The following is a 230686-nucleotide window of genomic DNA, read 5'->3' as shown; positions in this document are numbered from 1 at the left end:
CGTAGAGAAGCAGCAACTCCGCCTCGCTGGCGAAGGTCGCAAAATCGTGAGTCGCGGCCTGCATCACGCATTCTGCCGCGAACGGATACTCGGCAGCACCTTTCGCCAAACTTGCCGCTCTCTCATATATTTACATCCGGAACCGAAGCCATTGCCCCTCGTTCTCTCCACTAACCCGCTGCTGGGTTAAAGGAGGTAATTATGGTCCGTAAAGTTGTTATCGCCGTAGGAGTTGCATCGCTCGCGCTTACTGCGGCCGCATGCAACACCGTCAGAGGTGCCGGAGAAGATCTTCAGTCGGCAGCGAACGAGGTAGATGAGGAGATATAAGCATAATGGTAAAACGAATTTTGATTGCAGCTAGCGTAGCATCGCTCGGATTATCCGCAGCGGCCTGCAATACGGTCGACGGTGTAGGCGAGGATGTGGAATCAGTAGCTGAAGAGGTCGACGAAGAACTTTGATCGACCTGGAAATGTCGAAATGTAAGACGCTCGCCGAATGGCGGGCGTTTTTCATTCGGGATTAACCGGTTTCGCGTTTAACGTGGTGATGCATGTAATCGAACGGATTGGATCGGAATGTCTCGAAAAATACTTCTATCGGTCAGCGTCGCCGCTCTTGCTCTCGGCCTGTCTGCCTGTAACACCGTCCGCGGCCTTGGTGAGGATTTGACTTCTGTTGCCGACGCCGTTGACGAAGAAACGTAAGGTCGACTTCGGTCACTCGCCGATGGTCTTGCGGTAAACCAGGATCAGATTGTTGGCCGGCATCTCATATCGCTTGGCACGATAAAATCCCCTCCGCCCTGCAACCTTGTCAATATCACCGACATGGCGTAGCCCCCATCGCTCATCCCGTTCCTTCAAACTTCGGTCGAACGCTTCGTTCGAAGCGGCGGTCGGAATATCCGCCTCGCGGAAAGGACCGTAGAGGATAAGTGGCGCGTTCCCTGCTGACAAAACCTTACGGGCTCCTGCGAAGAGCCCTTCGGTAGCGGTCCAAGGGCTTATGTGAACCATGTTCACACACAAAACCGCATCCGCTTGATCGATTGGCCATGAAGCACTCGTGCAGTCAATCGTGACGGGGGGCCGTATATTCGTCAGCCCGGCCTCGTCTCGCCAAGCCTTTATGGATAGCAAAGCCTCGGGATCAGCGTCGCTCGGTTGCCAGTCGAGCGAAGGAAAACGGTTTGCAAGATAAACGGCGTGCTCGCCGGTCCCGCTCGCAATTTCGAGCACGGTTCCGATAAACGGCAATTCTTTCTCGAGCACATTGGCGATCGGTCGATTGTTCCTCGCCGTAGCAGGGGCGTGTTTCTTCATCTAAGGCTCCTCGCCTTGCGACCGAAAGTGCGGCGCAGCAATAACCAGGCGAGCAACCCCATCGGACCTGCCATGAAGGTGAGCAAGAGAAAGGGCGCCTGTATCAGGCGCGAAACCCTATGCCGGTCAGCGTCGCGGGCCAGCCATATGCCGACGAACAGATCGAAGGCCAGATAGTGGACCCAGCCTATGACGATCGCGCCCTCGGACCGGAAAAGGTTCTTGAGCCCGTCGACCGAGTAATCCGACAGATCAACCGCCGCCGAACCTACGTCGCGAACCGGATCGAAAGCTCCGGAAAAGAGTCCGATCGCCAAGGTAGTATAGGCAAGGCTCAGCAGTCCGACCCCGCCAGCAAAGATAGCCTTTAAGACGAATGGTCGCCGGGGAAGAGCGACGAGCGCGATCCAGCAGGCAAGCGCCAGAAGATTGCAAAATGAAAAGACGCCTTCCCAACTCACAGGTGCATTCCCCTGACCGGATCAGGAAGCGAGTTGGCCAAGCGCATTAGCGAATCGTATTCGTGCAGATATCGCCCTCGCGTCTGCTTCAGCGACAATGTCAAAGCAGCCCGAGCCACGTCATTTGCTTTGACGGCTCGATACTTTCGATAATGCCCGTGAAGAAAGCTGTTCACGAACGGCGCAGCGGCAATACCGATAGTCTCAAGAGGACGGCGATCCTCTTCTCGTTTTCCGCGCAGAAGCGATGGACGCAGGATATCGAGGCGATGAAACCCGAGTTTCGCGAGGTTGCGCTCCGTCTCACCCTTGACGCGCAGATAATCGCTACGCGAGCCGATCGCCGCACCCACCGAGCTTGTCACGATCATTCGCTCGACGCCGAACCGCCGCGCCGATTGCGCCGCATCGAGTACGAGACAGTGGTCAACCTCGCGAAACTTTTCGATACTTCCGCCGGCTTTCTTGCGTGTGGTTCCCAGCGCGCTCACAAGGACGTCCGGCCGCATGGCCTCGAAAATCTCGCCCCACTTTGATGGATCTGCTACGAACATCTCCATCCGAGCATCGGGCGGCAGCGGTATCTCGCGGCGGGCGATCGCTGATAATCTCACATCTTCGCGTCCGACGACCAGTTCGATTAGCGACCGTCCGACCAAGCCAGTCGCGCCGATCAGGGCAATGCGGACCGGATTTCTGAGGAACTTATCAGACATTGCTCAGTCCGTCCGGCCGTCGCCCGGTAATCTCTTGGTACCGATCGATCGCGAAGCGGTCGGTCATGCCCGCGATGAAGTCAGCGATGTGCCGATCCCTGCCCACCCGGTCCGACGGCAGTGCGGCATGCCAGGAGGGCGGTAAGAGGCTCTCATCATCCGCATAAGCTTCGAATAGTCGCCGGATGACCTTGCTGGCCCGGTCAGCCGTCGCGACCTGCTCGGGATGGTAATAGAGCTTGTCGTACATGAAGGATTTCAGCCGTCTTTCGTCTCGCGCCATTTCGTCGGAAAACGTGATAAGCGTTCGACCGGCCGCCCGAACTTCTGCGACGCTCCCCACATCAACGACGTTTGCGCGCGCCGTTTCCAGCACGTCCAGAACCATGCGCCCGATTTGAGTCCGGATCAGCTCTCTCAGTTGGGTCGCCCGATCGGCATTCGGGAAGCGGCGCTCGATTTCCCGGAATGGCTGCGCCATGAACTCCAGCGAGAGAACATCGTCGATGTTCAGAAAGCCAGCGCGTAGGCCATCGTCGATATCGTGATTGTCGTATGCGATATCGTCGGCAATCGCTGCCACTTGCGCTTCGAGCGATGCGTGGTAATCTAGGGCCAGCGGAAAATCGTCGTCGAGCTGACGAAGCGCCCAGTTCGGCTCGGCAATCGGTCCGTTATGCTTGGCCAGCCCTTCCAGCATGTCCCAGGTGAGATTGAGGCCGGGATGATCGCAATAGGGGCTTTCGAGTCTCATCAAGGTTCGCAAGGTATGCGCATTGTGATCGAAGCCGCCGCTGTCGCTCATCATGTTCGACAAAGCGTTCTCGCCCGCATGTCCGAACGGTGGATGGCCGATGTCATGGGCAAGACAAAGCGCTTCCGTCAGATCCTCGTCCAGGCCCAGTTCGCGGGCAATGACCCGTCCGATCTGGGCAACTTCGAGGCTATGTGTCAGTCGGGTCCGGTAGTGGTCGCCGTCAGGTGCTACGAATACCTGTGTCTTACTGCGCAAGCGGCGGAAGGCAATTGAATGAATGGTGCGGTCGCGATCTCGCTGAAATTCGCTGCGAGGTCCGCGAGAACCCTGCCGGTTCTCGGCAAATTCGCGACCGGGAGAGCGGTCCGGATCGGCTGCATATGGTGCAAGTGGCATGGACTGCTCGTTTACCTTGGACCGCCGCGCATCATAGGCCGAGCCCCTAACCGCAATGCAGGAAGCGGGCAACTCGAAGCGAAAGGGCGGCGGAACGGAAAAGGGCTGCCGGTCGGTTCCGGCAGCCCTCTCTTTCGACTGAGGTTATGCGATTATCAGCGAGTGCCGATCGTATCCGCTTGGCCGTCAGGATCGCCGATAACGGTTCCGTCGGTCTTTGCCGCTCCCCACAGCAGGATGCCGGCAAGGTGCGGAGCGGCCATCGACGTGCCGCTCAGCGTGGCATAGCCGCCATCCTTGTAGGTCGATCCGATCGCTACACCCGGTTCCGCAAAGTCGATCGGCGGATTGGCAAAGTTCGAGAAGCTTGCCCATCGATCGCCCTGCGAGAATGCGGACACAGTATAAATCCTGTTGCCGTTCACGCGAGCGGGCGAAACGTTATTCGCGTTTTGCGACTCGTTTCCGGCTGCAAGAGTGAAGCTGGCCCCGGACAACTGCGCTGCTGCCAGGATAGCGTTGTCCAAAGCACTCGAGGCGCCGCCGCCCAAAGACATGTTCGCGACATCGCCTGGCTTGGCGTTGGCCCCGACGTAATCGACCCCGGCGATGACACCGCTATTCGAACCCGAACCGCGCCGTCCAAGGACCTTTACGCCGACAACTTCGGCTCCGGCGGCTACGCCAACGACGCCGATGTCGTTATTGATCGCGGCAATCGTTCCGGCAACGTGAGTGCCATGGCCGTTCCCATCATCCGCGTCGCGCTCGCTGGTGAAGTTCGTCGACAGTGGCACATTGACGTTGAGATCGGCATGATCGAGGTCGACACCGCTATCGATGATCCATGCTCTGCCCGCCCCGGTATAGTCCTGACCGCCTTTGACGCGGGTGATACCCCACGGTACGACCTGCGCCGGAGCGGTCGTTCCGCCCCCGCCCTTGTCCGGCTTGCCGCGCTGTACGATCTGCATGACCTGATCCTGCTCGCAATAGGCGATGTTCGGGTTCTTTTCCTGCATCCGGGCCAAGCCCTGAGGCGAGATGTTCGCGGCAAATCCGCGGATCGTATTCTTGTAGACGAACTTTACGGAACCGCCGTTCGCGCGAACCGCCTTGTTGGCGAAATCACGCGTTTGCCCCTTGGCGACCTTGTCCGACTTGAATACGCAGATGTAGGAATTCTCGATCTTCTGAGCGGATGCCGGAGCGGCCGCCAATGCGACACCAAGTACTGCGACGCTCGCACCGGCGGTGCGGCGAATCATTTTCATCGTCATTTGATTGTCAGTCCCTATCCCGTTGAGGAAAGGGGAGGATGCCTCACGCCCGGTGAAGCACAATCCAACTTCTCACCGCCATTCGCTCACCCGTGCAATTTCGGAGACAGGGCGAACAACATGTAAAAAGTTTCGGCTAAGTCGTCGATTCCTCACCGAGAATCCACGCCGCCGCAGCCTGGCAATGAATGTCGGTCGAGTCGAAAATCGGCAAGACGTTCGCGTCCGTATCGACAATCATTTCAAGTTCCGTGCAGGCCAGGATGATCGATTTCGCCCCTTGCTGCGCTTTCTCCGTAATAATCGTCTTCATGGCTCGCTCGGCCTGCCGCGTCGACTTCCCGACCATCAGTTCCTGATAGATGATCCGGTCGATCGTCTCGACGTTCTTCAGGTCGGGGGGCAGCAGTTCGATGCCATGCGCGAGCAGCCGCTGCCGATAGAAATCTTCTGTCATCACGTTTCGCGTTCCGATCAGAGCCGCCAGCTTCACGCCGGCGTCTGCCATCTTCCGTCCGACGCACTCGGCGATATGGATGATGGGAATATCGACCGCTTCAGCGACGTCGTCATAGACCTTGTGCATAGAGTTCGCCCCAATCACGAGCGCCTGTGCCCCTGCATCTTCCAGTCTCTTTGCCGACAGGATGAGAACGTCGGCAGCTCTCTTCCAGTCGTTCGCTTCCCGCAAGCCGTGCAACTGCAGGAAATCGAGGCTCTCGATCATCATCGGAGCGCTCGCCATGGGTTCGGCATGCTTCTGAACGAACTGGTTTATGCGCGTGTAATAGGCCCCGGTCGAAACCCAGCTCATTCCGCCGATCAATCCAAGCTTGCGCACGTCCTGTTCCCGTAAGTCTTCGAATTTGAAGGTCCGGTGCGCGCTGTAATTGCGACGCTCGCTAGCGTCCAGCCTCCAGAGAATTGAATTTTCAGTCGAGCGCCTTGACGATCTCCTCGACCATCTTTTTCGCGTCGGACAGCAGCATCATGGTCTGGTCCATATAAAACACATCGTTGTCGACGCCGGCATAGCCGACGCCGCCCATGCTGCGCTTGATGAAGAAGACCTGCTTTGCCTTGTCCACATCGAACACGGGCATACCGTAGATGGGCGATGATTTATCGGTCTTGGCCGCCGGGTTCACCACGTCGTTCGCGCCGATGATGAAGGCGACATCGGCCTGCGCAAATTCGCTGTTGATGTCCTCGAGCTCGAAAACGTTTTCGTACGGCACTTGCGCTTCAGCGAGCAGCACGTTCATGTGCCCCGGCATGCGCCCGGCGACGGGGTGGATGGCATATTTCACATCCACGCCCTTTTCCTCGAGGATGTCGGCCATCTCGCGGAGCGCGTGCTGCGCCTGCGCCACGGCCATGCCGTAGCCCGGGATGATGATGACCTTTTCCGCCTGTTCGAGCATAAAAGCGGCGTCTGCGGCGCTGCCCTGCTTGTAGGGTCGCTGCTCCTTCGCCTCGCCGCCGCCCGCCCCGCTATCGTCAGCGCCGAAGCCGCCCGCGATCACGGAGATGAAACTGCGGTTCATCGCGCGGCACATGATGTAGCTGAGGATCGCGCCTGAAGAGCCGACCAGCGCGCCGGTGATGATCATCGCGGTGTTGCCGAGCGTGAAGCCCATCGCCGCCGCGGCCCAGCCCGAATAGGAGTTCAGCATCGACACCACGACCGGCATGTCCGCCCCGCCGATGGGGATGATCAGCAGGAAGCCGATGACGAAGGCCAGCACTGTCAGCGCGATGATCAGCGGCATGGTTTCGGCGGGTGCTGCCATGGCGAACAGGGCAGTCAGAACGATGATGGCAACCAGGGTGCCGAGATTGATGACATGGCGCGCGGGGAGAAGGATAGGCGAACCGCTCATCCGGCCCGACAGTTTCAGGAAGGCGATGACCGAACCGGAGAAGGTGATCGCACCGATGGCGATGCCGAGGCCCATCTCGACCTTGGAAACTGCGCCGATCTGCATGGGCAGGCTGTAGTCGGTGCCGATCGTATCCATCGGCACCAGCAACCCGAATGCGCCCGGATTGAGATAGGCCGCCCAGCCCACCAGCACTGCGGCCAGGCCGACAAGGCTGTGGAAGGCCGCGACCAGCTCGGGCATTGCGGTCATGGCGATGCGCCGCGCGATGGTGATGCCGATGATTGCGCCGATAAGAATGGCGAGAGCAATTTCTCCAAAGGAAGCCCAATCAGGTGCCAAGTTGCCATCGCACAGCATCATGAATTCGCTGTTGCCGGATCGAGTGATCACCGGCTCCTCAGGGCATCCGTTATTTTTGATGCTCGGGAAATGGGTCACCAGCGTCGTCACCACCGCGATCAGCATGCCCACCATGCCGAAGCGGTTGCCCGTTCGGCTCGTCGCTGGAGAGGACAGGCCGCGCAGCGCGAGGATGAAGAACACGCCCGACACGAGATAGGCGAGCGCCACCCACGGGTTTACCGGCTCGCCGGTGGCAGCATGGGCGGGCACGGCTAAAACCGCAAACGGCGCGGCGAGAAGGAGGCGAAGCATCACTTCTTCTCCTTCTTCTTGTACATCGCCAGCATTCGTGCCGTTACCGCGAAGCCGCCAAAGATGTTCACGCTGGCGAGAACGATACCGAGCAGTCCCAGCCACTTCGCCCCCGGCACGTCCGCCGCCGCCGCCGCGATCAGCGCGCCGACGATGATCACGCTGGAAATCGCATTGGTAACCGCCATCAGCGGCGTGTGCAGCGCGGGCGTGACCGACCAGACCACGTAATAGCCGACGAAACACGCCAGCACGAAGATCGACAGGATCGAAATGAAGTCCATCTTACTCTCCCGAAATCGATCTTGTTGCGGTCCAGGGCAGCACGAAATTGCGGCCCTCGCTCCAGCTCTGGCCGACGATCGTATCCCCCTCGAGACAGCCGGAATGCTGATAGGCTCCGCTATTGTCGGATGTCCGCCACGCTGCGCACAGCCGCCCCTGCCCCGTCCCTGCCCGGCCAGCCAGTATCGGACTGCCGTAGAACGTGCCCGACAGTTCCCCCGTACGTTCGACCCTCAAGTCCATCGGTTGATCGTATGGAGCGTCTGTCAGCGAGGGACGCAAGTCCACGTTCCAGGTACCCGAAAGGGCCTGCACTGGAGACGCTTCGTCAGTCCCGAGGGTCGCACACGCGGTCAAGGCGAACGACGTCGACAATGCGAGAACCAGCGACGACGACTTCACCCCGCCAGCCTCTCGTTCACGACCTTTCCGCCTTGCGTCAGCCTGACAGCATTGCCGATCTCTTCGTCGAACACAGGCTTCCCTGCGTCCTTGTCCCAAAAGGCGGAAAGGAAATTATAGAGGTTGCGCGAATAAAGCGCACTGGCATCGGCCGCGAGGTGGGTCGCGGTGTTCGCATAACCTACCAATTTGACGCCGTGCTTCGTCACCGTCTGATCGGGGACGGAGCCTTCGACATTGCCGCCCTGTACGACCGCGAGGTCGAAAATGACGCTGCCCGGCTTCATCGTGGCGATCTGCGCGTCGGAGATCAGCCGCGGCGCTGGTTTGCCCGGTATAAGCGCCGTAGTGATTACGATATCCTGCTTCGCGATGTGCGAGCTCACCAGTTCGGCTTGGGCCTTGCGGTATTCCTCGCTCATCTCGGTGGCATAACCGCCCGAGCCCTCGCCCTCGATGCCGGCTACGTTCTCGACGAAGATCGGCTTCGCTCCGAGCGACTGGATCTGTTCCCTCGTTGCGCTGCGCACATCGGTCGCGGAAACCTGCGCGCCCAGCCGCTTGGCCGTGGCGATCGCTTGAAGCCCGGCGACCCCGACGCCCATCACGAAGACCTTTGCCGCCTGAACCGTGCCGGCAGCAGTCATCATCATTGGGAACGCCCGCCCATATTCGTTCGCGGCGCTCAGCACTGCCTTGTAACCGGCGAGGTTCGACTGGCTCGACAGGACGTCCATGCTTTGCGCGCGCGTGATGCGCGGCATGAATTCCATTGCCATCGCCTCGAAGCCTCGCGCTGCGAACTGCTCGACGCGATCCCGGCGGGAGAAGGGATCGAAAATCGCGAGGACCAGCGCGCCCTGCCGTGCCCCTTCTAGCAAGTCCGCCTCGGGTGCCTGGACACCCATGACGATGTCGGCATTCTTCACGACCTCAGTGGCGCTCGCTATCTCGGCTCCAGCCTCGCGGTAGGCCTCGTCAGCGTAGGATGCTGCCCGACCCGCCTCCGTTTCGATGGCGACCGTCGCACCGAGCGCAAGAAATTTCCTGGCCGTTTCCGGTGTCAGCGCGACGCGCGTTTCCCCATCGGCGCGTTCCTTCAGTACGGCGATCCGCACTGCGATGCTCAGCCCGAAATGATGATGACGACGATGAGCGCTATCAGAGCAATGAGCGGGACGGCCCATTTGAGGCTGGCAATGAACCCTGAATAGGTCTTGCTCGCAGCCTTCATGTCGTTGGCGGGTTCCATGGGTTTTTCCTTATACGGTGTGACTTTCCTGCACGTCTTAACCCGGCAATCAAGGATGCTCAAGCTGCGCGGAGCGACCATCGACAGGGGGAGCTTGCGAATGGCGGACGAACGGGGCTGATCCTCCTTAATCGGACTTTTACTCATTCACACTAGTGCAAGCGCTTGTATCAATACGAGACAGATGAAGATCATGGCAGACAACGATTCGCAAATATTGATGCTGATCGACGACGAGCCGGCGCAGAGCCGGCTGATCAGCGCACTTGCGGCACGCGAGGGCTGGCGCACGATCATCGTCGGCGATGCCGATACGGCACTTGCGACACTGAATTCGCGGGAAGGCGTCAATATCGCCGCCATTCTCGTCGATCAGTGGGTGCCCGGTGAAGACAGCTCCGATCTTATCGGCGTCTTGAAGCAAATGCGCCCCGATCTGCCCATCCTCATGCTGACCGCAAGCGCTTCTCCGCTCATCGCGGTGCAGGCCATGCGTGCAGGCGCGACCGACTATCTCATCAAGCCGATTGCGCCCGACCGTTTCCTTCAGGCCCTGCGCAGCGCGACGACGCGCGAGGCTCCACGCAACGAATTGCAGCCACTTAGCGAGAAGATGTCCGCAACCCTCGACTTCGAGGACATGATCGGCACCGCGCCCGCCTTCCGCAGCGCTTTGGCGCAAGCCGCAAAAGCGGCGAGGGGTCAGGGGCATGCGCTCGTCGAAGGCGAGAGCGGAACGGGCAAAGAAACCATTCTGCGCGCGATGCACTCGGCTTCCCCGCGAGCGAAGAACGCACTCAAGGTCATCAATGTCGGCGGCGTGCCGATCAATTCGATCGAATCCTTGCTGTTCGGTCACGAACAGAACGCCTTTCCCGGCGCGTTCGAACGTCAGATCGGCGCTCTGCAACAATGCGACGGAGGCACGATCATTCTCGACGAGATCGATCGCCTTGCCCTGCCCGTTCAGGACCGGCTCGCCGATACGCTGGCGACAGGCATCGTCCGGCCCACTGGGGCGAAGCATGGCTTCCGCGTTGAGGTCCGAATGCTTTGCGCCAGTAACTTCCGCCTCTCCGAAATTGCGCAGGGCGGCCAGTTCTCGAGTGCGCTGCTGTCGCAGATCGGCAATACCCGCATCCATCTTCCGCCCTTGCGCGAACGGACGAGCGACATTCCCGCGCTCACCCGGCATTTCCTTGCGCGGATCGGAGAGCAGCCCGGCCTGAACCACCACTCGATCACCGATAGCGCACTCAACCTGCTCGCCAGCTACGACTGGCCGGGCAATGTCCGCCAGCTTCAGGCGGCCTTGTTCCGCGCGGCAGTTTTCTGCGACGACGAGGCGCTGACTGCGAACAGCTTCCCGCAACTCTCCGAAATTCTCGGAGAATGCGAGGATCAGTCCGACCGGCGCCAGGATGGTGCAGGCATCCTGCTCTACACGGCCGATGGCAACCTGCGTCCGCTAGAGGACATCGAGGCCGATGTGATCCGGCTCGCCATCGGGCACTATTCGGGTCGCATGACCGAAGTCGCCCGCCGGCTCGGGATCGGTCGCTCGACCCTTTATCGCAAACTCAGCAATCTCGGTATCGACAGCGCCGCCTGACGCAGCGATCGGGCGACTTCAGTCGGTCCATTCGAACGAACGCGCCGCGCGAAGCTCGCCCTCGTTACCGAGCAGCGAAAGGGTGAGTGCCTTGTTCGCCCAGTCGATGTCGATCAGCCCGAAATTCTCCTCTGAGATGAAATCGGTCACGCGGCGATCGTCCGGCTCCCGCGCAGTATTTTCCGCCGTGGTACTGAATGCAAGGTTGAGCGAACTGGAAGTGATCTCCCAGAATTGCTCGCCCGCGGCAGCGGGCGGCGCATAGGTATAGAGCCCGCCCGCGTGCCGATCCCCCGACAGGAGGACGAGCCCGCTATCCTCGCGCGTAGAAAGCATCTCGTACAGCCGACGCCGTTCGGCGGGCAGTGCCGCCCACGCCTCGTAATCATGCGCGTCCGTCAGCACCTGGACGCTGCTTACGATCATGCGAAGGTCGGCGGGTTTCTGCAGTTCTTGCGCGAGCCAGTTCCATTGGTCGCCGCCCAGCATCGTCGCATCTGCGCGTTCGGTCGGCAGATAAGGTCCGAGCGGCGGGCGATCTTCGCTGTAAGGCAGACGGTCGAGATCCGAGCGGAAGAAGCGCGTGTCGAGCATGATGATCTGCACGACCCGCCCGTCGCTACCGAAGGTCCGGCTTTCGTAAACGCCGGGCCGCGAGCGAACCTCTTCGCTCGACCCCCAATAGGTCTCGTAGATCTCCTCCGACCAATTGCGCAGCGCGAAAGATGCCCCGGCGTCGTTGAAGCCGTAATCGTGATCGTCCCAGGTCGTCAGCATGGGAACCTGCCGCCGGAAATCCACGAATTCGGAATGGCTGGACTGGAGTGCGTACGCATCGCGCAGCGTCTCGAGACCCGCATCGCCGCGCCAGCCGGTATCGCCATAGACATTGTCGCCGATCAGCATGAACAATTGCGGATCGGTCGCTTCGATGCGGTCCCACATGTGCTGGGAGCGCGACTGGTGGTTGCAGCTTCCGAAGGCGATCCGGGTCAGGACTGTATTGGGATCGAGTGAAGCGCCAGCGGGTGCACGGGGCAGCGTGATCTCTTCGCGAAGGACATCGTAATAGCGGGCAAGCGCCTCCTCCGGGGTCGTGATCCGGCTCGCCGATACGGCAGCGCGCTGCATCCCTTCGGAACTGCCAGTCGTGGCGCATGCGGAAAGAGCGAGGGCGATCGCCGTGGCTAGGGGAAGGCGAAATTTCATGAGTCCGACCGTTTCTCTGATTGCGACATTCGAAGCGAAGCACTGGCCCTAGCCATCGGACGTGTCAATCGCGCGACAAAGTTGGCTTCCCCTGCTCGCGGGTATCGACAGAATCGCTTGCGGGTCATAGCACTCGCCGGATGGCCTACACATTCGACTTCTCCGGACGCAGCGCCCTCATTACCGGCGCTGCCAGCGGCATCGGCGCGGCAAGCGCTCGCTGGCTCGACGATAACGGCATCGAGAAGCTTTGGCTGATCGATCGGAACGGCGAAGGCCTCGACGCGCTCGATCTGTCCTGCGCAGTCGAGAAACGCTGCGGCGACGTGGCGGACGAGACCTTCTGGTCCGGCCTCGAGGAAGAGATCGATGCGCTCGATCACGCGGTCGTCAATGCCGGAATTGCAACCGGCGGAGAGATCGCGACGCTCGCCTTCGACGACTGGCGCAAGGTGATGGACGTCAATCTCGACGGCGCCTTCCTCACCCTTCGAACGGCATTGCGCAAGATGCTGCCGGCGGCACGCGGAAGCATCGTCGTGACCGCATCGGTCACCGGCCTCAAACCGGTTCCGGGCATCGGCGGATACGGAACGAGCAAGGCGGCTGTCGCCCATCTCGCGCGCATCGCCGCGGCGGAGAACGCGCGGCACGGTATCCGCATCAACGCCATCGCACCCGGCGGTGTCGATACGGCAATCTGGGACAGCGGCGAGGACTTCCGCGCCGCGACCCGAAAATACGGACGCGAGGCGGCGATCGGAGCGATGGGCAAGGATACCCCGCGTGGACGTTTCGCGACGCCTGAGGAACTGGCCGGCGATATCGGCTTCCTCCTGTCCGACATGGCTGCGAACGTCACCGGCACCGTCCTGACCAGCGACGGCGGCTACACGCTTTAGCATCTATTCGGGCAGGTCCGCGAAGTCGGTGAGGGCAGCATCGCGCAGCCCTCGCCAGACGTTGCGAGCCTGCACCGTCTCCGCGACGTCGTGAACGCGCAACAGTTGTACGCCCGCATTCATTCCGGCGATCGCCAACGCGATGGACCCGCCCAGCCGGTCCTCCACCGCCGCCTCTTTCGACAATGCCCCGATCATGCGCTTGCGGCTGGCGCCGAGCAGCAATGGCTGACCCAGCGCATGGAACATCGGCAGGGCATTGATGAGCGAGAGGTTGTCGCGAACACTCTTGCCGAAACCGATGCCGGGATCGAGGATGATGCGGCTGCGCTCGATGCCTGCGGCGATTGCCGCATCCCGGCGTTCCTTCAATGCGTCGAACACGTCGAAGATAACGTTGCCGTAGGCTCCGTCGGCGTGGAGATCCTCGCCCTTGCCCGGCGCATGCATGATGACCACCGGGCAGCCGCGATCCGCCACGAGTTCGATGCTGCGCGGGTCGAAGCGCAGGCCGGAAACGTCGTTGACCAGCGCCGCCCCGGCGTCGAGCGCCGCCTCCATAACGCCCGCGCGGCGCGTGTCGATGCTGATTGCTGCACCCATCGAAGAGCAATAGGCGATCGCCGGAAGAACGCGCTCGTTCTCCTCGCCTTCCCAGGTCGCCTTCGCGCCAGGACGTGTGCTTTCCCCGCCGATATCGATGATCGCCGCGCCCGCTTCCAGCATCGCCGCGGCATGGGCCCGGCCCGCTTCGGGATCATCGAGGAACGCTCCGCCGTCGGAGAAGCTGTCGGGCGTTACGTTCAGGATGCCCATGATCTGCGGCTGATCGAGTTGGATCGTCCGCGCCCCGAGCGATAGCGCGGGATGCGCCATGCGCAGGTTCGACCATTGCGCTTCGGCTTCCGCCCCGACCTCTTCCGGAAGTTTGGCGAAAACATCGTCGATCGTGCCGGGCGAAGCGAGCCAGCGTTCGACGATCTGCCCGCCGCGCCGCAGGATCACGGCGAACCGGCTGGCGTAGACCATTCCGCCGGCAAGGCGCACGGCATTGCCATGCTCGCTCTGCGGTCCGGGCGCGATACCGATGGGGCGAAGATAGACCGAGTCGCTCACTTGTTCATCTCCAAGCTGTCGAAACTGAACCGATGGAACACATGGAACACGGTCCTGTCATTCAAAAACGCTCCGATGCGAAGACCATTAGGGCGGATCGATACAGGTAGGATGGCAAACTGCTGCATGCGGTGAAACTAGCGCAACGCTCGGCGGTAGGACAGACGCCGGATCAGTCTTCGTTCGCCAGCAGATATTCCTGCCGCAAGCTATCGATTGCGACCGTCTTCCCATCGCGTTCCATGTGCCAGAACACCCACCCATTGCAGCTCGGCGCGCCTTGCAGGACTTTGCCGAGAGCATGGATCGAGCCGCTTTGCCGCTCGTGGACGAGCGAGCCATCCGCCCGCACGGTCGCGTGCCAGCGCCGTTTCTTGTCGAACAGCTGCGTGCCGGGCGGTACCGTGCCGTTTTCGACCAGCGTTCCGAAGGCGACGCGCGGCGCGGCCTTTCTGGATTGCATCGTGGCGAGTGCGCTCTCGTCGAGCGGCAGTTCCTTGGCGATCCGTTCTGCGGCGATGCCGCGATAGAAATCTTCCCGTTCGCAGCCGATCCATTCGCGGCCGAGCCGCTTGGCGACCGCGCCGGTCGTTCCCGTTCCGAAAAACGGGTCGAGCACGACATCGCCCTTTTCGGTCGTCGCCAGCAGGAGCCGGTAGATCAGCGCTTCGGGCTTCTGCGTCGGATGTGCCTTGTGACCGTCATGCTTCAAGCGTTCCTGCCCGCCGCAGATCGGGATGAGCCAGTCGCTGCGCATCTGTAGCTCGTCGTTCAGCGTCTTCATCGCGGTGTAATTGAACTGGTAGCGCGCCTTTTCCCCCTGGCTCGCCCAGATCAGCGTTTCGTGTGCGTTGGTGAAGCGCGTTCCCTTGAAATTGGGCATCGGATTGGACTTGCGCCAGACGACGTCGTTGAGGATCCAGAAGCCCAGATCCTGAAGGATTGCGCCGACGCGAAAGATGTTGTGGTAGCTGCCGATGACCCACAATCCGCCATCCGGCTTCAGCACGCGCCGCGCTTCGGTCAGCCAGTCGCGTGTGAAATCGTCATAGATCGCGAAACTGTCGAACTTGTCCCAGTGATCGTTCACCGCGTCGACGCCGCTGCCATCGGGGCGATTGAGATCGCCGCCAAGCTGCAAATTATAGGGTGGATCGGCGAAGACCAGATCGACGCTGTCGTCAGGCAAGGTCCGCATCGCCTCGATGCAGTCCCCGGCGAGGATCTGGCCGAGCGGCAAGTCCTCAGGCGCGACCGCCTGCTTTCGCGCGCGCGCTTTCGCAACGCGCCGCTCGCGCATCTTTACCGGTTCGACGACACCCACCTGAGACCCCTTCCCTTTCGACTTATCCACAGGGTGAATCCTCAGGGAGTCCCCGTCAAGCGGAGAATTCTGATCAGTATCGGATCAAGTGGTTGCGGTTCCGCTCAGAAAGCGCGCTGGCACAATATCTTGAGTTTGGAGAAGGCCCGCGCCTCGACATGCTGCGGTGTGGCGCGAAAGACTCGCCGCGCGCGCCCTCGCTTGTTTTAGCCGGTGACCGGCAGCCGCAGTTCGGCCTGTGCGACGGGCGCGAAGCTGCGCCGATGGAGTGGACAAGGTCCGTGATGCCGCAGGGCGACGAGATGTTCGCGCGTCCCGTAACCCTTGTTCCTGTCCCAGCCATAGGCGGGAAATTCAATGGCGGCCTCGCGCATCAGGCGGTCGCGACATTCCTTGGCGAGGATCGACGCTGCGGAGATTTCGGAATGGCTCGCATCCCCGCCAATGACGGCGCGCGCCGCCCAACGCCATTCCTTCACCCGCCCCGCGGGCGTCAGATTGCCGTCGATCACCGCAGAGACCGGATTGCCGTGGCCGCGCTCCGCCAAGAGGAGTTCGAGGCGGTCCATCGCCTGCGTCATTGCGAGCATGGTCGCGCCGAGGATGTTCACGCGATCGATCAGCGCAACGTCGACGATGCCGATCGCCCAGGCGCAGCGTTCCTTGATTTCGCGTTCCAGTTCGGCGCGGCGTGCGGGAGAGAGCTTTTTGGAATCGTCGAGACCCTCCACCGCCCCCTTGCAGAGCACGACGGCAGCCGCCACAACAGGACCGGCCAGCGGACCGCGACCCGCCTCGTCGATCCCCGCGATGCGGGTATGCGGTTCGAAAAGATCAGGAGTACCGCTCAGCATGTCCCGTTTCGTCCATCTCGCCCTTACCGTTGCCGCCTCTTCCATTGCCTTGGCAAGCTGCAACGCGGAACCACCCGTGGATAGCGCGTCGATGACGGACGAGACAACCGGAGAATTCTCCGGCTTCGCGATCGAGGAATTCGGCGCCTTCAACGAACCTTGGGCCAGCGCTTTCATCCCTGGCACACAAATGCTCTTCGTGACGGAGAAGCCGGGAACCGCCGCGATCGTCGATACGCAGAGCAAGACGCGCATTGCCGTCAGCGGATTGCCGCAAGTCGATTACGGCGGTCAGGGCGGCCTCGGCGATGTCGCTTTCCTGCCGAGCGAAGCCTCGGGTGAAGTCGATGGTCGGACCATCTATCTCAGCTGGGCCGAAGCGGGCAGCGGCGATACCCGCGGCGCGGTCGTGGGTCGCGGCCAGTTGACTTGCGAGGGAATGCAGAGCTGCCGCATCGAAGGGCTAGACGTGATCTGGCGGCAGGCGCCCAAGGTAACGGGCCGCGGCCATTATTCGCACCGGATCGTCTTCTCGCCCGACGAGCAGTACATGTTCGTCGCATCGGGAGAGCGTCAGAAGAAGGAACCGGCGCAGGATACCTCCAACAATCTCGGCAGCATCGTGCGCCTCAATCTCGACGGCACGCCCGCCGCAGGCAATCCGATGGCGGATGCGGGCGGCGTGACGAGCGAGCTGTGGTCATGGGGCCATCGCAATATCCTCGGCATGGATTTCGACGAGGAAGGTCGCCTTTGGGAACTGGAGCACGGGCCGCAGGGCGGCGACGAACTGAACCTCGTTCGAAAGGGCGAGAATTACGGCTGGCCGGTTCGCTCGAACGGCGTCAATTACGACGGGTCCAACATTCCCGATCACAGCGCGGACGACGGCTTCGCCAAACCCGCGATCAGCTGGACCCCGGTGATCGCGCCCGGCAACTTCGTATTTCTCGAAGGCCAGATGTTCGAGGCATGGGAAGGCGATGCGATCATATCGGGGCTGAAACCGCAGAACCTCATCCGCGTGGACATGGACGGCGACACGCCGCGCGAGGCAGCGCGCTATGACATGGGCGCTCGCATCCGGTCGGTGATCGAAGGGCCAGATGGCGCACTATGGGCGCTGGAGGATGAGGAGGGCGGTCGTCTGCTGCGCCTCACGCCCGAGCGCAACTAGGCAAGCAAAGATAGGCGCGGGCGAAGTTCAATTCGGGTGACATTGCCCATCGCCGCCCCTATCGGCGGCGCCTCATGGCTGCCCTAATCCCCCTTTCCTCTATCGATGCCGAACTTGTCGAGGCCTTGCTCGACCGGGTTTTCGGGCCGGATCGCCATGCGCGCACCGCCTATCGCATCCGAACGGGAATGCAGCCGCTCGACGCGTTGTGCTTCGCGGCGCTCGACGAGGACGACTATCTTGTCGCGACGATCCAGGCATGGCCGGTTGCGTTGGGCGACCGGCAGGGCAAGCCGCATCCGCTCATCATGATCGGCCCCGTCGCCGTCCTGCCCGAGCGACAGGGCGAAGGTTTCGGTCAGGCATTGATGGCGGCCTGCCTTGCCGGGATCGGCGCGAACGGGATGCCGCGTCTGCCGCAAGTCCTGATCGGCGATGCCGACTACTACGGGCGCTGGGACTTTACCGCAGGGCCGGCGCGTGGCTGGCATTGTCCCGGCCCCTACGAGCAGGAGCGCCTGCTAGTGCGCTGCGACAATCCGGCAATCCTGCCCGAAGAGGGGATGCTCGGTCCCTGGACCGGTCGCGCCGGTCACTGACGCCATCTTCGCGTGCAAGCGTTTCCGAACGCTTGTCTGGCGCGGTCGGTTCTGGCAACGCTCTGTCCTCGACAGCCATGCCCTACACCCCGCCCCCCGAACTGGCCGAAATGTCGCTCGCCGAGATTGCCGAGCAGGTCCGGCTGCGCAAGCTTCCGCCGGTCGAGCAATGGTCGCCCGACGAGACCGGCGACAGCCACATGCGGATCGCGGCGGACGGAAGCTGGTATCACGAGGGGAGCAAGGTAACGCGGCCCGCCATGGTGCGCGCCTTCGCCTCGCTTCTGATGCGGGATAAGGACGGCGCGCACTGGCTCGTCATGCCGTATCAAAAGCTTTCGATCGAGGTGGAGGACGCGCCGCTCATTGCCGTCGATGCACAACGCCGGGAGGACGGCATTGCGGTCCGCCTCAATACCGACGAGGTGCTGGTCGTGGGCGCCGATCATCCGCTGATTGCCAAGGGTTCGCGCGAACGGCCCGACCTCTACGTCCATGCGCGGCGGGGCCTCCTCGCTCGGCTCAACCGCAGCACTTACGCGCAGCTTGCCGAACTCGCTTTGGCAGAAGGCGAGGAGTGGCGGATGACGAGCGGAGGGGAAACCTTTTCGCTGCTTCCGCCCGCCGCCTGATGAGCGAGTTGTTCGGCCGGCTGAAGCAGCTCTTCGACGAGGGCCATCGACGCGGCACCCCCGACCTGCTCAGCGATGCGCGCTTCGCCACGGCCGGACGGCAGGCAGATGCCGCCGTGCTCATCGCGGTGACCGAGCGCGAACGACCGGGCGTCATCCTCACCCGGCGACCGACGACCATGCGCGATCATCCCGGCCAGGTCGCCTTTCCCGGCGGCAAGCTGGAAACGGGAGAGGACGCCATCGCCGCCGCCTTGCGCGAAGCACAGGAGGAACTCGCCATCACCGCCGATGCGGCACGGGTCATCGGCGCAACCGACCGCTATCAGACCGGGACCGGCTTCGACATCACTCCCGTTCTCGCCACCGTGCCGCCGGACATCGCCATCCGCCCCGACCCGCGGGAAGTGGACAGCTGGTTCGAGGCGCCGCTCGATCTGTTGATGAAACCCGAAAACTGGTCCGCGAACGAAGTGTATTGGCGGGGAGCGACACGCCGCTATCTCGAAATGAATTACGAGGGCTTTCGCATCTGGGGGGTGACGGCGGCCATCATCGTTAATCTGTCGCGCAGGCTCGCTTGGGTCGAGGCACAGGATGGCTGAGACGTTCCCTACCGTCCTTCCAGCCGCAGACTGGACGCGAAACGAATACCTGCTTTCGCTGGCCGAGACGCTTGGCCCGGACAATATCCGCTGGGTCGGCGGCGCGGTGCGCGACACGCTCAGCGGGATCGTTGTGAAGGACGTGGATGCCGCGACCCCGTTGCTGCCCGACACGGTAATCGGGAAATGCAGGGAAGCGGGCATCCGGACCGTTCCGACCGGGATCGAGCACGGCACGGTAACGGCAATCTTTCCGGGTCTTCCCGTCGAAATCACCACCCTCCGCCGGGATGTCGCCACTGACGGTCGGCGCGCAACCGTCGCCTTTGCGAGCGACTGGCGCGAAGATGCCGCGCGCCGCGATTTCACGATCAATGCCCTTTACGCGCATCCGCATACCCTCGCGATTTCCGACTATTTCGGTGGATTGGAAGACCTCGCCGCCGAACGAGTGCGCTTTATCGGCGACGCCCGCCAGCGCATTGCCGAGGATCATCTGCGTATCCTGCGCTATTTCCGTTTTCGCGCGCGCTATGGCGGATGGGAGACCGCGGACGAGGAAACCGAAGCCGCCATCGCCGAGATGGCGCCGACCCTGAAAGGCTTGTCGCGCGAGCGCATCGCGATGGAACTCCTCGCGATCCTCGCCCTGCCGGATCCGTTTGCGACAGTCTGCAAAATGCGTGAACTCGGTGTCCTTTCCATCATCCTGCCCGAAGCAGGGAAGCGCGAATTCGGCGTGCTCGAGCGGCTCGTCAAGACAGAGCGCGCGAACGATGTCGCCCCTTCCGATATCCGCCGCCTCGCCGCGCTGCTGCCGCCGATCCCTTCCGTGGCAGAAAGTGTCGCGGCTCGCCTGCGCCTTTCGAAGGCCCAGCGCGCCCGCCTTTCCACAGCGGCTGCTCGCCGACCCGATGATGCCGCCCGTGCGCGTGGACTGGCTTTCGAGGAAGGCGTCGAGGAAGCCACGGATCGTTTGCTGCTGGAAGGAGCCTCTCTGGCTCCGCTTGTCGATTGGGACGTGCCGCTCTTTCCGCTCAAAGGTGGCGAGATCATCGCCCGCGGGGTTGCGCCCGGTCCCGGGGTCGCGCGCCTGATGCAGACGCTGAAGGAAGAATGGATCGCCGCGGGCTTCCCCGAGAAGGGGGACGTCATCGCCATGCTCGACCGGCATCTGGCAAAAGACGACTGACGAAGCGGCACACAGCCCTTCAGCCGCGCTTAATCAACGATTCGATAGAACAAGCATGGTTGCCAAGAACGGCAATCTTTGAAAAAACGTCATTGTTTCCGGCTCTTCGAGGTCGGGGGCGCGCCACGAGACGCCCTTCGCATTATGCGGAAAGCAGTGGCGGACATCTTTATCCGGCTCGGCAGTCCAACGCGATTTCCCCGATCGCTGCGGGCCGTTCTATGCCTGTCTGACACGAATTTTTTGGAGAATTACATGAATTTCGCGAAACTGGCTGTCGCAGCTATCGCACTTACGGCAACCCCCGCACTGGCCCAAGAAGCGGACGCATCCCCGGTCGTCGTCGGCGCCGTCGTCAATGGCCCGCAAGGCAATCCTGTCGGCACGATCGAGCAGGTCGCCAACGGTCAGGTCATTCTCGACACCGGCAAGCACAAGGTTCCGCTGGCTGTCAGCCAGATCGGCGAAGACGCAAACGGCCCGGCCATCGGCGTGACGCGCGAACAGCTCAATACGATGATCGACCAGCAGATTGCCGGCATGATCGAAGCGCGCGATGCTGCGCTCGTTCCCGGTGCGATGGTGATGACCGCCGACAACCAGCACCTCGGCACGATCGACACGGTCGAAGGCGACCAGATCGTCGTCCTGCGCGACGAAGCGAGCGACGACAAGGTCACGCTGCTGCGCGAATATTTCGACGCTGCCGATACCGGCGTTACGGCGCGCCTGACGATGGGACAGATCGAAGAGGCGCTGGCTGCAACGAACGGCGCGACCGCGGGTGCTACTGCGGAAATGACGTCGGCCGAATAACCCGACGAGAAATGACCGGCTTCAATGCCGGACGGGACAGGGCCGGAAGCGTCGATGCGCTTTCCGGCCCTTTTTCGTGCAATAACTGGCTTCGAAGCCGGCGGTTCAGTCGAACTTGTTGTCGCGCGGGAAACCCTGCGGGGGCAGGCGACCCGCGCCGCCTCTCGCGACCTTCCATTGCCACATTTCACCCTCCGTCCGCGTACGGTCACCCTTGCCGCCCATCTGCCAGCTGAGACCTTCCTCGAGTCTGAAGGTCGTCGCATCGGACAGCCCCCCGTCGCGATAGCTTTGCAGCTTCACCCCCTGCCCGCGCGCCAGTTCGGGAAGTTCGTCGAGATTGAACACCACGAGCTTGCGATTGTCGCCGACGATGGCGGCGTGGTCATGCGCCGGATCGATGAGGCGCGCGACGACGAGCTTCGCGCTGCCCTTCAGATTGACAACCTGCCGCCCCTTGCGTGTCTCTGCCAGCAGATCGTCGGCGATGGCGGCAAAACCTTTCCCGGTATCCGCGGCCAGCAAAAGGCGCGATTTCGGGCGATAGATGAGTGCGGCGATGATGGTCGCGGCCGCGTCCATATCCAGCATCGTGCGGATCGGCTCGCCAAACCCGCGAGCGCCCGGCAACTTGTCGCAACCCAAGGTGAAGAACCGCCCGTTGTCCAGCGCCAGCAGCAGCTTGTCGGTAGTTTGCGCGTGCAGCGCGAAGGCCGGACCGTCGCCTTCCTTGTATTTGAAGTCAATTGCCAGATCGACGTGCCCCTTCGCCGCCTTGATCCATCCCTTCTGCGAGATGATGACCGTCACCGGCTCCTTCTCGATCATGGCATCCATGGAGAATTCGACCGCCGGTGCGGCTTCCTCGATCGTGGTGCGGCGCTTGCCGAGCGGCGTATCCTCCGCATAGTCCTTGCGCAGCGCAGTCAGGTCGCGTTTCAGCTTGGTCCGCTGGCGCGCAGGCGAGGCGAGTAGTTTCTCAAGCCCTTCCTGCTCTTTCAGCAGATCGTCCTTTTCCTGGCGCAGTTGCATCTCCTCCAGCTTGCGCAGGGAACGCAGCCGCATATTGAGGATGGCTTCTGCCTGCCGGTCGGTGAGCGAGAACTCCTTCATCATCACCGGCTTGGGTTCGTCCTCGGTCCGGATGATCTCGATTACGCGGTCGAGATTGAGGAAGGCGATGATATAGCCTTCGACCAGTTCGAGGCGGGCGGCAATCTTGTCGAGGCGGTGGCGGGCGCGTCGCTGAAGGATGTCGATCTGGCTCGCCGTCCAGTTCTCCAGCAGTTCTTTGAGGCCCATGACCATCGGCGTGCGCGTGGCGTCGAGCACGTTGAGATTGAGGCCGAAGCGCGTTTCTAGGTCGGTCAGCTTGTAGAGCGATTCCTTCAGCAGGTCGGGATCGACATTGCGGCTGCGCGGGACAAGGACGATGCGGATCTGTTCGTCGCTCTCGTCCCGGACGTCGTCGAGGATCGGCAGCTTCTTGTCGGAAATGGCCTGCGCGATCTGCTCGATCAGCTTGCCCTTGGTGACCTGATAAGGAATTTCAGAGATGACCAGTTGCCACTGGCCGCCGCCGAGGCGCTCAATCCCGGCTTCGCGATCGGCTTCCTTCTCCGCCTCGGCAGCATGGAACCGGCCTCGGACGCGGAATGCCCCCCTGCCCGTCTCGTATGCCTTCGCAATGCTCTGCGGACTGTCCACGATGAGCCCGCCCGTCGGCAGGTCCGGCCCCTTGAAGATTTCCATCAGCCGAGCGTGTTCGACATGGGGGTAGTCGATCAGTTCCAGCGTGGCGTCGATGATCTCGTGGACGTTATGGCTGGGAATGCTCGTCGCCATGCCGACCGCAATGCCGCTCGCCCCGTTGGCGAGCAGGTTGGGAAAGAGGCCGGGCATGAGCTCGGGCTCCTGCTCTTCCCCGTTATAGGTCGGGATGAAATCGACCGACCCTTCGTCCAGCCCCTCCATCAACTGCATAGCGGTTTTGGTCAGGCGCGCCTCGGTATAGCGGTAAGCCGCCGCGTTATCGCCATCGATGTTGCCGAAATTGCCCTGCCCCTCGACCAGCGGATAACGCAGGGCGAAATCCTGCGCGAGCCGCACCATCGCATCATAGGCGGCGGTGTCGCCATGCGGGTGGTACTTCCCGATGACTTCGCCGACGACGCGAGCCGATTTTTTGAACGTGCTCGCCGGATCGAGGCGCAATTGCCGCATCGTCCAGAGCAACCGCCGGTGGACCGGTTTCAGTCCGTCCCGCAGGTCGGGGAGCGAACGCGCGGTAATCGTACTCAGCGCATAGACGAGATAGCGTTCGGAAAGGGCGGAATCGAACGGGGCATCGACGATCGCGTCGAAGGGATCGGGTTCCAGGGTGTCGTTGTCCTTATCGCTCATGCGCCTCGCCCTAACATCGCCACGCCCCGCCGGAAAGCGCGGAACGATGCGGTTTCCACGCCCGTTGAGAGGTCAGACACGCAATCGAAAGGAATAACGCATGACAAAGAAGGTGATGATCCTCGCCACCAACGGTTTCGAACAATCCGAACTGATGAAGCCCAAGGCCAATCTCGAAGATGCCGGCATCGAAACGACCGTCGTCAGCCTCGAAAAGGGTTCGATCAAGGGTTGGGACAAGGACGACTGGGGCGAAAGCGTTTCGGTCGACAAGACCGTCGACGAAATCGAGAATTGCGAAGGCTACGACGCACTGCTTCTTCCGGGAGGCCAGATCAATCCGGACCTGCTGAGGGTGAACGAGCGCGCCGTGGCCATCGTCAAGGAATTCAACATGGCCGGTAAGCCCATCGCGGCCATCTGCCATGCGCCGTGGTTGCTCATCGAAGCAGGCATCGTCGAAGGCAAGACCGCGACCTCGTACCACTCGATCAGGACCGATTTGAAGAACGCAGGCGCGAACGTAGTGGATCAGGAAGTAGCGACTGATGGCAACATCATTACCAGCCGTAACCCGGACGACATTCCCGCATTCTCTAAGGAACTGATCAGCCGGTTGCAGGAAGAAAAGGTCGGAGAACCCGCCTGATATACGTCTGACACATAGTTGATTTCGAACGGGCCTCGCCAATTATGGCGGGGCCTTTTCTTATGATCTTCGGACCTTTTTGACCGGGCGGAACATTGGGATCATCAAAGGGGAACCATGAAGACGATCGTCCAGCTTTTCGCCGCAATCCTTTTCGCCATGTTCGCCGCCGGGGCCCAGGCGCAATCCGAACGGCAGGTCGCACAGGGTTCCGAGCCTTACGTCTTCCAAGTCGACACGCTGCAAAACGGCGGCTCTGCGGGCGAGACGCTACTCGATCTCGACACCCCTCTCGGCCTTATGGAAACCTTCATGGATGCGGGCTAGCGCGGTGACTGGGAAGCAGCCTCCGCCGGGCTCGACTTCGCCAATCTCGAGGACCGCGAGAACGTATCCCGGCGCGTCGTTGCCGCGAAGCTCTACGATTTGCTCTATCGTTCCCTCGCGATCGATTGGCAAAGCCTGCCCGACAGACCCGATGCGGTCGATACGGAAACCAGCAGCAAGGATCCGATGGCCGGCGTCGCGCGGCGAACGATCACATTGGGGCGCTTGGAGCGCAACGATCGCTCCGTTCCCGTTCAGTTGCGGCGCGTCCAGGCCCCGGATGGCGAGCCGGTCTGGGTCTTCAGTCGGCAGACCGTCGCCAACGTCCCCGCGCTGTACGAGGAATACGGTCCGACCTCGTTCGAGAAGTCGCTGCCGCCCTGGCTTCGCGCGCAGGCGTTCTGGACGATGGCGTGGTGGGAAGTCCTCGCCCTGCCCCTCATCCTGCTGGTCGCCGCACTCGCCGCCGCCCTGACATATTTCGGCATTCAACGATGGCGCGATCGGATGGGCGGCAACGAGAAGATCTACGGCGTATTGGAGGCCATTCACCTGCCTGCGGCACTGCTCGCCTTCGCAGGGACGTTCGCGCTCGTGCGGGAAAGTTTCTTCCGCCTCTCGGGTCCGGTCCGCGACCTCCTCGACCCGCTGCAACTCTTCCTCTTCATCGCGGCGGTCATCGGCATCGCCCTGTCGGTCATCGATTCGCTGTTCGACTTCGCGACGACCCGCCGGACCAGCAAACTCGAAGCGCCAGAAAATGCCGCCGATCGCAATTTCTACACCAAGCTAAGCGCGATCCGCCGCATCGTCATCGCGCTCATCCTGCTCGCCGGGATCGGCTTCCTGCTCATCGCCAGCAATCTCTCGAGCACGCTCGGCTTGTCCATCGTCGCTTCCGCGGGCGTCATCGGTCTCGTACTCGTCTTCGCGGCGCGCAAGGCGCTGGGCGACATCATGGCCAGCGTCCAGATCGCCTTTGCTCAGACCGCGCGGATCGGCGATGCCGTGTTCTACGAAGGCCGCTGGGCCTATGTCGAGAAGATCGGCTTCACCCATTTGCGGCTGCGCACATGGGACGAGCGGCGCATCATCGCGCCTGTCAGCTCGTTTACCAGCGAGAGTTTCGAGAACTGGACGAAGCAGGACCCGAGCCTGATGATGCATGTCGAACTCGAACTCGACAATCGGGCCGATGTCGACGCGCTGCGCAAGCCGTTCCGCGAGTTCATCGAGAACGACGAGGACGTGATCGACCCGGACGATGCAACGTGCCAGGTCGTCGGACAAAGCGCGAAAGCGATGATCGTGCGCTTCATGGCGCGCGGTCCCGATCCAAGAAGCGGGTGGAAGATGCATTGCCGGCTGCGCGAGCACATGCTGGCGGCGGCCTCCCGCCTCGATGCGGCATCGGGCAACGAACCCGCACCCGCATTTATCCCGCGCGAGCGCGAGGTCAGGATGGACACGGACGCCGATTGATCGAACCGAAGTTTCGCGTCGTATCTCGGAAATGTAAAGTTTTAGGCCGAACTTCGTTGAAGGTCAGGTGCGGCTCATATCGTGGGCTTCGGGGGGTATCGCGACCTCGATGCCATCGAGCCGTTCCGACAGGACGATCTGGCACGACAGCCGGCTCGTCCGGCAGGCGCCCGCGGCGAGATCGAGCATGTCCTCCTCTTCTTCGCTGGGGCCGGAAAGTTTTCCGAACCAGTCCTTCGCGACGATGACGTGGCAGGTGGAACAGGCCATCTGCCCTTCGCAGGTTCCTTCGAGGGGCATTCCCGCCGCCTGTCCGGCAGACAGGAGCGTATCGCCCGGACTGGCCGGAGCCTCGATGATATCACCCTTCGTCGTTTCGAAGCGGACCGTCAGCTTCATCGCTCCAGCACCCCTTGCGCCTGTGCGGCGGCGTTGATCTGCTCGGCGGCCTTCTCGAGCTCTTCCATGGTGGTGTAGCGACCCCAGCCCAAACGGATCGAGCTTTTCGCCTGCTTCTTCGACAGGCCGATCGCATCGAGCACATGGCTCGTGCGCCCAGAGCCGCTTGCGCAGGCCGAACCGGCGGAGAACATCACGTCGCGGCATTCGCTCATCAACCGGTTCACATCGAGCCCCTTGCGGCGAATGTTGAGATTGCCGTGATAGCGTGCGTCCGCGCTGCCGTTCAATTGCCAGCCGTCGAACAGCTGGATGGCCCGGTTCCACAGCTTGTCGACATGCTCCGCGTCGCGCTCCATCCGCTCCTTCGCTTCCTGTGCCGCCGCGCCGAAACCTGCGCACAGAGCAGGGCTCAAAGTGCCGGAGCGAAGGCCGTTCTCCTGCCCGCCGCCGGTCTGAACTTCGTCGATGTCGAGCCCGCTGCGCACCCACAGCGCGCCGATCCCCTTCGGGCCGTGCAGTTTGTGCGCGCTGACCGCGATCATGTCCGCGCCGGTCACTTCCATCTTTCCGTAGGCCTGAACCGCGTCGCATAGGTAGAGCGCGTTGCTCTCTTTCGCCTTGCGATGCCATTCGACCGTCGGCTGGATCGTGCCAATCTCGTTATTGACCTGCATCAGGCAGACGAGCCGCGTATCGGCTGGCAAGTCCTGCTTGGTATTGCATTGACCGTTCTTCGCGACGTTGAGGACGTGCGCTTTTCCGGCATCTTCCGCCGTGTCGATCACCGCCGCGTGTTCGATCGCGGAATAGGAGACGCTGCCGCCCGAACCGCTTCCGCGGATGGCGAGATTGATCGCTTCGGTCGCCCCGCTGGTAAAGATGACCTTGCCACCGGCAGGGAAGAGCGCCGCGACCCGGTCGCGCGCGAGTTCGACCGCGGCGGCCGCCTGCCGGCCCATGCGATGTGGCGAGTGCGGATTGCCGAACCCGCTGCCGCCCGGCCCGTCGAGCCATTGCAGCATTGCGTCGCGCGCTTCGGGCGCGAGCGGGGTAGTCGCCTGGTAATCGAGATAGATCATGTCCGGGCCAGGTCTAACCACACTTCCGCGAAACGTTCCACCTCGGCCTTCGTCGTGTTCCAGCCGAACGACACGCGGATCGTGTTGGCAGCGACCTCAGGCTCGACCTGCATCGCTTCGAGAACGCGGCTGGTTTTCATCGTGCCAGAAGAACAGGCGCTGCCCTGCGAGACCGACATGCCCGCCATGTCGAAGCGCATGACCTGCGCGGTGGCGCTCATGTTCGGCATGGCGATGGCGCGTATGTAGGGCGTCGGATCGGACAAGCTGTCGGATAGCCAGGTTCCGCCGAGGGCGCGGCATTCCCGCGCGAGTTGGTCGAGCGGTTCGAGGATGTCGCTCGCGACATAAGGATCGCTGGACGCTTCGAGCGCCTCTGCCATGCCGAGCACGCCGGGCAGGTTCTCCGTCCCGCGCCGGTAACCCCGCTCCTGCCCGCCCGACGGTTTCAGCATCGCGTAGTCTTCCACCAGCAGCGCGCCGATGCCGATCGGGCCACCGAACTTGTGCGCCGAGACGATCGCCATGTCGCACGGAAGGATCGTTACCTTGCCAGCGGCTTGCGCGCAGTCCGAAAGGAGAAGCCCGCCAGCCCCCGAAACGATTTCGTAAAGTTGCTCTATCGCCTGTGCATTGCCGGTTTCGGAGTTGATCTGTTGCACGGCGACGAGAGGACGCTCGCGTTCGACGGCTTCCTGAAGGACCGCAAGATCGACAGCACCGTCACCCCCGACCGGCAGCCGTTCGGCTTCCGGTGCAGCTTGTAATATGCAGTCGTGCTCGACCGCGCTTACCAGTCTCGCGCGGGCGTCGGCCCGTTCGAGCGCCAGCGCCGCAGCTTCGCTCGCGCCGCTAGTGAAAATAACCTCCCCCTGCCACCCGAGCGCCGTCTTGATCCGCTCGCGTGCATCTTCCAGCGCGGCCCGTGCCTTACGGCCTTCGGCGTGCGGACTGGACGGATTGGCCCATAGCGCGAACCCTTGTTCCATCGCAGCTTTCGCCTCCGGGCGCAGGGGGCTCGTGGCGGCGTGATCGAGGTAGATTCGTTCGGGAATGGTACGGGCTCGAAATGATTGCGATTTTGCGTCGGAACCCTATATAGCCCGCGACCTCGCATGCGCCACCCGCGCGAGGCGCAACAATTTTCAAGCAGGTTCCCGTCCATGCCATCAGTCATTTTTCCCGGCCCGGAAGGCCGCCTCGAAGGTCGTTTCAGCGGCGCACCGCGCGATCGCGCACCGGTCGCGATGATCCTTCACCCGCACCCCCAAGGCGGCGGAACGATGAACGATCGCATCACGCAGAAGCTCTATCAGACCTTCGTCGACCGCGGTTTCGCGACACTCCGCTTCAACTTTCGCGGAGTAGGCCGCAGCCAGGGCAGCTTCGACAACGGCATCGGCGAGTTGTCGGATGCGGCATCCGCGCTCGACTGGGTGCAATCGATCCATCCCGAAGCGCAGACGACCTGGGTCGCCGGGGTCAGTTTCGGCGCATTGATCGGCATGCAGCTCTTGATGCGTCGTCCGGAAGTGCGCGGTTTCATCTCGATCGCGCCGCCTGCGAACATGTACGATTTCAGCTTCCTAGCACCCTGCCCGGCAAGCGGCATCTTCATCCAGGGCGCGGCGGACACGGTGGTCCAGCCACCCGCGGTGCAGAAGCTGGTCGACAAGCTGCGCACTCAGAAGCACATCACGATCCACCACGAGGAAATTCCCCGGGCGAACCATTTCTTCGAGAACGAGATGGACGATCTGATGGCGTCGGTGAACAACTATCTCGACTTCCGCCTGCACCCGGACTGCCCGATAAAATAGGCGCGATTTCAGCGCCTTACGGGTCGCCAGAGCAGCTATTTCGCCCTCGGTACACAATGGCACCGAGATCGGGTTCATTGATGTCGAGCCCCTAGTTAAGGGCATCGAGCCGCGGTCTAACTTCACCGAACCGGACGTCATGCAAGCCCATAGGTTGCAACACGCCACGCGATCGTGCTTGCCCAGATTATGTAATGATGTAACATACTCTATTGCAGCGGAAACGAACCGCGCGAAGACAAGAGAGGATTGCATCATGGCCTATGTTGATCGGGCTGCCGCCACACGCCGCCCCGGAACCATCGTCACCGTTGCCGCCATCCACGTCGTCATCGGCTACGGCCTCGTGGTCGGCCTGGCGGGCGGCGCGTTCGAAGAAATCAAAGACGACCCATTCATCGGCATCTTCACACCGAAGGAGATCCCGCCACCCCCGCCGCCCAAACCCGAACCGCAGCCGCAACCTGACAATGCCGCGCCGCAAACCGCGCCCGATCCCTACATCCCGCCGAGGCCCGACACGATCACGCGCGACGACGCCCCGCTCATTACCGCGACCGACGTCCTGCCGCCCCGGACCGACACCGTCCTCATCGATCTGCCCAAGGGTCCGGTTGTCCAGCCAAAGCCAGAACCCAAGCCGGAGCCGCGCTTCAGCCCGGTTGCCGCCGCGCCGCGAAACGATCCGGGTCGCTGGGTCACCACCGATGACTACCGTTCGGTCTGGATCAATCGCGGGCTCGTGGGAACGGCGCGTTTCCGCCTCGACATCGCAGCCAGCGGCGCTGTTACCGGTTGCACGATCACCGGCTCGACCGGCCATCCACAACTCGACGAAGCGACCTGCGACCTCGTCTCGAAGCGTGCCCGTTTCAAGCCGTCCAAGGGAAGCGACGGGCAGGCCATCGCCGGGACCTACGCCAGCGCGGTTCGCTGGGAACTGCCCGACTGATCAGTCGAGGCCTTCGCCCCCTTCGATCCGTTCGAGGGGGGCATCGCCGCTATCGTCGGGGACCGTCCAGATCGCCACATTGAGCGCAGCGACCCCGGCCAGCACGACCATCAGCACCGCCTGTTTCCTGACGCCGCGACGCCATAGCGCCACCGCTCCGCCGATCAGCAGGCCGCAGGCGAGGACCATCACCGCCAAAATCGCTTCGAGCATCGTGTTGTATCCTCCGAATGCATTTACCGGGCCGCGCAGCACCCTCCGACCGCCAGATAACGCAATCCACCGCTTCGCGCCAATCCGCCCCACACTCGCCACCCCTCGAGAACATCGGAGCGCCGTGAGCAGCGAAGCGCAACATCGTTTGACAGGTCTCGCATGCTGCTGTCAGACATCGCACCCATGAAGAACCCGAACGATTTCAGCTTCACCCGCCGCCAGGCCATTGCCGGCCTGTCCGCCACCACGTCGCTCGCCGCCCTCGGCGGTTGCGTCGCCACTCCCCGGCCCGAGGGGATCGCACAGGCGCAGGCCATCGGCGCGGAACGTCTGCTGGAAGGGGTTGCCTATTCCCTTTTGCGGCACGAGCCGGAGCGCGCGACCTCGCTCGGCGTCGATACCGGCCGCCATGCCGCGCTTCGCAGCCGCCTCGAAGATCAGAGCCAGGCGGGGCAGGATGCCTATGCCGCGCAATTGCGCGACGATCTTGCGCTGGTGCGCCGTTATCCCATGGACGGGCTGGACGCCGACACGGTGACCAATCTCGAAGTGGTCGAAAGCGCCTATGCGACCGCGCTCGACGGGTTCGCCCTGCCCTATGGCGATGTCGCCGTGGGAAGCTGGCGCAACGCGCCCTATGTCGTCATTCAGAACGTCGGCACCTATCTCGACATGCCGCGCTTCATGGACAGCGTCCATCCGCTGAAGGATGGCGACGACGTCGATGCTTACATGGCGCGGCTCGAACAATTGCCCGCGGTCCTCGACGGGGAACTTGGCCGGATGAAAGCGGCGCGCGCGATGGGCGTCGTGCCGCCCGACTTCCTCATCGACAAGGCGTTGGGCCAGATGGAAAGCACGCTGGGCGATGCAATGGGCGGTACGCTGTTCGTTGCCCAGTTGCGCCAGAACCTTGCCGCCTCCGGAATGCCCGAGCAATTCGCGGCGCGCGCCGAGGGCCTTGTCACCGGTCCGATCGCCACTGCGCTCGAAAAGCAATTCGCCGAATTGAGGACGCAGCGCGGTCTCGCCGATTCCAACCCCGGCATGTGGTCGCAGCCGCGCGGCGAGGAATGGTACGACTGGGCCTTGCGCGCCAGCACGACGACGCCGCTGTCGCCCGACGAGGTGCATGAACAGGGGCTCGAAGAACTCGAAAACCTCCATGCGCGGATGGACCCGATCCTGCGCCGCATCGGCTATACGAGCGGAACGGTGGGCGAACGGATGCAGGCTTTGTCGCAGGATGAGCGCTACAAGTTTGCAGAAGGCGATCCCGGACGCGCAGAGATCATGGCCTTCATCCAGGACCGCATCGCCTGGATCAAGGGCGAGATGCCGCGGGCGTTCAATACGCTCGTCGATCCCAATCTGGAAGTGCGCCGTCTGCCTTTGGCCGAGGAGCCGGGCGCACCGGGAGCCTATGGCGGGGCGGGCAGCAAGGATGGCAGCATACCGGGGCGGATGTGGATCAATCTGCGCACGACCGATCTGCATCGCAAATACGACCTTGCCGACCTCACCTATCACGAGACGATTCCGGGCCATGTCTGGGAAGGCGAATATTCGAACCGCCTGCCGCTCATCCGTTCGATCCTCGCCTTCAACGCCTTTTCCGAAGGCTGGGCGCTGTATGGCGAGCAACTGGCGGACGAATTGGGCGCGTATGAGGATTTCGAGGTCGGGGAACTGGGTTATCTGCAAAGCCTCGCTTTCCGCGCCTGCCGCATGGTCGTCGACACGGGCCTACATTCCAAGCGCTGGAGCCGCGCACAGGCGGTCGATTTCTTCGTCACTCGCAACGGTTCGAAGCGCGAGGAAGTCGAGAGCGAAGTCGATCGCTATTGCTCGTGGCCGGGACAAGCCTGCGGCTACAAGGTCGGCCATAGCGAGATCGTGCGGCAACGCGGGCGCGCCGAGGCGGCGCTCGGCAGCAATTACGACTTCAAGGCATTCAACGACGCCGTCATTCTCGGCGGCAATGCGCCGCTCGACGTGATGGCGAAGAACGTGGATCGCTACATCGAGCGAGCGCGAGCCTGATGCCCGAACCCGTTCTGTAAGCGCGGATCAGGCCGTGCGGTTCGGGCGTCCCCTTAGGCGGCGCGCGAACCCTGCGCCTGGAAATCGTCGGCCAGCCGGTCGAAGGACTGGCGATAGCTGCGCGTGTCGTTTTCAAGCTGGCCGAGCAGCTGGTCGACGAGCGAGAATTTCTCGTCCACGTCGCCCAGCAGTTTCGCGACGTCGTTCGCTTCGTTGCCGATCGCCGCGACTTCCTTCGAAACGTGTTCCGCGCTCATGAAGGTTTCCGAGACCGCGTCGGTAATGGCCTGCACCAGCTCGATCTGATCGGCGACCTGCGTTTCGACGCCGCTCGCGCTGTCCTTGATCTCCGAGATGGACTCGCTGATCTTTTCCGCCAGTTCGGCGCTGCTCTTCGTCGCGGCGATCATCTCGAGCACCTGGGTCGAGATTTCCTGTGTCGCGTCGCGCGTCTCGTTGGCGAGATGCTTGACCTCGCCCGCGACCACCGCAAAGCCCGCGCCGCTTTCGCCGGCGCGAGAGGCTTCGATACTGGCGTTCAATGCGAGCAGCTGCGTCTGGTCCGCGATCTTCTGGATCATCTTGACGATGGCCTTCACCTTCGCGCTGCTATCGGCGAGCTGCTTGGCGCTGACCGCCGAAGCGACCGCCTTCTCCGCCGTATCGCTCGACACGAGTTCCGTGTGGCGCGCGCTCTTGCCGACCTTCTCAATCGTGCCGCCAAGAAATCCGACGGAGCGTTCGGCCTCGCCCATCGCGCTCGCGCTCTGCTGCGCGGAAGCGGCGACGGCGCTGCTCGCATCGAGCAGCTTGCGGCTTGAAACGCCAGCCTTCTGGGTAGAGGCACGGAACAGTTCGGTCTGCTCACCGAGGATCTTGACCGTGCCGAGCACCCTGTCCTCGAAGGTTTTCGCCTGCGATTGCAACGACGCGCGATAATTCTCGCGGTGGACGTCGTTCATCGCCGTGCTGATAATGTCCGATTCGATCGCGGTCAGGGTCTGGAGCGCCTGCATGACTTCGATGAGGCGCTCGCCTTCCAGCTTGTCGGCGGCAATCCGCATGGCTTCGGCAAAGGTGACGGAGACGATGGCGAGGCCGGTCGTCATGCGCGCGCCGACGGCGGCGAGCATCTTTCCGAAATTATAGAGGTAGGGAATGCCTTCCTCGATATTGGTATGGGTGAATCGGGCGTTGAAGAAATAGGCAGCCTGCTTGCGCTGCATTTCCAGCGCTTCGGCGTTCATCGTGCCGGCAAGGCGAGGGTCACGGCGGCAGACTTCGCATTGGAGGTCGAAGATCCGGTCGCTGTGACCGCGCATGATTTCGTCCATGCCGCGAAGCGCGTCCGTCAGGCGGTGATCCGGATCGAACAGGCGCAGCCGTTCCTGCCAGGCGTCGAGATCGAACACGCGCTTCTGGAATTGCTGCTTCGCGACCGGCTGGTCCATCTGTCTCACGCTCCCTCTTTATCGAAGCGGCGATAAGTCACCTTCGCAAAGATATGGTTAATATCGCCTCGATGGGGGGCAAACGGCTTCGCAGGACCTTACGAGACGCTGCCGACAAGATAGCTTCGGCGCGCGAGGCACCTTTTCGCAGCGTGGCGCGTTCTTGCTTCATGTTCGGGTTCGATACGTATCATTTCATGTTCGCAGGGGCGGGAGCGGTCATCATCGCCGCCTACTGGCTGCCGCGCTTCCTGTCGGGACGCGAACCGGCGGCGAGCGCCCTCCTCGTCCTGATCGGCTTTATCACCTTCACCTTCTTTCCCGGAATGCCCGAAGCGCTCGACCCGATCGCGCAGCCGCGCATCTGGGAGGTCTTTGCGGAAATCTGCGTGATCATGGGGCTGTTCGGCACCGGCCTCAGGATCGACCGGGTGCGCGACCGAGAGCAATGGTGGCCGACGCTCAAGCTGTTGCTCATCGCAATGCCTTTGACCATCGTCGCCCTCGCGCTGTTCGGCTGGTTCGCCGCCGGGATGACGCTGGCCGGAGGGTTGCTGCTCGGCGCGATCCTCTCGCCTACGGACCCGGTGCTGGCGGGCGACGTGCAGGTGGGCCCACCGCTCGAAGGAGGCGAGCACCCGGTCCGCTATGCGCTGACGACGGAAGCGGGCCTCAATGACGGGCTCGCCTTTCCTTTCGTCCATCTCGGCATCCTCGTTGCCGTGGCGGGCGGGTTCTCTACAGGGCTGATGACCGAGTGGATCCTGCGCGACGTCATTTACAAGATCGTCATGGGCGCGGCGATGGGCGGCGCGGTCGGCTGGCTCGCGGGCAAGCTGCTGTTCGACTGGCCGCACGACAATCCCCTGTCGAAGACTCGTTCGGGCGTGATTGCCTTCGCCGGCGTCCTGCTGACCTACGGCATTACCGAACTGGCCGAGGGCTACGGCTTCATCGCCGCTTTCGTCGCGGGCGTGGTCCTGCGCCGCGAAGAGAGCGACAGCCGCTTCCACAAGCGGCTCCACGACTTCTCGGAATCGCTGGAGCACACGCTGACCGCAATCCTGCTGGTGGCGCTGGGCGCGGCCCTGCCGACGCTCATGCCCTATCTCGACTGGAGCCATGCCTTCATCGGGCTGGCGCTCATCTTCCTCATTCGCCCGCTTACCGCTTCATTCGCCCTTGCCGGCACGCCGCTGACCCGGCGGCAGAAGCTCGTCACGGCATTCTATGGCGTGCGCGGGATCGGCTCCATCTACTACCTCGCCTATGCGGGCAATCACGTCGATCTATTCAACGAGCCGGGATTGTGGGCGACCGTCGCCTTCACCATCGTCGTATCGACCATCGTGCATGGCCTGACCGCCGGTATCGCGGTGGAACGCGCGACCGCCGAGGACGAGATCAGCGCCAAGGCGCAACCGGCGGAATAGGAGCTGCCCTCGACAGCGGCTCAGGCACCCGGTCGAGTTTCAGCGCCGTCTCGTTGCCCGTCGATGGCAAAACCCCCTCCGCAGCGGTCATGCCGCCACGAAGGGGGTTTTCCTCTCCAACCGGTATGAAGCGGTAAGGATCAGGCCGCGGTCGGGGCCGCTTCCCTCACGCCAGAATCGACATGCGCCTCGAACTCCGCGAAATTGTCGACGAAGAGCTGCACCAGCTTCTTCGCCGTGCGGTCATATTCGTCCTTGTCGTCCCAGGTCGTGCGCGGATCGAGAATGTCCTGGTCGATGCCCTGTTCTTCGAGCGAGGGAACCGAGACCGGCACGTCGAAGCCGAAATTCGGATCCTTGCGGAACTCGACATCGTTGAGCGAACCGTCCAGCGCCGCATTGAGCAGGGCGCGGGTCGCCTTGATCGGCATCCGCTTGCCCGTGCCGTATTTGCCGCCGGTCCAGCCCGTATTGACGAGCCAGCACTGCGCGCCGCCTTCCGCGATGCGCTTCTTCAGAAGATTGCCGTAAACGCTCGGATGGCGCGGCATGAACGGCGCGCCGAAACAGGTCGAGAACGTCGCTTCGGGTTCGGTCACGCCGATTTCCGTTCCGGCGACCTTCGCCGTATAGCCCGAGAGAAAGTGATACATCGCCTGGTCGGGGGTGAGGCGCGCGATCGGAGGCAGCACGCCGAAGGCATCGGCGGTCAGCATGATGACGTTGCTGGGCGGCGGGCCCATGTTCTCGTCGGAAGTGTTCGGGATCGAGGACAGCGGATAGGCGCCGCGCGTATTCTCTGCGAGCGAGTTGTCGTCGAGATCGATCTTGCCGTTCTCGTCCATCACGACGTTTTCGAGCAGCGTGCCCTTCATCTTCGTCGTGGCGTAGATTTCCGGCTCCGCTTCGGGATCGAGGCGGATCATCTTGGCATAGCAGCCGCCTTCGAAATTGAAGACCGCCGTGTCCGACCAGCCATGTTCGTCGTCACCGATCAGGGTGCGGCTCGCATCGGCGGACAGTGTCGTCTTGCCCGTGCCGGACAGGCCGAAGAACACCGCCGACTTGCCGTCCGGACCAATATTCGCCGAGCAGTGCATCGGCATCACGCCCTTAACCGGCAGGAGGTAGTTCAGAACGCCGAACACGCTCTTCTTCATTTCGCCGCCATACTCGGTGCCGCCGATCAAAATCAGCTTCTCTTCGAGATTGACCGCGATGACCGTTTCGCTGCGTGTACCGTGGCGTTCGGGATCGGCGTTGAAGCTCGGCAGGTCGATGATGACGTATTCCGCCTCGAACCCTTCGAGTTCGTCCTTCGTCGGGCGAACGAGCATGGTGCGGATGAACTGGTTGTGCCAGGCATATTCGTTGACGACGCGCACCCGGACGCGGTGTTCAGGCTGCGATCCGCCGAACAGGTCGGCGACGTAGAGCTTGTCCTTGTCCTTCAGCGCGGCGAGGAAGTCTTCCTTCAGATTGGCAAAATGCTCCGGCGTCATGGAGGCGTTGTTGTCCCACCAGACGGTGTCTTCTGTCTCGGCGTTGCGGACGATGAACTTGTCCTTCGCGCTGCGTCCCGTGTGCTTGCCCGTCGTGACCACCAGCGGACCACCCTCGGCGAGCTTGCCTTCGCCATTGTCGAGCGCGGCCTGCGTCAACTCGTCGGAGGACAGGTTGGCGTGGATGGTTGCGTTGGTAACTATACCGTTATCGGCGAGCGAAATGGATGACACGGGACGGGACTCCTGAAACTTGATGCTACAGCGGCAATGCCGGTCGAAGACCTTGCCGGCCGACTGCAACGATAGCACGAGCCTGGGGCGCCGTGCATACGAATGCGCTCTCGGTTGTCTTTCCCGTTAATAGCGCACAACAGTCGCGTCAAATGCCGTTAACCGCGTATTGTCGCGCCGATCCAACGACTGTCGCGATTTGCGACATCCCGAATTATCAAAGTTTATATTTCGGAGTCACGGATGCTGCAAATGCGAAGGTTTCATGCTGCGTAGCGGCATATTGATGCCGCGTTGTATCGGGCGTGCGAAAGGGCTAGGTTTCGAGGCGATATGGAACATAGCGAAGACATGAGCGACCTTTCCGCAAACGCGCCCGACCCGAACGACGACAAGGCAGTCGATGCGGTGCATGACGGTGGCGAGGATACGGGCAAAGAGGATCAGACCGTCATCGCGCTGGTGGATGACGACCGCAATATCCTGACGACGGTCTCGATCGCCTTGCAGGCCGAAGGCTACATGACCCGCGTCTATTCCGATGGCGAGACCGCGCTGAAGGCTCTTCTCGAGAACCCTCCCGATCTCGCCGTGTTCGACATCAAGATGCCGCGCATGGACGGCCTCGAACTGCTGCGCGCGCTGCGGGCGCAATCGGCCCTTCCCGTCATCTTCCTGACCAGCAAGGATGACGAGCAGGACGAGGAACAGGGCCTTGAAATGGGCGCGGACGACTATATCGCCAAGCCCTTCAGCCTGCGCCTGCTACTGGCCCGTATCCGCGCTATCCTGCGCCGGCGCGATGCTCGCCTGCCGCAAGGCTCCAGCACCAAGAGCAGCGGAGAAGCGGCGGGCAATCTGACCCGCGGGCGCCTGTTCATGGATGCAGAGCGCCATTACGTGACCTGGGACGGCAAGCCCGTCTCGCTTACCGTGACCGAGTTCCTGTTGCTGGAAGCGCTGGCGACCCGGCCCGGCGTCATCAAGTCGCGCAACCAACTGATGGATTCCGCCTATCCCGACGACATGTTCGTCGACGACCGGACGGTGGACAGCCACATCAAGCGGATGCGGCGCAAGTTTCGCAGCATCGACGACAATTTCTCCGCCATCGAGACGCTTTACGGGGCAGGCTACAGCTTCTCCGATGGCTGAAGGTATACGGGGGATCGCGCGAATTCGCGCGTGGACGGCGAATGTTTGAGGAAACGCGCAGCGTCCTGCGAAGCGATCCGCGCCTGTCCAAGCTGCGCTGGTCGTTGCGCCTCTCGCTTTACTGGCGCATCCTGTTCGTCAACATCCTGCCGCTGATCCTGCTGGGCGGCGGGCTGATCTACATCGACAGCTATCGCAAGCAATTGCTGGACGAGCGGTTCAAGCTTGCCCTGATCGAAGCGCAGATCACGGCCGAGGCGCTGGCCGGGGCGACGCCCGAACGGCAGGCGGCGCTGCTCATCCAGATCGGTCGCGAACAGCGCCTACGCCTGCGGGTGTACGACGCGGCGGGCAATCTCAAGACCGACAGCTTCTCGCTCGCCCCGCCCTCCTTCACGCTGAACGACCCGCGCGACGACCTCGATGCGAGCGGCCTTTCGCGCAATCTCGATCGCGCGTTCGACTGGATCGTCGGAGCCCCGCCCTTGCCCGATTATGTCGAGCCCGCGGCCGACGATGCGGAGGACTGGCCGGAACTGCAGCGGGCGCGGGAGGAGAACCTGACGCAGATCGTATTGCGCGACGCGCCCGACGGAACGCACGTCATCACCGCCGCCGCGCCGGTCGGCCTCGACGGTGAGACACTCCTCACGACCCGCAATCCTGTCGACATCACCCGCGCCGTGCGGGAGGCGCGCAGCACCGTCGCGATCGTCGTTCTGGTCGCGCTCGCTTCGTCCACGCTGCTCTCGCTGTTTCTCGCCCGCACCATCGTCCAGCCGCTGCGCGAACTCGTGCGTGCCGCAATCCGGGTGCGGCAGGGCCGGGAACGGCTGGTCGAAGTGCCGCGCCTGCCCGAAAGAAGCGACGAGATCGGCCTGCTCGCCCGCGCCATCTCGGATATGTCGAGCGCCCTGCGCACCCGCATCGACGCGGTCGAGAGTTTCGCCGCCGACGTCGCGCACGAGATCAAGAACCCGCTCGCCTCCTTGCGCAGCGCGGTCGAATCGCTCGGCAAGGTCGAGGACCCGGACTTGCGCAAACAGTTGAGCGAGATAGCCGAGCACGACGTCCGCCGCATCAGCCGCCTCGTCACGGAAATCTCAGATGCCAGCCGGATCGATGCAGAGATCTCGCGCGCCGTTTTCGAGCCTGTCGACCTTGCGGAACTGGCCGAGAACATCATCGCGTCGCGCGATGCTCGCGGGGAGAACGGCAGCGCCCATGTCGAACTGTCGACGGGCCGGGACTATTATTTCGTCAACGGCGTTCCGGCGCGGCTCGAACGGGTGATCGAGAACCTGATCGACAATGCCGTGTCCTTCTCGCCCGAAAGCGGAACGATCGCGGTCACCCTGTCCGCGCCCGGACAGACCATCGTGATGGACATTTGCGACGAGGGTCCGGGCATCCCGGAAAGCGCGCGGGAAAAAATCTTCACGCGGTTTCATTCGGATCGGCCGGAAGAAGAAGATTTCGGCAATCATTCGGGCCTTGGCCTCGCGATAGCACGAACCATCTGCGAAGCGCATGAAGGCACGCTGACCGCTCATGCCCGCAGCGATGGGGCAAGCGGGGCGTGCCTGCGGATGGTCCTGCCGGCGCTCCCCGAGCCCGAATGAGCGGAACGTCGGTCCTCAACATGACGGCGGTGGCGGTCGGTGGTCGTGCGCTGCTCCTCGCCGGGCCGCCCGGTAGCGGCAAGTCGACGCTGGCGCTCGCGCTGATCGATCGCGGGGCGCAGTTGATCGGCGACGATGGTGTGCTGCTCGAAGGCAATGGGGACCACCTTATCGCGCAGCCGCCCGAGGGGCAGACGCGCGGGCTTCTCGAAGTGCATGGGGTAGGCCTCGTCTCCTTCGCGGTGACTGCGGCTCCGGTGGCGCTGATCCTCGAATCTCACGATGCGCCTCCTCGTCTGCCCGAGACGGTCGAGCGTCGCACACTGCTCGACATTGCCATTCCCGTGGTGCCTTTCGACTATCGCGCGCCCTCTGCCGTTCTGCGCGCCGAACTCGCCCTGAGACATCACGGCCTGCCCCTTTCGCCATGATGCGTTGCGTCCCCGGCGGCATTGCGTCATTGAGCCGTTTGCGATGAGAGAACCCGATACCGCCTCGCTGTCGAACGACGATGCAGCCCAGCGCATCCTGCTCGTCACCGGCCTGTCGGGAGCGGGCAAGTCCACCGCACTGCACGAACTCGAAGACATGGGCTGGGAGATCATCGACAATTTCCCCATTCGCCTGCTGCCCGGAATGATCGCGACCGAAGGCGAACCGCACGCCCCCCTCGCCATCGGGTTCGATTCGCGCACGCGCGGCTTCGTGCCTCACGAGATTACCGAGATGGTGAAGGAGTATTCGCGCGCGGACGGGATCTCGATCACCACCCTGTTCATCGATTGCGGCAGCGCCGAACTCGAGCGCCGTTACAACGAGACGCGGCGGCGCCACCCGATGGCCGCCGAACGCCCGGTTCGCGAAGGCATCCTGGCGGAACGCGAACTGCTCGAACCGCTGCGCCGCTGGGCCGATCTCGTCATCGACACGACCGACCTGTCGAGCAACCTCCTGCAACAGGTCGTGCGCGACAAGTTCTCCGACGCCTATCGCCAGCCGATGACCGTCACCATTTCCAGCTTCGGCTTCGCCCGAGGGATGCCGCCGCTGGCCGATCTCGTCTTCGATATGCGCTTTCTCGACAATCCGCACTGGATCGCCGGCTTGCGGGAACAGACGGGGCTCGACGGACCCGTCGGCGATCATATCCTGAGCGACGAGGCGTTCGAACCGGCCTTCGCCAAGATGAAGGACCTCGTCCTTGAACTGCTGCCGCGCTATGCCGCGCAGGGCCGCAGCTATCTCAACATTGCCTTCGGGTGTACCGGCGGGAGACACCGCAGCGTTTTTACCGCGGAAACCATGGCCGACACCTTGCGCGAGCAGGGCTTTTCGCCCACGGTCATCCATCGCAATCTCAAGGCGCGGCAAACCGACGAGCTTGAGGGGCGATAAGTAAGGGTTAATGCCGCAACGCGGATAATTTCGCGACGAACAGGCAAGGCGAAGATACTCGATTCGAACCATCGCATGGACACTTCATTGACAACTCCGCAGCTTCTGACCGCCGGGGCAATCCGGACCGCTCGATGATCGGCATCGTCCTCGTCACCCATGGCAGCCTCGCCGAGACCTTCATCGATGCGATGGAGCATGTCGTCGGCAAGCAGGAAAACGTCGCGCCGATCTGCATCGGGCCGAATGACGACATGGAACAGCGGCGCGAGGAAATTGCCGCCGCCATCGCCGCCGTCGACGAGGGGAGCGGGACGATCCTGCTGACCGACCTGTTCGGCGGCACGCCTTCGAACCTCGCCATCTCGCTGATGGAGGCAGGCCGCATCGAGGTCATCGCGGGCATCAACCTGCCCATGCTGATCCGGCTGTCGAGCTGTCGCAACACGATGAACGTGACCGACGCCGTGCGGGCCGCGCGCGATGCCGGGCGCAACTACATCACGGTCGCCTCCGAATTTCTCGGCCATGCGGGCGAAGCGAGGGAAGCGAAAGTCGCCGGTTCATGAGCCGCGCCGCGCGCGAAGTCGTGATCGTCAATCAGCGCGGGCTTCATGCGCGCGCGAGTGCGAAATTCGTCGGTGCGGTCGCCGCGCTGCCAGACGACTGCAAGGTGACCGTCGCGAAGGACGGCAACGCAGCCGCAGGCGGCTCGATCCTCGGTCTGATGATGCTGGGCGCGGCGAAGGGCGACACGGTGACCGTCGCGGTCGAGGGCGATGACGCCGATGCGGTCTGCGACGAACTGACCGCGATGATTTCCGACGGCTTCGGCGAGGAATAGTGACCGGTTCGCCTGAAGGACATTCCCCGGACGACGGCGCCCGGCGGCGCACCATATCCGGCTTCTCCAACCCGACCGTCAAATATCTGCGCTCCCTGCGCGACAAGAAGCATCGCCGCCGCGAGCGCAAGTTCCTCGTCGAGGGTCTGCGCCTGCTTACCGATGCGCGCGAGACCGGCCACGTTCCCGAGCTGCTCGTCATGGCCGCGGGCCGCGATCCCCACCCGCTCGTCGCGGCGCTCGAGAAGGCAGTCGCGGCAGAAGGCGGCGACATCGTGGAGACGACGCCCGACATCCTGTCCAAGATCACCGGTAAGGACAATGCGCAGAGCCTCGTCGGTGTCTTCCCGGAATTCGACACCGCGCTCGACCGGATCGAGCGCGATGCGGCGGACATCTGGCTGGTCGCACAGGCGCTGCGCGATCCCGGCAATCTCGGCACGATGCTGCGGACAGGCGATGCGATCGGCGCGGGTGGCCTCATCCTGATCGACGATTGCGCCGACCCTTTCGGTGTGGAAGCCGTGCGCGCCAGCATGGGCGCGATCTTCACGCAGCGCGTGGCGCGCGCGTCTTGGGCGGAATTCGAGACATGGCTGCGCGGCGGTGCGGGGCAGCTTGTCGCCGCCAGTCTGCGCGAGGCGGTGCCCTATCGCGAGGCGGCCTATGCCGCGCCCTGCTTCGTCATGGTCGGCAACGAATCGCGCGGCTTGCCTGCCGAATACGAGACGGCCTGCGACCTGCGCGTGACGATGCCGATGCTCGGGCGCGCGGACAGCCTCAACGCCGCCGTCGCCGCTGCCGTGCTGGGTTACGAGGTGCGCGCGCGGCTCGGCTGACTGCCGAGAGATAGTTTAATCGCGGAAGCGCGTGTCGGGAAAGGAACGCGGTGCGCGGCCCCTCATTGTGCCGTCATGACCACTACGACCCTTATTGCCGGCGTGCTGCTGGCACAGGCAGCCCCTGCCCCGGCCTCGACCACTTTCGAAACGGGCACCGGCGAGGAAGCGACAATGGAAATCGACCGCAAGGAAGCCCGCGAACCGGTCGAGGGGCCGGAAGAATACTTCACCGGCACCGCCCACATTTCCGGCCAGTTCGATCGCGCCGGTCCCTCGCGCGTGACCGGGGCCATCGTCTCCTTCGAACCGGGCGCGCGGACCGCCTGGCACAGCCACCCGCTCGGCCAGACGCTCTACGTCACGCAAGGGATCGGCTGGACGCAGTTGCGCAATGGCGAGAAATACGAGTTCTACGAGGGCGACATCCTGTGGTGCCCGCCGGACAAGGACCACTGGCACGGCGCGACCCCGGACAGCAGCATGACGCATTACGTCGTGCAGGAAGCGCTGGATGGCGAGAACGTCGTGTGGAAGGAAAAGGTCACGGACGAGGAATACATGTCGCCGCTCGCCAAGGGCGGCGGGAACTGAAGCCGGATTTTCGGAGCGACGCCTATTCCGCCGCGTCGCGCTCCTCTTCCTCGATCGAAGCGGCGCTGTCGGCTTCTTCCGAGAAATTCGCCAGCCGGCGCGGCTGATGCCCGATCGGCAGCGCCTCCGCCAGATCCTTCGCGCTGGTATCGATGCTCAGTTCCTCGAACCGCTCGCCGGTGCGGCGCAGATTGGTATCGAAGCTGCCGACCAGCTTGTCGAAATGCGTATTGGTGGATGCAAGGCTCTTGCGGAGCGCCCCCAGATGACCGGCGACGACGCCCAAGCGGTCGTAGAGTTCCTTGCCGAGCGCGGCGATTTCCTGCGCGTCGGCCTGCACGCCCGCCTGCCGCCAGACCGTGCTGACCGTCAGCGCGATCGACATGAAGTTCAATGGCGATGACAGGACAATCTGCTTCTTCAGCGCGTAATCCAGAAGGCCGCTATCCTGCGTCAGCGCGGCGTAAAGAACATGCTCGCCGGGCACGAACATGACGACGAAATCGGCCGATCCCTCGACGAAATCCTGATACCTCTTGGCCGATAGCTCGTCGATATGTGTGCGCAATTCGCGCGCATGGGTCCGCAACAATTCCTGCCGCTCTTCCTCGTTATCGGCCTCGTTCGCCCGCGCATAGGTGTTGAAGACGTTCTTCACGTCGACGACCAGCCGCCTGCTGCCGGGGATGTTGATGACGGCATCGGGGCGCAGGATGTTGCTGTCGTCCCCGCGCACGCTGACCTGGAAGTCGAAATCCGCCTTGTCATAGAGGCCGCAGCTTTCCAGGAGGTTTGCCAGCTGCAATTCGCCCCAGTCGCCCCGCGCCTTGGTCGCGCCGCGCAGCGTGGTCGTGATGCGGTTGGCGCCTTCCATCACCCGCTCCTGGCCCTCACGGACCTGTCCGATGACGCCCTGCAACCGTTCGAAATCGCTGACCCTGTTCTTCTCGAGTTCCTCGACCCGCTTGCGATAGCGTTCCAGCGTCTCGCCGACCGGCCCGACCTTTTTCTCCAGTTCGGCGAGGCTTTCCTTGTTCAGCGATGCGAGATGCGACTGCGCGCCTTCGAGGAACTTCGAGCGTGCTCCTTCCAGCATCTTTTCGCCGATCTCGTTGAACTTAGCCTGCAGCTTTTCTTCGGCATCGACGAGGCGCTTCAACTCGCGCTCGAAATGGCGTTCGCGCTCGGCATAGCGTTCTTCCAACGCCCGTTCTCGCGCCTCTGCACCGCTTTCCAGCGAGGCGAGCCGTCCGGCGAGACTTTCGCGGTCGGACCGCACCTGCTCGAGCTTGTCCGCCAGAGTATCCGCGGCTTGTGCGCGAACGGTCGCGTTCTCCAGATCCACGATCGCCCGGCGAAACTTCTCGTCCACCTCGCGCGCCTCCGCATCGCGCTCCGCATGGCGCGCCTTCCAGTCGGCGACGGGGCGTGACCCCATGAACCAGCCGGCCGCCCCGCCGATCAGCAGGGCCACGATGATGAGAATAAGTGCGATCGTATCCATGACGCGGGAACATAGACGGAACGCCGGGCGCCTGCCAAGTCGAACTGCATCCGAAATGGTGCAAAAGGACGGAACCAGACGCCGCGCTTGTTCGCTCCTGTTTCGAAAGGAGAATTCTTCCCATGTCCATCAAGGAAATGATTTCCGAACACCCGCAGGTCGGGGCCGACTATAATGAGCAACTGGCCGAGGCGGTGAAGCACGCGATGTATTGCGCGGCGATCTGCAATTCCTGCGCCGATGCCTGCCTCGCCGAAGAGGGCGACATGCGCGATTGCATCCGCGACTGCCTCGATTGCTCCGACGTGTGCACCGCGACCTATCGCATCGCGACGCGCCGCACCTCCGGCAATGTGGGCCTCATCGAGCAGATGCTGCGGACCTGCATCATGGCCTGCGAAATCTGCGAAGACGAATGCAAGAAGCACGATAACGACCACTGCCGCCGCTGCGCGCAGATGTGCCGCGAATGTGCCGACGATTGCCTGAAGGCACTCAACGGGATGCAGCAACAGCAGCACGCCTGAGGCGACGCAGCCGTATCACGAACGAAAAAGCCCCGCTTCACGGCGGGGCTTTTTGCTATCTCGTCTGGACGATATCAGGCCGCGCGGCGAAGCTTGTCCAGCTTCTTCAGCGCCATCTGGCGCTTGAGGCGGCTCAAATGGTCGATGAAGAGAATACCTTCGAGGTGATCCATCTCGTGCTGGATGCAGGTCGCCATCATGCCCGTCAGGTCTTCCTCATGGTGGTTGCCGTCAAGGTCCTGATAGCGGACGCGGCAGGCCGACGGGCGGTCGACATCGGCATAGATGTCGGGGACCGACAGGCAGCCTTCCTGATAGGTCGCGAGTTCCTGCGACGGGTCGAGGATCTCGGGATTGACGAAGATACGCGGTTCCTTCTTCGTCGCCGGATGCGTGTGACTATGCCCGTCATGGTCGCATTCGACCGGCGGCGCGTCCGGGTCCTCGGGTTGCAGGTCGATGACGAGGATGCGCTTGGGCACGCCGATCTGGATCGCCGCGAGACCGATGCCGTTGGCGGCATACATCGTCTCGAACATGTCGTCGGTCAGGGTCTTCAAGTCCGCATCGAACTCGGTCACCGGCTCGGAAACGGTCTTCAGCCGCGGATCGGGCGCTTCGATAATCGTGTGAATGGTCATGGCACGAAGATAGTCGCTGCCCCGCCCTCCTGCAAGCGCGCAGCACCCACCCCGGTCCTTCCAAAAGGGAGCGAAGCATGAAAGGTCAAGCATGAGACCCGGCTCGTCGAAGCGACGAACCGCAAGCGCGACCGCGCGTCGGCGCTTATGCGCCGCCCCCTCGGAGGCATTCGCGCAGCGAATTGCCGCGAGAGAAGTAAACTACCCCAGCGGCCGCCGCGCCCTCAGCGCCTGCGCCAGCGTTCCCTCGTCGAGATAGTCGAGCTCGCCCCCGACCGGCAGGCCATGCGCCAACTGCGTGACGCGCACCGGCAAGTCCTCCAGCCGTTCCGCGATGTAATGCGCGGTCGTCTGCCCCTCCAGCGTCGCGTTCATCGCGAGCACGATCTCGTCCACGCCGCCACCGCCGACCCGTTCGAGCAATTCGGCAATGCTGAGGTCTTCGGGCCGCACGCCGTCGAGCGCCGACAGCTTGCCGCCCAGCACGTGATAGGTTCCGGTGAACAGCCTCGCCCGGTCCAGGGCCCATAGATCGGCGACATCCTCCACGACGCAAATGCTGCGCGCATCGCGGCGCGGATCGCTGCATACGCCGCACGGGTTACGCGTATCGACATTGCCGCAGATGTCGCACTCGACCAACGTATCGCGCACCCCCTCCAGCGCCTCCAGCAGGGCGGGCAGCGCATTCTCGCGGCGCTTGACGAGATACAGCACCGCCCGGCGCGCGCTGCGCGGGCCGAGCCCGGGCAGGCGGGCAAGCGCAGCCGCGAGCGTCTCGATCTCCTGCGATGCCATCTGTGCCGAATGCCTTCCTCGTGCGGCTCCGCTTGTCGAAGCGTCAAGCCTTGCCTATCGCTGGCCGCGCCGACGGTCCGCAATGCGCGCTTCCCAAAAGGAACGAGCGACTGCCGGGATCGAAGCGGTGAGGAGCTATGTAATGCGTATTGTTTTCATGGGAACACCCGAATTCGCAGTGCCGACGCTGCGCGCGCTCGACCATGCCGGCCATACGCTGCTCGCTGCCTATACCCAGCCGCCCAGAAAGGCGGGACGCGGCAAAAAATTACAGTCCTCGCCCGTCCAGAAGGAAGCCGAAACGCTGGGTATCGAGGTGCGCTCGCCCGTTTCGCTTAAAAGCGAGGAGGAACGCGACCGCTTCGCCGCGCTGGAGCCGGACATCGCGGTCGTCGCCGCCTATGGCCTCATATTGCCGCAAGCGATCCTCGACATTCCCGAGCATGGCTGCCTCAATGTCCATGCGAGCCTCCTGCCCGCGTGGCGCGGCGCCGCGCCGATCCAGCGCAGCATCCTCGCCGGCGACAGCGTCACGGGCATCACCATCATGCAGATGGAGAAAGGTCTCGACACCGGGCCGATGCTGGCGACGGTTCGGACCCCCATCGACGACAAGACGGCAGGCGAACTCGAAGCCGAACTGGCCGAGAAAGGCGCGCAGCTGATGGTCGGCACGCTGCGCGATCTCGCCATCCATCGCCCCATTGCGCAGGACGACGCGGAAGCGACTCACGCGCCCAAGATCGACAAAGCGGAAAGCCGGATCGACTGGACCCGCGATGCGGAGTTCATCGAGCGACAGATCCGCGCATTCGCTCCCCGGCCGGGGGCGTTCTGCGAACTGGAAGGCGAGCGCCTCCGCATACTCTCGGCGCAGGTGATCGGGCGCCAGGGTGAACCGGCGACGGTGCTGGACGAGGAGTTCACCATCGCCTGCGGCCATGCGGCGATCCGCCCGACCCGCATCCAGCGCGCCGGAAAGCCCGCCATGGACACGAAGGACTTCCTTCGCGGGAAGCGGATCGAGCCGGGAACGCGCCTCTCCTGATGCGGCTTGCGCTGACGATCGAATTCGACGGCACGCCGTTCCAGGGGCTGCAGCGGCAGGCGCATGGGCCGAGCGTGCAGCAGGCGGTGGAGGACGCCGCTTTCGCCGTGACGGGGGAGCGCGTCATCCTGCACAGCGCGGGCCGGACCGACAGCGGCGTTCACGCGCTTGCCATGCGCAGCCATCTCGACATCGCAAAGGACATGACCCCCTTCCGCTTCATGGAGGCGCTGAACGCGCATCTGCGCCCGGCCCCGGTCGCCATTCTCGCCTGCGAGGAAGTCGACGAGGACTGGCACGCGCGCTTTTCCTGCATCGGACGGCGATACCAATATCGGATCGCCAATCGCCGTGCGCCGCTGACGCTGGAAAAGAACCGTGCCTGGCTCGTCCGGCAGGAACTCGACGCAGATGCGATGAACGACGCCGCGCAGGCGTTGGTCGGGCAGCACGACTTCACGACCTTCCGCTCGGTCCATTGCCAGGCGGCGAGCCCCGTCAAATCGCTCGACCGGCTCGAGGTGGAGCGCACCGACGACCGGATCACCATCTATGCGGAGGCGCGCAGCTTCCTTCACCATCAGGTGCGCTCGATGGTCGGATGCCTCGCGCTCGTCGGCATGGGCCGCTGGCCCGTCGCACGGGTCGCCGAGGCGCTGGCCGCACGCGATCGCAATGCGCTGGGTCTCAACGCCCCGCCGCACGGCCTCTATTTCGTCGAAGCGGTTTATCCCGATTGACGCAGGCCCGCGCGATTGCAAGGAACCGCGCCAATGAAGCGACGCGGCCTCGTCTGCCAAAGCGTCGCAGTTAAACGAAAATAGGAGAGCGAACATGACGACCACCGGAAAACAGATTTTCACGACGCTGGACAAGGGTGGCGCGCTGACCGTCGAAGTGGCCGAGACCGAATTCCCCGATCCGACCGGCAATCAGGTGCTCGTGAAGATGGAAGCCGCGCCGATCAATCCGAGCGATCTCGCGCTCCTGTTCGGCCCGGCGGATCTCGACAATGCCGAATATTCGGACGGCAAGATCGTCGCGCAGATGGCCGAACCGTTCCTCTCGGGCGCAAAAGGCCGCCACGGACAGCGCCTGCCCGTCGGCAACGAGGGCGCGGGCACGGTCGTCGCAGCTGGCGACGGCGAAGCGGCTCAGGCGCTGATGGGGCAGCGGGTCGCCTGCGTGCCGGGCCATGCCTTCTCCCAATACGCGATTGCCGAGGCGGCGATGTGCCTGCCGCTGGGCGATCATTCGGCGGAGGACGGGGCGAGCGCCTTCGTCAACCCGATGACCGCGCTGGGCTTCGTCGAGAATGCTAAGATGGAAGGGCAGAAGGCAATAGTTCACGCCGCCGCCGCCTCCAATCTCGGCCAGATGCTCAACCGCATCTGTCAGGAGGACGACATCGCGCTCGTCAACATCGTCCGCAAGCAGGAGCAGGTCGATCTGCTGAAGAACCTCGGCGCGAAGCACGTCGTCAATTCCTCCGACGACAATTTCATGGACCAGCTGCGCGGCGCGATCGATGCGACCGATGCCTATTACGGCTTCGATCCGATCGGCGGCGGCAAGACGATCGACACAATCTTCAAGGCGATGGAACAGGTCGCGGTCGGCAAGATGAGCGAATATTCGCGCTATGGCTCCAACCAGCAGAAGAAGATGTACATCTATGGCCGCCTCGATCTGGGCCCGACGATCCTGACGCCGTCCTACGGCTTCGGCTGGACGCTGTCGGGCTGGCTGCTGACCCCGTTCCTCCAGCAGGCCGGACAGGAAACGGCAGGCCGGATGCGGAAGCGCGTGCTCGACAACCTCACGACGACCTTCGCCAGCCATTACAAGAAGCGCGTCAATCTCGAGGAAATGCTGACGAAGGACGCGGCGACGAATTACCGCGCGATGAAGACCGGCGAGAAATACCTCGTCACGCCCTGGGGGTGAGTCTGGATTGATGATCGGCGGGGCCTCGGAAAAGACCGGGGCTCCGTCGCGGTTCGGATAAAGACCGCTTTTATTGGTCGACTAATAGTGGCTAAACGACTGGGATTGGGGTGGAAAGGGGACACTGCCGCGCAGCCGCTGCTAGACTAAACTTCGTCTCCACATTCAGGGCAGTGGTTGACGATGTGAGGCCACCACATGTGCCGACCACCTTCCGTTATTCTTCCGTGGCCGCATGACCGCCGCCGAAAGTAGACAATGTAAAACGCCAACATCCCCGCGAGCCCGAGAAACACCGCTGCGACTTGTGAGAGGTCAGGGAAATACCCAAGCAGCAAGCGCCAGATGGCGACATTGCTGACGACAAGACCGGCCAACAGGAGCAAGTTCAGCGCAAGCGGTTTCAGGCGAGGTATGGTTCATCAATGCATCAGCGGCCTAATGTCCGCAATGGGGTCGTTACCCGTAGGTCCGATCTTGGCGGAGCGGGCGGGGAAGCAGCCCCCCCCCCCCCCCGCCCTCACCGCCGGTCGAAAGCCGCCTGCGCTTCTTGCGGATCGGTCACCCCGTTCGCGAGCAGCAGTTGCAGCAGCACCCTCGCCTTGGCCGGGCCGAGCGCGCGTGCGGCGATGAAGCCGAGCCGCGCATCGTCCGGTTCGCGGTCCACCAGCCCTTCGTCCACCCGGCTCGCACGCACGACCAGCACGCCGCTTTCAGCCGCGGCAGCCAGCCGATCGCGCACCGGTCCGGGCATGTTGCCCTCTCCGAAGCCTGCGAACACCAGCCCCTGCGCCCCGTCGCCAAGCGCCCGGTCGACGTCGATCGTCGGCATCCCGGCATAGGCATGAAGGATCGGCACCCGCGGACTGTCCGTGAACAATTCGTACCGCGCCCCTTCCGGGTGGCCGTTCTCGTCGAGCCGCCATGCCGGGCCGAACCAGTCGAGCGATGTCGGCGTGACATGGCCGATCGGTCCACGCGGAAAGCCGCGAAAGGCATCGACTCCGCTCGTCAGCGCCTTGCGCGCATCGCGCGCCGCGAACACCCGGTCGCTCATCACCAGCACGACGCCGCGCCCGGCGGCTGCCTCGTCGCCCGCGACGCGCACGCCGTTGGCGAAATTCCTGAGGCCGTCGCTGCCGACCGCATCGGCTGGCCGCATTGCGCCCACCAGCACAACGGGCTTGTGGCACGGCAAGGTCTGGTCGAGGAGGAAGGCGGTTTCCTCCGCCGTGTCGGTGCCGTGCGTGACGATGATCCCGCCGCACGCCGGGTCGGCCAGCGCCTCGCTCGCTGCTTCGTGCAGCTTTCGCCAGAGGTCCGGTCCCATGTCCTCGCTGCCGATATTGGCGATCTGCCGCCCTTCGAGTTTTGCGGGCAAGTCCAGCGTGGCGATTTCGGCGAGAAACTCCGCGATGCCGATCTGGCCGGGGCGATAGTCGCGCCGCGTCGCGGAGCCGGCAGTGCCCGCGATCGTGCCGCCCGTGGCGAGGACGAGGATGTGCTGGTCGCTCATTCCCGCCGCCTTAGAGAGGGCGCGGCAATTCGCAATGATTTTGGATTGATTTCGTCGGCGATGGTTGTAGAAGCGCCACTTCCGGTCGGGATTCGAGGCATTGCCGCACGAAACCGACGCTGGAATACCGGGTGATTAGCTCAGTTGGTAGAGCATCTCGTTTACACCGAGAGGGTCGGCAGTTCGAGCCTGTCATCACCCACCATCATTTCAATGACTTACGCCGTCAGACGCTGGATTTCTTATATCCTAGCAATCACATAGTAAGCCGCGCAAAATCGAAATTTTGCATCCGGGTGTGCCTGGGTAAGGTACTCTCAGATTTCTGCCCCCCTGCCTCCGATAACCTGGATGGAACCATTCAGGTTTTGGCGCGACTTCTCTGCACCACGTGCCTACCCAGGGGTACCCGTAAGGCGCAACATCCTATACGCCCCGAGAATCGCTTTTGAGTCGTTCTAGACCGTCATCGGTGGAGGGGTAGCCGGGGAAGTAAATTTCGCCTTCAGAAGCCTCTCAGGGTCGTCTGGCGGCATCAGAGAATCGCTACTCTATCCCCTTCCACCAACTCTCGATATTCAGCCTCGATAACCTCGGTGTCTTCCTCGGACAGATCAATCGACGCGAAGAAGTCGGACCTATGCGTATGCTCGACTTCCTTTCGTTCAACGAACAGTCGGAGCGTCTTGCCAAGCAGCTCTATCGCCCTGATCCTCTCGCCACCGCTGTTATCCGGGTCTTCCGCTTCGTGCTTCAGCCGCTCAATGACCCAATCCGCGTCGATCCTGTTCCTATCGGCGGTGTCTTGGCGTTCCTTGTCGATGACTTCCGCTATCTTAGGCAGTTGGAGCAGATCGTAGGCTGTCTTGGCTGCGTGTTTGCCGGAATAGCCAGCAGCTATCGCCGCATCCTTCCCTGCGCCTCTCTCGCCACCCCGCTTGATATACTCCATGACGAAACGATGCTGTTTCGGTGTTAGCGTGTCAGACATTAGTTTCTCTCTTATCTTCCCTCTTATTTCTCTCTTATATGGACTAGACATATTTGTCGTAATAACTCGACGTATTTGTCGAGATAGCTAGACGTATTTGTCGAGATAGCTAGACGTATTTGTCGAGATAACTCGACGGATTTGTCTATTTAACTCGACACATTTGTCGCAATACCTCGACGTATTTGTTGAGATGAAACACCTATTCGCCTTCAGTTCGCGGGGCGGATAAATCACCCCGTTTCACATGATCGGCGGGCGGAAGGGCATGAACCGGCGCTGCATCCATGCTGAAGAAGGCAGAGGCTTCAAGCTGGCTGAACATGAAGCCGACGATGGCAGCAGCCACGATCCAGACGAGCTTGCCAGCAGAGGCAAGGTTTGCGCCAATGGCTGCTCAAACCCGATTTTCAGCACCTCTGTGCTTAAGTAGGAGCATAGAAATGCGACTTAGACGCCCGTCACTCGCGCCTATTGTCGATAAGCCTAATGATAAATTTCAACTGATCCTGCCCATACCCAGCCAAAGCCCCGATCTTGGGTAATCGGGTCAACGTACGCTATATGAAGCCATCGGCCGTCTTTATCTACCACCGCCAAAGGCGATTCAGGTGAAAGACGAATGATGATATCGGCAGAGCCACTGGCACTCTTCCGAATGTTGCCAGCCCGTCGCATCTCGCCTCGTGGGACAGACTTCAAGTTTCTTTTCTCTGCTTGATCGGCCAAAAGCGCTTTTACTGCAGCCGCCTCGGCTTGCTCCAAGCGTCGAAGTATTTCGTTATTAGTCTCAACTTCATTCTTGACTGAATTTAGGTTAGCCCGATCCGTTTCAGTAAAAGATGGAAACAAAATGGCCCAAACCGCGAAAGCAAAACTGAGTACCCCCAATACTTCCGACCTAGACGGAACCGGATTTGCTAATACCTCATCGAACCACGAAATTATTAACTCGATCCAACGGTCGCCTACTTTCTGATCATTGCGGTCTGCAGCTTGCACTAAATGAGAAAGTCCTTCATCTAGAAACGTGCTTGCAATTGTATCGGCTCTGATTCCGGCGAAAGCAGTACGGATAGCGGAATCATTTCGTCGAAATAGCTCGGCAACCCCCATGACAGCTTCGCTTAAGTCGCGAAAAGCGGCGTTCGAGAAGCCTACGCTTGCAAACACGTCCTTTTGACCCAACGTCAGCTCGTCTACGCCTTTGAGTGCTGATGGAACTTCCGGTGAAAATGCGCGCAAAGACGTTAGTTCGAGCGAATTCCCAAGCGCGTCTGACAGATCAGAAAAAGCCCTGTTTGATACTGGCATCAAGGCCGATCCGATTGAATTACTGATGGCTAAAGATACCTCCGAAACAGCCTCTGTCGAAGCACGTATAGAAGCTAGCGCAGCGGACGTTACAATCGGCGATGCTATTTCATTCGTAGTAACTTTTGTCGAAGCGCCAATACCTGCAAATGATTTGGACAAGGCTCGCGTCGTTTCACGAATAGAATCTAAGCTTCCGAACGTGCCGATACCTGCTGAAAGGGTGGACAAGGCTCGCGTCGTTTCACGAATAGAATCTAAGCTTCCGAACGTGCCGATACCTGCTGAAAGTTCGGACAATGCTCGCGTCGTTTCGCGAAGGGTCTGCAAGGCGTCGGATGAACTTAAAATCGAGGATATTTCGGGTGTGACCGAAATCTTCGATAAGTCATTATCGGCTAAAGTTTTGGCCAATGAATCCATTAGATTACCATATCCTGCTCGCGTAGACATTAGCTAGGTTGATAGGTACCGATATACGCTGGCACGGCCAATATTTAGCGTTCGAGCGATATCAGTCGGCCTCATTCCCTCTCGAGAAAGTCTTCGCACTTCACTGCCATCGATTGATGGTCGTCGTCCTTGGTAAACTCCAGCAGCCTTCGCTTTGGCGATGCCTTCCATCTGCCGTTCCTTGCGAATATCGGCTTCGAATGCCGCGACCGCACCGAGAATGGCCATCATCAACCGTCCAGTGGAACTGTCAGTATCGACACCACTTTGTTGAAGGCATCGAAACGCCACGCCTTTTGTCTGAAGACGCTCGATAATTACGAACAGGTCGCTAACCGATCGCGCCAACCTATCTAACCTGGTTACGATGAATATGTCGCCTTCTCGCACATAGTCTAGTGCATCTTCGAGTTGCTCACGCCCTTTCGCAGACAGGCCAGATCGCTTCTCAGCAAAGATCTTGTCACAGCCAGCCTCGGTCAAGGCTGTTTGTTGAATTTCGAGGCTCTGCCCAATTGAACTAACTCGTGCGTAACCAACCAACGCCATTGTACTCTCCGTCTCATAAGGGTCTAGACCCTGGCGGGTTGCCTCAAATTTCTATTATGGTCAACTTAATTGAGACACTTTTCGCGTCTCATGACCACGTATCATTTGGGTTTACCCGAAAGAAACGCCCTGAGTGATGCTAGCTTTAAGCAATTTGCTTGATCCATGCACTTCACATTCCGCCGCAAGTTGACGAGCAGAGGCTCTGCTTATGCTTGCTTACCGTTCTTTGAGCGATGCGCTTCAAAGCTATTGCTGTTGATCAGCTAAGGAAAGACGTGCCTCCCCTCTGATCTAATTCGACAGCGTCAGTGCTTCTCTTGCTAGATTGCGTTTCAGTCCTGGTTTGCCTTCACCACGGATGTAGGCGCCAAAGTGGCCATTGCCTGGGGAGGGATGCGCAAGGTGGACGAACCACACGTCAGCTGATTTGTAGGCCATTGGATTAATCCATACGACTTCGCCTCTTTGACGCGACATAGCAGCCGCAACAGCTTTTACGTAACTGTCGGTATTACCTAGTAAAAGGACGCGGGATGTTCGGCTTGGAAGTCGTACAAGATGCTGTTCTACGCAAGCTTGCACAAAGCGATGCCCTACTACTGACGGCTTAAAGGCTGGAAGCACGTTTGGGCTATCCGCAGTATGCTTCCCCTTCTTTCGGTCGAAGCCAGTTAGCGAGCATCGAACCATACTGGCGAAAGCGAAATCTTTTTCACTAGCCACAAAACGACGTTCAAATCTCTCTAATGTTTCGTTGGCTAGCAGACCTACGGACTGAAAACATTGCAGTATGCGATGACGCATACCTTTGAATGCAACGCGGTCAAAGCATTCGGTTCGATAAGCCGATGACTGTGTGTTTCCCTTGCTCATTCCCAAAACTAAAGTTTCGGGATTAGAAGCTCCCCAGTGGCCCGGGTCGCGTACCAGTCGGAAAGAGCCTTCTTCCTGAACAGTAGCGGTCGAACTATCCCAACATCGCGAGCATTCGACAGAACCATGGCGAAACATCAATAACCTCCCCTGAAAAGCAAAAGCCAGGGCAACAACCCTGGCTTTTGCCCCCACCGACGAAATGCTTGTAGATAACAAGGAGGAGAAAGGTCACCCCCCCGGCTAACGTCATTCCCGGCAGTTCGGTTCGTTCAACCTATATCTCTGTCCGGATTGGTCAATAGCATTCCCCAAAATGCGGAACTTTGAGCTTTTCGATGTTTGATCCGCTTCCTAAGTCGTTTTGCCGCTTTCGCGCTGATACAGTTCGCGTTGAAATTCCACGAAGTTTCGTCGGATGTCCTTCATGCTGCCTAACGTCACAGCCGCGTCGTGGGTGCTGCCGTATTTCAGCGTTAATAGCCCCTTGAGGTTGTCGGTGTCGAGCTGGTCAACGCCTTCCTCGACGTAATGGGAAAGTACGAAATCAAGAAATTCCTGCGTCCTCTCGTCGTATCGCGAGAGGATACCAGCACGGCGTTTCTCGACCCGCTCGGCCCTGGGCGTAGGCGTCTTGGCGTAGGCGATGAACGCCAGCACATCGAACAAGTCGCTGTCTTCACCCTTTGTTAGTTTGCGGATTTCATCGAGCTGTTCGCCAGTGAAGCCTCGGTCAGCCAAGCCGGACAACAGTGCCTTCCTAGTTTCTGGATCGCTCCAAATTTCCCGCAACTCGACTTCGTCACGAAACAGCGAGGGCAGTTGTCCGAAGAGGGATTCAATGAACTGCGCCGCTGAGAGGGGCTTGCCATCCGGCCCCATGAATATCGTCGCTTCGATATGCTGAAAGGTTCGCTCCTTGCCATCAGCAAGCTTGATCTTGACCTTCTTCGGTGTCGGACGCCGTTCCTCGTCTTCCGCACTTTCTGAGCCATCTGCCGGCCCTTCCTCGCTATCCGGCTTCGATATCCTCGGTTTGCTAGGCTCTGGATCGATCGGTTCGCCATCCCATTCCGGGTCTTGGAAATGCTGATGCGCTTTCACGAAGTCGAGGATCGTAAAATAGTCCTTGCCTTCATACAATCGCGTGCCTCGCCCGATGATCTGTTTGAATTCGATCATCGAATTGATGGGCCGCAGCAGAACGATGTTACGGACGTTTCGCGCGTCCACTCCAGTTGAAAGCTTCTGCGAAGTCGTCAGGACGGTAGGGATGGTCTTCTCGTTATCCTGAAACTGGCGCAGGAACTGGTCGCCAATCGCGCCATCGTTCGCCGTCACACGAACGCAATAATTCGGGTCGCTGTTTTGCTTGTTCTGATTGATGATGTCGCGGATCAAGGCCGCATGATCCTGCGTCGCGCAGAACACCAATGTCTTTTCCTTCGGTCCGATCTTCGACATGAAGGTACGAACGCGATATTCCTCCCGCTCGCGTATCTCGATGTTCCGGTTAAAGTCGCTTTCCGTGTAGCGTTTGCCGTCGATAATCTCACCTTCCAGAACGTCGTCGTCTTCGGTGTAAAAATATTCGTCGATGGTCGTCGCTAGCTGCACGACCTTGAACGGCGTCAGATAGCCGTCACTGATGCCCTCTTTTAGCGAATAGACGTAGCGCGGCTCGCCGAAATAAGCGTAGGTATCGACGTTGTTGTCGCGCTTAGGTGTCGCGGTGAGGCCGATCTGAACCGCCGGACAGAAATGGTTCAGTATCTCCCGCCATGTGCTTTCATCATTCGCGCCGCCTCGATGGCATTCGTCAACGATGATGCAGTCGAAGAAGTCGCAAGGGTAATCGCCGAAGTAAGGCTGCGGTCCGCCTGCTTCGTCCGTACCGGACATGAAGGTCTGGAAGATCGTAAAAAAGATGCTGGCATTCTTCGGCACCTTGCCCTTCTTGCGAATGTCGGCTGGCTCTACACGCGCCAGGGCGTCTTCAGGGAAGGCCGAGAAACTATTATATGCTTGGTTGGCGAGGATGTTGCGGTCGGCCAGGAAAAGCACCCTTGGGCGGCGCGTAGGCTTTTCTGAGGCCTTCCAATCACGCAGGTTCCAGCGGGCTTGAAACAGCTTCCAGGCGATCTGGAAGGCGATGGCAGTTTTCCCGGTGCCGGTCGCCAATGTCAGCAGGATGCGGCTGTCGCCCTTCGCGATGGCGTCCAGCGCCGCCTCGATGGCGTTGTCCTGATAGTAGCGCGGCTCGTATGTGCCGCCTCGCGTCTCATAAGGAATAGCGGCGAAGCGGTCGCGCCAGGCGTTTTCTTCCGCGAATACCGCGTTCCAAAGCTCTTCAGGTGTCGGGTATCGTTCGACATAGCCTTCGTCGCCGGTGGCCATGTCGATCCGGTAAATGCCCTTGCCGTTTGTCGAGTAGGCAAATCGGGTCTGTAGCTTTTCGGCGTATAGCTTCGCCTGACCGACGCCTTCGGTATCAATGGCGTCGCGCTTCTTCGCCTCCATGACGGCGAGGTTCTGATTGCGGTATGACAGCAGATAATCCGCAATTTGCGCTTTCGCTCGCTTGTTGTTTCCGATCTTACGACCTGGCGCGATAAGCCATTCGCGCCGCACCCGGCTTTCCGCAACCTCGCCCCATCCCGCCAGCCGCAGGGCCGGATCGATCAACTCGGCGCGGGTTTCGGCCTCGTTCATGCAGCTGCGGCTTGCGGTTGGCCGGTTAGTTCGCCGGAAAATGCTCGGGCTAGCAAAGTCTGTTTTAAAACAGTCAATTCGGCCAGCAAGGCTTCGTACTTCTCTTCGAGCCGGGTACTAGCCGCCTTCAATACATTGGTCCTGTCAACGATGCTTCGCTGCTCCTCTAAGGACGGAACGCAAACTGAAAAGGCTTTCGCCTCAGGATAGTATATCGTCTGGTGGACTGAACCACTCGAGAAACGTAATATATCCTCACCCTGAGCCAAGAATAGGAATTTTAAAAATTCCGGCGAAATTTCCTCCATGCATACCCAATTTAGGAAATCCTGACTGGTCGCCATTTCCTCCCCCATGACGACTACATATCCGACAGAAGCAGTTCTTGAAAGACAGACCGTATGCTTCGGGAGGATACGTGCTGAGGAATTTTCAATACCTGCGTTCGTTACTCTTTCTTTCGTCGTATTGATCGTTGCGCCGTGATGCAATTTGGCGTCCCGAATGCCGATCCAAGGAATTTCGCCACCCCAATAATGCGGTTTGCTTCTGCTGGGTGTATGACCTGATTCAAGTCTCGCGATTGAAGTTAGCCTTCTCCATTCCCAGCCGCGTGGAGGCAACGACCTTTGTGGCCCGACGCCTAGCGCACGCCTTCCTTGGATTGGACGGGAAGTTGCTTCTCGACCGCCCGTAGAAGTCTGTTCATGGCTTCGCCGAGGCGACACCCGCTTCTTCGCTGGCTCCGGTTCGACAGCTGCTTCGTCATACTTTGAATTTGGCGTATCTGTGCAAAACGTCGTCGCGAGGTAAGATGAAAACAATTCCCGCGCGTTCGCAAAGTTTCTCTCGGCGTTCGTTGTGGCGGTCGCGATGCTAGCAAAAGCCTCATCTAAAATTGCGACGATCCGCCGCTGCTCTGCGAGGGGAGGAAGAGGTAGCGCTATCGCCTTGATTTTCTTAGACGAGAGATGCTTGACTGTCGTGAAGGTAGTGTGGTCTTCAATCTCCTTCAAATGTTTGTTGATACCATAAAATAGAAATCGCGGGTCCAGCCGGGACGAAAAGTTCGTAAGCTTACAGACTCGCTGATTGAGTAATCCGGGCGGTCCGTGCCACTGATAACAGGCGAATTCGCCGTCCATTCCGATCAAGTAATCACCTGAAGTAACGACGAAGCGGTTATCATACTCGCCGTCGAACCTGAGTGTCGTAGCATGGCCATCCTTTAGGTCGCGAATACGGATGAGCGGCATTCCACTGGATACGTCGAAACGTTTCGAGTCGAAAGCATAACCATTCTGAATATCGACCAGCTCATCGAGCGAAACTTCCGGCCAACCAACCATCAGAGCATTGTCTCGATCTGAGCGATGATCTTCGCGCTTTCTTCGTCCAGCTTCTTCATCTCTGCGATGATTTCATCGGGCGAGCGGAGTGGCGCTTCTTCCGGCGCATTCGGATTGCGAACTGACAGATCGAAGCTGCTCTTGTCGATATCCTCGATTGCCACCGTCCAGCTCTTGTCGCTATCGGCGCGGTCCGACTGGAGCTTCACAAACTCCGCTAGGTCGTCGTCGTTAAGCGGATTGGTCTTGCCCATGTTCCTGCCCGGATCGAGCTTGTAATGCCAAACGCGCTTGGTCGGCTCGCCCTTCTCGAAAAACAGCACCACCGTCTTCACGCCCGCCCCCAGGAAGGTGCCACCTGGCATGTCGAGGATGGTGTGAAGGTTGCAGCTTTCGAGAAGCTCCTTGCGTAGCGCCACGCTGGCATTGTCGGTGTTGGAGAGGAAGGTGTTCTTGATGACGATGGCAGCGCGACCGCCCGCCTTCAGCGAACGAATGAAATGCTGAAGGAAGAGGAAGGCCGTCTCGCTCGTCTTGATCGGGAAGTTCTGCTGGACCTCTTTCCGCTCCTTGCCGCCGAAAGGGGGGTTGGCCAGCACGATATCGAACTTGTCCTTTTCCTGAAGGTCCATGACATTTTCGGTCAGCGTGTTGGTATGGATCAGGTTTGGTGCCTCGATACCATGCAGAATCATGTTCATCGTCGCGATGACGTAGGCGAGGCTTTTCTTCTCCTTCCCAATGAAAGTCCGCTCTTGCAGTGTTCGAAGATCAGCGGTGCCAAGGTTCGGTTTGGCGCGAAGGTACTCGTAGGTTTCGCACAGGAAGCCACCAGAACCGCAAGCGCCATCATAGATGGTTTCGCCGACCTGCGGATCGACCACCTCTATCATGGCCCGGATGAGCGGCCTAGGCGTGTAATACTCGCCGCCGTTGCGGCCCGCATTGCCCATGTTCTTAATCTTGGCTTCGTAGAGGTGCGAAAGCTCGTGCTTTTGATCCTGCGAGCGGAACGACAGCCTGTCGATCAATTCCAAGGCATCTCGCAGCGAATAGCCGCTCGTAAACTTGTTTTTGATTTCGCCGAATATCTCTCCGATTTTGTATTCGATCGTATCGGGACTGTCAGCTCGCGCTTTGAATCCTTGCAGGTAAGGGAAAAGATCGGCGTTGACGAAATCGATTAGATCGTCCCCGACCAAGGCGCGGTCATGGTCGAACTTACCGTCGGCATCTTTTGGCGCGGCCCAGCTCGACCAGCGGTGCTGCTTATCGAAGATCGGGGAGTAGGACTTGCTGTCCAGTTCGGCTTCCAGTTCGCGCGAAGCTTCCAGATCGTCGAGATACCTGAGGAACAGCATCCACGATGTTTGTTCGGTGTAGTCCAGCTCCGTTGTGCAACCGGCTTCCTTCCACAGTACGTCATCAATGTTTTTGAACGTCTGCTCGAACATGTGCAGCGATTCCTCCCTCGTTCCTCAAGCTGTCCGCTCTAACCGCAACGGGTAAAAATCTGAATAGGGAAGGTGACCCCTATCATTTCCCTATCAGGTGGCCGCAATTGGCCTACAGAGCCGAACGGCTCGTTGCGAATGCTAGGGGGTTGTGGGGTGAGAAAAGCGGCGTTTTCAAACTTGGTAGCGTTATGAGCTTTGAGAAAGCCTTTCTCGTCTGACTTTGTAGAACGTCGCAAGAGGAAGGCGGTATCAAGCCAAAAAGACCGCTATCTCGTCCAGCAAATGTTTGCCCATCTCGACACCGCTTTGTCAGATACGAAGCACGGGGCCGCTTTGATGCGACCCCGCTTCATTTAACAGTTCTAAGCCGCGTCTCTAAGCTGGTCGTCGCCGGAGTTATCACCCTCTGCTGGTATATTATATGTGGAGCATATTTCGCCCACGTTCGCATCTGAGAATTCATCGTGACGGGGCTGATTTCTGCCTACGTCGAGAAACCCATTGGGTAGATTATTCAACCCAGTTGGTCGCTTTTCTAACCACGGCAGGCGCATATTTTGCATACGCCGTTTTTCCTTATCTGTCGGACGATAACGCATGAAATCTTTGGTTGCATGCCTTTCGCCCACATCTTTCATGGTAAGTTCGTAGACCGACGCCAATGGCTGCTTGTTGTCGAAACTCCCCTTCACAATTGTTCGCACGAAACCCTTCTCTTCCAATTCCTGAATATATTTTCCGGCGGTTCGATGCATCTTGACGTTAAGCAGGTCGGCAGCCTGCCTCTGTGACATGTAAATCTCCCTGTTGTTGACGCCGTTATAAAGATGGAGAAATTCGACCAACAAGGCGCGAGCTTGCGGAGATAGAAGTCGATATGCGGCCGACTTAAGCAGGAACGATTCCAGCATGACGAACTTTTCGTGCTTATTGCGACCGGTCTTATCGACAGCGCGTTTTCGGTTTTTCGTTTTTGCCACTTTTCGTTCCAAATCATGCCGCCAATTGTCGATCGCTTGTGCTGGTCAGTTCGCTTTCAAGTAGCCAAGCATCCAGGGCATGCCTTCGGTAAACGACACTTCGGCCAATTTTTGCATAGGGCGGACCACCGCCAACTACGCGCAGTTTCTCCAGCAAGCTTTCCGAAATATCGAGGTATAGAGCGGCCTGCCGCGTTCGCATGTTTGGTGGGAAATCTTCCAAAACCATTTCTCATCTCCAGGTTCGTTTGACGTAAGCGTATCCAGTTGGATCGCGCTGCCCATCGTTGGATGAGCCAGAGAAAAATGCGCGACTGCAAGAGGATTGGAAGAGGGTAATGCGCGCAATTTCCGCGCGGAATACGCGCGAAATACGCGCGGAATACGCGCGGAATAAATTTAGCAACGGTTTCAACGAAATGAAGCTCAGTCATTCAGCGTGCTGAACGAGAAACCAGGCGCGAAAATCATCGCTAAATGGCCTTACGAGAGGGCGTGAGAGGATCGTTCTGTTAGGAAGACGACTCTTCAGCACACTGTTCGGCTGTTATTTGTGCGAGATACGCGTCCCATTTTGCCATGGCAGTTTGCTTCTCCGGCAGATAGTCATAGCGTTGATACCGCTGCCCTGCTCCGAGCTTCAGCGTCCGGCCTTGAATGACTTCGATCATATCTGGCGAAACGCCCAACCTTTGAAGTGCCGTTGCCACAGTTCGTCTAAGGTCGTGAAGCGTCCAATGTTCAATCGGCAACGTGCCTTCTTCCCGCGTCAGTTCATCGATCTTCGCATCTAGCCGTCTTTTTAGCCGTGCCAAGTTTCCCAACCGATTGGAGCCGGAAACGCTGAATACAATAGGACCGATGTTCTGCGTTTTTTGCAACAGAGCTTTCATTTGCGACGTAAGCGGAACCACGTTTCCCCGGCCCGATTTCGTGCGGCTTTTCGGGACTTCCCAAATGCTTTGGTCGAAATTCAACTCATCCCATCGCATTCCGCTTACTTCGCCTAAGCGCTGTCCTGAAAGGGCAAGCAACTGCACCATCGATCCGTATGGATGGTCAAGACTTTCTGCCGCCCGCCATACTAAGCGCAGCTCATGTTCATCGAGGAACCGTTCACGACCGGGATTTGGTTTGGGCCTTGGTGTTCGATCGAGCGGGCTTCGTTCTAAGTCACCGCGGTCCTCCGCCCACCGAAACATTTTGCCAACAACTTCAGCAGCTTTTCTTGCCGTAGCATTCCTGTCCTTCAGCCCGTCCAACCATTCAGCAACATCCCGCTTCGTTATCTTTGTAATTGGTTTCTTTCCGAAATGGGGAATTGCATGACACCGCAACACTGATGACGCTCGATCAAATGAGCCTGGCCAGTTTGCTCGAAGGTACTCGTTCGTGAAAAATTCGGCATAGGTATCGAACGCTAAATCGACGCTTTCGATGCGACGCCGCTTTTTCTCCGCATTATGGTCAATTCCTTGGCTAGCAGCGAACAGTATCTGCTCGGCTTCTTTCCGCGCCTGCTGCAATGTCCACGGCGCGCCATGTGGCCCAATCGTTGCACGTTTTTGTTGGCGGCTACCTTCGACCCGATAATTCAAGACATAGACCTTCTTGCCGCGGGGTGTGACCTTCAACCCGAAACCGTTCAGAAGCGCATCCCAGATGAAATGGTCCACATCTCCTGGCTTGGCAGCATCGACGACAGACTTGGTGATTTTGATCGCATTCACTTCGCTTTTCCCGGCGTTCTAGTAAGCATATAGTAAGCCAACGATATGCAACCTGATCTAACCGAGGAAGGTACGGCCCAGTGAAAAGTGTTGAAAAACTACGATATTTCGAACCTTCGTAGAAGGCCGTACAACTCCATAAGCAATAGAGCATCTCGTTTACACCGAGAGGGTCGGCAGTTCGAGCCTGTCATCACCCACCATTCCCTCTTTTATCACACCTTTTGACGTGCCCTTCATTCGGCGGCGAGGGCCGCGTCGATGCGCTGCCGTGCCTCCGCGCTCGTCCAGTCATACGCGCCCAGCACGCGCCAGACTTCGCGCCCTTGCGCATCGTAAAGCACCGTCAGCGGCAAGCCCGCAGCCCCGTCCGACAGCGCCGCGCCGAGTTTCGCTTCGGGATCGAGCCATTGAGGCAAGTTCGCCAGTTCGCGCTCGCTGAAGAACGGTTCGACCACTTCCGCCCCGCGAAGGTCCTGGCTCACCGTGACGACGCGCAGCCGGCCTTCGTAATCTGCGGCGATCGTGTCGAGCATCGGCATCTCCACGACGCATGGCCCGCACCAGGTCGCCCACAGATTGATGAGCACGGGCTGTCCCTGAAGCGCCCCGGTGTTCAGTTCGCCTCCTTCCGGGTTCGTCAGCAGGACCGCCGGCATCAGGCTGCCCGCCTCGCCCGTATCGATTTCGCCGCTCAAGGCAGGCTTCGCCGCGGGCAACGCGCCTTGCGGTTGCGCGGCCTCTTCCCCGCCATTATCGCAGGCGCCCAGTAACAGGACGGACAGCAGCGTGAGCGACGAGCGGAACGAGGACGATAGCGAAAAGGCCATGAAGCAAGACGGCTCCAACAAGATGTGGGGCGGACGCTTCGCCGCCGGGCCAAGCGCGATCATGCGCGAGATAAACGCCTCCATCCCCTTCGACAAGGCGCTGTGGCGGCAGGACATTCAGGCGTCCAAAGCGCATGCGCGGATGCTCGGCAAGGCAGGCATCGTCAGCGAAGCGGATAGCCAAACCATCCTGAACGGTCTCGACCGGATTGCCGCCGAATATGAGAGCGATGGCGTGCCGGAGGACTGGGACCTCGAAGATATTCACATGACGGTCGAGGCGCGGCTGACCGAAATGATCGGCCCGGTCGCCGGAAGGTTGCATACCGCCCGCAGCCGCAACGACCAGGTGGCGACCGACTTCAAGCTATGGGTGCGCGACGCGCTCGACCGTGCTTCGGCTGGCCTCCTCGCATTGCAAAGGGCGCTCGTCACGCGGGCCGATGAACACGCCGCCGCCATCATGCCGGGCTTTACGCACCTCCAGACGGCCCAACCGGTGACGCTGGGCCATCATCTCATGGCCTATTACGAGATGGCACGGCGGGACGTCGCGCGGTTTTCCGCGGCGCGCGAGCGGCTGGACGAATGTCCGCTGGGCAGTGCGGCGCTCGCCGGAACGGGCTTTGCGATCGACCGCGATGCGACGGCCGGGGAACTGGGCTTCGCCGCGCCGACGCGCAACTCGCTCGACGCGGTATCGGATCGCGACTTCGCAATGGACTACCTGATGGCGGCGAGCCAATGCGCGATCCACCTCTCTCGCCTTGCAGAAGAAATGATCATCTGGGCAAGCCAGCCCTACGGCTTCGTCCGGATGCCGGACACGCTGTCCACCGGCAGCTCTATCATGCCGCAGAAGAAGAACCCGGACGCCGCCGAACTGGTGCGCGGGCATACGGGGCGGATCATCGGTTGCACGACGGCGCTGATGGTGACGATGAAGGGGCTGCCGCTCGCCTATTCCAAGGACATGCAGGACGACAAGCCGCCGGCCTTCGAAGCGGCTGGCCTGCTGGAGCTCTGCCTTGCTGCCATGACCGGCATGATCGAAGGCTGCACCTTCAATACCGAGCGGATGCGGGCGGCGGCGGAACTGGGCTACGCGACCGCGACCGACCTCGCCGACTGGCTGGTGCGCGAGGCGGACATTCCGTTCCGCGAGGCGCATCACATCACGGGCGCAGCGGTGAAGATGGCCGAAGCGAAAGGCGTCGCGCTCGACGCCTTGTCGCTCGACGACCTGCGCGGGATTGACGAACGGATCGACGAGCGCATCTTCGCGGCGCTGTCGGTCGATGCCTCTGCCGCCTCGCGCAACTCCTATGGCGGGACCGCGCCCGATCAGGTAAGAGCGCGCGTCGCGGAAGCCGCATCGCAACTGGGTATCGCCTTATGAAACGCACATGGATAGTTGCCGGGGTCGTCGCCGCCCTCGCCCTTTCGGGATGCGCCCGCAAGACCGCCCTCGAACCCGCGCCCGGTCAGGACCTGCCGCCGGTCCCCTACGGAGCGAGCGAGCCGCCGAGTTCGACCGAGCTTCTCGAACTCGATCCGCAGGCCGCACCGCAACGCAGCACCGAATTGCGCCGCCGTTCGGAAGAGCGCGAGGACGACCCGTTCGACATCCCGCCGGAGTGACGGACCAACGACCGTAGAGCCGGGCTCGACATCATTGAGGGCTGTTTAGGTGCCATTGTGGATCATCGCGGAAATGCCCTCTGTTGAGGCGTAAAAAGCGTTTTAGAGTAGCGAAATTCAGGACAGAGATGGATCATTTCCAGTTAAAAGACGGGCACTTGCACTGCGAAGATGTACCGATGTCTCGTATCGCCGACGAGGTCGGGACGCCGGTCTATGTCTATTCGAAGGCGACGCTGGAGCGTCATGCCGCGGTCTTCCGCGACGCTCTGGCCGGGGTGGGACGTGGCGAGCCTCTGCTGGCTTTCGCGGTCAAGGCCAACCCCAACCTTGCGGTCCTGAAAGTCCTGGCAAATCAGGGATATGGCGCCGATGTCGTATCTGTTGGCGAGCTTCGCCGGGCGCTGGCCGCCGGGATGGAACCGGCCAAGATCGTGTTCTCCGGGGTGGGCAAGACGGCTGCGGAATTGCGCGCCGCGCTCGAAGCCGGGATCGGCCAATTCAATCTCGAAAGCGAGGAAGAGGGCGAGGAACTCTCTGAAATTGCTTCCGAAATGGGGATGCGGGCACGCTGTGCCCTGCGCATCAATCCCGATGTCGATGCAGGAACGCACGACAAGATCTCGACCGGCAAGGCGGATAACAAGTTCGGCACGCCTATCGGCGATGCCGCAAGCCTCTATGCGCGGCTGGCAACGGTCCCCGGCCTCGAGATGCGGGGTCTCGCTATGCATATCGGCAGCCAGCTATCCGATCTCGCCCCGTTAGAAGCGGCCTTCGAAAAGCTGGGCAAGCTTCTGAAAACGCTGCGAGAATCTGGTCAATCTGTCCGTCAGGTCGACCTCGGAGGTGGCTTGGGCGTCCCCTACAAAAGCGGCGAGATACTTCCGAGTCCCGGCGAATATGGCGCGATGGTCCGGCGAGTGACGCAGGATTGGGACGTTTCACTGGCTTTCGAGCCTGGCCGCGTAATCGCCGGAAATGCCGGGGTTTTGTTGACCCGCGTAGTGCGGGTGAAGCGCGGCGTCGTGCATCCTTTCGTCGTGGTGGACGCAGCGATGAACGACCTTGCCCGCCCAGCGATGTACGGCGCATGGCATGATTTCGTGGCGGTCGAGCCGGACGGCGAAGAAATGACGGCGAACATAGTCGGACCGATCTGCGAGACGGGCGATACCTTCGCCACCGGACGCCAATGCGACCGGCTCGAACGTGGCGATCTCGCCATTTTTCGCACCGCCGGGGCCTATGGCGCGACGATGGCCTCGAGCTACAACAGCCGGGGTTTCGTCGCCGAAGTGCTGGTCGACGGGGATCGTTTCGCGGTCGTCGCCGACCGCATAGCCGCCGACAGCATCATGAACGCAGAGCGGGTACCCGACTGGCTGTGACGATCCGGTCCCTCCCCCTTTTCCACCGCATAGAGGGTCGGAAGGTCGTCCTCGTCGGCGAAGGCGCCATGGCGGAAGCCAAGCGTCGCCTGATCGAGCGTGCCGGGGGAATTCCGGTCAGCGAAGCCGAGGCGCACCACGCACATCTCGCATTCGTCGCCATCGAGGGCGAAGCCCGCGCGACACGCATCGCGACGGGATTGAAGCGGGCAGGCCTCCTCGTCAATGTCGCGGATATGCCGAACCTCTGCGACTTCACGACTCCGAGCATCTGCGATCGCGACCCGGTTCTCATCGCGATCGGAACAGGCGGAGCCTCCGCCGGTCTCGCGAAGCACCTGCGCTTGCGGCTCGAGCTCCTCTTGCCGAGGCAACTAGGACGGCTCGCGAGCGGGCTGTCGGATGCGCGCGATGCCTTGCGCCGGCGCTTTCCGGACGGAGATGCACGCCGTCAGGCGCTCGATGCGGCATTGGGCGAAGGCGGAACACTCGACCCGTTCGATGACGGGGCAATCGACAAGCTCCCGGCCTTCCTAGAAGGTGCAGGGTCCGAGAATCGCCCGGAGACTTTCGAAATACGCCTTTCGAGCCACGACCCGGAGGAACTGACCTTGCGGCAGGCACGCCTGCTGGGGCGAGCCGACACGATTTTTCACGACGACGACGTGCCTGCGGAAATTCTCGCCCGAGCGCGTGCCGACGCCGTCCGTCGTCCTTCAGGTCATCGACCGACCGATCCAGACGATGAGCCGGACGGCCTGACGCTTATCCTTCGTTCGCCGAAATCATAGAGCCGGAGCAGGCTCGACGTTCCTGAAATAGCGCGCGATCGCGGCAATGCTACGGTCCGTCAGCCGGACGAAGGCGCGGCGACGGTCGATCGCGTCCTGGACCTTTTCCACCAGACCCTTCGCCGTCAGCTGCGCAATCCAGCGCAAGGCGGTCGTCGTCGGAACACCAGAAGCGATGCACAGCGACGTGACCGATACCCGCTGCCCTTCCGCATGGGCCGCCGCCAGATCCAGCAGCATGTCCCACGCAGGGTCCGCAAACAGATCCGCCTCGAACAGGGCGGAACGTTCCTGCCTCTGCCTGATCACGCGCCGAATAAGGCCGGGAGACGGCAGCTTCGACAGTTCCGCCGGCGCGGTATGCAAGGTCGCGATATCAGGCATCGGTCGTTTCCCCATTGAATGCCCGCGAACGGATTTGTCCGAGAAGAATAAGACGTTGCCACCTGCTCGGGATCGGATGAACCTGCGGCCGGCGGCGTGAGAAGGAGCGCAATACTTCCGGCGTGTGGCGCGGATGGGTGGCAACGAATACGCACTCGTCCCTCAGTCCCGGTGCGCTGTCGATGATCTCGATTGCCCGATAGGCGCAATCGTCGACATCATCGATCCTGAGATAGACGAGTTCAGCGAAGCGTTTTGTTGCAACAAGTGCGGCACTTCTTACGAGCCGCGTCAGCGATGCACTTTCGATCACCGTGAGGTCGGCCCCGCGACAATCTTCGGCGAGCTTCTTACGATAGGCTACGTCATCGGCATAGAGTGCGACGGTACGTGCAGCGATGCACCTCGGCGCTTGGAAAAACTGCGTTTCGAATTGGAAGGTCATGGCTTGCTCCCTTTGTTCTTTCTGGAACGAAATTAGAACAGAAGGACACCGGGTCAAGAACATATAGTGGTCGGAAAGAAGATGAAATTAACCATTCTTCTTAGGCATAGTGGAAAAACCAAGAGGAATTACAGCGGTAGATCGCGGCGCCATCTGGTAAACGGCATTGCTGTTTGCACCCCGCCCTCAGGAGTACTTAAACGCATTTTGTCGTGAACTTAACCACGTCGGGAATGCGACCGGACTGATGCTGGCGCGCAGCGATCCGACACGAACCGGTCGCGAATCGAAATGACTAATTGCGGGCGGGAGTCGATCCCGCAGAAAAAGGATCAATCTTCGAAAGGATCGCGGACGAGGATGGTGTCTTCGCGCTCGGGACTGGTCGATACGAGTGCGACCGGCGTTTCGATCAACTCTTGGACGCGCTGAATGTACTTGATCGCATTCGCCGGCAGATCTGCCCAGCTTCGTGCCCCCGCCGTGGTGCCCTGCCAACCGTCCATCTCTTCGTAGATGGGCTCAACCGCGGCCTGCTCCGCCGCGTGGCTCGGCAGATAGTCGTAGACCTTGCCGTTCAACCGGTACCCGGTGCAGATACGCACCTTGTCGAACCCGTCGAGAACGTCAATCTTCGTCAACGCGATGCCCGTCACACCGGAAATCGCACAGGTTTGGCGGACGATGACCGCATCGAACCAGCCTACGCGGCGCTTGCGCCCCGTTACCACGCCGAATTCATGGCCGCGCTCGCCCAGCGTCTGTCCGATTTCATCTTCGAGTTCAGTGGGAAACGGCCCGGACCCTACCCGGGTCGTGTAGGCCTTGACGATGCCGAGGACGAACCCGGTCGCATTCGGGCCGAGGCCCGAACCGCTCGCCGCCGTCCCGCTGACCGTGTTCGAACTGGTAACGAACGGATATGTCCCGTGATCGACATCGAGAAGGACGCCCTGTGCCCCTTCGAAGAGGATTTTGGCGCCGGCCTTGCGAACCTTTTTCAGGCGCTTCCAGACCGGCTGCGCGAACCGCAGCACGAACGGGGCGATCTCCCGCAACTCGTCGAGCAGCGCAGCGCGGTCCACCGGCGGCTGGTCGAACCCGGCGCGCAAGGCATCGTGATGCGCGCATAGCCGGTCGAGCTGAGGCTCCAGCTCATCGAGATGCGCCAGATCGCAAACGCGGATGGCCCGGCGACCGACCTTGTCCTCGTAAGCCGGGCCGATGCCGCGTCCCGTCGTTCCAATCTTGCCGCTACCCGCGGCTGCCTCGCGCAACCCGTCGAGGTCGCGGTGCAGCGGAAGGATGAGCGGACAGTTATCGGCCACGGCCAGATTGTCGTCGTTGATCTCGACGCCCTGCCCCTCCAGCTTCTCGACTTCGGATTTCAGCGCCCACGGGTCGAGCACGACGCCATTGCCGATGATCGACAATGTACCGGTGACGATCCCGCTTGGCACGAGGCTGATCTTGTAGGTCGTGCCATCGACGACGAGCGTATGGCCGGCATTGTGGCCGCCCTGGAACCGGACGACCGCATCAGCCTTCGCCGCGAGCCAGTCGACGATCTTTCCCTTGCCTTCGTCGCCCCACTGGGCACCGATGACGGTTACGTTGGCCATGGGCTATTTCCTGTTACGCTGAGACGGACACAAACGCGCAAGCGACTAGGCGCTGCAGGGCGCAAGGGCAAGCGCGGAACGCCCTCGTTTCCGGACATAATTCTCGCGCCTCGCCTTGCCGCGCCGTTTGCGATGACGCTCCCCCGCGCCTATGTGGGGGCCATGTCCGACATCACTTCCGCCGAGCCGCCCTTTCTCGTCGCGGCACTTTACAAGTTCGCGCCGTTCGAACAGCCGGAAAGCATACGCGCAGAACTGCTCGCAGCAGGCGAGGCAATGAACGTGAAAGGTACGCTGCTGCTCGCAAGGGAGGGCATCAACGGCACGATTGCCGGGTCGGACGAGGGAATTGCGAAGGTTCTGAAACACATTCGCAGCCTGCCCGGATGCGAAGAGCTTGAAGTCAAGTTCTCGCAGGCATCCACGATGCCGTTCAACCGGATGAAAGTCCGGCTGAAGCGCGAGATCGTCACCATGGGCGAACCCGATATCGATCCAGTCGGCAGTGTCGGCACCTATGTCGATCCGCAGGACTGGAACGCGCTGATCGATGATCCGGACACGCTCGTCATCGATACGCGCAATGATTACGAAGTGGCGATCGGTACGTTCGCAGGTGCCGTCGATCCCGAAACGCAGAGCTTCGGCCAGTTCCCGCAATGGTTTCGCGATCGCTCCGAAGAATTGCGCAAGAAACCGCGTGTCGCGATGTTCTGCACCGGCGGAATTCGGTGTGAGAAAGCCACCGCTTTTCTGAAGCAGGAAGGCGTCGAGGAAGTCTATCACCTGAAAGGGGGAATTCTTTCCTATCTCGAACAGGTCCCTGCCGAGGAAAGCCGCTGGGAAGGCGAATGTTTTGTTTTCGACGAGCGGGTCAGCGTCGCGCATGGTCTGGCGGAAGGAAGCTACACCTTGTGCCGCGCCTGCAGGCGTCCGCTCGGCCCGGATGAAGTTGCGTCCGCTGATTTTGTCGAAGGGGTCAGCTGTCCCCTTTGCATCGGCGAAAAGACCGAGGAACAGCGCGCACGCTATTCGGAACGGCAGAAGCAGGCGGCCCTCGCCAAGAGCCGCGGCGAGCGTCACGTCGGACGCAAGCTTGCCTCGAAAGGAACGGGCACGGATGGCTGAACCGGTCCTCTATTCCTTCCGGCGCTGTCCCTATGCGATGCGCGCCCGCATGGCGTTGCACGTCAGCGGGATCGAGCCGGACTTTCGCGAAGTAGTGCTACGCGACAAGCCCCACGCTTTGCTCGAAGTTTCTCCCAAGGGCACGGTTCCGGTCCTCGTCCTGCCGGACGGAGAAGTGCTCGAGGAAAGTCTCGACATCATGAAGTGGAGCCTTACGCAAAACGATCCTGAAGACTGGCTTGCCCGAAAGGACGATGCACTGATCGAAGCCAATGACGGTCCGTTCAAGCATCACCTCGACCGCTACAAATACGAGACCCGGCACGACAGCGATCCCGTCGAGCATCGACGGGCTGCCACGGAAATACTCGCGCGACTTGAGGAAAGACTGGCGCAGCAGCCTTACCTTTCCGGTGATAGACGAGGGTTCACCGATATCGCGATCATGCCCTTCGTCCGGCAGTTCGCCCATGCCGACAGGGAATGGTTCTTTGCTCAGGAATGGGGGCATCTCATCCGCTGGCTCGAAGAGATCAAGGCAAGCGCCCTGTTCAAGGGCATCATGGTCAAGCGCGAGCAATGGAAGCCGGCTTCTGCCTGAACCGCTTGGACGCCAAACCGTCTGCGTCTTCGGATAGAATTGCCTTCCTCCTGCGTTGGTGTGTCGAACATCAATCGCAACGAAAAGGCTGACCATGCGCGACGAGAACTATCCGACCCTTACCCTGAACGACGACCGGCAGATCCCGCAGCTGGGTTTCGGCACCTGGCAGATCGAGAACGAGGATGCTCCCGACGCGGTAGCGACAGCAATCGACGTCGGCTATTGGCTCATCGATACGGCCGCAGTGTACAAGAACGAGGAAGGGGTCGGAAAAGGCATCGGCGACTGGAGCGATATCTTCCTCCAGACGAAGATCTGGAACGAGAGCCAGGGCTACAACCGCACTAAAAAGGCCTTTGCCAATTCCCTGAAGCGGCTCGACCGCGAATATGTCGACATGCTGCTGATCCACTGGCCTTGCCCGCAACAGGACAAGTTCGTCGAAACGTGGAAGGCGATGATCGAACTGCGCGAGGAAGGCACGGCCAAATCCATCGGCGTGTCGAACTTTCGTGAGGAAGATTTGAAGCGACTGGTCGACGAGACAGGCGTCGTTCCCGCGCTCAACCAGATCGAATTGCATCCCTCCTTCCAGCAACGCGCCTTGCGCGAAACGCACAAGGAAATGGGGATCGTCACGCAGAGCTGGTCACCACTCGGCCAGGGAAAGGGAATGGGCAAGGACGTCATCGGCAAGATTGCGGAGGAGACCGGACAGGATGCCGCCGCCGTCATTCTTCGCTGGCACATTCAGCATGGACTTGCGCCAATTCCGAAGGCGTCGAGCCGCGCGCATATCGAAGCGAACTTCTCTGCCCTGCAATTCGAACTTACGGACGATCAGATGGAACGGATCGACGCGCTCGACAGCGCGGATGGCCGAATCGGTCCCGATCCGGCGTCATTCGACTAGGGCGTCGAAGGCAAACCGGACTCAAAGCGGCGCTGGGCTGTCGTCCACCAGTTGGTGGCTGCACCCCAGCGCTTTTGCGTCGCAGCTGTTGCTCAAGGCCGCACGCGTGCGCCAACCTTCTTCCCGCAATCGCTGCGCAGTCTCCGGGTCATGTCCGACCGGGAGAAAGACGATTGGTCGCTGCTCTCCGGCCTCATCGCCGACCGCTTCCAGCATAGGATCGACGTAAAGCGAGAAGCCCACCGCGGGTTCGTCCGGACCGAGAATGGCGTAGCTTCCGCCCCGCCCCAAGGCTCCGCGGGCGTCGCCTGCATAGAGCGTGAAACCGAACCAGCTTTGATATTCGAAGCCGTGCCGCTCGCTCGGATCGAGGGTCACACGAGCGCGCGTTCCGATCTTGTCAACGATCTGCCGCAAGCCTTCGATCCTGCTGGCGAGAGCGCCACCAGCGTCGATGCGCGACAAGGTTGCGATTGCTTCGTCGAATGGACCCGCCGCGTAGAGAAGCGGGAGATATGCCTCGCCCCCCGGAACCTGCGCCAGCCCGCCCGCATCCTTGGTATCGAGTTCGCGGCGAACGCTCGCGATGTCATCGGCCTTTAGCGGAAAGGCCTGATCAGCCAGTACGTCGACGATGTCGGGCAAGGTCAGGTCAAGCGATATGTTGCGCGCTCCCGCACGCTCCAGAGCCGCGAGCGCCACCGACACGATTTCGCTGGCCGCCTCGACCCCGTCATTGCCGATGAGTTCCGCACCGATCTGCAACCTTTGACGGGCCGGATCGAGCTGGTCGGCTTGAAGCACCGCCACTTCGCCGCCGTAGCACAGGCGCAAGGGACGCGGCGCATCCGCGAGGCCGGTCGCTGCGATACGTCCGACCTGCACCGTCATGTCGGACCGCAGCGCCATCGTCCGGAGGCTTTCGGGATCGGTAAAACGAACCATTCGCCGGGTGTCGATACCGTGCATCCGCTGCCCCAGCGACTGTTCGAACTCGACAAGCGGAGGACGCACGCGGTCATAGCCGAAGGAATCCATCGCCGTCAGCGCAGCACGCATGATGCGCGTGACGGCGGCGGCCTGCTGCGGCAGGCGGTCTTCAAGCCCTATGGGCAACAAGTCGTCGGTCGATCGATTCATGGCCGCCGCCATATCGGCTTTATGGGCATGGTCAATCGAACCGCGCCTCAGAAGGAGAGCGGGGTCACGACCTTCACGCCTTCGAGGCCGCAAGCCTGCTTGACGACATCGGCGTCGATCGGCTGATCGACCGACAAAAGGAGCACGGCATCGCCGCCTTCCTTGTGCCGCCCCAGATTGAAGTTGCCGATGTTGATGCCGTTTTCGCCCAGCAGCGTACCGATGCGCCCGATGAAGCCGGGTGCGTCCTCGTTCACGATGTAGAGCATGTGCCCCTTCAGATCGGCTTCTATGCCGATACCGAAAATATCGACGAGACGCGGTGCTTCGTTGCCGAAAAGCGTGCCGGCGACCGAGCGTTGACCCTGCTCCGTATCGACCGTTACGCGAATGAGCGTGTGATACACCCCTTCGCGATCATGCCGAATTTCGCGCACGTCGAGCCCGCGTTCCTTCGCAAGATACGGCGCGTTGACCATGTTCACCGTGTCGGAATAGCGGCGCATGAAGCCCGACAGCACTGCACCGGTAATCGGTTTGCCGTTGAGTTCCGCAGCCGCGCCCGAACGCTCGATGCTGATCTTGGTCAGATTGCCGTGAGCGAGTTGTCCCACCAGCGAACCCAGCTTTTCGGCCAGACCCATATAAGGTGCGAGTTTCGGTGCTTCTTCAGCGCTGAGCGAAGGCATGTTGAGGGCGTTCGTGACGCCGCCATTGACCAGATAATCGCTCATCTGTTCGGCGACCTGCAAGGCGACGTTGACCTGGGCCTCGGTTGTCGAAGCACCGAGATGCGGGGTGCAGATGAAGTTCTTCGTTCCGAAGAGCGGGCTGTCCTTCGCCGGTTCCTTGGCGAAGACATCGAGAGCCGCACCCGCGACGTGTCCGCTTTCGAGGGATTCCTTCAGCGCTTCCTCGTCGATTAACCCGCCCCTGGCGCAGTTGACGATCCTGACGCCGGGTTTCGTCTTGGCAAGATTTTCGCGGCTGAGAATGTTGCGCGTTTCTTCGGTCAGCGGCGTATGCAGGCTGATGAAGTCGGCCCGCTCAAGAAGCGCATCGAGTTCGACTTTCTCGACACCGAGTTCCACCGCTCGCTCGGCGGTTAGGAACGGGTCGTAGGCGATAACCTTCATTCGCAAGCCGAGCGCCCGGCTGGCGACGATCGAACCGATATTACCCGCTCCAATGAGGCCGAGCACCTTCCCGGTTACCTCCACCCCCATGAAGGCGCTTTTCGGCCATTCGCCAGCTTGCGTCTGTTCGTTGGCCGCAGGAATCTGGCGAGCCAAGGCCATTATCAAGGCGATGGCGTGTTCCGCCGTGGTGATGGAATTTCCGAAAGGGGTGTTCATCACGACCACACCCTTCCCGCTAGCATAGGGAATATCGACATTGTCGACCCCGATGCCGGCGCGACCGATGACCTTCAGATTGGTCGCGGCATCGAGGATTTCCGGCGTGACCGTCGTCGATGACCGGATCGCCAGCCCCTGATAGTCGCCGATGCGCGCCTTCAGTTCCTCGGGCGTCTCGCCGGTGATGACATCGACCTCGCAGCCGCGCTCTTCGAAGATGCGCGCTGCATTGGGGTCCATCTTGTCGGAGATAAGGACTTTCGGCTTGCTCATGCCCGGCCCCCCTTCACTTCTTCATAGGCCCATTCGATCCACGGCAAGAGGCGCTTCAGATCTTCCTGCTCCACCGTGCCGCCACACCAGATTCGAAGGCTTGGCGGAGCATCGCGATAGCCGTTGAAGTCGTAGCCGACATGGCGCTCTTCCAGCATCTTTGCGATCTTCTTGGGCACGGCGGCCTGTTCTTCCTCGCTCAGCGATTCGTACCAGTCGCCCTGGAACACGAAGCAGACGCCGGTATTGGTGCGCTTGGCAGGGTCGGAGACCATGTTGCGCAGCCACGGGGTCGCCTCGATCCAGTCGGTGACGAGCTTCGCATTCGCATCGGCGCGTTCGAACATCGCCTTGCGTCCGCCGATCGATTTCGCCCATTCCAGCGCGAGAATGTAATCTTCCGTCGCGAGCAACGATGGCGTGTTGATCGTCGCACCTTCGAAGATCGCGGTGTTGATCTTGCCGCCCTTCTTCAGGCGGAACAGCTTGGGAAGCGGCCAGTCGGGATCGTAGCTTTCGATCCGTTCGACGGCCTTGGGTGAAAGGATCAGCATTCCGTGCTGCGCTTCGGAACCCATGACCTTCTGCCAGCTATAGGTCGTCGCATCGAGCTTCGGCCAATCCATTTCTTGCGCGAAGATAGCGCTGGTCGCGTCGTTGATCGTTACGCCTTCGCGATCCGCGGCAAGCCAGTCCGTATCGGGGATCCGCGCGCCGGAGGTCGTCCCGTTCCAGGTGAAGACGACATCGTTGTCCTGAGGGATCGATGCGAGATCCGGAATTTCGCCGTAGGGCGCGTCGAGGGTCGTCAGATCGGACAGCTTGAGCTGCTTGACCGCGTCTTGGATCCAGACGTTGCCGAAACTTTCCCAGGCGGCGACGGTCGCCGGTTTCGGTCCGAGCATGGTCCACATCGCGCATTCGAGCGCGCCGGTATCGGAACCGGGCATGATGCCGACGAGATAGTCTTCGGGAACGCCGAGCAATTCCTTCGACAGGTCGATGGCATATTTCAGCCGCGCCTTGCCAGTGGCGCTGCGATGCGAGCGCCCGAGTGCTTCGGTGGAAAGATTTTCGGCGGACCAGCCCTTGAACTTGGCGGTCGGGCCGGACGAAAAGAAAGGACGCTCCGGTTTGAGAGCGGGTGTATCAGTCATGTATTCTCTCCTTGCAGAGAGCACGCGCGGCGTTGGGACCGCGTGGCCCGGCTGCGGACATAGACTGAAAAGACAGCGAGTCAACGCGATCCAAACTTTCATCGGGCGAAGCGTGGGCGATGCTGGACCGCTCGCACGGATCGCCGCAAAACGTCCTCGCCATTCGCGAGACCCTCACCTATGAACGCTGCCGGAATGGAACTCAGCGACCTTCGGATTGCCCTTTTCAGCGGGAATTACAACTACACGCGCGACGGGGCTAACCAGGCTTTGAACCGCCTCGTGGAGTACCTTCTGCGGCAGGGCGCGACGGTTCGCACCTACGCTCCGACCGTCGAAAATCCAGCGTTCGAAGCGACGGGCGACCTCGTGTCGGTGCCCTCCATTCCCATGCCCGTGAAGGGACGCGGCGAATATCGTATGCCGACCCACCTCTCGCGAGAAAACAAGGCGGACATGGAGCGGTTCGATCCCCACATCGTTCACGTATCCTCTCCCGATCCCGGCGGCCACGCAGCCGTTCGCTGGGCGATGAGGCGCGGTTTGCCGGTGCTTGCCTCGGTCCACACGCGGTTCGAAACCTATCCGCGATATTACAATATGAGCTTTCTGGAGCCGGTCATCGAAGCCGGTCTGAAGCGCTTCTACAATCGCTGCGATGCTTTGGTGGCGCCCTCGCACTCGACCATCGAAGAGCTGAAAGACCAGGGGATGCATACCGACATCTCGCTCTGGACGCGCGGTGTCGATCGCGAAATTTTCAGGCCGGACCGGCGCGACATGGCCTGGCGGCGGACGATCGGGCTGGAGGATGGCGACGTCGCGATCGCCTTTCTCGGCAGGCTCGTAATGGAAAAGGGGCTGGACCTCTTTGCCGAGAGCATCGTGCAATTGCGCCGTCTCGAGGCCCCGCACAAGGTGCTCGTCATCGGTGATGGTCCTGCGCGCAAATGGTTCGAGAACGCTCTGCCCGGCGGTATCTTCGTCGGCTTCCAGACCGGCAAGAATCTTGGCCGCGCCCTCGCTAGCGCCGACGTCTTCTTCAATCCGTCCGTCACCGAGACCTTCGGAAACGTCTCACTGGAAGCGATGGCAAGCGGCCTACCTGTCGTGGCTTCGCAAGCTACCGGCAGTGCGAGCCTCGTGACGGACTGGGAGACCGGACGGCTCGTCCCGCCCGGCGACGCCCATGCCTTTGCCGAGGCGCTCGCCCCTTATTGCCGAAATGGCGAATTGCGCGAACGTCACGGTGCGGCGGGCGAAGCGAAGGCACGCGAATATAGCTGGGATGCCGTCAACAGCGCGGTGGCAGAGACCTATCTCCGCCTCGTCGAACAGGCGCGGTCGAAATCTTCGCAAAAATAATCAGCGTATCACGTTCTTCCGGCGCTGGCTGATCGCATAGATCAACAGGAAGGTTGCGATCGACCAGATGACGATTGAGATGATCTGCGACATGCCGCCGCTGGCCCAGTCGGGCGTCTCGGAGACTGCTTGATACAAAGTCGTTCCGGCCAGCCCGAGCAAGGCGAGCGCAAATCCCGCTACGGCCCAGCGGCTGCGAAACAACAGCAGGATGGAGCCGGCGACCGAACCCCAGACACCGAACGCCCAGAAGGCGTCGACCCATGCCGGGAATCCTTGAAAATACGCCATCGCCTCTTCGGGCGTGGCCCCCATCCCCTCGGTCATCCGCCGCATATAGTCCATATTGCCCGACTGGGTCTGGACGTAGTCGAACGCTCCGAACGCGTTCCAGATGAGGCTGAGCCCGCCTACGGCCCACAAATGCCAGGGTGCCTTCGTTCTTCCGCCAGCTGTCAATGCTCTTCTCCCCCGAAAAAACGCGACCCGCCTTCATCATACGCAGAGAATGGAAATTGGCAATTCTGTCCGCCGCGACCTAGATAGCGCGGATGGCCGACCTATTTGGCGACGAACCTCAGCCGACCGCCCCCTCCGACGAAGCCAAAGCCGACGGGCCGCTTGCGGACCGGCTGCGCCCCCGAGACCTGTCTTCGGTAATTGGTCAGGAGCATCTGACCGGCGCAGACGGAGCGATCGGGCGCATGGTGTCCGCCGGGCGTCTGTCCAGTATGATTCTGTGGGGACCGCCGGGAACCGGCAAGACGACGATCGCACGCCTGCTCGCCGATAGCGTCGGCATGAGGTTCGCCGCGATCAGCGCGGTCTTTTCAGGGGTTGCAGACCTGAAGAAGGCGTTCGCCGAAGCCGATCGCATGGCAGAGGCCGGACAGCGAACATTGCTGTTCGTGGACGAAATCCATCGTTTCAACCGGGCACAGCAGGACGGCTTCCTGCCGTTCGTCGAGCGCGGAACCGTGACGCTTGTCGGCGCGACGACGGAGAACCCCAGTTTTGCCCTCAATGCAGCACTCCTGTCGCGCGCGCAGGTGCTTATTCTCCAGCGTCTCGACGCCGACGCTCTGCAAGAACTCCTGCGCCGCGCAGAAGCCCTGGAAGGGCCGCTACCGCTCGATGACGACGCGCGGGCAGCGCTCGTCGCCAGCGCCGACGGTGACGGGCGTTTCCTGCTCAATCAGGCAGAGACGCTGTATAACGCGAAGATCGACGAACCGCTCGATCCGGCAGCGCTCGGACGGTTCCTGCAACGAAGGGTCGCTGTCTACGACAAGGACCGGGACGGTCACTACAACCTTATCTCGGCGCTTCACAAATCCGTTCGCGGCTCCGATCCGCAGGCATCGCTTTATTATCTCGCGCGTATGCTCACCGCCGGAGAAGAGCCGCTTTATGTGTTGCGGCGGCTGGTTCGCATGGCGGTCGAGGATATCGGCATGGCCGACCCGGCAGCGCTGCAGCAGTGCCTCGCAGCGAAAGATGCCTACGAGTTTCTGGGTTCGCCCGAAGGTGAGCTCGCCATCGCACAAGCCTGCATCTATCTCGCGACGGCCCCGAAATCGAATGCAGCCTACAAGGCGCAGAAAGCTGCCTGGAAAAGCGCGAAGGAGACGGGCAGCCTCATGCCCCCGCCCAACATCCTCAATGCTCCGACCAAGCTGATGAAGGACATCGGATACGGGCGCGATTACGCCTACGATCCGAACGCCGAAGACGGCTTTTCGGGCGCGAATTACTGGCCCGAGGAAATGGAGCCGCAAACCTATTACGAGCCGGTCGAACGCGGGTTCGAGCGCAAGGTGGCGGAGCGGATCACCTATTGGAACAGGCTGCGGGAAGAACGCGGGTGACGCAGCGCGACTTCGCGCATTTCGTGGCGATCGACTGGTCGGGTGCCGTCGGCGAACGACAAAAAGGTATCGCTGTCGCAGTCGCTGCCGCTGATGGCGGTCCTCCGACCCTCATCGAGCGCAGCAAACCGTGGGCACGCACCGAAATTCTCGGCTGGCTCCATGACGGTTTGCCGGATAACAGCCTCGTCGGCCTCGATCTCGGTATCAGCCTGCCATTCGTCGACTGTGGCGCGTATTTTCCCGGAAACGATCGTAGCCCTTCGGATGCCAAGGCGCTCTGGCGGCTGGTCGACGATGTGTGCGACACCGACGATCATTTCGCAGCAAGCAGCTTCACGGATCATTCGTCCTTCGCCCCCTATTTCCGGCGGCACGGTGGACGCGAGGGTCCCATGTTCCGTTGCGACGAGGCAAGTCACGGACGCGGTCGGTTTCGCGTCACCGAACACGCACAGGCAGCCATGGGTTGCAAGCCCTACTCCAACTTCAACCTCGTCGGTGCGGCACAGGTCGGCAAGTCCAGCCTTACCGGAATGCGACTGCTCAATCGCCTGAACCGTCCGGCCTCGGTCTGGCCAATCGACGAGGTTTCGGAAAGCGGTCCGGTCATCGTCGAAATTTATACCGCGCTCGCGTCAATGGCGGCGGGACGCAGCGCGAGCCGTTCCAAGATCCGCAATTTCAAAGACCTGGACGTAGCGCTTGAGGCACTCGGTTCGCCCCCGCTCAGGCGGAAAGGACCAATCGACGACCATGCCAGCGATGCGCTGCTCGCTGCCGCATGGCTGCGCAAGGTCGCAAAATTCGACGAGCTTTGGCACCCGCCAGCTCTCACGCCAGCTATCGCACGCACCGAAGGCTGGACATTCGGCGCAATATGAATACATGGCGCAGCGCGGTGCCGGCTTAGCTCAGTTGGTAGAGCAGTTGATTTGTAATCATCAGGCCGCGGGTTCGACTCCTGCAGCCGGCACCAGTTTACCGCTCTTCAAACTGGCCGATTAAAGGCGGCCCAGCCTTCCCTTGCGATGGCTTTTTCTGTACCCGCTGCCCTGCGGCGCAAACCGTGCTGCCGGGATCGGGATCACCGCGTGAAGAAGCTTCTTCTCTTCGCCCTCATCGTCTGCGCCATCGTCGCCTTCTTCGCATTCGGCGGCGCGCAGTATTTGTCGCTCGATTTCCTGAAAGAGCAGCGCGAAGCTTTCGATGCCATTTATGCCGAGCGACCGGCCTTCGTCATTGCCGCGTTCTTCGGCATTTATGTCGCGACGACCGCCTTATCGCTTCCGGGCGCGGCGATCCTCACCCTTGCGGCGGGCTATCTGTTCGGGCTCGTGGTCGGGACGATCATCGTATCCTTCGCCTCGACGATCGGCGCGACCCTGGCGTTCCTTTCGGCCCGGTTCATCTTGCGCGACTGGGTGAAGTCCCGCTTTTCCGAAAGGCTCCAGACGATCGACCGCGGGGTCGAGCGCGACGGCGCGCTGTATCTCTTCTCGCTGCGGCTCGTCCCAGTCTTCCCGTTCTTCGTCGTGAACCTGCTGATGGGTTTGACGGGCATCAAGGTGTGGACGTTCTTCTGGGCCAGCCAGCTCGGCATGCTGCTCGGGACCATCGTTTACGTGAACGCGGGAACGCAGCTTGCCGACATCGATGCGCTAAGCGAAATCGTGACGCCCTCGCTCATCCTCAGCTTTCTCGCGCTGGCTGCCCTCCCCTGGGTGGGCAAGGCAATCCTGGCGTTCATGAAGCGGCGAAAGGTCTATGCAGGCTTTACCAGGCCAAAGCGCTTCGATCGCAACCTTATCGTGATCGGAGCGGGATCGGCCGGATTAGTCGCCGCCTATATTGCCGCCATGGTAAAGGCCAAGGTCACACTCGTCGAAGCGAACGAGATGGGCGGCGATTGCCTCAACACGGGATGCGTCCCTTCGAAGGCGCTGATAAAAAGCGCGAAGGTAGCGGCGGCGATGCGCCACGCCGAGCGTTACGGGGTCGTGTCGCACGAACCGGAGATCGACTTCGGTCAGACGATGGCGCGCGTTCGAAAGGTCATCGAGGCTATCGAACCGCATGACAGCGTCGACAGGTTCGAGGGTCTGGGCGTCGATGTCGTCAAGGGTTACGCAACGATCGTTGATCCCTGGACGGTAGAAATTGCGCGAGACGATGGAGCGAAACAGCGGCTCGCTACCCGTTCGATTATTCTGGCGACGGGCGCCGAACCGACTATTCCCAAAATCGAGGGCATCGAAAGCTCAGGCTATCTGACCAGCGAGACGATGTGGGACGCCTTTGCAGACATGGCCGAAGCGCCGCGCCGCGTGGTCGTGATGGGTGGAGGCCCGATCGGCTGCGAGATGTCACAGGCACTGTCCCGTTTGGGAAGCGAGGTTACGCTGATCGAAGCGGGCGAGCGGCTGCTCAGCCGCGAGGATGACGAGGTTTCGGCTTCGGCTCGCGCCATACTCGAGGAGGCGGGGGTTTCGGTCAGGACACGGCATGAAGTCGTCCGCATCGACACTGCAAACGAGGAGAAGCGCGTCGTCACGAGCGGCCCTGAAGACGAGTTCGCCCTTTCCTATGACGTGCTGCTCGTCGCGGTCGGCAGGTCGGCGCGCCTTAAGGGTTACGGCCTCGAAGCCATCGGAGTCGATACCGGCGGGACGGTCGTGACGGACGAATTTCTCGCAACGAAATTTCCGAATATCCTCGCGGCAGGCGATGTCGCGGGACCCTATCAACTTACTCATGCCGCTTCGCATCAGGCGTGGTTCGCGACCGTCAACGCGCTGTTCGGCCGCTTTAAGAAGTTCAAGGCGGACTATCGCGTGGTCCCGGCCGTGACGTATCTCGATCCGGAAATAGCCCGCGTCGGACTGAACGAAGGGGATGCAAGCGCAAAAGGCATTTCGTTCGAAGTCACGCGATACGAGCTCGACGACCTCGATCGGGCCATCGCCGAAAGCGAGACGCGCGGGTTCGTGAAAGTTCTGACACCACCCGGCAAGGATACGATTCTCGGGGTAACGATCATCGGTGCCCATGCCGGCGAATTGCTGGCCGAATACGTGCTGGCGATGAAACACGGTCTGGGGCTCAACAAGATCCTTTCGACGATCCACAGCTACCCCACGATGGCCGAAGCCAACAAATATGCGGCCGGGGAATGGAAGAAAGCGCATAAGCCCGAAAAGCTGCTTGGTTTCGTCGAGCGTTACTTCGACTGGCGCCGGGGTTGATGGGCGCCTTGGCACAGTTTCAGGGCCTGCTCGGCATCGTTCTGCTCCTTCTGCTGGCGTGGGCGATCTCGGAAGATCGCAGCAATCTACCGGGCTGGCGCTGGATTGCCGGCGCACTGGCCATGCAGGCCGTTCTCGCGCTCGTCGTGCTCCGCGTACCGTTCGTATGGTCGCTGATGGGTTACGCCAATGAAGGCGTCGCCGCCATCGAGCGGGCCACACTGCGCGGATCGTCCTACATGTTCGGCTATCTCGGTGGAGCCGAATTGCCTTTCGCATTGCGGGACGGGGCGGAACCGCCGCTCATCATTGCCTTTCAGATCCTTCCGCTGGTCATCGTCTTTTCCGCGCTAGCCGCGGTGCTGTGGCATTGGGGCGTCCTGCAATGGCTCGTTCGCGGCCTGTCGTTCATGCTGCGCAGAACCCTCGGGGTCAGCGGCGTAGTGGGTCTGGCAGGCGGTGCGAACATGTTTCTCGGCGTGGTCGAAAGTCCTCTGGTCACCCGAGCCTATTTCGAGAAGGTCAGCCGTTCCGAACTTTTCGCGATCATGGTGCTCGCCATGGCGACCATCTCCGGAGCCATTCTCATCCTCTATGCCCAGACACTGTCCGCCACGGTTCCCAATGCGGTCGGTCACATGATTTCCGCTTCGCTGATCTCTCTTCCTGCCGCATTGCTTTTTGCCCGGATCATGGTTCCCGGCGATGTCAAAACGGCAGAAGACCGCGACGCTCCAGGCCTAAAATACGACAACACCATCGATGCCGTGATCCGCGGCACGATGGATGGCCTGCAACTGTTCCTTGCCGTTATAGCGGTCATCATCGTCATCTTTGCGCTCGTCGCGCTGGCCGACCAGATCCTTGCGCTGCTGCCGCTCGTCAGCGGCGAACCGGTAAGCGTCGGCAGGTTGTTCGGATGGCTTTTCGCCCCGTTGATGTGGGCCATCGGCGTGCCATGGTCAGAAGCCGTGGACGCCGGCGCGCTGATGGGCAAGAAGGCGGTGCTCAACGAATATGTCGCCTATCTCGAACTGGCGGCGCTTCCCGACGAGACTTTCTCTTCCCGAAGCGAATTGATCGTCACTTACGCGCTGTGCGGCGTTGCCAATTTTGCGAGCATCGGCCTTCTCGTATCGACGATCGGCACGCTGTGCCCGGCGCGCAAGGCGGAAGTCGCAGGCCTCGGCATAAGAAGCTGGATTGCCGGAAACGCCGCCACCGCCATGACGGGGGCAATGGTCGGTCTGGTGACCTTCGGCTAGATAACCTTCTCATGTTCGATGCCAAACTCCGACCGTGGATCGATCCGCCCCTCAATCGCATCGGACGCGCCCTTGCTGCTCGTCGCATAACTGCAAACGCGGTTACTGCTTTCGGACTTGCGGTCGGCCTTCTGGGCGCAGTCGCAATTGCCAACGGGCTGTTCCTTCTTGGACTGGCTTTGATCGCGGCAAATCGCTTGCTCGATGGACTCGACGGAGCGATTGCGCGCGCCAGCGGACCGACGGACCTTGGCGGCTATTTCGATATCGTCGCGGATTTCGCCTTTTACGTATCGATCCCGGTTGCCTTCGGCTTCGTCGATCCCGCGAACGCGCTCGCTTCTCTGGTGCTTACCGCCTGCTTCGTCCTGACCGGGACAAGCTTTCTTGCCTATGCGGTAATAGCGGAAAAGCGAAAGGCGCAGACGACCGCTCACGGACAGAAAAGCTTCTTCTATTCGACGGGGCTCGCCGAAGGGACGGAGACGATCCTGTTCTTCGTCGCGATGACGATATTCCCGGCCGCTTTCGTCGTCTTGGCCTACGCTTTCGCTGCGCTGTGCGTGGCGACCGTCATTCAGCGCAGCATTCTTGCTGCGGTCAGTTTCGCGAACTGAGGTCGCTTTCGATCGCCAGACGCAGTTCCCGGACCCGCTCGGCGTTCTTGCCCAGATCGCTCTGCCCGACACGGCTGACGGAGCGCAGATCGATGACCGAACCGGCCCCGCGAACCTCGCGAATGCGAGCGACGATGTCGTCCTCGAAACCGTACCAGAAGGTTTCCGCCGTGCCCTCGACGCGACCTGCTGCGACATCGGTCGTGACGTTCTCGAACCCTTGTTCTTCGAACACGTTCGCCACTGCGGCAACGGCTTCCTCGGGCGGCGCAGTCGTCACGAGCGGCTCCATCGCCGGGTAAAGCTGCCGGTTCAGCCGTTGCAGGGTTTCGCCCTGCATACCCTCGAGCGCCTGATCGTAAGGCTCAACGGGATTGGCATCTTCCGCCTGTCGCTCGCGCAGCAATTCGGCGGAAAAGGTCGGCGGGTCCGCCGGATTGGTCGTGACGTCGTGGATTGGATTGTCCTCGGCCCGCTCCCGCACGGTTCCGAGGAACACGAAGATGCCCACCGGAATGACGAGCGCGATCAGCGGTACGATCCAGTTGCCGCGCGGCTTCTTCACGAGCGCCCAGAGGAAGGCGACGATTGCAAGTGCCGATACGACGGTCAGCAGCCACGGTCCCCAACTCGCGGTCATCGTACCGAGCCCGAACTGCCAGTTCCAGACACCGATCTTGCTACCCAAGGCTGCTATCGCAAACCATACGGGGAGCAGCAGGGCGAGGATCAGGGCGAGCCAGCCGAGGCGCGCCTGCATCGGTTTCTTGCGCACCGGCTTGCCGGTTTCGGTCGCGATGATGGTATCGGAGTTCTTCCGCGATGTTCTCATGTTCGGTGAAGTGCCTTCAATAGCGTGTTATTGCAAGGGCATCAGCCGCGCCCCCGATACGACTGGACGCCTTGGTCCGGCACCCAGAGGCCATTCGGCACGGGTCCGCTTTGCCAGAACACGTCGATCGGGATGCCGCCGCGCGGATACCAGTAGCCGCCGATGCGCAGCCATTGCGGTTCCATTTCCTCGAACAGCCGGTTGCCGATGCCGACGGTGACGTCTTCGTGAAAGCCGCAATGGTTGCGAAAGCTGCCGAGAAAGAGTTTCAGCGACTTCGATTCGACGATCGTCTCTCCCGGTGCGTAATCGATCACCAGATGCGCAAAATCGGGTTGCCCCGTAACCGGACAAAGCGAGGTAAACTCGGGTGCGGCGAAACGCACCATGTAAAGCGTTTTCCCTCTCGGATTGGGAACGTAATCGAGGACCGCCTCGTCAGGCGAGGAAGGCAGTGTGCTGCTTTGTCCCAGATGAAGTGGCGCGGAGGTTTCGTGGGATGTGTCGCTCATGCAGCGCATCTGCCGATAAAGCATATCGCGCGCAAGCCGGAGGTTGGAAGTCGCAGGTTTGTGCCATAGAGGCAGCGCAGACGAAGCGACGGTCACTGCCTGTTCAGGAGCAGGAGTGAACGGCGCTTCGAACGTCCCAGTCCACAGACATCAAACGGTTGCTTTCCTGCAATGAGCGCATTGCGAAACCTGACTATTTCCTTCCTGCTTGCAGCGAGCGCGATGGCATCGCAGGCGTCGGCTCAATCGGCGCGCGATTTCCAGTTGCCGCCGGAGCCCGAAGAACGTCCGGATGTGCAGGGTCCGGTCGATAGCGATGCGCCGGTAGTCCGACCGATCCCGCGCCGTATCCCCTCGCCTCTTCCCGAACGCGAGCCGGAGCCGATCATCCTCCCGAGCCAGTCGACACGGGACGACGCGCAAGCTACGCCCCGGAACGGTGCAGAAGCACCAACGTCTTCAACGGGCGTGGGCCAAGCCACTCCTTCCCGTCCTCCCCCTGCGCAGGTTCAGCCCGGTGCAGTATCTCGAAGCGAAACAGTTGAAGAACCGGCGAATGGCGAGCCGCCGCTGACGCAGCTTCCGCCTGCGGCAGCACCGTCGACCGATGCGAACCTGACCGAACCCTCTACGGTTCCAGCCGAAACAACGCCCTCAGCCGGCGAACCGGAAGACCAAACGGCATGGCCATGGCTTCTCCTCCTCGCCGTCGGACTAATCGGGGCAGCCATAGCAGTCATTCTCATGCGCAGACGTCGTTCCGGGCCGGTTGTGCCGACCGTCGAGCGTCCCAATATCTCCGGCTCCAGTGCGAACGGCTCGCCCCCGCCCCATCCGCTTTCGGTGCGCATCGAAGCCGTAAAGCTGACGCGAAGCTTCATGAATGCAACGCTTGATTACCGTGTCATCGTGCGCAACCGCACGGATGCCGCGCTGACCGACGTTTCGCTCGCCGCAAGGCTCGTACCGGCGCACAATGCGCTTCCAGTCGAGGAACAGATTGCCGATAATCACACCGACCTGCCACGGACCCATGCGATCGAACGACTGTCGCCCGGCCAAAGCCGGACCATCGAAGGAAAGCTCACCCTTCCGGTCAATACGATACAACCGATCAGGCAGGGCAATGCGGCTCTCTTCGTACCGATTTTGCAAGTAAGGGCCGACAGTGACGAGCATGGTCCGGTCGTCCGCAATACCGTCGTGGGACAGGTGTCTGCAAGTGGCTCGGACCGCTTGCTGCCGTTCCGCCTCGACGAAGGGCCACGCAGCTACGCACCCCTTTCGCAGCGCGGATTGGACTGAACCTTCGGGCCGGTTTAGGATGGCGCGATGGACAGTCTTATCTCCCCCGCCCGCCTTGCCGAGTTGCTTCGAGACGACAAAGTCGTCGTAGTCGATGCGAGCGCCCATCTGCCGGATGCCGAACGCGATGCCAGAGAAGAGTATGATGAAAACCACATACCCGGCGCCCGTTTTCTCGATCTTGGCAATTTCAGCGACCCGCAATCCCCGGTGCCGAAGGCGGTACCGTCAGCCGAACAGTTCGCGCAGAAGATGCGCGAACTAGGTATCGCGGAAGACAGCGCCGTCGTGCTGTACGACGACAGCGCCCTGAAAACGAGCTGCCGCGCATGGTTCATCTTCCGCCTTTACGGAAAGAAGGACGTGGCGATCCTCGATGGCGGTCTTGCGGCCTGGCGCGAAGCGGACCATTCGCTTGAGAATGGGGAGCCGGATTTTGCGAAGAGCTCTTATTCCGTGCCAGAGCAGGGCGATGCCTTGCGCAGCAAGGCGCAGATGTACGCCAACACGCAATCAGCCGAGGAACAGATCGTGGATGCGCGCGATGCTGACAGGTTCTCGGGCGAAACGGATGACGGCGTTCACGGTCTCCCCGGCGGGCACATTCCGGGCGCGTGCAACGTTCCCTTTCCGCAACTCTTCGACCGGCAGGGCAAATTCCTTCCCGTCGACGAACTGCGGGAAAAGTTCCGCGATGCCGGAATTGATCCGGAAAAGGCGGTCGTCGCCACTTGCGGTAGCGGTGTGACCGCCTGCGTTCTTCTCTTCGCACTCCATCTGGTCGGTGCGAAAGACAGCGCCCTTTATGACGGCAGCTGGCTCGAATGGGGAAGCGATCCGCAGATGCCCAAAGCAAGCACCGGCGGAAGCTGAGCCAATTAGGCCTTCATCCTGTCGCGGCTTGCGCTAGGGTATCGAGCATTCACACCATCGGAGCGTGAGACGGTTGACGGGATCGAAGACGAGCGGGGAACACGATCAGGCGACGCGTGCGGTCAGCGCGGGGCGCGTCGGCGATTGGGCAGAGCATATCGTCAATCCACCCATCTATCGAGGAAGCACCCATCTTCATGCAAATTGTGCTGCGCTAAAGGAAGCCGGCAAGTCGAACCATGACGGTCACTTCTTTTACGGACGACGCGGTTCGCCGACGCAATGGGCGCTTGCCGATGCGCTGACGCAGCTGGAACCGGACGCCTTTGGGACGATGCTTTATCCCAGCGGCGTTGCGGCTTTGTCGGGCGCCCTTCTCAGTTCATTGTCGTCGGGCGACGTCCTGTTGATGACGGATAATGTCTACGACCCGAGCCGAGGCATGGCGAACGGCCTGTTCAAGAAGATGGGCATCGAAACGCGCTACTTCGATCCGCTCGACCTCGACGACTACAGCGCCAAGTTTTGCGACCGGACCCGTGCCGTCCTGCTCGAAGCGCCCGGCAGCCTGACGATGGAAATGCCCGACATTCCACGGCAGGCGGCGATTGCGCGCGAACGTGGCGCGACAAGCCTTATCGACAATACGTGGGCGACCAGTCTCGGTTTTCCTGCGCTGCGGCATGGCTGCGACATCGCAATTATGTCTTTGACGAAGCATGTCGGCGGTCATTCCGATCTGCTCATGGGCAGCGCGAGCGCGGGAGAGCGGCATTACCGGCGGCTCCGTCGCACCGCCCAGCAACTCGGCGCATATGTCTCGCCAGACGAAGCGTCGCTCTGCCTGCGCGGCCTCCGGACCATGCCGCTGAGATTGCAGAGATCGATGGACACGGCGCGGCAGATCGCCCGGTGGCTGAGGGACCGGAAGGAAGTCGCTCATGTCCTGTGCCCGTTTCTCGAAGGCGATCCCGGCTATTCGATCTGGCAGAGAGATTTCACAGGAGGCTGTGGCCTATTCAGTTTCGTGCTTGCCGGACGCAGCGGAGCGCAGCGCGCTGCGCTCATCGATACGCTTGACCTGTTTGGAATAGGATATAGCTGGGGCGGATACGAAAGCCTCGCATTGCCGTTCGACCCGGCCTCAATGCGGTCGGTGATGCGCTGGCCCAAACCTGGTTGGAAGGAAGACGACCGGCTCGGCGTCCGGCTTTCGATCGGACTCGAAGATGCAACCGACCTGATCGCCGACCTCGAGCGCGGGTTTGCCGCAATGGACAAGATATGACTGCCGCCTCTGCTCCGTCCAACCCCTCTTCCGGCGAATCCGGCACGCCTCTACCCGAGGCCGATGCGACGCCCCAAGCGTGGAGCATGGCCGAGGAGGCACCGCAGGGAAGCGTGACCGCCGCCGAGGGGATCAAGGAAGTCGTCGCTTCGCGCAGTGAAACCGCCGGCTCCCTGTTGGAGACTCTGGACGACGCCGCCCTGAGCCTGGGCGACATGCGACTATCGCTGCTCGACGTCTTCGTCGTAGCGGCGATCCTCGTCGGCGTCATGTTCATGGCATGGTTGTTGAGCAAGTTCGCTCACTCCGCCGTGCGCCGTGTCTCGAAGCTCGACGGGGCGCAGCAATTGCTGGTCGAGAAGCTGCTGACGATCGCCGTCTGGGGTTCCGCTTTCTTTATCGGCATCGACCTCCTCGGCATCGATCTGACCGCTCTCGCCGTCTTTTCGGGTGCTTTCGGCCTCGCTATCGGTTTCGGCCTGCAGAAGACGTTCGGTAACCTGATCGCTGGAATCATCCTGCTAATGGACCGCTCGATAAAACCGGGAGACGTTATCGCGGTTGCGGACACAGCGGGGAGAGAAACCTTCGGGCAAATCCGCAAGATCGGCATTCGGGCTGTCTCGGTAACGACGAGAGACCAGCGCGAATACCTCATTCCGAACGAGAACCTGATGATCAATCAGGTAGAAAACTGGTCTTATTCCTCTAAAAACGTGCGGATGCAGGTGGAAGTCGGCGTAAGCTACAACACCGATCTGGACCTTGCAGAAAAACTGATGCTGGAAGCGGCCGACCAGGTCGATCGCATCCTGAAGTCGCCCCCGCCGACCGTATGGATGAGCGCCTATGGCGACAGCTCGGTGAATTTCATCATCCAGTGCTGGATCGAGGATCCGGAAGACGGGGTCGGCAACGTGCGTTCCGCCGTGCTCAAGGCACTGTGGAAGCTGTTCAAGGAGCATGACGTCGAAATTCCGTTCCCGCAGCGCGACCTCAACCTGCGCGGAAATGCGCAATTCGATCAGCTGGTCGCAGCCCTGTCGCAGCGCTTGGCGGACGAAAAGAGGCAGGACCGAGGACGCTGAAACCCCAGCTTCTCTAACCGATACCCAAGGTTTTCAAAACTTTTCTATTTTTGACGACACGGTTTCTCGCTGGAAGACCGGGTGCGACGCCGCCATTTCGACCGAATGGCTAAATCGGGCACCATCTATCTCGTCGGAGCCGGTCCGGGCGACCCCGACCTTCTCACTTTGCGCGCAGCGCGGTTGATCGAACACGCGGAGATCATCGTTCATGACGGTCTCGTCGATCGCCGCATTCTCGACATGGCTCCACGCGGTGCGCGCCTCGTTTCCGTCGCGAAGCAGCGTTCGCGGCACACTTTGCCGCAGGACAAGATCAATGCTCTGCTGATCGAAGAAGCGAAGAGGGGGATGGACGTCATCCGGCTGAAGGGCGGCGATCCATTCATTTTCGGACGCGGCGGTGAGGAAGCAGAAGCTGCGCGTGCCAGTGGTATCGACTGCGAGATCGTGCCCGGCATCAGCGCCGCGAACGGTGCAGCAGCAGCAGCACAGATCGCTCTTACCCACCGCGACGCATCGTCGATCGTCAGTTTCGTCGCCGGCCAGTGCAAGGGCCTGTCCGACCAAGACTGGGCGGGACTTGCAGGCATAGGCCGGACGCTCGTCATCTATATGGGTGTCAAGACCGCTCCGCAGATCGCGGAAAAGCTGATGGCCGACGGCCTTGCGCCTGAAATGCCGGTTGCCGTTCTAGAAAACGGAGCGCGTCCCGACATGCGCGTCCTGCGCGGTTCTCTCGCGGCGTTACCGGAACTCGTCGAGCGCGAAGCAGTCAGGAGCCCGGCCCTCATCATCATCGGAGAAGTGACGTCGCGAACAGACGTCGAGCTGGCACGGGAAGCAGCGAAGGTGACATCATGAGCGAGAACACGATGATGCTTATCACCGGCAATGACTTGCTAACCGGCGCTGTCATCTGGTGGACCGGTTCCGACTGGTCGGTTCATATCGAGGACGCGATCGACGCAGGCGACGCCGCCGAAAGTATAGCTGCCGAGCAGGAAGCCGCGCGGAAGGTCAACGTTCCCTACCTCGTCGAATCCACGATGCAGGACGGGGTGCCGCGCCCAAATCATATCAAGGACCGCGTACGCGCTCTTGGGCCGACGGTGCGACCTGACCTTACCATCAAGCCGGACACTGCGGCCAATGCGATCCGGGAGATCGTCTGATGTATCTTTACGACCAATACGACCAGGCGATGGTGGATGCCCGCGTCGCCGAATTTCGCGACCAGTGTCAGCGCCGGATCGACGGCAAGCTGACCGAAGACCAGTTCAAGCCATTGCGGCTGATGAACGGCCTCTATCTTCAGCTACATGCCTATATGTTGCGCGTAGCGGTGCCTTACGGAACGCTCAAATCGACGCAGATGCATGCGCTTGCCGACATCGCCGACAAATACGACCGGGGATATGGGCATTTCACGACCCGCCAGAACATCCAGTACAACTGGATCAAGCTGGAGGATGCCGGGGACATTCTCGCGGATCTCGCCAAGGTCGAGATGCACGCGATCCAGACGAGCGGTAATTGCATCCGCAATATCTCGTCCGATCATTTCGCAGGTGCCGCGGCGGACGAAGTGGCCGACCCCCGCCCCTATGCCGAATTGCTGCGCCAGTGGTCGAGCTTCCATCCCGAATTCAGCTATTTGCCGCGCAAGTTCAAGATCTGCGTTATCGCAAGCGACCGTGACCGCGCCGCGATGAAACTCCACGATATCGGCATTCAGATCGTCAGGAACGATGCCGGCGAACTCGGTGCTGCCTTCTATGTCGGCGGCGGCATGGGGCGCACTCCGATGATCGCGCCGCTCATCCGCGACTTCGTTCCGCTGGACCAGCTCATTACCTACGCCGAGGCGTGTCTGCGGGTCTACAACCGCTACGGCCGACGCGACAACAAGTACAAGGCCCGGATCAAGATCCTCGTGCATGAGCTCGGTGCTGCAGAATATACGCGCCAGGTCGAAGAGGAATTCGCCCATCTTCTCGATCAGGGGGTAGAGCCTCCCTTTGCCGAACTGAAGCGGATCAGGACGTTCTTCGAGGACCCGGCGTTCGCGCAATCCTCCGCGGCTGAAATCGACAGGAGCGATCCCGACTTTGCGCTCTGGGTCGATCGCAACACCCATCCGCACAAGGTCGAAGGCTATACGAGCGCGGTAATCTCGTTAAAGCCTGTCGGCGGCATTCCGGGCGATGCGAGCGCGGAGCAAATGCATCTGATGGCGGATCTGGCGAAGGACTACAGCTTCGACGAATTGCGCGTCATGCATACCCAGAACATCGTTCTGCCGCATGTCGCGAAATCCGACTTGCACGCATTGTGGACCGCGCTGGAAGATGCCGGGCTCGGCAGTCCGAACCTCGACACGGTGGAGGACATCATCGCATGTCCGGGGCTCGACTATTGCAGTCTTGCCAATGCCCGGTCGATTCCCGTTGCCCAGAAAATCTCCGAGCGTTTTGCGGCCACCGGAAAGACGGCAGCACTCGGCGAACTGAAGCTCAAGATTTCTGGCTGCATCAATGCCTGCGGCCACCACCACGCAGGCCATATCGGCATCCTCGGCGTGGACCGGAAAGGCGTCGAGAATTATCAGTTGCTGCTCGGCGGAAGCGAAGCCGAGGACACGGCACTCGCCAAGATCACCGGCCCCGGTTTCAGCGAGGATGGCATCGTCGATGCTGTCGAAAAGGCGGCTGACGTCTATCTTTCCGCACGCGAAGACGGCGAGCGGTTTCTGGATACATATCGGCGGATCGGCATGGCTCCGTTCAAGGAGGCGCTTTATGGCTGAGGGACTGTCCAGCACGCAGACACCTGCCGAAGGTCGGGGACCGCTTGATGCGACTTCGCTGCGGTTCCGGGACGACGATCCGGTACTTGACCCCGCAGTGACGGTCGATGCCTTCACCGCGCAAGGCAATGCAGTTGCCGTCCGCATCGAGCCCGGAGACGACGTGCGCGAATTGCTTCCGTCGCTCGATCGGCTCGCACTTGTCGAAATCAATTTCCCGACCTTCGGAGACGGGCGCGGCTATTCCGCGGCGCGGATCCTTCGGGAAGCCGGCTATCGCGGCGAGCTGCGTGCAGTCGGAGACGTGCTCGTCGATCAGATCGCATATCTGCGGCGCTGCGGGTTCGATGCGTTCGCTCCCGAAGCGCCGCTCGATCCGGACGATGTCGCAGCCGCGCTCGATCGTTTTCCCCATGTCTATCAACCCGCTGCCGACGAGCGGAACCCGATCTGGAACCTGCGGCATGGCAAGGGGGAAGAGCTTCGCGATGAATAAGCCTGTCTCTCCCCGCGAGATCGACCGTATCGATACCGGACCGCGCTTCACCGAGCGTGATGCGGAAAGGCTCAATCGCATGTTTCGCGGTCAGGAAACGCGGGAATTGCTGCAAAACCTGATCGAGGACAACGTTGCCGGCGAGCTCGCCACCGTTTCCAGTTTCGGAGCCGAAAGTGCCGTCCTGCTTCACCTTATCAGCGAGGTAGCACCGGACTTGCCGATCCTGTTTCTCGAAACGGGCAAGCATTTTCCCGAAACGCTGCGCTATCGCGACGAACTTGTCGCGCATCTCGGGCTGACTAACCTCGTCAACCTGACGCCAGACCCTCGAGAACTTGAAGAGAAAGACGCCTCCGGTCTCCGCTGGTCCTACGATCCGGATGGCTGCTGCGATCTGCGCAAGGTCCGGCCTCTCGCGCGAGCATTGAGCGGCTACGATGCGACGCTGACAGGGCGGAAGGCTTTCCAGAGCGCGACGCGCGCCAATCTTCCCCGCTTCGAGATCGATACTTCCGACGAACAGGGAAGGCTCAAGATCAATCCGCTGATCGACTGGAATGCGGAGATGATCGAGACCTATTTCGAGGAACACGATCTGCCGCGCCATCCGCTCGTTGCGGAGGGTTATCCCTCGATCGGCTGTTCGCCCTGCACGCAGAAGGTCGCGCCGGGCGAAGATCCGCGTTCAGGCCGCTGGAAGGGTTGGGACAAGGTCGAATGCGGCATTCACAAGCCCGGCGAAGAACCCTTCCTTTGAAGGCCTAGAGCCAGCCTTCCTTCTGATACCATTCGGCAGTTCGCCGAAAGCCCTCCTCGCCCCCGATTTCCGGTTTCCATAGTGATGACGGCGGAGCATATCCGGGTCTTGAGACCCAGTCGGGGTGCAGCATGTAACCGACGCGGTCGCGGGTGAGTTTGGCTCCGTTTCCACGCAGCAGTTCGTCGGCCCGCGCTACTAGCCGCAAGCTCCAGGCGGGCATGTGTGCCACGCGCACGTCGCGACCGAAAGCCGCACCGATGCTTCTGGCAAGCTCTTCATGCGAATAGCCACCGGGACGTCCATCGTCGGGTTCGTAAAGCCCTTCGCTCGATCCTTTTGCATCGGTCACAGCGAGCAGGAAACGCGCCAGATCGGCAACGTGAATGAAGGATGCCCGCCCCTTCGGCGGAACGGGCGCGAACCCAGCCTTCGCCGCCCGGAACAGGTCGAGCAGCTCCGTATCGCGCGGGCCATACACGGCCGGGGGGCGTATGATCGTGCAATCGAGCGTGCGTTCCTTGACGACTTCCTCAGCGCGTGCCTTCGATGCACCATAGGCGGAAAGGCTAGGTTCCCGGGCCGCCAGCGAGGAAACGAGCACGAACCGCCGGACGCCTTCCGCCTCGGCGGCTTCGAGGATATTGCGCGTTCCCTCGACATTTGCCTTCTCGAACTCCGAATGATCGAGCGCACTGGTGAGCCCCGCGATATGAAGGACGGTGTCCGCCCCTTCGCAGAGTCGCATAAGGCTCTCACGATCGGACAGGCTTCCCTCTACCCACTGCAAACCCGGGAACATCTGCTCTTGCGGCCGGCGGGTCAGCGCTTTCGCCGAACGACCCTGCTCGCCAAGCTGGTCGAGCACCGCGCGACCGACGAACCCCGTCCCACCAGTCAGAGACAAGGTCATGCGGACACCCAATGGTCGCGGTGGATTACCGCCGAGCGGGGGGTGTAACCGAGCAACGCTTCCTGCTCGCCCTGCCCCTTTCCGGCGATCGCGCGAAGATCGTCCGAGCCATACTCGCTGAGGCCCTGCCCAACGGGTTCGCCCTTTTCGTCGATGACCGATAGAAGGTCGCCGCGTTCGAAGTCGCCTTCGATGCGTTCGATCCCGGGGGCGAGAAGACTGGCGCCGCCCGAAAGCGCTTCGGCACAACCACGGTCGATCACGATCCTTCCCGCCGGGGCAATCCGTCCCCCCAGCCACGCCTTTCGCGGACCGTCCCGCCGTTGTGCGAGGAACAGCGTGCCATGATCGTTCTCACATGCTTGTGCTATCGGAGATCGAATCCGCCCGCCGATGATCGCCAAGGCCATACCGGCGCGCTCTGCAATCTTCGCCGCCTGCAGCTTCGCCACCATCCCCCCCGAACCCATCCCGGACGACGAGCGGGTATCGGCAAGCGCCATGATCTGAGGCGTCACTCCATCGACCTTCGCAATCAACTGCGCCCCTTCGGACGACGGTGCGCCATCGTAGAGGCCGTCCACATCCGATAGCAGGATTACCGCATCCGCGCCTGCCGCCTGTCCGACGCGGGCCGCAAGCCGGTCGTTGTCGCCGAAGCGAATTTCCTCGGTCGCGACGCTGTCGTTCTCGTTGATGACCGGCACGGCACCAGCTTCGATGAGCCGCGCAAGCGTCGCCGATACATTCAGATAACGGCGGCGATCCTCGAGATCGTCGAGCGTCAGGAGCATCTGCGCTGCGATGATATCGTGGCGCAACAGCAGTTCCGCCCATAAAGAAGCAAGCGCGACCTGCCCTACGCTCGCTGCTGCCTGGGCATCGGCCAGCGTCTTGCGTCCACCGCCTTCCAGACCCAGCCGGAACGCTCCGAGCGCAATCGCGCCCGAACTGACGATGACGACATCCTGTCCCGCCGATTTCAACGCCGCTACCTCGTCCACGAGGCTTTCAAGCCAGGCGCGCCGCGGCATTCCGTCCCGGTCGACGAGCAGCGCGGAGCCGACCTTGATGATGATGCGCCGCGCGCGCTCCGCCTCGCGCAGGTGAGAGAGGGACGAAATCGACATCGTCGCTCGCTCTAATTTATCCTTCGTCCATGCGAAAGGGTATCAGAGCGGCGACCATTCCTTAATTTCGTCGCTGCCTTCCGTTTCCTCGACGCCCCTCGTCTCCGTGGCGGTCCTGTCCGGAAGATAGCTCAGAACCGCGTCGAGAAGTTCGGAAATGCCCTCGCCGCTCGCGCCCGAAACGCGGAACACCTTCTCCGCTCCGGCGTCCCGCAATTCCTCTGCGAAGGCATCGCCCAGTTCGTCGTCCGCGAGATCGAGCTTGTTCAACGCCACGAGACGCGGCTTATCCGCAAGTCCCGCGCCATAGGATGCAAGTTCCTCGTTGACGATCTGCATGGCGTCCGCCGGATCTTCTCCGGCAATGTCGACGAGATGGATGAGGACGCGGCACCGCTCGATATGACCAAGGAACCGGTCGCCTATCCCTGCGCCTTCAGCAGCCCCCTCGATCAGTCCGGGGATGTCCGCAAGAACGAATTCGCGGCCCTTGTGCTGCACAACCCCGAGCTTCGGCACGAGGGTGGTGAAAGCGTAATCGCCGACCTTCGCCTTGGCATTCGATACCTGATTGATGAAGGTCGACTTTCCGGCATTGGGCAGGCCCAGCAGTCCGACATCCGCCAGCAGCTTCAGCCGCAGCCAGACCCACATTTCTTCGCCCGGTTCGCCGGGCTGATGCTGGCGCGGCGCACGATTGGTCGAACTCTTGTAGCTGGCATTGCCCCGGCCGCCCATCCCGCCTTCGAGGAAGACTTCGCGCTGCCCGACTTCGGTAAAGTCTGCCAGCACCTCTTCCTTGTCCTCGGAAAGAATCTGCGTCCCGACCGGCACTTCTATGACGAGGTCCTTCGCCCCTGCGCCGGTCCGGTCCCGGCCCATGCCGTGCCCGCCGCGCGCCGCCTTGAAATGCTGGGCGTAACGAAAGTCGATGAGCGTATTGAGACCCTGCACCGCTTCGAACACGATGTCGCCGCCCTTCCCGCCATTGCCGCCGTCGGGGCCGCCATATTCGACGTATTTCTCGCGGCGAAAACTGACGGCACCGGGGCCACCGGCGCCCGACTTCAGGAATATCTTGGCTTGATCGAGGAAATGCATGGTCCGTTATGTAGGACGCAGCCCGTCCGATAGCCAGACGGTCCTTCGATTTACCCCGCGCGCTTATGCAAGACCGAGGCGGGAACCTAGTCGTCCGGCGTATCGCCGCTTTCGGGGAGCGGCTGCACCACCGGTCCGCCAGAAGCTGGCTGCTGCGGCGAGACAGCAGTGCTTCCCGTTACGGGCGGCAAACCTTGATCGTTTTCCGGAGCGGTCTGCACGGGTCCGTCCTGAACAGGCTGCGTGATCGGACCTTCGGTCGGCAAGGGCTGAATTGTGGCGTCGCTCGGGTCGCCCGGCAGCACGATGCCAGAAGATACTGCCTGCCGCGAAGCCGGATCGACATAATTGGGATCGTAGCGCGCGTCCCATGCTTCCCGCTCGGCGAGATAGGTCTCGTACTCATCGAAGAAGCTGTCGAAGACGTTCTCGATGCGCGGCAGGGCCTGGGCGGTGAACAGCGAAAGCCCGTCCGGCTCGACGACCAGAGCTTCCTCGCTAACATTTTGCGCTACATCGCAGAATTCGTCCTGCGTCATTGGCAAGGCGAAGTAGTTGTAAACGCTCGTCATGTAAGCGTCCTGCTCGTCCAAATAGCCTTTGCCGAAACGGTCGCGAAACTCCTGCTGCAACGTGCGGTTTGCTTCGGCGAGCGGAGATTTGTGCCGTTCGAGGAAGCTCGCATAGTTTGCCGTCAAAGTCTCGTTCGCCGGACCACGGCAGTAAAGCGCGGCGACGTTGAGAGCAGAGCGCACGTTCCACGTCTTCTGTGCCGGGGAAATATAGGCATTGACCGTCCGACGCACATCGAAGGGATCGGTCTGCGGAACGACGAAATTGGTAACGGCCCCTCGGGGCGGTGTCGGTCGGTCGGGAATGACCTCGACCGGTGGTGGCGGAGGCGGAGGTGGCGGCGGAGGCGGCGGAGGCGTTGCGCACCCCGCAAGGACGACGAGCCCGAAAGCTACGGTCATTTTTCTGATATTTACGGGTCCCGTCGGCGTCATGCCGGCATCCTTTCCAGAACGATCCTGTTTTCCTGCGAAGCCTAGGCTTGCGAACCTGAGCCTGTGCTGAAGGATCGAGCCTTAGCGTGCCTGACGGATATGAAAAGCGCCCGGAATGCGAATGGCACTCCGGGCGCGATCATGTGTGGCTTTGCAGCGTCGATTGCTGCGCCGATTAGCAATTCCTTATTCGCGGTTGCCCATGAAACGGAGCAGGAACAGGAACATGTTGATGAAGTCGAGATACAGCGACAGCGCACCCATGATGATCGCCTTCCCGGCGAACTCGGTGCCGCGCAGGTAATCATACTCGGCCTTCAGACGCTGCGTATCGTAGGCGGTCAGACCTGCGAAGATCAGGACGCCGATCGCGCTGATCGCGAGGTTCAGCACGCTCGATTGCAGGAAGATGTTGATGACCATCGCGATGATGAGACCAACGACACCCATGATGAGAAAAGTGCCGAAGCCCTGCAGGTTCTTCTTGGTGGTGTAGCCGTAAAGGCTCAGACCGGCGAAGGCACCCGCCGTCGCGAAGAACGTCGCAGCGATCGATTCCTGCGTATAGACGAGGAAGATCGTCGAAAGCGACAGACCCATGACCACCGCAAACGCCCAGAACATGGCCTGCAACGTCGTCTTGCTGAACTTGTTGACGCCAAAGCTCATCGCGAACACGAAGCCAAGCGGTGCCAGGGCGACGATCCACATCAGCGGACCCGACGCGAATGTCAGCGCAAGGCCTGTCCGGGCCGTCAGCATCGCGACGATACCCGTCAGCAACACGCCCGAAGCCATGTAGTTGTAGATGGATAACATATGCGCCCGCAGTCCGGCATCGAACCGCTCGGCACGGGCAGCCGGATCACCGGCGCGAGGCACAGAGCTGAAGCTCGTGCGCGACCGCTGCGTGTCCTTCCAATCTGCCATAATGAATACTCTCCTCAAAATCGCGGTCCGACTATACGAACCGGCTACCCGCAATATCGGGCGTTATCGGCTCTTTTTCAAGCAAAACCGGAACATCGCGTTCCGAATTAGTGTTAAGCGCAGCTTCACTCTTTTGCGCGTGCTTCCTCGGCCATTTGGCGGCCTCTGTTCCGTGCTGCGACGAGGCAATTTTCGACCAGTTCGTTCAGCGCATCGTTCTGGTCGAGGACATCGAGCCCCTTTTGCGTCATGCCCCCGGGACTTGCGACCCGTGCCGCGAGTTCGCCCGGCGACAGCTGCGACGAAGCCGCGAGTGCTGCTGCCCCCTCCACCATTTGCACCGCGAGACGCTGTGCCTGCTCCTGCGACAATCCCTGTGCGGCCGCTCCTGCTGCCAGCGCGTCGATGAACCGATAAACGAAGCCCGGCCCCGAGCCGGCCAATGCGGTGACGAGATCGAACTGGCTCTCGTCCTCAAGCCATTCCGCCGTGCCACCCGCTCTACCGAGCGCTGTCACCTGCTCCCGCTGGCGTTCGGTTAGTCCGTCCGCCAAGAGGGCGTTCGGCGATTTACCGAGTGCGATGGCGAGATTGGGCATGAACCGCACGACGCCGCCCGCCTTTGGAAACGCCTGTTTGAGGGTGGCCAGTTCGATGCCTGCAAGGACCGACAGGATAACCGTCTGACCACTCACTGAAGGAGCCAGATCCGGCGCAACATCGGCGAGCATGTGCGGCTTGAATCCCAACAGAACCGCATCGAACGGCGTGGCGGGAACATCGAGCGTGAAATGCGTACCCTCAGGCGCGCTCTTTTTTCGCGGATTGTAGATCGTGAATGTCCCGGGCGGGATGCCCGCAGCGATCCAGCCCTCGACCATCGCCGAAGCCATTGCTCCGTAACCCGCGACCAGAATGTTGTCGAACGTCATGGCGGCCAAGCTAGTCTCTCCCGCCTGTCAGCGGAAGGTGCCTCATGCTTCTCCCGCCGCGTCGACCATGGCGCTCGTCAGCGCGTCCTTCGGCGATTTGTCGCTCCACAGCACGAACTGGAAGGCGGGATAGAAGCGGTCGCATTCCTCGATTGCCGTTTCGACGAGGGCCTGCGCCTGCGTCAGCGACAGCAGCCCCTCATCGCCCAACATTGCCGCATGGCGAAACAACAGCATTCCCCCGTCCGACCACAACTCAAAATGGCCCAGCCACATCTGCTCGTTCACCAGTGCCAGAAGATCGGTCGCAGGTGCCCGCTTTTCAGGGCTGACCCGAATGTCGGGCAAGCAAAGCAATTGCAGGACATTGTCCTCCCGGCGCCAGATGCAGCGAAGCTGGTAGGTTGCCCAGCTTCCTTTTACCTTGCCGCTAATCTCTTCGGTCGAATGGACATCGCATTGCCAGCCGCGCGCCTCGAACAGCGCCGACAGCATGTCCATCGGAGCGCTTCCGACATCGGCGTCGAAGGTTCGCAGGGCATTCGCCATATTCCATTTCCCGTCACGTAGATTTGCGAATGGCGTCATGACGTCACGGCGGCCCCTCACGCAATCGCGACCGGCGTGGCAGTTGGGGAGAAGTCCCCGAGCGACTCCGATTGCCTGTTAACAGCTTGTTGAAAAGGAGTTTTGCACAGTTTCGATCGCGCGGTGGCGATCGATTTCAGGGCAGCGGCTCGACCGGAACGCCCGAAGAACTGTCATGTCGGAACGTATCGATGCCCGCTTCCCTCAACGTCACGATCAATGCGCTTGCTTCTTGGCGGGTCGAGAACGGCCCAACCAGCATCCGGTTGGTCTGGCCCCAGCGGCTGGTGAACGGCTTGTAGTCCGCAAGAGCCCCATCCGCATTGCGCGACAGGCGTCGCCAGTCGAACCGCAGCGCCTTCTTGTCCTGTCCCGTTGCTACCTGGACCCAGATTCGCGCCGGGTGAAGCGTGGCCGGGTCTGGCGGCGGCGGAGCGGCGGGCTGCGCCTTGGCAGGTTCAGGTTTTGCAGGAACAATGGTCGCGAGGTCGACTGCGCCCGCTGAGGGTCGCGCACCACTCGGCGTCGCCATATCGGCGAAGACCGTCGCGATGTCGGGTCGCACGACCGGCCTTGTCGGCGCAGCGGCCTGAGTTTGTTGAACGACCGGACGCTGAACCGGATCGGGTTGCGCCGCGGCTTGCGCGGGATTGAGCGGAGGCAGCTCGCCCGTTCCCTGCCGACGAAGTTCCCCTTCCGGCTCGACAACGCGCGCAGGGGGCTGGTTGGCGCCGGGTCCGAGGGGCCGTCCCGCCGGACGCAGCCGCGCATCGGTAGCATTCGGGCGGGCACGGGATTGAGCCGCCGCGGGAGGAAGCGCCGCGCGTGCCTCGGCAATCGAGGGATCGTCGCGTCCGAACTCCGAGCGTCGGGGAAACACGCCCAGATTGGCAGCGCTGGCCTGCTGGACTGCGGTCAGTTGGTCCATTGCGCGCAAGTAGGGCACAAGCCCGTCGATCAGAGCGGGCGGCGTGATCGCTCGCGCGATGGAAATGGCTTCGGTCGTGTCTCCGAGTATCGCAAGGCCGAAGGACCGGGTCCGGAATGCCGCGAGGTCGCCCCGCTCGAGCAGCGGTCTCAAGCTCGCTTCGAATTGCTGGCGCTGACCGGCGATCGCCTGGCTCGTCGCCAGTCTCAGGGTGATTTCGGGGTCGTCATTCTGCCTAAGCGCAAGGCGATACTGGTCCTGCGCCGCCGCATTGTCGCCCACCAGATCGAAGGCGAGCCCGCGCTGCCCCGCAATCCTCGCCACGTCAGCACCAGCCCGTTCGGCCTCTGTATAAAGACGCAATGCCTCGATCGGACGACGCGTCGCGACATAGGCGTCCGCCAGACCACTCAAGATACGCGGATTGTTCGGCGCAATATCGCTCGCGCGACCGAAAAAGCCGATCGCCGCCTGCACGTCGCCGAGGGCAAGAGAAGCCTCGCCCGCATCGATGAGCGCGCTTACATTGCTTGCGTCACGGGCGAGCCGCTGGAGCGCGTCGCCCAGTTCGTCCACTTCGGGCGGCGGCAAGGGCTGGACGATCTCCCGCCCCTGCGCATAGGCAGGTGTCGCAGCAATACTTGCGAGCGCCACGGCAACGCCGCCGAGCGCCGCCATGGTGCAGGGATCGATGAACCTTTTCATGAGCGCATGATGCGGCTCGAGCCGCCGGTTACTGGTTGTTCTGCCGCCCGAGAAAGCGCGGAATGTTCAGCGAGGAGCCGTCATTGTCGTCGTCATCCTCGTCCTCGTCATCGCTGTTCGAGCCGCGCGAAAGGTTCGCCATCCGCTCGAACAAGGTGGAGCCGCCCGCAGCCGCCGAACTCTTGGCGCCATCGCGCGAACGTCCGCCGCCCGAGGAACCTTCCTCGTCCTCGGAGCCGCCGAACATGCCGCGCTTGCGACCCTGCGGCTTGCTGCGCAGCGGGCTGTCGAAACTCATCTGGTTGTCTTCGCCGAGCACAAGCGCATCGTCGTCGTTTTCGTCGGACGAAGTGCCGCTCCCGACGAAACCACTCTCATCACCCTCGCCGAACCCTGCCGACGGTCGGCTGCCGTGTTCGCGGTCCTGCGCCGGTTCGACCAGTCCGTCATCCTCGTCTTCGCGATTGCGCAGCCCGGCGAGCGGATCGACGATGTCGTCCACATCGTCGTCTTCTTCATCCTCGTCGAAGTCAGCTGCGCCGAGCGGATCGGACAGGACGGGGTCGGAGAAACTCTCGTCCTCTTCCTCGCTTTCGTTTGCACCGCTGCCGAAACCATTTGTCAGATCGAGCGGGGCCTCGTCGCTTTCGGAAGTATCGTCGTTCGACAATTCGAGGACCGGGCGCTTGGGCGGCTTCGTGTCCGACAGAGCGAACGGCTTCGGCTCGCTTGCGGGGGCCTTCGCCATGGCATCGTGGTCGATACCGGTAGCGACGACGCTGACGCGGATGCGACCTTCCAGATCGGGATTGAAGGCACTACCCCAGATGATGTTCGCATCGTCGTCGACGAGTTCGCGAATGTGATTCGCCGCTTCGTCGACTTCGAGAAGCCGCATGTCCTCGCCCCCGATGATCGAGATGATGACGCCCTTCGCGCCTTGCATCGACACACCGTCGAGAAGCGGGTTGGCGATCGCACGTTCGGCAGCTTCGAGTGCGCGGTTCTCGCCCTCTGCTTCGCCCGTACCCATCATCGCCTTGCCCATTTCCTGCATGACGGAACGGACGTCGGCAAAGTCCAGATTGATGAGACCCGGCATCACCATGAGGTCGGTAATCGAGCGGACGCCCTGTTGCAAAACTTCATCGGCGAGCTGGAACGCTTCCTTGAAGGTCGTTTCCGCCTTCGCGACGAGGAACAGGTTCTGGTTCGGAATGACGATCAGCGTATCGACGTGCTTCTGCAACTCGTCGATACCGCTTTCGGCAGCGCGCATCCGTCGGCTGCCTTCGAACATGAATGGCTTGGTCACGACGCCAACCGTCAGCACGCCCTTCTTGCGCGCCGTTTCGGCAATCACAGGCGCAGCGCCGGTTCCCGTACCGCCGCCCATGCCGGCTGCGATGAAGCACATGTTGACGCCCTCGAGCGCGGCTTCGAGTTCGTCCACCGTCTCCTCTGCAGCGGCCTTGCCCACTTCGGGCCGGGCGCCTGCGCCGAGACCGCCGGTAATTTCCGGTCCGAGCTGGATGCGGTTTTCAGCGACCGAGGTGGTCAATGCCTGCGCATCGGTATTCGCGACGATGAAATCGACGCCCTCGATCTCTGCTTCCATCATGTTGGCGATTGCATTGCCGCCCGCACCGCCGACCCCGATGACGAGGATCTTGGGACGCATTTCGTCGGAGGTAGCAGGGCCGATATTGATACTCATTCAAGCCTTCCCTTCCAGGGCTGTGTTCTTACCGGAAATTCGAGAACCGCCGGTCAGGACCGGCATCGTGTTCCCTGTTGTCCGGGAAATGATCTGTTGGTCGTCGCAACGCTCTTCGAACGGGTCGAAAGAATTGTCCAAACGCCTATTACGCATTAACCCTAAACGCAATCGACCATTCCGTCGAGATGCGCGGCCATCGTCAGAAATATTCCTTCAGCGCGCGAAAGACCCGGCCGAACGTATCGGCTCCCTTCAACTTGGTCGTTTGCTGCCAGTTCGCATTGATCGAGCGAATATCGACCGGATCGTTTGCGGCATAGATGCACAAACCTGCCAGCGTCGCGAAACCGGGCGTCGCATGCGCTTCAGGCAATCCCTTGAGGCCGGCAGGCGGCTTGCCGATGCGGACAGGCTGGCCGAGCGCGCTCTGCGTGTACTCGGCAATGCCAGCGAGTTCGGCCCCACCGCCCGTCATCACGACCTGCCCGCCGCGTGCTCCGCTGAAGCCGAGTTCCTTGAGCGACCTGCCGATCTCTCCCGTCAGCCGCGCCAACTGTTCGGTGACGACGCCGACGAGTTCCGCGCGCGGAATACGGTTGCGATCGTCCGCGCCCCGCGCGACGAGACCGCCTTCCTCGTCGCCCGGACCATTCACCGGGATCATCTCGCGGTGGTCGCTGGGCGAAGCGATAGCGGAACCCGACACGCATTTCAGTCGCTCGGCCTGAAAGCGCCTGATCCCGAAGGACGAAGCGATGGCGTCCGTGATATCGGCAGAGCCGAGCGGAACCGCGCTCATACCGAGGAGCATTCCGCCTGCATGGACGGAGATATTGGTGATGTCCCCGCCGATCTCGATCATCGCGACGCCCAGTTCGCGCTGCTCGCGCGTAAGACACGCGTAGCTGGCCGCAAGCGGCGAGGCGACGACCCCTTCCACGTCGAGATGGGCGTTCTGCACCGCTTCGATGAGGTTCTTCACCGGCGCCCCGTCGGCTAGCATGACATGAATGTCCACGCCCAGGCTTTCCGCGTGGAGGCCGACCGGGTCGGCAACGCCATGCGCGCCGTCGAGCGTGTAATGGGTCGGCTGCGCGTGCAGGACCATCCGGCCATCGGGCTGGATATGATCGCGCGCCGCGAACAGAAGATGCTGCACATCGTCGCTCTCGATGCGGCGTCCCTCGATCGGGATCTCCACCTTGGTAACCCGGCTCGCAAGCCCGGCTCCGGCGCAGCCAATCCATACGCCCGAGACGCTGGTCCCCGCATTCTTCTCGGCCCGTTCCACCGCATCGCGCACGGCATAGGTCGCCGCCTGCATGTCGGTGACGTATCCACGCTTGATCCCCTGGCTCGCCCGGTGGCTAGAGCCGAGGACGACCATCTCGTCATCCTCCCCGATGCCGAGGATCATTGCGGAGATACGGAACGAGCCGATATTGACCGCACCGATATAGCGTTTGTACCGTGAATTTGCCATTGCGCCCCTCGCCCCGGCTTTTAGCTATCGCGCGGCCATGGATGCAAGCTCATCCTTGCGGCAATCGGGGCAGCGAAAGAAGACGCGGTCGGAAACACGCATGTCGATCGCTTCCGCCTTCCCGCCGAGCAGGCGATTGGCACCGTCCATCTTGGCGAACTTGACGAAGGCGAGCGCCGACTTGTCCTCGCCTTCCGGCAAGGCGAGCATCTGCCCCGTATCGAAGGTGAAGTTCCAGCGGCGATTGCCGATCCACTCGGCCTGCTTCACCTTGGGCTTCAAGGCAGGCGCCGAATCGAGCAGCCGGTCGAGCCCCTCGACCTGCCGGGCCGCCCCCGGCCCCGTCAGGATAAGCATGTCCGCCGCCTCTGCAGGAGTAATCGGTTCGAGTTCGACGCCCGTCCGGTCGATCAGGACCAGCTTTCCCGGCTTTTGCAGGACCGCGTGGGGTTCGCGCTCGACGATGTCGACGGCCAGCGTGTCGGGCAGCTGCGTGGAAACGCGCGCATCGCTGACCCACGGCATTTCGAGAAGTTCGCTGCGCAGCCCTTCGATATCGACCAGCGGCATCGGGCGGTTGCGCTCCGTCAGCGCGCGCTCGTACACGCGCAACTCGTTCATCCGCTTGACGCCAGTGACGCGCACATGCCGGACTTCGAACCCGGCATCGGCCGCCGTGCGTGCGATTTGCGCATGCGCCAGCGCCGGAAGCCCAGCAAGGCTGGCGATGAACCAAGCGAAAGCGAGTGCGCCTGCAAGGATCAGTGCGAGAAAGAAGCGATGCCATTGCTCCTCGGTAAAGGGCAGCGCCGCCATGACGGCATCGAGGATGCTGCTGGTATGCGCCTTTGCCGCACGCGCACGGGTCGCCCGGCCCTTCGCCGCAGCCGACCGGCGAACGCCTTTGCCCCCTCGTCTAACCTGCGCCATCGTTCGCCTTCATGCGCTCCGGCAGGGCCGCCGCGATGATCGCCTCGACGAGATCGCCGTAATCCATCCCGCAATACCGCGCCTGTTCGGGGACGAGGCTGAGCGGCGTCATCCCCGGCTGCGTATTCGTCTCGAGGACGAACAGTCCATCCTCGCCCTGCGTATCGTCCCACCGAAAGTCGGTGCGGCTCGTACCCTTGCATCCGAGGACGCGGTGCGCCTTCACGGCATATTCGAGGCACAGCTTCTCGATGTTTGCGGGAATCTGCGCCGGGCAGACATGCTCGGTCTTGCCTTCCGTATATTTGTTCTCGAAATCGTAGAAACCCGACTTCACCTTGAGTTCGGTGACGGCCAGCGCGCGCGGACCGTCCGGCCCGTCGATGACCGCGCTCGTCAGTTCGAGACCACGGATGAACGGTTCGGCGAGCAACTCCGTAAAATCCTGCCACGGCCCGGCAACGTCGCGCCCGATCGGATTGCCGTAATTGCTGTCGTCGGTGACGATCGCCACTCCGACAGACGACCCTTCGTTGACCGGCTTCAGGACATAGGGGCGCGGGAGCGGGTCGCCCTCGAACAGTTCCGCCGACTTGACGATCCGGCCGCCGGGCATCGGTACGCCCTTGGGCACGAGCGCCTGCTTCGTCAGTTCCTTGTCGATCGCGATCACGGAAGTCGCGAGACCTGAATGGGTATAGGGCACGCCCATCAGATCGAGCATTCCCTGAACGCTGCCGTCCTCGCCGGGAACGCCGTGAAGCGCGTTGAATACGATATCGGGCTTTGCCTCAGCAATCCGTGCCGCCACGTCGCGATCCATGTCGATCCGCGTCACCTTGTGGCCGCGCTGTTCCAAGGCATCGGCAACACCGTTGCCGCTCATCAAGGATACGGGGCGCTCGTTCGCCCAGCCGCCCATCAGGACGGCGACATGCAATGGCTTCACGAGACCCTCCGGAATGCAACGTTCACGGGCGGCCCACCCGCTGGATTTCCCAGCTCAGTTCGATGCCCGTTTCCTTGTAGACGCGTGCGCGGACTTCCTCGCCGAGCCCTTCGATGTCGCTGCTCGACGCTTCGCCGGTATTGATGAGGAAGTTCGTATGCTTCTCGCTGACTTGCGCATCACCGAGGCGCATGCCGCGGCAACCGGCCCGATCGACCAGCTCCCAGGCCTTGTGCCCTTCCGGGTTCTTGAAAGTCGACCCGCCCGTCTTCGTGCGAAGCGGCTGGGAATTTTCGCGCGCATCGGCGATCCGGTCCATTTCCTCGCCGATCCGCCGGGGATCGCCGCGCCGCCCGCGGAACCGCGCGGAAACTACGATGGCATTATCGGGCAAGGCCGAATGACGATAGCTGTAGCGCAAATCCTCGACCGGGAAGCGCGCAAGGTTTCCATCGGACATCACCACGTCGCAATCGACGAGGATGTCCGCCACTTCGCGGCCATACGCTCCGCCGTTCATCCGCACGAAGCCGCCGACCGTGCCGGGAATGCCTCGCAGAAATTCAAGCCCTGCGATGCCGTGATCGCGCGCCACGCTCGCGACGAGAATGCCTGGCGTTCCCGCTCCGCAGCACAGGGTCAGGGCGTCGATGCCGCGCTCGCCTTCCGGCTCGACATAGGAGAATGGCTTGCCGAGCCGCACCACGACGCCGGGAACGCCGCCATCGCGCACGATGAGGTTCGAGCCGAGGCCCAGCGCCATCACCGGGACGCTGCCATTGAGCATCGTCATCAGCTGCACGAGATCGTCGCAATCGGCCGGTTCGAAGAGGTAGTCGGCATTGCCGCCGGCCTTAAACCAGACGAGTTTGGCAAGCGGCGCGTCCGCCGTCAGCTTGCCGCGCAATTGCCCGGTATCGATGCCGAGCCGCGCGTCCTTTTCGTCGATGTCCGATTCGGGTGCACTGCCGTCATCGTACATCGCCCAGTCATTGGGTTGATGGTCGCTCACTTCACGTCCCTTTCGCGCATGATCGCGTCGGCCAGCCCCGCCGCGGTTCGCGTGATATCTCCCGCGCCGAGGCAGACGATCATGTCGCCGCCGCGCAAGTCGCCGGCCAGTACTCCGGCAAGTTCCGCCGGTCCGTCGCAGGTATCGACGTTGCGATGGCCACGATCGCGCAACCCTGCGACAAGAGCCGCAGCATCGACGCCCTCGATCGGGTCCTCGCCCGCCTCGTAGACCGGCAGGACGTGCACTATGTCCGCGTCGTTGAACGCAGTCTGAAACTCGTCCATCAGGTCGCGGAGGCGCGAATAGCGGTGCGGCTGCATCACCGCGATGACCCGCCCGTTACCGGCCTTGCTACCGGCCGCTTCCCGCGCCGCGGACAGCACGGCGCGAATCTCGACGGGATGGTGTGCGTAATCGTCGATGACGGTGACGACGCCATCGTCGCACGGCACCTCCCCCACTCGCGTGAAGCGGCGCTTCACGCCGTCGAATTGTTTGAAGCCATCGCGAATGATGTCGATGTCGCAGTTCATTTCCAGCGCCACCGCAACCGCCGCCAGAGCGTTCTGGACATTGTGTCGCCCTGGCATCGGCAGGTGAATATCGTTGATCTGACGCGTGCTGCCGTCCCTTTCGCGCAGGACGACATCGAACAGATTGCCGCCCTCCTGGGGCCGAATGTTCTCGCCGCGCAGATCGGCCTGGGCGGAAAACCCGTAGGTCAGCACCCGGCGGTCACGCACCTTGGAAATGACCGTCTGCACTTCGGGATGATCGATGCACAACACCGCGACGCCATAGAACGGCACGTTCTCGATGAATTCGACGAAGGCGTCCTTCACGCCGTCGAAATCGCCATAATGGTCGAGATGCTCGGGATCGATATTGGTGACGACCGCAATCTGCCCGTCGAGCCGCAGGAAACTGCCGTCGCTCTCATCCGCCTCGACGACCATCCATTCGCTGTCGCCGAGCCGCGCGTTGGAGCCGTACTGGTTGATAACCCCGCCATTGATGACGGTCGGGTCGACGCCGCCCGCATCGAGGAGTGCCGCGATCATGCTCGTCGTGGTCGTCTTGCCGTGGGTCCCGGCCACCGCAACGGTCCGCTTCAGCCGCATCAGTTCGGCAAGCATCTCCGCCCGCCGCACGACCGGTATCCGGTTTTCGAGCGCCGCTGCGACTTCCGGATTGGTCCGCCGCACCGCAGTCGAGGTGACGACCACCGCCGCATCGCCGAGATTCTCCGCAGCATGGCCGATGCTGACCGCGATGCCGCGCTCGCGCAGGCGCTCGACCGTCGCGCTTTCCGACAGGTCGCTGCCCTGCACCTGATAGCCGAGATTGTGCATCACTTCGGCGATGCCCGACATTCCGATGCCGCCAATGCCGACGAAGTGGATTGTGCCGATATCGGTCGATACGCCTCTCACCGCGCAGTCTCCCGCGCCTGCGAATGTGCCGTCGCGGCCCCCTGAACCCGCGCGCGTGCCTGATTGCCGCCAACCTTGATGACGTCCATCATGTCCGCCCCGCCGAAGCTCTCGACGAGATCGGCAAGGTCGCTCACCGCATGGGGCCGACCGCAATTCCACGCCGCGTGCGCTGCCTGCGCCATCCCTTTCGGATTGTCGGCAAGCACGCGGATTTGCTTGCACAAATCCTTCGCCATGCGCTGCTTGATGTCGGATTGCCGCCCGCGCATTCGGTTGGCCTTTTCCTCCTCGAAGTCGTCGGGGTTGGCGACCGTAGCCATCGGCTGGCGGATCATGCGCGCGCCGCCCGCTTCGACCATTTCCATCGTGTTCGCCGCCTGATGGTCGTCGGTCGCGATCGGCAGCGGAATAAGTATGGCTGGCCGCCCGACCGCCGTGAGTTCGGCAATGGTCGAAGCGCCTGCCCGACCGATGAACAGATGCGTATCGGCGAGCCGGCTTTCCATATCCTCGAAATAGGTGCCGAGTTCCGCGGGAATGCCATGTGCGCTGTAGCGCGCGCGGACCGCCTCGATGTCTTCCGCCCGGCATTGTTGCGTCACTTGCAGCCGGCCGCGCAGCGCCGGCGGCAGCATCGCAAGACCATCGGGCACGATCTCGGACAGGATGCGGGCACCCTGACTGCCGCCCGTTACCAGCACGCGGAAAATGCCGTCCTCGCTGAAATGCGGATAGGGCTCGTCACGCAGCGCCATGACCGAGGCGCGCACCGGATTGCCGACGAGGTGAACCTTGTCGGCATACTTGCCCTTCAGCCGCTTGACTTCGGGATAGGCGGTCGCGATGGCGTCGACCGACCTTGCGAGCGTCCGGTTGACGCGGCCCAGGACCGCGTTCTGTTCGTGGACGAGGCTGGGGATGCGGGCCGACTTCGCCGCGATAAGCGCGGGAAAGGCAGGATAGCCGCCGAAGCCGATGACGGCACTCGGCTCGAAATTGCCGAACAGGCGCAAGGTCATGCTGCGCCCCTCCATTACCCTCTTCAAAGCCGACGGCCAGCGTAGCGGGTTCTTGCCGAACCGGCCCGCGGGAATGACGTGCGCGGTAAGGAAGTCCGGCTTGCCGGGGATCGCCGCGCCCCGCTCGTCCGTGACGAGGGCAACGTGATGCCCGCGACGGTCGAGTTCGCTCGCGAGGGCAAAGGCCGGGATCATGTGGCCGCCGGTGCCGCCCGCCGCCAGCACGTAATGGCGGTTCGATTTCGTCATGATGCGCTTCCCCGGATGCTGGCCCGCCCTCGCGCGGGTTCATCGCCGAGGCCCATCAATTGTGCAAGCCCTGCGGTCCGTCGCTTGAGGAACGGGTTGCGGCGCGTAATCGCGAGCAGCAGCCCGACCATCAGGCCCATCGCGATCGTGGAAGAACCGCCATAGCTGACCAGCGGCAGGGTCATGCCCTTGGACGGGAAGAGGCGCAGATTGACGAGCATGTTGATGAAGGCCTGCCCCACGATCAGCGCGGTCAGGCCGCTGCCCGCGAGCATCGTGAAGAGGTCGTCCTCGTCGATCATCCGCATCAGGACGCGCGCGGCGAGCGCGAGGTAAAGGCACAGGATCAGCGCGCAGGCGAGCAGCCCGAATTCCTCGCCGATCACGGAAAAGATGTAGTCGGTATGCGCTTCGGGCAGGCGCATCTTCTTCAGACCCAGCCAGAAGCCGGTCCCGGTCCAGCCGCCCGCAAGCAGCGTCCGCTCCGCGAGGTCGACCTGATCGAAGGCGGTTCCTCCGCCAAGGAAGCTGTCGATCCGGTGCCGGGCATTGTCATAGATGAAATAGGTCGCGGTAATCAGCGCCGCGCCCGCCCCCAATAGCGAGCCGATCCGGGCGAAGGACAGCCCCGACAGCATCACGAGTACCGCCCAAACGCCCGCGAACAGCACCGCTTCCCCGAAATTGGGCTGCAATGCGAGCAGGAACACGACGACACCCGTTAGTGCGAGCGAGACCGCCCTCACCGGCAGGTTCGGATCGCGCATCCGCCAGGAGAACACCCAGGCAAGCGCGATCGCAAAGGCGGGTTTCAGGAACTCGGACGGCTGGAACCGCAGGCCGAGGTCGATCCAGCGCCGCGCCCCGTTGATGTCGGTCCCGATGAAGGGAACGAGGAACATGAAGAACAGCATCCCGCCGCCCAGGACGAGCGCAAAACGGCGCGCGGTCTCGCGCGACATCAGCGACGCGCCGAACAGCACGCCGAGGGCAAGCGCCTGCCAGGCAAGGTGCTTCCAGAAGAAATAGAGGTCGGGCAGCCGCTCCGCGCTGGTCGACAGGCGACGTGCGCTGGCCGGCGAAGCGGCAGCGACCGCGATCGTACTGATGATCATGAGCAGCACGATGAGGCCCAGCAGGACGCGGTCCACTTCACGCCACCAGATACGCAGGTTGCGTATATGCGAGGAGGCGGCGCCGCGGGGCGGCTCGCTTCGGCTGCGATTGAGGGCGGGCTGGTCAATACTCACCGGAGCGCCTCCACCAACTCGCGGAAATGTTCGCCGCGAGCCTCGAAATCGCGATACTGGTCGAAGCTGGCACAGGCGGGGGACAGCAGAACTGTGTCGCCGCTTGTCGCCGCGTCGTGGGCGGCAGAAACGGCGCGGTCGAGCGTTTCGCATTGCAGCGTCGGAACGCGCGGTTCGAGCAGCGCAGCGAAGTCAGGCCCGGCCTTGCCGATGGTGTAGGCGGCCTTCACATGGCCTAGCTCGGCCTCGCATTCGCCCAGCCCCGGCTCCTTGGCCAGCCCGCCGAGGATCCAGTGGATATTCTCGAACGCCGCGAGCGCTGGCGCGGATGCGGCGGTGTTGGTGCCTTTGCTGTCATTAACATAGGCGACGCCGGAAATTTCCGCGACGCGCTCCATACGGTGCGGGAGGCCGGGGTAACTAGCAACACCCTGGTCGCGTTCATCCGACGTCAAATCTAGTTCGACGCAGACAAGACGGGCTGCCATCGTATTTTGCGCGTTGTGCGGACCGGCCAGCACAGGGTTTTCCCGGGTAATTCCCTCCTCGATCTCGACGGGGTTCGTTGAATACCCCTCAGCAACGATTGCGCGATAAAGAACAGGGTCACCAACAAAATTTAGATGATTGCCGGATTGAAGATCGAATAATCTCAGTTTCGAAGCTCGATAAGCCTGAAAGTCCCCATCATACCGGTCGAGATGATCCGGCGTGATGTTCAGCAACACTGCAACCTCGCAATCGAGCGAATAGGTCAGATCGATCTGGTAGCTCGACAGTTCCAGCACATAGACCCCACCCTCCGGTAGCGGCTCCTGCTCAAGGATCGGCAGGCCAATATTGCCGCCCATCGTGCTCGGCACGCCTGCGGTCTTGAGAATGTGGTGGACCAATGCGGTGGTGGTCGACTTGCCGTTGGTCCCGGTAATGCCGACGACCTTGTGCGGCGGCAAATTGGCGCGTGCCTGCGCGAAAAGTTCGATATCGCCGATCACCGGAACGCCGAAGCTGTCGGCGTGCGGCTTGATCGGATGCGTGTTGAGCGGGACGCCGGGGCTCACCACGACGCCTGCGAAGCCCGTCAGGTCCGCCTCGACCGGGTCGGCCAGTTCGACCTGCCCGGCAAACTCCGCCCGCTTTTCCTCGTCCGCGTCCCAGGCCGTGACTTCCGCCCCGCTGGCCAGCAGCGAGCGCACGACCGCCCTGCCCGACCGCGCGAGGCCGAGAACGGCATAGCGTTTGCCGGCAAAGGCAGGCGAGGTGATCATCTCAGCTTGAGCGTCGCAAGTCCGATGAGCGCCAGCGTGATCGAGACTATCCAGAACCGCACGACGACCGTGCTTTCGCTCCAGCCCATCTGCTCGAAATGGTGGTGAATCGGCGCCATGCGAAAGATGCGCTTGCCCGTCCGCTTGAACCAGAACACCTGGATGATGACGCTCAGCGCCTCGAACACGAACAGGCCGCCGACGATGGCAAGCACGACTTCGTGATGGCTGGCGACCGCGATCGCGCCCAACGCTCCGCCAAGGGCAAGGCTGCCCGTATCGCCCATGAAGACGGCGGCGGGGGGCGCGTTGAACCACAGGAAGGCGAGCCCGGCCCCCATGATCGCCGCGCAGAAGATCGCAAGCTCGCCCGCCCCCGGCACGTGCGGAATGCCGAGATAGGCGGAATAGTCCACGCGCCCGACGAGATAGGCGATGATCGCGAAGGTGCCCGACGCGATGATGACCGGCATGATGGCAAGCCCGTCCAGCCCGTCAGTAAGATTGACCGCATTGCCCGCACCGACGATCACGACCGCCGCGAAGACGTAGTAGAACGGGCCCAAAGGGATCGCCTGGTCGGACACGAACGGCACGTAGAGATAGGTGTTGATCTGGCTCACGATGATCCAAGAGGCGACGCCCGCCACGAGAAATTCCAGCGCGAGCCGCGTCTTGCCCGACACGCCCTTGTGGCTGTTCTTCGAAATCTTGTCGTAATCGTCGAGAAAGCCGATGATCCCGAAGCCCGCCGTCACCGCAAGGCACGCCCAGACGAACGGGTTGGACAGGTCCATCCACAGGACCAATCCCAGAAACAGCGAAACGAGGATCATGAGGCCGCCCATCGTCGGCGTGCCGCGCTTCGCCAGATGCGTCTGCGGTCCGTCCTCGCGGATCGGCTGCCCCTTGCCCTGCCGCACCCGCAGCATCGCGATGAAGCGCGGGCCGATCAGCAGACCGATGAAGAGCGTCGTCAGGATGGTCGCTCCGGCGCGGGCCGTCTGGTAGCGGACGAGGTTGAAAATTCCCTCGAATTCCATCCATTGGGCTAACCAGTAAAGCATTCAGTCGTCCCGGCGGGTGAGTTCCGAAATTACTTTGCCGAGGCCGACGGAATTCGACCCCTTCACCAGGATCGCATCACCCCCCACGATCCCGTAATCGGCGAGCAGACCCGCAGCTTCGCCCGCATCCCTGCAATGCGCGAAGGTCGGCACCTTGCCAAGCGCCCCCTGCCCCGCTTTCCCCAAGATACGGTGGAATTCGCCGACAAGAGCGTGCATCTCCTCGCCCACAAGGACCGCGTAATCGACCTTCGCGTCGCAGATCGGCTCCGCCAGTCCGGCATGGAAGCGGTCGGAGAAGTCGCCCAGTTCCTTCATGCTGCCAAGCACCGCGATGCGCCGCGCCGCCGGGGTCTGCCCCAGCTGCGCCAGCGTCGCCCGCATGGATGCGGGATTGGCGTTGTAGCTTTCATCGATGACCAGCGCCTTGCCACCAAGAACGGCGATCCGGTGGCGCGCCCCGCGTCCGGCAAGCCCGCCCATTTCGGCAAGTGCCAGTCCCGCAGAGGCAAGGTCGCCGCCGACGGCGAGCACCGCCGCCATCACTGCGAGTGCGTTCATCACCCAGTGCTCGCCCGGTTCCGCGACCGAAAAGACCAGCCGCCCGCTGCCGCATTGCGCCGTCATCAACGAACCGCCGCTCGCTTGCGGGATTGCATCGAGCAGCCGCATGTCGGCATGTTCGGAGCGTCCGAAGCTGAGGATGTGACAATGCTGCGCCTTCGCGGCATCGCGCAACTGCGCAAAATGCGGGCTGTCGGCGGGAATGACCGCAACGCCGCCCGGCTTCACGCCTTCGAAGATTTCCGCCTTTGCGGCAGCGATCGCCTCCATCGAACCGAGGTTCTCGATATGAGCGGGCGCGATGGTTGTGATGACCGCGACGTCGGGTTTGACGAAGCGGGTGAGTTCCGAAATTTCGCCCGCATGGTTCATGCCCATCTCGAACACCGCGAACTTGCTGCGCGCCGGCATCCGCGCGAGCGAAAGCGGCACGCCGACATGATTGTTGTAGCTCTTGATGGAGCGATGCGCCGCCCCACGGCTCGACCGTTCGAGCGCGGCGAAGATCGCTTCCTTGACGCCCGTCTTGCCGACCGACCCCGTGACGCCGACGAACTTCGCACGCGTACGCTCGCGCGCAGCGGCGGCAAGTGCTTCCAGCGCCTCGGACGTATCCTCGACCAGAATGTGCGGCCACAGCACTTCGCGGTCCACCAGCGCGGCGGCAGCCCCGGCGGCGAATGCCTGTTCGAGAAAGCGGTGGCCGTCCATCGTCTCGCCCTTCAGCGCCACGAAGAGATCACCATTGCGGATATAGCGGCTGTCGGTCTCGACGCCCGCGACCTCGAAATCGGCACTCGCCCTGCCCCCCGTCGCAGCCGCGATGTCGGAGGCGCTCCACAGCGCCAGCGGCACGCTGTCGAGCGGCGTCGTCGGCCATTGCCTTAAAGCGGATACTGCGTTCAATTCCTGTCTCCCGAAAGAGCTGCGCATTCGCGCGCTACTTCCACATCGTCGAATGGCAATTGGCGGGCATTCTCGCCCGAGCCGATGATCTGGCCCTGCTCGTGACCCTTGCCCGCGACGAGCACGATATCGCCGGGCCCTGCCATGCCGATCGCCGTCGCGATTGCCTCGCGCCGGTCGCCGATCTCGCGCGCGCCGACTGCGCCTTTCAGAACTTCGGCCCGGATCGCTGCCGGGTCTTCGCCGCGCGGATTGTCGTCCGTCACGATGACCACGTCGCTCGCGCGCATCGCCGCTGCTCCCATCGGTTCGCGCTTGCCGCGGTCGCGGTCGCCGCCTGCGCCGAACACCGTGATGAGCCGCCCGCCCTTGTCGGCGTCCACATGGGGGCGCAAGGCCTCGATCGCCGCTTCCAGCGCGTCGGGCGTATGGGCGTAATCGACATAGACCGGCGCGCCCGTCGGCGTGATGACCGCACGCTCCAGCCGCCCGCGAACGGGTTGCAGTCGCGCCAAAGCGTCGAACACGCGCGATGCTTCGGCACCCGTCGCCAGGGCGAGCGCAGCGGCGGTCAGGGCGTTGGCGACCTGATAATCGCCGATCAGCGGCAGCCGCAGGCGCCGTTCCTCGCCTTCGTAGGATATGACGAGTTCCTGTCCCAGCTGAGTCGGTTCCCGCTTGCTGAGAGCGAGGTCGCAATCTCGCGTGCCGACCGTGAACAGGGTCAGGCCGCGGTCCTGCGCAGCATCGCGCGCGCGGCGGTTCCACTCGCTGCCGTCGTCCAACACGACCGCCGTTCCGTCCGGCGAGACGACCTCGGTGAACAAGCGCATCTTGGCCGCGAAATAGTTCTCCATATCGGCGTGATAGTCGAGATGGTCGCGGCTGAAATTGGTGAAGGCGGCGGCGCTCACCGGCAGGCCCTCGTTGCGATATTGCGACAGGCCGTGGCTCGATGCCTCGTAGGCGACGTGGGTAACGCCCTCGCGCGCCAGGCCGCTGACGTTGGACAGGAAGGTGACGATGTCGGGCGTCGTCAGCCCGGTGGAAACACTGCCGTCCGGCGTGGTGACGCCGAGGGTCCCGATGCTCGCTGCGCGCTCGCCGCACATCCGCCAGATCTGGCGCGTCATCTCGACCGTCGAGGTCTTGCCGTTCGTTCCCGTGACCGCGACGATGGTTTCGGGAACGGGAGTGAAATAGCGCGCGGCCAGCTTCGCGAAGGCACGGCGCGGCGTCGCATCCGCGATATGAATGCCTTCATCGACCTTCGCACCCGGCCGCGCCACGATGGCTACCGCGCCGGAGGACAGCGCCTGTCCGATGAAATCCTCGCCATTGACGCGCGCACCTTCGAACGCGCCGAACACCGTGCCGGGAGCGACCTTGCGGTGATCGATGGCAAAGCCCGTCACTTCGGCATCTTTGGCAGGTTCGGCCAGGCCGGCCGCTTCACAGAGGCGCGTCAGCTTCACTTGTCGGCCCCCGGAATGAGCGGCTTCAGGTCCGAGATGTCGACATCGCGCCGCTCGTCCGGCCTCACGCCAAGCATCGGGCCGATCCGCGGGACAAGGCGGCCCACGATGGGCGCGGCGTTCCACGCGGCGGTCCGCTGATAGGAACTCGCGACCGTGCCGCGCGGCTCGTCGAGCATCGTCACGACGACGTAGCGCGGACGATCCATCGGGAAGGCGGCGGCGAAGGTCGAGATGAGCGAAGTCCTGCGATAGCCGCCCTGCCCCGGTTTCTCGGCAGAGCCTGTCTTGCCGCCCACGCGGTAGCCCGGCGCATCGGCATTGCGGCCCGTTCCGTAGATCGAGATCATGCGCAGCAGTTGGCGCATCCGGCTCGACGTCGATTCCTTGAACACGCGGCGTCCGCGCGGCGCTTCGCCCGGAGCCAGCTTGTGCAGCGTTGCGGGGCGCCAGGTGCCACCATTGACCATCGCGGCATAGGCGCTCGCCAGATGCAGCGGCGTGACGGCGATGCCGTGGCCGTAGCTGACGGTCATGTTGCGGATGCGCGGCCAGTCCTCGCCCGGCCAGATCGGATGGCCCCGCGCTGGCAGCTCGATATAGGGCCGCTCGTGCATCCCGAGGTCCATCATCGTGCGGCGCAGGCGCTCCGCCCCCAGTTCGTCGGCGATCCGCGCGGTCACGGTGTTGGACGAGTGGATGAGGGTCTGCGCCACGTTCAGCGTCTCGCCATAGGAATGCGAATCGCGCAACCGCGACTTGCCGATATGCACGGTCTTCGCATCCCAGCGGCGGCCGAAATCCTTGACCACGCCGGCATCGATGGCAGCCGCCACGGTCAGCGGCTTGAACGTCGAGCCGAGCTCGTAGACCTGGTTGGTGACGCGGTTGAACATGTTGCTCGCGCCCTCCTGGTCGATCTTGTTGGGATTGAATTCGGGCAAGGAGGCAAGCGCCAGCACTTCGCCCGTATCGACGTCGAGCACGATGCCGGCAGCGCCCATCGCGTCGTTGAGCTTCATGCCCCGCTCGAGTTCGTCTTCCAGCGCGCCCTGCACCCGCATGTCGATCGACAGCGCCACCGGCGTCCCGCGCAGCGCCGGGTCGCGCAGCCGCTCGTCGAGTACCTGCTCCATGCCAACGCGCCCGTGCCCGTCCGCCGCGACATGGCCGAGGACGTGGGCCGCCATCGAGCCTTGCGGATAGTGGCGATCCGGCTCCTGCGGCATTTCGAGCGCCAGTTCGCCCAGTTCCTGCACCCGGTTCGCTTCCTCTGGCAGCACCCGGCGGCGCAGATAGCCCGCCTTGCCCGAAGCCAGCCGCGCCTCGATCTTCGCCTGGTCCATGTCGGGGAAGATGGCCTTCAGGCCAGCTGCTACGTAGGCGGGCGAATTGACGAGCGGCGCCCCGCCATCGCCCATCGCGTCCGGATTGAACCACAGGGAATAGGCCGGGAACATCCGCGCGAGCGGCACGCCGTTGCGGTCGGTAATCTCTCCGCGCGCGGGCAACAGCGCCTCTTCCAGCGTGGTCGCGGCATAGGCGCGGTCGCTGCTGCCGAGATAGACGATCCGCATCAGCCCAAGAAAGGCGATGAACACGAACAGCGCGACGAGCAGCAGGATCCGCATCCGCGCGGTATCGAGCGCTTCTTCGCGCAGGCTCATCAATTGCGAGCGTTCGCTGATCGGAGGGTGCGCCGTACGGACCGCGAGCGGGTCCATCAGGCTCATCGCATTCATCGGCCCTGCTCGGCGAGCGAGGCGCTGAGCGAGGGACTGACGGCGACTCCCATCGGCGCGATCTGGCTAAGCTGCGCAGCAAGGTCGCCGCCTTCGCTGTCGGCAGAGGCGCTATGCACGAACGCCCGGTCCTCGTTCATCGCGAGCAGCGTCGTCGCTGCACGAACGGTGCGACCGGTCTCGCCCAGCGCCGTGTCGGACAGGCTGTCGGCGAGAGCCTCCATCGCGCCCACATCGTCGCGGGCGACGGCGGCACGCGCAACGCGGATCGGCGACGGCGCATCGCGGCCCAGCGGTTCGCCCAGGCTCGCCAGTTCGCGGCGATCGTCGATATACTGGTCGGCGCGCGGCGCGGCATAGCCAAATTCCAGCGCGTTCCAACTGGCGAGCTGACGCTGGCTGGCGCGTGTCTGGAACTCGGTTTCGAGAAGCATCGTGCGCTGTTCGGCGGCGATGATGCGCGTTTCGAGTTCGCGCACTTCGCTTTTCACCGCGTTCACCCGGAAAGTCAGCATGACCAGCCCGGTCAGCGCGAGGGCGATCGCGATGATCCAGCGCAGCTTCGCATTGGCGGAAAGGACACTCATCATGCTGCCATTCTCCGGGCGGGTTCGGCGGTACGCACGCCGCGGCGCAAAATGGCCGAGCGCGAACGGGGATTGCGGGCGATCTCGTCCTTCGTGGCGCGCACCGCTTTCCCGATGTCGGTGAAGATCGCTGGCTCGCCGGAGGTCTGCGGCAGATGGCGCGAGCCCTGCCGTTCTCCCGCGGCTTCGCGCAGGAAGCGTTTCACGATGCGGTCCTCGAGGCTGTGGAAGCTGACGACGGCCAGCCGACCGCCCGGACGCAGCAGCGTTTCCGCCGCGAACAGGCCGTCGCGCAATTCGTCGAGTTCGCCGTTCACATGGATACGAACCGCCTGGAAGCTGCGCGTCGCCGGGTCTTTCGGCGCACCTTCGCGGTAGCCGAGCGCGCCGCGTACCACGCGGGCGAGATCGCCCGTCGTCTCCAGCGGGCGGGCGGCCACGATGGCTCTTGCGATCCGCCGCGACTGCCGCTCTTCGCCATACTGATAGAGCACGTCGGCAATCGTGTCGGCGTCCGCTTCGTTGAGGAAGTCGGCGGCGCTCGTGCCCGACTGGCTCATTCTCATGTCGAGCGGTCCGTCGCTCGAAAAGGCGAAGCCGCGCTCTGCCTGATCGAGTTGCATGGAAGATACGCCGATATCCATGACGACGCCGTCAACGGCGGCGACGCCGACATCGGCGAGCGTGGCGACCATCTGCGAGAAACGGTGCGCGTGAAGGACAAGGCGCGGCGGATTTTCCTCCGTCTCGCGCCAGGTGCGACCCGAAGCTATCGCATCGGGATCCCTGTCGAAGGCATGGACCGTCGCGCCGCGATCGAGCAGCGCGCGCGTATAACCGCCGGCGCCGAAAGTCGCATCGACCAGCACGTCGCCCGGCTGCGGATCGAGCGCGGCGACGACTTCGTCGAGGAGTACGGGGATGTGGGGCTGTGCGGCGCTCACTTCTTGCGCCCCTTGGCTTCGGCTTCGGCGACGAGGTTGCTGCACGCTGCCTTGGCGCTTTCCCATTCCGGGCCCATCGCCTGAAGCTGTTGCGGTGCCCAGATCGTGAAGAACCGGCCTGCGCCCTGGAAATAAAGACCGTCCTCGATCTGCGCGAGGCTCTTCAGGTGGTCGGGCATGACGAACCGCCCGCTGTCGTCGAACGGGACTTCGAGAAAGCCGAACAGCTGGAATGCGCGCATGTCGCGGTCGAAGTCGGCGCCTTTCTGCGCGGCGAGTTCTTCCTCGCGGTCGAGCTGGGCGTCGAGTTCGTTCTTGCGCGACAGGCCGAAGCCGGTGAGGCAATTCCAGCGGTCATGCTTGACGAGGCAGAGCGTGCGCCCCTCGGACGATTCCTTCACCGCCTTGCGGAACAGGGGCGGAAGCACAAAGCGACCCTTATCGCCCGCCGGCGAATAAGCTTGTCCGCTGTAACCTCCGAAAAACACGTTACGTCCCGTCCTTGCCGCTCGGCTCGCACTCCCTTTCCGAACAAGGCTTCGCCGTTGACGCCCGATGGATTGTCGAGCGCGAGACCCCCCCTGCCGGTCCGCAGACCGATCAAGCCAAGTTCGATAGATCACTGTGATAACGCGGGCCGTGCGGGGATGGAAGGGAAAAAGACGGGAAAACACGGGAATTTGTGTTATCTATTTGATTTTCTTACATTCTTGTGCGTGACATAAATTAAGTTTGGCCAGTTCGAACGAACCGGAAACATCGCTTATCCACACCCTGATCGAGGCCTGATTTCCGTCGATTTTCAGGCTTATCCACAGGCTGTCCGCGGCATTATCCGGACGGGCCATTCCCGTCAATTCCCCGGCTCGAAACGCGAAGTGTGGCTATTTTCCCGCAATATCCCCGAATGGCTCGACTCGCTTCGCAAAGCGGAAACGGCCAGCGGTTTCGGGGGAATTTCGGCGGTTCAGTTCCTGTCGAACGCGAGGGCGAGCAGAGCTTGCAAAGCTGGGCGATCCTCGACCGGCTCCTCGTCTGGTTCCAGGAACGACGCATCGGCGACGATCACCGCGCGGCCCTTGCCGATGGTGCAGGCTGCGACCAGACCCTGCGCGAGGATCTGGCATCGGCTTGCCGGACCGCTCGCATCCCGGACCGCCAGTTCGCCATATTCGAAGGCGACAATCTCTGTATCGTCGAGGTCGAACGTCGAGGGGTTGCCGTCAGGCGACGGTTCGTAAGTCATCGCCAGGCCCCAGCGTGCGAACACCGGCGGAACCAGCCCTACATCGGTCGGTCGGCGCGGGTCGCCGATGCCGAACTCGGAATGTTCGGTCAGCATCGGGTCGATGACGAACAGCAGCGAGCCACCGCCGCGCACCCACTCGTCGAGCGCGACATTGTCGGCCGGTGAGAGCGCACGTGGTTGCGCCACGAACAGGCGCTTCAATCCGGCAAGCCCGGCGGAGGGTTCGATGGTGCCCCCCTCGCCCTGTGCCGCCAGCGTATCGAGCGGAACGAGCACGTATGCGCGTTCGAGGTCTTGCCGGACCCAATGGACCTCGCCTTGCGCTGAAAGAATGTCCGCGACCCCGGACGCTCCCGTCCAATAGATCGGCAGGCTGGTGACGAGGCCCAGCCGCGGTTCGCTTGTCTGCGCCGCCGGATCTTGCCTCGCAGGATCGGCTAGCGCGGTTTCGCCGCCCGCCTGACCCGCGCCGTTGCTGCATCCGCTTGAAAGCATCATGGCAAGGGCAAGGACGCCCGCCCGCGCAAATATCCGCATGTTGCTCAGTTGCCCGATGCCGATGGCGCGGAACCGCCGCGCGGCGCGCCCTGCCCCGCCCCGCCCGATTGCTCGGGAACGATGGCCGGCTCCTGCGCAACTTCGGTCGCGGGACGATCGGGAAGGTCGGGAACGACCCCGGCCTCGACCAGCGGATCGGCGCTTTGCTCGCTGCGCGGCGTCTCGGCCTCGATCGGAGCGGCCGCTTCTGGAACCGCCCGCTCGTCGGCCATCATCGCGCGCTGGTTGACGATATTGGCAAGGCCCACCAGCAGCAGCATGACGAGGATGCCGGTGCCGCCGATCTGCAACCGCTGGACCGACTGCTGGCCCGACAGGGTATGACGCTGAAAGCCGAGCCGGTTGGCATTCGCCCCGCTGCGGCGATTGCCGCTTTTTCTGGCTTCGCTTTTCGAGGACGCCGTCAGGCGGCGCAGAATGTCGGTGGTATAGGCCATTATCGTGCTCGCTGCGGAGTCTAGTCCCGCCCTGCCGAAGGTCAATCGCTATCGAAGCGAGCGCAGAGGGGCTGTTGGAAAGTCACGTCGGCGAAGTTTCGCGAGGCGATTTTTGGGGTACTCTCATAGTCAGGTTTCGGCCCCGCGATACTGCCGCCAATCATGCCTGCCTCACCGCCGCTTGATAGGGTCTCGACATCCTTGAGAGCACTTTAGGCATCAATGAAGCGCGGAACGACTTCCGCCGCGTTTCAGTCGTTTTCGCGCAGCCAGTCGAATACGGGCAGGCCCTTTTCCTCGAGCCATTGCGGGTTGTAGAGCGTTGAAAGATAACGAAATCCCGTGTCGCACAGGATCGTGACGACGCGCGGATTGTCGCGTCCTTCGGCGACCAGTTGCTTGCCAAGCGCGATGGCTCCAGCAACGTTGATGCCCGAAGAAAGGCCGAGGCAAAGACCCTCCTCGCGCAGCAGTTTCGCGACCCATTCGAGGCCTTCCTCATCGGAAATGCGGAACTGCGTGTCGATCGGCGCCCCCTCGAGATTGGCGGTAATCCGCCCTTGCCCGATGCCTTCCGCAACGGACGAGCCTTCAGATTGCAGCTCGCCATGCGCGTAATAGTTATAGAGCGCTGCTCCGTGCGGGTCGGTCAGCGCTATCGTAATGTTTTCATTGTGGTTTTTGAGGCCCAGCCCGACACCTGCGATCGTCCCGCCGGTCCCGGCGGCACAGGTGAAACCGTCGATCCGTCCATCCATCTGCTGCCAGATTTCCTCGGCCGTGGTGTCGATATGCGCCTTGCGGTTGGAGGTATTGTCGAACTGGTTCGCCCAGATCGCACCCTCGGTTTCCTCCGCCAGCCGCCGCGAGGTATGCACGAAATGCCCCGGATTTGCGAAGGGTGCGGCAGGGACGAGGACGAGCTTCGCCCCCAGCGCCCGCAGTGTGTCCATCTTCTCGCGGCTCTGCGTTTCGGGCATCACGATAATCGTGTCGTAGCCCAGCGCATTGCCGACCAGCGCGAGGCCAATTCCGGTGTTTCCGGCGGTGCCTTCGACGATCGTTCCGCCCGGCTGCAAGGCGCCCGTTTCCTCGGCATCGCGGACGATCCTGAGCGCCGCACGATCCTTCACCGAGGCGCCGGGATTGGTAAATTCGCACTTGCCGTAGATGTCGCAGCCCGCCGCCTTGCTCGGCCCTTCCAGACGGACGAGCGGCGTGTTGCCGATCAGCTTCAGGGTTTCTTCGGCGCGGTCCGGTGCATTCATGTCAATGACTTAGGCAACACGGGGGACGGGGACAATGCAGATAGGCTTTCAAGCCGGGAATTCAGTCTTCGGGTGCGATGGTGACCCGCAACCCGTCGAGCGCGTCGGTGAAGGGTATCTGGCATCCGAGACGGGAATTCTCGGTGCGGTGATCGCTGCTTTCGAGCAGGTCGTCCTCATCCTCGCTCATCGCGGGCAGCTTGTCCTTGAAGGAGGGATCGACATGAACGTGGCACGTCGCGCAGGAACAGCAACCGCCACACAGCGCGAGCAATTCGTCAAAGCCGTTGTCACGAATGGCTTCCATTACCGTCAGGCCGTCTTCCACCTCGACTGCGGTTTCCTGGCCTTCTCGGTTGGTAACATTCAGGGTAGGCATATCTTGTCGGTCCGTATTTTTGGCGCAATTGCGCTTGAGATGACGAGCACGCAGGTGCGCTAGGCAAGACAAGTGAGTTTGGCAAGTCGCACGAAGGACAGGGGTTTCATGGGTCTCACCACCGCGCAAATCGAGGAAGGGCTCGATGCCCTTGCCGCCCGCGAGCCGGGCATTGCCCTTGCATTGGAGCGTTGCGGCTACCCCGAACCACGCCACCGCGAGACAGGCTATCGCACCCTTCTGCGCACCATTGTCGGCCAGCAGGTCAGCGTCGCTGCCGCGGCCTCCGTCTGGAGCAAACTGGAAGGGACATTCGGCGTTGAGATGCCGCCCCGGCTCATGCTCGAAGCGAGCGACGAGGAGTTGCGGTCCTGCGGGTTGTCACGGCAGAAACAGGGCTATGTCCGGTCGCTCTGCGAACTCGTCAGAACAGGCGCAATCGACCTCGACACCTTGCCCACGGACGACGAAGAGGCGATTGCCGAACTCGTCAAGATCAAGGGTATCGGTCGCTGGTCAGCGGAAATCTACCTTTTGTTCGCGGAAGGCAGGCAGGACGTCTGGCCAGCCGGAGACCTCGCGGTTCAGGTCGGGCTCGGCAAAATCCTCGGCCACGAAACGCGACCCGACGAAAGGATGCTTCGCGAATTGAGCGAGCAATGGCGCCCGCATCGCGGCGCGCTCGCCATCTTCACCTGGCACGTCTACGCCAACCCGGCCCTGTGACCCCCAACGCTTGCCAAGCCGAGAACGCAGTCTATCTGGGCAGAACCCACCCCGCCCTAAATGACGGAAATTCATGACAGACAACGCTGAACTGCCCCTCATCCCCCGCGAACATCTGTTCGGCAATCCCGAACGGGCAGGAGGCCAGATCAGTCCGGACGGCAAGTGGTTGAGCTGGCTCGCCCCGCTAGATGGCGTCCTCAACATCTGGATCGCGCCGAGCCACCAGCCGGACGACGCACGAGCGATGACGCATTCCGGCGACCGCCCGATCAGCAGCTATACCTGGTCGCCGAAATCGGACAGCCTCCTATACATTCAGGACAAGGACGGGGACGAGAATTACCTGCTTTATCAGGTCAATCTCCAAACCGGCAAAGAGCGAACCCTGACGCTGTTCGAGGATACGCGCGTGCAGATCGTAGGAACATCGAGAAGACTGCGCGACAGGATCTTGATCGGCCTTAACAACCGGGATGCGCGCTTTCACGATATCTGGATGCTCAATCTCGACGATGGCGAATTGTCAAAAGTGTTCGAGAACGACAGCTATGCGGGGTTCCTCGCCGACGACGATCTGAACCTGCGCATGGCGATCCGACCGAACGAGGCAGGCGGGCAGGACTTCTTCCGCATGAACGATGGGAGGGTCGAGGAAGAGCCCTTCGTTGCGACCGATCTCGACGATGCGCTGACGACCGGCCCGGCGGGATTCACCCGCGACGGAAAGACGCTTTACTGGCTCGACAGCCGCGATCGCGATACCGCCGCCTTGACTGCAATGGACTGGGAGACCGGAGCGACGACGCAGGTCGCGGAACATGAAAAGGCGGATATTGGCGGCACGATACGCGATCGCGACACGGGCGAAGTTCAGGCGTATTCGGTCGAGTATCTGACGACCGAATGGACCGCTCTAGACGAGGAGATCGGTCGGTCGTTGCATTGGCTCGGCGCACGTCTCGAAGGTGACTTCGGAATTTCGAGCAGGACCGACGACAATCGTATCTGGATCGTCTGGAACGACCCGCTGACCGAACCGACACGGACATATGTTTACGACCGCGACGAAGAAACGCTCGTGGACTTCTACACGGGACGCCCGCAGCTCGAAGGTGCGCCATTACAGCCCATGCAAGCGGTGGAGATACGCGCGCGAGACGGTCTCGTCTTGCCGAGCTATCTGACCCTGCCGCAGATCGCGAATGCTGCGGACACTAAGCGCCCGACCTCTCCCTTGCCGATGGTCCTCCTGGTGCATGGCGGACCATGGGCGCGCGACAGCTACGGTTACAATGCCTATCATCAGTGGCTCGCAAATCGCGGATATGCCGTGCTATCGGTGAATTTCCGCGGCTCCACCGGCTTCGGCAAACGCTTCATCGAAGCGGGCAATCTCGAATGGGGCGCCCGAATGCAGGACGACCTCATCGATGCGGTCGACTGGGCGGTCGACGAAGGCATAGCGCATCCGGACAAGGTCGCCATCATGGGCGGCTCCTATGGCGGATATGCCGCTCTTGCGGGACTGACCTTCACGCCCGAGACATTCGCGTGCGGCATCGACATCGTCGGGCCGAGCAACCTCGAAACGCTGCTCGAAACGATCCCGCCCTACTGGGAGCCGGTCATCCGCCAGTTCCACGATCGCATGGGCAATCCGAACACGGAAGAGGGGCTGGCGCTGCTCAAGGAACGGTCGCCGCTGCACAGCGCTGAGAAGATCAAACGCCCCCTTCTGATCGGTCAGGGTGCGAATGATCCGCGCGTCAACAAGGCCGAGAGCGATCAGATCGTTGCCGCCATGCAGGCTAAGGACATCGCGGTCACCTACATTCTTTTCCCCGACGAGGGACATGGCTTCGCCAAGCCGGAAAACAGCATTGCTTTCAATGCTATCACCGAGAATTTCCTCGCGAACTGCCTCGGTGGCCGGGCCGAACCAGTCAATGCAACCATCGAGGCATCGAGCGCCCAGGTCGTCACCGGCGAGGAGTTCGTTCGGGGTTTGACGCAAGGCTGAAAAGCTAGGATAGCGCGCCCGTCAGGAGGGGTAGTCAAATGAGCAAGCGCAAGGCGATTTTCATTTCCGGCGGCGGTTCGGGCATTGGTCGCGCGATCGCGCGGCATTTCGGCAACCGCGGATGGTTCGTGGGCCTGGGCGACATCGACCGGCTCGGCATGGAAGGGACGCAGGACGGGCTGCCGCGCGGCTATTCCTATGTTCACGATCTCGACGTGCGCGACAGGGAAGCATGGGGCGCGGCGCTTGCCACCTTTTCCCGCGCGGCGGGCGGGCGGATCGATGTCGTCGTCAACAATGCCGGCATACCGGTCGGCGGCTCGCTGAGCGATGTCAGCACCGAAGAGATCGAACGGTGCCTCGACATCAATCTGAAAGGCGTGCTGTTCGGTGCGCAGGCGGCCTTCCCCCACCTCAAGGAAGCCGCGCCGGGGAGTTGCCTGCTCAACATCGCGAGCGCTGCAGGCATCTACGGTTCGGCCGGGATGAGCGTCTATTGTGCGACCAAGTTTGGAGTGCGCGGGATCACCGAAAGTCTCGATGCCGAATGGGCGGAACACGGGATCAAGGTCTGCGATCTCATGCCCAGCTTTATCGAGACGCCATTGCTCGACAAGCTGCCCAATGCCCAAACCAATGAAGCCGTGCGCGACCGAGTGGTCGGGGCGGGCCTTGAAATAACGCCGGTCGAGGATGTTGCGGAGGCCGCGTGGAATGCGGTTCACGGCGACAAGCTGCATACGACGGTCGGCAAGACTGCCAAGCAGCTGCGCTTCGCCGCAAGATGGATGCCGGGCCGCCTGCGCAAGATGTCGCGCGGCAACACGCAACCGTTGGCGCGCTAGAGGCGTTTCGCGGCAGCGAACCCGGCGCTACTGAACGAGCGCGTCGATCGCCTTCGCCATCTTCGTATCGCGCAAGGACAGCCCGCCCCCTTCGCCGGCATCATGCGTGGTAAGGGTGATTTCGACGCGATTATAGACGTTGAACCATTCGGGATGGTGGTCCTGTTTCTCGGCGATCATCGCGACCTTCGTCATGAAGGCGAACGCTTCGCGGAAATTCTCGAACTCGATCTTGCGCTGGATCGCCTTTTCATCGTCGCGCAAGGACCACGTCTTGAGCGCGGAGAGCCAGCTTTCGCGTTCGGTACGGGTCAGTTCCTCGACAGCCATCATCATCCTTTCCAGCCAACTTGTAGCGCGGTGGCCTTTCCCCTATTCGACCCCGCCATGCAAGAGTGCTCGATGAAGGGGGAAAATTTGTCGTGCCTGCGCGGCGAGCGGCTCCTTTTTCGTCGCTTGGACCTGACTTTGAAAAGCGGCGCGGCGCTGCATGTCGCCGGACCGAACGGCATCGGTAAATCGAGTCTTCTGCGTATCCTTGCGGGCCTCCTGACACCCTATACGGGCTCGGTCGACCGCGCAGGAGGCATTGCTCTGCTCGACGAGCGACTGGCGCTCGACGAAGCACTTCGCCTGTCCGAGGCGCTCGGCTTCTGGGCGCGGATCGACGACAGCGCTGCGAGCGATGCAATGGAGATGCTCGGGCTGGCTCCGCTCGGCGACGTACCCGTTCGCTATCTTTCCACGGGACAGCGCAAACGGGCAGCTTTCGCTCGCCTGCTGATGCAGGATGCGCCAATCTGGCTGCTGGACGAACCGCTTAACGGTCTGGATGCGGACGCCGCTCGGATCGTCGAAAAGCTTGCTTCGCAGCATGGCGAGAAAGGAGGGATTTGCATCGTCGCCTCCCACCAGGCCATGCAGCTGCGCAACGCGAGGACGCTTGCGCTGGAAGAATATGCGCCATGATCCTGCAACTCCTGAAGCGAGACTTACGCAATCTCGGACCTGGTGGGCGCGGTGGCGGAAGCACCTTGCCCATCCTGTTTTTTCTTGCGGTGGCGATCCTCGTGCCTTTCGCAATCGGCCCCGACCGCGCCATGCTCGCGAGGACGGGCGGCGGTGTCATATGGATTGCGGCACTGCTCGCTTCGCTGCTTCCTCTCGAACGTCTTGTCGATAGAGACGTAGAGAAAGGTTTTTTCGACCAGTTCAGTGTGCGCGGCATTTCGGAAGAAGTGGTGATGGCCGTGCGCCTGCTCGCTCACTGGCTTAGCTTCGCGCCGCTCCTCTTAGTCGCTTGCCTGCCCGCTGCGGCGCTGCTCGATCTCGATCGCAGTCAGTTGCTCATCGTCCTGCTCGGCCTCGTCGCAGGAACGCCAGGGCTGGCCGCGGTGGGTCTCATGATCGCAGCACTGACCAGCGGGTTGCGCGGAAATGCCGCCCTTACCGGAGTGCTCGCACTGCCATTGTCTCTTCCGGTAATGATTTTCGGAGCCGGTTCGCTGGCGCGCAACGATTTTTCGGGCATCGCCATTGCCGGCGCAGTCAGCCTAGTATTGTGCGCGCTCGCGCCCTTCCTTTCGGCCGCCGCTCTCAGAACGGCGCGCAACGGTTAGAAGGAGAACTAGTCTCCGCCGTAGGGCGGTCGATCCAGCCCGGCTGGGCTCTTCGTGAAAATCTCGTTCCCTGTTTCGGTTATGCCGATCGAGTGTTCGAATTGTGCCGACAGCGACTTGTCCCGCGTAACGGCGGTCCAACCGTCATTGAGCATCTTCGCATGCGGACGCCCCAGATTGATCATCGGCTCGATCGTGAAGAACATTCCGGGCTTCAACTCAGGACCCGTTCCGGCCCTGCCCGCATGAACGACTTCGGGCGCATCGTGAAACAGCCGCCCTAGCCCATGCCCGCAGAACTCGCGTACGACGCCGTAACGATGCTTCTCCGCGTGCTTCTGGATCACCGCGGAGATGTCGCCCAGCCGCGCGCCCGGTTTTGCCGCTTCGATACCGAGCATCAGGCATTGGTAGGTCACGTCGACCAGACGTCGCGCCTTCAACGGGATCTCACCGACAAAATACATTCGGCTCGTATCGCCGTGCCAGCCATCGAGCAGCGGGGTCACGTCGATATTGAGAATATCGCCTTCCTTCAGCACTTTGTCGCCGGGAATCCCATGGCAGATGACGTGGTTTAGCGAAATGCAGCAGCTATGGGCGTAACCCCGATATCCCATCGTTGCGGGAACAGCACCGGCATCGAGCGTCATCTGCCGGACCTTGTCGTCGAGTTCGCCGGTCGTCACGCCGGGCCGCACTTCGTCGACCAGGGCATCGAGGATCGAAGCCGCCAGTTGCCCGGCCTTCCGCATACCTTCGAAACCGTGTTCGCCATGCAGTTTGATGGAGCCGTCGCGATAAACGGTCTCGTCGCTGTCGATTACCTGATATTGTGTCATGCGCCGCTACTTAGCGCTTCGCGAGCAAAAAAGCGAGGTTGGAACATCGCTTCAATGCGCTAGTAGGAATGGCATGAACGATACCGATGCCTTGATTGCCGCCGATAGAGGGCAGGACGCCACCGAAATTCACCTCGTAAACAAGGAAGGCTTCGGTAATTGGGCCAAGCGGCTCAGCGCGTCGCAGCGAGCATTTTTGCAGGCTCAGAAATTCGACGGAAGCGGCTATCAGGTCGGCATCGTTCCGAATGGCGATAGCTGGTTTGCCGTGGGCGGCGTGGCCGATCCGCATGACGTATCGAGCTGGTGCCTCGCAAAACTCGCCGAGGAATTGCCTGAAGGCACCTATCGCCTTGCCGACGATGACATCGACAGCGGGATCGCCCCAGCCCTTCATGGATGGCAGACCGCGCAATACCGGTTCGAGCGATACGTCAAGAACGAGAAAGCCGTTGGTCCGCGCATCTTTCTGACGAAGCAGGTTGCTGCGATCGATCCGGCGATAGCCGAAGCCCAAGCCGAAATGCTTGTGCGCGATCTCGTCAATACGCCAGCCGAGGACATGGGCCCGGCGGCCCTCGAAGCGCAATTCGAGCGGCTGGCAAAATCTTTCGACGCAAAGCTCGAAGTGACGCGTGGCGATGCGCTGGAACAAGGTTATCCCATGGTTCATGCCGTCGGCAGAGCCGCGGCGCGTCATCACGCACCCCGCATCATGCATCTGACCTGGGGCAAGGATGGTGATCCGGTCGTCGCTATCGTGGGCAAAGGCGTGTGCTTCGATTCCGGCGGGCTGGACGTAAAATCGGCCTCGGGCATGAAGCTGATGAAAAAGGACATGGGCGGCGCGGCGCATGCAATCGCGCTGGCCGAACTCGTGATGAAGGCAGGTTTGCGCCTGCGGCTGCATGTGCTGGTTCCAGCGGTTGAAAATGCGATTTCCGGCAATTCCTTCCGTCCGGGCGATGTCCTGAACAGCCGAAAAGGACTTACCGTCGAAATCGGCAATACCGATGCAGAAGGTCGCCTCATTCTCGGTGACGCGCTGACCCGTGCGAGCGAGGAAAACCCCGAACTCATGGTCGATTTCGCCACCTTGACCGGCGCGGCGCGCGTCGCCTTGGGCCCCGACCTTCCCGCCCTGATGACGCGTGACGATGAGACTGCCGCCCAACTCATCGCGGCGGGGAAGGATTGCGACGACGAAGCGTGGCGTTTGCCGCTGCCCGAAGCCTACAACGAATGGCTTTCCTCCGATATTGCCGACACCAACAATGCGCACGATAACAGCTTTGCAGGAGCCAGTGTTGCGGGCCTATTTCTCGACAAGTTCGTCGGCGAAGGCATCGACTGGGCGCATTTCGATACCTATGCGTGGCGCCCCTCGCCCAAGCCGGGACGTTCGAAAGGCGGCGCAGCCTATGGTTTGCGCGCCACCTTCCGAATGCTGAAGGGTCGTTACGGCTCTCGCTAACCCTCGAATAACCAGTTTCCGTAACTTGCCGCAGCAAGACCGGTCGTATAAGCGGTCGCTACGCCGATCCGCGCGATCAAGCGACTTGAAGAGCCATTCTTGAGCATAACCACTTCATACGACGTTCCTTCCGGGGAATTGGGTTTGAAACGAGCCGTGACCCGGCCCGCGCCCGGCACGCTGCCGCTGCGCGGAGACCTCGCGCATATCGCGCTTGCCGATCGCTACCTTGCCGCTCATTACGTCGTTCCGATAGCAGCGACTGTCAGAGCACAGTCGACTGCTTTTCGCTTGCAGCCTCGTGAAGACGCTGAACTTGGCGCACTACTCGATGCCGGGCAGCCCATCGAGCTTCTAGATTTGCTCGGCGACTGGTGCTGGGCTGCGATCGGGCCCGAGGGGCCGAGCGGCTATCTCGAACGCAACATGATCGAGATCGAGAATTCGGACGGCCCGCTGTAAGTGGCGGCACGCATATTCATCGATGGAGCCGCCGGTACGACCGGTATCGAAATTCGTGACCGCCTCGCTGGCCGTTCCGATGTCGAACTGTTGCTCCTGCCCGAAGATCGGCGGAAGGATGCGAGCGCGCGGAGGGAACTGCTCAACGCAGCCGACATAGCGATCCTTTGTTTGCCGGACGACGCGGCACGGGAAGCCGTCGCGCTTATCGAGAATGCGCAAACGCGCGTTATCGACGCCTCTTCGGCGCACCGGGTTACGGACGGCTGGACATACGGCTTTCCCGAACTGATCGGCATGGAAAAAGTCCGCGATGCGGACCGCGTGAGCAATCCAGGGTGTTATCCGACCGGCTTTCTAGCCTTGCTTGCGCCGCTGACCGGCGCTGGCCTTCTGCGCACGGATTATCCCTATTCGGTCAACGCCGTGTCGGGCTATTCGGGTGGCGGAAAAGCCCTGATCGAACGGTTCGAACAAGCGCCTGAGCTTGCCTTTCGTGGCTATGCCTACGGGGGAGAGCACAAGCATCTGCCGGAAATGCAGACCTATGCATGGCTGAATGCTCCGCCCGTCTTCGCTCCCAGCGTCATACCGGCCTTTCGCGGCATGATTGTTGAAATTCCCCTTACCGCGCAGGCGTTGGGCAAAGCTTCCACGATGAGCGAACTGCGCGCATATCTCGCTGACTTTTACGCCGCCGGCACGGTCATCAATGTAGAGGCGGGTACCGAACCGCCCTCGGAATTGCTGATCGAGGACGACAAAGACCCGTCCGACGGCATGACATTGTGGGTCTTTCCTTCGCCGGATGAACAACAGGCTCGACTGGTAGCCCTCCTCGACAATTTGGGCAAAGGGGCGAGCGGCGCAGCCATTCAATCGTTGAACTTGATGATCGGCGCGCCCGAAACTGAAGGATTGCGCCTGCCGGGTTGCTGAAAATTTAGGCAACTTTCGAACAATTCTTGAGCAGTCTCGGCTAGCTGAAATTTGCCACCTGCCGAATGCGTGGTAAGAGAGTTGGCAATTCAAAAGGGAACGCCGCCCGCGCCGCGATGTCGTGCCATCCATCAACAAAATGTCGATGTGGCACGGTTCTTGAATGAGAGTAGACGTGCGCGCGGCTGCGACTTTCATGTTCGCCGTTCCAGTTAGCAGAACGAGAAGGTTTCGAGCCAAGTGAAGAAAATCGAAGCGATCATCAAACCCTTCAAGCTCGACGAAGTGAAGGAGGCCCTGCACGAGATCGGGGTTTCGGGCATCACCGTTACCGAAGCGAAGGGTTTCGGTCGCCAGAAGGGTCACACGGAGCTTTACCGCGGGGCCGAATATGTCGTCGATTTCTTGCCGAAGGTTAAGCTCGAGATCGTCGTATCGGACGGCATCGCGGAACGGGTCGTCGAAGCCATTGCTTCGGCATCCCAGACGGGACGGATCGGCGACGGGAAGATTTTCGTTTCCTCGATCGAAATGGCACTTCGCATCCGCACGGGCGAGAAAGACGACGACGCCATCTGATCGCGTCGCGCCCCCATCATTAACTTACCATCTGGAGATAACCGCAAATGGCTAATGCAAAAGACGTCCTGAAAGAGATCAAGGATAACGAGATCGAATGGGTGGATCTCCGTTTCACCGATCCGAAGGGCAAATGGCAGCATCTCTCGATGGTAGCGTCGGTTCTCGGCGAAGACGAACTTGAAGACGGCCTGATGTTCGATGGCTCGTCCATCGCCGGTTGGAAAGTGATCAACGAAAGCGACATGATCCTCAAGCCCGATCTGGAACGGACCTATATCGATCCCTTCAGCGCGACGCCCATGATGATCCTTTTCTGCGACATCGTAGAGCCATCGTCGGGCGAGCTTTACAGCCGCGATCCGCGCTCCACCGCCAAAAGGGCCGAAGAATATCTGAAGTCCACGGGTATCGGCGACACGGTTTACGTCGGACCCGAAGCGGAGTTCTTCATGTTCGACGATGTCCGCTTCGAGGACGGTTATGCCGGTTCGGGATATTCGATCGACGATGTCGAATTGCCGACCAACTCGGGCAAGGAATACGAAGCCGGCAACATGGCGCACCGTCCGCGTGCGAAAGGCGGCTACTTCCCGGTAGCTCCGGTGGACAGTGCCGGGGACATTCGCGGCGAGATGGTCTCGACAATGATCGAGATGGGCCTGAACTGCGACAAGCACCATCACGAAGTGGCAGCCGCTCAGCACGAACTGGGTCTCACATTCTCGACGCTGACGAAGACTGCCGACGAGATGCAGATCTACAAATACGTCGTGCATCAGGTCGCTCACGCCTACGGAAAGACGGCAACATTCATGCCGAAGCCGATCAAGGCCGATAATGGGTCGGGCATGCATACGCACATGTCGATCTGGAGCGACGGCAAGCCGACCTTCGCCGGAAACGGGTATGCCGGATTGTCGGATACGTGCCTCTATTATATCGGCGGCGTCATCAAGCATGCAAAAGCGCTGAACGCATTCACCAATCCGACGACTAATAGCTACAAGCGCCTTGTTCCTGGTTTCGAAGCGCCGGTTCTTCTGGCGTATTCGGCGCGCAATCGCTCGGCCTCTTGCCGTATTCCGTACGGCGCCGGCGACAAGGCGAAGCGGGTCGAGTTCCGCTTCCCCGATGCGATGGCAAACCCTTATCTTGCCTATGCCGCGCTCCTGATGGCCGGCCTCGACGGGATCCAGAACAAGATCCATCCCGGAGATGCGATGGACAAGAACCTGTACGATTTGCCCCCTGCCGAGTTGGCGGACGTTCCGACCGTTTGTGCGTCCCTGCGTGAAGCGCTGGAAGCTCTCGAGGCGGACCACGACTTCCTGCTGCAGGGCGACGTGTTCTCGAAGGATCAGATCCTCGCTTATACCGAATTGAAGTGGGAAGAGGTTTTGCGGGTCGAAACGACGCCATCGCCGGTGGAGTTCGATCTCTACTACAGCGCCTGATCTTTCGATCTGCTGTCTCACGAAAGGCGTCGGCTGCGGCCGGCGCCTTTTCTTTTGAGCAAAACCATTTTCCTACATTAGCTCATTAACCTATCTGGTTCACATGAAACCGATATCGCTTAGTGATAAGAAGCCTGTTTTCGACTTCGTTCGCGGATTGATAGGCAGGAGTTTTCGCAGGGACGAAATCGAACGCCTGGACGAATTACTCGATCGCCTTCAGCAGTCTTCCGACGACGAAGTTTTGGCCGAGCCAATGCGAATCTCGCAAAGAGGCGTAGATCTCATTCGCCTGTTCGAAGGATGCGCCCGGATACGTTCCGATGGTCTTGTAGAAGCGTATCCTGATCCGGGCACGGGTGGCGCGCCTTGGACGATCGGTTGGGGCGCGACGGGTCCCGGCATCTCGCGAGGAACGGTCTGGACCAAATCGCAATGCGCGGACCGCCTCTCCGCTGATCTTGACGTTTTCTCTGGGGAGGTGCGCGCCGCCATCGGTAATACGCCTACCACCCAGGCTCAATTCGACGCCCTTGTCAGTTTCCATTACAATACGGGCGCAATTCGCACGGCGACGCTGACAAGGCGCCATCGATCACGCGATTATGCTGCCGCGGCTACCGAGTTCTCACGCTGGAATAGGGCTGGCGGCCGTCTTCTCAAAGGTCTGATCCGGCGCCGGACCGCAGAAGCCGCCTTGTATCGCGGCGAGGAATATTAATTCCCGACACAGTTTCTCTCCTGTATTCTCCCATGTCATGACTGGAATTCGACGAATGAAGTATCGCTTACCTTCGATTTTGACCTGCCTCGCGATCGGCTATCACGTTCCGGCGAATGCGGAACAGCAACAGCCATCGTCCCCCGCTATTGGGTGCGAGCCACAGGCCGGGCAGGTTGATGAACTAGCAGCGATTTCGGACGAGATCGAATGTTACGCAGAGACGATAAACCTTGCGCTGACGAAACAGCGTGAAACGACGCAGCGCCTGCGCGAAGTCGCGGCGCAGCGGCGCCAAACTTCCGGCGGTTCAGCGCTCGAAAAAGCCAAGGTAGATGACGGATTGGACGCAAACGCACTCATGGGCGGTTCGTCCATTCCGAAGTCATCTGCCCCTGACGTCGTGGGTGCGTTCCGATTCCTCTGCGGTCCGGGTCAGTTATCCTACAACGATCCGCTTGTTTATCCTGGACAAAAGGGAAAGAGCCATCTTCACCAGTTTTTCGGCAATCTGGAAGCCGATGAGAACAGCACCTATGAGAGCCTCCGCGCAAGCGGGGAAAGCACTTGCACGAGCGACCTCAACCGTTCCGCTTACTGGATTCCGGCCCTTCTGACCGGGGACGGAAACGTCGTTCGCCCTCGCGCAGTATCGGTTTACTACAAGCGCCGTCCGGCATCCGACGAATGGTTCGAGCAATTCGGCAACGAAGCGGCGGGATTACCTCGCGGCCTCAGCTATATCTTCGGCTGGGACAGCAACCGTCGCACTGAGAGACAGTACAACGCCTCCAGCTTCAAGTGCAGTGGCAAGGGCAAGTCGGTCAAAGGTACGATGAGCGAAGTTCTTGCAGATTGTCCGGCAGGATCGACCTTCATCGCGAACATCACATCGCCCGATTGCTGGAACGGCAAAGACCTGACTGCGTCTGACAATCGCAGTCACATGGCACGCATGAAACGCGATCGTAACAGCGGCAAGGCGTCATGTTCGAAGTCGCATCGCTACGTCCTTCCCAAGTTCACCTTGACCGTTGTCTACGACATCGAGGCGGGCGACGTTCCATCGAACTGGATGTTCGCCAGCGATCACATGGTCCCCGAAGCTTGGCGCGAACCGGGATATAGCTTTCATGCCGACTGGTTCGGTGCCTGGAACGACGAAGCACTGGCAGCATGGCAGGACGGCTGCATAGACAAACAGCTCAACTGTTCGGACGGCAATCTGGGGACCGGCAAACGGCTCAAGCGCAATGCTCACTACCCTGGCGAAGACTATGAGCGCATCGTACCGGTACCAGCGCGTCCCTGACGCGGATCAATAATCGCGGCTGATCTCGGCGACGGCGCTTTCGCGTCCGATCGTCGAGACGGTTGCGAGCAGCGACAGCCACCTTGTCACGCGGAACTCTACCTCGGTCGCACTGTAACCGCGGCCGTCGGTGATGATTTCGACATAGACTCGCCGTCCGATGTTCTTGCCGAAGGCGACGCCCGTTCCGCGATCCAGAACGGGGTCGGCCCCTACGAAACGAAGCCGGTCGAGCCCAATGGCGGTTCTCAACTGGTTTATGGGGTCGAGCCCCCCGCCCCCTCCCTGCAGGGATGCAACGGCCGATCCGAGTTGCAAGGCATCGGTCGCCGAGAGCGAGGTAATCGAACCGCCGAATAGCAGACGTGCGAGAATTTCCTCTTGGGGAAGCGCCGGTACCGAACTGAACGACACCTCGGGCTGCTGAGCGCTCCCCTGAACGTTCACGGTGACGTCAAGATCGTTCTCCTGCGTTTCCGCAATGATATCGAGCCTCGGATCGATCGCAGTATCCTCGTCGAAAGCGATGCGCCCGCGAGTGAGTTCGAACCGCGTTCCGGCAAAATTGTAGGCACCTCTAACGACCGTCGCCTGTCCACCTATTCGCGGATTGTCGGTCGTTCCGCGCAGGATGATATCGGCCCCCCATTCGCTGTCCAGCCCGAGACCGTCGACGTCTATCCTGCTCGGCCCCCGCGCGTCGATGAGATAACGCCAGGGCCGCCCCCCGGCGACCGTCGGAGCAATATCGGGCGGAATGTTGATCTCGCGCGTTGCGATTCTTGGCAGGTCCGCTTCGGCCGCGGCCCGCCCCAATGACCACGAGGCGCGGTTGATCCGCAAACGTCCGGCGATCGTGCCACCAAAACCGTTGGAAACGATGCGCAAGGGGCCGCTGACTGTCGCGCTTAAACCGTTCGCATTGACGAGGCGGGCACGCTGAGCATTCGCGCGAAGGTCAAGCCGCGGCCCGCGAACGCGCAGGCTCCTACGCTCGACCCGCTCACCCAGCCCCGCCAGATCGACGATACCACTGCCCGTCAGCGTTCCGCCATTCGCCGTCGATCCCGCAAAGCGCGTCAATTGCAATCGCGATCCGGTAAAGCGTCCATCCACCGACACGTCTCGTATGTCCGTGCCGGAAACGCCGCTTCGCAGTCGAAGATTATCACTGCTAATCGATCCGCGAACGCGCGGGTTAGCGATACTTCCGCGAAAATCGGCGGCAAGCGCGACGGGCCCGGTCATATCGAAGGCATCGATCGCGGCGAGGCGCCACAGGGCATCGGCCCGTCCAGCATACCGCAATTGGGCGAACAAATTGCCGAGCCGCAGTCTTTCTCCGAGCGAACCCGTGGTCGGCAATCTGTCTATTCGCACCTGAACCCTTCCGCGACGTTCGCTGCCTTCGTTCAGGACCGCTCTCGCCGCTGCGCTGGTTGAGGTCACTCTTCCGACGAGAGCGAGATCGATTGGCGCAGAGGTGAGAACGAGTCCCGAACGCGTCAGGTCGTCTATCTTCAGTCGTATATCGGCATTCGGTAGGCCGCTATCTCCGACGCGATAGTCTATCCGGCCCGACATCGTCCCGCCGAGACCGATATCCGAGAAAACGACATCGGCCAACGAGAGCGGCAATTGCGATAGACCAAGATCCAATCTCAATTCGCCCGGATCGCCCAAGATTCCTTCGGCGACGATTGCACCCTGCCCGTAGCTAATCTGGGATCGCGCAAGGTTCCATGCGCCATTCGAAAGCTTTGTAAGAACCGCCCGGCGGGGCATGGAGATGCGACGGTTTCCATACTCGCCGCGCGCCACGACATCGATCCGCTCAGGCCTGATGGCCGCGTTCAACTGCAGCGCAAACCGGCTGCTGCGTCGTCCGGCGATGGATGCCGTGACGCTACCGACGCCGTCGTTCAGCTCGCCGGTAGCGGCCAGACGGCCGATGAAGAAATTTCCATAGCTCAGCCCCGCAGCCCGGAGGTTCCCTTCAAGTGTGGTGCGATCGCCAAGCACGCCGTATGCCTCCACCTCGGCTTGTGCGATGGAGATCGGAACTTCTCCTGCAAACGAAGCGTCGCGCGCCGATAACGACAGCCCGAGCCTTTGGCCCGCGGGGGAAGGTGCAAGATCAACCGTTCCATCGAGGCCGCCACCCGAAAGCGACAAGTCTCCGGAGAGACCGGTTTGCGTCAGGGAAAGCACGCCAGCAACGTCCGTTTGCCAGACCCGCATGTCTTCTATCGCTATCCGCGTCGGTCCATCCTCGGGCGCGAAAAGATTGAGATTGCCTGCAAACTCACCAAGCGACGATTGCCCCTGCGTTGCGATCGACAAGCCATCGTTATCTGGGGCAATGGCAAGCCGAACATCGCGTAGTCCGGCGGCTGGAAACGGACTTTCAAACAGCAGGACCGCGCTCGGCCCGCTCTCGCCAATCCCGGCTTCGACATCGAAAGCGCCGAACCTGACGTGCCGCCCTCGGCCCGCAACCCGGGTGGTTCCATCCTCTATCCGACCATCAAGCAGCATGTCGACATTCGCCGCGTCGAGGCGCAGATCACGGAAAACCAAAGGCGCATTTCCGCCGATCGTCAGTCCGCCTTGTACCGCTATGCGCGGGCCGGCCAGATTGGCGATCGTCCCGTTGGTTACCGGATCGACCAAGCCGGAAATCTGCGATCGCAACGTCCACGGGTTGTCGTTGCCGAGGTTGAGCGCGATCTGAGCCGTTCCGCTCAGACGGCCGACGTCCTCGAGCTGCAGATTAGCCACGTCCACAGGGCCGGTGAACCGGTAGTCGCCTGTTCTCACATCTCCGCGCAAGGCCAGGTCCGCTCGCAATTCGGGGAAACGAACCGCCAGACCGTCGCTGATCAAGCGGTTACCGTCGAGGACGAGGTTTCCGGCTACGCGCCCGTTGCTTAGTTGCGGGTCAAACAATGCATTGCCTGTTGTCACGCGGACAACGGCGAGGTTAACCGGCAGCGTCCAGCGCCTTCCCTGCCTATTCAACCTTCCGGAATGTGATACGTCACGAAGGCTTGTCGAACCAAGGACGATCCGTTCGGCTGCGAAAAGGTGTTCGATGTCCGTCTGGTCGAACGGTCCATCCAACGTAGCCGCGAGACGCGCATTCTCGAGCCGTATCTCGGGACCGAAGAGGTCCGTTCTGACGGGCTGAACCATCACGTCGAAATCGCGAAATGCGTTTTCCGCCAGATCAATCTCACCAGCGGCCTTGCCTCTCAACGCCGCAGTTCGAAACGCCAGACGTGCGTCGACGAGGCGCTCTTCTACGGTCGCATAAGCGCGCAGCGACGCTGTTGCACCGAGCAGGTCCTGCAACAAACCCGTCGTAACGTCGGACAGATCGGTCTGTCCCACCAGTCCCAGCCGCCCTGCCCTGTTGGTCAGGCGGAAAGCACCGATCCTTTGCCCGGCACGATCGATCGCGATGCCGCCATTCCATCGAGACCACCGTCCTTCTCCAGCAATGACAGCCCGGTAGGACGCCTCGGCTCCGAGAAGTCCCGCCAGCACGCCGTTTTGGGGCGCACGGTAATCGAGCGAAAGGTCGAAGAGGTCGTCCTCCGGTCGGGCCATCAACACGACCGCCAACCGATCTTGCTCTCCGAGCCGACCGGCAGCGCGAAGCTCAACCTGTTCGCCATCGAGGTTCGCCCGCCCTCGCAAGTCCACCTGCCGGCCTACATTTCCGGCAACACCGGGGGCAAGTGTAAGGCGCTGGATGTCGAAGCTGTCGATGCTAATATCGATATCGGGAATGATTGGACTGTCGTCATCGCTCTCCCTCAGTTCGGGCAAGCGCAACAGCGTCGCACGGCGCGCGGAAATGCTGCGTATGTCGACGAGGTTTCGAAAGTAAGCGAACGGTCGCCAGTCGAGCCGCGCTTCGGGGATGGTCAGGAATACGCCCTGCGGGTCGGACAGTTCGACGTCGTATAGAGTTGCATCGCGGAACAGGCTTCCTTCCACGCGTCCGATCGCAATGCTGAGGCCCGATTGCGTTTCCACGCCCCCGATCCTGTCCGCTATGAAGCGCTGCCCTGCTGAGGTGTTCAGAAATACGGCGAATGCTGCGAGCAGCAAGGCGACGGCAAGCAGGATTAATCCCAGCCATTTGGCGACGCGTTTTACCCGGTTCGAACGAAAGCCGAACTCGTTTTCCTGTTCAAACTCGTCATTTTCCAGGACCGGTTCGGCCATCAGAAAGCCTGACCGAGCGAAACGTAAACGGCAACCGGGCTGTCGTCCGGCCCTGGATTGAGCGGAGCGCCGACATCGACGCGGATCGGCCCGAAACTCGTATGATACCGTAGACCGATCCCCGCCCCGAAGCGTATCGTTTCGAAATCCGGCAACGTCTCCACGCCGACGGACCCTGCATCGAGGAACGGAACGATGGAGACCGCCCCGTCGAACAAGCCCGTGCGGATGCGTGCTTCAGCGGAAACCTCGACGAGCGAACGGCCCCCGTTGGTTTCGCCCAAAGCATCGCTCGGTCCGATCTGGCGATAGCCGTAGCCGCGGACAGATCCGCCCCCGCCTGCATAGAGGCGGCGTGACGGCGCAAGATTGTCGGTCGGGCCGCCGGGGATGCTCGCAAAGCGGGTTCGCGCGGCGAGGACGACGTTCTGCATGACGCTTCGGTACGTGCTGGCATCGACCTGTCCACGCAGAAAGAAACTTTGCTGGTTCAAGTTCTCGTTGCGGCTGATTTCCGGGGACAGGCGCCCGCCAAGCCGAAAACCTCGCGTCGGATCGAGGAGGCTGTCGGTCGTATCGATCAGGGCGGAAGCGGGCAAAGCCGCGACGAAGAAGGTCTCTCTGGGATTCGTCACGCCATCGATCGGAGCCGGCCGTTCGTCGGTCGCGACAAGTTCGATACCGAAACTCCAGCTTAGCGGCTTCTGGTAAATCAGGGTCGATGTCTGTTCGTAGGTCGCAATGAACGAGGCCGTATTGGCATCGAAAGCCGGGCTGTCGATCGTACTGGCGAAAGCATCGAGGTTTAGCACACGGTCCCGGCCCCCGAAATTGCTCTTGCGCAGGGTGATGCCTGCAAGTTGCTCTTGCGTGCCAATGATGCCGCGCACGCGAAACGCCCCCTCGGGCGGGAACAGATTGCGATGCTCCCAGCTTGCCTGAACCCGCAAGCCTTCTTCCGATCCGTAACCGATCGCTCCGGCGATGGTCCTGAGCGGTGCTTCGGTCAGTTCGACGTCGAGCGCTACCCGGCCCGGCGTATCGCCGACCGGCGGGGCGACTTCGCGGACCGACACATCTACCGAAGAGACGATACCCGTCGCAGTAATTGCGCGGCGCAGATCGAGTTCGAGGCTGCGCTGGTAGAGATCGCCTTCCTCGAAGCGCGCAATGGTCTCAAGATGTTCGCCCGACAGGAACTCGGGTCTGTTCGAGGTAATATTACCGAACGCATATCGGCCGCCGGGGGCCACCGGCATGTCGAGGTCTCCCTCGCGTCGATCGTGATCGATCAGCAGGCTGGGCTGGCTGATGCGCGCGAAAGGATAGCCGGTTTCGCCCAATGCGATGTCGAGTTCTTCACGTTCCGCGACGATCCTGTCGCTGGAAAGAAAGTCGCCGCTCGATATGTCGAACTGCTGCCGGAATGCTTCGGCTTCCGCATCCTCGTTCAGTGCGCCCAGATCGACCGCGCCGAAGCGATATCGCTGGCCTGGGACGACGTCGAACCGGACTGCCGCCGCGTCGTCCGGATCGCCCGGCCCCTCGCCGACATTGCGAATAATCTGCGCATCGTAATAACCGTAGATCTGCAAGAGCCGCGTCAGCAACTCCTCGTCCTCGCGAGCTCTTGCCGCAAGGAGCGAAAGGTTATCGCCGTCCCTGTCCAGCTCCTCGATCGTCGAGAGGCTTTCGAAGCGCTCGAGAAATTCGGTGCGTTCGGGAAAGGCGTCGTCATCGTCGGGAAAGGTGAGTGCCAGTTCATCGCCGACGCGAAAAATGTCTTTGTCTCCGACAGGCGCTATGGGCGCTTCATCGAGGTCGGCGAGATCGACCGAACCATCGGGTTCGACTAACTCGATCTCGGCCAGTTCGAATTCGTCGGGCCACGCAAGGCCGAGACCCGGAAGATTGGCAAGCGGCGTTTCGGGAAGGGGCGCGCCCGGATCGATGGCTGCGGCCGCTTCTTCCGCGACCTCTTGGACGTCGCCTTCGGTATCGGCCTCCAGCACATCCTCGGCATCGAGAGGGGAAGCCGGCGCCCCTTGCGTCGCCCATGCTTCGGGGTTTTCGACGGCTTCGTCGGGAATCAACTCTTCTAGACGCTCGGGAACATCGCGGTCTTGTGCCGAAGCCGCCGATTGAAAAACGAGAGTGGCTGTAAGCGAGAAACAGACGCTGCGCAGGCAGCGCGACGAACGCCTGCTCTCAGTCTTCGTTCTCGCTGACGACCCGCTTCCCGTCCTTTGCAGGACGTGGTTCACGTTCGCTCCGCTCCGCGCGACGCACGGCAAGCGCGATAAGCCGATCCTGTTCGTCGTCGGAAATCCGTTCCCATCCGTCACGGGTGAGCCTTTCCATCGGACGAAAACGGATCTTGTACTGCATCCGGTCCGACCCGTTGACCCAGTAACCCAGGTAAACATACGGGAGGCCCATCTGCTTCGCCCGGCGGATATGATCGAGAATAATATAATTGCCAAGACCCGAGCGGTCCTTATGCGCTGGATCGTAGAAACTGTAAATCATCGAAAGGCCGTCGCCCTGATAGTCCGTCAGGCAGGCCGCAACCAGCCGCCCCTTGCCGCCGGGTGTCGTGGCCGGTTCGCGGTATTCTATGACGTTGCTGGAAACGGGCGTATGCTCGACCATGTCGGCATAGTCGCTGTCTTCCATCGAAGCCATGCCGCCGCCCGGATGACGTACGGCGAGATAGCGCTGAAGCAGATCGAACTGCTCCGCCGTCGCCCAGGGACGACATTCATGCGCCTCGAGGTCGGCATTGGCTTTTAAAAGGCGCTTCTGACTCTTCGAGCCAGCGAACTCCTCGGCGAGGATACGAACGGAAACACAAGCGTTGCAGTCGATACAACTCGGGCGGTAGGCGACCGTCTGGCTGCGCCGAAAACCGATCCGGCCAAGAGCCTCGTTCAACTCGTCGGTGTCGCTTCCCTTAAGCTCCGTGAAGACCTTCCGCTCCGTCTTGCCGGGAAGGTACGGACAAGGGGCCGGGCTGGTCACGAAAAATCGGGGGAAACGGATCGGGGCAGTCACGTCTTCTTGCGAACCTTTGCATCGAATTGAGTCGGTAACGATTTCTTAAGACCTGTCTAAACCGTTTCGTTCCCGATGCAAAAGCAGTTAACCATCAATCTTGATTTTCCAGCAGATTATCCGAGTTCCACGGGGGTCACGACATAGTCCTTCGCTCTCAGCGATTCGATCAGGCGATCGATTTGCTGGCGGTCACGCGCTTCGCATTCGATGTCCGTAATCAGTCCCTTCGCAGGCAGCGTCGTGAATATTCGCTGATGGTAGATTTCGATGATGTTGACGTTGTGCTCGTCGAATTCGCGCATCACCTTGTAAAGTGCGCCCGGGCGATCCTGTAGCGTGATCTGCAACCGCGCAAGGCGTCCTTGACGGGCAAGGTCGCGCAGGAGGACGTTCGCGAGCAAGCGCGTATCGATGTTTCCGCCGCACAGGACGAGGCCGACCTTCGAGCCTGCGAATTTCTCAGGGTTCGACATCACCGCTGCGAGACCTGCTGCGCCAGCGCCTTCGACGACGGTCTTCTCGATCTGAAGAAGCAGCGAAACCGCGCTTTCGAGCGCCCCCTCATCGACCAAGACAATCTCGTCGACCAATTCGCGGATGATCTTGCTGGTGAACCGCCCGGGTGCCTTGACGGCGATCCCTTCCGCCAGCGTGTCTCCTCCGCAGACCACCGTTTCGTCCTTCATCGCTCCATACATGGAGGGATAGAGGGCGGCCTGCACCCCTACGAGCCTGATGTCGTCGGACAGCGCGCGGGCGGCAGTCGCCATGCCGCTCATCAGTCCGCCGCCGCCGATCGGCACGACGAGGCAGTCGAGATCCGGTACGATCTCCATCATCTCGAGCGCGACAGTTCCCTGCCCCGCAGCAACGTCAGGGTCATCGAACGGGTGGATGAAGGTAAGACCAAGTTCCTGTTCCAGGCGGCGGGCATGTTCGGAGGCATCGTCGAACGTCTCTCCGTGCAGCACGACCGTACCGCCCACCCGCTCTGTTTGCATCACCTTCACCGTCGGAGTGGTGCGCGGCATGACGATCGTCACCGGTGTGCCCAGCCGCGTTCCATGATAGCTGAGACCCTGCGAATGGTTGCCGGCCGAGGCCGCGATTACCCCGCGCTGCCGCTGTTCTTCGGGCAGCAGCAACAGCGCGTTGAGCGCACCCCGCTCCTTGTAAGCCGCTGTAAATTGCTGATTTTCGAACTTCAGCCAGATCTGCGCGCCGGTGATGTCGGAGAGGGTCTTCGAGTGCATCATCGGCGTCTTCACGACGGCATCGCCGATCCGCTTTGCCGCCGCCTCAATATCGGCGATCGTCAGTGCGTCCCTGCCCGGAACCTTGGAATGCGCGGTCATCTGCTGCGTTTTCATGTTTTCGGGGGTAGGCAAGCCGCCGTTCGAGTGCAATGCGATTAGCATTTGCGCTTGCGATAATTCGCCTTCACGGGTCACCGCCAAGGGGCCACGCCCGAACGCAAAACCAGACTGAAAACGAGGGTCACAATGATGTCTAGAAGGTACTTAAGCGCACCCGCCGCGGGGTTGGCGATGCTGACCGCGGCGTTTTCGGCGGCTCCCGCCCCCGCCGATATGCTGGTCGATAACGTCGACGGTATCACTCTCGGCGAAGAGGGCGAAGTAATCCGGTTCGTCGCGCTGCGTGTCGATGACGATGGCAAGGTTGCCGAGATCTTCGAGCGAGGCGACGACCTCCCCCGCGATGTCGACTATCGGCTCGACGGCGAAGGGCGAACGATGGCCCCAGGTTTCATCGATTCGCATCTGCACGTCATGGGCATCGGCTTCGGCGCCCTGACCCTCGACCTGTCGCAAACCGCATCGCTCGACGAAGCACTGGCGGCGATCGCCCGGTTCGCGGAAGAGAACCCGTCACGTCCGTGGATCCTGGGTGGCGGCTGGAACCAGGAGCAGTGGGGCCTCGGTCGCTTCCCCACAGCGGCGGAGCTCGACGCGGTCGTCCCCGACCGCCCGGTCTATCTCACGCGGGTCGACGGTCATGCCGGATGGGCCAACAGCCGCGCGCTCGAACGCGCCGCCATTACAGCCAAGACTGCCGATCCCGACGGCGGCAGGATCGAACGGCTCGCAAACGGCCAGCCTTCGGGCGTCTTCGTCGATGCCGCCGAAACGCTGGTCACTCGGCACATCCCGGCGCCCCGCCCTGCCGAACGCGATCTTGCCCTGAGCGAAGCGCAGAAGCTTCTGCATGCGCAAGGCGTGACGGCAGCAGCCGATATGGGCACCTCCATCGAGGACTGGCAGGCTTACCGTCGGGCCGGAGATGCCGGCACGCTTACCTTGCGGATCATGGCCTATGCCGGCGGGGTCGAGGCGATGGACATCATCGCGGGCAGCAACCCGACCCCATGGCTTTACGACGACCGACTGCGGCTGAACGGGGTGAAGCTGTATCTAGACGGAGCACTCGGCTCGCGGGGGGCATGGCTGAAGGAGCCCTATGCCGACGATGCGGACAATACGGGCCTGCCGTTGCTCGATCCGGCGCAGCTACGCAATCGCATGAGCCGCGCCGCGATCGGGAACTTCCAGCTCGCCATCCATGCCATCGGCGACGCCGCAAACGCCGAAGTTCTGTCCGCCGTGCGCGAATTGCAGGAAACCTATACCGGCGACAGGCGCTGGCGCGTCGAGCACGCACAGGTCGTCGATCCCAGCGAACTCTCCCAATTCGGCGAACTCGGCCTCATCGCATCGATGCAACCCGTCCACCAGACCTCCGACCGCGTAATGGCGGAAGCCCGGCTTGGACCGCAGCGCCTCGACGGTGCCTATGCCTGGCGGACGATCGCGGAAAACGGCGCGACGCTGGCGCTGGGATCGGATGCTCCCGTCGAGCGCCCCGACCCGCTCACCGGCATGGCCGTCGCCATTTCGCGTGTGGACGATGCCGGCGAACCTTTCGGAGGTTGGCGCCCGGACGAGACCATCGAGCGCGAGCGCGCTTTTGCCGGATACACGATGAATGGCGCATATGCCGGCTTCGCCGAGGGGCGCTTTGGACGATTGCTTCCGGGCGAACGAGCGGATTTCGTCCTCCTCGATGTCGATCCGCTGATGGCGAACGAACGCAATCTGCGTGATGCGGAAGTTGCCGAAACGTGGGTCGGCGGCAAACTCGTCTACCGGCGCGATTCGCAATAAGGGGTCGAGCATTGCGATATATTGGCAACAATCGCCGGAATAATGGGGTCTTGCTTGAAGAAGCAGCGGTTCTTTGAAATACTTGTCGCAGAACAAAATCGACTATCTTCGCGTTGCACGACGCCAACGCCTGAGTTCGTCGACGAAAAATGAATTGAGGAAGCGAAGATGAGAAAGACGATTGCGGCCGCGCTGGCACTCGCCATCATTGCAACTCCGCTTGCGGCGCAGCAGGCCATGGCCGGGCTGGATCGCGCAAATGCGCCTGTTTCGGGAGAAAGCGAACTGGGCGGGAATAACGATCTGTTCTTCGTCGCGGGAATCGCGGCGGTTGCTGCTGCCGTGCTCTTGCTGTCGGAAGACGATCAGGAAGAGCCGGTCAGCGCCGGATAGTTTCAAAGGGGGTTTTCGTCGTGAAATCCGGCCATCCGGCAGGACGGAACGATGAAACAAATGGGTTGAGTGGTTCGTTCGAACCGGCGCAACGATCTTGCAAAAGACGCGCGAATGACTTAGCCCCTCGCTTGAATTTCGGAGAATTCCGAAACTCACATGTGGTTAGGGAGTATCAAATGAAATTCCGTACACTCGCTGCAGCGACTGCTGCAGTATCTCTTGCGGCTGCTCCGGCAGTTGCACAGTTCGAGCGGAGCACGGCTCCGGTCGAAGACGAATCCGAACTGGCTGGTGGCTCGAGCGTCGTAATCGGCATTCTCGCTGCTGCTGCTGTTATCGGCGGCATCATCATCCTCGCCGACGGCGACGATGACGATCTTCCGGTAAGCGTCGGCTAATCGGACCAGAAATTCGTTTTTCGGACGGGGCCCCTCGCGGGCCCCGTTTTCGTTCCAGCCTCGGATACCGGCGTGCAGGTGCCTCCTGTGCCTTTTTGGTAACTCTCTATTAACGTTATCTTCCTAATGCTCGATGCGAGACCGTTTGTTCTTGAATTGCGGTTTCCAGATTCTAGTATTGGCACGACACCGCTAACGGTTCTGGATTATACGAGGGAGTTTCCAATGAAGTTTCGTACCATCGCTGCGTCGCTCGCAGCCGTTTCGCTGGCCGCCGCACCGGCAGTCGCACAGTTCGAGCGCAGCGCCGCTCCCGTCGAAGGTCAGTCCGAACTGGCTGAAGGTTCGACCCTTCTCTGGTCTGCTGTTGCGATCGCTGCATTCGTTGGCGCAGTCATTCTCGTAACCGACGACGACGACGATGAGCCGGTAAGCGCAGGCTGATCGTTCAAGGATCGCAATTAAAAAGGGCTCCGTTTCGGAGCCCTTTTTTGTGTCCGCTTCCTTGCGAAATCACTCAGCAGTGGGGTCGACCACTTCCGAACTCGCGCTTTTGCTTTCGGTAAATCGCATGATGAGAAGCGATCCTTCGAACAGCAGATAGAGCGGTATCGCCAGGATCAATTGGGAGCCCGGATCGGGCGGCGTGACTATGGCAGCGACGGCTACGACCGCGACGATGACATAGCGGCGTGCCCCGATCAGCTGGTCGCGGCTCACGAGCCCTGCCCGGTTCAGCAGCAGCAAGAGGACCGGCAGCAGAAAACTGATCCCGAAGGCGAGGATGAATTGCATGACGAGCGACAGGTACTCGCCCGCGGCGGGCAAGGCCTCGATATCGACGCCGCCGGTCTCCCCCTGAAATCCCAGGAACCACCGGAAAGCGGTCGGCATGACGACGAAATAGGCTAGCGATGCCCCGGCAAGGAACAGGATCGGCGTTGCGAGAAGGAAGGGCAGGAACGCTTTCTTTTCCTTGGCGTAGAGGCCCGGCGCGATAAACGCCCAGAGCTGGTTCGCGATGATCGGGAAGCTGATGCAGAAACCGGCGAACAGCGCGACCTTCAGCTCGACAAAAAAGACTTCGTAAAGCTTTGTGTAGATGAGGCGACTGTTGCCGTCCTCGAACGCTGCGTCGAGCGGCCTGACGAGAAAGCCCAGAATGTCGTCGGCGAAATAAAGACAGATGCCCGATGCGATGATCAGGGCCAGCACGCAGCGCACGAGCCGTCCGCGCAACTCGATCAGGTGATCGAGCAGCGGCGCCTGCGTCTCGTCGATATCCTTGATCTTCAGCGCCATCGCTCAGCCATCGCTCCGATCGACCTGCTGATCGCGAGGCGTCGTCTTACGGTGCTGCGATGTTTCGCTGTCCGATGCCGGCTCGCCTGACGCGTCGGTCGGCGGTCGGACGCGGGCACGCGCTTCCGCAGCGGCACTATCGGCAGGGTCGGACTGCGCGGGATCCGCAGACTTGGGCGGTTCGACTTCCTTAGAGACGTCGGGATGTTCGGCCATGATACGCTTGTTCTGCTCAGCCCATTTGCGCTCCATGTCCTCGATCTCAGCCTCGCGTATCATCGCATCGATGCCGCTACGAAAATGGTTCGACATGCGGCGCGCCTTCCCGATCCAGCGGCCTGCCGCGCGCAAGGCAGCAGGCATGTCCTTGGGCCCGATGGCGAGGATCGCCACGACCACGATGAGGAGCAATTCGGTGGCGCCGATATCGAACATATTTTGCGGCGGCCGGACCGCCTTCCTCGTTCAGCCTATTTGCGCAGATCGGACGTTTCGCCGTCCTTTACTGTCTGGTCGGCAGGCTTCGCCTCGTGAACGCCCGGCCCCTCGATCCGCTTCGCCGGTTCGCCCGGCTTGGCAGAGGGCGCGTCTTCCTCGTTCATGCCCTGCTTGAAGCTTTTGATGCCTTTGCCGAAATCGCCCATCATTTCGGAAATCTTGCCCCGCCCGAACAGGACGAGGATGACGATGGCGATGATGATGAGCTGCCAGGGGCCTAGGGACATAATCTGAAACTACCTTGTTTGTGCATGGTCTGCGCCGTCCGATATAGGCGTTTCCCGGTCGCAGTGCCAGTGGTTGCGCATCATCCGGCCGCCTCGTCGTCGCTTTCCCCAGCTTCCCCCGGTTCCCCGCCGGAGCTGGTCAGCGCCTCGAACGCCTCGTCCACCGGATCGAGCATGCCGGTCGCACGCAATTCCTCGATACCGGGAAGGTCGCGGCGCGAGGAAAGGCCGAAATGATCGAGAAATTCAGGCGTCGTCGCATAGATGACCGGGCGGCCTGGAACCTCGCGGCGGCCAGCGACCTTGATCCAGCCCGCTTCGAGCAGCACGTCCAGCGTTCCTTTTGCCGTCTGGACACCGCGGATCGATTCGATTTCGGCCCGGCTGACCGGCTCGTGATAGGCGACGATGGCGAGCACTTCTGTTGCTGCACGGCTCAAGCGGCGCGACTGCTCGCGCGTCGTTCGCAAAAGATGTGCTAGATCGCCCGCGGTCTCGAAATGCCACCGGCGCCCGCGCTCGACCAGCGCGATGCCCCGCCCTGCATAGTCTTCCTGCAATTGTGCCAGAGCCTCGCGAATTCCCTGCCGGTCGGCATCGCCCAAATGGGCGGCGATCTGTTCCGCCGATAGCGGGTCCTCCGCGGCGAAGACGGTTGCCTCGACCGCGCGCAGCAGATCGTCGGGCGGCTCGCTCACTCCGGGCGGCGCCTCAGCAGGAGCGGGCCGAACGTCGCCGCTTGCTGCAATTCCGCCCGTCCCCGCCGGGCGAGTTCCAAGGCAGCGACGAAGCTGGAGGCAAGCGCCGACTTCCTGAGGCGCGGCTCGGCATGTGGCGGCAGGAAGTCCTCCAGTTGCATCCAGTCGAGCGTCACCCCCAGCATGGCAGAGACCCGGTCGAGCGCGCTTTCCAGCGTCATCACCGGCCGCTCGCGCACCAGGTGGACCGCAGGCGCAGTCCTCGACTTGACGCGACCATAGGCCTGGAACAGCGAATATGCATCGCAGCGCCAGCGGATCGCGCGGTCGGTCCGCAACCCTTCGGGATTGCCTCGCAGGAAAATATCGCGTCCGATCCGGTTGCGCGCCATCAGCCGCGCGGCTGCCTCGCGCATCGCGCCGAGCCGCTGCAGGCGAAGCTGCAGTTTCAGCGCCAGTTCCTCTGCACTCGGCTCTTCCTGCTCGTCCTTCGGCAGGAGAAGCGCGGATTTGAGATAAGCGAGCCAGGCGGCCATCACGAGGTAGTCGGCGGCCAGCTCCAGCTTCAGCGCGTCGGCCTCCTCGATATATTCGAGGTATTGATCGACGAGCGACAGGATCGAAATGGCCCGCAAATCGACCTTCTGTCGCCTTGCGAGATCGAGGAGGAGGTCGAGCGGCCCCTCCCACCCCTCGAGTTCGAGGTAGAGCGTTTCCGTGTCCGGCTTCGCCTCGTCCTCTTGCGAAAAACTCCAGAGCCCCTCGCGCTGGGGTTTGGGAAGATCGCGCTCGGCCTCGACGAGCCCTAGGATCAGGTCGGTTTCGCTCAAGCCGCTACTCCCGCCGCCGCGATCAGGGCATCGCGCCGGGCCAGCAATTCGCGGGTCCGCTCTCCCTCCTGCGCTTCGCCGGGTGCCAGCCGCGTCCGTGCAAGCGCGGCTTCGAGCCGCTCTTTACCCTTTTCCGACGGCTCAGGCAGCCTTTCCGCCAGACCCTTCATGTCGTCCATTTTCGCCCAGCAATTGAGCACGAGGTCGCATCCCGCCGCGATGGCCGCCGCCCCGCGTTCGGGGATAGTGCCGCTGAGCGCCTCCATATCGATATCGTCGGTCATCAGCAGGCCGTCGAAGCCAATTTCGCCGCGGATGATTTCGGAAATGACTCGCGACGAAAGCGTCGCCGGATGGTCTTCGTCCCAGGCGGTGAAGATCAGATGGCCGGTCATCCCGGCGGGCGCCGTGTTGAGGGCCTTGAACGGCGCGATGTCCTCGGCGAGTTCTGCCGCGCTGGCGGTGACTCTCGGCAATTCCTTGTGCGTATCGACCGAAGAGCGCCCGTGTCCGGGCATATGCTTGATGCATCCGGCAACGCCCGCACGCTCCAGTCCGTCGAGAATGGCGCGACCGATGGCCGCCACCTGTCGCGCATTGCTGCCAAGGGCGCGGTCGCCAATCACGTCATGTGCGCCTTCGCGCCCTACATCGAGGGGTGGATGGCAGTCCGCCGTAATGCCGACCGCGGCGAGTTCCCGGCCCAATGCCTCGGCATTGGCGCGTGCCGCCTCGATCGCGCTGGCCGGAGCAACCTGATAGAGCGCGTCGAACACCGCGCCAGCCGGAAAAGCTGGCCATTGTGGCGGCTTCATCCGCGCAACCCGTCCGCCCTCCTGATCGATGCAGATATAAAGGCGCTCGCGACCGTGCAGCGCGCGCAGCTCATCGGTCAGCGCCAGCATCTGTTCGCGGTCGATGCAGTTGCGTCCGAACAGGATATAGCCCGCCGGGTCGGCATCCTTGAAAAAGGCCGCTTCATAGGGGGACAGCCGCTCTCCGGCAATTCCGAAAATCACAGGGGTCATGCCCGTCAAAGTCGCAGCAAAGCTGGATTTTGGCAAGCGCGGTAAGGATTGTCAGATGTGGATATGGCCGCGCCGCGAAGCTCGTCGCCATCCCGGTTAAGCAAAGCTGCTACCGCTTGACCTGACAGTCCAGTCCGTTGTCGCGCAGCGCGCCGCAAAGCCGGTCGGCGGCCGCTCCGTTTTCAGCGATCGCCTGCAAACGATAAACGATCCCGATATCCGCGCGTCCACGCACCACGCGGTGACGGACACCGTTAAGGACTTCCGTCTGCCGCTGCAGGGTTTGCCAGCCGGTCTCGGCCGCTGCCTTGGTCGAATATGCCCCCACCTGAACGCCCACGCCGTCATTGGCTTGAGCGATCTCCTCGGCATCGCTCGACACCGCGTTGATGGACGGGCCGCTGGCGGCGGGTTCGGACCGCGTCTCGGCGCGCGTCAACGCTGGCGCAGTCGCCGCAGCGGGGGGAGCGACCGGCTCGGTGATGGCTCTGCTCGCATCGGCCAGCCGACCCTCGCGCTGTTGCCCTTCGCCGACCGCGAAACTCGTATCGCCCGTTCCCTCGAACTCCTTGCCGCCGGCATCTTCGGGGCGGACCTTATAGGGTTCGGCCGGGGCTTCGACGATGCTGCCGTCGGGAACCGCATCGCCTGTGCCGCTGCCCGCGGTCAGCCACCAGATAGCGCCGACGATGGCGAGCACTGCGACGAGGCCGAACGCAGCGAAACTCACGATCCGCCCGGTTGCGATTGCACTCGCGTCGTCATGGTTGTCGTCTGAATCGAGCCAGGGAAGACGCTCTTCGTCGTCGAACCCGAGCTGATGATCGTGTTCCCAGGCCGCATCGGCCGTTCCTTGCGAGAAAGCCGCCCCGCGTGCCTGACCTTTCGGTCCCAACCCCGCCATCCTACATCTCCTCCACCGCCTCGACACCCAAAATGCCGAGCCCGTTGCGGATGACCTGCGCCAGTTGCGCGGCCATGAACAGGCGTGCTTCGGTTAGCTCACCGTTGCCGCTCTGTAAAATGCGCAGGCTCTGGTCATCGTTGCCCGCGTTCCAGAAGCTGTGAAAGGCTGCCGCGAGATCGTAGAGATAGAAAGCGATCCGGTGAGGCTCTCCCGCCTGCGCCGCTGCCTCGACGATGCGCGGGAACTGCGCCGCCAGGGCGACGAGCGCGTGGTCGGCATCGCCCAGCAGATCGAGATTGTCGGGTGATGGCGCAAAGCCCTGTTCTGCCCCCTTGCGCAGAGTGGATGAAATGCGCGCGTGAGCGTACTGGACATAGAATACGGGATTATCGCGGCTCGCCTCGACGACCTTGGCGAAGTCGAACTCCATCTGCGCTTCGGGCTTGCGGGTCAGCATCGTGAAGCGCACGACGTCCTTGCCGACCTCTTCCACGACTTCGGCGAGCGTCACGAAATTCCCTGAACGCTTCGACATCTTTACCGGCTCGCCGTTCCGCATGAGCTGGACCATCTGGATCAGCTTGACGTCGAACGGGATGGGCTTGCCCTGCCCTTCGCTGAGCGCTGCGACCGCCGCCTTGATGCGCTTGACGGTGCCCGCATGGTCGGCGCCCCAGATATCGATGAGGGCATTAGCGCCCTCTGCCTTCTGCATGTGATAGGCGAGATCGGCGCCGAAATAGGTCCAGCTACCGTCGGATTTTCTGATCGGGCGATCCTGATCGTCGCCGAAGCGGGTCGAGCGGAACAGCGGCAATTCGACCGGTTCCCAGTCCTCTGGCGGAGCCTTGCCCTTGGGCGCTTCGAGAACGCCGTCATAGACGAGGTCGCGCGCCCTCAGCCACTCTTCCGCCTCTTCAGGCTTTCCGGCCGCCTGCAGCGCCGCTTCGGAAGCGAATTCGTCGTGATGTATGCCGAGGCGTGCCAAATCTTCCCGGATGAGGTTCATCATCTGCTCGACCGCTTCTGCCCGAAATACCGGCAGCCACTCGCTTTCCGGCGCTTTCTGGAACCTGTCGCCCAACTCGTTCGCGAGATATTCGCCGACCGGTTTCAGGTAATCGCCGGGATACAGCCCTTCGGGGATGTCGCCGATCTCTTCGCCCAGCGCCTCGCGATACCGCAGATGAGCCGAGCGGGCGAGAACATCGACCTGCCCACCCGCATCGTTGACGTAATATTCGCGCACGACCTCGTGGCCGGTGAATTCGAGCAGTGCGGCAAGTGCGTCGCCCACCACCGCGCCGCGGCAATGACCCATATGCATCGGCCCTGTTGGATTGGCCGAAACATATTCGATGTTCACTTTGCGCTCCGCACCGGAATGCGACCGCCCGTAGGCATCGCCCAGCTTCGCGATGCTGCGCAATTCGTCGAGCCACACGACATTGTCGAGCTTGATGTTGATGAAGCCGGGTCCGGCGATCTCGGCAGAAGTCACGAGGGCATCGCCCTCCAGCTTCTCCACGATCAGCGCCGCAAGATCGCGCGGATTGCTTTTGGCCTGTTTGGCGAGCACCATCGCTGCATTGGTGGCAAGATCGCCATGGGCCGCGTCGCGCGGCGGTTCAACGCTCACGCCGGCTCGTGCGGTGTCCTTGGGCAGATGCCCTTCTATTTCGAGCGCATCGAGGATTGCGTCGATCCGCTCGGAAAAACCTGCGTTTAGTGTATGCGTGTCGTCCATCCGACGCGCCTAGCCAAAATGCCCGAAATCGCAAGTCCGCGATGACCTGCGAAAGAGAGGGAGAGAAAGCCGTTACCGCGTGACGTTGTAGGCAAGCTGGTCCTGCGTCAGCTGAAAGCCGACCAGCAATTCGAACGTCGCGCGTGCGACTGCCTGGCGCACTTCGGGATCGGCCAGCGGATCGAGCGCGGCATCCGGATCGCCCGCCTCACGGCGCCGTGTGATGCGCTCACGCACGTCGTCAGGCAGTGTCGCCTGAGCCCGGTCGACATAGGCCGCCGCCCTGCCCGACGCCTGAGCGCGTGTTTCGCCATCGGCAAAGTTCAAAGTGACCTGGCCGACCTGCTTGCTGACGACCGAGGTGCCACCGCGCAGCACGGTGGCGAAATAAGGCAGTGTGACCTGCCGGGCGCCACGCGGGTCGTTGCGCTGGGCAAGGACGTCGAACGTCGCTTCTGCATAGACCCGGTCGCCGCTTTCGTTGCAGGTGGAACGCAGATTGGTCAGCGCAGCCGTCACGTCGAGATTATCGGCGGTGCGTGAACCTTTCTGCCGGAACGTGGTGATGTCGCCGGTATGATCGGGGATGCCGACGGCGGGACAAACCGTCCGGATTGCGGTAATGCCGACACCTTGATCGATGACGAGATCGCCTTCCGAAGCGCATCCGGCCAGTGCCAGCGCACCGGCCGCGGCGAGACCGAGGGCTCTCGTGCGGGACTTGATAAAGGCGCGGATCGGGGCATTCATCGAACGGTGTTCCTCGTTTTCGGGCCTTGCCGCCCTGCTGTCGGCGCTAGCCCCTAGCGGGCGCGTCCACAAAACGCTAGAGGCGAGGACATGAATGCCCGCTTTCCAGCCACCGACCGACAGGCGACTAAGCCCGGCCTGACCCTGCTCATCGCGGCACCCCGCGGATTTTGCGCCGGCGTCGACCGCGCAATCGAAATCGTGGAGCGCGCACTCGAGAAATACGGCGCGCCGGTCTATGTCCGCCACGAGATCGTGCACAACAAGTTCGTCGTCGATGGCCTCCGGGCAAAAGGAGCCATTTTCGTCGAGGAACTCGAGGACGTGCCGGACGACGCGCCCGTGGTCTTCAGCGCGCATGGCGTGCCCAAGACGGTTCCGGCAGAGGCCGAACGTCGCAAGCTCATTTATGTCGATGCCACCTGTCCGCTCGTCAGCAAGGTTCATCGGCAGGCCGAACGGCAGATCGAGCGCGACCGCCACATCATATTTATCGGTCATGCCGGACATCCGGAAGTCGTCGGCACGATGGGGCAGGTCGAACCGGGACAGATGACCCTTGTCGAGGAAGCGGCGGACGTCGCGAAGCTCGACTTTCCGCGCGATGCCGAACTTGCATTCTTGACGCAAACCACCCTTTCGGTTGACGATACGGAGGACGTCATCGCCGCATTGAAGGAACGCTACCCCGATATCGTCGGACCGAAGGCGGACGACATCTGCTACGCGACGTCGAACCGTCAGGCCGCCGTCAAGCAGATTGCTCCGGCAAGCGATCTCGTACTGGTCATCGGATCGCCCAACTCTTCCAATTCGCTGAGGCTCGTAGAAGTGGCGGAACGGTGCGGCACCGCGGCGAAGCTGATCCTGCGCGCTGCGGACATCGACCCGGCTTGGCTCGAGGGTGTGGGAACCATCGGTCTTACGGCAGGAGCCTCCGCTCCCGAACAGCTCGTTCGCGAGGTGGTCGACAAGCTCGGCGAGTGGCGCGATGTCCGCGAGGAAACTCTTTCGAGCGCGGTCGAGAACATGGTGTTCAAACTTCCCCGTCAGCTGATGGACTGACGCCGCGAAGTTACCGGCAACGACCCGATGGCTGTCTATACCAATCTCGGTGCCGAGGCACTTTCCGAACTGACCTCACATTACGATGTCGGAAGGCTCGTATCGGCCAAGGGGATTGCCGAAGGGGTCTCCAACAGCAACTGGCTGATCGAAACCGATGGCGGCGAAAAGCGGGCGCGGCGGCAATTCATCCTCACCATGTACGAGCGCCGCATCGACATCGCGGAGCTACCCTATTTTCTCGACCTTCTCGATCATCTCGCTGCTGCGGGATCGCCTGTACCGCGCACGATCCACGACCGAACCGGCGCGACCCACCGCGCGATCGACGGAAAGGCGGTCGCGCTCATCGAATTTCTGCCGGGCATCTCCCCCGACAAACCGACGAAAGAGCAATTGTTCGCGGTTGGCGAAGCCCTTGCCGGCATTCACCTTGCAGCGCAGTCCTTCCCCGGTCATCGAGAGAACCGCCTCGGTCCCTCCGAATGGGTCGAAACGCTTGCGCGGTGCGGTGAAGATCGCCTCGCGGAAATAAACCCGGACCTGCCGCGAACGCTCGACGTGGCGCGGCAAGTGAAGGAGGAATGGCCGACCGATCTGCCGCGCTCGGTCATTCATTCCGACCTTTTCCCGGACAACGTCCTGATGGTCGGCGACAGGGTAAGCGGGCTCATCGATTTCTATTTCGCCTGCAACGACATGATGGCCTACGACCTCGCGGTAATCCATGCTGCCTGGTGCTTCGATGAGTCCGGCAACGTCTTTAACAAAGAGCTGGGCCGCGCGCTCGTCGCAGGTTATGATTCGCGCCGCGCCTTGTCGGACGAGGAACGCCGCGCCCTCCCCCTGCTCGCCAAGGGAGCCTGCCTACGATTCGTCGCCTCGCGCGCCTTCGACTGGTTCGATACAGGTGCCGAGGCGATGGTCACGCGCAAGGATCCTATGCAATTCGCCCGGCGGCTCGACTTTTATGAAAAGGCGGACAATTCCCTCTTCACCCCGCCAGCGGCTTGAGGCAGGGCGCGATCATGAAGACAGTCGAGATCTATACGGACGGAGCCTGCAAGGGAAATCCGGGTCCGGGGGGCTGGGGCGCGCTCCTCAAGATGGGCAAGCACGAAAAGGCGATGTCGGGCGCCGAGCGTAACACGACGAACAATCGAATGGAGATGACCGCGGCGATCAAGGCGCTCGAAGCGTTGATCGAGCCGTGCGAAGTGCATCTGTATTCCGACAGCAAATACGTCCTCGACGGCATGACGAAGTGGATTTCGGGCTGGCAGAAGCGTGGCTGGGTCAATGCGAGCAAGAAGCCCGTGCGCAATGCCGATCTGTGGCATGAGTTGATTGCCGCCTCTGACCGGCACCAGATGCACTGGCACTGGGTCAAGGGCCATGCAGGTCACCCGGAAAACGAGCGGGTGGACCGGCTGGCGAGCGACGCCGCCGCATCGGTCGCTTAAGGCTCGCTCCGTCTCGCCGGCTCTATTCTTCAGCCGAATCGCGAGGCGAGATAGGGTGATGGATCAATTGCCGCGTAAGGAGCAGGTGCTTCGCTTTCGAGAATGATGCTGGCGGCCACGGCTGCTGCGGCTGGCGATGTTTGGATGCCCGATCCGCCCTGCCCGGCAAACCAGTAGAAGTTCTCACATTGCGTATCCGGTCCGAATACGGGCAGGCGATCGGCGGCGAAGCTGCGTAATCCGGCCCAGCGCCGTTCGACCGCTTCGATACGCCAATCCACGACCGTCTCGAGGCGGGCTATGGCCTGTGCGACGTCGATTTCCTCAGGCGCTGCATCGCATGCTTCGGTCGGGGTTTCGTCATGCGGGCTAAGCCATATCCGCCCCGCATCGGGCTTGAAATAGAAGCTGCCTGCGATGTCCAGCACAAGGGGCATATCTGCCGGCGGAACCGGATCGACGCGAAGCTGGGCCACCGTGCGGCGCAACGGGCTAACCGCGATCGGCTGTGCTCCGGCGAGCTGTGCCATTTCGCCGGCCCATGCGCCCGCCGCATTGACGATGTACGCTGCTTCGACCGTTTCCCCGCCCTCGCTTTCGATGCGCCAGTCGCCGTGCTTTCTTTCGGTGCGACAGACCCGGAAGCCGGTTCGCAGGCTCGCCCCCCGCTCCCGGCTCCGCTTGAGATAGAAGGCGTGGAGCGCGGCCACGTCGATGTCGCAGCAGTCGGGCTGGCTGATCCCATCGACCCACGGCTGTTTCAGGCCGGGAATGGATTGCGCCAGATAGTCTTGCCCGACACGCGAGAAGGTGGCGGCAGTATGGGCGAAGCGATCCTCGAACGCATTGAGCGCGGGACTATCCTTTCCCTGCCCGATATAAAGCGCGCCGCGCGGCGACAGAAAGCCCCCTTCCCGCAAGAACGGCCCGGAAGCGAGCGTCAGCGGCGCGATAAGCGGGCCACCGTAACATTCTTCCCAGAATGCGGCGCTTCGTCCGGTCGCATGATAGCCCGGTTGCGCTTCTGCTTCGAGGATGACGACATTCGCGTGTTCGGCCAGTTCGGCGGCAATGCTCGAACCGGCGATGCCCGCTCCGATCACGGCGAAATCGTAAGTCTCAGGCATCACGGCTGCTCGCCCTTTCAGGCGCTCGCATGACGGTCGAGAAATCGGCGGATCGCATCCATGGCGCGATCCCTGACCGGGTCGACTTCACGAAGGATCTCGTGATGGGCTTCGTCGCCGAACTTGAGCAACTCGGGATGTGGCATGCGCGCCACTGCCTCCTCGATTGCCCTCATCGCGACGAGCTTGTCGTTGCTCGTGGCGACGAACAGCGTGGGCGTCGCCACGCTTTCGAGGATACCGGGCGCGAAGAGAGACCGCATGGAAGCATAGGCCCGCTCGACCCAGTGCCAGCTTGCCGGTCCCATGACGACTTCGGGCCGCTTCTCGCGCCACCATAATTCGTCCTCGTAGCGCGCATCGTGATGGGTCAGCAGCGCGCGTCGGGTTCCGGGCGTCGAACCCGGTTTCTCGCTCCACTTCCAGGCCCGCCGCATCGGATCGCCCAGCCCGCGCACCATTCGCGCGACAAAATGCATGAGAGAAATCGGCAAACGGCTGCCAGTAAAGCCGAGCATGGGTGCGGACAGCACGAGCGCATCGGGATCGACCGCTTTCTCCGCCACCGCGCGCAAGACGAGATGGCCGCCCATCGAATGCCCGATCAGGACGTGCGGCCCCGGCGTATCTGCTTTCCACTCGTCCCAGAAAGCGGCGAGATCGGCGATCCAGATCGCATAATCCTCGATGTGGCCGGTATGCGGATCTTTGCCGAGCCTGCCCGAGCCGCCCTGTCCGCGCCAGTCGGCAGAAGTGACACGCCAGCCGTCGTCATGCCATTCGGCAAGCGTTTCAAGGTATTTTTCGTAATGGTCTCCGCGCCCCGGCATGAACAGGATGGAGCCGCGCGCTTTCGACGCTTCGCAAGGCCAGTCGATCCGGCGGATTTCGTGGTTGTCCGGGGCTCGCCAAATGGTTTCGCTGGCAGAAGCGGGAATGCTGCGACGATCGATGCCTTCGTCCACTGTCTGCAACTCGCCGCTCACTGCTCTCGCTGATGGTTACTGTTTGGTAAGTCCTGTCCCTTAACAGTGCCTTTCACGACCATTTCTGGGCTGCTTGGGGGCAATGATGCCGGACGGAACAATTCACTACGCACTGATCGCTTTCTTGGCAATCGCGCTGCTTGTCGCGGCAATCACGGACATCAGATCGCGCAAGATCGAGAACCGCCTCGTTCTTGCCGTGGCTGTAGTCGCACCGGCTTTCTGGTGGGCTTCGGGCGTCTCGCTATGGCCGGGCGTCGCCATGCAGATCGGCTTTGCTCTCGTCGTCTTCGCGATCCTCTATGCCATCTGGAGCTTCGGTCTGATCGGCGGCGGCGACATCAAGCTGCTGACCGCGATCGCCCTGTGGACGACGCCCGTTCCGTTTCTGCAAATGCTCATGGTGATGGCGCTCGCTGGCGGCGTGCTGAGCATCATCTTCGCCATCCTTCATTTCAAGCGCAAGCGCAGCGACCGCATCCAGGTGCCTTACGGCGTCGCGATTACCGTGGGCGGACTGTGGATGGTCGCCAACACGATGCTCACCGACGTCGCTGCAACGGCGGCGGTTTGAGCGAAACCTGATCTTAACCAATCGGGATGTAGTCCCGGAAACCATAATTGCCCGCAACTGGAATCCGGGCCGACACGAGGGGGCTTAACGAGCCATGGACAAGAAGAAACTGGTATTGCTGATTGGTGCATCGATCGTCGCGGTCGGCAGCGCCGTATTTGCCCGCAGCATGTTCGGTGACGCTGGTGCACCGCAGGTACAGGCTGCGCCCGTCGTTCACGAAGGTCCCCGGGTACTCGTTGCCCAGCGCGCCCTTCCGACCGGCACGATCATCACCGCCGATGCCATGAAGTTCCAGGAATGGCCGGAAGAGATGGTGCAAGAAGCTTATTTCATCGACGGCGAAAGCGACCTCAACTCGCTTATCGGCACGGTCGTTCGCTATCCGGTCACCGCCGGCGAGCCGGTCACGCAGGGTTCGCTCGTATCGCCCGGCGATCGCGGGTTCCTCGCTGCAGCCCTTTCGCCCGGCATGCGCGCCGTCACGATCCCCGTTTCGGCCAAGACCGCCGTTGCCGGTTTCATCTTTCCCGGCGACCGGATCGACCTCATGCTGACGCAGACCGTCACAAATGACGATGGCTTCAGCGTGAAGGCATCGGAAACCATCATGCGTAACCTTCGCGTTCTTGCGACGGACCAGAAGACGACGCAGCAAACGGTCGAGGGCAAGACGGTCGTCAAGACCTTCCGCAACGTGACAATCGAAGTCACGCCGAAGATCGCGGAGAAGGTTGCGGTCGCCCAGACGCTCGGCACGCTGAGCCTGTCGCTGCGCGCGATCGCCGACAGCAATGCCGAACTCGAACAGGCGATTGCGACCGGCAAGGTTGTCATTCCCGACAATGCGACGCCTGACGAGGAAGAACGTCTGCTGCGCGAGGCCGCCAACCGGATCGATGATGGTCGTACGACCTATTCGACGGGAGCCGACGTCTCGCGCTTTCAGTCAAACCGTCCGCGTCGTCGTCCGGCCGAAGAAAGCGCGCCAAGCACCGTAGAACGTCCGGCAGCACCGACGGGTCCGGTCGTCCGCGTCACTCGCGGCAAGACGACCAGCGCAGAGCCGGTAGGACGCTGAGCATGCGCATCGCAAACATAAAGAGACAAGCACGCGAAAAAGACATTTCGAGGGGCAAGAAAATGAAAACCCGTTTTACCGCTACCCTGCTGCTGGCGAGTGCCGCCATCGGTTCGCTGGCAAGCGTCGCCGTCGCTCCGGCAGCGGTCGCCCAGTCGGTCGTCGAGCCCTCGCAGGACGTAGTCCTGTCGATCGGCAAGGGCCAGCTCATCAGCGTACCCGGATCGATGACCGATATCTTCGTCGCCAATGACGCGATTGCCGATGTTCAGGTCAAGTCGCGCCAGCAGCTTTACATCTTTGGCAAGTCCGGCGGCGAAACGACGCTTTATGCTAGTAACGCCGCGGGCGACATCATTTGGTCCGCCAACGTCCGCGTCGGTTCAAACATCTCCAGCATCGATCAGATGCTTGCCCTCGCCATGCCCGAAGCGAAAGTTTCGGTCGCGACGATGGGAACGAACACCGTCCTCCTGACGGGCACTGTCGCCGCTCCTGAAGATGCAGCCGAAGCGCAACGCCTCGTCGAAGCCTTCGTTGGCAACGAGATGAACGTCATCAGTCGACTGAAGATGGCAACGCCGCTGCAGGTCAACCTGCGCGTCAAGTTCGCCGAAGTCAGCCGCAGCCTCGTTCGCGAAATCGGCGGAAACCTCAGCACGATCGACGGCACGAGCGGGTTCCGCTTCGGGGTCGGCACGGGCCGCGCCATCAGCAACGAGTTCAACACCGGCGGTCCGCTGGGCGTGGGTAACGGCCTCGGAAAGACGGTAGGTGTTCTACCAGACGGGACGGAAGTTCCCGGCACCGCAATCGACGCCATCGGAAACGGAACGACGCTCGGCTTCCTCGGCGAGTTCCTCGGACTCGACCTCCTCGGAGCATTCGACCTTGCCGAGCGCAATGGTCTCGTCACGACGCTCTCCGAACCGAACCTGACGGCGCTGTCCGGCGAGACAGCCGACTTCCTGGCTGGCGGCGAGTTCCCGATCCCGTTGAGCAGCGGGCTCGGCACGACGTCGATCCAGTACAAGAAGTTCGGCGTCAGCCTCGCTTACACGCCGACCGTCCTCGCCAATGGCCGCATTTCGATGCGTGTCCGTCCGGAAGTTTCGGAATTGTCGAGCCAGGGTGCCGTGGTCGTGGACGGCTTCAATATCCCCGCGCTTACGATCCGCCGAGCTGAAACGACCATCGAACTGGGTTCGGGTCAGAGCTTCATGATTGCCGGCCTGATGTCCACGAACGCTCAGAACACGATCAACAAGGCGCCGGGTGCGGGCGACATTCCGATCATCGGAAACCTGTTCCGCTCCTCCAGCTTCCAGCGGGGCGAGACCGAACTGGTCATCATCGTCACGCCCTATCTCGTGAAGCCGGTCGATGCGAGCCGCATCAAGCTGCCGACCGACGGTTACCAGTCGCCGAACTTCCTGCAGCAGCAATTGCTGTTCCGCGATCACGACGGCGTCAGCGGCGCGACCCGCCCGGGGCCGACCGTCGCGGGCGAAGGGCCGACCGATCCGCGCATCTCGCACAACGATGGCGAGGAACGTGGCGGTGATCGCAAGGGGCGCACCGAACGCCGCGCCGAGGCAATCAAGCCGGGCTTCAGCTTCAATTCGGAAGGGGAATAAGACATGCGCCTTACTGCCAAACAATCGATGACAGGCGCAGCGGCGCTGTGCCTCGTCCTCGCGCTTTCCGCCTGCGGCGGAATGCCGACCGAACGCTCGCTTTACAGCACCAACCAGCCGGTGGTCGAACGCGAAAACATCGTCTTCGACGTCGACACCAGCGCCAGCGGTCTGTCCGTATACGAACAGCAGCGCCTCAACGACTGGTTCGATTCGATGGACCTTCGCTACGGCGACCGCGTCTCGATCGACGACCCGATGGCGAACATGGCGACCCGCGAAGCGATTGCCGAGCTTGCCGGGCGACGGGGCATCCTCATCAGCGAAGGATCGCCGGTCACGGCCGGTGCGGTCAATGCGGGACAGGCGCGCGTCGTCATCACCCGTTCGACCGCTTACGTCCCCGACTGCCCGAACTGGTCGGCCAAATCGTCGATGAACTACAACAACGCATCGAGCCCGAATTACGGATGCGCGAACAACAGCAATCTCGCGGCCATGATCGCCAATCCCGAGGACCTCATCAAGGGTCAGGAAGGCACCGGCGAGACGGTGGTGATGAGCGCGACGAAGGCGATCGACACTTATCGCGATCAGGCACCGACCGGCACCGGCGGCGTCAAGGCTAACTCAACGGGTGGAAACTAAGATGTCTACACAATGGAAACCTGGCCCGAACGGTGGCCGCGATCCGTTCGCAGCGTTCATCTGCGACGAAACCGCTCTCGATGAGCTGCGCCCGGTCGTCATCGAACTGGGCTGGCAGCCTGAGAAGTGCAACAAGGGCGGTCTGCGCAACGCGATCCAGTCGCTCTCCGTTTCGGCGAGTCCCAACATCCTGATGGTGGATCTGTCCGAAAGCGGCGACCCGCTCAACGACATCAATGCCCTTGCCGAAGTGTGCGAACCGGGAACGGTCGTCATCGCCATAGGCCAGGTCAACGACGTTCGCCTCTATCGCGACCTGCTCGCCAGCGGCATCCACGATTACCTGCTGAAGCCGCTTTCGGCGAGCCAGTTGCGCGATGCGCTCAACCAGGCGCAAGCCGTCTTCGCAGCGCCCAAGGCAAGCGATCCCGACTCGGCCAAGCGCCACATCTCGACCGCCGTCATCGGCACGAGGGGCGGCGTGGGCGCGTCGATGCTGGCGACTTCGCTGAGCCACATCTTCAGCACGAAGCACAATCTGCCGACGGCGCTTCTCGATCTCGACATTCATTTCGGAACGGGTGCGCTGGCGCTCGATCTGGAGCCCGGTCGCGGTCTCACTGACGCCATAGACAATCCGAGCCGCATCGACGGTCTGTTCATCGAACGAGCCATGATCCGCGCGAACGACAATCTGTCGATCCTGTCGGCAGAGGCACCGATCAACGTCCCGCTGATGACGGACGGCGCTGCCTTCCTTCAGCTGGAGGAAGAGTTCCGGCAGGCGTTCGAGATGACGATGATCGACATGCCACGCAACATGCTGATCAACTTCCCGCATCTGCTCAACGACGTGAACGTGACGATCGTCGCCTGCGACATGACGCTCGCTTCGGCGCGCGACACGATCCGCATCCTGTCTTGGCTTAAGACGAATGCCGCGCACGCCATGCCGGTCGTCGTCGCGAACAAGGTCGCGCCCGCTTCGTCGGAAATCAGCAAGGCGGATTTCGAGGCGTCGATCGAGCGCAAGGTCGATTTCTCGATCCCGTTCGATCAGAAAGCGGCCGCCAATTCGGCCAAGCTCGGTCAGACCTTCGCCCAGGCGAACGCTTCGAGCAAGGCAACCGGGGTCATGAACAAGATCGCCGAGCACATCCTCGGTTCGGGCGGCGACGATGGCGATGGCGAGACCGACGGCAAGAAGTCGCTGCTCGGCACCTTCGACATCAAGTCGCTCATGGCGAAGAAGGACAAGCCGGCGAAAGCCAACGCCTGAGCCCGTCGGGAAAATGCGCCGCTGCGATGGACCAATGGTTGCTCGCAGCGGCCGCCCTCCCGAAGATCATTAAGAATAAGCGGAGCAGATAATGGGCATGATGGAAACAGGTGTGATCGCGATCGGGGCCTTCGCCGTCTTGAGCGTGCTCTACGTGCTGCTGGCAGGTTCCTCTGCGTCCAAAACGACGCAGCGCCGGTTGCAGGCGGTCCGCTATCGCCACTCTGAAAGTGCGGACGCAAAAGTCGAATCTCAGCTGAAAAAGGCGATCGCCTCGCGTCGACCGCGCCTGAACTACGCCGCGGGATCGAAATCCCGCAAGGAGGCGCTCGCCATGCGCCTCGACCGGACAGGCAAGAACTGGACGGTCAGCCAGTATTTCTATGCTTCGCTCGGCCTCTTGCTGCTGGTTGCGATTGTGATGTTCCTGAAGACCGGATCGCTGCCGCTTTCGCTCGCCGTAGGTCTCATCATCGGTGCGGGCCTTCCGCATCTCGTGGTGGGTTACCTCGTCAAGCGGCGCACGAATGCCTTTACGGTCAAGTTTCCCGACGGCATCGAACTGCTCGTCCGCGGCCTTCGCTCAGGTTTGCCGGTCACCGAAACGCTGTCGGTGGTCGCGCAGGAAGTGCCCGGCCCGGTCGGGGAGGAATTCCGCGGCATCGTCGAGCGCATCAAGATCGGTCGCACGATGGAGGAATCCCTTCAGGAAACCGGCGATCGTCTCGGCATTCCGGAGTTCAACTTCTTCTGCATCACCCTAGCGATCCAGCGCGAAACCGGTGGTAACCTGGCGGAAACGCTCTCGAACCTTGCCGACGTGCTGCGCAAGCGTGCCCAGATGAAACTGAAGATCCGCGCGATGAGTTCGGAATCGAAAGCCTCGGCCTATATCGTCGGTGCCCTGCCCTTCGTCGTCTTCACGATGATCTGGTGGATCAATCCGGGCTACCTCAACGGTTTCTTCACGGACGACCGCCTCATCATCGTCGGCATCGGAGGCTTCATCTGGATGTGCATCGGTGCCTTCATCATGGCCAAGATGGTCAGCTTCGAAATCTGACCGGGGGATAGGATAGCCATGGAACCTCAAGCTACAGGACCCACGCTGCTCGGCGTCGACGTCATCATGGTCGGCAGCATTCTTGCCGGCATCGCCGCCTTCGCCGTCATGCTCGCCATCTATGCCGCGGTCACGGTCAAGGACCCGATGGCAAAGCGGGTCAAGTCCCTCAACAACCGCCGCGAGGAATTGAAGGCGGGCATCGTCACCTCTACGGCGAAGAAGCGCCAGCGGATCACGCGCAAGACCGACACGACCGAGAAGGTCAAGGAAACCCTTGCCAATCTGAAAGTCCTCCAGGACAGCCAGATCAAGGACATCCAGCAGAAGCTCGCCTATGCGGGTATCCGCAACAAGGACCTTGCCGTCATCGTCATCGGCGTGCGCATCATCGCGCCGCTCGTCCTCGGTATCACAGCAGGCCTCGCGCTCTACGTGTTCGACATGTTCCCGGCGTGGGGCGACTTCAAGCGCTTCATGGCCTTCGCCGCCATGGTGATAGCCGGTTACAAGGGCCCGGAAACCTACCTCAAGAACATCGCCAACAAGCGGACCGACGCCATTCGCAAGGGCCTGCCCGACGCGCTCGACCTGCTGGTCATCTGCGCCGAGGCCGGTCTGACCGTCGACGCCGCATTCAACCGCGTGGCGAAGGAACTGGGCCGTGCCTATCCCGAACTGGGTGAGGAATTCGCGCTCACCTCGATCGAACTGTCCTTCCTCAATGAGCGCAAGCAGGCATTCGACAACCTTGCCTATCGCGTGAACCTCGAAGCCGTGAAGGGCGTCGTCACGACGATGGTGCAGACCGAACGCTACGGCACCCCGCTTGCCGCCGCGCTGCGCGTATTGTCGGCCGAGTTCCGCAACGAGCGCATGATGCGCGCCGAGGAAAAGGCCGCGCGCCTGCCCGCGATCATGACCATTCCGCTCATCCTGTTCATCTTGCCCGTCCTGTTCATCGTCATTCTCGGACCGGCAGCCTGTTCCATCGCGGACGCCTTCGGAGGGTAGGCAAACCCCCTTCGAACGGTCCGCAAGGCCACTGGCAGGCGGCCGGCTCCGACACCAAGCGGGGCCGGCCGTCTTCCGTTTCGGCAACGGAGAACTGCCCCCGCCCGACGCGAAGCCTATGCGTCCGGTTCCCCCGTCGCGCGCGCGCGAATCCGCTTCAGCAGCGCATGTAGCTGGGCGCGTTCCTCGCTCGAGAACTCCGCGAACAGCTCGCTCTCGATTGCCCTTGCCAGCGGCATCACGCGCGCGTGGATCGCCTTGCCCGTCTCGCTCAGCGTCAGCAGGTGACTGCGCCCGTCCTCCCGGTTCGGCGCACGCGACAGCAATCCGCGATCTTCCAGCACCTTGCACGCCCGGTTGACCGCCACCTTGTCGAGCAGCGTCAGCCCAACCAGCCGTCGCTGCGTCAGCGGTTCGCCATCGCCCAGCACCGCCATGATGCGCCATTCGGTCATCTTGAGGCCGAATTCGCTGCGATACTGCTCCGCGATACGGGCGCTGACCGCGTTGGAAGCCACGGACAGCTGATAGGGGAGGAAGTCCTCCAGGTGCTCGGACGGTCCGGTGCGCTCGGTCATAGGCCAAGCCCCCTAGCGGATCGCCGGGCAAGCGCAAGTTCGCGTGCCGCTCATTCGTAACCCGGCTCTTCCCACCAGGGATAGAAGCCCGGCATGTCCTCGCCGACCTTGCCCGGATAGTCCGGCAGCCGCTTCTCCAGAAAGCTCGCCACGCCCTCGACCGCATCCTTGCCGCGCGACAGCGTATAGATCGCCCGGCTGTCGACCCGGTGCGCCATCATCGGATGTTCGGTCGCCGACAAGCGCCAGAGCATCGCGCGCGTCATCGCGACCGACACGGCGGAGGTGTTGTCGGCGATCTCCAGCGCCAGCGTCCGCGCCGCGCCGAGCAATTCGCCGGGCGCATGAACCGACCGCACCAATCCGGCCTCGCGCGCTTCGCCCGCATGGAAGATGCGCCCCGTCATGCACCATTCGAGCGCCGTGGGCAGCCCGACGATCCGCGGCAGGAACCAGCTCGAAGCGGCCTCCGGCACGATCCCGCGCCGCGCGAAGACGAAGCCGTAGCGCGCATTGTCCGAGGCCAGCCGCATGTCCATCGCCAGCTGCATCGTCGCGCCTACGCCAACTGCCACTCCGTTGCAGGCGGCAATGAGGGGCTTCGTCGAGCGGAAAAGGCGCAGGGTCAGGCGGCCGCCGCCATCGCGCACCCGCTCGTCCGACAGGTCCGCAACCTCATCAGCGCTGGCAAAAGGCGAAGCGCCGTCATCGGGCGTCAGGTCCGCGCCTGCGCAAAAGGCCTTATCGCCCGCACCGGTGAAGATGACCGCCCGGATGGCGTCGTCAGTATCGACGTCGTCCATTGCGCGGATGATCTCGTCCATCATGACGGGCGTGTAGGCATTCATCCGGTCGGGCCGGTCAAGCGTGATCGTCGCGATGGCCCCGGTCTTTTCGAGTGTAATCTGGCTATAGTCCTTCATGGCCGCCTCCCTCCATTTGTCCCGTTCCTCGCACACTTCGTGCCCATATGGAACAGATGGAACACGGTCCTGAGGCTAAAAAACTCGCCCCCGCTCAGGCGGGTTTTCGAGCGAAGCAGGAGGGAGGTGGCGGCGAGCGTCATGCTTCCCGGAATAGACTGTCGAAGGAGGGTAGGAAACGAGCGAGCTTGCGGAGATCGTGCCGAACAATCTACCTTCGCGCGCATGGCCGCACGTTACGACACCATCGGTATCAACTACGCGCCATTGCGGCGACCGGACGACCGGATCGCGAACCAGATTCATCGCGCGCTGGGAACGGCCAGAAGCGTCCTGAACGTCGGTGCTGGGACCGGCTCTTACGAACCGACGGACAGAGAGGTTACGGCGGTCGAGCCGTCGATCGAGATGATCCGCAAGCGCGCTCCATCCGCCGCCCCGTGCGTGCAGGCTTGCGCGGAGAACCTCCCCTTCGACGACCGGTCGTTCGACGCGGCTATGGCGATCCTCACCGTCCATCACTGGTCCGATATCGGTGCAGGATTGCGCGAAATGAGGCGGGTCACGCGCGGCCCCATCGTGCTGCTGACCTTCGACCCGGCCTGCCGCCCGTGGCTCACCGACTACTTGCCGGAGCTTGCCGAGCTGGACGACCTGCGCATGCCAGCCATGGCCGACTATTCCGAATGGCTGGGCACGGTCGCGGTCGAACCCGTCCTGATCCCGCACGATTGCACGGACGGCTTTCTCTATGCCTATTGGCGTCGACCCGAAGCCTATCTGGACGAGCGGATGAGGTCGGGAAGCTCTTCATTCTGGGCGCTGACGGATGTGGACAAGGGACTGGAGCATTTGTCGAACGACCTCGAGACCGGGGAATGGGACCGCAGCTATGGTCATCTGCGAAGCCGGGACAATTACGACGCCGGTTATCGACTGGTCATCAGCACCCGGCCATAGTCGTTACCCTGCCTGCCCTGCTTCGCGTCCTCTGCACGGTGACCGGGGGCGGACTGACCGTTTGTCCCAGATTTCCCTCATAAGCTGGCCTGGCAGCTAACGACCCGGTTTGGGACTTAGTCAGTCAATCGGAAGAACTTTGCGGCATTGCCGTGTAAGATCGCCTGCTTCTGATTTTCATCCAGCCACGCGAAGCCATCGAGCCGCTCAAGGATGGGACCGATTGGCAGATTATCGCTCCCGAACATGATCCTGTCGCCGAAGCCTGCATCGATCAGCCTTCGCAGCGTCGCCTCATATTGTTCGATGGGCATGGCTCCGTTGGTGATCGATAAATCGACATTCACGTTGGGGAAGTCGCTAAGGAGAGCTAATGTTTCTGGCCAGAACGCTTGGTGGTCTCCTCTTCCCGCTCCAACGTGTTGTAGCCAGATGCGAAGGTTTGGATGTTTCGCAAGAACCGGTCGAAGGAGCGCCGGATTACCCATCTCCGGATCGTAATGTGGGCAGCAGTTGGGCTCGGATCGGATACTGTTCCTTGCTCCCGGCGGAGGGCCTCTTTGAGTGTGGACTCCCACCGGTATGTCATAAACCTCAGCAAGCGCCCAATACTGCTCAAGACGCGGATTGGAAGGCGAAATGCCGGAATAGCTGGGAGTGAGTTCGTGTACGGCATGAACTCTCCCGGCCGCAAGTTCCTCCTCGAGCCAGGCGGGGTCCGCCCAACCCTCGTTCTCGGGGAAACAGTGGTAGCGAGGCTCGGCTTGGTTGCGCGGGCAGACAATCCAAGTCCCAACGATGATACCTTCGCGTTGCCAGCGCTCGACATCTGCCTCGTTCGTAACGGCCATTACGGCCACTTCGACCCCGTACCTCTCAAGCTCCTCCAGCTGTCCGCGTTGCACTGCATCACCATCGCTATCAGGCCAGCCGGCATGACGATGAACGTCGATCAGGGGGGCTGAAGAGGCGAGGCCGATTGCAAACAGGAAGGACACCAAATCATTCTCCAACGAGCCGCGGTATATTGATTGAAACGTTCTCCACGTAAAGTCCGCTTCCCACCCAATGTCGGTCGTTCGTCCAACGGCTGAGCTGTCCTAGAACCGGACTGGCAGCTTCATTCAATCGTGACGCAAACGCGGACCATCAGCTACCTCTTAGCGGACATCAAGCTCCTGATGATCGCCGACACCATGTCCGCAGGTCTTTCTGGGCCAAGGAGCGGAGATTGTGAGGATGCCCTTGTTGCTGAGAAATGGTGACAGTCCGCAGCGCACACCGGCTATGAGTCGGCCTTCTTCGTGTTCACGACCAGGATATCGGAGGAAAGGGTTCTCAAAAGTTCGCTCGTAACACTACCCAATGCAGCTTGGCGGAACCCGCTAGTCCCGTGACTTCCCACGACCACCAGGGTGGAAGCCGGGTCATTATCATGCGCCTGGCTTTCCGATGTTAGCGCTTCGTGAACTCCTCCCCGAACCAAGCGATGGGTCGTGTTCTTCAGGTTCGGCGCGCGGGATTTGAGATCATCAACGAATTTCACGAGCCGTTCGCTTTCGTCCGCCTCGATTTCTTCGGCCACATATCGGTCGTGCTGAAAAGCCTGAAATGGAACTTGCCAAGCATGTACAATATGAACCGGAACGTCCGGGAAGAGCTTTGCCGCTTCGATTATCGCATAAGCCGAAGCAGCGGAAAAATCAGTCCCGGCAACAATGTGGCCGTACGGCGTGCGGGCACGCTTCTTCACCACTAGACACGGACAATCGGTATCTCTCAAAACGTAGTCGACGGCCGTGCCTAGAAAATAGTCGCCGATAGAATTGTATCGTGCCGGTCCGATGACGAGCAATTCAACGCCGGGACCCCGGGTTTCTTCGGCTATGGCCCGCGGAGGGGAACCTTCGGGAAAGGCCGTTTCGATGGGACAGGGCGCATCGCCGACGGTTTGAGCCATCCGGTTCTCTAAGTCGTTCCAGTCGGCATTTTCGGCGTCGATGAAATCGAGCGCATGGATCACGCGAACCGTGCAGTTCCGCTCCTTCCCGAGAAGCAACGCGCGATCCAACGCTCGATCGGCTCTCGCGCTGAAATCGGTAGCTACAAGGATCGGGGCGCTCACTATTTCTTACCTCCTGTACCGACAAACCATTCGTAGGTAACTCAGGCTAGTCATCTACGAAGCCTTGTCCAGTTCATTTGAAAACGTTGAAAACTTGGCGCTCGCTCAGGTGTCAAAGAGGGCTCTTTGCAGTTCGATCCGACGGCTCGCCGTTTCCTCTTCAATCCCCGATTCGATCAGAAGAAGCTCTGCCAGACGCAAACTCCCCTCTGTAGTTTCAGGCACAGCCTTCGTGGCGCCGCGATCAAGTAGCAGCTGGGCGTGACCACGGTTTCGGGCCCGAGCGAAGATTGGAACTCCTGCAGCAATTCGCTTCAGTTCTGCCGTCAATTCTGCGGTCGCTTCTTCGTCAGCGATCGTGACGACGACTGCAGATGCCCGGTCCAGTCCTGCATCTCGAAGGATGGGCAACATAGAGGCATCGCCAAGTCTGACGGGCCGACCTTGTGCTCTCGCCGATTGGACGATCGCAGGATCTCGATCGATCGCGATATACTGAAAGTTCTCGCCATCGAGAACGCCGGCAATGGTTTTCCCCACCCTGCCATACCCCGCGATGATAACGTGCCCTTCAAGTTCGTCGTCGACAAAAGTCAGTCGCTCTCGCTTATCGTCTAAATGTTGTAGAGCTTGGGCTGCGCGCTTCGCGAGCCAGTCCATGACCGGTGTCGCGAGCATTGTCAGGCCAACGACGATCAGCATGAATTGACCGATCTCTGGGGAAAGCAGACCTACCGTTATGGAAAGGCCGACGACGAGAAACCCAAACTCGCCCGCTTGTCCCAGCATGATCGCAGCTTCGGCAGCACGACTTCGCGGAAGACGCCAGAGCAAGCACAGTCCGAAAATGATAACGATCTTCAGGGCGACGAGCCCTAATGCCGATGCCAGTATCCAGAAGGGATTATCCAAGACGACACGCCAATCGACGCCCATTCCGACGGACAAGAAAAACAGACCCATCATCAAACCTTTGAACGGCTCGATGTCGATCTTGACTTGATGACGGAACTCGGTCTCAGCAACAAGCAGACCTGCCAGAAAGGCTCCCAGAGCCATCGACAATCCGGCGAGCCCAGTCAGCACGGCAGTGCCAATGACCAAGAGCAGCACGATCGCGACGAACGCCTCGCGGCTGTTAGTGCTCGCAACGATATGAAGCGCGGGGTGAATGATCAGGCGTCCCACCCCGTAGATGAGCGCTATCGTCACGATCGCCTGGATAAGCGCAAACCCGAACCCGAGCGCCAGATTGGCCGTTGCCATCGTACCGAGCACGCTGACAGCAAATAGGATAGGCACGACGGCAAGGTCCTGCATCAACAGGATAGAGAAGGTGACACGGCCAGTCGGCGAGCCAAGGCGTCCACTTTCCATCAGCAATTGCGTGACTATCGCGGTCGAGGACAACGCAAGACAGGCACCTAGGACAACCGAAACTCCCGGCGCGTTACCCCAGAGCAAAGCAGTCACTGCGATCACCGTCGCGGTTACAAGAACCTGGGCGCCGCCCAGACCAAAAACCAGGCGGCGCATCGCCCAAAGTCTCTGAAACGAGAGCTCAAGGCCGATGACGAAAAGCAAGAAGATTACCCCAAGCTCTGCCAGCAAGGCCACGCCTTCACGATCGGTGATGACCAGCCAAGAGACAGGCTCGAACGTCGGTTGGAGCAGGCCGAGGCCGTACGGTCCAATGACGCTGCCGACGATGAAAAAGGCTATGATCGGGCTGATCTTGCGCTGGAGCAGGGGTACGATGAAACCTGCTGTAAACAGGAATAGAAGGACTTCGCGGACGTAGGGGATGTGGACTTGGTTCTCCATGGTCCTGAGCCTAATGAATTGTCGCGTGATGCAAAGATCAAGATGAAAAGGCGTCTGTCTTTAATCGTTTATGCAAGTATGTCTGCTTGCCGTACGCGTAAGGTAGCGGTTCGCAGCAAGCAACCAAGGGCCGGCCGATGCCGTTTCCCTCTAAAAAAAATCGCCGCCCGCACCGATCGTGCGAGCGGCGACATTCCGCCTCACTGAAACTGTTGCTTAACGCGGAGCCATGCGGATCGCGCCGTCGAGCCTCACATCCTCGCCGTTGAAATAGCCGTTCTCCAGCATGGTCAGCGCGAGATGCGCGTATTCTTCCGCATTGCCGAGCCGCTTGGGGAACGGCACCGATGCGGCGAGATTGTCCTTCACCTGCTGCGGCGCTGCATTCATCAGCGGCGTGTTGAAGATGCCGGGCAGGATCGTGTTGACCCGAATGCCTTCCTGCATGAGGTCGCGTGCGATCGGCAGGGTCATGCCGATGACGCCGCCCTTCGAAGCGGAATAGGCGGCCTGACCGACCTGGCCGTCCTCGCCTGCGACGCTTGCCGTATTGACGATCGCTCCGCGCTCACCGTCCTCGTTCAGCGGATCGAGGCTCATCATGCCCGCCGCCGACTTGGCGATGCAGCGGAACGTTCCGATGAGGTTGATCTGGATGATGAAGTCGAATGCCGCGAGCGGAAAGTGCTTAATCTCGCCGCTGTTCTTGTCGCGGCTGGCGGTCTTGATCGCGTTGCCCGTGCCTGCGCAATTGACGAGGATACGCTCCTGCCCGTGCGCCTCGCGGGCCTTCGCAAAACCTGCATCGACGCTGGCTTCGTCGGTGACATTCACTTCGCAGAAAATGCCGCCGATCTCTTCGGCGACCTTCTTGCCCTTGTCTTCCTGAAGGTCGAAGATGGCGACCTTCGCGCCCTTCGCCGCAATCGCGCGGGCGGTCGCTTCGCCGAGGCCGGAGGCGCCGCCCGTGACGATGGCGGGAGTGTTGCTGCCGATTTCCATAAGTATTCCTACCCTTTTCTCTCTAGCTTACATGGCCTCGACGACGGTGACGTTGGCGACGCCGCCGCCCTCGCACATCGTTTGCAGACCGTATTTCTTGCCGCGCGCCTTCAATGCGTGAAGCAGCGTCGCCATCAGCTTAGTGCCCGACGCGCCGAGCGGATGGCCGAGCGCGATCGCCCCGCCATTGACGTTCATGCGGTCGGGGTCGGCGCCGGTGTGCTTGGCCCAGGCGAGCGGTACGGGCGCGAAGGCCTCGTTCACTTCGTAAAGGTCGATGTCGCCAATTTTCATGCCCGCACGCTCCAGCGCACGGTCAGTGGCGAAGAGCGGTTCTTCGAGCATGATGACCGGGTCGCCGGCGGTGACGGTCAGGTTGACGATCCGTGCCATCGGCGTGAGGCCGTGCGTCTTGAGCATTTCCTCCGACACGACGAGCACGGCGGACGATCCGTCGCAGATCTGGCTGGCATTGGCCGCGGTGATCTGGCCGTCCGGTGCGAGCAGCTTGACCGAGGCGATGCTGTCGAGCGTCGCATCGAAGCGGATGCCCTCGTCCACCGTGTGCTGTTCCTCGCCTTCGGGCGTCTCGATCGTGACGGGGACGATTTCCTCGTCAAACGCGCCGTTCTTTGTCGCCGCGATGGCTTTTTCGTGGCTGCTCAGCGCGAAGCGGTCGAGGTCCTCCTTCGAGAAACCGTGCTTCTTCGCCATCATTTCCGCGCCGGTGAATTGCGACCACATGATGCCGGGATATTTCTCTTCGAGGCCCGGCGACTTGTAGTGGCCCAGCCCTTCTTTCATGTGGAACTGCGCCGAGGAACCCATGGGCACCCGGCTCATGCTTTCGATGCCGCTGGCGATGACGACGTCCTGCGTCCCGCTCATGATCGCCTGCGCGGCGAACTGGATGGCCTGTTGCGAAGAGCCGCACTGCCGGTCGATCGTGACCGCTGGTGTAGATTCGGGCAGGTGCTTCGATGCGAGCACGGCATTGCGCCCGACCTGCATCGACTGTTCGCCCGCCTGACTTACGCAGCCCATCACGACGTCGTCGACGGCAGAGGGATCGATGCCCGTCCGCTCGATCAGCGCATCGAGCGATTTGGCGGCGAGATCGACCGGATGCACGCTCGAAAGCCTGCCTCCTCGTTTGCCCCCGGCGGTGCGGACGGCTTCGACGATATAGGCGGTGGGCATGACGTTCTCTCCGACAACAGTTTCAATTTGCCACTTGCCTAAGCCGCGGGCCCGGCCCGGTCAAGCGGCGAGCTTGCGCGTCTCATGCAACACGCGCGCGATGCTTGCAAACATCACCGCCATCGCTCTATGCCGAGCGGCGTGACGAACGCCGTAAAGCAGCTATTCGCTATCAATCCCGAACTCGACCGCAAGGCGCTGGCCGAGCGGTTCGCGCTCGACGGTCGTATCCAGATCCGCAACGTCCTGACACACGAGACGGCGCATGAAATTCGCGCCATCCTCGCTAACCACACCCCCTGGGGGATGGCGGCACAGGCAGAGGGCAGCAACTTTTCCGGCCCGCAACAGGTCGGCAACCAGGATCTGGCAACGCCGGGCGGGCGGCAGAAGGCGCAGCAACTCGTCGAAGCGACGCAGCGTGCAGGCAGCGAAGGCAGATACTCGTTTCGCTATTCGCAATTCTCCCTCGTCGAGGCGGTCCAGAAGAACTGGAACCCCGGCGGGCCGCACGAATTGCTGCTCGAACATCTCAACGCCCCCGACTTCCTGAACCTCGTGCGCGAGGTCACGGGCCTGCAGGAACTCGTCAAGGCCGACGGCCAGGCGACCCACTTCGGACCGCAGCATTATCTGGGTCTGCATATCGACAGCCATGTCGCAGAGGGCTGGAAAGTCGCCTATGTAATGAGTTTCGCGCCGGACGAATGGCACCCCGACTGGGGCGGCTATCTCAATTTCTATGACGAGGAAGGCGATATCGTGGCGGGGTACAAACCGCGCTTCAACGCGCTCAACATGTTCCTCGTGCCGAGGCCGCACTCGGTCGCCTATGTCGCACCATTCGCTCCGGTCGGTCGGTTCGCGATAACCGGATGGCTGCGCGACCGTTGACGCCCGAGCGCGCGAACACGCCGCCCCATAGCTGGCACCAGCGGGCCACTGCCGCGCAGCAGGCCGGTGACATCGACGGCGCGCTCGATCTTGTCCGGCAGGGCGTCCGTGAACATCCCGGCGCCGCCGACCTAATGAACACCGCCGGCAATATCTGCATGAAGGCGGCGAGGTTCGAACAGGCAGCGCAATGGTTCGGAAAGGCCGCCGCAGCCGCTCCCGACCGGATCGACCTAGCCCTTAATTACGCGATCGCGCTCAATCGTCTTCACCGCTTCGACGAAGCGCGAGAGGCACTCGCGTCCTTCGAGGCGAATGGGCGCGGCGATGCACGTTTTCATTCGGTCGCCGGGTCCGCCGCGCGCGGTGCGGGTGCTTATGATGAAGCAGCCAGCCACTATGAGGCGGTGATTGCCGCAAGTCCCTCCCATGCCAATGCGTTGCACGGTCTTGCCAGACTGGCGCTGGAGCGTGGCGATGCGGATGCGGTAAGCCGGTTCGACGCAGCGCTGGCCGTCAATCAGGCCAATGCAGAGCTTTGGTTGGGCAAGGCGCAGGCCATGGAAGCGGCAGGCGACACCGAGGGGGCCATCGGCATCGTCGCGCAACTGGTTAGGCAAGGACCGCACTGGATCGAAGGCCTGAAGGTACTCGCACAGCTTCGCCTGTCGCGCGGAGAGCAGGACTACACCTCGCATTTTCGCGAGGCCGCGAAGAAGGTTCCGAACGATCCCCGCATCCCGCTCGCTCATGCGGGCATTCTCGCGCTCGGCGAACATTACGAGCAGTCGGCCGAAGTCGCATTGGACGCTCATCGTAAGTTTCCCCACGACGAAGAAGTCGCTCTCTCGGCCGCATTTCACGCGGGCGCCGCAGGGCATTACGATCTGGCCGACAAGCTGTTCGCGAGCCTTTCGCTCGATACGCCGGACCGCCACGTCCACGAGGCGCGGCACATCCTTCGTTCGGGCGATGCGGAGCGTGCTTCCGAGACACTGGCAAGAGCATTCGCTCTCGACCCATGGAACCAGACTGCATGGGCGTTGCAGGCTATCGCCTGGAGAGTAGCCGAAGATGCACAGCTAGACTGGCTGATGGGCAGCGGCGCCCTCGCCCGCCCGCTGGACCTCGAAGGAGGCGTGGCGTCGATCGAAGAAGCCGTTCCGATCCTCGATCGTTTGCACGATGCGTCGCCCTTCCCGTTGGGCCAGTCGCTGCGCGGCGGCACCCAGACCCGCGGCATTCTATTCGCCCGTAGGGAGGCTGCTCTGCGCGACCTCGAACGAGCAATCGAGGCGACGTTGCAGACATATCGCGCAACTTTGCCGCCCGAGGACGAAAACCACCCCTTCCTGCGTCATCGCAATGCGCCTTGGCACCTTACGGGATCATGGTCGGTCCGCCTCTCTGGCGGCAGCGACCATCACGCCAGCCATATTCATCCGGGCGGCATCCTGTCCTCGGCTCTTTATGCGCGCGTGCCGGAGGGATTGGAGGATACCGACAAGGCCGGCTGGCTCGAACTCGGCAGGCCGCCGCGCGATCTGCGCCTCGATCTCGGACCGATGCAGACGATCGAACCGAAGGTGGGCCGCCTCGCCCTGTTCCCGAGCTTTCTTTATCACGGAACCCAGCCATTCGCAGAAGGGCAAAGGATGACCGTCGCTTTCGATGTCGGCGCGAAAAAAAGCAGGAACCATGGCGCAGCCTGACGAAAGCCAAGCCTGGGACGATTTCTGGCAGCAGAACGCTGGCGGAAAGGGACAAGGCGGGTGCCTGCCCGAGGGCGATGATGCGCTAGACAGGGTGCAGAAAGAGGTATGGAGCCGCTTCGCCCGGACCCTGCGCAAGGGCGCGCGGTTGCTCGATCTTGCGACTGGCGACGGACGGGTCATGCGCTGGCTCGTCGCGGCTCGCCGGGACGTGAAGCCGGTGGGGTGCGACAGAGCGCCGGAATTGCCCGAGGCGCCTCGCGGCACAAAGATGCGCGCCGGGGTTTCGCTCGAGGATTTGCCGTTCCGCGACGGTCAGTTCGCTGCCGTGACCAGCCAGTTCGGTTTCGAATATGCAGAGCCGCAAACCGCCGCGCGTGAACTGGCGCGCGTCCTGGCGAACGATGGCGTTGCCGCCCTGCTCACCCACCGACAGGACGGAGCTATCCTCGAACATAACCTCGCGCGGCGCGAAGCAATTCGATGGGCACTCGAAGAACGGGCTGCCGTCGAAGTCGGGAAGCGGCATTTGGGGCTAAGAAGTGTCGGTATCGGGGGTGCACCGGCAACACTGTCCGATATTGCGCAAGAAGGCGCGAAGCAGTTCGGGCCGCGCTCTCCCGCGTGGGAGATACCCGAAGCGGTCCGGCAGACACTCACGCTTGGCGCACGCGATCATCCGGCGAATGTCGGCGCAATGCTGAATACGATCGCGGCGAAGGCGCGCAACGAACTGGCACGGATCGCGTCATTGGAAGCAGCCTGCGCTCGAACGGCCAACGCCGAAGCCTTCGAAGGCGCTCTTGCCGAAGCAGGTTTGACCCAGCTGTCAATCGAGGAACTTTGCGTTCGTAGCGAAGACAAGCTCTTTGGCGACTTTCGCATCCTTCGACACGCCTAGGCGCTTGGCACTACTTCCTGTCATTCGCATTGATCGCTCGCGCGAGGGCGCAGCGCATTCGTTCTCAACGAAAAGCATCCTGAGCACAGAAAGAAAAAGGGCGGCGAACCGAAGTCCGCCGCCCCCTTGATCTGAGGACTTTCCGTCCGACTAACTATCAGAAGTTGAAGTTAGCCGAGACGAAGAACCGCCGTCCGAGAACATCGTACGTGCTCGGATAGGTATTCGCCTGCTCCTGGTTGTCACCCAAAGTGAGCGAGTTGTCGCAGGACGCGACCACAGTGCCGTCGAAAGTCGGCGAGCACGGCAAGGTATCGAACAGGTTGTTCACACCGAACGTGACCGTGAACTCTTCCGTCGCTTCGAAAGCGAAGGTCAGGTCGATGAGGTCGTAGCTGTCGATCGTATCGACGGCGAAACCACCCGTTTCGTCGTCCACTTCACCGAGGTGACGCCACCGAACCGAAGCGGTTACCGGACCGTCGATCAACGAAGCACGGCTCGTCCACTTGAACTCCGGCTGGGGCTGACCGCAACGCAGACCGAAGAAACCGGCGCACTGAAGCGGATCGGACCCGGGGAAAGCGGTGAAGGTGTAGTCCTCGGTCCACGTTCCGAGGAAGCCGAAGTTCAGGCCCGATTCCCCAGTGTCGGTGAACAGCGAGAACGGAGCCGTCGTATCGTAGCTTACCTCGAGGTCGATGCCCGACGTTTCGAACGATGCGATGTTCTGGCCGCCCAGTGGTACCGCAGTATCGACGATGATGACGCCCGCACTGTTACGGATCGGCTGGGCGAAGAACGGCTGGCATGCCGTGGACGTCGTATCCTGGACATCGTTGAAGCATAGCGCCAACGATTGGGCCAACGAAATCGTCGAAATAGCGTCTTCGATCTCGATGTTGAAGTAGTCCGCCGTGATGACAAATCCGGGAACGAAGTCAGGCTGCAATGCTACGCCAAAGGTGTAGCTAGTGGACGTTTCTTCTTCGAGGTCCGGGTTTCCGCCAAACGTTGCGGGGATCTGAGTGTTCAACTGAAGACCAGGATCGCCAACCGAACCGGCGGGAACACCGTTCGCAATACACAGATCACGCAACGTTCCGGAAGTGGCGGCCGAGGTCGCACAGGGGTCTGTAGCAGCCGGGAAGCCGAGCGCCGCGCCGCCGAACAGTTCGCCGACATTAGGTGCGCGAATTGCACGCTGGTACTGACCACGAAGCAGAACACCCCGAACCGGTTCGAACTCAACGCCCCCAGCGTAAGTCCAGACCCCGCCAACATTTTCAAGTGAGTAGTCGGAATAGCGACCGGCGCCCGTCAGCTCGAGGCGCGAAGCGCCGAATTCGATCGGTACGTTCAACTCGGCGAAGACTTCCTTCACATTGTAGGACCCTTCGGTCGGCTGGCCGGCGTTGAAGCCGATCACATCACCCGAAGCCAGAGCGGTGTCGGGAATGAAGCGCGATCCAACCGCACGATATTCAACGCCAAGTGCGAAACCGATCGGATCGGAGTCGAACAGTCCGTAATCCCCGAACGTACCAGCCAAGGAAGCGTTAACGACTTCCAGCGTCGACACATCGCTGTTCTGCGCGAGAATGGAGATGTCTGCGACATCTTCCGGCGTCAGGGTGTTCGGGCCGAAGATGTTAATCGGGTTATCACTAGTCCCGTCCAAACCGGCCTGGAACAGGCTTGCCGAAATGTTGCCTTCCTGAATGTTCGAGTTCCGCGTACGAGCGAACGAATAGTAAGCATCGTAGCTGATTGTGTCGGTAACTGGACCGGTTATGCCACCGAGGACACGGAAGGCGTTACGCTCATCGAGCGAATTGCGCGAACCGGTTTCGACGGTACGACGCTGCAGGAACAGGTTAATGATGTCGTCATCGTCGCCTTCCTGAGCTTCCAGCGCCTGGAGTTGCGCAAGGTCGGCAGGGTTGAGGAAGTCAGCAATACTGCTGAGATCCACGTCGAAATCGCCCGTCACCGGAGTTGCAGCCAATTCCTGAGCAACCCGGTTATTCACGTAGGTTACTTCAGTATAAAGCCCGTGCCCGCCGCCGACTTCGTAGTCAGCATAGCCACCGAACAAATAACGTTCCTGCGGGATTTGCAGGTAGTTCGCCGGTGCGTAGTTATAAAGGTCGCCTTGGCGGGTGCGGAAATCACCGGCAGTGTCGAAAACAACTGCGCCGTTTGCATCGAAGTCGGTTCCGGTCGTGTCGGAATCGCCGAAATAGCGAATGACGCCGCTCGGAAGCGTGGATGAACCGCCCTGTGACAGATCGGGATCGCCGCCGAGTGCGAAATTGGAAAATGCACGATCGCCTTGGAACACCGAATCACGATTGAAATACTCACCGAATACGGTTGCGCTACCGCGACCATCGTCGAACGAAGTACCAATTGCACCATGAATTTCGTAGCTAGCGCCGTCACCGCGTTCGGTGACCGCGTACTGTCCGCCTAGTTCGGCCCCCTGAACATCACGCAGGCGGAAGTTGGTAACACCGGCGATAGCGTCCGAACCGTAAACGGCCGAAGCACCACCGGTCACGACGTCGACCGATTCGATCAGGAAGGACGGGATGGTGTTGAGGTCGACGATCTGCGCCGTATCGAAGAATACCCAGCGGCGTCCGTTGACGAGAACGAGGTTACGTGCCGCACCCAGACCGCGCAGGTTGAGCGTGGCCGAACCATTACCTGGGTTGTTGGAGAACGACGTCGTGCCCGGAACGACCTGCGGCAGCGTGTTGATGACGTTCTCAACGTTCACCGTACCGGAAAGCTGGAACTCTTCCTGGTTGACGACAGCAACCGGAGCGGCGGTGTCGACATTGCGCTGAGGAATGCGCGAACCGGTAACGACGATCGGCTCTCCGACGATCGCATCGTCAGGAGCTGCTTCCAGACCGGGCTCGCGAGCCTCATCGTCCTGGACCTGCGCGTAAACCGGCGTCACCAGCATCGCGCTTGCGATTACAGTCCCTGTAAACAGGGCGGATTTCTTGAATGTAGACATTTACGTCCCCCACAAAGTGCACGCCGGTCGGGCGCGCATGTGTTGTTGAGAATCCGGGTGCTTCCCGAATGACCGGCGGGTTAAGGGGATTTTTGCGCCACGCGCAACAAGCGAAACGGCGCTTATCGTGGTAAACTGCGACCCTGTGACATTCGAGTGACACCTTGCGAAGAGACGCAGTTCCGTGCTTTTTGCGAGCGAGGAAACGCATCGTCGTCGAGCCGAGGAACGTCTGCAATGAAGTCTCAAGCACTTAACTCACGGGAACTGATCGGGCCGCGGGCCTTGCGGCGTTCGCTCATCGCGCTTGCCGCAACTTGCCTCTCCGGAGCCGCCATGGCGCAGGACCGCCCGGTCGAGGCGCAGATCGACGCCTTGCGCGAATGCCGCGAGCTTACTGACGAGGCGCGGCGATTGGCCTGCTATGACGCTGCGACAGCGCCCCTTCTGGCGGCAATCGAGGATGGCAGCGCGCAGGTCGTATCGCGGGAGGAAGTGGAGGAAACGAGGCGCGGCCTGTTCGGCTTTACCATGCCGAAGCTCGGCCTGTTCTCTAGCGACGACGATGAGATCGACTTGCTGGAATCGACGATTACCAATGTCCGTAGCGGTCGCCGGTCCTACGAGTTCACGATCGAGGAAGGCAGCGTGTGGCAGATCAACAGCGTTCCGATGCGCCTTCGTCCGCCAGAGGTCGGCGATCCGGTCGTTTTGAAGAAAGCCTCGCTAGGCTCCTATTTCGTGCGCATCGACGGCCAGACCGGCGTGAAGGGCAAGCGCGTACGCTGATATTCGCTGCGCACCGCGGAGTTCGATGAACCCGGTCACGTTGTTGTAACAAAGCCACAGGGCTTGGTTAATCCACGGTTAAAGCGCAAAACCCGTTGCCGCCGCAACTACCTTCCCCCATCCCTTGCCACTTGATCGAGAAAGGAGCCGCGCGCGAGCGACGCCTTTCGGGAAATTCGATCTGCCACCTTTGATTAAATGCCGCGCGGGTGCGGCATACGGGGACTAGAGAATATGAGAAAAGTTGGGACTGTTTTCAGCAGCAAGACGCGCCTGTTCGCAGGAGCGGGAATCGCTGCCCTTTCGCTGGCGGCCTTCGCCAGCCCGGCCTATGCGCAGGATGCCGGAGTAAACACTCCGGAAGCGGATTGCCCCGATACGAACGACGACGGCATCTGCGACGACGAATCGACCCTCAGCAATGCGGACAACACCGCCGATACGCCGAACGCGATCGTCGTTACCGGTTCGCGCATTCGTCGCGATGAATTCTCGACCATCGAGCCTATCACCGTCATCACCGCCGACGAAATCACGCAGGCCGGTTTCGGGTCCTCGATCGATGCACTGCAAAGCAATGCCGTCACGCAGGGTGCTGGACAGATCAACAACTATTACGCCGGTTTCGTCACCGACGGTGGTACGGGTGCGAATACGCTCGGCCTTCGAGGCCTCGGCCCGGCACGTACTCTCGTTCTGCTGAACGGTCGCCGCCTGGCACCGGGCGGAACGCGCGGATCGCTGCTCGCAGCCGACCTTAACGTCCTGCCGACGGCCATCGTCGAGCGGATCGAAGTGCTTAAGGCGGGTGCTTCCTCCGTTTACGGTTCTGACGCCGTTGCCGGCGTTGTGAACATCATCACCGACGATCAGCTGCAGGGTCTCAACCTTGAGTTCCAGGTCAATGCTCCCGAAGTAGGCGCAGGCGTCCAGTATCGCGGAGCCGCTTCCTTCGGCGTTCAGACCGACCGCCTGAATCTGGTCGGTTCGCTCGAATATACGCAGCGCAACGGTTACTCGCGCAACGACAACCCCTGGTTTGATTGCCCCATCGCAGGTTTCCTCGACGGTGAAGGCAGCGAGTTCGGTTCGGGCGACTATATCGACCCGGCGACCGGCGAGCCTGTCTGCTTCGGCCTCGACAATGGCGGTGTCACGATCAACACCATTGGTGTTTCGACCCGCGACGCTCCTGCTCGGCTTACCGGTGTCGTTGGTCGGTTCAACCGGCTGGTGCCGGACGCATCGAACGTAGATGGCCCCACTCCGGGCTATCTCGGGGTCGACCTCGACACCCGCGACACGTTCGACCCGATCCAGGAAGAAGAATATCTCATCACGCCGGTCAAGCGGTACACCGGTTTCCTGACCGGCAGCTACGAGCTCGACATACTGGGTGATGCAGAGGTCTATGCCGAATTGCTGGCGACGCGCCGTAAGTCGGAATCGGTTCTCTATCGTCAGCTGGCGCTGGATTACCCGATCTACCTGAACGATGACTTCACGCCGACGGGCCGCGTCAATCCGCTCGTCCCGGACCAGTTCCAGAACTCGGTTATCGCTTTTCCTAACGAAACTACGGGCGACGGATATCTCGGTGTTCGCGCATTCATCGGTTTCGGGCTGACCGACGGTCGGCAGACGGTCGACTACGTGCGGACCGGCGGTGGTCTTCGCGGTGACTTCTTCCTGCCTGACTGGCGCTATGACGTTTATGTCGGCAAGGCGTGGAACGACGGCACGAACGAGCAGGAAAGCTTCCTTATCGACCGCGTAGCAGCCGCAACCGATGTCGTTCTCGATGCTGATGGCAACGTCGTCTGCGCCACGCAGTCGATCAATCCGAACTGTGTAGCTGCTCCGGCCTTGAATGCTGACACTATCGGTGGCCGCTTGCCGCAGGATTTCCGCGATTACATCCTGCAGAATACAATTGGCACCACCGAATTTCGTGAGACGACTTACGCGTTCAACATCGATGGTCCGCTCTTCGCGCTTCCCGGCGGCGACATACAGTTGGCGCTCGGTGCGGAATACCGCAAGCAGCGCATCAACGACCAGCCTGACGCGAACTCGGTCAACGGCAATCTGCTCGGCCTGACCGCAGCGACCCCGACGGTCGGTTCGGACAACGTCAAGGAAGTCTTCGGAGAACTCTACGTCCCGCTTCTCGCGGACCGTACGTTCTTCCAGAACCTGGCGCTGAACGGCTCCGTTCGTTATACGGATTACGACTCCTACGGCAGCGATGTGACGTACAAGATCGCTGGTGAATGGGAACTGTTCCGTGGTGTCGGACTGCGCGGCAGCTACGGTACTTCCTACCGTGCTCCGGCACTGGCCGAGCAGTTCCTCGGTTCGACCAGCGGCTTCATCGGTTCGGGTTCCGACCCGTGCGATTCGGACAACTTCCCTGATGCAGTTGCCGACTACACGCCGGTTGAAGCAAGAACGGCTGCGAACTGCGCCGCCGTCGGTATCGACGTAACCACGTTCGTTCAGACCAGCGGAATCACTGTATTCCGTCGTGGTGGCGCGGAAACGGGTCTCGCGGCTGAAACCTCGACCAACTGGTCGGTCGGTGCCGTGGTCTCCCCGCCGCTGCCGTCCTCTGTCGGAACGCTCTCGCTTGCTCTCGACTATTTCGACATCAAGGTTGAAAACGGCGTTTCCGACCTCGCTGGCGGAACGATCCTCAACCGCTGCTATCAGGATCAGAACTTCGATCCGAGCGCCGGTTTCTGTCGTTTCGTAGATCGTAACGAGAACGATCAGCTTGCGGTTACGAGCAGCTTCGTCAACCTGTCGGAAGACATCGTCAAGGGCTTCGAATTCAACGGTCGTCTGGCCAGCGAAATCGGACCGGGCCGCCTCGTGGTGAATGCTCTCGTGACGAAGTACACCGAGCAGTCGACACGCCTCTTCCCGGAAGAGTTCCTCGACGACGCGAACGGTATCGTCACGTCGCCGGACTGGGTTGGAAACTTCGACGCAACGTATCGCTGGGACAACGTGACCCTGCGTTACGGCCTCGACTGGACCGATGGCGACCGTGAAGCGACCTACAGGTTCTTCGCGTTCGACAATCAGACCGGCGAAGTCGATGAAGATCTGGTGCAGGATTACAAGGACATCTACCTGCTCGAAGTGGACGATTATTTCCTTCACTCGGCATCGGTTCAGGTGAACATCGAGAACTACGAATTCACGTTCGGTGCTCGTAACCTGTTCAACACCCGCCCGCCGCGGATTTCCGCTGTCGGCTTCAGCAGCGTCGGCAACGCGCCGCTGTATTCGGGTTACGATTATGCAGGCCGTACGTTCTTTGCGAACGCTGCCTTCAAGTTCTAATTCTGAACTTCGAACACAAAGAAAGGCCCCGGGAAACCGGGGCCTTTTTTGTTTCTGGCATTTAGTTTTTTGGTGAAGAAGCGAGACCGGTACGGTGATGTCCAGCCTCGCTCTTGGTCAATCAAACCACGCGCATTTCCAGCTCGCCGTCGCCCTCGTCGACCTGCACCGTGCTGCCGTCCGGCACTTCACCGCGCAGCAGCTTGTCGGCCAGCGGGTCCTGAAGATAGCGCTGCACCGCGCGTTTCAAGGGCCGCGCGCCATAGACCGGATCGTAGCCGACCCTGCCCAGCCACTTCAGCGCGCCGTCGGTCAGATCGAGCACGATCTTGCGGTCCTTCAGCAGCTTCTGAACCCGCTTCACCTGAATTTCGACGATCGGGGCCATGTGCTCCTGGCTCAGGCGATGGAAGAGGATGATCTCGTCCAGCCGGTTCAGGAATTCGGGCCGGAAATGGCCGCGCACCACGTCCATCACCTGCGGCTCGACATCTTCCACGCCCTGCTCGTCGGTCATGTTCGCAAGATACTGGCTGCCAAGGTTCGAGGTCAGGATAATCAGCGTGTTCGAGAAGTCCACGACCCTGCCCTGCCCATCGGTCAGGCGGCCATCGTCGAGCACCTGCAAGAGCACGTTGAAAACATCGCTATGCGCTTTCTCGACCTCGTCGAACAGCACGACCTGATAGGGCCGACGCCGCACCGCCTCGGTCAGGACTCCGCCTTCCTCGTAACCGACATAGCCCGGAGGCGCGCCGATCAGCCGCGCGACCGCGTGCTTTTCCATGAACTCGCTCATGTCGATGCGGACCATGGCGCTATCGTCATCGAACAGGAATTCGGCGAGCGCCTTGGTCAGTTCGGTCTTGCCGACGCCGGTGGGTCCCAGGAACAGGAAGCTGCCGAGCGGCCGGTTCGGGTCCTGTAGCCCGGCACGTGCACGGCGAACGGCCTTGGAAACCGCCTCCACGGCCTGGCTTTGCCCGATGACGCGCTTGCCGAGCATTTCTTCCATGGCGAGGAGCTTATCGCGCTCGCCTTCCATCATCTTGTCGACGGGCACGCCGGTCCAGCGCGACACCACGCCGGCGATATCCTCTTCGGTGACTTCCTCGCGCAGCAGCGCATTGGCGGTCTGCCCCTCGGCGGCTTCGAGTTCGCGCTCGAGTTCCGGGATGCGCCCGTAGGACAGCTCGCCCGCCTTGGCGAGATTGCCCTCGCGCTGTGCCTGCTCGAGTTCGAGCCGCGCCTGATCAAGCTGTTCCTTGATCCGCGCCTCGGCATGGATCTTGTCCCGTTCGTTCTGCCAGCGGGTCGTCAGTTCTGAGGATTGCTGCTCAAGATTGGCGAGTTCCTCGCGCAGGGCGGCGAGCCGGTCCTGCGATGCCTCGTCGCTTTCCTTCGCCAGCGCGGATTCCTCGATCTTCAGCTGGATGATTCGGCGGTCGAGCGCCTCGATCTCTTCGGGCTTGCTCTCGACTTCCATGCGGATACGCGAGGCGGCCTCGTCCATCAGATCGATCGCCTTGTCGGGCAGGAAACGGTTCTGGATATAACGATTGGACAGCTGCGAGGCGGCGACGATCGCGGCGTCGGTAATGCGTACGCCGTGATGAAGCTCGTACTTGTCCTTGATGCCGCGCAGGATCGAGATCGTATCCTCGACGCTCGGCTCGTCGATATAGACGGGCTGGAAGCGGCGTTGCAGCGCCGGGTCCTTCTCGACATATTTCTGGTATTCGTCGAGCGTCGTCGCGCCGATGCAGTGCAGCTCGCCCCGGCTGAGTGCCGGTTTCAGCAGGTTGCCCGCATCCATGCTGCCTTCGCTGGCGCCAGCGCCAATAAGCGTGTGCATCTCGTCGATGAAGAGGATGATCTGCCCTTCGGCTCCCTTCACCTCGTCGAGCACGGCTTTCAGCCGCTCCTCGAACTCGCCGCGATATTTCGCGCCCGCGATCAGCGCGCCCATGTCGAGCGCCATCAGTGTCCGGCCCTTCAGGCTGTCGGGAACGTCGCCATTGGCGATGCGCAGCGCGAGCCCTTCGGCGATGGCGGTCTTGCCGGTGCCGGGCTCGCCGATAAGGGCGGGATTGTTCTTGGTGCGGCGAGCAAGGATCTGAACCGTGCGGCGGATTTCCTCGTCACGGCCGATGACGGGATCGAGCTTGCCGTCGCGCGCCGCCTGCGTCAGGTCGCGGGCAAATTTCTTCATGGCGTCGTAGGCATCTTCCGCTCTGGCGCTGTCCGCCGTGCGGCCGCCGCGCAACTCCTCGATCGCGCTGTTAAGGGCTTTCGCGTCGAGCCCGGCATTGGTCAGGGCCTTGCCCGCCGATGTCGTCGAGGCAAGCGTGAGCGCGACTAGCAACCGCTCGACCGTGACGTAGCTGTCGCCTGATTTCTCCGCGATCTGCTCGGCCTGATCGAGAACGCGCACTGCGTCATTGTCGAGACCCGGCGTCGCCTGTGCCCCGCCGCCCGATACGGAAGCGATCTTCGCAAGTTCGGCATCGATATTGGCGATCGCGGTCTGCGCGTTGCCTCCGGCACGCTGGATGAGCCCGGCGGCCATGCCTTCCTTGTCCTCGAGCAGGGCCTTGGCGATGTGAAGCGGCGTTATCCGCTGATGGCTCATGCGGATTGCGACCGTCTGCGCGCTTTGCAGGAAACCCTTCGCGCGATCGGTAAACTTTTCCATGTTCATCGAAACGATCCTCGAACTGTGAACTTCTCAAGGGCGGCAGGACGCCGCCCCGACTGTGTTAGTGCCATATGGGGGTGAAATCCCGCTATTCCAACACCCTGCGCCATCATCGGTAAAATGGCCACTAGGTCTGCAACGCGCTCTTGCATCATGGCAGTGACGCGCTACCGTCCGCGCAAAGACAGAGAGGATTTTCATGCGGAAATGGACGGGACGCCTGAGCTGGCTGCTGCTGGCGCTCGCGCTTGTCATCTTCGTGGCCCTGGCGACCTGGGAGCCGTTCTTTACCGCTCCATCCGACACGCCCGATACGAACCGCACCTACCGGGCAGAGATCGTGCGCGACGAGTTCGGCGTCCCGCATATCTACGGCGCAACCGATCCCGACGTCGCCTATGGCGTCGCGATTGCTCATGCGGAGGACGACTTCTTCACCCTGCAGGACGTCGTGGCGATGGCGCGCGGACGCTACGGCGCGATTGCGGGCGAAGACGGGGCGCAGGTCGACTACGTCTATCACCTGCTCGACGCGCGCGGCACGGCAGAGCGCGAATATCCGAACCAGCCGGCGGACACCCGCGCCCTGTTCGAAGCCTATGCCGCGGGCCTCAATCAATATGCCGCCGCTCACCCGGAGGAAGTCAAGCTCGGCAACCTCTTCCCTGTCAGCGGTCTCGACGTCGCGACGGGCTTTGCGCTCCGCCAACCGTTCTTCTTCGGCTTGAACAACGTCATCGGACCGCTCGTCGCGGGCGAGGATCTCGCCCCTGAATATGGCCCAGCCATCCCTGATCGCCGCACGGCCAGCAGAAGAGCGCTGCCCCTTCAATTGGGCGAGGACGGTGCGCTTGCGGGCTCCAACGCCTTTGCCATCGCACCGGAGAAATCGGGCGGACCGACGATCCTCGTCTCTAATGCGCATCAGCCTTGGCGCGGCGGGGTCGCATGGTACGAACTGGTCGTGGAAAGCGGCGAAGGCTGGCATTATGCAGGTGCCAACTTCCCCGGCAGTCCCTACCCCTTTCTCGGCCATAACGAAGTTCTGGGCTGGACCAATACGGTCAACCGCCCCGACATGGTCGATGTGTATCGCCTCGTGATGGACGATAGCGGTACGCGCTATCGCCTGGATGGCGAATGGCGCGACCTCGAAAGCCGGACGGTGACCCTGCCCGTCCGCTTCGGCCCGGTGACCCTGCCGATCCGGCGCACGGTCCACCGCAGCGTGCACGGCCAGGTCATCAAGAACGACCGAGGAACCTTCGCTATTCGCTATGGCGGCATGGGGCGGCTCGACAGTCTCGATGCCTATTACCGGCTCAACAAGGCGCAGTCGTTGACCGAATGGCAGGAGATTCTCGCGCGGATGGCCGTTCCGAGCACCAATTTCATCTATGGCGATCGGGCGGGCAACATCGCCTATGTCTACAATGCCGCCATCCCCGATCGTCCGCAAGGCTATGACTGGCGCGGCATCCTGCCGGGCGACGACAGCGGCGCGATCTGGCAGGGGCCGGTCTCCTACGAAGCGATCCCGAAATACGTCAATCCGGCGAGCGGCTGGCTGATGAATGCGAACAACACGCCTTTCGTCGCGGCGGGCCCGGGCAGCGATCTTTCGCCCGACAGCGTGCCGCCGGAAATGGGCGTCGAACTCAAGATGACCAACCGCGCCCGGCGCGCCTGGAAACTGATGAGCGAAGCGGACACGATCGACCGCGCTACGCTGGAGCGGATCAAATACGATACGGGCTACGAACGGTCGGGCTACGTCGCAAAGCTGCTGGACGACATCGCTGGGCTCGATCTGCGGACCGAACCCGAACTGGCCGAGGCGCAGGCGTTGCTCGCGGACTGGGACCGAACCTCCGACGGGATCGGCGAAGCGGATTCCCTCGCCCTGCTCCTGCTGCGCGAATTCATGTCCGCCGAATACCAGAATAAGCCGGCGCCCGATCCTCGCGAGGAACTGGAACTCGCAGTCGATCACCTGACGACGTATTTCGGTCGGCTGGACGTGCCGATGAGCGAAGTCCTGCGGCTGCGACAGGGACCGGGACGCTACAGCGTCGACCTGCCGCTCGATGGCGGCAGCGATACGCTGCGCGCCTCGACCAGCTGGGACGTTGACGATGACGGACGGCTTGCGGTGCGGCATGGCGACAGTTTCATCCAGTGGGTCGAATGGTTGCCGGGAGAGCGGGTTTCGTCGCGTTCCATCCAGCCCTTCGGCGCGGCGACCACCCGCCCCGAAAGCCCGCATTTCGCAGACCAGTCGGCGCTGTTCGTCCGACACCAGTTGAAGCCTGTGCATTTCTGGCGCGACGATGTCCTCGCCAATGCCGCGAGCAGAAAGACTGTTACAAATAGCGCCACGCGCCGTATGGTTGAACGATAGAACAGGAAGAATAGGGACCAGCCGATGACCAAGAAATTCGTTTCCGTGAGCTTGATCGCTCTTGCCGCAAGCGCCTGCGCCACCGTCGACGACGCACCGATGGCGACCGCTTCAGCGACCGCGCAATTGCCGACGGAAGAAGCCTTCGAGCCGGCTCCGCTCGACGCGCTGATCGCCGAGGTTTCGGTTCCCTACGACAAGTTTACCCTCGACAATGGCCTCACCGTCATCGTTCACGAGGATCGCAAGGCCCCCGTCGTCGCGGTATCGGTCTGGTACGACGTAGGCTCTAAGCACGAGCCCGCAGGCAAGACGGGCTTTGCGCACCTCTTTGAGCATCTGATGTTCAACGGCACCGAGAACGCACCGGCGGACTGGTTCGAATATATTCAGCAGGTCGGCGGAACCGCGGTCAACGGAACGACCAATCCCGACCGCACGAACTATTTCCAGACGGTCCCGACCGCCGCCCTCGACCGCACGCTCATGCTGGAAAGCGACCGCATGGGCCATTTGCTCGGCGCCGTCACGCAGGAGAAGCTCGATAACCAGCGCGGCGTCGTCCAGAACGAGAAGCGGCAGGGCGACAACCAGCCCTATGGCCTGTTGCGCTACGAAATTTTCGAGAACCTCTTCCCGCAAGGTCATCGCTATCACCACTCGACCATCGGATCGATGGCCGATCTCGACGCCGCCTCGATGGAGGATGTGCGCACCTGGTTCACCGACCATTACGGCCCGAACAACGCGGTCCTCGTCCTTGCAGGAGACATCGACACGGCGACCGCGCGCGAGAAGGTCCAGAAATGGTTCGGCGACATCGAAGCCGGGCCCGAAGTGAACGATCCCGACGTCGTCATCCCGACGCTGGCGGCGGACAAGGACAAGACCACCACGGACCAGATCTCGACGACGCGCCTCTACCGGATGTGGGCGGTGCCCGGCATGACCTCGCCCGAGGCAGTACCGATGAACCTCGCCTCCTCCGTGCTGGGCGGGCTGTCGTCCTCGCGCCTCGACAATGCGCTAGTCCGCGGCGACGCCGTCGCCGTCTCGGTCTCCAGCTTCAATTACACACTGGAAGATGCGGGCGTCTTCATCGTGCAGGCCGACGTCAAGCCCGGTGTCGACCCCGCGGTCACGGCGGCACGGCTCGATGAAGAAATCGCGCGCTTCATCGCCGAGGGTCCGACCGAGGACGAACTCGCCCGTGCCCGCACCACGACCATGTCCGGCGTCATCCGCGGGCTCGAATCCGTCGGCGGCTTTGGCGGCAAAGCCCCGCAGCTGGCGGAGGGAGAGCTCTACACCGGCGATCCCGCCTACATCAAAACCGAATTGCAGCGCATGGCCGACGCCACCCCGGCGCAGGTTCGCGAACTCTCGCAGAAGTGGCTGTCGCGCCCGGTCTTCCGGCTGACGATGGCGCCCGGCGAGCGCACCGAGGGCGGCGAGAACCGCGGTGGCGCGTTCAAGGCGGCGACTGACGGTCCGGCCAGTGTCGCCGACATCGCGCAGGCGAATTACTGCGCCGCAGATTACTGCGACCTGTCCGGCATCGCGACCTTCTCTCAGGCCGATCGAGACACGTTGCCTGACGTCGGCACGATTACGGAACTTGAATTTCCCGACATTGAGCGGGCTACCCTGTCGAACGGTATGGAAGTCTATTTTGCGCGTCGTGACGCCGTTCCGACAGTAACGGTCAGGGTGCAGTTCGACGCGGGTCGCGCGGCCGAAACCCGCAACACTTACGGCACGCAGGCCTTGTTGCAGGAAGCGATGGACGAGGGGACCGAAACGCTCGATTCCACTGAACTGGCGATTGCCAAGGAACGCCTCGGCGCGTTCATCAGCTACGGCTATGACAGCGACTTCACCGACTTCACGCTGGGAGCGCTGTCGCCCAATCTCGCGCCGTCGCTGGAACTGCTGTCGGACTACATCCGCAATCCGGCGCTCGAACAGGCCGAGATCGATCGCGTTCGCGGGCAATTGCTCAATCGCCTCGATTCCGAACTGAAGGACCCGAACTCGATCGCCAATCGCGCCGCGCGCGAAATCATCTATGGCGACCATCCCTATGGTCTGCCTGCCTCCGGGCTCGGCACTCCCGAAGTGCTGAACGGGTTGTCGCGCGACGATCTGCTCGCCTTCCACCAGCGCTGGTATCGCCCCGACACTGCCAAGGTGTTCGTCGTGGGCGACACGACGCTGGGCGAAGTCACCAACCTGCTCGAGCAAAGCTTCGGCGACTGGACCGCACCGCAGACCGCCCCGCCGCAGCGCCGCTATGACGCGGAACTGCCCGAGCCGCAGCAGCGCATCGTCCTCATCGACCGGCCCAATTCACCGCAGTCGGTCATTCTCGGAGCGCGCGTTCTCGACCGGCGCGGCACCGACGACCTCGTACCGCTGAGCGCAGCGAACGAAGCGATCGGCGGTGGCTTCCTGTCGCGGATCAACATGAACCTGCGTGAGACGAAGGGCTGGTCCTACGGTTCGAGAGCCGGCATCGGTACCGCCCTCGACTGGGTCTATTACGGCGTGCAGGCACCTGTTCAGGCCGACCGGACCGGCGATGCAATCGCGGAAATCCGCCGCGAATATGACGAATTCCTCACGACCCGCGGCGTCCAGCCGAACGAGCTTGAGCGGACCGTCAACAGCAACACGCGCGACTTGCCCGGCCAGTTCGAAACTGCCGATGCGGTCCTTGGTGGCATCGTGAACATCGTCAATTACGAGCGTCCCGATGACTATTACGAAACGCTGGCAGACCGTTACCGCGGTTTCGACCAAGCCAGTCTCGATGCGGTCGCCCGGCAAGACCTTCAGGAAAGCGGCATCGTCTATGTCGTCGTGGGCGATGCCGACGTCGTCGAGCCGCAGCTCGAAGCGCTCGGCCTGCCCGTGGAAGTGCGCCAGGCACCCGGCAACTAAACCAGCGATCGAACGTTAACAAACACGAAGGAGAAATACATGTCCGTTGCAGGAACCTACGATTGCGTCACCAAGAGCCCGATGGGCGACCAGAAGAGCACTTTCACCGTCATCCCCGGCGATGACGGCAACACCTTCACGGGTACGAACCAGGGTGCGATGGGCAGCATGGACGTCGAGGACGGACGCATCGACGGCAACAAGCTCATGTGGAAGATGAACATGACGGTCCCGATGCCGATGACGCTCGATTGCGAAGCGACGGTCGAAGGTGACCAGCTGACCGGCAGCGTCAATGCCGGCGCATTCGGCTCCATGCCGATGACCGGAGAGCGCAAGGGCTGATCTGACGCACCACATCAAAACGAGGAACCCGTCGAAGTCAGTGCTTCGGCGGGTTTTTTGTGGTCAATTTCCGTTCAACCGGATGCTTGCTATTCGCGTTCCAGTTCGATGCGGCATTCCACCCCGTCCTCGGGGAAGGACAGTTCGGCGGAGCCATGCGAAGCGATCGCGCTGGAGATGAGGCGCGAGCCGAACCCCGTATCGTCCGATCGAACCGGTGGCCCGCCATGCTCTTTCCACAGGATGCGGACGCGCTCTTCGTCCGTGTCGATCTTTACCGCCACATGGCCATTATCGTTTGAGAGCGCGCCATACTTCATCGCGTTTGTGATGAGTTCGTGAAAGACCAGCCCTAGCCCCTGACTATGCTGCCCCTGCAACGCCGCTTCCCCATCGGTCTCGATGCGAACCCTGTCTTTCGTCCCCGGAAACGCTTCCAGTTCGGTGTCGAGTATATCGGAGGGAGTCATGGTGCGATCCGGGTTGCCGACCAGCAATTGATGACCGCGCGCGAGAGCACCGACGCGTCCTTCCAGCGCCTGCGAGAAGGTTGCGATGTCCCTCGCTCTTGGGGCGGACAGGCGCACGACGGATTTGATGACAGCGAGCATGTTGCGAACCCGGTGATTGAGCTCTTCCGTGATGAGTTGCAGACGCGCTTCGTTCTGCTTCGTCTCCGTAATGTCGCTCACCTGCCCGATCAGCTTGACGACATTGCCATCGTCATCGGTAAGCGGGCGGCCCGCCGCGTTTATCCAGCGTCGGCGACCGTTGTCGGTCCTGATCTCGCAGGTGAAAGCCCATTCGCGTTTCTCTGCGATTGCCGTCTGCTGCAACCGGTCGACACGCGCCCGGTCTTCTTCCACAACATGACCGAGGAACTGGTCGTAGGTCCAGTCATCAAGCGGTTCACTGTAGCCGAATATCTCATCGTGCCGCCGGTTCCGGACCGCGCGACCCGATCGCAAATCCAGTTCCCAGATGCCGATATTGCCCATTTCGATGACGAGGCGAAGGTGGTCGGCGCTGCGATTTTCGAACGGCTGCAAATCTGGCATCGGCGCGTCCTAAATTACCACGAAACTCATGTCACTTGGCGGTCGGCGGGTTAAAACAACATCAATAGGAACGATCCCGAACGCCTCTGCCCCTTCAACCCAGTTTCGCCTTCAGAAGTTCGTTCACGACCTGAGGGTTCGCTTTTCCTCCGGTCGCCTTCATCACCTGACCGACAAAGAACCCGAACAGCTTGTCCTTGCCGCCGCGATATTGTTCGACCTTGTCCTGATTGGCGGCGAGGACGGCGTCGATTTCGGCCTCAATCGCGCCGGTATCGGACTGCTGCTTCAACCCTTCGGCGTCGGCGACTTCTGCCGGATCCCCGCCCGTGCGCAGGACGATCTCGTAGATCTCCTTCGCCTGCCCGCCGGAAACCTCGCCCGCGGCCTGCATTTCGAGAATGGCCGCCTGCGCCGATGCGGTATTGTGTTCGAGCTTCGCTTCTTCGCCCAGCGACTTGATGACGCCCGGCGCGACGGAGAGCGTCCAGTTCGCTACCTGCGTCGCCACTTCAGCTTCGCTCTTGCCCAGACGCTTCGCCGTTTCGGCAAGCAGCGTCTCGAACCGGGCGAAGGTCTCGACCTCGGCGGTGAGGACGCTCGCATTGTAATCGGTAAGGCCGAGTTCACCGGTATAGCGCGCGCGCTTGGCATCGGGCAGTTCCGGCAACGAAGCGCGGCAATCTTCGAGAAACGCCTCGTCCAGTTCGAGCGGCAGCAGGTCCGGATCGGGGAAATAGCGGTAATCATGCGCGTCTTCCTTGGAGCGCATGGAGCGGGTTTCGTTCCGGTCGGGATCGTAGAGCCGGGTTTCCTGAACCACGGTTCCGCCATCCTCGATCAGGTCGATCTGACGCCGCGCCTCGCCCTCGATGACGGCCATGACGAAGCGTACCGAATTGACGTTCTTCGTCTCCGTCCGCGTGCCGAGCGGGTCGCCCGGCTTGCGCACGCTGACATTGACGTCGGCGCGCATCGAACCCTGCTCCATATTGCCGTCGCACGAGCCGACATAGCGCAGGATCGAGCGCAGCTTGCGGATATATGCGCCCGCTTCCGCAGGCGAGCGCATGTCCGCCTTGCTGACGATTTCCATGAGCGCAACGCCGCAGCGATTAAGGTCGACATAGCTCATCGTCGGATGCTGGTCGTGCATCAGCTTGCCTGCGTCCTGTTCGACATGAATTCGCTCGATCCCGATGATCTTGTCCTCGGGAATGCCTGCTTTCTCGTCGGCTTCGAGCAGGATCTGCCCTTCCCCGACGATCGGGTGATAAAGCTGCGAGATCTGATAGCCTTGCGGCAGATCGGCATAGAAGTAGTTCTTGCGGTCGAACCGGCTGTATTTGTTGATCTGCGCCTCGATCGCCATTCCGGTCCGCACCGCCTGCCGGATGCATTCCCGGTTGGGGACCGGCAACATTCCGGGCATCGCGGCATCGATGAGGCTGACCTGCGTGTTCGGCTCTGCCCCGAACTCCGTCGCGGCAGAGGAAAACAGCTTTGCGGCGCTCGTCACCTGCGCATGCACCTCGAGGCCGATTACGACCTCCCATTCGCCGGTAGCGCCCTGAAGGCGGTAAGTACTGGTCACAACATCGTTCGTCATGGCGCGCAGCTTTGGTCAAACGCTCGGCGGATTGCAAGATGGAGCGTGTCAGCTTTCGGGACGCCGTGTAATTGTGAGTTGTTGAAAGACGCAAACGGTATCACTGCGCGAGCGAGGGCATTACTTGCAGACATCCGTATTCGGTGCGCGCGTTTGCATTCTCAAGCGCTCGTCCCGATGGTTAATTCTCGTCAAGTATGTGAAATTACCGAAAATTTGTCCGAGCGTGATCTGTGTCACGCACCGGGCAACAGTAATCATGCCATGACGGTTTTGCATAGTCTGCCTTTAGAACCATACATCAACGGTTGTATTGAACGGACTACGCAATAATCGAAGTGACGTATTACTCGGGGTGCTTGATTAAATGGCAGGGCCAGCCAATAGCAGCGTGTCGCTTTTCTTCATGAGCGGCAATTTTGCGGACGCCTTTCGCCGTTTTCAGGCTGGTGAGCAGCAGAGCGAAGCCACATACAACGAAGTCGTCCGGTTGATGCACGACCTTGCGAATGACGGGTTCGAAACGACGATCTATTCCTACATGACGCCGGAGGCGAAAATCGAAGAGCCTCTGCAAAACGTAAAGATCGTATCGCTCGGCGCGCGAAGCTGGGACCGCCACGACATCCTGCTCGACGCTTTGCAACAGGACCGTTCGACGGCACTCATCCCGCACTTCGCCAATCGCGAACTTATCAAGGCGTGCGCGGCGCAGAATCGCAATCTGATGATCGGCATGGCGAGCAGCTACAACCGCCGCAATCCGAAGGCGGCGATCGAGCGTTTTAAGCTAAAATCGGTCCTCAGCGATCCGCGCATCGATCTGGTAATGAATCACTGTCTGCCGTCGACGGAAAAGCTGGCGCAATACGGCGTTCCGCGAGAAAAACTGGTTCCCTGGAACGTGCCCCTGCCCTTCTCTCCCGAAAACTTCCCCGCCAAGCAGTTGCGCGAGGGGCGCCCGTTGACGATGGCCTATGCCGGATCGATCTCCGAACCGAAGGGCGTGGGCGATATCATCAGTTCGATTGCCATTCTAAAAAGCCGCGGGATTGAAGTCGAACTGCGGTGTGCAGGCAAGGGCAACATAGATTCCATGCGCAATTTTGCCGCCGAAAAGGGGGTCGGGGATCTCGTCCAGTTCCTTGGCGTGATCGGCAATCGCGACGTCGTGCAACTCTTCTACCAGTCGGACCTCGTCTGCGTGCCCAGTCGTCACACCTTTCCCGAGGGCTTCCCGCTGGTCATGTTCGAAGCGATCGCGAGCCGCACGCCCATCGTCTGCAGCGATCATCCGATGTTTCAGCCGATCCTCGGACACGGCGCGCGGGCGGAAATGTTCAAGGCGGAAAACCCCCGTTCGCTCGCCAAGGCGGTGGAGCGAGCCGTGGAAAGTCCAGAACATTACGCAGCCCTATCCAGGAATGCCGATGCCAGTTGGAGAGCGCTCGGCGGAACCGCCGACTGGCGCACGCTCATCAACGAGTGGGTGCGAAACGGTCCGGAATCCGAATGGATTCAGGCGCATACGCTTGCAGCAATGCCGCGGGAATTTGCGGCCTGACAGCCTTCAGCAGAACCGTCAGCGGCCCAAGCTGCAAGCGCGGACCCTGAGAACGAGGACTGTCAGCCCCGGCGTTACCACCAGCGGTCTGGCCGAGCGGTGAAGCCGGCGCGCTGCTCGATCGCGAGACCCGCATTCATCAGCCCCTGCTCGTCGAACGGTTTTGCCACCAGTTGCAGTCCGAGAGGTAGTCCCTGCGAATTCATTCCCGCCGGGACGCTCATAGCGGGAAGCCCTGCGAGCGAGGCGGGAACGGCGAACACGTCGTTCAGATACATCGTCAGCGGATCGTCGTCGAGCGATCCCAGCGGAAAGCTGGCAGTCGGCGTCGTCGGCGCAAGGATCACGTCGCACGAGCCCCAGGCCTTCTCGAAATCCTGCGCCACCAGCGCGCGAACTTTCTGCGCCTGATTGTAATAGGCATCGTAGAAGCCCGCTGAAAGGACATAGGTCCCGATCAGGATGCGGCGTTTCACCTCGTCCCCGAAACCTTCGCTGCGCGTCGCGGCGTACATGTCCTGAAGGCCTGCACGCTCCCCATCCTTGTCGGACGGCATTTCGCGCAAGCCGAAGCGCACGCCGTCATACCGCGCGAGGTTCGACGAGGCTTCGGCGGGCGCGATGATGTAATAGGCAGGCAAAGCGTATTTCGTGTGGGGCAGCGAAATATCGACGATCTCTGCACCGGCATCGCGCAGCATGGTCTTGCCGCGTTCCCAGTTGTCCAGGATTTCCGCATCCATCCCGTCCATGCGGTATTCGCGCGGAATGCCGACCCGCTTACCCGTCAGATCGGCGTCCAGCATCTCGGCCCAGTTCGGAACCGGCATGTCGAGCGAGGTCGCATCCTTCGGATCGAAGCCGGCCATCGCTTCGAGCATAATCGCGCAATCTTCGACGTTACGGGCCATTGGCCCCGCCTGATCGAGGCTGCTGGCAAAGGCGACGACCCCCCAGCGCGAGCAGCGTCCGTAGGTCGGCTTGACGCCGGTAATCCCGGCAAAGGCTGCGGGCTGGCGGATCGAACCGCCAGTATCGGTGCCGGTCGCTGCCGGGCAGAGGCGCGCGGAAACCGCAGCGGAAGACCCGCCCGAGGATCCGCCCGGGCTCATCGCGGCATTGCCGCCCCCTGCCGTGCGCCAAGGCGAGACGACGTTGCCGAAATAACTTGTCTCGTTGGACGAGCCCATCGCGAACTGATCGAGATTGAGCTTGCCCAGCATCCCCGCCCCGGCCTTCCACAAATTGGCGGAAACGGTGCTTTCGTAACGCGGAACGAACCCTTCGAGGATGTGGCTGGCGGCGGTCGTCTGCACGCCATCGGTGCAGAACAGGTCCTTCATCCCGATCGGCACGCCCGCCATCGGGCCAAGCTGCTTCCCGGCGGACCGCGCCTCGTCGACCGCATCGGCTGCGGCGAGCGCCTTTTCCGGCGTGGCGACGATGAATGCATTGAGAGCGCCCGCAGCAGCTACATTCGCGTTGAACGCTTCGGCCACTTCGCGCGCAGAGAAGTCTCCGCTCGCAACGCCGTCGCGAATGGCCTTCACGCCAAGATCGGTGAGTTCGCTCATCATTCGATCACCTTGGGCACGCCGAAAAAGCCGTGTTCGGCTGCGGGGGCATTCGCCAGCACGTCTTCGCGGCGGTCACCACCCGTCAGCCCGTCGGCATTCACTTCGTCCTCGCGCAGGCGCAGCGTATTCGGGATGACCGCCGTCATCGGCTCGACATCGCTCGTGTCGACCTCGCCCAACTGCTCGACCCAGCCGAGGATGTTGTTGAGTTCGGGGACCATGCGTTCGAGTTCGGCATCGTCCATGCTGATCCGTGCGAGCGAAGCGATCTTCGCCACCGTGGGTTTATCGACTGACATGGCTTCGCGCGTTAGCGAGCGTGCGCGGCGGCTTCAAGCGGCTTTCGCGCTGCGAAATGGCGGCGGCAGTCTTATGAGCTAGTCTGCCGTCTTCACTAGGCAGACCATCGGCGCAGTTGCCAACGGTTTAGCCGATTACTCGCTGGGCGCACCCTGCGGAGGAGCACCCTGCGGCGGACCGCCGAGCGGACCGCCCTGCCCCTGCGCACCCTGCTGCATCTGCATCATCTGCTGGAAGGTCTGTGCACGCCGTTCGAATTCCTGTCGCGACATGATCTCGACGACCTCAATGTCGAACACGAGATCGCTACCCGCCGGAATTTCCGAGCCGGGGGGCGGGCTGTCGCCATAGGCCTTGTCGGCAGGAATGTTGAATTCGTAGGTTCCGCCGGTGCGAACCTGCTGCAAGCCTTCGAAGAAGCCCTGAACGGTCTGGCCTTCTTCGAGAAGGAACGGGACACCTTCCGGGAACAGTTGCGGCGGCAGCGGCGATTCGCCTGACTGGTCGAACACCGTGCCGTCGGGCAGGCGGCCGGTATAGCGCACGAAGATGACGTCGCCGATCTGCGGAACCTCTCCGGTGCCTTCCTCGATGACCTCAACCCCGGCGCCGCGCACCTGGGTCGCCCAGGCGAGTGCAGCCGCCACGAGGATCGCGATGATCACGGCGATCCACAATTTCGCAAGCGAGCCTTTCGCTATGGGTCGAAGGGGAACGCGGGTGACTTCGCTCATCGGATTATCGTCCTGTGAATGTCGGAGAGTTGGGTTGCAGATAGCAAAAAGGGCGCTGGCATGGTGCCGCGCCCTTCTGGCTCAGGTAGCGGGCGGAAACAAGCGTTCGATAGCTCTTGTCCGCCCCCTGATCTCGGCTCAGGCGCCGTCGCGCTCGGCGCGCTTGCGCTCGAGCTTGCGGGCACGGCGAACGGCAGCAGCCTTTTCACGAGCACGCTTTTCCGACGGCTTTTCGTAGTGGCGACGCAATTTCATTTCACGATAGACGCCTTCGCGCTGCAGCTTCTTCTTGAGAGCGCGCAGAGCTTGATCGACATTGTTATCGCGAACCATGATTTGCATAAACTTGAAACACCTCGAAAGAATTACCGACGCCGGGCCGCGCAGGCAGACCCGTTGTCATGTTATTGCCAATAAAAAAAGTGCCGGAAAGCGTGAGCCCGGCACGAATCTGCGCGGTCAATAACGAAAACGCATCGTCTTGGCAAGCGTTCCGATGGGCCGTGCGCGCGAAAACCTTCCGCGAACCATCCCCTTTCGCTCGGACCGCCATGTAGCTAAGGCATCGCTCGATGAATGCAATCCCATCCTTTCAGGCAAGCCTGCTCGTGGCGGGCGGCGGCGCGCTTGGCGCGGTGCTGCGCTATCACCTGGGCCGCGGCCTCACATGGTTGACCAGCCCGGCGACGGTCACCGCCTTTCCGTGGGCGACGCTCACCGCGAACATCCTCGGCAGCCTCGCGATGGGCCTCCTGGCCGGATGGCTCGCGCGCAGCGGCGATGCAGGCGGAGAGACGGCACGGCTGCTCGTCGGTGTCGGCCTGCTCGGCGGGTTCACGACCTTTTCCAGCTTCAGCCTCGAGCTCATGGTCCTGATCGAGCGCGGCCAGCCCGCTCTTGCCCTGACCTACGCCGCCATCTCGGTGCTGGCCGGGCTCGTCGCGCTATATATCGGCCTCGTCGCGACGAGGATCGCGGCATGAGCGACCAGCGACCCCCGCGGCGCGGCAGCACGAACGTGCGGACCTTCACGATCGATGCCGACGATGACGGCATCCGCCTTGACCGGTGGTTCAAGCGGAACCTGCCGCAAGTGGGCTTCGGCACGGTTTCGCGCTGGGCTCGCACCGGACAGATCCGGGTCGACGGCAAGCGCGCGAGCGTCGATGACCGGCTCGAAAAGGGCCAGCAGCTGCGCGTTCCGCCGGGCGGCGACGACAAGGCGAAGCGCGTACGGCAGAAGCGCGAACTTACCGAGGCCGAAGTCGCCGAAGCAAAGGCGATGGTCATTGCGGAAACGCCCTCGGCCATCGTGCTGAACAAGCCGGCAGGCCTCGCCACGCAGGGCGGCAGCAAGACGCATCGCCACGTGGACGGGCTGCTCGATGCCTTCGCGCAGGGCGAGGACGATGTGCGCCCGCGCCTCGTCCACCGGCTCGACAAGGATACTTCCGGCGTCCTCCTCATCGCCCGCACGCCGGGCAGCGCCGCATATTTCTCGAAGCGGTTCTCGGGCCGCTCGGCACGCAAGGTCTATTGGGCGCTGGTCGTGGGCCGTCCAGAGATCGACGAAGGCATGATCGAGGCACCGCTCGCCAAGCAGCCTGGCAGTGGTGGCGAAAAGATGCATGTCGACGAGGAGAACGGGCAGAGCGCCAAGACCCGCTACCGCGTGGTGGACCGCGCAGGCAACAAGGCGGCATGGGTCGAGTGCGAACCGCTGACGGGGCGCACGCACCAGTTGCGCGTCCACCTCGCCGCGATCGGCCATCCCATCGTCGGCGACGGCAAGTATGGTGGGCAGGACGCGATGCTGACCGGCAGCGTGAGCCGCAAGATGCACCTTCACGCGCGCCGCCTGATCATCGACCAGCCGGACGCGCCGAAGATCGACGTGACAGCCGAACTGCCCGAACATTTCGCCGCGACGATGGAGCAACTCGGCTTCGACCCGGCGCTGAGCGATGCGATGCCCGAACAGGGGCCGCCCGAACGTTCGCGCGCGGAGAAAAAGCAGGCCGCCCGCGCTCACGCCAAGCAATATCGCAAGTCGCGGCGCGGCGAACGCCGCGGTCGCGGCCCTGCGGCCTCGTCCGGAAAGCCAAAGGGTGGCGGCAAGAAAGGGCGGAAAGGCAAAGGCTGATGCATCCGAACAACGCTTTTCGCAGCGGCGATCGCGCCCTTCACGAAATGCTGATCGAGGAAGTCGGCTTCGGCATGGTCTTCGCCCAGACGCCCGACGGACCGCGCGTCGCGCATACCCCGCTCGTCTCCACCGGCGACGGAGCCGTCCAGTTCCATCTGTCGAACGGCAATGCGCTGACGAAGCATATCGCCGACTGCCCCGCACTCCTTCTCGTCAACGGGCCAGAGGCATATGTCTCGGCCCGATGGTACGACGATCCTGATCAGGCGCCGACCTGGAACTACATCGCGCTCGAGATGGACGGGCCGGTCCGCCGCATGGCTCCCGAGGGGCTGGAGGCGCTGATCGAGCGCCTCGTCAAGCGGCACGAGGGGCGCATTCGCGGCGGCGGCGGAGAATGGACGATCGCCAACCTTTCGGAGGGTCACCGCACAAAACTGATGCAGGGGATTACCGGCTTCGAAATGGAAGTGCGCGGCTGGCGTGACACGGTCAAACTGTCCCAGAACAAACCGGAAGCCGAGCGCGAGCGCCTGATCGACGGATTGCAGGAAAATGGCTCGCTCGCTATCGCCAATCTGATGCGGACTTTGGGTAACTAGGCGAGAGACCGTTTGGCGCGACTGGCGATCTTCGATTGCGACGGCACGCTCGTCGATGGACAGGCGAATATCTGCGAAGCGATGGAAGAGGCCTGTCAGGCTGCCGATCTTCCCGTTCCCCCGCGCGTCAAGATCCGCCGGATCATCGGCCTCAGCTTGCCGCAGGCGCTGTTCTATCTCGCTCCCGATGCCAGCGAAGGACAACGAGCGCTGGCCGTCGATACTTACAAACAGGCTTTCCGGAAGAGCCGCAGCGAGGGACGCCTGTCGGAGCCGCTCTTTGCCGGAATGGCCGACCTGCTCGCGGACCTCAAACATGCAGGCTGGCTGCTCGGCGTCGCAACGGGGAAGAGCGATCGCGGCCTTCGCTCGTGCCTCGACCAGCATCGCATCGCGACGCTGTTCACGACCTTGCAGGCCGCCGACTACCATCCGTCGAAGCCCCACCCGGCCATGATCGAGGCGGCGATGGAGGAAGCCGGGGTCGGCCCTCAAGATACGGTCATGATCGGCGATACGAGTTTCGACATGACGATGGCGCATAATGCCGAGGTGCGCGCCATCGGCGTCGCCTGGGGCTATCACGACGCCGCCGAACTTCTGGAAGAAGGCGCAGACATCGTCGCGGAAACGATCGACGAGTTGCGTGGTATCCTGATCGCATGAACAAGCAAGACCCCGACACCCGTCGGTCTGGCGACAACGCCGACGAACTGCTGGCCGCGCGCCGCTACTGGATTTTGCAACTGGTGCGCTTCGGAGCATTGGGTATCGTCATTCTCGGCGTGGTCATCATGGCGCGCGATCCGAGCGGAGAGGCCTATGGCGGTGCGCTGCTCGTCGCGGCCGGTGCCTTCCTCTTCTTCTTCGCGCCGCGCACGCTCGCACGCCGATGGAAGAGCGAGGAATGAAGCGGTTCTATAAAGAGGTCGGGGTCGAGGAAGCGGAAGGCGGGTTCGTCGTCACGCTCGACAACCGCCGGATGAAAACCCAGGGCGGACAGGCGCAGATCGTTCCGACCGACGCTTTGGCACGATTGCTGGCCGGGGAATGGGCGGCACAGGGCGACACGCTCGATCCGAAGGCGTTTCCTTTTCGCGACATGGCGGATTACGCCATCGACCGGGTTTCGGCGGAGCGGGACGAGGTGATCGACAAGCTGCTGAGCTATGCCGAAACGGATACGCTATGCTATCGAGCCGAGCCGGGAGAGGCCCTGTTCGAACGGCAGGAAGCCGAGTGGGAGCCGGTCCTCGCCGCATTCGAAAAGCGCCACGCGGTCGCGTTCACCAGGATCAGCGGGATCGTCCACCACGCGCAGAGCGAGGATAGCCTTACCCGCCTGCGCGAAGCTCTGGCCGAAGAAGATGCGTTCGCGCTCGCCGGATTGCAGACGATGGCGTCGCTGGCCGCCTCGCTGTGCATCGCGATGGAATCGCGCGAAGCCGACAACGACGCGGAAGCCCTCTGGGATGCTTCCACGCTTGAGGAACGCTGGCAGGTCGAACAGTGGGGCGAAGATGCCGAAGCGCGCGAACGGTCGGACCGGCAACGGGCTGAATTCCTGCGCGCTCACCGCTTCTATCGCGCTGCGAAAGCCGCCTGAAGCGGCGAGCCTATCGCGCCCAGTCGGCCACCTGCCGGGCCACGTCGTTAGCTGCGCGATTGAGCGCGACGCCAACCGGGTTCGCTTCGGGTGCGACGCCCGGCACGATGCTTTCGAAACGGCGGCGGCGCGGCGTATTCTCGCCATTGGTCAGGATTGCATCATAGCGCACCACGACCGAACCCGTGGGCACGTCGTAACCGAAATCGACCAGCGATCCGCGGAGGATCGTCGTCGCGGCAAGTCCGGTATCGTCTTCGTCCATGACGGCGCGAACACCCTCGGCGCGGATAGTCTCGGCCAAGACGCGGCGGAACAGGCGGGCCGGTTTCTCGACCCAGATGGCTTCTGGGACATAGGCGATGCTGCTGTCGTCGATCTGCACCGGCACGCGCGTCACGTCGAGCCGGGCGGGCGCGAAGGGTTCGTAGATCGCAATGGCGTTGTCCGAGGTAATCGCCGCGCCGTCGCCGACCGGTGCGACGGCTTCGCTCGTCAGCGTGAGCAGGCTCTCGGGCGGTTCCGGGCCGAAGCTGATGCAAGCCGAAAGCGACAGGGCCGCCGCCGTCGAGGCGAGGAAACTGGCAAGGCGCAAGGCGCGCGATTTGCGGGGCATTGCTGTCATCGCGGTCATCCTGCTCATGGCTCGTAATCCGGTAGGGGCGGCTCGCTCAACAGCGAGGTCGCGCCGTCATTCTCGATCCGCTCGGTGACGGAGCGCAGCGCCCTGCTCGTCCGGCGAAGGTCCTGCAACGTCGCTTCGGCAGCGGGCAAGGTGGTTTCGGTCAGGCGCTGGGTCGCGGGCTGCGCGCTTTCGAGTGTCGTCGACAACGCATTGGCAGCTTCCGTCGCGGCGGCCAGGGTCTGCCGCAATTCGCCGGCGAGCGCGGAGCCCTCCTCGTTCAGAAGCCGGTCGGTCGAGCGGGTGACGTCCTCGAACGCGTCCAGCGTCTCGCCTGCTTCGCGCAGAGTCACCTGCAATTCAGCCATCGTATTCTCGATCAGCGGGGCCGCGTCCGCCAGTTCGGCGGTCATCTGGTTGGTATTGGCAAGGATGCCAGCAATCTCGCCCTGGTTGCGGTCGGACAGAAGCTGCGTCAGCCGCTCCGTCAGCGTCGCCAGCCGCTCCAGCAGCAGCGGAGCATTGGCGAGGATCTGACCGAAGCCGCCGGCCTTTTGCGGGATCAGCGGGACGTCTTCCGGGCAGGCCGTCGTCTCGCAGGTGATGGCAGGCGCATTCTTGCGCGCGCCATCGAGCAGGATGGTCGATACCCCTGTGAAGGAGCTTTGCAGCTGTGCCGTCGTCCCGACAAGGATCGGCACTTCCTCGCGCACGCGGATGCGCACGCGCACGAATTCGGGATCCTGCTCCCACAATTCGATGTTGCTCACCTGGCCGACGGGAACACCCGAGAAGGAGACCTGGCTGCCATTCGCCAGCCCCTCCACCGATTGCTTGAACAGGATGTCGTACTCGTTCCGGTTGCCCTCGCCCAGCCGGGCGAGCCAGACGATGAACAATGCGAGCGCGCCGAGAAGCAGCAGGGTGACGAAGCCGACCCAGAGATGATTTGCACGTGTTTCCATCGGATTGCCCCTATGCCCGCCGTTTGGCCCGCTTGTCCATCGCCTTGAATTGCGAGCGGGACCGCGACGGACCCTTGCCGCCCTTCTGGTCGGCTGCGGCCCGCCCGCGCGGACCGTTGAAGTATTCCTGGATCCAGGGATGTTCCGTTTCGAGCAGTTCGGGGATCGTCCCGACCGCGATCACCTTCTTGTCCGCCAGCACCGCGACGCGGTCGCAGATGGCGTAGAGCGTGTCGAGATCGTGCGTGATGAGGAATACGGTCAGCCCGAGCGTTTCCTGCAATTCGCGGGTCAGCTGGTCGAAGCGCGCTGCACCGATCGGATCAAGGCCCGCCGTCGGCTCGTCGAGGAAGAGGAGTTCGGGATCGAGCGCCAGGGCACGGGCAAGGCCGGCGCGCTTCTTCATGCCGCCTGACAGTTCGGCGGGAAACTTGTTCACCGCCTCTTCGGGAAGGCCGGACAGCAGCACCTTGTAGCGCGCAATCTCCGCGAGCAGCTGCTTATCGATCTCCGGATAGAACTGCTTCAAGGGGACCTGCACATTCTCGCCCACGGTCAGGGTCGAGAACAGCGCCCCGCCCTGGAACAGGACGCCCCAGCGATCGCGCACGCCGATTTGCTCGTCCGGCTCGGCCTGGGTAATCGAGCGGCCGAACACCTCGACATTGCCTTCCGCGGGCTGCTGCAGGCCGATGATGGTGCGCATCAGCACCGACTTCCCCGTTCCCGAACCGCCGACTACGCCGAGGATCTCGCCGCGCCGCACCTTGAGCTCGAGATTGTCGTGAACGCGCTGCTCGCCGAACTGGTTGACGAGGCCGGTGATGACGATGGGATAGCGCTCGGGCGCGTCCTCGCGCGGCGGGGGCGGCATTCCTTCGCCCTCCTCGATCGGGATGGTGCCCTCGTCCTGTCCTGGTTCTTCGGCCATCTCAGCCCCACCCGACATTGGAGAAGAAGATTGCGAAGAACGCATCGACCACGATGACCATGAAGATCGCGTAGACGACCGCCTGCGTCGTGCGGCGACCGACAGCCTCCGAATCGCCCTCGACCTGCATTCCCTGATAGCATCCGGCAAAAGCCACGATCAGGCCGAAGACCGGCGCCTTGATGAGGCCGACCCACAGATCGTAGGTCGGCACGACCTCCTTGATCCGCGCGAGGAAGGACAGGAACGGAATACCCAGCGAAACGTCTGCGATGACCGCGCCGCCGATGATCGCCACGACGGAGGCGTAGAAGCCGAGCAGCGGCATCATCAGGATCGCGGCGAGGATGCGCGGGATGACCAGCGCCTCCATCGGCGAGATGCCGATCGTGCGCATCGCATCCACTTCCTCGGTCAGCTTCATCGTGCCGAGCTGCGCGGCGAACGCACTGCCAGAGCGGCCCGCGACCATGATCGCGGTCATCAGGACGCCGAGTTCGCGCAGGGTAATGCGGCCAACGAGATTGACGGTCAGCGTCTCCGCGCCGAACTGCGCCAGCTGCACCGCGCCCTGCTGAGCGATGACGATGCCGATGAGGAAGCTCATCAAGCCAACGATGGGCAGAGCCGTGACGCCGACAAGTTCGAGCTGGCGGACCAAAGCCTTGCCGCGAAAGCGTCCTGGATGGCGCAGGATGCCGCCCGCCGCGATGAGGATCTGCCCGAGAAAGCCGAGCGTGCCTTTCAAGCCGCTCCAGAATTCGCCGACGAGTTCGCCCGTGTGATGGGGGATGCGCAGATAGGCCGGCAGGCGGTCCGGGCGCATCCCGACCCCTTCCGACGGTGCCTTGACCGCTTCGAACAAGCGGCTGGCGCGATCGTTCGCGCCCGTGATTTCCGCATCGTGTTTCTGCGCGAGGTGAAAGGCGATCCACGCCCCGACCGTGTCGATCTCGTCCACCTGGCTGACGTCGATCTCGCTGATCGGTTCGCCGATCTTGCGCAGTTCCCGGTCGACCCGGCCCACCGTGCTGACGAGATACGCGCCTTCGAGCTCCAGCCGGTAGCCGCCGTCGCCCGTTTCGATCAGATTATAGCCTGCGCCGGCGCTCATCCTTGCGCCTATGCTAAGATTTTCGGCGTGGCACAAGCATGTTGCTCCACTATTCGCGTTGCATGAGCAGGGCGGCGCTGGCATTGCCCCGCTCGTCATGACAAGCGAAACGACTTCCGACCTGCCGACCACCTTCGACCCCGCCGATATCGAGGCGCGCTGGTACGAACACTGGGAAACGAGCGGCCTGTTCCGGCCCGAGCGCCCCTCGGCCGAACCCTTCACCATCGTCAATCCGCCGCCCAACGTGACGGGATCGCTGCATATCGGTCATGCGCTCGACAACACCTTGCAGGACATCGTCGTGCGTCACGAACGGCTGAAGGGCAAGGACGCGCTGTGGGTCGTCGGCGTCGATCATGCGGGCATCGCGACGCAGATGGTCGTCGAGCGGCAGATGGCGGAACGCGGCGAGAAGCGTACCGACTATTCGCGCGAGCAGTTCGTCGAGAAGGTCTGGGAATGGAAAGAGCAATCGGGCGGCACGATCACCCGCCAGCTACGGCGGCTGGGCTGCTCCATGGACTGGAGCCGTGAGCAGTTCACGATGGACCCGCATTTTTCGAAAGCGGTCACGCGGACTTTCGTGCAGCTCTACAATGACGGGCTGATCTATCGCGACAAGCGCCTCGTGAACTGGGACCCGGCGCTAAAGACCGCGATCAGCGATCTCGAAGTCGAGACCCGCGACGTCCAGGGGCATTTCTGGCGCTTTCGCTATCCGCTGGCCGACGGCACGACGCTGGACCACCCCGATTTTGCGGGCCAGGATTATATCGAGGTCGCCACGACCCGGCCCGAAACGATGCTCGCCGATATGGCGGTGGCGGTCCACCCCTCGGACGAGCGGTATCGCAGCGTCGTCGGCAAGCACATTGTCCTGCCGATCACCGGGCGGCGCATTCCGATCGTCGCGGACGAACACGCCGATCCCGAACTCGGCAGCGGTGCGGTGAAGATCACCCCCGGCCACGACTTCAACGATTTCGAGGTCGGCAAACGCGCCGGGATTGCCCCAGCCGACATGCTCAACATGCTCGATGCGGATGCCGCCGTCGTCCAGACCGCCGACGGCAAGGTGCCGAACGAACTCGTCGGGCTCGACCGGTTCGAAGCGCGCAAACGCGTCGTCGCCATGCTGAAGGATAGCAGCCACCTCGTCTTGCACGTTACCGAGAACGACGGCGAACGCATTGAGCACGAAGCCGAGCCGCGCACCATCGCTACCCCGTTCGGGGATCGCGGCGGGGTCGTCATCGAACCCTGGCTGACCGACCAATGGTATGTCGATGCCCAGAAGCTGGCGAAAGCGCCGATCGAGGCGGTGCGCGAAGGCGATGTCGAGATCGTCCCGAAAAGCTGGGAGAAGACGTTCTTCAACTGGATGGAGAACATCCAGCCATGGTGCGTCAGCCGCCAGCTATGGTGGGGTCATCGCATTCCGGCATGGTATGGCTCGAATGGCGAAGTGTTCGTCGCGGAGACCGAGGAAGAGGCCTACGAACTCGCTCGTCATTCCGGCGCAAGCCGGAATCCAGAAGGCGGCGCAGAACTGGACCCCGGCCTTCGCCGGGGTGACGAGATCAAGCTAAGTCGCGATCCTGACGTCCTCGATACGTGGTTCTCTTCCGCATTGTGGCCCTTCGCGACGCTCGGCTGGCCCGAGGGACCCACCCCCAACCCCTCCCTTCAGGAAAAAGAGCGAGACTTGCCGAGCGACAGCGAGGCCAGTCGCAGCGAGGTGGGTGCGTCCGACCTGCTCGCCAAGCACTACCCCAACGACCTTCTGATTTCCGGCTTCGACATCCTGTTCTTCTGGGATGCGCGGATGATGATGATGGGCCGCCACCTGACGGGCGAGAACCCGTGGAAACGACTCTACCTGCATGGCCTCGTGCGGGCTGCGGACGGCTCCAAGATGTCGAAGTCCAAGGGCAACGTCGTCGATCCGCTCGGCCTCATCGACAGATACGGTGCCGATGCGCTGCGTTTCTTCATGGCCGCGATGGAGAGCCAGGGCCGCGACATCAAGATGGACGAAAGCCGGGTCGAGGGATATCGCAACTTCGCGACCAAGCTGTGGAACGCGACCCGCTTCTGCCAGTCGCAGGGCATCAGCGCCTCCGACACAATCGCCGCGCCGCCCGCCCGCCTCGCGGCCAATCAGTGGATCGTCGGCGAAGTTGCAAAGACCGTCAACGCGCTCGACAAGGCGCTGGCCGAACTGCGGTTCGATGCGGCGGCGAACCTCGTCTATCATTTTGCCTGGGACCGGTTCTGCGACTGGTATCTGGAACTCATCAAGCCGGTTTTCGCAGGCGAGGCGGACAGTCCCGCGGCCATCGAAACCCGCGCCGTCGCCGGTTGGGCGCTCGACCAGATCCTCGTCATGCTGCACCCGTTCATGCCCTTCATCACCGAGGAATTGTGGGCCAAGCAGGGCGCGATGACCGGCAAGAGCCGGGCGGATTATCCGATCATCACGGCCAAGTGGCCCGATCCTCAAGCGAGCGTGAACGACGAGGCCGTGGCCGCGATCGACTGGGTCATTGCGCTGACTACCGCCACGCGAGCAGCGCGCAACGAACTCGGCATTTCTCCGGGTGCGAAGCTGGCGGCCTTCATCCCCAACCCTTCTGCGGTAGCGGCGCAAGTCTTCGAACGCAGCAGCGCGGCCATCGAACGCCTTGCGCGGCTGACGCCGGTCACGATTGGCGAAGCACCGGAAGGTCCGGCGATGCAGGTGACGGCGGGCGAGGACGTCGTCGTCATCCCGCTCGAGGGCGTCGTCGACATCGCTGCGGAAAAGGCGCGACTGGAAAAGGCGCTCGCTGCCTCGCGCAAGGAGGCAAAGTCGCTCGAAGGACGCCTCGGCAATCCGAAATTCGTCGAGAAGGCGAAGCCCGAAGCCGTGGAGAAGGCGCGCGCCGACCATGCACATCACTCGGCGGAGGCTGACAGGCTGGAGGCGGCACTGGCGCGGCTGGGTTGAGCGAGGCCGTCATTTCCTACCATCGCAATCGGTGGCAAAAGGTGGGAATAATGCTTCCCGTTCTCTTTCCTCTGAAAGCCCGCCGGCAATGGAGTGAGCCGATCGAACGACCTCGCGGTGATCGACCAATTATCCTTCACAGGACCGTGTTCCATGTGTTCCAACCGTGCTTCAGCTGCGATGAAGCGAGTATGAGGCGGCAATGAAACTCGTTCTTGCAACCGACGATACGGGCGGGCCGGAGATCTTCGCCTCCGTGCAGGGCGAAGGGCCGAGCATGGGGACGCCGGTCGCCTTCATCCGGCTGTCGCGCTGCAACCTCGCCTGCCTCTGGTGCGACACCGCCTATACCTGGCATTTCGAAGGGGACGAGCGCCCGCATCGCGGCGGGCTAACGTTCGAGCGCAAGGCCAACCAGATCAAGCTGGAACCTGCCGACGCGGCAGGGCGTATCGCTGCGCTCGGGCAGAAGCGGCTCGTCATAACCGGGGGCGAACCGCTGCTGCAGGCGGCTGCGCTCGTCCAAATGCTCAAGCATTTGCCCGACATCAGCGTCGAAGTCGAGACGAACGGCACGACCCCGGTCCCGCCCGCGCTCGACATCAGGATCGACCAGTTCAACGTCTCGCCCAAGCTGACGCATAGCGGCAATCCCGCCGAACTGGCGCTCGTGCCGGAACGGCTCGACGCCTATGCCAGCGATCCGCGCGCTTTCTTCAAGTTCGTCGTCGCTTCGCCCGCCGACGTGGACGAGGTGCTGGCGCTGCAACGGCGCTATCGCCTGCCGCCCGCCCGCATCTTCCTCATGCCGGAAGGGACGGACGCGGCGACGCTGAGAGAGCGCGAGGAATGGCTCGTTCCGCTATGCCTCGAACACGGGTTTCGCCTGTCCGACCGCCTTCATATCCACCTGTTCGGGGACACGCGCGGAACGTGATGCGTCGTATCAGCCGGACTGGGCGCGCCACCGCTGGACGGTGCGCTGCACGGCTTCTTCCTCGCCGCCGCTGCCGCTCCACAATTCGACGAAGCTGGGGTCTTCTGAGGCAGGCCGCTTCGCCTCGTCGAGATTGTCGAAGCTGACGCGGATCGGGATGGAGACGCCCTCGCCGCAGACGATGCATTCGCGGTTGCGCAGGGCGGGAATGGAATCGAGGAAGCCTTTCGCGCCTTCGGGCATGGCCGCCTTGACGAACGCCTGGTCGCGCTCGTTGTTGAGGCGCATCGAGATGATCGTGCCGCATTGCGACAGGACGCCCTCGGCAAGGTCGGAGGGACGCTGCGTGATGAGGCCGAGCGAGATGCCGTATTTACGCCCTTCCTTCGCGATGCGCGACAGGATCGTGCCGACCGCCGAACCATCGGCATTGGCTTCGTTGGGGACGTATCGGTGCGCTTCCTCGCAGACGAGCAGGATAGGGCGCGGCTTCTCCTCGCGGCCCCAGATCGCGAAGTCGAAGACGAGGCGCGAGAGGACTGCGACCACGGTAGTGGTGACTTCGGAAGGAAGGCCCGAGACGTCGATGATCGAGATGGGCTTGCCGTCACCCGGCATCCGGAAGACCTTGGAAATGAACTCTGCCATCGTGTCGCCGACGAGCATGCCGGAGAACATGAACTGGTAGCGCGGGTCGGACTTCAGCTCGTCCAGCTTCGACTTGATCCGCATATAGGGCGCGGAGTTGGTCGCCTTGTCGAGCTTGCCCATCTGCTGTGTGACTTCGTTCGAAAGATCCGAAAGCAGATAGGGAATGGGCGAATCGACGGTTATCTTACCGAGGCTCTCAGCGAGCCTGCTCTTCATCCGAGCGTGCAGCAGGCACTTGGCGAGAATGTCGCTGTCGGCCTGCCGCTCGTCCCCGTTGGAGGTCAGGATGATCTCGCAATGCTCCTCGAAGTTCAGCAGCCAGTAGGGCATCTGCAGGTTCGAGGCGTCGAGGATCATGCCGTTCTGCCGAAACGCGGCGGAATATTCGCCGTGCGGGTCGATCATCACGATGTGCCCTTCGGGCGCCGCCTCGCAGATCTTGTGCAGGATGAGGGCCGCGCTCGTCGACTTGCCGGTACCGGTCGAGCCGAGCAGGGCGAAATGCTTGCCCAGCATCGCGTCGATGTAGAGACCGGCGCGGATGTCCTTCGTCGGATACACCTTGCCGATCTGGATATTCGCGCGCCCGTCGCTCGCATATATCTGCTTGAGGTCGCTCGTCGTGCAGGGATAGACGTGCGCGCCCGGTACGGGATAGCGAGTGACGCCGCGACGGAAGCCGAAAACCCGGCCCGTCAGCTTTTCTTCCTGCCCCTCGCCCAAGAAGTCGATATCGGCGAGAATACCGCCATTCGCCTTGCGGTCCTGGCGCTGGTTGCGCACGTTGGCGAGCAGCCAGCTATTGCCGACGCGTACCTTGATCTGGCTGCCGACCTGACCTGCCTGCGAAATGGCGGGGTCGGCATCTTCCATGCATTCGCTGAGGCGCTGAAGGTCGATGGCGATCTGCGATCCGGCGCCCGATACGTCGAGAATGACGCCGATCGGCTGGCTGCCGTTTTCGCTCGGCGGGGCTTCCTCGACCGGGTCGAAATTGGTGCGGGTCGGATCGTATTCGGGCGGTTGCTGCGGCCGGTTGCGCAGGCGCGGCGGAAGTTCGCGCAACGCGTCGTTATCGGCACTGCTCTCGGGCAAGTCGGTAGGCTGGGACGATCGGTAGGAAGCCGGCGGTACGGCCCCGTCTTCCTGCGACGGATCGAATGTCCGCATCCTGTCCGAACCGTAATTATCCATGCTGTAGCTGTCCTTCGCCTCAAACAAATTTCGAGACGAACAGCTAGCCGCCCGCGGTTAAGATCGCGTCAACGCGTAAGCTGCGCGAAGGGCTGTAATGCAGCCGCGTCAGACCATCGCGAAGAGGCGGCCGGCAAGCCAGCCGGTGAAGATCGAGAGGAAGACGGCGACCAGGCCGTAAAGGAGGCCGTAATTTTCCGCAGAAACCTCTACCGCCCGTTCGAAACCGACCTTGCGCACTTCGACTTGCGTCACCGCCGAGGCGATGACCCGCCCGCGCGTTACGGCGAAGGTCTCTGCCGTGTAGGTTCCCGTGACGACGTTGGAGGGCAGCGAAATGCGCGATTGGTAGAGCACCTGCTCGGTAATCGTGACGCCGTCCATGTCCTGCTTGTAGAGCCCTTCGCGCGTCCTCAAATCGACAAGGCCACGGCTGAAGCGCAATTGTTCGTCCGTGTCGATAACCCCGCTCGGAGAAAGCTGGATGTAATCGGTCCCGAACTCGTAGATTGCCGCCGTCTTCGTGTCGACGATCTCCTCTATGGGGCGGGAGGAAGCGACGGCGAAGAATGCCGGGGCAGAGCGGAAATCGCTGCTCTCGGTGTTCATCCAGATGCCGCCGACCCGCTCTTTCTCTCGCAGGCGAATGGGTTCGGATGGTCCGCGCAGGACGACGATGATATCGTATTCGCGGCCCGCACGCTGCCCGCGCGGATCGAGGATGGCGCCGAACAGCAGCAGTTCTGTCCCGGTGAAGCCCTGACGCACGCGCACCTCGTGCTGCGAGATTTCCGGCACAAGGATCGGGTCGCGCTGTCCCGACAGCATGAGGGCGGCGAATATCAGCAGGAGATAGCGCATCACACGTTCTCCAGCAGCTGCACGGTATAAACCTCGTCGGGCCTCACGCCGAGCTTGAACAGCATGACGAAGGCGATCGACAGGACGAGCGCGGCCAGCACGAGCCGCAGAATTTCGGGCTTCACCTGGAAAGCGAGCTTGGTGCCGATCTGCGCCCCCGTGACCGACCCGATCAGCAACAGGGCGACGAGCACCATGTCCACCGCCTTCGTCGTCAGCGAATGCATGATGGTCGTGGCGATCGTGACGAACAGGATGTTGAAGAGCGACGTGCCCACGACGACGTTCGCGCTCATTCCGAGAATGTAGAGCAGTGCCGGAACGAGGATGAAGCCGCCGCCGACGCCCATCAGCATGGTGAGCGTGCCGACCGCCAGGCCGAGAAGGAGCGGCGCGAGCGGCGAGATGTAGAGGCCCGAACGGTAGAAGCGATAACGCAGCGGCAGGGCCGTCACCAGCGGGTGGTGCCGCCGTCTGCGCGGCGGGGGTTTCTCGCCATCCTTGCGGAACAGGGTCTGCAGCGCCTCGCGCCCCATCATCGCACCGATCGTTCCCAGCATCACGACGTAGAGGATGTTGATGACGACATCGATCTGCCCGACCGACTGGAAGAAGCGGAACAGGATCGCGCCCAGCCCTGCCCCGACCATGCCGCCTGCAATGAGGACCGCGCCCATCTGGAAATCCACGCCGCCCCGCGAATTCTGCGCGATCACGCCCGAGACGCTGGCCCCCGTGACCTGCGTCGAGGCACTGGCGGCGGCAACCGTCGGCGGGATGCCGTAGAAGATCAGCAGCGGGGTCGTCAGAAACCCTCCGCCCACGCCGAACAGGCCGGAAAGAATTCCGGTCAGACCGCCCAGTGCGACGATTAGGAGACCGTTCACCGAGAGATTGGCTATGGGCAGATAGACGTCCATCGCCTGTCACCTAACCGAGCGCCTGCCAAACGAAAAGCGCGTATCTCCGGCGCCTTGTCGTCGGCGGAAAAAAGTGGCGTCAAAACCCCGTCGAAATGGTTATCGCGGCACCGTCCGCAGGCATTGCGTCACCGCCTACGCGCACCCTGTAGCTGGCGGCGATGCGAAGCGGGACGTCCGCGATCTGAAGCGTGACGCTCGCCTCAGGCCCGACATCGATGCGCGCCGCGCCTTCCTGCGCGCCGCCCCACGCCCCAGCGCCGACCTCGACTTTTCCGGCAACGCTCGGGGCAAGGTCGAAGGAGGCGACCTCGCGCGATGCGACGATGTGGCCATCGGCGAAGGGGGTCGCGAACGCACCGCCCACATAGCCTGCCTGTCCGTAGCCGCGTGCCTTCGCGCCCAGTGGCAAGGCGACATCGTCGAAGCCGGTGGTAACAAAGGCTGCGGGTCGCAGTTCGGTCTCGTCGTCGCGCAGGGCAAGACGCCCCTCGACATGAGCGACGACGGGAATGGAGGCAAGCAGCCTTGCCTGAAGCCCGATGGCAAGCTCTGCTTCGCCATTTTCGGACAAGGCTTTCGATGCCCGCGCGTGAAGCGCGATATTGCGGCCTCCTGCCTGCGCGATGCGGTAACGCAGGACTGCGCCGATCTGATCCTCGCCGAGAACGCCCGCGGGCGCCCCCGCCCGTTGCACAGTCCTCTGCCCGCCGCGCAGCAATAGCCAGGTGTCTCCCGACCACGGTCCGGGCGTCTGCGCAAATGGCATCAGGCCGAGCGAGGGGGCGGGTCGCTCCACCGGGGAAGCCACGTCTCCTGCGTCGCGCTCACCTTCGGCAACAGGAGCGACAGCCAAAGAAGCGGCGAGCAAATTCTTCGTCGAGACCGAAGTCCGTCGGACCGGCGCGACTGTGTGAGGATCGTCGTTATCTCAAGAAAAGGCGTCGCAGCCACTTCGATCGCAGGGCGGAGGACCTCGGTCGCGATGGGTTCGGGCACCTCTTCCGCTTCGCTGACGGTTGCGAACAATCCGCTCGTATCGGGCTCGACGGGAATGAGAACCGGCGGCTCCCACAGAAGCGCCCGCAGCGTTATCCAGCCCGCGACGATCAGCAGGAATGCCCAGAGCGGCTCGCCCGCCTGCCGCCTCCGCGTCGGGGCCCGATGCTGCGGCGAATGCATCCCGTCAGACGCCCTGCCGGGTCATCATCGGATGAGCGAGATGTTCCGTCTTGTCCCAGCGCGGCGCCTCGCCGCCCAGCGACTTCAGATAGCCGATCACCGCGCGCCGGCCGGCCATGATCGCAATGATGTTCGAAATCGGAATGCGAGCGATGGCCCACAGTCCCTCGACGCGGCCGAACTCACGCGTCGTGAAGATGCAGCGCATGATCGCACGCCAGACGAAGAAGGCAAAATTGAACCAGAGGAGCGCGGCAAGAAACGGAGAAAAGGCTGCCGTATCGCCGATGCCGGTCCGCTCGGCCACCCAGCCCGCCGCATGCATGGCGACGAGAATATAGGCGATGGCGAGCAGCAGCGCGGCAAGCGGGCCGCGCCGGTCGCGCAATTGCATCCACAGCTTCACCGGGCCGCCATGCCAGCCCAGCCGGTCCCAGCTTTGCAAGGCGATGCCATGCGTCCAGCGGGTCTTCTGGCGCACCGACTGGTCGAGCCGGTCGGGAAAGTAGGAGCGGGTCGCAACGAGCGAGCCACTGGCATGCCGCACGCGCAGGAACGTCGCCCTTCCGCCGAAGGACGAAATGCGAAGGCCGAGCTCATAATCCTCCGTCAGGGAATTGGTCGCGAAGGGCCGGGCTTTCTCGCCAGCCAGTGCGTTGTCCCGCGCCAGGAGGTCGAGCATCGGTCGGGCGATCGCACAGCCGACCCCTGCGCCCGGAATACCGGCCTGCAAGACATCTCTCACCGGCATCGTCTTGCCATGCGCTTCGGCGAACTCGTCGCAATAATGGCCCGCGATCAGCGCCGATCCGCGCTGCGGCAGGGCAAGGACGGGCAATTGCACGAATTCCGCCTCTTCGAGCGCGCGGTCCATCAGCGCCAGCGCCGCAGGATCGACCATGTCCTCCGCATCGTGCAACACGACCATCCGAACCGGCTCGCCCGATTTCGCCTCGTCACGTCTCAATGCGTCATAGAGATGGTTGAGGCAGTCCGCCTTGCAGGTCGGCCCGTCGCGCGGAACCACGACCAGTTCGAGGCGCGCGTTTTTCTCCGCGATCGCCGCCACCGTCGCGATGGTCTCGGGATCGTTGCGATAGCAGCCGACATAGATCGTGAGTTCGCGATGCGGCCATGCATTGAGAGCGTAGCTAATCGTAGCGCCGATTACGCGCGCTTCCTGCCAAGTGGGAATGAGGACCGCGGCCCTGCCCGATAACGGAGCGGACAGGCTCTCTTCTTCCGCGAGGCGGGGCGTCGCGATCCGGCCCGTCAGGCGAAGCCAGACATACAGGATGTCGACCGCCAGCTCGTCGAGCGCGCCGATCAGGAAGAAGACCGCCGCGAACAACAGTAATTCGTATTCGACGAGGACGAACCAGTCCCACGGCGAAAGCCCGGCCAGATATTCCACGAAATGCGCCCCTCGTGTCCCCAAGAAAACCCGCAAAGCGCCTATCGATGCTTGCAACTCTTCATCATTTGCGAAAAGGGGTAGAGCGTAATGGCTGACATAAGATTACCGATCCGCAAGATCGCCGCGCCCGTGCGCGCCCTGTTCGTGAGCGACGCCTCTGCCGGCGTTCTTCTGATAATGGTCGCTGCCGCCGCGATGCTTGCCGCGAACTCACCTTTCTCACAGGAATATTACCAGCTCTTCTACGGCGAATGGTTCGACGAGGAGGTGTTCAAGCTCAACGACCTCCATCTTTGGATCAATGACGGTCTGATGGCGATCTTCTTCTTCGTGGTGGGCCTCGAGGTAAAACGCGAACTCATCGCCGGTCAGCTATCGACCCCGGAACAGCGCCGTCTGCCGGTCATGGCGGCCATTGCCGGCATGGCGGTTCCGGCGCTGATCTATGTTTCGATCGCTGGCGGCGACAGCACGCTCATTCGCGGCTGGGCCATTCCCGCGGCGACCGACATCGCCTTTGCGATGGGCGTTCTCGGCCTTTTAGGAAGCCGCGTTCCCGCGTCTTTGCGCCTGTTCCTGCTGACCGTCGCCATCGTCGACGACATCGGGGCGGTGCTGGTCATCGCGGCCTTCTATACCGCGAACATCAAGGTGATGTGGCTGGTCATCTCGCTCCTCGTGTTCGGCGTCATGGTCGCCATGAACCGGTTCGGCGTCGATCGCATCTGGCCCTACATCATCGTAGCGCTGCTCCTGTGGATCGCAGTGCTGTTCTCCGGCGTGCACGCGACCATCGCGGGCGTCGTCGCCGCCCTCACCGTCCCGATGAAGCGCCGCGACGGACAGTCTCTCCTCGAAAAGCTCGAACATTCGCTCGCACCGTGGAGCGCCTATCTCGTCGTGCCGGTGTTCGGCTTCGCCAATGCGGGCGTCGATCTGAGCGATATCGGGCTCGACAACCTGCTCGACCCCCTGCCCCTCGCCATCGCCGCGGGCCTCGTCGTCGGCAAACAGCTCGGCATCTTCGGCATCATCGTCGCGGCGGTCAAGCTGGGCATCGCCAAGGCGCCCGAGAACGCGAACTGGGTCGAGATCTACGGCGTGACGATCCTGTGCGGGATCGGCTTCACCATGTCGCTGTTCATCAGCGGCCTCGCCTTTCCGAGCCAGTTCCTCATCGACGAAGCGAAGATCGGCATCCTGCTGGGCTCCGTCATATCGGCGATCCTCGGTTTCGTCGTCCTTCGCCTGACGACGACCCACCCGGAAGAGGTCCAGGAGCCGGTCTGAACCACGTGCAGCCGAGCGAGCGCGAATTGCGCCGCGCTACCAGCTGCCGGTGTTCTCCATGCTCGCCCAGGGTTCCTGCGGCTCTAGGTGACCCTCTTGCAGCAACTCGACCGAAATACCGTCGGGTGAGTGCACAAACGCCATGTGCCCGTCGCGCGGCGGCCGGTTGATCGTCACGCCAGCGTCCTGCAACCGCTTGCAGGTGTCGTAGATGTTCTCGACCCGGTAGGCGAGATGCCCGAAATTGCGCCCGCCCGAATAGGTTTCGGCGTCAGAGCCATCCTCCGGCGGCCAGTTATAGGTTAGTTCGAGTTCGGCGACCCCTTCCTCGCCCGGCGCGGCAAGGAAGATGAGCGTGAAGCGGCCCGCCTCGCTGTCATGGCGGCGCACTTCGCGCAGGCCGATGAGTTCGAAGAAGCGGATGGTCGTGTCCGGGTCGGACACGCGGATCATGGTGTGAAGATAGCTGGTCATGGCCCGCCCAATAAGCCCCCCGCCACCGTCGCACAATGCGGGCCCAGACAAAAAAGAGGCGCCGCACGAGAATGCCTCGGCGACGCCCCTTCCTCGGTGAACCGAATTATATCAGAAGCTGGCGGACAGCGTGACGACGATCGCATCGTCGACATAGTCGTAATCGCCGACGGGAATGTCGCCTTCGGCCCCGACATATGCCACGCTGATGCCGATCGGACCATAAAGCCCCGCTTCGGCAGTAATGGCCCAGTCGAACGCCTCGGCATCGTCGGTGAAGGTCAGGAACCCGTCCGTATAGCCGAGATGGCCGGTGAGCGTGACCGGCGTGCCCGGAATGCCCGTTCCGACATCGGTATAGAGGTAGAGATTGTCCGTCCCGCCCAGCGAATCCTGCTCCGGCGCGTAGGCCACGCCGACCGTCGCGCTTGCGGGACCGACGGCGAAGCTGCCCGAGCCGTAGAATTCGATATAGTCGAAATCGCCAGGGCCGGCATCGGGATAGAGATAGCCGATGACGCCGACATCGACGGATACGGCGTCGGTCAGGTTACCGCCCCAGCCGCCATAGACGTCGACTTCGGTGCTGCCGAAGCCGACCGTCGTCTCGTCGAGCGAGGACGCCCAGGTTCCGACGTAGAAACCGGATTCATGCGCCATGTCGAAACCGCCCTGAATGGCGATCTCTCCGCCCGACAGGTCGACGCCGCGGAAGCGGTATTCGCTGGTCAGGGCGACATTGGCGGAGAATGTCAGCGGGCCTTCGATTTCGACGCCCTCATCGACTTCCTCTGGCGGAAGAGTGGTCTGCGCCGAAACGCTCGTAGCGCCTGCCGCAGCCGAGAACAGCGCAGCATAGACGAGTGATTTTGCGGCAAGGCCGCGATAGGACGTAAGCATAGGTAATTCCCTTGGAGTGGATTATCGCTACGTCCCTCCTGCGATCCGCCCCGCACCTAATTATGTTAGGTTTGTCGAGCCGAATCCGACGCGATGTTATCCGGCGACCGGTAAGCGCACAACATTTAATTCGGAATTGTCTTGATGTATGACAGTTTCGTGGTCGAGGCGGTGCCGATTGGCAACAATTTGCGGGCTCGCTCATTGTGCGTTGCAACGTAAACGGCTAACCGGCGTCGAATTAAGCGGCGCTTCACCTCGAACGATGCAACCGGTGCGGCTTACGATCATTTCCGTAAACCCGCTTGAGGTTGCAGCGGTGTTGCCGCCTCCTTTTGGCCGATAGCCATCGAACCTGATTGAACCGAAACGAAGATGCTCAATTCGATCCGCAAGATATTCGGCAACCGTGCCGCCGTCGCCGCCAGACCGAGCGTTCCCGAGGGCGAGCGCTACTACGTCGTGGGCGACGTTCATGGCCGCGCGGACCTGTTCAAGGCGTTGTCCGCTGCAATCGAGGCTGACGATGCGGAAGCGGGCGAAGCGGAAACGACCGTCGTCCTTCTCGGCGACCTTGTCGATCGCGGGCCCGAAAGCGCGCAGGTCATCAACCACGCGATGGAATGGCAGGAAAAGCGCAAGCTGCGCTGCCTCGCCGGCAATCACGAGGAAATGTTCCTTGATTCCTTCAAGGAGATCGAGGTCCTGCGCCATTTCGTGAAGCATGGCGGGCGCGAGACGATCCTGTCCTACGGCTTCGACAAGAAACGCTACAATTCCCTCTCGATGAAGGAATTGCAGGACGTGATGGACTGGATCGTGCCGAAGGCCCATCGCGACTTCCTCGAAAGTTTCGAAGAGATCATTTTCGCGGGCGACTATGCCTTCGTTCATGCAGGAATCGACCCAAATCGGGCCATCGACGAACAGAAGCGGCGCGATTTGCTGTGGATTCGTGACCGTTTCTTAAGCCATAGCGGGCAATTGAGCCACGTCATCGTGCACGGGCACACGATCTTCGACGAGGTCATGGATCACGGCACGCGCATCGGTATCGACACGGGCGCCTATCGCTCGGGCAGGCTGACGGCGCTCGTGCTCGAAGGGGAAACGCGGCGCTACATTCAGGCGGTCGGACAGGACGACCGCATAACGATCGAGAAAGTGGAATACGCTACATGAAAATTGCAATGGTGGGTTCGGGCTATGTCGGCCTCGTATCGGGTGCGTGTTTCGCAGATTTCGGTCACGATGTCGTGTGCATCGACAAGGATCAGAGCAAGATCGACCGCCTGCACGACAATATCATGCCGATCTACGAACCCGGCCTGGCCGGTCTCGTCGAAAGCAACGTCAAGGCAGATCGTCTGACCTTCAGCACCGACCTTGCCGAAGCGATCCAGGGCGCCAGCGCCATCTTCATCGCGGTAGGAACGCCCAGCCGCCGGGGCGACGGTCATGCCGACCTGTCCTTCGTTCACGCCGTCGCGCGCGAGATCGGCGAGAACCTGTCGAACGACGCCGTCATCGTGACCAAATCGACCGTGCCCGTCGGAACCGGCGACGAGGTCGAGCGCATCCTTCAGGAAAGCGGTACGCAGCACCGTTTCGCAGTCGTGTCCAATCCCGAATTCCTGCGCGAAGGCGCCGCCATCGGCGACTTCAAGCGACCGGACCGGATCGTCATCGGTACGGAGGACGATTTCGGCCGCGAGGTAATGACCCGCGTCTATCGCCCCCTCTTCATCAATGAATCGCCGATCCTGTTCGTCTCGCGGCGCTCCGCCGAACTCATCAAATACGCGGCGAACGCCTTCCTCGCGACGAAGATCACCTTCATCAACGAAATGGCCGACATCTGTGAAAAGGTCGGTGCGAACGTGCAGGATGTGAGCCGCGGCATCGGCACGGACAACCGGATCGGCCCCAAATTCCTTCACGCCGGACCGGGCTATGGCGGCTCGTGCTTTCCCAAGGACACGCTTGCCCTCCTCAAGACCGCCGAAGATTACGACAGCCCGACGCGGCTTGTCGAAGCGGTCGTGCAGGTCAATGAAAGCCGTAAGCGCGCGATGGGCCGCAAGGTCGTCGACGCATTGGGTGGTGCAAGCGAAGCGCGCGGCAAGACAGTCGCGATGCTCGGCCTGACCTTCAAGCCCAATACCGACGACATGCGCGATTCTCCGGCGATTGCCGTTGCGCAGACGCTGATCGATGCGGGCGTGAAGGTCCGTGCCTATGATCCCGAAGGCATGGAAGCGGCCGCGCCCCTCATGCCGGAAGTCGAGATGGCCGAGGGAACCTACGAGGCAATCGACGGCGCGGATGCGGTGGTGATCGTGACCGAATGGGATGTGTTCCGCGCGCTCGACATCAAGCGGATCAAGTCGCTTCTGACCGCGCCGGTCGTCGTCGATCTGCGCAATATTTACAAGCCCGACGAAATGCGTGAGCTCGGCATCGAATATACGAGCGTCGGGCGCGCCTGAAAGAGCGGTTTAGCGAGGAGCGTCGCTTTGGGTGCTCTTCGGTATCGGGCGGCGGCCTAGACCGGGACTTCGTTGATCGGCGCATCGCCGAACCAGTGACGGCGGTGTTCGCTGCGCTTGAGCGGCGCAGCCATGCCGATCAGGACCAGGACGGCGGCAATCATGGTGGCCACCGCGATGATCTCGAATTGCTGGCCGCCCGCGAAATAGATGCCGGTGAGCGCCCACAGGAATGCAAGGGCGTACCACGGCATCCCCCGGCTGCGCAGCAAAGCAAGCGCGACGAGCAGCGCCCCGCCGACGAGGACGATGGCCGTCATGTTTGCGCCTTCCTGCGACGACAGGACGAGGCCATGGTATTTCAGCGCGGCACTGGCATTCACTATGGTCGCGGCGGTCAGCCAGCCGGACAGCGCGCAAAGCGGTAGCGCTGCAAGCCACTTCTCCTTGAACGTGAACGGACGCGGCGTTTCGACGAATGCGCGCAGCACGACGAGCGAGCAGACGAGACTGAAGGTGATGATCAGGACGGAGATGCCCGTTAGATCGTTCAGCTGCGTATAAAGGGCCCAGACGCCGTTTCCGGCAAACACACCGGCGGCGGGCCATCCGATCCTGTCGAGCAGCGGGTTCTTCACCTGCGTCGGCCAGGCCTGCCACACGGCGAACAGAGCGCTGCCGACATAAAGCGGACCCCAGATCGAGAACGCCCAGCCGGCCGGCGTGATCAGGGTGTCAACGCCTTCGGAGCGACTCCCGATCGGTTCGCCATAACCCATCGAAGGAAGGGTCGTCGCTCCGATCTGGAGGATCAGCGCGGCAATGACCGCCAATCGCTGCACGAGCGAGCGGTTGTCGTTAGTCAGGGTTAGCACAGGTTAAGAAATCCCGTTTCGGGTGCTTCGTTCCCTTGCGCTTTGCCCATGCTTTAACGACGTGAAACGGGTCTTAGGTGCAGTTGAGGACGCTTTAGACATCAATGAACGTGCCGGCGACTTTTCGGTCCACGAAGCGCGAAAAAAGGTTCGAAAAGCCCTGAATTCTGCGATGCCAGGGGGCCTGTAAGCCGGATTCTGTCCTCGCCATGCGGTATCGCCTTAGCGACCTGCCACGGGAGGGGCAGCCATTCCTCTAGGCGAAAAATCGCTTTCCCGCTCCAGCAGCCAACCCGGGCGTGCTCGGGATGAAACATCCCTGCCTCGCGGCGCGCCGCCCCTATTCGGCCTTGCTCCGGGTGGGGTTTGCCATGCCGCGTACATTACTGCCCGCGCGGTGCGCTCTTACCGCACCCTTTCATCCTTGCCTGTTCGCCAAGTCCTTGAAAAGGCTCGCGTCATCGGCGGTCTGCTTTCTGTGGCACTGTCCCTGAACCGCAGCGTCGGCCACGGTCCGGCGGGCGTTACCCGCCACCCTTGTTTCATGGAGTCCGGACTTTCCTCGGCGAAGCGCGAACGCTCCGACGCGACTGCCCGGCCCCCTGGCACGCTGTTATCTAGTCCGGCCGGCGTCTCGATCCAAGAGCAATTGGAACAAAATCGCGCGGATCTGCCCGTCGATCTGCCCGTCGATCTTCTCCGGCCGCCAGCGCCGCTGAAACGCCTCCACCGCCTTGCGCCCGTCGGTCACGTCATAGCCGAAGCGTTCGAGCGCGAGATAGAATGCCC

At 61.9% G+C, this 230686-nt stretch carries 216 protein-coding genes, 2 tRNA genes and 1 other RNA gene (2 of these 219 only partly in view); 98 read left to right on the top strand and 121 right to left on the bottom strand.

Going from position 1 to position 230686, the window contains the following annotated elements; translation table 11 throughout:
- The 12 genes from GRI38_RS02010 to GRI38_RS01955 form a co-directional block, all read right to left on the bottom strand.
- Window positions 1-109 carry the start of a hypothetical protein gene (locus GRI38_RS02010; RefSeq protein ID WP_160681319.1) on the bottom strand. It extends 173 nt beyond the left edge of the window, so the window shows 109 of its 282 coding nt (coding positions 1-109); it begins with the start codon at window positions 107-109; its stop codon lies off the left edge, out of view.
- A 613-nt stretch (window positions 110-722) separates the two neighbouring features.
- The gene (locus tag GRI38_RS02005; RefSeq protein ID WP_160681318.1) at window positions 723-1328 is read right to left on the bottom strand and encodes a DUF938 domain-containing protein; all 606 of its coding nucleotides are present in this window, start codon (window positions 1326-1328) and stop codon (window positions 723-725) included.
- Window positions 1325-1789 (bottom strand): abscisic acid-deficient protein Aba4 family protein, encoded by a 465-nt coding sequence (locus GRI38_RS02000; RefSeq protein WP_160681317.1) that lies wholly within the window; start codon window positions 1787-1789, stop codon window positions 1325-1327. The genes GRI38_RS02005 and GRI38_RS02000 overlap by 4 nt, the downstream gene beginning before the upstream one ends.
- Complete coding sequence (locus GRI38_RS01995) at window positions 1786-2505, bottom strand: NAD(P)H-binding protein (RefSeq protein WP_160681316.1); 720 nt, start codon at window positions 2503-2505, stop codon at window positions 1786-1788. The genes GRI38_RS02000 and GRI38_RS01995 overlap by 4 nt, the downstream gene beginning before the upstream one ends.
- Window positions 2498-3658, bottom strand: a complete 1161-nt coding sequence (locus GRI38_RS01990) for a deoxyguanosinetriphosphate triphosphohydrolase (RefSeq protein WP_160681315.1) — start codon at window positions 3656-3658, stop codon at window positions 2498-2500. Before GRI38_RS01990 ends, GRI38_RS01995 begins: the two co-directional genes overlap by 8 nt.
- A gap of 155 nt (window positions 3659-3813) precedes the next feature.
- A complete protein-coding gene (locus tag GRI38_RS01985) occupies window positions 3814-4938 on the bottom strand; it encodes a S8 family serine peptidase (protein ID WP_160681314.1) in 1125 nt (374 codons plus the stop codon).
- 136 nt (window positions 4939-5074) lie between these two features.
- On the bottom strand, window positions 5075-5779 hold the full coding sequence (locus GRI38_RS01980) for an amino acid racemase (protein ID WP_160681313.1): 705 nt from the start codon (window positions 5777-5779) through the stop codon (window positions 5075-5077).
- A 91-nt stretch (window positions 5780-5870) separates the two neighbouring features.
- Window positions 5871-7478, bottom strand: coding sequence for an NAD(P)(+) transhydrogenase (Re/Si-specific) subunit beta (locus GRI38_RS01975; protein ID WP_202389820.1), 1608 nt, complete (start codon window positions 7476-7478; stop codon window positions 5871-5873).
- On the bottom strand, window positions 7478-7762 hold the full coding sequence (locus GRI38_RS01970; RefSeq protein ID WP_006833497.1) for an NAD(P) transhydrogenase subunit alpha part 2: 285 nt from the start codon (window positions 7760-7762) through the stop codon (window positions 7478-7480). Before GRI38_RS01970 ends, GRI38_RS01975 begins: the two co-directional genes overlap by 1 nt.
- A gap of 1 nt (window position 7763) precedes the next feature.
- On the bottom strand, window positions 7764-8165 hold the full coding sequence (locus GRI38_RS01965; protein ID WP_160681312.1) for a hypothetical protein: 402 nt from the start codon (window positions 8163-8165) through the stop codon (window positions 7764-7766).
- Window positions 8162-9283: a Re/Si-specific NAD(P)(+) transhydrogenase subunit alpha gene (locus GRI38_RS01960; protein ID WP_337191225.1), complete on the bottom strand. Its 1122-nt coding sequence runs from the start codon at window positions 9281-9283 to the stop codon at window positions 8162-8164. The genes GRI38_RS01965 and GRI38_RS01960 overlap by 4 nt, the downstream gene beginning before the upstream one ends.
- Window positions 9284-9291: 8 nt before the next feature.
- On the bottom strand, window positions 9292-9417 hold the full coding sequence (locus GRI38_RS01955) for an aa3-type cytochrome c oxidase subunit IV (RefSeq protein ID WP_160681311.1): 126 nt from the start codon (window positions 9415-9417) through the stop codon (window positions 9292-9294).
- 193 nt (window positions 9418-9610) lie between these two features.
- On the opposite strand from GRI38_RS01955, the gene GRI38_RS01950 reads away from it, so the two are divergent.
- Window positions 9611-11029, top strand: a complete 1419-nt coding sequence (locus GRI38_RS01950) for a sigma-54-dependent transcriptional regulator (protein WP_160681310.1) — start codon at window positions 9611-9613, stop codon at window positions 11027-11029.
- An 18-nt stretch (window positions 11030-11047) separates the two neighbouring features.
- Here GRI38_RS01950 and GRI38_RS01945 read toward each other — a convergent pair whose 3' ends face one another.
- On the bottom strand, window positions 11048-12238 hold the full coding sequence (locus tag GRI38_RS01945; protein WP_202389818.1) for an alkaline phosphatase D family protein: 1191 nt from the start codon (window positions 12236-12238) through the stop codon (window positions 11048-11050).
- A 140-nt stretch (window positions 12239-12378) separates the two neighbouring features.
- On the opposite strand from GRI38_RS01945, the gene GRI38_RS01940 reads away from it, so the two are divergent.
- Window positions 12379-13140, top strand: coding sequence for an SDR family NAD(P)-dependent oxidoreductase (locus GRI38_RS01940; RefSeq protein ID WP_160681309.1), 762 nt, complete (start codon window positions 12379-12381; stop codon window positions 13138-13140).
- 3 nt (window positions 13141-13143) lie between these two features.
- On the opposite strand, the gene folP is transcribed toward GRI38_RS01940, so the two are convergent.
- The 3 genes from folP to GRI38_RS01925 form a co-directional block, all read right to left on the bottom strand.
- Window positions 13144-14256 (bottom strand): dihydropteroate synthase, encoded by a 1113-nt coding sequence (gene folP / locus GRI38_RS01935; RefSeq protein WP_160681308.1) that lies wholly within the window; start codon window positions 14254-14256, stop codon window positions 13144-13146.
- Window positions 14257-14428: 172 nt separating this feature from the next.
- Window positions 14429-15556 (bottom strand): site-specific DNA-methyltransferase, encoded by a 1128-nt coding sequence (locus GRI38_RS01930; RefSeq protein ID WP_160682413.1) that lies wholly within the window; start codon window positions 15554-15556, stop codon window positions 14429-14431.
- A gap of 230 nt (window positions 15557-15786) precedes the next feature.
- Complete coding sequence (locus GRI38_RS01925; protein ID WP_160681307.1) at window positions 15787-16434, bottom strand: ribonuclease HII; 648 nt, start codon at window positions 16432-16434, stop codon at window positions 15787-15789.
- Here GRI38_RS01925 and GRI38_RS01920 point away from each other — a divergent pair.
- The 6 genes from GRI38_RS01920 to GRI38_RS01895 all read left to right on the top strand — a co-directional run bounded on the left by GRI38_RS01920 (window position 16433) and on the right by GRI38_RS01895 (window position 21455).
- Window positions 16433-17611 carry a PQQ-dependent sugar dehydrogenase gene (locus GRI38_RS01920; protein ID WP_160681306.1) on the top strand — a complete coding sequence of 393 codons (1179 nt, stop codon included), beginning with the start codon at window positions 16433-16435 and terminating at the stop codon, window positions 17609-17611. The two genes, GRI38_RS01925 and GRI38_RS01920, sit on opposite strands and share 2 nt — an antisense overlap.
- 74 nt (window positions 17612-17685) lie before the next feature.
- Window positions 17686-18210 carry a GNAT family N-acetyltransferase gene (locus GRI38_RS01915; protein WP_160681305.1) on the top strand — a complete coding sequence of 175 codons (525 nt, stop codon included), beginning with the start codon at window positions 17686-17688 and terminating at the stop codon, window positions 18208-18210.
- Between the two features lie 77 nt (window positions 18211-18287).
- The gene (locus tag GRI38_RS01910) at window positions 18288-18842 is read left to right on the top strand and encodes a DUF1285 domain-containing protein (RefSeq protein WP_160682412.1); all 555 of its coding nucleotides are present in this window, start codon (window positions 18288-18290) and stop codon (window positions 18840-18842) included.
- Window positions 18842-19447 carry a CoA pyrophosphatase gene (locus GRI38_RS01905; RefSeq protein WP_160681304.1) on the top strand — a complete coding sequence of 202 codons (606 nt, stop codon included), beginning with the start codon at window positions 18842-18844 and terminating at the stop codon, window positions 19445-19447. The genes GRI38_RS01910 and GRI38_RS01905 overlap by 1 nt, the downstream gene beginning before the upstream one ends.
- On the top strand, window positions 19440-20639 hold the full coding sequence (locus GRI38_RS01900) for a CCA tRNA nucleotidyltransferase (protein WP_160681303.1): 1200 nt from the start codon (window positions 19440-19442) through the stop codon (window positions 20637-20639). The genes GRI38_RS01905 and GRI38_RS01900 overlap by 8 nt, the downstream gene beginning before the upstream one ends.
- Before the next feature lie 255 nt (window positions 20640-20894).
- The gene (locus GRI38_RS01895) at window positions 20895-21455 is read left to right on the top strand and encodes a DUF2171 domain-containing protein (RefSeq protein WP_160681302.1); all 561 of its coding nucleotides are present in this window, start codon (window positions 20895-20897) and stop codon (window positions 21453-21455) included.
- A 105-nt stretch (window positions 21456-21560) separates the two neighbouring features.
- Here GRI38_RS01895 and parC read toward each other — a convergent pair whose 3' ends face one another.
- Window positions 21561-23858, bottom strand: a complete 2298-nt coding sequence (parC, locus tag GRI38_RS01890) for a DNA topoisomerase IV subunit A (protein WP_160681301.1) — start codon at window positions 23856-23858, stop codon at window positions 21561-21563.
- Between the two features lie 100 nt (window positions 23859-23958).
- Between parC and GRI38_RS01885 the strand changes: the two genes are divergently transcribed.
- The 3 genes from GRI38_RS01885 (at window position 23959) to GRI38_RS01880 (ending at window position 26316) form a co-directional block, all read left to right on the top strand.
- Complete coding sequence (locus tag GRI38_RS01885) at window positions 23959-24507, top strand: type 1 glutamine amidotransferase domain-containing protein (protein WP_160681300.1); 549 nt, start codon at window positions 23959-23961, stop codon at window positions 24505-24507.
- Window positions 24508-24624: 117 nt separating this feature from the next.
- Window positions 24625-24834: a hypothetical protein gene (locus GRI38_RS14015; protein ID WP_237487310.1), complete on the top strand. Its 210-nt coding sequence runs from the start codon at window positions 24625-24627 to the stop codon at window positions 24832-24834.
- 99 nt (window positions 24835-24933) lie between these two features.
- Window positions 24934-26316, top strand: a complete 1383-nt coding sequence (locus GRI38_RS01880) for a mechanosensitive ion channel family protein (RefSeq protein WP_237487309.1) — start codon at window positions 24934-24936, stop codon at window positions 26314-26316.
- Window positions 26317-26379: 63 nt separating this feature from the next.
- On the opposite strand, the gene GRI38_RS01875 is transcribed toward GRI38_RS01880, so the two are convergent.
- From GRI38_RS01875 to GRI38_RS01865, 3 genes are read right to left on the bottom strand one after another with little or no spacing between them, the layout of a single operon-like run.
- Complete coding sequence (locus tag GRI38_RS01875) at window positions 26380-26715, bottom strand: 2Fe-2S iron-sulfur cluster-binding protein (RefSeq protein ID WP_160681299.1); 336 nt, start codon at window positions 26713-26715, stop codon at window positions 26380-26382.
- Entirely contained in the window at window positions 26712-27797 is a 1086-nt protein-coding gene (locus tag GRI38_RS01870) for a cysteine desulfurase family protein (protein ID WP_160682411.1), read from the bottom strand. Before GRI38_RS01870 ends, GRI38_RS01875 begins: the two co-directional genes overlap by 4 nt.
- Window positions 27794-28840 (bottom strand): cysteine desulfurase family protein, encoded by a 1047-nt coding sequence (locus GRI38_RS01865; protein WP_337191260.1) that lies wholly within the window; start codon window positions 28838-28840, stop codon window positions 27794-27796. Before GRI38_RS01865 ends, GRI38_RS01870 begins: the two co-directional genes overlap by 4 nt.
- A gap of 120 nt (window positions 28841-28960) precedes the next feature.
- Between GRI38_RS01865 and GRI38_RS01860 the strand changes: the two genes are divergently transcribed.
- Both GRI38_RS01860 and GRI38_RS01855 read left to right on the top strand, forming a co-directional pair.
- Window positions 28961-29617: an alpha/beta hydrolase gene (locus tag GRI38_RS01860; protein WP_160681298.1), complete on the top strand. Its 657-nt coding sequence runs from the start codon at window positions 28961-28963 to the stop codon at window positions 29615-29617.
- A gap of 256 nt (window positions 29618-29873) precedes the next feature.
- Entirely contained in the window at window positions 29874-30569 is a 696-nt protein-coding gene (locus GRI38_RS01855) for an energy transducer TonB (RefSeq protein ID WP_160681297.1), read from the top strand.
- Here GRI38_RS01855 and GRI38_RS01850 read toward each other — a convergent pair whose 3' ends face one another.
- A complete protein-coding gene (locus GRI38_RS01850; RefSeq protein ID WP_160681296.1) occupies window positions 30570-30782 on the bottom strand; it encodes a hypothetical protein in 213 nt (70 codons plus the stop codon).
- 162 nt (window positions 30783-30944) lie between these two features.
- Between GRI38_RS01850 and GRI38_RS01845 the strand changes: the two genes are divergently transcribed.
- Window positions 30945-32828 (top strand): DUF885 domain-containing protein, encoded by a 1884-nt coding sequence (locus GRI38_RS01845; protein WP_237487307.1) that lies wholly within the window; start codon window positions 30945-30947, stop codon window positions 32826-32828.
- Window positions 32829-32881: 53 nt separating this feature from the next.
- On the opposite strand, the gene GRI38_RS01840 is transcribed toward GRI38_RS01845, so the two are convergent.
- Window positions 32882-34279 (bottom strand): methyl-accepting chemotaxis protein, encoded by a 1398-nt coding sequence (locus tag GRI38_RS01840; protein WP_237487409.1) that lies wholly within the window; start codon window positions 34277-34279, stop codon window positions 32882-32884.
- A 170-nt stretch (window positions 34280-34449) separates the two neighbouring features.
- On the opposite strand from GRI38_RS01840, the gene GRI38_RS01835 reads away from it, so the two are divergent.
- Window positions 34450-35712, top strand: coding sequence for a cation:proton antiporter (locus tag GRI38_RS01835; protein WP_160682408.1), 1263 nt, complete (start codon window positions 34450-34452; stop codon window positions 35710-35712).
- 140 nt (window positions 35713-35852) lie between these two features.
- Here the strand turns inward: GRI38_RS01835 and GRI38_RS01830 are convergent, their stop codons facing one another.
- Window positions 35853-37448 (bottom strand): phosphoenolpyruvate carboxykinase, encoded by a 1596-nt coding sequence (locus GRI38_RS01830; protein WP_160681294.1) that lies wholly within the window; start codon window positions 37446-37448, stop codon window positions 35853-35855.
- A 333-nt stretch (window positions 37449-37781) separates the two neighbouring features.
- Here GRI38_RS01830 and GRI38_RS01825 point away from each other — a divergent pair, with 333 nt between their 5' ends.
- The 8 genes from GRI38_RS01825 to GRI38_RS01790 all read left to right on the top strand — a co-directional run bounded on the left by GRI38_RS01825 (window position 37782) and on the right by GRI38_RS01790 (window position 43897).
- Window positions 37782-38603 carry a response regulator transcription factor gene (locus GRI38_RS01825; protein ID WP_237487306.1) on the top strand — a complete coding sequence of 274 codons (822 nt, stop codon included), beginning with the start codon at window positions 37782-37784 and terminating at the stop codon, window positions 38601-38603.
- A 41-nt stretch (window positions 38604-38644) separates the two neighbouring features.
- On the top strand, window positions 38645-40225 hold the full coding sequence (locus GRI38_RS01820; protein WP_160681292.1) for a stimulus-sensing domain-containing protein: 1581 nt from the start codon (window positions 38645-38647) through the stop codon (window positions 40223-40225).
- Entirely contained in the window at window positions 40222-40656 is a 435-nt protein-coding gene (locus GRI38_RS01815; protein ID WP_160681291.1) for an HPr kinase/phosphorylase, read from the top strand. The genes GRI38_RS01820 and GRI38_RS01815 overlap by 4 nt, the downstream gene beginning before the upstream one ends.
- Window positions 40657-40699: 43 nt before the next feature.
- Complete coding sequence (gene rapZ / locus GRI38_RS01810) at window positions 40700-41620, top strand: RNase adapter RapZ (RefSeq protein ID WP_160681290.1); 921 nt, start codon at window positions 40700-40702, stop codon at window positions 41618-41620.
- A 134-nt stretch (window positions 41621-41754) separates the two neighbouring features.
- Window positions 41755-42189: a PTS sugar transporter subunit IIA gene (locus tag GRI38_RS01805; protein WP_160681289.1), complete on the top strand. Its 435-nt coding sequence runs from the start codon at window positions 41755-41757 to the stop codon at window positions 42187-42189.
- Window positions 42186-42464, top strand: a complete 279-nt coding sequence (locus GRI38_RS01800) for an HPr family phosphocarrier protein (RefSeq protein ID WP_160681288.1) — start codon at window positions 42186-42188, stop codon at window positions 42462-42464. Before GRI38_RS01805 ends, GRI38_RS01800 begins: the two co-directional genes overlap by 4 nt.
- Window positions 42464-43303 carry a TrmH family RNA methyltransferase gene (locus tag GRI38_RS01795; protein WP_160681287.1) on the top strand — a complete coding sequence of 280 codons (840 nt, stop codon included), beginning with the start codon at window positions 42464-42466 and terminating at the stop codon, window positions 43301-43303. Before GRI38_RS01800 ends, GRI38_RS01795 begins: the two co-directional genes overlap by 1 nt.
- 75 nt (window positions 43304-43378) lie before the next feature.
- On the top strand, window positions 43379-43897 hold the full coding sequence (locus GRI38_RS01790) for a (R)-mandelonitrile lyase (protein WP_237487305.1): 519 nt from the start codon (window positions 43379-43381) through the stop codon (window positions 43895-43897).
- A 22-nt stretch (window positions 43898-43919) separates the two neighbouring features.
- On the opposite strand, the gene GRI38_RS01785 is transcribed toward GRI38_RS01790, so the two are convergent.
- A complete protein-coding gene (locus tag GRI38_RS01785; protein ID WP_160681286.1) occupies window positions 43920-45401 on the bottom strand; it encodes a DNA recombination protein RmuC in 1482 nt (493 codons plus the stop codon).
- 122 nt (window positions 45402-45523) lie between these two features.
- Here GRI38_RS01785 and GRI38_RS01780 point away from each other — a divergent pair, with 122 nt between their 5' ends.
- Window positions 45524-45928 (top strand): four-helix bundle copper-binding protein, encoded by a 405-nt coding sequence (locus GRI38_RS01780; RefSeq protein ID WP_160681285.1) that lies wholly within the window; start codon window positions 45524-45526, stop codon window positions 45926-45928.
- A gap of 74 nt (window positions 45929-46002) precedes the next feature.
- On the opposite strand, the gene def is transcribed toward GRI38_RS01780, so the two are convergent.
- Window positions 46003-46569 carry a peptide deformylase gene (def, locus tag GRI38_RS01775; RefSeq protein WP_160682406.1) on the bottom strand — a complete coding sequence of 189 codons (567 nt, stop codon included), beginning with the start codon at window positions 46567-46569 and terminating at the stop codon, window positions 46003-46005.
- Between the two features lie 201 nt (window positions 46570-46770).
- Window positions 46771-47367, bottom strand: a complete 597-nt coding sequence (recR, locus tag GRI38_RS01770; RefSeq protein WP_160681284.1) for a recombination mediator RecR — start codon at window positions 47365-47367, stop codon at window positions 46771-46773.
- A 142-nt stretch (window positions 47368-47509) separates the two neighbouring features.
- Here recR and fmt point away from each other — a divergent pair, with 142 nt between their 5' ends.
- From fmt to GRI38_RS01755, 3 genes are all read left to right on the top strand, one after another.
- Entirely contained in the window at window positions 47510-48415 is a 906-nt protein-coding gene (gene fmt, locus GRI38_RS01765; RefSeq protein ID WP_160681283.1) for a methionyl-tRNA formyltransferase, read from the top strand.
- Complete coding sequence (gene truA / locus GRI38_RS01760; RefSeq protein ID WP_160682405.1) at window positions 48412-49155, top strand: tRNA pseudouridine(38-40) synthase TruA; 744 nt, start codon at window positions 48412-48414, stop codon at window positions 49153-49155. Before fmt ends, truA begins: the two co-directional genes overlap by 4 nt.
- Before the next feature lie 94 nt (window positions 49156-49249).
- Window positions 49250-50362 (top strand): zinc-binding dehydrogenase, encoded by a 1113-nt coding sequence (locus GRI38_RS01755; protein ID WP_160681282.1) that lies wholly within the window; start codon window positions 49250-49252, stop codon window positions 50360-50362.
- Between the two features lie 520 nt (window positions 50363-50882).
- Here GRI38_RS01755 and GRI38_RS01750 read toward each other — a convergent pair.
- The gene (locus GRI38_RS01750) at window positions 50883-51878 is read right to left on the bottom strand and encodes an asparaginase (RefSeq protein ID WP_160681281.1); all 996 of its coding nucleotides are present in this window, start codon (window positions 51876-51878) and stop codon (window positions 50883-50885) included.
- 129 nt (window positions 51879-52007) lie between these two features.
- On the opposite strand from GRI38_RS01750, the gene GRI38_RS01745 reads away from it, so the two are divergent.
- Window positions 52008-52083: transfer RNA gene (locus GRI38_RS01745), tRNA-Val, on the top strand.
- A gap of 330 nt (window positions 52084-52413) precedes the next feature.
- Here GRI38_RS01745 and GRI38_RS01740 read toward each other — a convergent pair.
- The 10 genes from GRI38_RS01740 to GRI38_RS01695 form a co-directional block, all read right to left on the bottom strand.
- Window positions 52414-52869, bottom strand: a complete 456-nt coding sequence (locus GRI38_RS01740; RefSeq protein ID WP_272916417.1) for a terminase small subunit — start codon at window positions 52867-52869, stop codon at window positions 52414-52416.
- A 486-nt stretch (window positions 52870-53355) separates the two neighbouring features.
- Entirely contained in the window at window positions 53356-54606 is a 1251-nt protein-coding gene (locus tag GRI38_RS01735) for a hypothetical protein (RefSeq protein ID WP_160681279.1), read from the bottom strand.
- Between the two features lie 33 nt (window positions 54607-54639).
- On the bottom strand, window positions 54640-55185 hold the full coding sequence (locus tag GRI38_RS01730; protein WP_160681278.1) for a recombinase family protein: 546 nt from the start codon (window positions 55183-55185) through the stop codon (window positions 54640-54642).
- 1230 nt (window positions 55186-56415) lie between these two features.
- Window positions 56416-58773 (bottom strand): EcoAI/FtnUII family type I restriction enzme subunit R, encoded by a 2358-nt coding sequence (gene hsdR, locus GRI38_RS01725; protein ID WP_160681277.1) that lies wholly within the window; start codon window positions 58771-58773, stop codon window positions 56416-56418.
- Complete coding sequence (locus tag GRI38_RS13875; protein WP_202389817.1) at window positions 58770-60122, bottom strand: restriction endonuclease subunit S; 1353 nt, start codon at window positions 60120-60122, stop codon at window positions 58770-58772. Before GRI38_RS13875 ends, hsdR begins: the two co-directional genes overlap by 4 nt.
- Entirely contained in the window at window positions 60122-61576 is a 1455-nt protein-coding gene (locus tag GRI38_RS01715; RefSeq protein WP_160681276.1) for a class I SAM-dependent DNA methyltransferase, read from the bottom strand. The genes GRI38_RS13875 and GRI38_RS01715 overlap by 1 nt, the downstream gene beginning before the upstream one ends.
- A 365-nt stretch (window positions 61577-61941) precedes the next feature.
- Window positions 61942-62559, bottom strand: a complete 618-nt coding sequence (locus tag GRI38_RS01710) for a hypothetical protein (protein ID WP_160681275.1) — start codon at window positions 62557-62559, stop codon at window positions 61942-61944.
- A gap of 13 nt (window positions 62560-62572) precedes the next feature.
- Entirely contained in the window at window positions 62573-62761 is a 189-nt protein-coding gene (locus GRI38_RS14315; RefSeq protein WP_419880262.1) for a helix-turn-helix transcriptional regulator, read from the bottom strand.
- Between the two features lie 310 nt (window positions 62762-63071).
- A complete protein-coding gene (locus GRI38_RS14255) occupies window positions 63072-64289 on the bottom strand; it encodes a tyrosine-type recombinase/integrase (RefSeq protein WP_160681273.1) in 1218 nt (405 codons plus the stop codon).
- 236 nt (window positions 64290-64525) lie between these two features.
- Entirely contained in the window at window positions 64526-65119 is a 594-nt protein-coding gene (locus GRI38_RS01695) for a TlpA family protein disulfide reductase (RefSeq protein WP_160681272.1), read from the bottom strand.
- 22 nt (window positions 65120-65141) lie between these two features.
- Between GRI38_RS01695 and argH the strand changes: the two genes are divergently transcribed.
- From argH to GRI38_RS01675, 4 genes are all read left to right on the top strand, one after another.
- The gene (gene argH / locus GRI38_RS01690; protein WP_160682404.1) at window positions 65142-66518 is read left to right on the top strand and encodes an argininosuccinate lyase; all 1377 of its coding nucleotides are present in this window, start codon (window positions 65142-65144) and stop codon (window positions 66516-66518) included.
- Window positions 66515-66760 carry a hypothetical protein gene (locus GRI38_RS01685; RefSeq protein ID WP_160681271.1) on the top strand — a complete coding sequence of 82 codons (246 nt, stop codon included), beginning with the start codon at window positions 66515-66517 and terminating at the stop codon, window positions 66758-66760. Before argH ends, GRI38_RS01685 begins: the two co-directional genes overlap by 4 nt.
- Window positions 66761-66888: 128 nt before the next feature.
- Window positions 66889-68151, top strand: coding sequence for a diaminopimelate decarboxylase (lysA, locus tag GRI38_RS01680; RefSeq protein WP_160682402.1), 1263 nt, complete (start codon window positions 66889-66891; stop codon window positions 68149-68151).
- Complete coding sequence (locus GRI38_RS01675; RefSeq protein WP_337191224.1) at window positions 68148-68942, top strand: precorrin-2 dehydrogenase/sirohydrochlorin ferrochelatase family protein; 795 nt, start codon at window positions 68148-68150, stop codon at window positions 68940-68942. Before lysA ends, GRI38_RS01675 begins: the two co-directional genes overlap by 4 nt.
- On the opposite strand, the gene GRI38_RS01670 is transcribed toward GRI38_RS01675, so the two are convergent.
- From GRI38_RS01670 to GRI38_RS01660, 3 genes are all read right to left on the bottom strand, one after another.
- Window positions 68937-69326, bottom strand: a complete 390-nt coding sequence (locus GRI38_RS01670; protein ID WP_337191223.1) for a winged helix DNA-binding protein — start codon at window positions 69324-69326, stop codon at window positions 68937-68939. The genes GRI38_RS01675 and GRI38_RS01670 overlap by 6 nt on opposite strands.
- A complete protein-coding gene (locus tag GRI38_RS01665; protein ID WP_160681269.1) occupies window positions 69319-69771 on the bottom strand; it encodes a hypothetical protein in 453 nt (150 codons plus the stop codon). The genes GRI38_RS01670 and GRI38_RS01665 overlap by 8 nt, the downstream gene beginning before the upstream one ends.
- 332 nt (window positions 69772-70103) lie before the next feature.
- On the bottom strand, window positions 70104-71393 hold the full coding sequence (locus tag GRI38_RS01660) for an adenylosuccinate synthase (protein WP_160681268.1): 1290 nt from the start codon (window positions 71391-71393) through the stop codon (window positions 70104-70106).
- A 162-nt stretch (window positions 71394-71555) separates the two neighbouring features.
- On the opposite strand from GRI38_RS01660, the gene trhO reads away from it, so the two are divergent.
- The 3 genes from trhO (at window position 71556) to GRI38_RS01645 (ending at window position 74038) form a co-directional block, all read left to right on the top strand.
- Window positions 71556-72521, top strand: coding sequence for an oxygen-dependent tRNA uridine(34) hydroxylase TrhO (gene trhO / locus GRI38_RS01655; RefSeq protein WP_160682401.1), 966 nt, complete (start codon window positions 71556-71558; stop codon window positions 72519-72521).
- The gene (locus GRI38_RS01650) at window positions 72514-73122 is read left to right on the top strand and encodes a glutathione S-transferase (protein ID WP_160681267.1); all 609 of its coding nucleotides are present in this window, start codon (window positions 72514-72516) and stop codon (window positions 73120-73122) included. Before trhO ends, GRI38_RS01650 begins: the two co-directional genes overlap by 8 nt.
- A 94-nt stretch (window positions 73123-73216) precedes the next feature.
- Complete coding sequence (locus GRI38_RS01645) at window positions 73217-74038, top strand: aldo/keto reductase (protein ID WP_160681266.1); 822 nt, start codon at window positions 73217-73219, stop codon at window positions 74036-74038.
- A 21-nt stretch (window positions 74039-74059) separates the two neighbouring features.
- On the opposite strand, the gene GRI38_RS01640 is transcribed toward GRI38_RS01645, so the two are convergent.
- Genes GRI38_RS01640 through GRI38_RS01630 form a run of 3 tightly spaced genes read right to left on the bottom strand, consistent with a single transcriptional unit; the run spans window position 74060 to window position 77966 of the window.
- Window positions 74060-75178, bottom strand: a complete 1119-nt coding sequence (locus GRI38_RS01640) for an ATP phosphoribosyltransferase regulatory subunit (protein ID WP_160681265.1) — start codon at window positions 75176-75178, stop codon at window positions 74060-74062.
- Window positions 75179-75225: 47 nt separating this feature from the next.
- Window positions 75226-76809, bottom strand: coding sequence for a phosphoglycerate dehydrogenase (gene serA, locus GRI38_RS01635; RefSeq protein WP_160681264.1), 1584 nt, complete (start codon window positions 76807-76809; stop codon window positions 75226-75228).
- On the bottom strand, window positions 76806-77966 hold the full coding sequence (locus GRI38_RS01630; protein ID WP_160681263.1) for a phosphoserine transaminase: 1161 nt from the start codon (window positions 77964-77966) through the stop codon (window positions 76806-76808). Before GRI38_RS01630 ends, serA begins: the two co-directional genes overlap by 4 nt.
- A gap of 195 nt (window positions 77967-78161) precedes the next feature.
- Here GRI38_RS01630 and GRI38_RS01625 point away from each other — a divergent pair, with 195 nt between their 5' ends.
- Window positions 78162-79331, top strand: coding sequence for a glycosyltransferase family 4 protein (locus GRI38_RS01625; protein WP_160682400.1), 1170 nt, complete (start codon window positions 78162-78164; stop codon window positions 79329-79331).
- On the opposite strand, the gene GRI38_RS01620 is transcribed toward GRI38_RS01625, so the two are convergent.
- Complete coding sequence (locus GRI38_RS01620; protein WP_160681262.1) at window positions 79332-79790, bottom strand: hypothetical protein; 459 nt, start codon at window positions 79788-79790, stop codon at window positions 79332-79334.
- A gap of 92 nt (window positions 79791-79882) precedes the next feature.
- Here GRI38_RS01620 and GRI38_RS01615 point away from each other — a divergent pair, with 92 nt between their 5' ends.
- The 6 genes from GRI38_RS01615 (at window position 79883) to GRI38_RS01590 (ending at window position 86326) form a co-directional block, all read left to right on the top strand.
- The gene (locus GRI38_RS01615; protein WP_160681261.1) at window positions 79883-81199 is read left to right on the top strand and encodes a replication-associated recombination protein A; all 1317 of its coding nucleotides are present in this window, start codon (window positions 79883-79885) and stop codon (window positions 81197-81199) included.
- Window positions 81196-82083, top strand: coding sequence for a hypothetical protein (locus GRI38_RS01610; protein WP_160681260.1), 888 nt, complete (start codon window positions 81196-81198; stop codon window positions 82081-82083). The genes GRI38_RS01615 and GRI38_RS01610 overlap by 4 nt, the downstream gene beginning before the upstream one ends.
- A gap of 19 nt (window positions 82084-82102) precedes the next feature.
- Window positions 82103-82178: transfer RNA gene (locus GRI38_RS01605), tRNA-Thr, on the top strand.
- A 115-nt stretch (window positions 82179-82293) separates the two neighbouring features.
- Window positions 82294-84444 (top strand): FAD-dependent oxidoreductase, encoded by a 2151-nt coding sequence (locus GRI38_RS01600; RefSeq protein WP_337191222.1) that lies wholly within the window; start codon window positions 82294-82296, stop codon window positions 84442-84444.
- Window positions 84444-85709 (top strand): NupC/NupG family nucleoside CNT transporter, encoded by a 1266-nt coding sequence (locus GRI38_RS01595; protein WP_160681258.1) that lies wholly within the window; start codon window positions 84444-84446, stop codon window positions 85707-85709. The genes GRI38_RS01600 and GRI38_RS01595 overlap by 1 nt, the downstream gene beginning before the upstream one ends.
- Window positions 85710-85720: 11 nt before the next feature.
- The gene (locus GRI38_RS01590; protein WP_160681257.1) at window positions 85721-86326 is read left to right on the top strand and encodes a CDP-alcohol phosphatidyltransferase family protein; all 606 of its coding nucleotides are present in this window, start codon (window positions 85721-85723) and stop codon (window positions 86324-86326) included.
- On the opposite strand, the gene GRI38_RS01585 is transcribed toward GRI38_RS01590, so the two are convergent.
- Entirely contained in the window at window positions 86310-87158 is an 849-nt protein-coding gene (locus GRI38_RS01585; RefSeq protein WP_160681256.1) for a DUF1499 domain-containing protein, read from the bottom strand. The two genes, GRI38_RS01590 and GRI38_RS01585, sit on opposite strands and share 17 nt — an antisense overlap.
- 41 nt (window positions 87159-87199) lie before the next feature.
- Complete coding sequence (gene queF / locus GRI38_RS01580) at window positions 87200-87670, bottom strand: preQ(1) synthase (RefSeq protein WP_160681255.1); 471 nt, start codon at window positions 87668-87670, stop codon at window positions 87200-87202.
- Between the two features lie 171 nt (window positions 87671-87841).
- Between queF and GRI38_RS01575 the strand changes: the two genes are divergently transcribed.
- From GRI38_RS01575 to GRI38_RS01535, 9 genes are all read left to right on the top strand, one after another.
- The gene (locus GRI38_RS01575; RefSeq protein ID WP_160681254.1) at window positions 87842-88975 is read left to right on the top strand and encodes a hypothetical protein; all 1134 of its coding nucleotides are present in this window, start codon (window positions 87842-87844) and stop codon (window positions 88973-88975) included.
- Window positions 88976-89002: 27 nt separating this feature from the next.
- Window positions 89003-89848, top strand: coding sequence for a 3-mercaptopyruvate sulfurtransferase (sseA, locus tag GRI38_RS01570; RefSeq protein WP_160681253.1), 846 nt, complete (start codon window positions 89003-89005; stop codon window positions 89846-89848).
- Window positions 89849-89921: 73 nt separating this feature from the next.
- On the top strand, window positions 89922-91136 hold the full coding sequence (metC, locus tag GRI38_RS01565) for a cystathionine beta-lyase (protein WP_160682399.1): 1215 nt from the start codon (window positions 89922-89924) through the stop codon (window positions 91134-91136).
- Entirely contained in the window at window positions 91133-92224 is a 1092-nt protein-coding gene (locus GRI38_RS01560; protein ID WP_160681252.1) for a mechanosensitive ion channel family protein, read from the top strand. The genes metC and GRI38_RS01560 overlap by 4 nt, the downstream gene beginning before the upstream one ends.
- 105 nt (window positions 92225-92329) lie before the next feature.
- Window positions 92330-93088: a uroporphyrinogen-III C-methyltransferase gene (gene cobA / locus GRI38_RS01555; protein WP_160681251.1), complete on the top strand. Its 759-nt coding sequence runs from the start codon at window positions 92330-92332 to the stop codon at window positions 93086-93088.
- 11 nt (window positions 93089-93099) lie between these two features.
- Window positions 93100-93399, top strand: coding sequence for a DUF2849 domain-containing protein (locus tag GRI38_RS01550; protein ID WP_160682398.1), 300 nt, complete (start codon window positions 93100-93102; stop codon window positions 93397-93399).
- The gene (locus GRI38_RS01545; protein WP_160681250.1) at window positions 93399-95033 is read left to right on the top strand and encodes a nitrite/sulfite reductase; all 1635 of its coding nucleotides are present in this window, start codon (window positions 93399-93401) and stop codon (window positions 95031-95033) included. Before GRI38_RS01550 ends, GRI38_RS01545 begins: the two co-directional genes overlap by 1 nt.
- Window positions 95026-95529, top strand: a complete 504-nt coding sequence (locus GRI38_RS01540; protein ID WP_160681249.1) for a DUF934 domain-containing protein — start codon at window positions 95026-95028, stop codon at window positions 95527-95529. Before GRI38_RS01545 ends, GRI38_RS01540 begins: the two co-directional genes overlap by 8 nt.
- Window positions 95522-96289: a phosphoadenylyl-sulfate reductase gene (locus tag GRI38_RS01535; RefSeq protein ID WP_160681248.1), complete on the top strand. Its 768-nt coding sequence runs from the start codon at window positions 95522-95524 to the stop codon at window positions 96287-96289. The genes GRI38_RS01540 and GRI38_RS01535 overlap by 8 nt, the downstream gene beginning before the upstream one ends.
- 4 nt (window positions 96290-96293) lie before the next feature.
- Here the strand turns inward: GRI38_RS01535 and GRI38_RS01530 are convergent, their stop codons facing one another.
- From GRI38_RS01530 to GRI38_RS01395, 28 genes are all read right to left on the bottom strand, one after another.
- Complete coding sequence (locus GRI38_RS01530; RefSeq protein ID WP_160681247.1) at window positions 96294-97202, bottom strand: NAD-dependent epimerase/dehydratase family protein; 909 nt, start codon at window positions 97200-97202, stop codon at window positions 96294-96296.
- Entirely contained in the window at window positions 97199-98332 is a 1134-nt protein-coding gene (gene proB, locus GRI38_RS01525) for a glutamate 5-kinase (RefSeq protein WP_160681246.1), read from the bottom strand. Before proB ends, GRI38_RS01530 begins: the two co-directional genes overlap by 4 nt.
- Window positions 98333-98374: 42 nt before the next feature.
- A complete protein-coding gene (obgE, locus tag GRI38_RS01520; protein WP_160681245.1) occupies window positions 98375-99433 on the bottom strand; it encodes a GTPase ObgE in 1059 nt (352 codons plus the stop codon).
- Between the two features lie 86 nt (window positions 99434-99519).
- Window positions 99520-100440 (bottom strand): hypothetical protein, encoded by a 921-nt coding sequence (locus GRI38_RS01515; RefSeq protein WP_160681244.1) that lies wholly within the window; start codon window positions 100438-100440, stop codon window positions 99520-99522.
- A 186-nt stretch (window positions 100441-100626) separates the two neighbouring features.
- Window positions 100627-101370 carry a Bax inhibitor-1/YccA family protein gene (locus tag GRI38_RS01510; protein WP_160681243.1) on the bottom strand — a complete coding sequence of 248 codons (744 nt, stop codon included), beginning with the start codon at window positions 101368-101370 and terminating at the stop codon, window positions 100627-100629.
- A gap of 125 nt (window positions 101371-101495) precedes the next feature.
- A complete protein-coding gene (gene proC / locus GRI38_RS01505; protein WP_160682397.1) occupies window positions 101496-102302 on the bottom strand; it encodes a pyrroline-5-carboxylate reductase in 807 nt (268 codons plus the stop codon).
- A gap of 42 nt (window positions 102303-102344) precedes the next feature.
- Window positions 102345-102851, bottom strand: a complete 507-nt coding sequence (locus tag GRI38_RS01500; RefSeq protein WP_160682396.1) for a type III secretion system chaperone family protein — start codon at window positions 102849-102851, stop codon at window positions 102345-102347.
- Window positions 102852-103026: 175 nt separating this feature from the next.
- Window positions 103027-104523, bottom strand: a complete 1497-nt coding sequence (locus GRI38_RS01495) for an SPOR domain-containing protein (RefSeq protein ID WP_160681242.1) — start codon at window positions 104521-104523, stop codon at window positions 103027-103029.
- A gap of 28 nt (window positions 104524-104551) precedes the next feature.
- A complete protein-coding gene (ftsZ, locus tag GRI38_RS01490) occupies window positions 104552-106240 on the bottom strand; it encodes a cell division protein FtsZ (RefSeq protein WP_160681241.1) in 1689 nt (562 codons plus the stop codon).
- A 202-nt stretch (window positions 106241-106442) separates the two neighbouring features.
- Window positions 106443-107726 carry a cell division protein FtsA gene (gene ftsA, locus GRI38_RS01485; RefSeq protein ID WP_160681240.1) on the bottom strand — a complete coding sequence of 428 codons (1284 nt, stop codon included), beginning with the start codon at window positions 107724-107726 and terminating at the stop codon, window positions 106443-106445.
- Between the two features lie 24 nt (window positions 107727-107750).
- Window positions 107751-108656 carry a cell division protein FtsQ/DivIB gene (locus GRI38_RS01480; protein ID WP_160681239.1) on the bottom strand — a complete coding sequence of 302 codons (906 nt, stop codon included), beginning with the start codon at window positions 108654-108656 and terminating at the stop codon, window positions 107751-107753.
- Entirely contained in the window at window positions 108643-109605 is a 963-nt protein-coding gene (locus GRI38_RS01475) for a D-alanine--D-alanine ligase (protein WP_337191221.1), read from the bottom strand. The genes GRI38_RS01480 and GRI38_RS01475 overlap by 14 nt, the downstream gene beginning before the upstream one ends.
- Before the next feature lie 22 nt (window positions 109606-109627).
- A complete protein-coding gene (gene murB / locus GRI38_RS01470; RefSeq protein WP_337191220.1) occupies window positions 109628-110617 on the bottom strand; it encodes a UDP-N-acetylmuramate dehydrogenase in 990 nt (329 codons plus the stop codon).
- The gene (gene murC, locus GRI38_RS01465) at window positions 110614-112053 is read right to left on the bottom strand and encodes a UDP-N-acetylmuramate--L-alanine ligase (protein WP_160681238.1); all 1440 of its coding nucleotides are present in this window, start codon (window positions 112051-112053) and stop codon (window positions 110614-110616) included. The genes murB and murC overlap by 4 nt, the downstream gene beginning before the upstream one ends.
- On the bottom strand, window positions 112050-113324 hold the full coding sequence (gene murG / locus GRI38_RS01460; protein ID WP_160681237.1) for an undecaprenyldiphospho-muramoylpentapeptide beta-N-acetylglucosaminyltransferase: 1275 nt from the start codon (window positions 113322-113324) through the stop codon (window positions 112050-112052). Before murG ends, murC begins: the two co-directional genes overlap by 4 nt.
- Window positions 113321-114574, bottom strand: a complete 1254-nt coding sequence (locus GRI38_RS01455) for an FtsW/RodA/SpoVE family cell cycle protein (protein ID WP_419880255.1) — start codon at window positions 114572-114574, stop codon at window positions 113321-113323. Before GRI38_RS01455 ends, murG begins: the two co-directional genes overlap by 4 nt.
- Entirely contained in the window at window positions 114571-115842 is a 1272-nt protein-coding gene (gene murD, locus GRI38_RS01450; protein ID WP_160681236.1) for a UDP-N-acetylmuramoyl-L-alanine--D-glutamate ligase, read from the bottom strand. The genes GRI38_RS01455 and murD overlap by 4 nt, the downstream gene beginning before the upstream one ends.
- Entirely contained in the window at window positions 115839-116909 is a 1071-nt protein-coding gene (mraY, locus tag GRI38_RS01445; protein WP_160681235.1) for a phospho-N-acetylmuramoyl-pentapeptide-transferase, read from the bottom strand. The genes murD and mraY overlap by 4 nt, the downstream gene beginning before the upstream one ends.
- Window positions 116910-118406, bottom strand: a complete 1497-nt coding sequence (locus GRI38_RS01440) for a UDP-N-acetylmuramoyl-tripeptide--D-alanyl-D-alanine ligase (RefSeq protein WP_202389815.1) — start codon at window positions 118404-118406, stop codon at window positions 116910-116912.
- Window positions 118376-119854, bottom strand: a complete 1479-nt coding sequence (locus tag GRI38_RS01435) for a UDP-N-acetylmuramoyl-L-alanyl-D-glutamate--2,6-diaminopimelate ligase (RefSeq protein ID WP_160681233.1) — start codon at window positions 119852-119854, stop codon at window positions 118376-118378. The genes GRI38_RS01440 and GRI38_RS01435 overlap by 31 nt, the downstream gene beginning before the upstream one ends.
- A complete protein-coding gene (locus tag GRI38_RS01430) occupies window positions 119851-121587 on the bottom strand; it encodes a peptidoglycan D,D-transpeptidase FtsI family protein (protein ID WP_237487402.1) in 1737 nt (578 codons plus the stop codon). The genes GRI38_RS01435 and GRI38_RS01430 overlap by 4 nt, the downstream gene beginning before the upstream one ends.
- 5 nt (window positions 121588-121592) lie before the next feature.
- Window positions 121593-122186: a hypothetical protein gene (locus tag GRI38_RS01425; protein WP_160681232.1), complete on the bottom strand. Its 594-nt coding sequence runs from the start codon at window positions 122184-122186 to the stop codon at window positions 121593-121595.
- Window positions 122183-123127, bottom strand: a complete 945-nt coding sequence (gene rsmH / locus GRI38_RS01420; RefSeq protein WP_337191219.1) for a 16S rRNA (cytosine(1402)-N(4))-methyltransferase RsmH — start codon at window positions 123125-123127, stop codon at window positions 122183-122185. Before rsmH ends, GRI38_RS01425 begins: the two co-directional genes overlap by 4 nt.
- Window positions 123124-123555: a division/cell wall cluster transcriptional repressor MraZ gene (locus GRI38_RS01415; RefSeq protein WP_337191218.1), complete on the bottom strand. Its 432-nt coding sequence runs from the start codon at window positions 123553-123555 to the stop codon at window positions 123124-123126. Before GRI38_RS01415 ends, rsmH begins: the two co-directional genes overlap by 4 nt.
- A 539-nt stretch (window positions 123556-124094) precedes the next feature.
- Window positions 124095-124913 (bottom strand): hypothetical protein, encoded by an 819-nt coding sequence (locus GRI38_RS01410; RefSeq protein WP_160681229.1) that lies wholly within the window; start codon window positions 124911-124913, stop codon window positions 124095-124097.
- 5 nt (window positions 124914-124918) lie between these two features.
- Complete coding sequence (locus GRI38_RS01405) at window positions 124919-125371, bottom strand: hypothetical protein (RefSeq protein WP_160681228.1); 453 nt, start codon at window positions 125369-125371, stop codon at window positions 124919-124921.
- 251 nt (window positions 125372-125622) lie between these two features.
- On the bottom strand, window positions 125623-126639 hold the full coding sequence (locus GRI38_RS01400; protein WP_160681227.1) for a cysteine synthase A: 1017 nt from the start codon (window positions 126637-126639) through the stop codon (window positions 125623-125625).
- A 61-nt stretch (window positions 126640-126700) separates the two neighbouring features.
- Window positions 126701-127018 carry a 2Fe-2S iron-sulfur cluster-binding protein gene (locus GRI38_RS01395; RefSeq protein ID WP_160681226.1) on the bottom strand — a complete coding sequence of 106 codons (318 nt, stop codon included), beginning with the start codon at window positions 127016-127018 and terminating at the stop codon, window positions 126701-126703.
- A gap of 108 nt (window positions 127019-127126) precedes the next feature.
- On the opposite strand from GRI38_RS01395, the gene GRI38_RS01390 reads away from it, so the two are divergent.
- The 3 genes from GRI38_RS01390 (at window position 127127) to GRI38_RS01380 (ending at window position 130612) form a co-directional block, all read left to right on the top strand.
- Window positions 127127-127744: a DNA-3-methyladenine glycosylase family protein gene (locus GRI38_RS01390; RefSeq protein ID WP_160682391.1), complete on the top strand. Its 618-nt coding sequence runs from the start codon at window positions 127127-127129 to the stop codon at window positions 127742-127744.
- A 73-nt stretch (window positions 127745-127817) separates the two neighbouring features.
- The gene (locus GRI38_RS01385) at window positions 127818-129767 is read left to right on the top strand and encodes a S9 family peptidase (RefSeq protein ID WP_160681225.1); all 1950 of its coding nucleotides are present in this window, start codon (window positions 127818-127820) and stop codon (window positions 129765-129767) included.
- 38 nt (window positions 129768-129805) lie between these two features.
- On the top strand, window positions 129806-130612 hold the full coding sequence (locus tag GRI38_RS01380; RefSeq protein ID WP_160681224.1) for an SDR family oxidoreductase: 807 nt from the start codon (window positions 129806-129808) through the stop codon (window positions 130610-130612).
- Window positions 130613-130639: 27 nt separating this feature from the next.
- On the opposite strand, the gene GRI38_RS01375 is transcribed toward GRI38_RS01380, so the two are convergent.
- Window positions 130640-130942, bottom strand: coding sequence for a 4a-hydroxytetrahydrobiopterin dehydratase (locus tag GRI38_RS01375; RefSeq protein WP_160682390.1), 303 nt, complete (start codon window positions 130940-130942; stop codon window positions 130640-130642).
- A 72-nt stretch (window positions 130943-131014) separates the two neighbouring features.
- Here GRI38_RS01375 and ccmA point away from each other — a divergent pair, with 72 nt between their 5' ends.
- Window positions 131015-131581: a heme ABC exporter ATP-binding protein CcmA gene (gene ccmA, locus GRI38_RS01370; protein WP_237487304.1), complete on the top strand. Its 567-nt coding sequence runs from the start codon at window positions 131015-131017 to the stop codon at window positions 131579-131581.
- Window positions 131578-132231 (top strand): heme exporter protein CcmB, encoded by a 654-nt coding sequence (locus GRI38_RS01365; RefSeq protein WP_160681223.1) that lies wholly within the window; start codon window positions 131578-131580, stop codon window positions 132229-132231. Before ccmA ends, GRI38_RS01365 begins: the two co-directional genes overlap by 4 nt.
- Before the next feature lie 8 nt (window positions 132232-132239).
- Here GRI38_RS01365 and map read toward each other — a convergent pair whose 3' ends face one another.
- A complete protein-coding gene (gene map / locus GRI38_RS01360; RefSeq protein WP_160681222.1) occupies window positions 132240-133073 on the bottom strand; it encodes a type I methionyl aminopeptidase in 834 nt (277 codons plus the stop codon).
- 73 nt (window positions 133074-133146) lie between these two features.
- Between map and GRI38_RS01355 the strand changes: the two genes are divergently transcribed.
- From GRI38_RS01355 to GRI38_RS01325, 7 genes are all read left to right on the top strand, one after another.
- On the top strand, window positions 133147-134547 hold the full coding sequence (locus GRI38_RS01355) for a leucyl aminopeptidase family protein (protein ID WP_160681221.1): 1401 nt from the start codon (window positions 133147-133149) through the stop codon (window positions 134545-134547).
- A gap of 156 nt (window positions 134548-134703) precedes the next feature.
- Window positions 134704-135009 carry a hypothetical protein gene (locus tag GRI38_RS01350; RefSeq protein WP_337191217.1) on the top strand — a complete coding sequence of 102 codons (306 nt, stop codon included), beginning with the start codon at window positions 134704-134706 and terminating at the stop codon, window positions 135007-135009.
- Entirely contained in the window at window positions 135010-135948 is a 939-nt protein-coding gene (argC, locus tag GRI38_RS01345; RefSeq protein WP_160681219.1) for an N-acetyl-gamma-glutamyl-phosphate reductase, read from the top strand.
- Window positions 135949-136188: 240 nt separating this feature from the next.
- Window positions 136189-136527 (top strand): P-II family nitrogen regulator, encoded by a 339-nt coding sequence (locus GRI38_RS01340; RefSeq protein WP_160681218.1) that lies wholly within the window; start codon window positions 136189-136191, stop codon window positions 136525-136527.
- 47 nt (window positions 136528-136574) lie between these two features.
- Window positions 136575-137984 carry a type I glutamate--ammonia ligase gene (gene glnA / locus GRI38_RS01335; protein ID WP_160681217.1) on the top strand — a complete coding sequence of 470 codons (1410 nt, stop codon included), beginning with the start codon at window positions 136575-136577 and terminating at the stop codon, window positions 137982-137984.
- 103 nt (window positions 137985-138087) lie between these two features.
- Complete coding sequence (locus tag GRI38_RS01330; protein ID WP_160681216.1) at window positions 138088-138705, top strand: glycoside hydrolase family protein; 618 nt, start codon at window positions 138088-138090, stop codon at window positions 138703-138705.
- A 55-nt stretch (window positions 138706-138760) separates the two neighbouring features.
- Window positions 138761-140017 carry a DUF1996 domain-containing protein gene (locus GRI38_RS01325; protein ID WP_160681215.1) on the top strand — a complete coding sequence of 419 codons (1257 nt, stop codon included), beginning with the start codon at window positions 138761-138763 and terminating at the stop codon, window positions 140015-140017.
- Window positions 140018-140023: 6 nt separating this feature from the next.
- Here the strand turns inward: GRI38_RS01325 and GRI38_RS01320 are convergent, their stop codons facing one another.
- The 4 genes from GRI38_RS01320 to GRI38_RS01305 all read right to left on the bottom strand — a co-directional run bounded on the left by GRI38_RS01320 (window position 140024) and on the right by GRI38_RS01305 (window position 148665).
- Entirely contained in the window at window positions 140024-144253 is a 4230-nt protein-coding gene (locus GRI38_RS01320; RefSeq protein ID WP_160681214.1) for a translocation/assembly module TamB domain-containing protein, read from the bottom strand.
- Window positions 144253-146346, bottom strand: coding sequence for an autotransporter assembly complex protein TamA (locus GRI38_RS01315; RefSeq protein ID WP_237487302.1), 2094 nt, complete (start codon window positions 146344-146346; stop codon window positions 144253-144255). The genes GRI38_RS01320 and GRI38_RS01315 overlap by 1 nt, the downstream gene beginning before the upstream one ends.
- A gap of 115 nt (window positions 146347-146461) precedes the next feature.
- Window positions 146462-147307: an arginyltransferase gene (locus GRI38_RS01310; protein ID WP_160681213.1), complete on the bottom strand. Its 846-nt coding sequence runs from the start codon at window positions 147305-147307 to the stop codon at window positions 146462-146464.
- A gap of 116 nt (window positions 147308-147423) precedes the next feature.
- Window positions 147424-148665: a threonine ammonia-lyase gene (locus tag GRI38_RS01305; protein WP_160681212.1), complete on the bottom strand. Its 1242-nt coding sequence runs from the start codon at window positions 148663-148665 to the stop codon at window positions 147424-147426.
- A 150-nt stretch (window positions 148666-148815) separates the two neighbouring features.
- Here GRI38_RS01305 and GRI38_RS01300 point away from each other — a divergent pair, with 150 nt between their 5' ends.
- From GRI38_RS01300 to GRI38_RS01285, 4 genes are all read left to right on the top strand, one after another.
- Window positions 148816-150492, top strand: coding sequence for an amidohydrolase (locus GRI38_RS01300; protein ID WP_419880261.1), 1677 nt, complete (start codon window positions 148816-148818; stop codon window positions 150490-150492).
- Window positions 150493-150660: 168 nt separating this feature from the next.
- Window positions 150661-150885, top strand: a complete 225-nt coding sequence (locus GRI38_RS01295; RefSeq protein ID WP_160681210.1) for a hypothetical protein — start codon at window positions 150661-150663, stop codon at window positions 150883-150885.
- A gap of 179 nt (window positions 150886-151064) precedes the next feature.
- The gene (locus GRI38_RS01290; RefSeq protein WP_160681209.1) at window positions 151065-151286 is read left to right on the top strand and encodes a hypothetical protein; all 222 of its coding nucleotides are present in this window, start codon (window positions 151065-151067) and stop codon (window positions 151284-151286) included.
- Window positions 151287-151511: 225 nt separating this feature from the next.
- Window positions 151512-151730: a hypothetical protein gene (locus GRI38_RS01285; RefSeq protein WP_160681208.1), complete on the top strand. Its 219-nt coding sequence runs from the start codon at window positions 151512-151514 to the stop codon at window positions 151728-151730.
- 69 nt (window positions 151731-151799) lie between these two features.
- On the opposite strand, the gene tatC is transcribed toward GRI38_RS01285, so the two are convergent.
- The 9 genes from tatC to GRI38_RS01240 all read right to left on the bottom strand — a co-directional run bounded on the left by tatC (window position 151800) and on the right by GRI38_RS01240 (window position 159273).
- Window positions 151800-152588, bottom strand: a complete 789-nt coding sequence (gene tatC / locus GRI38_RS01280; RefSeq protein ID WP_160681207.1) for a twin-arginine translocase subunit TatC — start codon at window positions 152586-152588, stop codon at window positions 151800-151802.
- Between the two features lie 3 nt (window positions 152589-152591).
- Window positions 152592-153023: a Sec-independent protein translocase protein TatB gene (gene tatB, locus GRI38_RS01275; protein WP_160681206.1), complete on the bottom strand. Its 432-nt coding sequence runs from the start codon at window positions 153021-153023 to the stop codon at window positions 152592-152594.
- Between the two features lie 35 nt (window positions 153024-153058).
- On the bottom strand, window positions 153059-153313 hold the full coding sequence (locus GRI38_RS01270; protein ID WP_202389814.1) for a twin-arginine translocase TatA/TatE family subunit: 255 nt from the start codon (window positions 153311-153313) through the stop codon (window positions 153059-153061).
- Window positions 153314-153393: 80 nt separating this feature from the next.
- A complete protein-coding gene (scpB, locus tag GRI38_RS01265; RefSeq protein WP_160681205.1) occupies window positions 153394-154011 on the bottom strand; it encodes an SMC-Scp complex subunit ScpB in 618 nt (205 codons plus the stop codon).
- Window positions 154008-154841, bottom strand: a complete 834-nt coding sequence (locus GRI38_RS01260) for a segregation and condensation protein A (RefSeq protein WP_237487301.1) — start codon at window positions 154839-154841, stop codon at window positions 154008-154010. Before GRI38_RS01260 ends, scpB begins: the two co-directional genes overlap by 4 nt.
- Window positions 154838-155869: a beta-N-acetylhexosaminidase gene (nagZ, locus tag GRI38_RS01255; RefSeq protein WP_160681204.1), complete on the bottom strand. Its 1032-nt coding sequence runs from the start codon at window positions 155867-155869 to the stop codon at window positions 154838-154840. Before nagZ ends, GRI38_RS01260 begins: the two co-directional genes overlap by 4 nt.
- 109 nt (window positions 155870-155978) lie before the next feature.
- Window positions 155979-156773, bottom strand: coding sequence for an SPOR domain-containing protein (locus GRI38_RS01250; protein ID WP_160681203.1), 795 nt, complete (start codon window positions 156771-156773; stop codon window positions 155979-155981).
- Window position 156774: 1 nt separating this feature from the next.
- On the bottom strand, window positions 156775-158523 hold the full coding sequence (argS, locus tag GRI38_RS01245) for an arginine--tRNA ligase (protein ID WP_160681202.1): 1749 nt from the start codon (window positions 158521-158523) through the stop codon (window positions 156775-156777).
- Window positions 158524-158595: 72 nt separating this feature from the next.
- Window positions 158596-159273, bottom strand: a complete 678-nt coding sequence (locus GRI38_RS01240; protein ID WP_202389813.1) for a hypothetical protein — start codon at window positions 159271-159273, stop codon at window positions 158596-158598.
- Between the two features lie 90 nt (window positions 159274-159363).
- Between GRI38_RS01240 and ispH the strand changes: the two genes are divergently transcribed.
- Genes ispH through rnhA form a run of 3 tightly spaced genes read left to right on the top strand, consistent with a single transcriptional unit; the run spans window position 159364 to window position 161801 of the window.
- Complete coding sequence (gene ispH, locus GRI38_RS01235) at window positions 159364-160338, top strand: 4-hydroxy-3-methylbut-2-enyl diphosphate reductase (protein ID WP_160681201.1); 975 nt, start codon at window positions 159364-159366, stop codon at window positions 160336-160338.
- Between the two features lie 27 nt (window positions 160339-160365).
- Window positions 160366-161352, top strand: a complete 987-nt coding sequence (gene thrB / locus GRI38_RS01230) for a homoserine kinase (protein ID WP_160681200.1) — start codon at window positions 160366-160368, stop codon at window positions 161350-161352.
- 14 nt (window positions 161353-161366) lie between these two features.
- Window positions 161367-161801 carry a ribonuclease HI gene (gene rnhA / locus GRI38_RS01225; RefSeq protein ID WP_160681199.1) on the top strand — a complete coding sequence of 145 codons (435 nt, stop codon included), beginning with the start codon at window positions 161367-161369 and terminating at the stop codon, window positions 161799-161801.
- Window positions 161802-161830: 29 nt separating this feature from the next.
- Here the strand turns inward: rnhA and GRI38_RS01220 are convergent, their stop codons facing one another.
- Window positions 161831-162928, bottom strand: coding sequence for an NAD(P)/FAD-dependent oxidoreductase (locus tag GRI38_RS01220; protein WP_160681198.1), 1098 nt, complete (start codon window positions 162926-162928; stop codon window positions 161831-161833).
- A 17-nt stretch (window positions 162929-162945) separates the two neighbouring features.
- Complete coding sequence (locus GRI38_RS01215) at window positions 162946-163914, bottom strand: alpha/beta fold hydrolase (protein WP_160681197.1); 969 nt, start codon at window positions 163912-163914, stop codon at window positions 162946-162948.
- An 82-nt stretch (window positions 163915-163996) separates the two neighbouring features.
- Between GRI38_RS01215 and GRI38_RS01210 the strand changes: the two genes are divergently transcribed.
- The 7 genes from GRI38_RS01210 to GRI38_RS01180 all read left to right on the top strand — a co-directional run bounded on the left by GRI38_RS01210 (window position 163997) and on the right by GRI38_RS01180 (window position 171210).
- Window positions 163997-164488 (top strand): A24 family peptidase, encoded by a 492-nt coding sequence (locus GRI38_RS01210; RefSeq protein ID WP_337191216.1) that lies wholly within the window; start codon window positions 163997-163999, stop codon window positions 164486-164488.
- 94 nt (window positions 164489-164582) lie between these two features.
- Entirely contained in the window at window positions 164583-165569 is a 987-nt protein-coding gene (gene cpaB / locus GRI38_RS01205) for a Flp pilus assembly protein CpaB (protein WP_160681196.1), read from the top strand.
- A gap of 62 nt (window positions 165570-165631) precedes the next feature.
- The gene (locus tag GRI38_RS01200) at window positions 165632-167206 is read left to right on the top strand and encodes a type II and III secretion system protein family protein (RefSeq protein ID WP_160681195.1); all 1575 of its coding nucleotides are present in this window, start codon (window positions 165632-165634) and stop codon (window positions 167204-167206) included.
- A 3-nt stretch (window positions 167207-167209) separates the two neighbouring features.
- Window positions 167210-167854, top strand: a complete 645-nt coding sequence (locus GRI38_RS01195) for a CpaD family pilus assembly protein (protein WP_160681194.1) — start codon at window positions 167210-167212, stop codon at window positions 167852-167854.
- Between the two features lies 1 nt (window position 167855).
- Window positions 167856-169133: a pilus assembly protein CpaE gene (locus tag GRI38_RS01190; protein ID WP_160681193.1), complete on the top strand. Its 1278-nt coding sequence runs from the start codon at window positions 167856-167858 to the stop codon at window positions 169131-169133.
- 91 nt (window positions 169134-169224) lie between these two features.
- On the top strand, window positions 169225-170196 hold the full coding sequence (locus tag GRI38_RS01185; protein WP_160681192.1) for a type II secretion system F family protein: 972 nt from the start codon (window positions 169225-169227) through the stop codon (window positions 170194-170196).
- 18 nt (window positions 170197-170214) lie between these two features.
- The gene (locus GRI38_RS01180) at window positions 170215-171210 is read left to right on the top strand and encodes a type II secretion system F family protein (RefSeq protein ID WP_160681191.1); all 996 of its coding nucleotides are present in this window, start codon (window positions 170215-170217) and stop codon (window positions 171208-171210) included.
- Window positions 171211-171326: 116 nt separating this feature from the next.
- On the opposite strand, the gene GRI38_RS01175 is transcribed toward GRI38_RS01180, so the two are convergent.
- A complete protein-coding gene (locus GRI38_RS01175) occupies window positions 171327-171788 on the bottom strand; it encodes a MarR family winged helix-turn-helix transcriptional regulator (RefSeq protein WP_160681190.1) in 462 nt (153 codons plus the stop codon).
- A gap of 50 nt (window positions 171789-171838) precedes the next feature.
- Window positions 171839-172711 carry a crotonase/enoyl-CoA hydratase family protein gene (locus GRI38_RS01170; RefSeq protein ID WP_160681189.1) on the bottom strand — a complete coding sequence of 291 codons (873 nt, stop codon included), beginning with the start codon at window positions 172709-172711 and terminating at the stop codon, window positions 171839-171841.
- A 225-nt stretch (window positions 172712-172936) separates the two neighbouring features.
- Between GRI38_RS01170 and GRI38_RS01165 the strand changes: the two genes are divergently transcribed.
- Window positions 172937-173671: a class I SAM-dependent methyltransferase gene (locus GRI38_RS01165; RefSeq protein ID WP_160681188.1), complete on the top strand. Its 735-nt coding sequence runs from the start codon at window positions 172937-172939 to the stop codon at window positions 173669-173671.
- A gap of 116 nt (window positions 173672-173787) precedes the next feature.
- On the opposite strand, the gene GRI38_RS01160 is transcribed toward GRI38_RS01165, so the two are convergent.
- The 5 genes from GRI38_RS01160 to GRI38_RS01140 all read right to left on the bottom strand — a co-directional run bounded on the left by GRI38_RS01160 (window position 173788) and on the right by GRI38_RS01140 (window position 179822).
- Window positions 173788-174669, bottom strand: a complete 882-nt coding sequence (locus GRI38_RS01160) for an amidohydrolase family protein (RefSeq protein ID WP_160681187.1) — start codon at window positions 174667-174669, stop codon at window positions 173788-173790.
- Window positions 174670-174956: 287 nt separating this feature from the next.
- Window positions 174957-175796, bottom strand: a complete 840-nt coding sequence (locus GRI38_RS14250) for a universal stress protein (RefSeq protein ID WP_160681186.1) — start codon at window positions 175794-175796, stop codon at window positions 174957-174959.
- Window positions 175797-175901: 105 nt separating this feature from the next.
- Window positions 175902-177620: a cation:proton antiporter domain-containing protein gene (locus GRI38_RS01150; protein WP_160681185.1), complete on the bottom strand. Its 1719-nt coding sequence runs from the start codon at window positions 177618-177620 to the stop codon at window positions 175902-175904.
- Window positions 177621-177836: 216 nt separating this feature from the next.
- On the bottom strand, window positions 177837-178622 hold the full coding sequence (locus tag GRI38_RS01145) for an SDR family NAD(P)-dependent oxidoreductase (protein ID WP_160681184.1): 786 nt from the start codon (window positions 178620-178622) through the stop codon (window positions 177837-177839).
- 27 nt (window positions 178623-178649) lie between these two features.
- Window positions 178650-179822 carry an acetyl-CoA C-acetyltransferase gene (locus GRI38_RS01140; RefSeq protein ID WP_160681183.1) on the bottom strand — a complete coding sequence of 391 codons (1173 nt, stop codon included), beginning with the start codon at window positions 179820-179822 and terminating at the stop codon, window positions 178650-178652.
- 141 nt (window positions 179823-179963) lie between these two features.
- Between GRI38_RS01140 and GRI38_RS01135 the strand changes: the two genes are divergently transcribed.
- Genes GRI38_RS01135 through GRI38_RS01125 form a run of 3 tightly spaced genes read left to right on the top strand, consistent with a single transcriptional unit; the run spans window position 179964 to window position 183329 of the window.
- Complete coding sequence (locus GRI38_RS01135; RefSeq protein WP_337191215.1) at window positions 179964-180716, top strand: 2OG-Fe(II) oxygenase; 753 nt, start codon at window positions 179964-179966, stop codon at window positions 180714-180716.
- Entirely contained in the window at window positions 180698-182428 is a 1731-nt protein-coding gene (locus tag GRI38_RS01130; protein ID WP_160681182.1) for a 2OG-Fe(II) oxygenase family protein, read from the top strand. Before GRI38_RS01135 ends, GRI38_RS01130 begins: the two co-directional genes overlap by 19 nt.
- On the top strand, window positions 182415-183329 hold the full coding sequence (locus GRI38_RS01125) for a class I SAM-dependent methyltransferase (RefSeq protein ID WP_160681181.1): 915 nt from the start codon (window positions 182415-182417) through the stop codon (window positions 183327-183329). Before GRI38_RS01130 ends, GRI38_RS01125 begins: the two co-directional genes overlap by 14 nt.
- Before the next feature lie 157 nt (window positions 183330-183486).
- On the opposite strand, the gene GRI38_RS01120 is transcribed toward GRI38_RS01125, so the two are convergent.
- Entirely contained in the window at window positions 183487-186360 is a 2874-nt protein-coding gene (locus GRI38_RS01120; protein WP_160681180.1) for a TonB-dependent receptor domain-containing protein, read from the bottom strand.
- Between the two features lie 237 nt (window positions 186361-186597).
- On the opposite strand from GRI38_RS01120, the gene GRI38_RS01115 reads away from it, so the two are divergent.
- Window positions 186598-187149, top strand: coding sequence for a hypothetical protein (locus GRI38_RS01115; RefSeq protein ID WP_237487300.1), 552 nt, complete (start codon window positions 186598-186600; stop codon window positions 187147-187149).
- A gap of 234 nt (window positions 187150-187383) precedes the next feature.
- Complete coding sequence (locus tag GRI38_RS01110) at window positions 187384-190500, top strand: TonB-dependent receptor domain-containing protein (RefSeq protein ID WP_160681179.1); 3117 nt, start codon at window positions 187384-187386, stop codon at window positions 190498-190500.
- Between the two features lie 121 nt (window positions 190501-190621).
- On the opposite strand, the gene clpB is transcribed toward GRI38_RS01110, so the two are convergent.
- Complete coding sequence (gene clpB, locus GRI38_RS01105) at window positions 190622-193201, bottom strand: ATP-dependent chaperone ClpB (protein ID WP_160681178.1); 2580 nt, start codon at window positions 193199-193201, stop codon at window positions 190622-190624.
- Window positions 193202-193397: 196 nt separating this feature from the next.
- On the opposite strand from clpB, the gene GRI38_RS01100 reads away from it, so the two are divergent.
- From GRI38_RS01100 to GRI38_RS01090, 3 genes are read left to right on the top strand one after another with little or no spacing between them, the layout of a single operon-like run.
- Window positions 193398-195599 carry an acylase gene (locus tag GRI38_RS01100; RefSeq protein ID WP_160681177.1) on the top strand — a complete coding sequence of 734 codons (2202 nt, stop codon included), beginning with the start codon at window positions 193398-193400 and terminating at the stop codon, window positions 195597-195599.
- A gap of 24 nt (window positions 195600-195623) precedes the next feature.
- The gene (locus GRI38_RS01095) at window positions 195624-198542 is read left to right on the top strand and encodes a M16 family metallopeptidase (protein ID WP_160681176.1); all 2919 of its coding nucleotides are present in this window, start codon (window positions 195624-195626) and stop codon (window positions 198540-198542) included.
- A gap of 39 nt (window positions 198543-198581) precedes the next feature.
- Window positions 198582-198887: a hypothetical protein gene (locus GRI38_RS01090; protein WP_160681175.1), complete on the top strand. Its 306-nt coding sequence runs from the start codon at window positions 198582-198584 to the stop codon at window positions 198885-198887.
- An 89-nt stretch (window positions 198888-198976) separates the two neighbouring features.
- On the opposite strand, the gene GRI38_RS01085 is transcribed toward GRI38_RS01090, so the two are convergent.
- Window positions 198977-199945, bottom strand: coding sequence for a sensor histidine kinase (locus GRI38_RS01085; RefSeq protein WP_160681174.1), 969 nt, complete (start codon window positions 199943-199945; stop codon window positions 198977-198979).
- A 94-nt stretch (window positions 199946-200039) separates the two neighbouring features.
- On the bottom strand, window positions 200040-201554 hold the full coding sequence (gene gatB, locus GRI38_RS01080; protein WP_160681173.1) for an Asp-tRNA(Asn)/Glu-tRNA(Gln) amidotransferase subunit GatB: 1515 nt from the start codon (window positions 201552-201554) through the stop codon (window positions 200040-200042).
- 406 nt (window positions 201555-201960) lie between these two features.
- On the opposite strand from gatB, the gene GRI38_RS01075 reads away from it, so the two are divergent.
- Complete coding sequence (locus GRI38_RS01075; RefSeq protein WP_160681172.1) at window positions 201961-203118, top strand: glycosyltransferase; 1158 nt, start codon at window positions 201961-201963, stop codon at window positions 203116-203118.
- 74 nt (window positions 203119-203192) lie between these two features.
- Here GRI38_RS01075 and gatA read toward each other — a convergent pair whose 3' ends face one another.
- The 4 genes from gatA to rpsU all read right to left on the bottom strand — a co-directional run bounded on the left by gatA (window position 203193) and on the right by rpsU (window position 206071).
- On the bottom strand, window positions 203193-204692 hold the full coding sequence (gatA, locus tag GRI38_RS01070; protein WP_160682381.1) for an Asp-tRNA(Asn)/Glu-tRNA(Gln) amidotransferase subunit GatA: 1500 nt from the start codon (window positions 204690-204692) through the stop codon (window positions 203193-203195).
- Entirely contained in the window at window positions 204692-204994 is a 303-nt protein-coding gene (gatC, locus tag GRI38_RS01065) for an Asp-tRNA(Asn)/Glu-tRNA(Gln) amidotransferase subunit GatC (protein ID WP_160681171.1), read from the bottom strand. Before gatC ends, gatA begins: the two co-directional genes overlap by 1 nt.
- 135 nt (window positions 204995-205129) lie before the next feature.
- The gene (locus tag GRI38_RS01060) at window positions 205130-205729 is read right to left on the bottom strand and encodes an FKBP-type peptidyl-prolyl cis-trans isomerase (protein ID WP_160681170.1); all 600 of its coding nucleotides are present in this window, start codon (window positions 205727-205729) and stop codon (window positions 205130-205132) included.
- A 138-nt stretch (window positions 205730-205867) separates the two neighbouring features.
- Window positions 205868-206071 carry a 30S ribosomal protein S21 gene (gene rpsU / locus GRI38_RS01055; protein WP_160681169.1) on the bottom strand — a complete coding sequence of 68 codons (204 nt, stop codon included), beginning with the start codon at window positions 206069-206071 and terminating at the stop codon, window positions 205868-205870.
- 230 nt (window positions 206072-206301) lie between these two features.
- Between rpsU and crcB the strand changes: the two genes are divergently transcribed.
- Genes crcB through GRI38_RS01025 form a run of 6 tightly spaced genes read left to right on the top strand, consistent with a single transcriptional unit; the run spans window position 206302 to window position 210083 of the window.
- Window positions 206302-206712: a fluoride efflux transporter CrcB gene (crcB, locus tag GRI38_RS01050; RefSeq protein WP_160681168.1), complete on the top strand. Its 411-nt coding sequence runs from the start codon at window positions 206302-206304 to the stop codon at window positions 206710-206712.
- Window positions 206709-207872 (top strand): RluA family pseudouridine synthase, encoded by a 1164-nt coding sequence (locus GRI38_RS01045; protein ID WP_160681167.1) that lies wholly within the window; start codon window positions 206709-206711, stop codon window positions 207870-207872. The genes crcB and GRI38_RS01045 overlap by 4 nt, the downstream gene beginning before the upstream one ends.
- Entirely contained in the window at window positions 207872-208477 is a 606-nt protein-coding gene (locus GRI38_RS01040) for an FMN-binding negative transcriptional regulator (RefSeq protein WP_160681166.1), read from the top strand. Before GRI38_RS01045 ends, GRI38_RS01040 begins: the two co-directional genes overlap by 1 nt.
- 12 nt (window positions 208478-208489) lie before the next feature.
- Complete coding sequence (locus GRI38_RS01035) at window positions 208490-209143, top strand: HAD-IA family hydrolase (protein WP_160681165.1); 654 nt, start codon at window positions 208490-208492, stop codon at window positions 209141-209143.
- Window positions 209140-209388: a hypothetical protein gene (locus GRI38_RS01030; protein WP_160681164.1), complete on the top strand. Its 249-nt coding sequence runs from the start codon at window positions 209140-209142 to the stop codon at window positions 209386-209388. Before GRI38_RS01035 ends, GRI38_RS01030 begins: the two co-directional genes overlap by 4 nt.
- Window positions 209385-210083, top strand: a complete 699-nt coding sequence (locus GRI38_RS01025; protein ID WP_160681163.1) for an ATP12 family chaperone protein — start codon at window positions 209385-209387, stop codon at window positions 210081-210083. The genes GRI38_RS01030 and GRI38_RS01025 overlap by 4 nt, the downstream gene beginning before the upstream one ends.
- Before the next feature lie 10 nt (window positions 210084-210093).
- Here the strand turns inward: GRI38_RS01025 and GRI38_RS01020 are convergent, their stop codons facing one another.
- The 4 genes from GRI38_RS01020 to GRI38_RS01005 are packed head-to-tail and all read right to left on the bottom strand — an operon-like array spanning window position 210094 to window position 213715.
- On the bottom strand, window positions 210094-210726 hold the full coding sequence (locus tag GRI38_RS01020) for an ABC-type transport auxiliary lipoprotein family protein (protein ID WP_237487299.1): 633 nt from the start codon (window positions 210724-210726) through the stop codon (window positions 210094-210096).
- Window positions 210723-211670, bottom strand: a complete 948-nt coding sequence (locus GRI38_RS01015; protein ID WP_160681162.1) for an MlaD family protein — start codon at window positions 211668-211670, stop codon at window positions 210723-210725. The genes GRI38_RS01020 and GRI38_RS01015 overlap by 4 nt, the downstream gene beginning before the upstream one ends.
- Before the next feature lie 10 nt (window positions 211671-211680).
- On the bottom strand, window positions 211681-212544 hold the full coding sequence (locus tag GRI38_RS01010; RefSeq protein WP_160682379.1) for an ABC transporter ATP-binding protein: 864 nt from the start codon (window positions 212542-212544) through the stop codon (window positions 211681-211683).
- A 58-nt stretch (window positions 212545-212602) separates the two neighbouring features.
- Window positions 212603-213715, bottom strand: coding sequence for an ABC transporter permease (locus GRI38_RS01005; protein ID WP_160681161.1), 1113 nt, complete (start codon window positions 213713-213715; stop codon window positions 212603-212605).
- 97 nt (window positions 213716-213812) lie between these two features.
- On the opposite strand from GRI38_RS01005, the gene GRI38_RS01000 reads away from it, so the two are divergent.
- Entirely contained in the window at window positions 213813-216707 is a 2895-nt protein-coding gene (locus GRI38_RS01000) for a valine--tRNA ligase (protein WP_160681160.1), read from the top strand.
- A gap of 202 nt (window positions 216708-216909) precedes the next feature.
- Window positions 216910-217644: a 7-carboxy-7-deazaguanine synthase QueE gene (locus GRI38_RS00995; RefSeq protein ID WP_160681159.1), complete on the top strand. Its 735-nt coding sequence runs from the start codon at window positions 216910-216912 to the stop codon at window positions 217642-217644.
- Window positions 217645-217653: 9 nt separating this feature from the next.
- Here the strand turns inward: GRI38_RS00995 and GRI38_RS00990 are convergent, their stop codons facing one another.
- The 6 genes from GRI38_RS00990 to GRI38_RS00965 all read right to left on the bottom strand — a co-directional run bounded on the left by GRI38_RS00990 (window position 217654) and on the right by GRI38_RS00965 (window position 223866).
- Window positions 217654-219489, bottom strand: coding sequence for an ATP-binding protein (locus tag GRI38_RS00990; RefSeq protein WP_237487298.1), 1836 nt, complete (start codon window positions 219487-219489; stop codon window positions 217654-217656).
- A gap of 108 nt (window positions 219490-219597) precedes the next feature.
- On the bottom strand, window positions 219598-220350 hold the full coding sequence (locus GRI38_RS00985) for a TIGR02186 family protein (RefSeq protein ID WP_160681158.1): 753 nt from the start codon (window positions 220348-220350) through the stop codon (window positions 219598-219600).
- A complete protein-coding gene (locus GRI38_RS00980; protein WP_160681157.1) occupies window positions 220350-221270 on the bottom strand; it encodes a sulfite exporter TauE/SafE family protein in 921 nt (306 codons plus the stop codon). The genes GRI38_RS00985 and GRI38_RS00980 overlap by 1 nt, the downstream gene beginning before the upstream one ends.
- 79 nt (window positions 221271-221349) lie before the next feature.
- A complete protein-coding gene (locus tag GRI38_RS00975; protein WP_160681156.1) occupies window positions 221350-222081 on the bottom strand; it encodes a hypothetical protein in 732 nt (243 codons plus the stop codon).
- Window positions 222039-222452, bottom strand: coding sequence for a hypothetical protein (locus GRI38_RS00970; protein ID WP_160681155.1), 414 nt, complete (start codon window positions 222450-222452; stop codon window positions 222039-222041). The genes GRI38_RS00975 and GRI38_RS00970 overlap by 43 nt, the downstream gene beginning before the upstream one ends.
- Window positions 222453-222456: 4 nt before the next feature.
- Entirely contained in the window at window positions 222457-223866 is a 1410-nt protein-coding gene (locus GRI38_RS00965) for a glycosyl transferase family protein (protein ID WP_337191214.1), read from the bottom strand.
- 90 nt (window positions 223867-223956) lie between these two features.
- Here GRI38_RS00965 and nhaA point away from each other — a divergent pair, with 90 nt between their 5' ends.
- The gene (gene nhaA / locus GRI38_RS00960) at window positions 223957-225159 is read left to right on the top strand and encodes a Na+/H+ antiporter NhaA (RefSeq protein ID WP_160681154.1); all 1203 of its coding nucleotides are present in this window, start codon (window positions 223957-223959) and stop codon (window positions 225157-225159) included.
- A gap of 36 nt (window positions 225160-225195) precedes the next feature.
- Here the strand turns inward: nhaA and GRI38_RS00955 are convergent, their stop codons facing one another.
- Together GRI38_RS00955 and GRI38_RS00950 are read right to left on the bottom strand one after the other, a co-directional pair.
- Entirely contained in the window at window positions 225196-225633 is a 438-nt protein-coding gene (locus tag GRI38_RS00955; RefSeq protein WP_160681153.1) for a VOC family protein, read from the bottom strand.
- A 111-nt stretch (window positions 225634-225744) separates the two neighbouring features.
- Window positions 225745-226533, bottom strand: coding sequence for a TorF family putative porin (locus GRI38_RS00950; RefSeq protein WP_160681152.1), 789 nt, complete (start codon window positions 226531-226533; stop codon window positions 225745-225747).
- A gap of 375 nt (window positions 226534-226908) precedes the next feature.
- On the opposite strand from GRI38_RS00950, the gene GRI38_RS00945 reads away from it, so the two are divergent.
- Window positions 226909-227715: a metallophosphoesterase family protein gene (locus GRI38_RS00945; protein ID WP_160681151.1), complete on the top strand. Its 807-nt coding sequence runs from the start codon at window positions 226909-226911 to the stop codon at window positions 227713-227715.
- Entirely contained in the window at window positions 227712-229022 is a 1311-nt protein-coding gene (locus tag GRI38_RS00940) for a UDP-glucose dehydrogenase family protein (RefSeq protein ID WP_160681150.1), read from the top strand. The genes GRI38_RS00945 and GRI38_RS00940 overlap by 4 nt, the downstream gene beginning before the upstream one ends.
- Before the next feature lie 56 nt (window positions 229023-229078).
- On the opposite strand, the gene GRI38_RS00935 is transcribed toward GRI38_RS00940, so the two are convergent.
- The 3 genes from GRI38_RS00935 to GRI38_RS00925 all read right to left on the bottom strand — a co-directional run.
- Window positions 229079-229897 carry a hypothetical protein gene (locus GRI38_RS00935; RefSeq protein ID WP_337191213.1) on the bottom strand — a complete coding sequence of 273 codons (819 nt, stop codon included), beginning with the start codon at window positions 229895-229897 and terminating at the stop codon, window positions 229079-229081.
- Window positions 229898-230068: 171 nt separating this feature from the next.
- Window positions 230069-230503, bottom strand: an RNA gene (rnpB, locus tag GRI38_RS00930) — RNase P RNA component class A.
- Window positions 230504-230510: 7 nt separating this feature from the next.
- On the bottom strand, window positions 230511-230686 hold the 3' end of the coding sequence (locus GRI38_RS00925) for an N-acetylmuramoyl-L-alanine amidase (protein ID WP_160682375.1). Its footprint extends 463 nt past the window's final position; the window shows 176 of its 639 coding nt (coding positions 464-639); its start codon lies beyond the right edge, outside the window; it ends in the stop codon at window positions 230511-230513.

It is taken from the genome of Parapontixanthobacter aurantiacus (assembly GCF_009827635.1).
GTDB lineage: Bacteria > Pseudomonadota > Alphaproteobacteria > Sphingomonadales > Sphingomonadaceae > Parapontixanthobacter > Parapontixanthobacter aurantiacus.
The sequence above is the reverse complement of the archived record's forward strand: the minus strand, read 5'-3'. Positions and strand labels throughout refer to the sequence as shown.

Coding starts and splice junctions, on each gene's coding strand:
- GRI38_RS02005 (WP_160681318.1), bottom strand. CDS start 1,328: ATGAAGAAACACGCCCCTGCTACGGCGAGGAACAATCGACCGATCGCC.
- GRI38_RS01995 (WP_160681316.1), bottom strand. CDS start 2,505: ATGTCTGATAAGTTCCTCAGAAATCCGGTCCGCATTGCCCTGATCGGC.
- GRI38_RS01990 (WP_160681315.1), bottom strand. CDS start 3,658: ATGCCACTTGCACCATATGCAGCCGATCCGGACCGCTCTCCCGGTCGC.
- GRI38_RS01985 (WP_160681314.1), bottom strand. CDS start 4,938: ATGACGATGAAAATGATTCGCCGCACCGCCGGTGCGAGCGTCGCAGTA.
- GRI38_RS01975 (WP_202389820.1), bottom strand. CDS start 7,478: ATGCTTCGCCTCCTTCTCGCCGCGCCGTTTGCGGTTTTAGCCGTGCCC.
- GRI38_RS01970 (WP_006833497.1), bottom strand. CDS start 7,762: ATGGACTTCATTTCGATCCTGTCGATCTTCGTGCTGGCGTGTTTCGTC.
- GRI38_RS01955 (WP_160681311.1), bottom strand. CDS start 9,417: ATGGAACCCGCCAACGACATGAAGGCTGCGAGCAAGACCTATTCAGGG.
- GRI38_RS01950 (WP_160681310.1), top strand. CDS start 9,611: ATGGCAGACAACGATTCGCAAATATTGATGCTGATCGACGACGAGCCG.
- GRI38_RS01945 (WP_202389818.1), bottom strand. CDS start 12,238: ATGAAATTTCGCCTTCCCCTAGCCACGGCGATCGCCCTCGCTCTTTCC.
- GRI38_RS01940 (WP_160681309.1), top strand. CDS start 12,379: ATGGCCTACACATTCGACTTCTCCGGACGCAGCGCCCTCATTACCGGC.
- GRI38_RS01930 (WP_160682413.1), bottom strand. CDS start 15,556: ATGCGCGAGCGGCGCGTTGCGAAAGCGCGCGCGCGAAAGCAGGCGGTC.
- GRI38_RS01920 (WP_160681306.1), top strand. CDS start 16,433: ATGTCCCGTTTCGTCCATCTCGCCCTTACCGTTGCCGCCTCTTCCATT.
- GRI38_RS01925 (WP_160681307.1), bottom strand. CDS start 16,434: ATGCTGAGCGGTACTCCTGATCTTTTCGAACCGCATACCCGCATCGCG.
- GRI38_RS01915 (WP_160681305.1), top strand. CDS start 17,686: ATGGCTGCCCTAATCCCCCTTTCCTCTATCGATGCCGAACTTGTCGAG.
- GRI38_RS01910 (WP_160682412.1), top strand. CDS start 18,288: ATGCCCTACACCCCGCCCCCCGAACTGGCCGAAATGTCGCTCGCCGAG.
- GRI38_RS01905 (WP_160681304.1), top strand. CDS start 18,842: ATGAGCGAGTTGTTCGGCCGGCTGAAGCAGCTCTTCGACGAGGGCCAT.
- GRI38_RS01900 (WP_160681303.1), top strand. CDS start 19,440: ATGGCTGAGACGTTCCCTACCGTCCTTCCAGCCGCAGACTGGACGCGA.
- GRI38_RS01895 (WP_160681302.1), top strand. CDS start 20,895: ATGAATTTCGCGAAACTGGCTGTCGCAGCTATCGCACTTACGGCAACC.
- parC (WP_160681301.1), bottom strand. CDS start 23,858: ATGAGCGATAAGGACAACGACACCCTGGAACCCGATCCCTTCGACGCG.
- GRI38_RS01885 (WP_160681300.1), top strand. CDS start 23,959: ATGACAAAGAAGGTGATGATCCTCGCCACCAACGGTTTCGAACAATCC.
- GRI38_RS14015 (WP_237487310.1), top strand. CDS start 24,625: ATGAAGACGATCGTCCAGCTTTTCGCCGCAATCCTTTTCGCCATGTTC.
- GRI38_RS01875 (WP_160681299.1), bottom strand. CDS start 26,715: ATGAAGCTGACGGTCCGCTTCGAAACGACGAAGGGTGATATCATCGAG.
- GRI38_RS01870 (WP_160682411.1), bottom strand. CDS start 27,797: ATGATCTATCTCGATTACCAGGCGACTACCCCGCTCGCGCCCGAAGCG.
- GRI38_RS01860 (WP_160681298.1), top strand. CDS start 28,961: ATGCCATCAGTCATTTTTCCCGGCCCGGAAGGCCGCCTCGAAGGTCGT.
- GRI38_RS01855 (WP_160681297.1), top strand. CDS start 29,874: ATGGCCTATGTTGATCGGGCTGCCGCCACACGCCGCCCCGGAACCATC.
- GRI38_RS01850 (WP_160681296.1), bottom strand. CDS start 30,782: ATGCTCGAAGCGATTTTGGCGGTGATGGTCCTCGCCTGCGGCCTGCTG.
- GRI38_RS01845 (WP_237487307.1), top strand. CDS start 30,945: ATGCTGCTGTCAGACATCGCACCCATGAAGAACCCGAACGATTTCAGC.
- GRI38_RS01840 (WP_237487409.1), bottom strand. CDS start 34,279: ATGGACCAGCCGGTCGCGAAGCAGCAATTCCAGAAGCGCGTGTTCGAT.
- GRI38_RS01835 (WP_160682408.1), top strand. CDS start 34,450: ATGTTCGGGTTCGATACGTATCATTTCATGTTCGCAGGGGCGGGAGCG.
- GRI38_RS01825 (WP_237487306.1), top strand. CDS start 37,782: ATGGAACATAGCGAAGACATGAGCGACCTTTCCGCAAACGCGCCCGAC.
- GRI38_RS01820 (WP_160681292.1), top strand. CDS start 38,645: ATGTTTGAGGAAACGCGCAGCGTCCTGCGAAGCGATCCGCGCCTGTCC.
- GRI38_RS01815 (WP_160681291.1), top strand. CDS start 40,222: ATGAGCGGAACGTCGGTCCTCAACATGACGGCGGTGGCGGTCGGTGGT.
- rapZ (WP_160681290.1), top strand. CDS start 40,700: ATGAGAGAACCCGATACCGCCTCGCTGTCGAACGACGATGCAGCCCAG.
- GRI38_RS01805 (WP_160681289.1), top strand. CDS start 41,755: ATGATCGGCATCGTCCTCGTCACCCATGGCAGCCTCGCCGAGACCTTC.
- GRI38_RS01800 (WP_160681288.1), top strand. CDS start 42,186: ATGAGCCGCGCCGCGCGCGAAGTCGTGATCGTCAATCAGCGCGGGCTT.
- GRI38_RS01790 (WP_237487305.1), top strand. CDS start 43,379: ATGACCACTACGACCCTTATTGCCGGCGTGCTGCTGGCACAGGCAGCC.
- GRI38_RS01785 (WP_160681286.1), bottom strand. CDS start 45,401: ATGGATACGATCGCACTTATTCTCATCATCGTGGCCCTGCTGATCGGC.
- GRI38_RS01780 (WP_160681285.1), top strand. CDS start 45,524: ATGTCCATCAAGGAAATGATTTCCGAACACCCGCAGGTCGGGGCCGAC.
- def (WP_160682406.1), bottom strand. CDS start 46,569: ATGACCATTCACACGATTATCGAAGCGCCCGATCCGCGGCTGAAGACC.
- recR (WP_160681284.1), bottom strand. CDS start 47,367: ATGGCATCGCAGGAGATCGAGACGCTCGCGGCTGCGCTTGCCCGCCTG.
- fmt (WP_160681283.1), top strand. CDS start 47,510: ATGCGTATTGTTTTCATGGGAACACCCGAATTCGCAGTGCCGACGCTG.
- GRI38_RS01755 (WP_160681282.1), top strand. CDS start 49,250: ATGACGACCACCGGAAAACAGATTTTCACGACGCTGGACAAGGGTGGC.
- GRI38_RS01750 (WP_160681281.1), bottom strand. CDS start 51,878: ATGAGCGACCAGCACATCCTCGTCCTCGCCACGGGCGGCACGATCGCG.
- GRI38_RS01740 (WP_272916417.1), bottom strand. CDS start 52,869: ATGTCTGACACGCTAACACCGAAACAGCATCGTTTCGTCATGGAGTAT.
- GRI38_RS01735 (WP_160681279.1), bottom strand. CDS start 54,606: ATGGATTCATTGGCCAAAACTTTAGCCGATAATGACTTATCGAAGATT.
- GRI38_RS01730 (WP_160681278.1), bottom strand. CDS start 55,185: ATGGCGTTGGTTGGTTACGCACGAGTTAGTTCAATTGGGCAGAGCCTC.
- hsdR (WP_160681277.1), bottom strand. CDS start 58,773: ATGAACGAGGCCGAAACCCGCGCCGAGTTGATCGATCCGGCCCTGCGG.
- GRI38_RS13875 (WP_202389817.1), bottom strand. CDS start 60,122: ATGGTTGGTTGGCCGGAAGTTTCGCTCGATGAGCTGGTCGATATTCAG.
- GRI38_RS01715 (WP_160681276.1), bottom strand. CDS start 61,576: ATGTTCGAGCAGACGTTCAAAAACATTGATGACGTACTGTGGAAGGAA.
- GRI38_RS14315 (WP_419880262.1), bottom strand. CDS start 62,761: ATGCGAACGCGGCAGGCCGCTCTATACCTCGATATTTCGGAAAGCTTG.
- GRI38_RS01695 (WP_160681272.1), bottom strand. CDS start 65,119: ATGGCCTTTTCGCTATCGTCCTCGTTCCGCTCGTCGCTCACGCTGCTG.
- argH (WP_160682404.1), top strand. CDS start 65,142: ATGTGGGGCGGACGCTTCGCCGCCGGGCCAAGCGCGATCATGCGCGAG.
- GRI38_RS01685 (WP_160681271.1), top strand. CDS start 66,515: ATGAAACGCACATGGATAGTTGCCGGGGTCGTCGCCGCCCTCGCCCTT.
- lysA (WP_160682402.1), top strand. CDS start 66,889: ATGGATCATTTCCAGTTAAAAGACGGGCACTTGCACTGCGAAGATGTA.
- GRI38_RS01670 (WP_337191223.1), bottom strand. CDS start 69,326: ATGCCTGATATCGCGACCTTGCATACCGCGCCGGCGGAACTGTCGAAG.
- GRI38_RS01665 (WP_160681269.1), bottom strand. CDS start 69,771: ATGACCTTCCAATTCGAAACGCAGTTTTTCCAAGCGCCGAGGTGCATC.
- GRI38_RS01660 (WP_160681268.1), bottom strand. CDS start 71,393: ATGGCCAACGTAACCGTCATCGGTGCCCAGTGGGGCGACGAAGGCAAG.
- trhO (WP_160682401.1), top strand. CDS start 71,556: ATGTCCGACATCACTTCCGCCGAGCCGCCCTTTCTCGTCGCGGCACTT.
- GRI38_RS01650 (WP_160681267.1), top strand. CDS start 72,514: ATGGCTGAACCGGTCCTCTATTCCTTCCGGCGCTGTCCCTATGCGATG.
- GRI38_RS01645 (WP_160681266.1), top strand. CDS start 73,217: ATGCGCGACGAGAACTATCCGACCCTTACCCTGAACGACGACCGGCAG.
- GRI38_RS01640 (WP_160681265.1), bottom strand. CDS start 75,178: ATGAATCGATCGACCGACGACTTGTTGCCCATAGGGCTTGAAGACCGC.
- serA (WP_160681264.1), bottom strand. CDS start 76,809: ATGAGCAAGCCGAAAGTCCTTATCTCCGACAAGATGGACCCCAATGCA.
- GRI38_RS01630 (WP_160681263.1), bottom strand. CDS start 77,966: ATGACTGATACACCCGCTCTCAAACCGGAGCGTCCTTTCTTTTCGTCC.
- GRI38_RS01625 (WP_160682400.1), top strand. CDS start 78,162: ATGGAACTCAGCGACCTTCGGATTGCCCTTTTCAGCGGGAATTACAAC.
- GRI38_RS01615 (WP_160681261.1), top strand. CDS start 79,883: ATGGCCGACCTATTTGGCGACGAACCTCAGCCGACCGCCCCCTCCGAC.
- GRI38_RS01595 (WP_160681258.1), top strand. CDS start 84,444: ATGGGCGCCTTGGCACAGTTTCAGGGCCTGCTCGGCATCGTTCTGCTC.
- GRI38_RS01590 (WP_160681257.1), top strand. CDS start 85,721: ATGTTCGATGCCAAACTCCGACCGTGGATCGATCCGCCCCTCAATCGC.
- GRI38_RS01585 (WP_160681256.1), bottom strand. CDS start 87,158: ATGAGAACATCGCGGAAGAACTCCGATACCATCATCGCGACCGAAACC.
- queF (WP_160681255.1), bottom strand. CDS start 87,670: ATGAGCGACACATCCCACGAAACCTCCGCGCCACTTCATCTGGGACAA.
- GRI38_RS01575 (WP_160681254.1), top strand. CDS start 87,842: ATGAGCGCATTGCGAAACCTGACTATTTCCTTCCTGCTTGCAGCGAGC.
- sseA (WP_160681253.1), top strand. CDS start 89,003: ATGGACAGTCTTATCTCCCCCGCCCGCCTTGCCGAGTTGCTTCGAGAC.
- GRI38_RS01560 (WP_160681252.1), top strand. CDS start 91,133: ATGACTGCCGCCTCTGCTCCGTCCAACCCCTCTTCCGGCGAATCCGGC.
- cobA (WP_160681251.1), top strand. CDS start 92,330: ATGGCTAAATCGGGCACCATCTATCTCGTCGGAGCCGGTCCGGGCGAC.
- GRI38_RS01550 (WP_160682398.1), top strand. CDS start 93,100: ATGATGCTTATCACCGGCAATGACTTGCTAACCGGCGCTGTCATCTGG.
- GRI38_RS01545 (WP_160681250.1), top strand. CDS start 93,399: ATGTATCTTTACGACCAATACGACCAGGCGATGGTGGATGCCCGCGTC.
- GRI38_RS01540 (WP_160681249.1), top strand. CDS start 95,026: ATGGCTGAGGGACTGTCCAGCACGCAGACACCTGCCGAAGGTCGGGGA.
- GRI38_RS01535 (WP_160681248.1), top strand. CDS start 95,522: ATGAATAAGCCTGTCTCTCCCCGCGAGATCGACCGTATCGATACCGGA.
- GRI38_RS01530 (WP_160681247.1), bottom strand. CDS start 97,202: ATGACCTTGTCTCTGACTGGTGGGACGGGGTTCGTCGGTCGCGCGGTG.
- proB (WP_160681246.1), bottom strand. CDS start 98,332: ATGTCGATTTCGTCCCTCTCTCACCTGCGCGAGGCGGAGCGCGCGCGG.
- obgE (WP_160681245.1), bottom strand. CDS start 99,433: ATGCATTTCCTCGATCAAGCCAAGATATTCCTGAAGTCGGGCGCCGGT.
- GRI38_RS01515 (WP_160681244.1), bottom strand. CDS start 100,440: ATGACGCCGACGGGACCCGTAAATATCAGAAAAATGACCGTAGCTTTC.
- GRI38_RS01510 (WP_160681243.1), bottom strand. CDS start 101,370: ATGGCAGATTGGAAGGACACGCAGCGGTCGCGCACGAGCTTCAGCTCT.
- proC (WP_160682397.1), bottom strand. CDS start 102,302: ATGACGTTCGACAACATTCTGGTCGCGGGTTACGGAGCAATGGCTTCG.
- GRI38_RS01500 (WP_160682396.1), bottom strand. CDS start 102,851: ATGGCGAATGCCCTGCGAACCTTCGACGCCGATGTCGGAAGCGCTCCG.
- GRI38_RS01495 (WP_160681242.1), bottom strand. CDS start 104,523: ATGAAAAGGTTCATCGATCCCTGCACCATGGCGGCGCTCGGCGGCGTT.
- ftsZ (WP_160681241.1), bottom strand. CDS start 106,240: ATGAGTATCAATATCGGCCCTGCTACCTCCGACGAAATGCGTCCCAAG.
- ftsA (WP_160681240.1), bottom strand. CDS start 107,726: ATGGCAAATTCACGGTACAAACGCTATATCGGTGCGGTCAATATCGGC.
- GRI38_RS01480 (WP_160681239.1), bottom strand. CDS start 108,656: ATGGCGCAGGTTAGACGAGGGGGCAAAGGCGTTCGCCGGTCGGCTGCG.
- murG (WP_160681237.1), bottom strand. CDS start 113,324: ATGACGAAATCGAACCGCCATTACGTGCTGGCGGCGGGCGGCACCGGC.
- murD (WP_160681236.1), bottom strand. CDS start 115,842: ATGATCACCTCGCCTGCCTTTGCCGGCAAACGCTATGCCGTTCTCGGC.
- mraY (WP_160681235.1), bottom strand. CDS start 116,909: ATGCTTTACTGGTTAGCCCAATGGATGGAATTCGAGGGAATTTTCAAC.
- GRI38_RS01440 (WP_202389815.1), bottom strand. CDS start 118,406: ATGCGCAGCTCTTTCGGGAGACAGGAATTGAACGCAGTATCCGCTTTA.
- GRI38_RS01430 (WP_237487402.1), bottom strand. CDS start 121,587: ATGAGCCTGATGGACCCGCTCGCGGTCCGTACGGCGCACCCTCCGATC.
- GRI38_RS01425 (WP_160681232.1), bottom strand. CDS start 122,186: ATGATGAGTGTCCTTTCCGCCAATGCGAAGCTGCGCTGGATCATCGCG.
- GRI38_RS01410 (WP_160681229.1), bottom strand. CDS start 124,913: ATGCGGATATTTGCGCGGGCGGGCGTCCTTGCCCTTGCCATGATGCTT.
- GRI38_RS01405 (WP_160681228.1), bottom strand. CDS start 125,371: ATGGCCTATACCACCGACATTCTGCGCCGCCTGACGGCGTCCTCGAAA.
- GRI38_RS01400 (WP_160681227.1), bottom strand. CDS start 126,639: ATGAATGCACCGGACCGCGCCGAAGAAACCCTGAAGCTGATCGGCAAC.
- GRI38_RS01395 (WP_160681226.1), bottom strand. CDS start 127,018: ATGCCTACCCTGAATGTTACCAACCGAGAAGGCCAGGAAACCGCAGTC.
- GRI38_RS01390 (WP_160682391.1), top strand. CDS start 127,127: ATGGGTCTCACCACCGCGCAAATCGAGGAAGGGCTCGATGCCCTTGCC.
- GRI38_RS01385 (WP_160681225.1), top strand. CDS start 127,818: ATGACAGACAACGCTGAACTGCCCCTCATCCCCCGCGAACATCTGTTC.
- GRI38_RS01380 (WP_160681224.1), top strand. CDS start 129,806: ATGAGCAAGCGCAAGGCGATTTTCATTTCCGGCGGCGGTTCGGGCATT.
- GRI38_RS01375 (WP_160682390.1), bottom strand. CDS start 130,942: ATGGCTGTCGAGGAACTGACCCGTACCGAACGCGAAAGCTGGCTCTCC.
- ccmA (WP_237487304.1), top strand. CDS start 131,015: ATGAAGGGGGAAAATTTGTCGTGCCTGCGCGGCGAGCGGCTCCTTTTT.
- GRI38_RS01365 (WP_160681223.1), top strand. CDS start 131,578: ATGATCCTGCAACTCCTGAAGCGAGACTTACGCAATCTCGGACCTGGT.
- map (WP_160681222.1), bottom strand. CDS start 133,073: ATGACACAATATCAGGTAATCGACAGCGACGAGACCGTTTATCGCGAC.
- GRI38_RS01355 (WP_160681221.1), top strand. CDS start 133,147: ATGAACGATACCGATGCCTTGATTGCCGCCGATAGAGGGCAGGACGCC.
- glnA (WP_160681217.1), top strand. CDS start 136,575: ATGGCTAATGCAAAAGACGTCCTGAAAGAGATCAAGGATAACGAGATC.
- GRI38_RS01330 (WP_160681216.1), top strand. CDS start 138,088: ATGAAACCGATATCGCTTAGTGATAAGAAGCCTGTTTTCGACTTCGTT.
- GRI38_RS01325 (WP_160681215.1), top strand. CDS start 138,761: ATGAAGTATCGCTTACCTTCGATTTTGACCTGCCTCGCGATCGGCTAT.
- GRI38_RS01320 (WP_160681214.1), bottom strand. CDS start 144,253: ATGGCCGAACCGGTCCTGGAAAATGACGAGTTTGAACAGGAAAACGAG.
- GRI38_RS01305 (WP_160681212.1), bottom strand. CDS start 148,665: ATGACCGCGCATTCCAAGGTTCCGGGCAGGGACGCACTGACGATCGCC.
- GRI38_RS01300 (WP_419880261.1), top strand. CDS start 148,816: ATGTCTAGAAGGTACTTAAGCGCACCCGCCGCGGGGTTGGCGATGCTG.
- GRI38_RS01295 (WP_160681210.1), top strand. CDS start 150,661: ATGAGAAAGACGATTGCGGCCGCGCTGGCACTCGCCATCATTGCAACT.
- GRI38_RS01290 (WP_160681209.1), top strand. CDS start 151,065: ATGAAATTCCGTACACTCGCTGCAGCGACTGCTGCAGTATCTCTTGCG.
- GRI38_RS01285 (WP_160681208.1), top strand. CDS start 151,512: ATGAAGTTTCGTACCATCGCTGCGTCGCTCGCAGCCGTTTCGCTGGCC.
- tatC (WP_160681207.1), bottom strand. CDS start 152,588: ATGGCGCTGAAGATCAAGGATATCGACGAGACGCAGGCGCCGCTGCTC.
- tatB (WP_160681206.1), bottom strand. CDS start 153,023: ATGTTCGATATCGGCGCCACCGAATTGCTCCTCATCGTGGTCGTGGCG.
- GRI38_RS01270 (WP_202389814.1), bottom strand. CDS start 153,313: ATGTCCCTAGGCCCCTGGCAGCTCATCATCATCGCCATCGTCATCCTC.
- nagZ (WP_160681204.1), bottom strand. CDS start 155,869: ATGACCCCTGTGATTTTCGGAATTGCCGGAGAGCGGCTGTCCCCCTAT.
- GRI38_RS01250 (WP_160681203.1), bottom strand. CDS start 156,773: ATGGCGGGGTTGGGACCGAAAGGTCAGGCACGCGGGGCGGCTTTCTCG.
- argS (WP_160681202.1), bottom strand. CDS start 158,523: ATGGACGACACGCATACACTAAACGCAGGTTTTTCCGAGCGGATCGAC.
- GRI38_RS01240 (WP_202389813.1), bottom strand. CDS start 159,273: ATGAATGCCCCGATCCGCGCCTTTATCAAGTCCCGCACGAGAGCCCTC.
- ispH (WP_160681201.1), top strand. CDS start 159,364: ATGAATGCCCGCTTTCCAGCCACCGACCGACAGGCGACTAAGCCCGGC.
- thrB (WP_160681200.1), top strand. CDS start 160,366: ATGGCTGTCTATACCAATCTCGGTGCCGAGGCACTTTCCGAACTGACC.
- rnhA (WP_160681199.1), top strand. CDS start 161,367: ATGAAGACAGTCGAGATCTATACGGACGGAGCCTGCAAGGGAAATCCG.
- GRI38_RS01220 (WP_160681198.1), bottom strand. CDS start 162,928: ATGCCTGAGACTTACGATTTCGCCGTGATCGGAGCGGGCATCGCCGGT.
- GRI38_RS01210 (WP_337191216.1), top strand. CDS start 163,997: ATGATGCCGGACGGAACAATTCACTACGCACTGATCGCTTTCTTGGCA.
- cpaB (WP_160681196.1), top strand. CDS start 164,583: ATGGACAAGAAGAAACTGGTATTGCTGATTGGTGCATCGATCGTCGCG.
- GRI38_RS01200 (WP_160681195.1), top strand. CDS start 165,632: ATGAAAACCCGTTTTACCGCTACCCTGCTGCTGGCGAGTGCCGCCATC.
- GRI38_RS01195 (WP_160681194.1), top strand. CDS start 167,210: ATGCGCCTTACTGCCAAACAATCGATGACAGGCGCAGCGGCGCTGTGC.
- GRI38_RS01190 (WP_160681193.1), top strand. CDS start 167,856: ATGTCTACACAATGGAAACCTGGCCCGAACGGTGGCCGCGATCCGTTC.
- GRI38_RS01185 (WP_160681192.1), top strand. CDS start 169,225: ATGGGCATGATGGAAACAGGTGTGATCGCGATCGGGGCCTTCGCCGTC.
- GRI38_RS01180 (WP_160681191.1), top strand. CDS start 170,215: ATGGAACCTCAAGCTACAGGACCCACGCTGCTCGGCGTCGACGTCATC.
- GRI38_RS01175 (WP_160681190.1), bottom strand. CDS start 171,788: ATGACCGAGCGCACCGGACCGTCCGAGCACCTGGAGGACTTCCTCCCC.
- GRI38_RS01170 (WP_160681189.1), bottom strand. CDS start 172,711: ATGAAGGACTATAGCCAGATTACACTCGAAAAGACCGGGGCCATCGCG.
- GRI38_RS01165 (WP_160681188.1), top strand. CDS start 172,937: ATGGCCGCACGTTACGACACCATCGGTATCAACTACGCGCCATTGCGG.
- GRI38_RS01150 (WP_160681185.1), bottom strand. CDS start 177,620: ATGGAGAACCAAGTCCACATCCCCTACGTCCGCGAAGTCCTTCTATTC.
- GRI38_RS01145 (WP_160681184.1), bottom strand. CDS start 178,622: ATGGAAATCGGCAGCAACACTCCCGCCATCGTCACGGGCGGCGCCTCC.
- GRI38_RS01140 (WP_160681183.1), bottom strand. CDS start 179,822: ATGCCCACCGCCTATATCGTCGAAGCCGTCCGCACCGCCGGGGGCAAA.
- GRI38_RS01130 (WP_160681182.1), top strand. CDS start 180,698: ATGGCTGCGCGACCGTTGACGCCCGAGCGCGCGAACACGCCGCCCCAT.
- GRI38_RS01125 (WP_160681181.1), top strand. CDS start 182,415: ATGGCGCAGCCTGACGAAAGCCAAGCCTGGGACGATTTCTGGCAGCAG.
- GRI38_RS01120 (WP_160681180.1), bottom strand. CDS start 186,360: ATGTCTACATTCAAGAAATCCGCCCTGTTTACAGGGACTGTAATCGCA.
- GRI38_RS01115 (WP_237487300.1), top strand. CDS start 186,598: ATGAAGTCTCAAGCACTTAACTCACGGGAACTGATCGGGCCGCGGGCC.
- GRI38_RS01110 (WP_160681179.1), top strand. CDS start 187,384: ATGAGAAAAGTTGGGACTGTTTTCAGCAGCAAGACGCGCCTGTTCGCA.
- clpB (WP_160681178.1), bottom strand. CDS start 193,201: ATGAACATGGAAAAGTTTACCGATCGCGCGAAGGGTTTCCTGCAAAGC.
- GRI38_RS01100 (WP_160681177.1), top strand. CDS start 193,398: ATGCGGAAATGGACGGGACGCCTGAGCTGGCTGCTGCTGGCGCTCGCG.
- GRI38_RS01095 (WP_160681176.1), top strand. CDS start 195,624: ATGACCAAGAAATTCGTTTCCGTGAGCTTGATCGCTCTTGCCGCAAGC.
- GRI38_RS01090 (WP_160681175.1), top strand. CDS start 198,582: ATGTCCGTTGCAGGAACCTACGATTGCGTCACCAAGAGCCCGATGGGC.
- GRI38_RS01085 (WP_160681174.1), bottom strand. CDS start 199,945: ATGCCAGATTTGCAGCCGTTCGAAAATCGCAGCGCCGACCACCTTCGC.
- gatB (WP_160681173.1), bottom strand. CDS start 201,554: ATGACGAACGATGTTGTGACCAGTACTTACCGCCTTCAGGGCGCTACC.
- GRI38_RS01075 (WP_160681172.1), top strand. CDS start 201,961: ATGAGCGGCAATTTTGCGGACGCCTTTCGCCGTTTTCAGGCTGGTGAG.
- gatA (WP_160682381.1), bottom strand. CDS start 204,692: ATGAGCGAACTCACCGATCTTGGCGTGAAGGCCATTCGCGACGGCGTT.
- gatC (WP_160681171.1), bottom strand. CDS start 204,994: ATGTCAGTCGATAAACCCACGGTGGCGAAGATCGCTTCGCTCGCACGG.
- GRI38_RS01060 (WP_160681170.1), bottom strand. CDS start 205,729: ATGAGCGAAGTCACCCGCGTTCCCCTTCGACCCATAGCGAAAGGCTCG.
- rpsU (WP_160681169.1), bottom strand. CDS start 206,071: ATGCAAATCATGGTTCGCGATAACAATGTCGATCAAGCTCTGCGCGCT.
- crcB (WP_160681168.1), top strand. CDS start 206,302: ATGAATGCAATCCCATCCTTTCAGGCAAGCCTGCTCGTGGCGGGCGGC.
- GRI38_RS01045 (WP_160681167.1), top strand. CDS start 206,709: ATGAGCGACCAGCGACCCCCGCGGCGCGGCAGCACGAACGTGCGGACC.
- GRI38_RS01040 (WP_160681166.1), top strand. CDS start 207,872: ATGCATCCGAACAACGCTTTTCGCAGCGGCGATCGCGCCCTTCACGAA.
- GRI38_RS01030 (WP_160681164.1), top strand. CDS start 209,140: ATGAACAAGCAAGACCCCGACACCCGTCGGTCTGGCGACAACGCCGAC.
- GRI38_RS01025 (WP_160681163.1), top strand. CDS start 209,385: ATGAAGCGGTTCTATAAAGAGGTCGGGGTCGAGGAAGCGGAAGGCGGG.
- GRI38_RS01020 (WP_237487299.1), bottom strand. CDS start 210,726: ATGAGCAGGATGACCGCGATGACAGCAATGCCCCGCAAATCGCGCGCC.
- GRI38_RS01015 (WP_160681162.1), bottom strand. CDS start 211,670: ATGGAAACACGTGCAAATCATCTCTGGGTCGGCTTCGTCACCCTGCTG.
- GRI38_RS01010 (WP_160682379.1), bottom strand. CDS start 212,544: ATGCCGCCCCCGCCGCGCGAGGACGCGCCCGAGCGCTATCCCATCGTC.
- GRI38_RS01005 (WP_160681161.1), bottom strand. CDS start 213,715: ATGAGCGCCGGCGCAGGCTATAATCTGATCGAAACGGGCGACGGCGGC.
- GRI38_RS01000 (WP_160681160.1), top strand. CDS start 213,813: ATGACAAGCGAAACGACTTCCGACCTGCCGACCACCTTCGACCCCGCC.
- GRI38_RS00995 (WP_160681159.1), top strand. CDS start 216,910: ATGAAACTCGTTCTTGCAACCGACGATACGGGCGGGCCGGAGATCTTC.
- GRI38_RS00990 (WP_237487298.1), bottom strand. CDS start 219,489: ATGGATAATTACGGTTCGGACAGGATGCGGACATTCGATCCGTCGCAG.
- GRI38_RS00985 (WP_160681158.1), bottom strand. CDS start 220,350: ATGCGCTATCTCCTGCTGATATTCGCCGCCCTCATGCTGTCGGGACAG.
- GRI38_RS00980 (WP_160681157.1), bottom strand. CDS start 221,270: ATGGACGTCTATCTGCCCATAGCCAATCTCTCGGTGAACGGTCTCCTA.
- GRI38_RS00970 (WP_160681155.1), bottom strand. CDS start 222,452: ATGCATTCGCCGCAGCATCGGGCCCCGACGCGGAGGCGGCAGGCGGGC.
- nhaA (WP_160681154.1), top strand. CDS start 223,957: ATGGCTGACATAAGATTACCGATCCGCAAGATCGCCGCGCCCGTGCGC.
- GRI38_RS00955 (WP_160681153.1), bottom strand. CDS start 225,633: ATGACCAGCTATCTTCACACCATGATCCGCGTGTCCGACCCGGACACG.
- GRI38_RS00950 (WP_160681152.1), bottom strand. CDS start 226,533: ATGCTTACGTCCTATCGCGGCCTTGCCGCAAAATCACTCGTCTATGCT.
- GRI38_RS00945 (WP_160681151.1), top strand. CDS start 226,909: ATGCTCAATTCGATCCGCAAGATATTCGGCAACCGTGCCGCCGTCGCC.
- GRI38_RS00940 (WP_160681150.1), top strand. CDS start 227,712: ATGAAAATTGCAATGGTGGGTTCGGGCTATGTCGGCCTCGTATCGGGT.